Below are 230,686 nucleotides of genomic sequence, written 5' to 3' on the forward strand. Positions count from 1 at the left end.
TCTGTCTGTCATTCAAGATTTATATAATAACTAGCTTGTAGCTTGGCATCGTTCCACACGAAATGACCTCGCTTTGGTTCATGAAACGCTGGATAGACTAAGCCGGTACGTGGATCTCAATGGGGTAATTCTACACACGGATCACGATTTGCTCAACGCTTCAGACAGGCGATTGAGCTTGATCAGTTATGATGGCAGAGTCTAAGGCATAATTGGAATGTAAAAAAAAACACTCCGGTGCTTGCACCAGAGTGTTGCATATTTGATAAGGATGCAGCTTGCTTCCCTTATACCTTTACTTTTCTTACAGCTTCGCTCAACTCAATCGTTTGCTGCCTCAGCAGGGTGGACGTTTGTGCCACCTTCTGGAACATGCTCGACTGCTCCCCTGTCAAACGATAAATGTCATCCGAATGATCTGAAACGCCGGATGAAATTTGCGAGATCGTACTGACCGATGCTGCCGCTTCCTCGGAACCCGCCGATATTTCCTCCGCTGCTGCGGATACCTCCTGGATACGATGTGTTACCACACGAAACGCCTCAACCATATGCGTAAAGGCAAGCTCTGCTTCTGCTGTGCTCGTCACCCCCTGGCCGATCTCTTGCGAGGTAACATCCATCTGTGATCCGATATACTGGGACTCCTTCTGAATACCGAGCAACAAATCCGATATCGTCTGCACAGATGTGCCTGAAGCCTCAGCCAATTTTCGTACTTCATCCGCTACAACGGCAAATCCCTTCCCATGCTCTCCTGCATGAGCGGCCTCAATTGAAGCATTCAGCGCCAGCAGCTTGGTCTGACTCGCAAAATCCCGCACCGTATGAAGTGCACCGCCGATTTGCTGTGAGAAGTTGTTAAGCACTTGGACCATGGCTACAACTTCAGCAGATACAGCCGAAATGCTCTCCATCTGTTTCTTCATTTGCGTCATGCTCTGCTTACCCGATTGTGCCGTAGCAAGCGCAGTTGTTGCAGCGTCGGACACGGCTGTAGATGACTCTGAAATATCGGTAATCCCTTTAGCGATTTCTTCCATCGCATTGGCGCTGTCGCTAGCACCTTGCTTCTGGGTATGTGCTCCCTGTCTGATCTGCTGCACGGATTGGTCAACACTCTTATTCATCTCAAGCATATCTTCTGCATCACGATTGAATTGCTCCGTTGATTCTGCGAGAATATCGGTGGTTACCGAGACACCCGCAACCATGTCGCCGATCATTTTATTTAAGTCCCCAGACATATGAATCATCGCCTTGAATGTGCTGCCAATCTCATCCTCACTTTGCAGCCGATATGCTGTCAGGATTCGGTTAGCTTCCGCCAGCTCACCTTGCGCCATTTGTTCGACGCTTGCCTTCAACGGTTTCAGCGGTCGCAGCCCCCTTACGATGAACCACAATACAACCGCGATGCCTGCAACCGTGATGAACAACAACAGGGCATATAATGGAATGCTGGATTTCATAATATCTGACTCAATAATTCCAATGACCGACACAGCTGTATCGATTCCTATCACACCCGTTAAGGCCCCATTACTGTCCAGAATCGGAGCGTACGAGGAAATATATTCGCCATACTCCTCATTATTAATGATGGGAGAACTGGCTGTTTTCCCTTGCAGAAGCTTTTGGACTGCATCACCTGGGATATCCGTCACTTCATTGATCGGTGATGCTTTATCTGCATCTTTCATGCCGTCCACCATAATGAGAGGCGTGCCTGTATCGTCTATTTTTACAAAATACACATACATCGCACCGATGTTCACACGAAAATCATCCAGCTCATCACGAATCTTCAAGAACACGTCATTTTCCTTGGGATCTTTGGCAAATTCCACATACGGTCCTGTATCCAGCTGTTTCACATAACTCTCGGCAATTTGAATATTGTAACTCGATATGGCCTCCTGCGCGGCTAGCTTCATATTCGCCAGCTGAAGCAGCATGCTTCCCGCAGATATAATCACAATGACCAATGTAACAATGGCAACAATGCGAACAACCAAACGTTTCTTGAAAAAACCGACCATCCAATCCTCTTCCTCTCACACCTGTATGTAAGCCTTTTCGACTACGCCCTACCCAAAAACTACATGCTCGAAGCACTATGTAATGTGAAAATAGTATATGAAGTTGTCGAATTAGGCAAGAAAATATTGGATACGGATAGCAATAAAAAAACATCTCGGCACGAACGCCGAGATGTATTGTTGTTGCACAGCTATTATGTTTCTTCTACAAACACTAAACTTCATGCCCACGCTTCTTCCTGAATCGAATCAGAGACCAGAGAATCAGTAATACGAGTACAGTTAGACAGATGCTTATGCTGAAACGGTTGCCTTCATCAAACACGAACATGACTGCAATAACGCCGAGACACAGCACAGCAGCTCCAGTTACGTAAGGAAATCCCCAAACTTTAAATGTCGGGTGTACCGGATATCTCTTACGCAGCTTCAGCTGTGAGGTGGCAATACAGATCCATACGAGCATCACGACAAACCCCGGAACCGCCAGCAGCACGCGGAAGAGCTGATCTTGTGCGAATAGCCCCAGCATGGAGCCCCCAAGCAGAATCACAGCACATACCAGCAGTGTATTTACCGGACTGCCGTTACGATTCGTTTGTGATAATGCCTTGGGAGCTTCACCACCTACCGCCATGGAATGCATCATACGGGATGCGCCGTAAATGCCCGAATTCGCAGCAGACAGAACGGCGGTCACCAGAATAAAGTTCATAATATGTGCTGCTCCCGGAAGCCCCGTGGAAGCCAGCACCTGTACAAACGGACTGCTTTCAGGCCCCAACTCATTCCACGGAATGAGCCCACAGATGATGAGAATCGGCAGCGTGAAAAATAAAATAATTCTCAGCATGAAGTTCCCTACAATTTTGGGCATCACCTTGTCCGCATTTTCCGTCTCCGTTAAGGTTAAGCCAATCAGCTCAGATCCTCCATACGAGAACATGACGACCAATAATGCCGAGAAGATCGATGACCATCCATTAGGGAAGAAACCGCCTGCTTGCGTGTAATTATGCAGATAAGGCGTATTGTCACTTGGAATGATCCCGAAGATCAGACCCGCCCCAAGGATAATAAAAATAATAATCATGGCGATTTTAATGCCAGCCAACCAAAATTCAAATTCCCCAAATACGCCTACACTCAGCAGATTAATCAGTATAATAAACACCGCACATGCCAAGCTCAGCATCCACAGCGGCACTTCCGAGAACCAGTACTGCAAAAAGCTCCCTGCGGCGATGACCTCAATTACACAAACCGACAACCAGAGGAAACAATACATCCATCCCATGATAAAGGAGACTCTGCTGCCGAACGCTTCCTGCACAAAGTCTTTCATATTTTTGTTCTTGTACACTGTAGCCATTTCCGCCATCGCAGCCATGACAACCAGTAACAATAAGCCTGCAAAAATGTACGTTACAATGACTCCTGGACCTGCAAGTCCAATCGTTTCGGCGCTTCCTTTGAAAATTCCGGTTCCAATGACACCGCCCATAGCCATAAAGCTAATATGCCTTGGTTTAAGTTTCTTCTGCAATGTTCCTTCTGTCTGAGCCAATTCAAGTCCTCCTGATGTAAAAAACGTCTGTAATCTTCTGTTATGTTTTCTGAAACATAACTTCCAGTATACCCTATTGTTCATGGATCAGCCCAGCAGTTCCGTACGGCCAATTCATCCCAAACGAATGCTGACATGACCTATGTTTTATACCCCACAATGATACAAAGCAATCTGTATGCAATTCAATCCGTTCATTTGAATACATTCTACTCTTCTTACGATCTCCAATATGTATGATTTGTTGCAGTCTAGCACTTCGCAAAACAATCATTAAACGCAAAAAAACCAGCGGTCTGTATGCAATAGAATGCTGGTTTCCAATGTTCCTGCTATGTTTTACTGCCTATCGTGTAACTTATAATTCCTTCGTCATAAAAGCGCTGTTCGGGTCCAAACTATAATCTGCAAATGGCTCACAGTATATAAACCCAAAGTCTTCATACAGCTTGCGCGCCGGAATAAAAGAATCCATCGAACCCGTCTCCAGACTGATCTGTTTGTAACCCCGATCCTTGGCAACCTCGATAATATGAGCAAGAATTTGTCTTGCTACGCCTTTTCTCAGGTGAGCCGATGCTGTACGCATCGATTTCAATTCCGCATGCTCCGAATTCAATTCCTTCATGGCACCGCAGCCCAGTAGCTCTTCCGCTTCCCATGCGCACCAGAATGTAATCTCAGGTTTCTTTAACCCATCCAGATCCAGAGCGTGAATGCTTTCCGGCGGCGAATCTGCTGCCATGCCCTGCAAATGTTCTGCAATTAATCCAATGACTTGATCGCCGCTCAAATCGTCTACTTTGATCTCCATATCTACCACTCCTGCCGACAATTTTGTTGTGTGTTGTTTACACTGAATACATGTCCAATGATTATATAGTACTACCATGGCAGGTTTTCTGACAACAGCTTCAAAAACACAAATGAAATGTCTATTGTGATACCCTTAAATTTCCATTATAGTGAGGCTATCTGATTACAAAGGAGCGAGGAATATTGCATAGAAACCATATAGCTAATTGTCGTACTGAGGTGAAGCAAACTTAATTTGTGAAAAGGAGACCATCATGACACTATCGACTGAAAATCTGTTTTATAGCAAACGATTGAAAATGACTCCGCCCCGCGCAGAAGATGTGCAGACCATGCTGCAATGGAATGAAGATCCCGAATATTTGCGAAATGTGGATACGGATATTGCCATTCCATTTTCGGAAAAGCAGCTTGAGGATGAAGGCGAGACGAAGGACAAGGAAGTTTACTTTCGGCTTCGAACGCTAAAGGGTGAACAACTGATCGGATTCGTTGTCATTCACAGCATTGAATGGAACAACCGCTGCGGACAACTTGCCATTGGCATTGGACTCGCAGAGCATCGCAACAAGGGGTACGGAACAGAAGCTTTGAATCTTATTTTGCGGTATGCCTTCCATGAATTGAATCTGGATCGGGTAGGTCTGGATGTCATCGCCTATAATGCAAAGGGCATTCGTGCCTATGAGAAGGTCGGCTTTCAGTTGGAAGGTCGTGCTAGATCAGCCGTGTATCGTGATGGAAAACGCTATGATCGCTTATTGATGGGAATTCTAAGACCTGAATGGGAAGCACACAATCAGATCAATGTGGAGGGTGGACAAGCATGAATATGAATGCGGAAGTCACTGAATTTATCGAACAGATCCCGGTTCCCTGGCAAGCCGAGGTTGCAAGTAAACTGCGGGAGTTGGTACATGAATCCATCCCTGAAGTAGAGGAACGTGTGCAATATAAGAAACCGCATTTCCTGAAAAACGGTAAATATGCAGCGGTCATCTCCCCTTCCAAGCCGGCAGTATCCTTCACGATCTTCAATGCAACCGGACTTGAGCTGCCAGATGGGATATTTGAAGGCCCAGCGGAACGTAAAACAATTAAAATCAAGGAAAAAGATACGCCTGACTATGAGTGGCTGGCTGCACTTCTGACACAAGCATCCGCAGAACTTTAAGCTGGAATTGAGATATAAGGTGTCTCAGTTTCTTTCAACCGACTATAGCAACTATTAAAAAGGCCAACCAGCATATCTGGTTGACCTAATCATACGAGGGGGCTTCCTAGAATGTTAATACATATGGGATAGCCCCTTTTGGGTATGCAGCTGTCAATACAACTAAGTCGCTCTATGCAATAACAGATCATTAGAGATCACAGTCAGGATTGTTGATAAGATACCGCGGTCATCTGACACGGCTCGCAAATGAACATGTAATACATGCCATCCCCGTATTCCTCAACCTCGCTCCAGTCCAATTGTCCAACGGCCCTCATCCTAGAAGAGCAGCATGGACAGTTCGGATAATCCGCGTCCTGAACCCATCCGGGATGGCCCCCAATCTGGGATGTAGAAGGCTCCATCGCCCACTCACTGGCATGGAACGCATGACGTGGTGCAGTCGCAATCCGAAACTGCCGGCCTGCATCCGGTGCAAGCTGAACATAGTCGTCCGGGTCAAGATCATCCGCTCCCATCGGCATCACATTATGCGCACTCCAGCACGGTTCACCTACTGAATCCATCTCCATATAAACGACGCCATAACAACTGCATATAACGCAAGTCTGCACTTGAAGCCGCTCACTATTCCATGCAACATCCTGCAGTGCTGGATGCTGTACATCCAGATCAATTAAGGTCGTTAACGGACCGCCACACCACTCACAGTTATCGGTACTGGTCAACAGCATGGAGATCGAATTGCCAATAGATGTGTCGTCAGCCCCTTCATTCTCTTTTACTTTATAGAGTGAATAACTTGGAATGATAAATAAATCCCTGCGCTGGCCTTCATTCGTTAACTCCCAACCGGCTTCGGTAGTATAGTGCTCTGGTGCGACATGCAGCTGATCTGCCCAGCGAGGCGGAGACTGCCTCCATTGCTGGAACTGACGTACAACCACTTCATCTCCAATATAGGCGATCATGAGCAACAGATTATTCCGATTCTCATCATCGGTGTTCACCCGCTGCAACAGTTGATCACGTACTTCAGCCGAGGCGCTCTTATACAAAATGACAGGATAATAGATTTCGTGCTCCAACAGCTCAGGAATCTGTGCAGACAACGACGTATCATGGTAACAGACCAGATACACCAAAATATCTTTACCTGTATCGTCATCCCCCGTACGAATCAGTTGCATCGCATAATCGATCATGAGGGCTTGCTGCTCCGTAGACAAGGACAGATACACCTGTTCTTTGGAATGCTCGTATGCCACATAACAGATTAGTGGATCATGATCCTGACGTGTATGCATGATTTTCAAAATCTCCACAGGGTCCATGATTCCCTCATACAAGTCCACGTCGCGCCGATTGGCTTCAATGTATCTCTGATGTGCCTCGCGCTCCATCTCTTGCTTGCAAGGCATGCAGTACCCACCTGTTCTGGCAGCCGTTGCTGGCAAAATCGTATTTGGGCCCCCCTCTCGTATGCATGGAATGCGTTCTGTCATCTATGGGTACCCCCTATGCTTTTGATCCTTCTTCACGTTCTACAAGCTCCATCATGTCGATCAGTGGGATGGTAGATTAGTGATGTCCCAGTTGGTCCTTCGTAAATTCATAAAATGCGAGCGCATCTTCGCTGCTGGCAAAACCCGCCTGAGCCATTTTTTCGCTGCCGCCACCTTTGCCCTGGTAGGCTCCGAGATTGCCCTTGAAGAAAGGTCCACAAGCCCACTCCGGCGGCTGCCCGTTCTGCGCCAATACAACTTTGGCCTCCGAGATGCTCGCAAAGAGTACAAGTCCCTCATGTTCTAATGTCAGCTTGATCGCTAGACTCTGCATATCCTTGAGCGATTTGTCTTCAAAGATTTGGGCAATGACAAGCCCTTCCCGTGCAGATAAAAGCTCTTGTGCATAATAAGCGTCATTGGAAGATTTCACAGCGTTCAGCTCTGCTTGCAGCTGCTTTTGTTCTGCTTCCATTTTGTCGATCCGATCCGCCAGCTCTTCCCGGCTCGTCTTCAATTTAGCTGTAATTCCGCTCAGCACGCTTTGCGCGGCGTTGAACTCATTCAGTGCTCGGTATCCGCATTTAAAATAAATCCGGGTGCCGCCCTTCACTTTCTCGGTTTTCAACAGTTTAATAATTCCGATCTCTCCTGTGGCTGACACATGTGTTCCACCACAAGCGTTATATTCCACGCCCTCGATCTCCACGATGCGAATATCTTCGGTTACGGAAGGCTGCTTCACCAGCGGCAGACGTGCCGCCTCTTCCGCAGTGACCCATGAACTGCTGATTCTGGCATTCCGGTATATCTGCTGATTAACTTCCATTTCAATTGCAGCCAGTTGATTCGCTCCCAGTTCGGCTGCCACATCGATCGTGATGTAGTCTGAGCCCAGATGAAAGCTGAGCGTCATCGCATCTGCCAGCTTCAGCGTAATAGCCGACAGCAAATGCTGCCCGCTATGCTGCTGCATATGATCGAATCTGCGCTGCCAGTCGATATGGCAATCCACGTCATTCTGCTCCGTCGCACGCTCCAGTTTGTGCAGCACCTCACCATCTTCACTAATCACATCCAACACATCAATGCCGCCGATTTGCCCCAGATCACAAGGCTGTCCACCCCCATGCGGATAAAGAGCCGTCTCCGCCAGCGTGACATATATACCATCTTCTTTGTCCACTCTGCCTGTAATTTGTGTATGCCACTCCCGTGTGTACGCGGAGTCATAATAGATTTTTTGCGTCATCGAATCATCCCGATCCCTTCTCGTTCAAATGGCTATCCATACTCTCCAGATTACACTATCTGGAACCGCCAAGCCAAATTTTCCGCCTCACATCTCCGTTTTCCATATCAAAAAGACCGCTCTGCAAGCCAAGCTACAGAGCGGTCTCCTAACTTAATATCCACTATCCACGTTTAATGGAACGTTGGATATGGATTGTACCTATGATTACACCAAAACGAGATGCAGTCATATTAATTTGGTATAGACACAAGAGCGAAACAGACAGAAAGGACCTGAAGAAGCGGAGCGTGCTCCTTTATCACCGGATTTCTCCCTTCAGGGAAAAATCATTGAAATCCGGGGGTAAGAGAGATCGAAAGGTTTTCTGTCTGTGTAGTTCCTGAGTGTCTAAATCAAGTATGGTCTGCAATCGGAGTGGCCAAGTTTAATCTCGTTACACTCCATATTATTTCATTGACTCGGATAGCTCTGTGAAAATAACACCCAGCGCATATGCGCCAGCATCTGGGTAGCCCAGACTGCGATCGCCAACAGCACCCGCGCGGCCCATACGTGCCACGATGTCTTCTGTTTTCTTCGCACCTTCTACTGCCGCTTCGGCACCTTTGGCAAACGCCGTTTTGAAGTCATCTCCAGACTTCGAACTTTGCGTCCAGGCATCTGCACAAGGAACAAGTGCATCAATCAAAGTTTTGTCGCCCACTACGGCTCCACGTCCAAAAGAGCGTTCACCTGTAGACTGAATCCCCTGCACTGCTGCCTGCATCATATCAGCGAACTCTGCAACGTTCAAATGCTGCTTGTCACCAACGGCTTTGCCTGCTGCCCGGAATGCCGAACCCCAGATTGGGCCGGATGCACCACCGCAGTATTCCATAATGACAAGAGAGCAGGCATCGAGGAATGAACCGATATTCTTTTTCTCTTCGTTCACGATATGGTTCCATTCGCGTTTGAGCTGTCTGAAACCCTTCGCTACGCTCATACCAAAGTCGCCGTCACCCGCATGGGAATCCAGTTCACAGAACGGCACTTCGTTCTTGATAATGACTTCACTCATCTTATCGATCAGGTAGACGATATTATCCAGGGAGAATTGATTGTTGTTGATCACCGCAGACGTTGCAGGTGTTTCCACTTGATAGGATACAGACGCATCTTCAGTCACGACAGCTTCCAACGCTTCCGAATATGCCACTTGCGCTACTGGAGGACCAGACACTTTGAAAGCAGGTGTATCACTTTCCTTAAACAACAATGTTTTCAGTTCATCGTCCAGTTTCAGGATAGTTACCGATGCGCCTGCCATATCGATACTCGTCATGTAATTGCCAACAAACGTAGTGGATACACCCAGTCCTGAACGCTGTGCCAGCTCACGCTGAACCGAGTTGTTGAGCAGATAAAGCTCCTGTAAAGGAGTCGCACCAAAGCCATTGACAAGCACAGCAATCTCAGCGGATGCATCGTTGTCCAGCTTCATTTCTGCAAGCAGTGCTTCAACCATGCGTCCTGCAAGCTCATCCGCAGATACTAATTTCTCGCGGCGAATGCCTGGTTCACCATGAATTCCCACACCGAATTCCATCTCATCTTCAGCGATTTCAAATGTCGGTGTTCCTTTGGCTGGCACGGTACAGGAAGTGAATCCAAATCCGATGCTGCGAACGTTCTGGGCTGCTTTCTCAGCAACGGATTTCACCTCTGCCAGACTGCGGCCTTCTTCGGCTGCAGCTCCAGCGATTTTGTGTACCAGTACGGTTCCGGCAACGCCGCGGCGCCCTACCGTATACAGACTGTCTTGAACAGCAATGTCGTCCTCAACCCGTACATATTGCACATCAATGCCATCTTCCTCGGCAAGATGCGCCGCGTTCTTGAAGTTCATCATGTCGCCGCTGTAGTTCTTAATGATTAGCAGCGTACCCTTCTTGCTGGCTGTGGCCTTGATCGCTTGATACACCTGTATCTGGGAAGGAGATGCGAATACATCTCCACAGACCGCAGCATCCAGCATGCCTTTACCGACGTAACCCGCATGAGCAGGTTCGTGTCCACTACCGCCGCCGCTGATGAGGCTGACTTTATCCCCATTAATCTCTCTGCGTTTAATGACCTTATATTTTTTCAAAAATTCAAGCTCCGGGTGCGCCAGCGCAATGCCGTTGCACATTTCCATGACAACATTTTCAGCCTGATTGATGATTTTCTTCATTTATTTCGCCTCCCGGCGAGCTGCTTTGTAGTCCCGTCCCATACGGTCAGCCGCCGCAATGGCAGCAGCCACTTCAGGAACAGTAATCGGGAATGGCATGGCATGAATGGATTCTTCCGGAATACATGCGATCTCGGCCACCTTCAACAACTCTTCCTGATTAATGGTATCTACACCGATATCCGCCAAGCTTACAGGCAGTCCTACTGCGAGACAGAAGTCCATGACTTCATGCAGCTCTTCGGTTGGTGCATTTTCAAGGACGAGTTGTGCAATCGTACCGAATGATACTTTTTCACCGTGGAAGAAGTGATGTGTACCCTCCAGAACAGTCAAACCGTTGTGGATCGCATGTGCTGCAGCCAGACCGCCACTCTCAAATCCAAGACCAGACAACAGAATGTTTGTCTCAACGATGTTTTCCAGCGCTTGAGTCACGACGTTGCTGTCACTGGCTACTTTTGCTTTCAATCCATCAGTCAGCAGCATTTCATAACAAAGTTTTGCAAGAGCAAGTGCTGCATTTGTACCTACTGCGGATGGCGTGTATCCTTCACGTGATCCCATCGGCAAACTTGCGTTCACACGAGAGTACGACTTCGCTGTAGCTCTTGCTTCGAAGTACGTAGACAACGCGTCACCCATACCCGATACAAGGAAACGTGTTGGTGCGTTTGCAATAACTGTTGTGTCCACGAGAACAACACTTGGGCTTTGTTTGAAATAAGCGTAGTCATCAAAAGCACCTTCTGGCGTGTACAACACAGCCGAGTGACTTGTTGGTGCATCCGTTGCTGCGATGGTAGGACAGATGATCAGCGCTTCGCCTTCTGCCACACATTTGGCTGCATCAATCGCTTTACCGCCACCAAGACCGATCGTACAAGTGCATCCTTTTTCTTTCGCAATTTCTTGAAGACGAGCGACTTCCTCGCGGGAACATTCTCCTCTAAAACCGCTTTCAACAAATGTAATATCGAATTTCTGTGCCGTTGCATCGAGCTTCGCTTTTACACGCTGTACATCATCCGGATGTGCGATCAGCAATGCAGATTCACCAAAGGATTTCACAAAGTAACCGAGGTTCAACAATTCGTCTTCGCCTTGCACATATTTCGTTGGACTAATAAATGCTTTTCTCATAATGATATAAACCTCCTATGGATGATATAAGTTCGTTTACTGCATCAATTACCTGCATACCTTCAACAAACAAGGCTATCTGATGTAATTCTTGGATGAACTTAAACATGAAATTTTAAATACTCACAATTAACCTAAATATATACCATGCATGTGAGGTTTACAGTGGACTTTGATAACAAATTATTATAATTTGCAATCGTAATTTTTTGCTTTTCAACGGAATCATGGTATCTTATTGTCATACGATGGGTTAATTTTGACATCATCTATACATTACCCGTCATTAACTCATCTTAATATGTACAACTTGCTAACTTTTAACGAACGAAATCATTCATCAGGTTAGCTATGGAGGGTTCCACCCATGATTAAAGAATATCTGCACATCAATAAAATCCTCGACCTGAATAAATGGAAGCGTCTACAAGATTCTCTTGCCACTGTGACCAAGCTGGCTATTCTAACCGTTGATTATAAAGGCATTCCCGTAACCAGCCATAGCAGCTGTCAGGCCTTTTGCCAAAATGTCCGCAAAGATCCCGAACTGCTCCCCTACTGCCAGAAATGTGATTCTCGTGGTGGTCTGGAAGCCGTTCGATTGAACGAGCCTTATGTCTACCTGTGTCATTTCAATATCGTGGATATCGCGATTCCAATCACAATCGATGGGAAATATATTGGTGCCGTAATGGCAGGACAAGTGAAGCTCGCTGACCCGGAGAAAGGGACGGAACTGGAACAGATCGTCACGTCCAAGAACGTACCTATGCATGCTGCGAAGCTAAAGGAATTACAGGACGATTATGACCAGCTGCCTGTCATGACCTATGAAGAAGTTGTGAAGATCTCCAACATGCTTTCTTTACTTTGTAACTACATCGTGGAGGAAGCACTGAACAAAAATTTGCTGGTAGAAATGTTCGAAAAAGCTTCGGGTCATCAGGAGTCTCTGAATCTGTCCACCATTCTGCCTGGATACTCCATCCGTAATATTGAGTCGATCAAAAAAGAAATGACCAATGCGATTGCGGATGCCTATCTTAAAAATAGTGCAAGTGATACAGAGAGCTCCAGCCCGGTGCTCCAACCTGCTTTTGAATACATTTACAGTCACAAGAGTGAGCAGGTCTCACTTAAACAAATGGCCGATCTGTGCCACCTGAGTCCAAGTTATTTCAGCAGGCTGTTTGCCAAGGAAACGGGTGAGAATTTCACAACTTATATTGCACGGCTCAAAATTAAATGGGCAAAGCAATTGCTCGAAGTTACGGATATGCCCGTGTCGCAGATCAGTGATGAACTGGGATTCAATGAATCGGGTTATTTTATCAAAATATTCAAAAAATTCGAGGAGATTACGCCTGCCCTCTATCGCAAATACATGCAGGAACAATGAGCAAGCTTAACTATACGTTTTTGTTACCAGAGAAGATCCAGTGATATCTTTTTCGTATCAAAGATGGGGTTAAAAGATATTTCACCTATTAATCTGCCATTGCTACAATGGAGTCCAGATTACTTAGGGAGGCGTCACGAATGGAATATCGCAAATTAGGAAACAGCGGTCTAACCGTCAGTGAGATTTCACTGGGCAACTGGATTACACATGGAGCACAAGTGGATGATGGAACTGCAAAAGCCTGTGTCCGGGCTGCTTTGGAAGCAGGCATCACGACATTTGATACGGCAGACGTCTATTCCAACACCAAGGCAGAAACGGTGTTAGGACATGCTCTAAAGGAGATCCGAAGAGAAAGCATTGAACTATGCACCAAAGTCTGTCATCCAACCGGCTCAGGTCGCAACGACAGAGGACTTTCCCGCAAACATATCATGGAGGCCTGCAACGCTTCATTGCAAAGATTGCAAACGGATTATATCGACGTCTATTACGCTCACCGTTATGATCCAAATACGCCGCTGGAGGAAACATTCCTTGCGTTTGCTGATCTGGTTCGTCAGGGCAAGGTTCACTATATTGGAGTTAGCGAATGGACTGCTGCTCAGATTAAAGAAGGTTCCGCATTAGCTAAGGAGCTTCGCGTGCCTTTTATTGCAAGCCAGCCACAGTATTCGATGTTATGGCGTGTTATTGAGCAGGAAGTTGTGCCAGCAAGTACACAAGCAGGTCTTGGCCACATTACATGGTCTCCCCTGGCTCAGGGCATACTATCTGGTAAATATCTTCCGCACGAAGCGCTGCCAGCCGGATCACGTGCAGCGGCCGAGGCTGGAGCACCCTTTTTCAACAATCTGGCTGGTCGGTGGTTACGGGACGATGTTCTGATTGCTGTGCAGCAGCTTGTTCCATTGGCGAAAGAGATCGCGCTGACACTCCCTCAACTCGCCATTGCCTGGGTTCTTCAGCATCCGTATGTGTCATCCGTCATTATTGGTGCATCCCTTCCTGAGCAAGTCCTTGAGAATGTAAAAGCCTCTGGTGTTCAACTCGATCGGGACACCCTGTCCCGCATTGATGAAATATTGGGTGAGTGGATTGAGAGAGACCCTGCACGGACGGGTTAGTCGCTCTTTTTTCAACTACCTTCAACTACTTTAAACATACTATATAAGTTGAACTAATCGTTTACACGAAAACGGAGAGGGCAGAAAAAAACTGAAAAAGCGAAGCTACAAGCTTTCTACAAGAAAGCTGCATCGGAAGCATACGCTTATCTCCAGATTTTCCGATTTGAAGGTTGTTCTGTCATCGTAGTGCAAGTGTACATCATTTTTAGCTCAACTTATTTTCCCCATCAACGCATTCATCTACAATATTCATAAAACTGGAAATCACTTCCTGATTCAAGTCCGTCCGCCATGCCGTGTACAACGGTACGGAGGGCGGACTTTCTGCTAGTGGTAGAAACACCACACCTCTCCGCTCGAACACATCTACTGAAGAAGGAACGATGGATATACCCATACCCGCTGCAACGAGATTCACGATGGTGTACATCTGAATGGCTTCCTGTGTAATACGAGGATCTACGCCATGCTCCCTGCAATAATCCAGAACGAGACGATGGAACGGAGAGCCCAGATGCCGTGGGAATAAAATAAAATCTTCGTTCGCCAGCTCGGTGATTGACACCTGAGTCTGTGAAGCTAAAGGGTGATGGTCTGGCAGCACTGCGATTAATGTTTCCGTCTGACAGACTCGGAATGACAAATGTCCGTTATGATCCTGATACCGCAAAAATCCAATATGGATCTGTCCATCTGCTAGTGCCTGCAATTGTTCGGACGAGGTCATCTCACGCAACGTAAGTTCAATCTGCGGATACGCCGCTTGGAATTTTCTCAGCACATCGACCATAATACTCCCCGAAGCCGAATCCACAAAAGCGACTGTTAAATGTCCAATGATCCCCTGGTCAGCCTTCTGCGTAAGCTGGATGGATCGCTCAAGTTGGGCCATGATCAGCCTCGCCTGTTCCAGAAACACGGCACCGGCTGCCGTGAGACGAACCATTTTTTTCGTGCGTTCCAACAGCTTCACGCCGAGCTCTTCTTCCAGATTCTGAATCTGCTGGCTCAGCGGCGGTTGCGTCATATTTAATTTCTCAGCCGCACGGTGGAAATGAAGCTCCTCCGCCACGGTGATAAAGTATCGTAATTTTCGAATATCCATTCGCCTGATGTACTTCCCTTCTGTCTGACCTCTTACTTCATCTGTTCCTGAACCCAAACGGCTGATTCAGCCAGCATCGTCATTAATTCATTAAAGTCCACGGCTATCTCACGAAGAGGTAGTTCTCCCGCATCGTGGATTAACATCAGAACCTTGCCAGAATTTTGATCCAGTATAGCGATGCTTCCTTCGCCAAACCCACCAATTGGAAATGGATGCAGCTCAGTGGGCAACTCGTATTCCTTCTCATATTCACGGTATACTTCCAGGAACTCGGGATATGCCCAATTCAATTCTTTCACCGAATACAAGGCAGGATCGCCGAAGTTGCATGCACCAAATTCAAGTAGGAGCTCACGGTACACTGCGGGCAATCTCACGTTATGCTTTTGCTCAAAATCCTCAATGCTCTGTTGCGTTTCAGGAGTACACCCTTCTCCCATTGTTGTATTGTAAGCTTCAACCAAAAGATCACGAATGGGTTCCAAACCTATCGACTCCACTTGAACTCCTCCTCTATAAATGAAAATCAATGAAATTTGGGTCCACAAATATGTTCACTATTAACGACACGATGATACCAGAAGCTACATTATTACTGTTATTGCTGCATTAAAGTACCTTTCGTCACCTATCTTTCTTTTCCTGCAACAAAAATGCCCTATCCAGCAAGTGGATAAGGCAGAATAAGCATAGCTTTATTTTAGTTCACATGTTTCCGCAGTTCTTCATCCAGCCATTGCAGCGCTGAATGCAGCTTGTCCTTGGGTACATTCTGATATCGATCCCCCGTTGACAATTCAAAGGCACAGCTATGAGCACTGGTCTGCTGCAAGTATGAAGTAATCCCCAACCCGAATTGCTGAGTCATGGATGCCAGAATACGCTCCACCTCGGCTTGAGCCAAGGGAAAATGTACGTGAAACATATTGGAGACGGGTACTTCTGGCAATGTACGTATACCGTGACACGCATTTAACAAGGAAGCAAGTTCCTTCGCCTGCTCATAATAAAGCCCCATTTTGCCAAACCGTTCATTGAAATAATATTGAGAACTAAGAATATATGGATATAGGCCGATCAGATCGCCGCCGTGCCGACGCTTCCATATTTTCGATTCTTGCATAACATCCGTATCTCCTGCCAATATAGCCCCAGCAATTCCTCCAATGCCTTTGTAAAAAGACACGTAGACACTATCGAACAGACTGCAAATCTCGGCGGGAGTCTTCTGATAATAAGGCGTGATTTCGAACAAACGTGCCCCGTCCAGATGAAGCTTGATTCCACGTTCACGGCAATAGGCCGAGATTGCCTCCAACTCTTCATAGGCAGGCAATTGTCCACCAATCTCGCGTTGGGGCAGTTCAAGCAGCAGGCAGGAAATCTCTTCATTCATCCCCTCCACATCTTCCAATCGAATCAATCGGTCCTTATCCGCCAGCAAAATGGATTCAATGTGATGTAGTTCCTTCAGTCCGTCCTCTTCATGAATTTCCAGATGAGATAAAGGATGATAAGCTACCCGCTTGATGCCTCTGCGGTCACACCAGATACGTAGCGCAATTTGCTGCGCCATCGTACCACTGGGGAAAAATACAGCTGATTCCTTACCCAGAACGTCAGCCATCTGCTGCTGGAATTGATCAATGATTTTGCCGTTGCCATAATGATCACTATACTGTTCCCCATCCACCTGCTCCAGCGCTTCCTGAAGTACTTTGACTTTACGACTTCCGTGACCGCCTATAATAAACTCCGCCTGATTAAAAGCTTCCGCTAATGTTAACTCTGTATTCTTCAAGGTTATTTACTCCTTTATTGTTCTGGTTTTTTGGTTTGTTATCATCTGCACCAGTGCACCCAGCGCCCCGGATAGATGCTCACTCTGTGAATGCACGAATCCTACTTCCAACCTGCAATACGGATCAGGCAAAGATAACACTGTAACTTCGCCTCTCCGTTCGGCTTTCGTAACCGAAGAGCGTGGGAGCAATGACACACCTATTCCCGCAGATACGCCATTCATAATGGTGTCCAGTGTTCCATATTCCGTAACGTTGAGGGTGTGCATGCCCTGATCTTTCAAAAAGGCTTCTGCCTGCACGCGATGGGTACAGCCTACTTCAAAAAACAACATCGGTTTGCACAATAGAGCATGCATTTCATGGGTTCCGGGTTCAGCAATCAGTACCAACTCTTCGTCGTACACTTTCATATAGTTCAGCTCAGGGTGGTCGATCGGGCCATATACCAAAGCTCCATGCAGCTCATGTTGAATGACCTTCTGATTGAGTTCATGTGTACCACCTGTAATTAACGAATTCTGAACCTCTGGGTAACATAAACGGTATTCAGCGAGCAGCGGCGTCAGATAACTGGAGGCTGCGGTCTCAATCGCACCAAGACGAAGCATACCTGCAGGCGGATTTCCGATTTGCGTTGACTGCTCCGCTTCATATAACAAATGTAATATTTTATCCGCATATCCCAGCAAATTCTCACCCGCTGGTGTGAGCGACATGCCCCGGTTGGAGCGATGAAACAGCGGTACTTGCAGCTGATCTTCCAACTGTTTAATTCGTGTTGTTACATTGGATTGCACATAATTCAGCGCTACTGCTGCTTTGCTGATACTGCCTTCGCGGGCAACCGTCTGAAATATTTTCAAATCTCCTGCATCCATGCCCTGATCACCTGCTTGTTATCTATTATCTGAATTGATACTGACATTCATTTTTGTTCATTTTACGTGAATCTGCCCCATCTGTACAATGAGGCTCAGTAGTGAAGTTTTTGTATACACAAGGAGGAATTTTGAAAATGAAAGCTATTATACATTCCGGCCAAAGCGGCCTTGAAGGTCTTCAATATACAGAGTCAACATCTCGGGCCCCAGAAGCCGGTGAAGTACAGATTCAACTGAAATCTGCTGGAATTAATCATCGTGATCTGTTCATCATGGCAGGACGTACATTCCAGGACACACCACTCATTCTTGGTTCCGATGGAGCAGGTGTAATCGTGAAGATTGGCGAAGGTGTAGAGGACTTATCTTTAGGCGATGAAGTCATTATCCACCCTACTCTTGGTTGGGAGCACGCTGTTGAAGTACCCATTGTGCCCGATATTGTAGGGGGCCCTACAGATGGAACTCTTGCAAAATATATTACGCTGCCTGCTAGAAATGCCTTACCCAAACCCTCTCATCTATCATGGACGGAAGCAGGGGTGTTGTCCCTTTCGGCTTTAACAGCATACCGTGCCCTATTCACTCGTGGCAGACTTAAGCAAGGTGAGCACATCCTCATTCCCGGTATTGGCGGCGGTGTAGCGACCTATGCCCTGCTCATGGCCATAGCTGCGGGTGCCAAGGTAACCATTACATCCAGAAGTGAAGCCAAGAGACATGAGGCCCTGCGTCTGGGCGCTTTCCAAGCTCTGGACAGTCATGCAGACTGGAGTTTGCAGAATGATCTTGATCCTGTTGACTTCATCTTGGATAGCATCGGACAAGCCATGTTCCCCAAATATTTTGATATAATCAGACCAGGTGGCCGTATCGTGATGTATGGCGCAAGCTCGGGAGATGATCTGGCTGTTCCAATCCGCTCGATCTTTTTCCCGCAAGTTAGCCTGATTGGCACCTCCATGGGCAGCCGTGAAGAGTTTATTCAGATGCTGCAATGGGTGGAGAAACATGATATACATCCTGTAATCGATGGTATATATCCGCTACAGGACACAGCGAAAGCATTCGAACGTATGGAAAAGGGAGAGCAGTTTGGCAATCTTGCTATACTCGTGGAGTGACATCTGGTTTTAGATGGACCTTCATTAATTAGGTAAAATCATTTTACGATAATGGGGTGAAGCCATCTGACCCGTCTCGCTATACGTAGAGTAATTGTTCTTGTCGCGATTATACTTTTGGCCCAAATTCCGATGTTGAAAGCAACCTTTGCCCGCGGGGTAACTACGCTATATGTGAACATAAAGTACCCCGAACGCTCCTATCAATACAGGGATTTCATCTATGAATCTCATTTTGGAAGCTATCTCATTTCTTATGCTGATCAAGACGAACAACTCATTAGCCTGATGCTTGAGCCCAAATTTTTACCGGTGATCGTTACGTATGATCCATTGGATCAACCCATGAAAGACTAGTTTGTTCACTCTATGAATCATTCAGGAGGTATCGATATGTCTAACCATTTGCATTTGGTAGAAAGGGTTCGCAATCTGATGAATGCCGAAGGAACCGAAGATGAACTGGATGAGATGCTAACCGAGTTAGAGCAAGAGATGCCTTACGCGGAGATCAGCAATCTGATTTTCTGGGATGATCGAGACCTGACACCCGAACAGATTGTGGAGGAGGCGCTAGCTGCTCGTCCAATCATTCTTCCGCCCAGCCCTTAGTTCTTATCCTATTAAATAAACATCACAAATCCAGGCCAACCCTCCCCAACTTCCATATTTTCGTTATAATGTAAACAAGACATCAGGCAAACGGGAGGCGAATTATGGAAACGGAAGGTTTACGCAACGTTGAGAAGTTGGCGCTGAAGAAACACAAGATTTACAAACAAAGCTTGATCAGGTACCTTGCACGCTCCATGCTCGCCAGCATGTTTATCGGGTTTGGCGTCATTGTGGCGTTCAAGACGGGTAACTTCTTTTATATGGAGGATTCCCCTTTTACATACCCTATGGCTGCCCTCACGTTCGGTGCGGCAATTATTCTGATCGCCTATGGTGGCGGTGATCTGTTCACTGGAAATACGTTTTACTACACCTATGCTGCCTTACGCAAGAAACTGAAATGGTTCGAAGTGGTGAAGCTATGGATCGCGAGTTACAGTGGAAATCTGATGGGTGCGGCAGTATTTGCCCTGTTAATCTACCTGACGGGTCTTTTCGATTCATCTCAGGTGAATGGTTTTCTACTGAGTGTCGTAGAGCACAAGATGGAGGCTCCGGCCATGCAGCTCTTCTTCCGGGGCATTCTGTGTAACTGGCTCGTATGTCTGGCGTTCTTTGTACCGATGTTCATGAAGGAGAATGGTGCGAAAATGTTCGCCATGATGCTCTTTGTCTTCTGTTTCTTCATCTCGGGATATGAGCACAGCGTCGCCAATATGTGTACATTCGCCATTGCGCTGGTACTGAACCATCCGGGGACGATCTCATTCGGCGGGGTTATTCATAACCTGATTCCGGTCACGCTTGGCAATCTGGTGGGCGGCGTGCTGTTGATGGGCTTCATGTATTATGCGGTGAACAAACCGTTTCTGGACGAAGAGACACACTAATTTTTTGGCAAGAAAAGCCCCCTTACTGGCCCGGTCACCTGACCTTGGCGGACGGTAAGCCAAACGACAAACACCCGCGCAACCTTTCGATCCTGTGATGAAGGTTGTGCGGGTGTTTGTTTATGGGCAGGCTCACTATGTGCCTGCCCTCGGTTATATCTGCCTTGTATCCGAATGGAGGCTACAAGGCTTGCTCCGTGGCTTAGTTATACTCACGCCACGGAATATATTCAATATCGTTGTCGCCACGCGTGACCACGATCATATTCTCGATTTTGCCTGTATCCTTGTTGGTTCGGTAGATCATCGTACGCGTCTCGCCTTCTTCCGGCACGGAGAACAGGAACTTGTCCGCAACAAAGGAGGAACCGAGCCCTGTCGCATGTTCTGTAAAGGCAGATCCGCTCTTGCTGGTCAACAGCAGGCCGATTCCATAAGCTGTAGCCGTTTGTGCTCCTTTGCCAAAGAGATGCTCCCCTTGACTGGTCGTATGGGTTTGTTCCCAATACTCGTATTTTTTCGTATCCTTGTTGTAATCCACGACGTTACCCTGTTTATCCAAGCTGATGCTGGTCGTTTCACCCTTGTCGCTTTTAACCTGATACGTACCTACAATCGAATCCTCGGTAATCTTCACCGTCTTGCCCGTGTTCGGATCAGTCTGGTAGATCTCGTCCTCATATTGAAGCCGAATAACGTTCATGCTGGCCTGAAGCTGCTGCGCCAGTTTTTCGTCACCCATTTCCTCGGCTTTCTTCAACATATCCTCATAGTTTTTGTAATCCTCGGCGTCCTTCTTATCCCAATCCTCCATATTCTCCGGAGGACCTGACGTTTTGCCCGAGCCATCACCTTTATGTTTACCGAGGGACGTAAGAGTCTGTGCCGCAGCCAAAGCCACCATAAGAGCCTTGTTCACAACATCTTCATCCGTGGTGCGGAAACGCTCGGCAATTTTCTTGAGTTCGGATTGGATGGACAAGACCAGCTCAAGAACAGACTTCATTGTAGCTTGGGCCGTTGCATAATCGTTATAAAAGCGCTCCCTCTCCATTCCGTCCCAATTGCTGCGCATGACACGGATCTGGCTATCCAATGTGGACATAAACTCCGACAATTGCTGATGTGCCTGGGCGAATTGCCCACTAACTGTATCCAGTTGTTCCGGTGTTACCTTAATCTGTGTCATCCTGCACGCTCCTCTTCGTCATATTCCTCCTATTTCGTGGTCCACCGATCTTTATCTTGCAGCCTGATCTGCCCTGATCTCCAGATGCAGCAGCGGAAACGGATTACCGGAACCATCCAACTCGGAACGACCCATTTGTACAAATCCCATTTTCTCGTAGAATCGGGCTGCTCCAGCATTCTGCTCATTGACATCCACCTTGAGGTGACGACCTTTGATGTTAAGGGTATGGTTGATCAGAAGACGCCCCAGGCCCTGCCCGTGCTGACTGACATCTACAAACAACATCTCAATAAAGTTATCATCCAAACCGATAAAACCAACGGGTTCATTGTCAGCATCCAGCGCTTCCCATACCTCGACTTGCCTTTGCTGCAACACGTCGCTCACTACTTTTTTATAGAACTGGATGTGATGTTCTTCCAAAAACGTATGTGTTGCCCGAACGGCTCTCTCCCAAATCTCTACCAACTTGTTATGATCCTGTTCACGATATGAAGTGATTAACATGTCCAACGTATTCTCCTTTTCCTAGAAAACAATTATGTAAACATTCGATCCTGCGATTGGACTTGGTTAATACATCAAATTTTATATAACTCTACGTATATTTTACCATGCCCAATACTCAATCTGTACCCACCATTACCAATCTTGAGACAGCTTTTTACTGCTATTTAATGATTCCTAACCAAAAACACAGAAAATAAAAGGCAGCCAAAGTCACCTTGGCTGGTGCTTCAGCTGCCTGATATTCAATAAGTTCACTCGGCTTCTTCAATCTAATGCCGCTTGGCTACAGCATCATCTCAACATGGCTAATCATTGCTGCAATTGTGCAAGGATTTGCGGATCCTTGATCTTCTTGTCTTCAGCCAATAACATCACTTTCGATAAAATCTCAGCCGTTCTTGGATCTTCATCAAGGAATGGCAAGAAGATCCTACCTCGATGCTGACTGTGCACAGGAACGATATGAAGCGCGCCCGTCGCCTGTTTGAACACATTACCGCTGCCAAGATGAACGGCATACTCGCCCAGTTCACCATCAATTCGAGCGTAATTTCCATCGAGACGTACGTTATCGACCTTCAACAGACGCAGTGACTCATTCACAATCACATGACGCATCTCAATCGTGGTCAAGCTGGCTTCCGGATCTACTCCGCCAACATGCGCAACGCTAACCACCAAATCAATGTCACGCATGACTTCCGAGAAGAAGACCGGCGGTACATCCTTCAACGCAACAGGTTTATACGTTTTTCGATCATAGAACTGCACCGTCTCCAGAGTAGGCGCTTCTGTATCTGCGGGCGAGAACCAGTCTGCCATGGCATAGAGATTGGCAATCAGATTATGCTCATAGCTTACCTTTTGCAGTCCTTCCTCATAGCTGACGGTCCATTGACGTCCTTTAAGCAGAGCAACTGCTTTTTTCGGCTGAATCTGATAACCTGCATACCGACGGGATACCGTTCCATTAGCCAGCTCATCCTCATTTGGAAGATAGAGTTCACGGAATACCTGCTTGAATGGCTGACGTTCCTGACGGTTGAACAGATCCCGTTGGAATTCACTCCAGCTTCCACTCTGGAACAGATGCAATGGATGCGCAATCAGTAGGCGATCATGTGCCGCCAAGGTTTGTATCGTGCTTGTCGAATCATCCGAAGCCGGAGTAACCAACCCACCGGACGTTACATCGAATCTTCCAAGCTTGTCATCTGCTTGGAACACAAGCGTGCGAACCAGTGGACGAAGAACCGGATTCTGCAGCAGACTTGAAACTTCCTCACTCGTAAAGGATGTTCCTGCCGTCATGGAACGCTCCAATTCCTGTCTTGCCCGGCGATACTGATCAACCAGATCCGTTTTTAATTCCTTCAATTCGGCGATGTATCCATCTTTCTTGAACCGAGCAGGTACAGATTTGAGTGTTTTCCCTTTGCTTACGATGAGCAGTTCCGGCTGGCCTTCTTCATCAATGACCAATTGGGCTGTAGTAGCCTCATCCAGTTCATGCGGCTCAAAATAGGATTTCATCTCATCCAGCTTGCGAGCTTCCATATCCCACATCAGCCGGGTAACATCGGCATATCCTGCATTACGGGCAAGGTTGCCCAGCGCTATCTGGGATACCAGACCTTCACTGGCACGGCGCTGTGCACCAAACTGTTTGCTCTGCATCAGAAATTTCTGAATGAAGTCGTACCGCTCACGCAGATCCTGTTCCCGTTCTTCTGCAAATGGAATCAGGCTGTAGGTCAACAAATGATCTTTATTGCGTTTATCTTCCACGGACTCACGCATATCTTCAAGTTTCAGCTTCCCAAGTGCCGCATCCGCGAACAACTGTGATCTGCGGTGATTGGCTCCCCCGGAGATATATTTGGCACAATCGTATAACAGGCTGAACCGCTCCTCACCGACCGCCTCGTATGCCTCCTCGAACCAGGCGATATCAAATGCCCCTTCGTTAAAGTCCTGAGGTGAAATTGGAGAATAATGCGCCACAATGGTTTCCTTTTCAGCAGTGAACCGTTCATTAATATGAGCATGGAAGTACCAGGCTGCACTGCGCAGTCCTTCCCATCCGAGATGCTTCGCAACAATCTCCATCCATTGCGGTGCGTACATTGCGGCTTCCAGGAGCTTCTTCTCCTGGATGGGATGCTTCGCCAGCAATTGTCCCAACAGTACTGCGTCCTCTCCATCACGTGGATGGCAAACCTGGATCAGATGGCTGAACGTTTCTTTACGTGTCGTATTGTCACCGTAGCTGTAGATATATCCACGGACAAAGGTATCCTGATCCATGGCAGCAACGAGATGCACCCAATGCTCCATACCTTCAATGCGTTCAAGCTTCATGGCCAGCGTACTTACTTCTGTTGAAAGCTCTCCTCGGGTCAACTCAATCTCCAAAATTCGTTCAACAACGGTTCTTCGCAGTTCTGCCAATACCGGTTTCTCCGCAATCCAGTCGGACCGGCTTGATGTCAATTCCCGAATAAACTGGGCACGTGATTCTCCCACAAGCAGCTGCTTATAGACTTCCTGTGCATCAATGAATCCCAGTTCGTAGGCGCGCAGGTAATCGTTCAGAGTGAGGAAGGAACCTCGGTTACTTTCCTTATTTAATCGGTCGAATTGGCTTAGCGTCTGGAAGTATCGCATGAAACTGTTATCGTCATATACACGATCCCGGACAATATAGAACCATGGGCCAGACAAAAGAGCGAGCATGCCCGATTCCTTTTCCATTTGTTCCTCAGGCATCATTTTCATCAGCGCATAGAGTGTCCGCTCAGCGATTTCAAATGTATCTGACTTATCACTGTCCTCATAAACGGCCTCCATCAGCGTTTTCACCTGATCTGCGTAATGAAGCTCACTGACCATCTTTTTCATGTCCTGGATATACTGAACCGGGTAGACCTCTTCGGCAAATTCCTTCCGCCATCCTTCCAGCAGCCAGTGTTTCTCCAATTCACTATATTCGTATATGGTGGAATAGTAACGGTAATAACTATCCAGCTTCTTATTCAGATCCTCCAAACGAATCACAAACAAAATTTGCAGCAGTTCTATACTATCCAGACCACTCTTCTGAACATATTCTCCCCATATGTTATGGAGAGGGAACTGCTCCAATAATTTTATATCTTGCCGCTGATCATAAGGAATGAAGACCATAGCACGCAATGTCGCACCTACAAGCAAGGTTTCTTTGTAGCCAGCATAATATTCGGCTTCATATTCATGGTCCCTGTGCTCATGTAGCAACGCATCCAACCCTTCAAGAACCTGCTTCGCTTTTTCCAGGGAAAGGGTAAACATGTCTTTCGGCTTGAACCCGCCGAGATCACGTTTCTCATGAAGCAGTGGATTCCCCCATGCAGGATCATACAGGCCGAATCCATTAGCCGCCGTATACCTGCTGCTCTGCTCTGTAAGCTTGTCCAGAAGCTTCTGCTCCTTGGCTGTTGGTGTGTTGATTAACGCTATGATTGGCTGCATCTGCTCCTGCTGCTCCATGCGTTGTGAATCTGCGGAGATCTCGGTCAACAGTTCCAGCGCACCCAATCGTTGCAATTCAGTTTTGGATTGTACAAGTCGTTTCAGGGATACCATCAGCTGATCGGTTGGCTGAAGCAGTAACACCTGAATGGTCTTCTGACGCAACGATCCCGTTTTCAGTTTGAGCAACGTCTCCATTTGCAGCATCTCTTCGAGCGTAAGCGTCAGCAGCTTGGCTTTGAGCAGAGCATTCTCACGGTTGTTCATGCTCTTATCCGACAGACTGTCAAAAATAAACTGTCTTTGTACTTCATTCTCGGGATGATGGACAAACTGGGACAACAATTCTCCTCGCAAATCCGGGCTTAGCTTGTCTTTGAGCGCAATGACCTCGCCAATCCATTCCGGGTCCATATCATACGCAGCAAGGTATAGCATTTTTTTCACTACATCATCCGGATCGATCCGATATTGAACAAATTCAAGAACACCGGATGGTCCACCTGCACCTCCCTGCGGAATGTAGGCCAGCATTTGTTTAAACAGATCAAAGTCACGCCGACGCACGGCTTTATCTTCAAAAACAGACAGCGGCCAGACATGAACACTACGTTGATTCTCCCCATTATCAAAGCTCCAGTTAAACATGTACATGGCATCATAATTCTCAATCACCCAATGCAGCAACTCCAGATCCTGTACTTCAAGATACTGACGTGCCATGTTTAAGCGCAGTCCTCTGTTCTGACTGTTAGCAAGTACGTATTGTGCAACAATCTGCTGATATACTTGCCCGTGATCCATGATCTGGATGACTTTTCGCTCCAACTCATTTTCTTCGATGACTGCCGTTGCCCAGAGACTGATAAATAATTGGTTTGCATTAGCGCTTTCCTGCCATTCCTCTCGCACCGCAGGATCAGTCAATGCTTGATGTGCTTGTGTAATTAGTTGCGCAGCAACACGCTGATTCGCCGCTTCAATTCCGATCCCTGTCCATACGGCGAGCGCTCTCACTACCGAACTGAACCGAATCAGGTTGTTGTCGATGATTATTTTTAATATGTATATATACGCCTCAAGCGTTCCTTCATCCATCCGTTCCACAATGCTCTGGCGCAAACCCTCCTGCAGTCTGGCTGCTACCAGCAATTCTCCAACCATCTGGTAAGCCTCCACCTGATCGCTCATGAAGATACCTTTGATCATTTCAGTGGTCAGCAATGCATTCTGATTGTCGCCATAGATAATATCATGCAGCGCCTGCTTCATATCGCCGGTTTCATGATCCAGTTCATAGGCAATGCAATCCGGTAAAACGGCTCTAATCTCATGAAGATAATCAAACTTGTACTCCCGAATGGATACATATTCTTTCAGAGAGAAGCCATGCATCTCCATACGGAACAAGGCAATCATTTTACGAAGAACCTGTCCAATATGCTGTTCGGGATCGGTCGTACGAAATGGTCTGCGCTCATAATTCTTACTATATGGAAAATTTGCGGCACGTTCTGCAATGTAACGGAACCGAGCCAAAAAGGATTCACTGACCAGTTGCTCCAATACATCCAATAATGGACGGAACAATGGAGTTTTCGTCTCAGCAGACATACGTTGCAATTGCTGCTCTGCATCCAAATAGGCCTTTTCGTCTTCGCGCAAATAGGTAAATCCAGCCATCTCTGCAACATAGCCCGCGAGTTCCTGCTCCACACCCTTCAGCGATTTCACTTTTTCCTGCAACTCTTGTTGATACTGTTGAACTTTATCTTCCTGATTCATTCCATTCTCCTCCTCGTCACTCTCTACCAAAGACGCCCGGCAAGCATTGTAAAGCGAATAAATACCACGTTATCGTCTTCCTTTAAAATTAACGGCTCATCCAGTGCCTGCAACTCTTCCTCATTGAGAAACACTTTAAATAACCCATCTTCATATGCGGTTACAGCTGTATCCATGGCGCCTTCTACATCGGGAACCCCTTCGTTATATATCGTGCCAAAGCCTACTTTTCCTGCTGCTCCCTGCTCTTGAATGTCCTCGGGCATCAGGTAGGCAAGCCATTCTGCTTCATTCTTCTTGTCCTGAAGAGCCTTGAGCTGTTGAGCCACCATGTTCTTAATAAGCTGTCTCAACGTATCGGTTGTTTCCGGAAGTTCGGCAGCCTGTTTGGCAAGTGCCGGCTTGCGTTTACCCAGACTTTTCACCGTAATCCATACATTCACTGCTTACCCTCCTATGTATAGCTTTATGTTAGAAGAAGCCTCTATCAGCCCTTATATCTATACCACCATGGAAAACGGACCAAACTTAAACTTCGGCCTATTTCGTTATCCATTTAATTATACGTACATATGTGCCCCTATTGAACATTTTAACGAATATCCCGACCATATTCATGGGCCATTTCTCATGTTTACATGCAACCAGCGAACTAATGGCCTATATTGCACTTTCGCAGTCGGAACAGTCTTCCCACAGCAAATAAAAAGAGAACAGTGCGCCTTTGGGCAGTCACTGCTCTCTGTAAGCTTACGATGAATATTTCTGCAAAATAATGACCGCATTATGGCCACCGAAGCCAAATGAGTTGGACATGCCAATCTTCAGGTCAGCTTCTCTTGCAACGTTGGGTACATAATCGAGATCACATTCCGGATCGCTCTGCTCTTGATTGATTGTCGGGGGAATGATACCGCTACGCAAGCTTTGAATGAGCGATATGGCTTCCGCCCCACCAGCCGCACCCAGCATATGTCCGGTCATCGATTTGTTTGCTGTTACCGGAATATGATAGGCTTCCGCACCAAACAGCTGCTTAATTGCTCGTGTCTCGGAAAGATCACCCGCTTCCGTACTGGTAGCATGAGCATTAATGACATCAATCTCATGTGGCTGAAGCTGTGCATCCGCCAGAGCGGCTTTCATGGCCAAGTATGCACCACGTCCTTCCGGATGGGTTGCTACCATATGATACGCGTCTGAACTGGCACCATAACCTACGATTTCCGCAAGGATGTTTGCATCTCTCGCAAGGGCGTGGGACAAAGACTCCACAACCAAGACCCCGGCACCCTCAGCCATGACAAACCCATCTCTGCCTGCATCAAATGGTCGACTCGCTCCTTCGTACGCTTCGTTTCGTGTAGATAGCGCCGTCGCATTGCCGAAGCTTGCCAGTGATACTTCGGTGACAGCTGCTTCCGTCCCTCCAGCAAAAATCACATCTGCTCCACCGTGACGGATCAGCCGGAAAGCCTCACCTATCGCGGTGTTGCCGATCGAACAGGCTGTCACTGGCGAGAGAGTGGGTCCCCAACAGCCAAATCTCATGCTCACCATAGCCGCCGCCATATTGGATATCATCATGGGCACCAGTGTTGGACTGACTCTTGCAGGCCCACGTTCAGACAGGAGTTTACCTTGTTCCATCAGGGTCTGGATTCCGCCGATGCCGGAACCGATATACACGCCAACGCGCTCCCTGTCCACATGATCCATCTCGAGACCGGAGTCAGATAAAGCCTGATCTGCTGCCGCAACAGCAAATTGTACGAACCGGTCCATACGCCGTGCTTCCTTCCGTCCAAACCGTTCTTCTCCGTCAAAATCACGGACCGCCCCTGCTATCTTCGTTTTATAGGACGTTGTATCAAACGCTTCAATTGGCGAAACTCCTGATTTGCCTTCCACCAATCCATTCCAAAATGTATGCACATCATTCCCCAAAGGAGAGATAATCCCCATTCCTGTAATAACAACACGCTCCATAATGCATCCTCCTTTAGTGCTCTTTCCATACTTGTTTAGTTAAGTTATGCACTTATATTGCCATTCGTATTATCCTATTACAAGTTGTCAATTATAATAGTATAATGACTACCATGATAAACTCAGGAACGAAGGTGATGGAATGAACCATGATGTCAGGCTGCAGGCACTGTCCGCTTTTCTGAAAAGCCAGCGTTCCAAAATCTCTCCGGAATCCGTCGGATTACCCGCGGGCTCCCGGCGAAGAACGCCTGGATTAAGAAGAGAAGAAGTATCCCAATTGGCAGGTGTGAGCACAACATGGTACACCTGGCTTGAACAGGGCCGAGATATTCAGGTATCTCATTCCGTATTGGATAACATCGCCTCAGCTCTCAGGCTGACAGCGGATGAACGAAAGTATTTGTTTTCCCTTGGTTTGGATTACCATTCGGAACTTCATATCCTGGATGAGAAGCCACTTCAAATTCATCCCGCTTTGCAGAAAATATTGCAGGAACTTCGCAATTGTCCCACAATCATCTCAGACCGACGCTGTCACATTGTGGGCTGGAATGACGCAGCGCGGCATGTGTTTATGGACTTTGAACAGATTCCGGCTGAACAGCGGAACATGATCAGCTTGTTGTTTGAACGAAAGGAATTTCGGAGACTGGCCGTCAATTGGGAGGATTTTGTCAGCGGATTCCTAGCTATTTTCCGAGCTTATTACGGTCAATATGTCGATGATGAATGGTACAACTTGTTTTTGGATGACATGATGGACAGATATCCTGATTTTCAAGCCCTTTGGAAACAAAGCAGCGTTAGCAGCGCCCCGGACGTGTTGATTGAATTTAGACATTCCAGAGCTGGCAAAATGCTTTTTGATCTTACCTCACTCCAGGTTCAGGGAAATGCCGATTTGCGGTGCAGTATCTACACACCTGCAACGGACACTGCTACCGAGCGGAAATTGATCCGCCTCATGGAGCCAAAGGTAGAACCTGACTCTGACAAAAGCTGATGTTGCTATTTCTCATTTACTCCGTAATACAAATTAACAAAAAAAGACCCAGGCAATGAGGCCTGGGTCTTCATGTTTGTCTTGAAACCTATCTGTACAATCATTTCAGTTGCAGATTAACGGATGTTATTTAAACGCCGGGATCGCAATATCTGCATACTTCTCTTCAAAGAAGGCTTTCACTTCAGGACCCGCCATACGTTTCGCCAGCTTCTGAATGGCTTCCGAATCTTTGTTATCTTCCCGGGCAACCAAGGTAATGGCAAAATGGGAATCATCCTTCTCAGTGAACAGCGCATCCTTCTTCGGTGTAAGCCCCATCGGACTCGCATAGGCTGGAGTCATGGCAACCAGATCCGCATCATCCAACATGCGGGCCAGCATCAACAGATCCACTTCTTTGAACTTGAAGTTCTTCGTGTTTTCCGTGATGTCTGCTTGCGTTGCATTAAAACCGACGCCTTCTTTCAGCTTGATCAGGCCGTTCTGTTCCATCATCACCAGTGAACGTCCAATGTTGGACGGATCGTTGGCAATCGCTACTGTGGCACCTTCAGGCAATTCTTCAATGGACTTAACCTTTTTGGAATATGCTCCATAGATGGCGTTGTAGATCGGCTGAACAGCCACAAGATTAGCGTTATTTGCTTCATTATACTGATTCATGTAAGGTACGTGCTGGAAGAAGTTTGCGTCTACTTCTTTGTTCGCCAGTGCAGTATTCGGTTGAACGTTATCGGAAAGTACTACAACTTCCAGATTAACGCCATCTTCTTTCAGCAATGGTTTTACAATATCCAGCACATCCGTCATTGGCGGAATCAAAGTAGCTACTTTCAACGTTACTTCTTGTCCGGCTTGAGTGCCTTCCTTATTTCCTTCCGCCACAGGTGTTTCTTCTTTTTTGCCGCATCCGGCTGCTACGAGCGTCACTGCCAGCAGCATGAGCATTAGTTTTGCTTTCATCTGATATAAACCCCTTCATCATGTAATCTGTATTGTTCATGCTGTAATTCAATCTTTCTGCACTGCTTGTCCTTCTTCAGGATCTGCGATCGAGCCAGCGGGACAGTCTGCTGCCAGTAAATTGGATCATCTGTACCAGGATAATCATAATGATAATCGTAAATACCATGATCTCCGTCTCGAATCGCTGATAACCGTAACGAATCGCAAAATCACCAACACCGCCACCACCGACAATACCCATGACCGTAGAGTAAGAGATAAAGCTAATGGTTGCCGTTGTTAAGCCGAGTACAAGACTTGAGCGAGCCTCCACATACAGGAATTTCACCACAAGCTGTATGGTCGATGCACCCATGGAAGAAGCAGCTTCAACTACCCCTTTCGGGACATCAAGCAATGCCTGTTCTACCAGTCTGGCGTAATAAGCAATGGCGATGACCGAGAGCGGCACGGTTGCCGCGAGCGTCCCGATGGATGTTCCAACGATCAGACGTGTGAACGGAATCATAAATACGACTAGCAGCAGAAACGGGAAGGAACGAATGATGTTGACGAGACTTCCCAAAATCGTGAACAGAGGTCGATTCTGATAACGTTGCCCTCTTCGGAACAGATACAGCAGTGTACCCAGAGGCAACCCGATTAACACGGCTGCCGTGATGGAGATCCCCACCATGACAAACGTCTCTCCGATGGCCTGCCAAATTTCATGCTGATACTTCACAACGGACTCAGGTATCATCATTATGGTCCTCCTGATCGCCATGAAGAGAGGTATTTCGTCCGCTCATGGATACATCTTCGCCCATCAACAAGGATGTTAGAAGATCAGGCTTCGGTGCCGGTATGCTGCGTACTTCCGCTTCCGACAGCGTTTTGATGATCCGTCCCTCTTTCATCACCGATATCCGGTCACAGAGCTTTCGGGCAACCTCCATCTCATGTGTAACGAGTACAATAGTTACACCCAGCGTTTCATTGACATGACGCAGCACATCCAGAATTCCATTCGTGGTCTGCGGATCAAGCGAAGATGTTGGTTCATCACAGAGCAGCACATCCGGGCGGCTGGCAAGTGCTCTTGCGATGGCAACACGTTGCTTTTGCCCTCCGCTTAGCTGTGCAGGATACTGGTTGGCCTTATCTTCAAGTCCGACAAATCTCAATACCTCAAGTCCTCGTGCAACCCGCTCGGTCCGGGAGACGCCCGCAAGTTCCAGAGGCATACAGACATTGCCACTTACGGTCCGATTGCTGACCAGATTGAAGTGCTGAAAAATCATGCCAATGGACCTCCGTACCTGACGCAGACTCGGCTCACTCATCCGGGTCAAATGTTGCCCATTCACAATGACTTCGCCGTCATCCGGCTTCTCCAATCCATTGAGCATGCGCAGAAGTGTGGATTTCCCTGCACCACTAGAACCGATAATGCCGTGGATCTCTCCCTGGCCTACTTCTAGAGAAACCGAGCTTAATGCTTCGAATCCCTGATCTTCACGGGACCCACGCTCGTTATAACACTTGCTTACCCCGTATAATGAAATCATGGGAGATTCCTCCTGCGATTGATCGTACATGGTCCTTCAAGAACACATGAAGAAAGCCCGCACAGCCGATAACCGGAGCGCGAGCAATCCTGTTTATTCATAATAAATCATCATTCGACATGAAACAAGCTTTAACGTGAGATATGTGTGTGCAAATCATTTGCATCATATATACTAAACCGTCCGTTGGATGACCCGATATAGACTTCATTTCCAAGCCGGTTCATGGTTCCATTCTTCGCATCCCGATCACGATGTTCCGGGTTTCCCATCACGACGTCATGTACACGGCCGATCAAGGTACCGTCATTTTTATCCATGATCAGCAGATCCTCACCCATCGGCAGCAAAAGCTGATCTTCAATCACCACGTAACTCCCCTGATTGGTAGGATATCGAAGTGACGAAATCGTGTTTTGTGCGGACCAACGGGTCTTTCCTGTATCATATGCAAGGGCTGCTGGGTACCCATTTTTGATTACATATAATTGATCGTCCTCCACAAATCCTCGTTCGATTTTGCCCGTTTGTGTCCAACGTTCTGTCCCACTCTTGGCATCGTACAGGGTAGTTGTGAAATCTGCGTAATCGCCGTATATATCCCCTTTCTTGTTATCACGAATTAGCAGCTTGCCATCGCTCAGCACCTCAATTTGCTGTCCATTCGCGGCAGGGAATTGTGCGAGCTTCTTGCCGGTGTTCAGATCAAGCAGCGCCCATTGATCTCTCAACAACATCCAGCGTTCTGGCTGAGTTGACGCAAAGGGATCAAGACGGTATATTCCATCAAAGTATGGATTGTTCTCAGGATGATCTACAGTTGGTTTACCAACCTTGATGCTCCATACGGTTCGGCCAGACAGAGGGTCCGCTGCGACCAGTTGGTTTTTCTCCCAATACATCACATAAGGGTCATCTGAACCTTTGTTTAACAGTTGATATCCTGTACTAAGTTTTCTTGTCCATAATGTTTTTCCATTTGCACTGTCCAACACCGTTAACCAGCTATTACTTGAGCCTTCGACAACTGGACTACTCACAACAACTACATTCTTTGCGGCAGTGATGCCGTTCAATCTGAATTTTTGCTTGGGAGCATACTCCCATACGACATCACCACTCTTCAATTGGAGGTGGCGTATGCGATCTACGTATTCTTTCTTGTCAGGGTCATAATCTGTATACATTGTAACGTATTGGCGTCCTGCATCCACTTCTACCTGCTGTCTCCCATACCCCGCATTGATCTCCCATAATTTCTTACCGGAATGTCGGTCAAGTGCATACATTGAACTCTCATAATGAAAACCACTAAATCCACCGTCATCCCCTTTCATCAGGAGCACATCATCTGTCGCTGCTTTCAAAAAGGTATAGTTGATATCGCCTTGATTTGTCCATATTGGTTTCCAAGGTAGCGTTATCGGCAATGACTTGCCTGTGATTTTGGTTGTGAATTCATATTCATCCGAACGACCGAAGCTCCAATCGGATACCACATTGTTTCTATCATCTTGCGGTATATTCCAGCGTGCTCTAGCAAGTTTTCCGTTCTTATTAAATGTCACCAAAAATTGCGCGTCTGCTCGCTCATATCGCCAGGTCTGTCCAATACTCATCGTATAACCGGTGTCATTCAAATTGGCCGAATTCTCATTCCAATCCGGTTCACCGAGCCATTGTTTGACTTGTTTGGAGGTTGTTTTTTTGTTCAGCATGATATCCGTCAAATGGCGTACAGCCAAAGCGGAATGCGATGCATCCTGTTGAAACCAACCATCCGCTACAATGGCTTGCTGCTCTACAGCCTGTGCTTTAACCCAAAGCAATGCAGGACGATAGGTGAATGATTCCTTATTCCAGACGCGCGGGGCAATTGACAAGCCGTACCAATCCTTCGTCGCTGCAACAATCAACGCCTGGTCTGTGAGCGTTGGACTTGGAGACCAACTTGTCGAGCTTCCCGGAGGACGAAGACTGAACGTCTGGGGAGTTACAGTCTTCAGGCTTCGGCTTTCCTTGGATGTATACCAGCCGGGAATCCAGAGTTCACCTCTGTTGTAATCCTGGAATTGGATCCATTCGCCGTGAACGGCTTGTCCTTTGATTTTCTCATTGCTGGAAGTGTAGTACTGTATTCCCATCAAATCAACGGGCACTTTGTTACCTATAACTTGAGTGTACAGGGGCATACCTGCTTCCAAATTCAAGGTATCACCCGGTTTATAATTCGTTTTCGCTTGTGCAGATAAGGATTGAGTTGTCGAACCGAAGCCCTGTCCTGCCTGTGTTTCCGTATTCGTATTCAGCAGCATGAACCCCGTAAACAGCACGGCCGATATTCCGGTTACAGTGATCCATAGGTACCCCGTCTTTTGCCACTTCGACCCTGTCTTCACACTCGTTCACCTCATCTATTTGAAGTTATTTCCATTAAAGACGTTTTGAACAAGGAAAAGTTACTGTTACTCCCAAATATATTTACAAGGTACGAAATAATTACAGGTCTCACCTTACATCCACTAGGGTTGAATGATAAGGGAATGTGGTTCCCAATATATAAGCAGCGGTTAACATGATGATAAAATACCCCACAAACCATACATCCGCTCGGGAATACCCGCTCTGAACGTAATAGGTCCGGCTCCCGCCTTCCTTAAATCCTTTCGCTTCCATCGCCACCGCCATACGCTGCGCACGGCGAATACTCTGGGCAAGTAGTGGAATAGCATATCGTTTCAATATGCCGTACACATTCCAACGGGAGCCGCGCTGCCTCGTTCCCCGAATGCGGATGGCATACCGTAGCGTCTGGAATTCATCCAGCAAAATCGGAATCATACGCATAGCCGCCAGAAAACTATAAGCATACTTGGGTGGGAGCCTCCACTGCTGCATGAGGGAATAAAAGAGACGCACAGGCTTGGTCGTCAGGCCGAACAACAATCCAGCTGCCGCCATACTTAAGGAACGAAATCCCAGGTGCAATCCGCGATAGAAGCTCTCTTCGGTAATATGAATCAATCCCCACTGAAACCAGGTGGTCTCCCCTTTACCAAACATGATCATACCTGTGGAAGTTGATATAAATACCAGAATGAACGGAGATGCATACAGCAATAATCTGGGCCATGCGTGACCTGTCCAGCCCAGCAGTAACAGCATGACAACTGCCACATTAGCCATTACATTCAGGTTGTGAATAAGGATGACGAAGACAAACAGCAATGTCAGGAAAATCATTTTCAACCCCGGATTCACCGCGTGAAGCCAAGTCTCACGATGAGGAAACGAGAGCTGCATCCGTTAACCTCCCCTCATGCACCGTCCAGATCCGGGTGCAATAACGCTTCACGATTTCACGGTCATGTGTAACCATCACAATGGCGGTCCCTTCACGCCGCAACCGCTCCAGCTGTGATAACATGGCAAAGGTATTCCGCGCATCCTGTCCAAAGGTAGGTTCATCCAGTAACAAAATACGCTGTTCCCGTACCAGAGCTGATGCTACACTCAGCCGTCGTTTCTGTCCCATCGACAATTGGTATGGATGCCTACCAGACAGCTCACTCAGTCCGAATTGTTCCAGCATATGATCGGTTCGGATACCTCTTTCTTCTGCAGGTAATTTGCCGCTCAGCAAGGAAAATCCCACTTCATCCCGGACTGTATTGGTCACGAATTGGAATTCAGGATTCTGGAATACAAAGGCAACGCGATCTGCAAGCTGCTCGGTTTTTCCGGCCGATTGTCCTTCCACAACATATTGACCTGTCGTTTTTAGAATATTCATCATGGACAGCAATAATGAACTTTTGCCTGCCCCGTTAGCTCCAACAATCCCCACCCAATCTCCGTGCCATACCTTGGCCTGTTCCACCTGAATGAAAGGTTTTTTTCCACGCCATCCGGTGAATTGCTGCATTTCCAGTGCTGGTTGGGGCAGCGCAAAAGCTCGCCCCTCCTTGTTATCCATACTTTCACTTTCTGTTGCCCCATAACGAATAAACTCTCCTGTGACCAACGTCTGTGCTTTCGTCTGCCCCCGTTCTTCCCAAACCCCTGGATACCAGATTCCGTATTCTCTAAGCATATTCCGCTCATCTGTAAACACCTGATTTGCCGGGCCATCTGCCACAATCTTTCCTTCAGGCGACAATACGATGATTCGGTCTACCCACTCGACAATTTCATTAATTTTATGTTCCACGATAATGAGTGTTTTGTCCTGTGCATTCTGTTTCACCGTATCCCACACCTGAGAGGTTCCTTCATCATCCAGCAGTGCCGTTGGTTCATCCAAAAAGAGTACGTCTGGCTCCATGGCCAGAATCGAAGCCATCGCAAGACGCTGCTTCATCCCCTGTGACATGGATTGAATGAGTGTTCGATTATGTTCAAAGCATAACCCGACCTGTTCCAGGTATTGATGGATAAGAGCAGGCATCTGCTCGCGTGGAATATTCCGGTTCTCCAATACAAAAGCAATCTCTTCATCCGTATATGACATACAGAACTGGGTATCCGGATCCTGAAAAACAATGCCTGGTTGCTCAGGAACCTGAATATCATCACATTTCATCGGAATCTCCACAGATTGCGGAATCAGACCACTCAGAATTTGCAGTAAGGTTGATTTGCCAGAGCCGCTTGGTCCAAGCAACAACACTTTCTCCCCTTGACGCACAGAGAGAGACAAGCCTTGAAATACCAAGGCCTTCTCTCCCGGGAACTTGCATCTTAGATTCGTAACACCTACCGCTTGCACATTCTCCACATCATTCATCTAGTCCAGCGCCTCATAATCCTGCTTCGACACCGGTCTAAGGGATCGTGTTACACCTGTAAGCTCCAGCGCTTTGGCAAGATAATAGGCGAATACTCCGGCAATCAGAATACTTCCAATGAAGCGGAATCCGATAAACAGCGTGTAGTTCCAAGCCGTGAGGGAATCAATGTACCCATACTGATAATCGAGTACAAGCGAAGCCGCTGCTGCACCAATAGCCGCAAGGCAGGTAACGAACAGATTGCTTTTTCGATACAGAAATGCGGCGAAGAAAATCTCTGCACCCAGCCCTTGCAGCAGCCCATACACCAGTGTCGACATGCCCCACTCACTTCCGAGAAAAGCACTCACCGTTGATGCCGCAACTTCAGCCAGAATGGCTACACCCGGCTTGCGAATGATTACAAAGGCAAAGGTTCCCGCCATGAACCACATGCCGTAAATCATCTGCTCCGCATGAATACCGAATGGCTTCATCAGATCATATGTAGGTCCCCATATTTTGTAGATCACCCCGAAGACCACCGCAATTACAACCGTTACCAAAATATCGGTTAACTTCAATCTGTTGCTGCCTACTGTTGACATGTTCTCTACTTCCTTCCTCTGTTTCCCTTGATTTATAAAATAAACAATAAAACAAACAAAAAAAGCCTCCCCGGTTCACAGGCAGGCCATACGCACAGTTTACAATTCTCACGATGCAACGCATTAGGCAGATATAGAGAAAGAAGAAAACAAACGACACCATCCCCGTCACATCAGAAAAATCCCGTTGCAACCAAGAAACGCTGACATTTATTATTTATCCCTTATCGCTTACCATTGCTCATCGCAAATTCATGTTCTCTACGCTGGCATTACCCAGATCAGATATACGGTCAGCAGCACAAGGCCGCTCTCTCAGCCCAACTTCATTGAGCACCCGGTTCACTTATTTCATTGCTTCTACTGTACAACACATGGGTATTTGTGACAATCCCGATAAGAAAAAATCAGTTTAACCTAGAAGAAAGAGTGATTAACTATATGTTTTTCCTTGTACAAATATGCTTCTGCTTCAAGCAATAACGTCTCTGTAATTCGTTACATCACAGAAAGGTGCAAATGAGAGCGAATAACGGGTGCCAGGTTCATTAGACCAAGATAACGCGAACAAGGGATATCCCCGTCATATTCATGACTTATGGGACATCCCCTTTAATTGTTATGCTTCATATCCTTTAGAGGAAAATTATTGAGAACCGGTAAGCTCTGTTTTAATATTGAGTATTCCCGGATTGACTTGTTTTGCCCGATGCAAAGCCTTTAAACAAGGTCGGTACTTTGGAGTAACGGGTATTTATAATTTTGCCTTGCGATGTACTGCTATCCGTACGCATAATGGAATCTTTGACATTGGAAATGTCCGAGTTGTCGAGCGTCATGTTCACTGCGAAGGTTGTTCCGCCATTCTGACGTACCAGCTTGCCAATATCGTCTGCACGGAAATTTTTAATGTTAATCGTTCCGGCTGCATTCATTTGAAATACTTTATCATAGGCCTTGTAAGCTGCACCACCAGTGATGTTAACCGTTCCGGCTGATTTCAGAGTCAGAGCGTCCTCACCGACATCCTCCCAAATCACATTTGAAATTGTGCAGTTACCGTAACAATGAACACCGTCAGCTGCAGGTGAACCGATAATCACATTTTTGAGCGTGGCACCTGCCTCCAACCGAAATACCGGCTTCTGATCTTCCGCTTGAGATCCATCTCCCAGGGTGGAAGGGTTGGCTACATACGTTTGGCCTTTGCCATCAAAAGTTTCTCCCTTGGCTACAATAATCGTTGAGTTTACAACAGTAGGTGCAGCAAAAGCTGGAATTGCACCTAATAATGAAGCGACCAGACCCGCAGACAGCAGCAACGTCAACATTTTTTTCATAATTTAAATCCTCCCTTATTCTGATGAATTGGCGTACAAGCATAAGCTTGTCCTCAAGGAACCTATCAGAGGTGCACCTCTGGCCCGAAACCTACCCTGATCCTACCAAAAAAGGGATGTTACGATAATAATCATTAGCTTAGATATAGAAACGACAGCAGTATGCCTGTGTTCTCGGCATTTTTTGCATCATACTCCATTGTGTAATGTGCCGATCTCAACTTCGGGTATGCTTCTTTTACAACTTGTAATCTATGGCGATATGCTCCTTTATCGTTCTAGAAAAAACGAAAGACCACCTCATCTGTTTCCAGACAACGTGATCTCTATTATTTTGAATCTCATTTTATTTATTAAATTTCGCTTTAAGCGCCGAACCGCTGACGATATCCGCACTTCCGACATAATTCCTCCACTGCTTCCCGTTTGGAGAAACCATAGAACAGATTGTTGGCTCGTTCACCATCCACAATCTCCGAGAACGATTTTTCATGAACGTTGCCCAAGTTAATGACACCTTCACCATCGAGACAGCAAGGTACCACAGTTCCATCGACAAGCACGGCTGCCTGACTACGAAGCGCATGACAGAAGCCTTTACCATCATCTTCGGGTGCATCCAGACTCGGCCACTGGAATTCATGATCCTGATTCAGATACACATTCGGGGCAATTTTGACACCGCTCCCCGGCACCACCTTCTCCTCAATACGGAAATCCAGATTGAACTCCCGTTCAAGAACCTCCAGTGTCTCCCGGTTTCGGTTCATCTGCGCATTCGTGAAATTATCCTGTGTCAGATTCCAGAGTCGGAATGAAATAATGACATTGTGCTTCACTGCTTCCCGGACAAATGACAATACATTACCCAGATAGCCCTCACGGTCTGTGGAACCTTCGTGACCATCAAAGCTGTGCAGGGAGAAGTTCATCTGACGCAATGCCGGTTTGCCAAGCAGTTTGTGCTGGGTCTTGGGCAGCAGCGTACCGTTTGTCGTAATGTTGACCTTGAATCCCTTCTCATGCGCTGAATCCAGTAACAGATCAATTTTGGGATGAAGTAACGGCTCACCTTTGACATGTAAATAAATATGTTTGGTATGGGGTTTGATCTGATCCAATATATTGTTGAAGACTTCAGGGTCAATGAAATTTTTGGCACGTTTGGTCTGTGGACAGAAGCTGCATGCCAGATTACATATACTTGTGATCTCAATATATACTTTCTTGAACGTTTTCAACTCGGGGTCCCCATTCTGCTTAGAGGGAGAACAGTCCCACCCTCATTTGTGATCCGGCCCATATGTGCCACCACTATTATATCGGGTTCGGGAGCCGAGGTAAATCGACCAACCTGTTAATTTCCTTTTCCTCCTCGAATCCATTAATTACGTTCACTTATAGATTCTTTCAATCGAAGTATAGGATGTATTGATTGTCCGGGTTATTGTGGTTGCTGAAACGCAATGCTAGAATCTAAACAATTTAAAACCAAGTTAAAACGTAAGAATAATAAGTTATAAGGGGAGTGTATTCATGATTACTGTTAAGGCACCCGCAGTATATGTACACGAGGCTAACATTCTTGAGCAGAGCGGTTCGCGGATCGCACAGCTTGGGCAACATGTTCTCATCATCGCCGGTGAGTCTGCATTAAAAGCCGTACAGCCTTACCTTTTTCCTTCACTGGAGGAGCATCAGATTAAGTTCCATGTACAGTTGTTCCATAGCGAGGTTACAACAGACCAGATTGATAATTTCACACAGCAAGCTTTCGATCTGGATGTTGATCTGATTATCGGCGTCGGTGGTGGTAAAGTGCTCGATCTGTCCAAAGCGGTGGCCGAGCAAGCCCAATTGCCCATTGTAACGGTCCCAACGATTGCCGCAACCTGCGCTGCCTGGTCCGCCTTAACCGTGCTCTATGATGAACAGGGCCAAGCTGCAGGATATCGTCCCCTACGCCGTTCGCCCAATCTCGTTCTGGCTGATCCTCATATTCTGGCGAGTGCACCAAGGCGGTATTTGGCCGCTGGGATCGGTGACACACTCGTAAAATGGCATGAGTTCGCCGTTAATCTAAGTGGCAACGCCACCAGCCTCACTCTCCGAAACAGTGTCAGCACTGCCAAGCTTGCACTCGATATTCTTGAAGCGCACGCCATCGATGTCTATGAATCCACCGATACAACCGGTAGTACACCTCAATTCCGTGATGTTGCCGATGCCATTATTGTGCTCGCAGGCCTAGTAGGCAGCATTAGCGATGGATCACTTCATGCCGCGATTGCTCATGGGCTACATGATAGCCTCACCAAATTACCCGAAACACACGCTTCACTACATGGAGAAAAGGTAGCCTTTGGACTCTTCACCCAGTGGATTCTTGAAGGCAAAGCAGGGGATGAGCTTCATGAGCTGACCACTCTGTTACATAAGCTGAATCTGCCTATCACTCTTGCCCAACTCGGCATACAACAACAGTCTAAGGAAGCTGCTGCGCGCATTGCAGCAGGACTACAGCTGCGGGAAGGCAGTGCGGCACATCTCTCCTTCGGAGTTAGTACGGCGCAGGTAACCGAAGCCATTCTTCAGGCAGACCGTATCGGCCAAACATTCATAGAATCCAGTCAGTCCAGTGAAAGCAGTACATACACCAAGGAGGTTTCCTCCCTATGATCCTTCCAAACCGCCATTACACTCTTCCCTTAACTGCCTTTCTGAGCGCGCTTCTGTTATTGCTGATTTCCGGTTGCTCTGCCGGAGCTGACAATCAGGCCGCGGGTACAGGCACAACACCGACAGCGGCATCAGCTGCTTCGAATAAAGACGTTACCATTCGTGTTGGTCAGACCGGATGGGGCAATCTCGAATTGGGGCTAAAAGCCGCCGGACTCGATGACACCCCCTATAAAGTCACTTATAACGTATTTCAGGGAGGTAACCTGATCCTTGAAGCGATGGCTGCAAACCAATTGGACTTTGGTGTAACCAGTGAAATCCCACCCATTTTTGCATCTCAAGCTGCCAATGGTGGAAGCTTCAAGATTATTGCGGTACAACAAGGCAGCACCTTAAATCAAGAGGTCGTTGTTCCCAAAGGTTCATCGATCAAATCGGTTGCTGACCTGAAAGGCAAGAAAGTTGCTTTCGTAAAAAATACAACGGCCCATTATTTCCTGCTCAAAATGCTGGAGGAAACCGGATTAACCTGGAGTGACATCAGTCCGGTCGAACTTTCAACAGCCGACGGACTCAGCGCCCTGATCAGCGGGAAAGTGGATGCACTTGCCAGTTACGGCAATGCCATCATCTCCGCACATCAGAATGAAGCAACAACGCTCGCCAGCGCCAAAGATATCCTGTCAGGCAGCTTCCTTGTAGCCGCCTCCGATCAGGCTATTGCAAATGCGGAACAGAAAGAGGCCCTTGCCGATTATCTGGAGCGAATCAACAAATTCAATGATTGGGCTCGTGCCAATAAGGATGCCTGGGCTCAAATTACAGCAGACAACACCCACCAGCCCGTGGATCAAGCCCTTAAAACCTACACGGATGGAGAAGCACAACGCCCATCACGTATTGTTGCCATTTCTGAAGAGGCCATAAAGTCTGAACAGGACGTAGCGGATACGTTTCAGCAAGCGGGAATTTTTGAGCAGGCAGTTGATGTGAGCACATTCTGGAGTGATGCACTTCAAGATCAACTTCCAGCTCCAGGTAGCCAATAACGAAGGAAGCAAGGAGGTAGGCATAACGTGCGGTCCAAAACCTTTAACCGGGCATGGTTTAACCAGTTCATTCCTTTTGTTGTACCACTACTCATTCTGGCTCTGTGGCAATGGCTGACTGCATCTGGAGTTGTTGCAGCCAATATTTTGCCCCGACCCGCTCAGGTACTGGAGGCCTTCATTCGACTGCTTCGTAACGGTGAACTACTGAACAATATTAGTATTAGCGCCAGACGAGCTTTGGGAGGATTCCTCATTGGTGGGGGTCTGGGTTTCCTGCTGGGAGTGCTGAACGGCATCTCCTCCCTTGCGGAAAAGATCGCCGACTCCTCGGTGCAGATGATCCGCAACATTCCGCATCTGTCTTTGATCCCCCTCGTTATTGTGTGGTTCGGGATCGGTGAAGAAGCAAAATTATTCCTCGTTTCCCTGGGTGTATTCTTCCCGGTATATCTGAATACGTTCCACGGCATACGATCGGTCGATCCGGGTCTGATTGAAATGGGCAAAGTATATGGCCTCAGCCGTTGGTCCCTTTATAAGGACATTATCCTGCCTGGTGCACTGCCATCCATTCTGGTGGGCATCCGTTATGCACTTGGCATTATGTGGCTGACACTTATCGTAGCCGAGACGGTTGCGGCGGATGCGGGGATTGGATACATGGCGATGAACGCGCGGGAATTCATGCAGATGGACGTAATTGTCTTAAGCATTCTGCTATATGCCCTGCTGGGCAAGCTGTCCGATACCATCGCCAAATGGCTGGAACGGCGCTGGCTGCGCTGGAACCCGGCTCTATCCCGCAAGTAAAGCCAAAGGAGCGTGAATTAATCCATGAGCACAAGTCAGATCAGTCCTTTTCTTCAAGTAGATGGGGTTCAGAAATCGTATGATCAGCGGACGATTCTATCCGACATCAACGTCAATGTAAGACAAGGGGAATTTGTAGCCATCGTTGGACGAAGCGGCTGTGGCAAAAGTACTTTGCTGCGTCTGATCGCCGGGCTGGAACCCCCCTCTTCCGGGAGCATTATGCTGGGCAACAGAAAGCTTGGCAGTACAGCACCCGAGACACGGTTTCTGTTTCAGGAAGCCCGGCTGCTGCCTTGGAAATCCGTGCTCGATAATGTACGACTGGGTATCCCCGACAAGAACAAGGAAGATGCACGCCAGTCGCTTCGCAATGTAGGACTTGGAGAGCGTGAAGGTGATTGGCCGGGGGTATTATCTGGCGGACAAAAACAACGTGTCGCCTTGGCACGGGCACTCGCAAGTCATCCGCGTTTACTGCTGCTGGATGAACCGCTGGGTGCATTGGATGCATTGACCCGAATTGAGATGCAGCAATTAATCGAACGCTTGTGGGTAGAAGAAGATCTGACTGTCATTCTGGTCACTCATGATGTCAGTGAGGCGGTTGCCCTGGCTGACAGGGTGCTGTTAATCGAGGATGGTCATATAACGATGGATACCCGAATTACGCTGGAGCGGCCACGTGTTCGGGACAGCGGGTTTGCTTATTTTGAAAATCTTATTCTAAATCGCTTGTTGACTCCTTCACAAGAGACACCACAGCAGATTGCCCAGAAACAGATATCATTCTCGATCTAATTCCACTGGAAAGAAGGCATGATTATGCAATCCCTTTCACCCGTTCCCTCTCCTCCTGTTAAAGACCTGTTAAATCAAATTCCGGCTTATACGCCTGCCAAATCCATGGAACAGATCCGGCGGGAATTGGGACTGGAAAGTGTAGATCGACTTGCAGCGAACGAGAATCCGTTTGGCTCTTCTCCCCTGGCAGCGGAAGCAGTCAGAACGCTGGGCTCCGATCTTCTGGCTCAATACCCCGACGGTTCCAGCCAACTGCTGCGTGACAAACTTGCGGAACGTCTGGGTGTGCGTACCTCCCAACTGGTATTTGGCAGTGGTTCATTCGAGCTCCTTACCCTTACCGCCCAAGCCTACCTTAATCCCGGCGAGGAATCACTCATTCCAGTGCCCTCCTTTAACTGGTATAAGGGAGCTACGCTGCTGGCAGGCGGTGTCATCCATGAAGTTCCGTTGGTCAACCATTCACTGGACCTGGAGCAATTCCGGCAACGGATCAATGCTTCTACCCGAATTATCTGGCTGTGCAATCCGAATAATCCAACCGGAACCATTTTCACGGCAGATGCCCTGCTTGGTTTACTCGAACATGTTCCCTCCCATGTCGTGGTTGTCCTGGACGAAGCGTATTATGAATTCGCGGAAAGTGAAGATTATCCTGATACGGTTAAGCTGCTGGAGCAGTATAATAATCTGATTATTTTGCGGACCTTCTCCAAAATATATGGACTTGCTGGCCTGCGAATTGGATATGGCATCGGGAATGAAAGCATTATTGAAGGCATTAACCGGGTCAAGCTGCCCATCAGTCTGACAGCCACATCCCAAGCCGCTGCTTTGGCCAGCCTGGATGATCATGAATTTGTTTCTCACTGCCTGCACTACAATCGTCAAGGAAGGGAAACGTTAATGCAGTCCTTTGATCAGTGGAACTTACCCTACATCCCTTCCGAAACAAATTTCATCATGGTTGATCTGTTGCAGGATAGTGGCCCGATTACCAAAGAATTGTTGAACAGAGGCATCTCTGTCCGCGGCGGTGCCGAATTCAGTATGCCTACCTGGCTTCGGATTACGATTGGTACACCGGAGCAGATTGCCCGTCTGATCGGGGAGCTTGATTCACTGTTACATTCAAACGATTAGAATCCTAGTTACTTTCCTAACTCACATTACGCACACTTCTTTTAAGCCGCCCTCTTTACATTCCACTTGCATGTGATATATGCTGAACACACAACTGCATATCTTAAACATTGCACTAGGGGAGCCTTGCGGCTGAGACGAATCGAACGATTCGGACCCTTTGAACCTGATCTGGATCATACCAGCGGAGGGAAGTGGAGCGGCCTCTCAGTAAGCGGATTTTTTCATGTTGATGATGGAATTTAATGTGAATTGAACTTACAGACCCACTCATTTCTCCGGAAATGGGTGGGTCTTTTTCGCGTTCTGCGAGCAGATCAGAAGGTGTAATTAAAGATCCCGCGGTTTGAAGTTGAATTATGAATACAAGGGGGACGGAACGAGATGGATAACGATATAACCATTCACAACATGAGCTACGCTTTCCCGGGAAAAAGGGATTCCCCCGTGCTCTCCAATGTGTCGATGACTGTAGCCAAAGGCGAATTTGTCTCGCTCATCGGTTCCAGCGGCTCCGGTAAAAGTACCCTTTTCAAGCTGCTGGCAGGCCTGCTTGAGCCAACACACGGAACCATTGAAATTCCTTGGGTTCAAGAAGGAAAGCGACTGGGGCAGGTGGCCTACATGCCGCAAAAGGACCTCCTATTATCCTGGAGAACCGTCATGGGGAATTGCATGCTTCCCTCTGAACTGGCTGCAGGTCGGCAGGATAAGGTAAGGATTCGAGCGGACATTCTGGCTGGTCTCGACAGATTTGGCTTATCCGGCCACGCGCATGCTTACCCGGACGAGCTGTCAGGTGGCATGCGCCAGCGTGTCGCGCTGCTTCGTACTTTGCTGACAGGTGGCCAACTGATGCTGCTGGATGAACCTTTCGGCGCACTCGATGCCCTGACCAAACGGGAGATGCATCGCTGGCTGCTGGAGCTATGGGAAGGCCTTGGCAAAACCGTGTTGTTCATCACACATGACATTGAAGAAGCCCTGCTGCTCAGTGATCGGATTATCCTGTTAACTCCGGTGGGCCAAGGCCAACAGCTGCAGGATCTGACGGTACCTTTGCCACGTCCAAGACATTCGGACATGATCTACGAACCGGCTCTCGTTCAGATGAGACGACTACTGGAGGAACAATTGCATGCGAGACGGTAACTTGAGAGATAGCATGAAGCATAGCGTAAGAGGTTGGCTTGCCCGTTATGGTCTGTTTCTTTTGCTCATGATCTTGCTGCTTGCTCTCTGGGAGTGGATTGTGCGTATGGGATGGGTGCCTTCCTTCATCATTCCAGCCCCGACGGCGATTGCCCGTTCGCTGTATGAGCATCGCCACCTCTTGTTGGCCACACATCTGCCCGCTACCTTGATGGAGGTTATCGTTGGTTTTGGCTTGTCCATTGGTGCCGGGACTGCACTTGCAACGGGTATGCATATGAATCGGTCGATTGAAAAAGCGTTATATCCCTTCATCGTGATCAGTCAGACGATCCCGCTGATTGCCCTGTCCCCCGTCTTCATCCTGTGGTTTGGCTACACGCTGTGGAGTAAAGTTGCGGTGGTGTTCCTAATCGCATTTTTCCCGATTGTGGTGAGCACCTACGATGGCCTGCGCCAGGGTGATCCGGAGCAGCGTGAACTGCTGCTGACGATGGGGGCCAGCAAGTGGGATATTTTTCGCAAACTCCAGATTCCACTTGCCCTTCCCTCCTTCTTTTCGGGACTGAAAATGTCTGTGGTGTATTGTGTAGTCGGTGCAACGATCGGGGAATGGCTCGGTGGAAGCAAGGGTCTCGGTTACTTCAGCCGCAGAATGTCGAGCAATATGAACACGGATGCAATGTTCGCCGCCATTGTGCTGTTATCCCTGCTCGGTATCGCCCTGTTTGTACTCATTGCATGGATAGAGAAAAAATTCAGTACACCACGGCATGCAGGTAGAAGAAAAACTGGATAACTTTCGGATTTCAAAACAGATAACAAGGAAATGAGGAATTTGAAGCTATGAAGAAAAAACATATCTACTCCCTACTCCCCATTCTGCTCATATCTATGTTGCTGATCATCAGCGGATGTGGAAATACGGGTACCAATACACCTGCCACAGATTCAGCTTCCAAAGCGAAAGATACAGGATCATCTGCGATCGAAACGCCATCGGCATCCATAGACAAGCTGTCCATCATGCTCGATTGGTATCCTAATGCAGTGCATTCCTTCATCTATGTTGCTCAGGAGAATGGTTACTTCGCGGATCAAGGTCTGGATGTCGATATCCAGATGCCTGCCGATACGAATGATGCACTCAAACTTGTTGCCGCCGGGAAAATCGATCTTGCACTAAGCTACCAGCCGCAAATTTTGCTCGCGCGTGGGGAGAACATTCCTGTACGTTCGATTGCAGCCGTCGTTCGCCATCCGCTCGTGCATCTGTTGACTGAAGCAGACGGTAAAGTGAAATCGCCAAAAGATCTTGAAGGGAGGACGGTCGGCTATTCCTCAATCCCTTTGTATGAAGCAATGGTGCGTACCATGATCAGCCAGGATGGCGGTAATCCCGACAAGATGAATCTGGTGGATGTGGGATTTGACCTGATCCCTTCCCTGGCTTCCGGGCAGGCAGATGCCATTATGGGTGGTTTTATTAACCATGAACAATTGATTCTGGAAAAGGAAGGCCATGCCATGAAAGCGATCAATCCCGTCGATTACGGCGTACCTGATTATTATGAACTGGTCCTCACTGCAAGTGATGCGGGCATTGAAGCGAAGAAAGATCAGCTTACCCGCTTCATCAAAGCGATGCAGGAAGGACAGAAATATGTAACAGAGCACCCCGAGGACGCGCTGAACATTCTGCTCGCACATGAGAACGAAACGTCTCCACTTGACCCGGAGATCGAAACCAAAAGTCTAAACATTTTACTGCCACTGATGAATGAAGAAGGTCAGCCGTTTGGCAGGCAGGACGCCTCTTCTTGGGAAAATGTACGTGCATGGTTGGTTCAAAGTGAACTGATTCCGGATTCCGTAAAGGCTGAGGATGCTTTATGCAGGGTGAGTAAGTAAAATCGATTACTGGACGAGATCAAGGGAAATTTGAAAGTTGTAAATTCATTATCAGATGTCGCCCACATGAGTAGTTACGGAATTCAATAACTGTACGAATAGAATCTTTATCGAGGATAAGGAATCTTTAATTAAGCTTTCTATATGGACTTTCCAGCTATCCGAGAATAGCTTTTAGTTCCCATGATTTAATGGCCCACCCTGCCCTGACACTTTTATTGATTAATTTGCTTATTTATAAGGAGGAACTCATATGTCTTATCTGGAACGTGTTCGTACACAAAATCCGCTTGTTCATAACATTACGAATATTGTCGTCGCTCCGTTTACGGCCAACGGTTTGCTCGCACTAGGTGCATCTCCCTTTATGGCCTATGCGCATGAAGAAGTCGCTGATGTTGCCAAGATGTCGGGAGCGGTTGTACTGAACATTGGCACTTTGGACGAAAAAGTAGTTGAGGCGATCCGCCTGGCAGGTCAATCAGCTAATTCAAATAACGTGCCTGTTGTGCTCGATCCGGTTGGAGCTGGCGCAACCACCTATCGTACGGAAACCGTTCAGATGCTCGTTCGTGAGCTTCACCTCACGGTGTTGCGGGGCAATGTGGCGGAAGTCGCCAATGTCATCGGTGAGCATTGGAGCATCAAAGGTGTGGATGCAGGTCAAGGCGAGGGCGATCGAATCGGAATAGCAGAACGGGCAGCACAAAAACTCGACTGTGTGGTCGTCATTACCGGACGCGAGGATGTCATTACGGATGGACAAACGACGTTCCTGACGAGTAATGGACATGCCTTGCTTACCCAAGTGACTGGTGCAGGCTGCTTGCTCAGCTCGGTAATTGGTGCTTTTGCAGCCATTGCGAAACCGGGAGAAGACTTGATGAGCAGTGTTGTGGAGGCACTCGCTTTCTATGGCGTTGCAGCAGAGATTGCGGCGGAACGTACCGCTGACCTGGGACCGGGCAGCTTCCAGATCGAATTGCTGAATCAACTGGCCCAAGTGACACCTGACGTTCTCGCTCATCGGGCACAGGTTCGCCAGATTGATGGAGGTGCGCAATGAGTATTGCACAGGCTTTGACGATTGCTGGTTCCGATAATGGTGGCGGTGCCGGAATTCAAGCTGATCTCAAGACCTTTCAGGAGCTCGGCGTATATGGCATGACTATAATTACAGCTATTGCAGCCCAAAATACAAAAGGTGTGCAGGGCGTCTTCCCTATTTCATATGAAGGTATTGCTCAACAGTTGGATTCGACCGGTGATGATTTTCAGCCTACAGCCGTGAAGACGGGCATGCTCTACAGTGCTGAGATTATTCGACTGGTTGCCGAGAAATGGCAGCAATACGGATGGTGCAATCTGGTCATCGATCCGGTTATGGTTGCCAAAGGTGGCGCTCCCCTCCTACAGCAGGAGGCCGTTCAAGCGCTAATTACAGAGCTGCTGCCTCATGCTTTGATCACGACACCGAACATTCCGGAAGCTGAGCTTCTTACAGGAATGTCTATTATGAATTTGAGTCAGCGTGAAGAAGCCGCAAGGCAGATCGTGCAGATGGGCTCCACGTATGCTTTGGTGAAAGGTGGTCATGATGAGGGAAATGGCAGCATTGTCGATGTGCTCTATGATGGGCAGTCTTTTCATTATCTGGAGAACGTTAGGGTAGTGACAAGGCATACCCATGGAACGGGATGTACGTATTCTGCGGCCATTACTGCCGAATTGTCGAAAGGCTCAGCTGTGCCGGCTGCCGTCACCACCGCGCGAGCATTCATTCAGGCAGCCATCGAAGATGAGCTGGGGATTGGGGCCGGACATGGGCCGACGAATCATTTTGCCTATCAGCGCAGACTGCGGGGTGAACAGTAATGCGCACTCTGGATGCAGAAGCGGTACGACATGCGATGCAGGTGTATTTGGTAATGGGCAGCGTGAATACGACGCGTGACCCGGTGGAGGTGCTACGCCAAGCCATCGCTGGCGGCATTACGCTGTTCCAGTTCCGTGAAAAAGGAACTGGCGCTCTGGTTGGCGAAGCACGCATCACGCTTGCGATGCGGCTTCGCGAGGTGTGCAGCCAGCACGGGATACCGTTCATCGTGAACGATGATGTGGAGCTGGCTGTGGCGGTGGAGGCCGACGGTATACATGTCGGCCAGGACGATGCGGACGCGGCGCTGGTACGCGCCCGCATCGGAGAAGGGCGGATGCTTGGCGTATCCGCCCACTCCGTGGAGGAAGCCCGCCGTGCGGTGCAGGCGGGCGCCGACTATCTTGGCGTCGGGCCAATGTACCCGACGCGGTCCAAAGCGGATGCCCACGCTGTGCTGGGCCCCGCAGGGGCTGCCGAACTGCGCGCCGCAGGCATCGCAGTTCCGGTGGTAGGTATCGGCGGCATTACGCCCGATACCACGGCCGCCGTGATGGCGGCAGGAGCCGACGGCGTAGCCGTCATCTCCGCCATCTCGGGCGCGGCCGATGTGCGCGCAGCGGCTGCGCAGTTCGCTGCGGCGGTGCGCGGGATGCAGGCGTAGCCATGCACTCCCTGCACCGCCAGCCCGTGTGCTGCACCATCTATCTGGTGCAGCACATTCAGTCATTCTCAAGATGCAGCTTCCATGCCTGCATCTTATTTTTATTTGTTGACTCTCACGTAACGTGACGCTGTACAATCGGTGGTGTAAGGAGGTTTCCATCATGGCCATGAAAGTAAAAGAAGTGGCCGAACTTGTCGGGATCAGTGTGCGCACACTGCATCATTATGATGAGATCGGACTGTTAACACCGGACGAAGTGACTTCTGCCGGATATCGACTGTATTCAGATGCCAATCTGGAAATGCTGCAGCAGATTATATTTTTTAAAGAGCTCGATTTCTCGCTGAAAGATATCAAGGAGATTATAAACAATCCCTCTTTCAATCGGGAGGAAGCTCTAAATATGCATCGCCGTATTCTGCTGGAGAAACGCAAGCGGTTGGACCAAATGATCGCCACCATTGATAAATCGGTTCAACACGTGAGAGGAGAAATTAAGATGACAGCCAAAGAACAATTTGAAGGGTTTAATTTCAGTCATAATCCGTATGAGCAGGAAGCGCGGGAACGTTGGGGAGACCAAGCAGTGGATCAGGCTAATCAAAAGTTACAAAACCAGTCTCCTGGGGAGCAAAAAGCTCTATCCGATCAAATGAATTCAATCTACACTCGACTTGCAGCAATTCGTCACACGGATCCAAACTCTGCCGAAGCTCAAGCCGGAATCTCGGAATGGTACAGCTATCTGAACAACATGGGCAATTATTCTCCTGAAGTCTTCAGAGGGTTGGGCCAAATGTACGTAGACGACGAACGTTTTACACGTAATATTGATCAATTCGGCGAAGGCTTGGCTGTATTTATGCGGGATGCCATGGCTGTGTTTGCTGATCGAAACAGTTAATCTAGGCCTACATTGATTCCACCTATAGCTTTATCCGTATTATCCGATGCCCCTCGCAATCAGGTATACGTTGTAGACAAGTAGTTCCATTTCGATCTTTCTATTGCTTTGCTAATGAAATCTTGCTCTCTCGTTATAAGTAATATACTCGTATTAAATAGAACTCCGTTCTGTCACATCTTTTCCGTATTCATGCAATGTGCTGGACAGCCGAGGAATTCAACATTACTCAGTTTACACAAAAAGGGACGCACGCCCTAAGACGTCACGTCCCTCTTGTAGTATCTCAGCCGCAATGTGAATAAGCCATTACAGTCATTCACTCTGAGTACTTTTTAAAGGAGGCAGTCCCTGTATTACACAGGTCTTGCTTCCTGCTAGCCATCGGTTAAGCTCTAGGAGCGTGATCAGACGAAGAAGCATCCGATGCCAGACTGGTCTTCGCCATCCGTCCTGGAATCTGCCATGCCGATACGATCGCCAGTACGATGAATAACAGGTCAACCGGCTCGCTGAAATAATCCGTAAAGGTATCCACAAATGCACTTACCATCTCACCATCGAACACCAGATTCATCATGCTCGCATCGCTGAACAACTCGGAAGTAAAATACACCACCGTCAGATACTTCCCAAGCAAAATGCCGATAAGTGCAAAGATGACTGCAATGGCTTTGTGTACTGTTGCGATCCGTTTGTTCGAAAACAATACAACCGCGTAGCCTGTGAGCGCCCCAATAACGATAGCAATGAGCCCAAGCTCCCTTTCCGTCATGGCAGCGATCACTGCCCACACAATGCCCCCTACAACTGCTGCCAATAATCCACCAACGATTGGCATGCCGATCTTGATCCCTTGTTTCTCTTCCACGTTGTCTTTCCCTCCTGAGTCATGCTTATGCTTATAATTTCCAGAATTCACCTTTCCTATGAAACCACAAATACTCCTTTTATTCAACAAATTTCTACTATCTTATAATCATTAAAATAGGTTCTGTGCCCATGCTTTTATCTCAAAATAACGCAAAAAATCCCCTCTATCAGCCTTGAATTGGTAGAGAGGGGATCTCATTTAATCTTATTAATTTAATAACTCTTTCATTAACCTATGAATAACAAACTTATATAAGTTAATGTTTATAATTGCGTGGCGTTGGAAGGAGTAATGACAGCAGCAATCTGCGCCAAAATGGCATCCACCGATGCTGGGTCATTCACATCGTACTCATCGATGTTCAAACGCAGTACCGGACAGGCCGTAAATTGATTAATCCATACTGAATAGCGCTCATGCATATGCTCCCAGTAGGAACGGTCCGTCTGAATCTCCATCTCCCGTCCGCGTTCCGTAATCCGATTCAGAATGGATGGCAGGCTGCCTTCCAGGTAAATCAGTACGTCCGGATGAGGGAAATACGGTGTCATCACCATAGCTTCAAACAAACTGCTGTACGTCTCAAAATCCGTAGCCGACATTGTGCCCTGATCCGCATGCATTTGCGCAAAGATACCTGTATCTTCATAGATGGAACGATCCTGTACAAATCCACCGCCCAGTTCAAAGATTTTCTTCTGTTCCTTGAAACGCTCTGCCAGGAAATAAATCTGCAAATGGAAGCTCCAGCGTTCAAAGTCATGATAGAACTTCTCCAGATATGGATTGTGGTCGACTTGTTCAAGCGAAGTCTTGAAGCTCAAACGCTCTGCCAGTGCGGCTGTTAGAGTGGATTTGCCCACCCCAACGGTACCTGCTACCGTAATTAATGCATTGGCCGGAATGCCATAGTTGTTCATGTGATATACTCCTTTACCTGATTAACAATCTGTTTGAAATGTTCGGGATGTTCTACAAAATCGAGCTGCTCCGCATTCACCTTAATGATAATTGGCGGATTCGGGCTGCTAGCCAGGTAATCCATACCTGTTTTATAATCTGCAATTAACTGCTCCATATAAGCCGGGTCCATATCCTGCTCAAAAGACCGTCCACGTTTGTTGATACGGTTCATCAATGTATCGAGCTCAGCCTCAATATAGAGCACCAGATTGGGTTTCGGCAGATCATCCGTTAAGAGATGATAGATTTGACGGTATTTGTCCCGTTTCGTGCCCTTTAAGGTACGATCGGCAAAAATCATATTTTTATAGATATGATAGTCCGAAATGACGGGTGTATTCTTCTTAATGTAGTGCACGCCTGTGTCTTCCAGTTGCTTAAACCGGTTACACAGAAAAAACATTTCAAGCTGGAAGCTCCACTCATCTATATCCTGATAGAAGGAAGCCAAAAAGGGATTCTCTTCTACAATTTCCTTGACCAGCGGAAGGTTCAATTCCTGAGAAAGCATCGTTGCTAACGTTGTTTTCCCCGCACCAATCGGACCCTCCACGGCAATAAACGGGGCTGATTTCATCGTGATTCAGTTCCTCCTCGTACTCATGCGTGTTTCCGTTTCTATATAGACCCCACCTATTGTATCACAGCTTGGATGATGGGAAGGCCAGTATTTTATGTATAGAATGAGTTTTATCTCTAAGACGAAGATATATAAAACAGCCTACAGAAGTTATATTCATTCCCATGATCATAATAACAGAAAAAGACACGATCGCTTATCTACGATCGTGTCTTTTGATTGCTTGGCGGCGTCCTACTCTCCCAGGACCCTGCGGTCCAAGTACCATCGGCGCTAGAGGGCTTAACGGTCGTGTTCGGGATGGGTACGTGTGGAACCCCTCCGCCATCGCCACCAAACGCATAGCTTAGCTTACATTCAGAGTTTATTCTCTGAAAACTAGATCCGAAACGAAATGTGCGATTTACAACTTGCATATTTGGATAAGCCCTCGACCGATTAGTACTGGTCAGCTCCATGCATTGCTGCACTTCCACCCCCAGCCTATCTACCTCGTCGTCTTCAAGGGGTCTTACATACTGGGAAATCTCATCTTGAGGGGGCTTCACGCTTAGATGCTTTCAGCGCTTATCCCTTCCGTACATAGCTACCCAGCGGTGCTCCTGGCGGAACAACTGGTACACCAGCGGTACGTCCATCCCGGTCCTCTCGTACTAAGGACAGCTCCTCTCAAATTTCCTACGCCCACGACAGATAGGGACCGAACTGTCTCACGACGTTCTGAACCCAGCTCGCGTACCGCTTTAATGGGCGAACAGCCCAACCCTTGGGACCTACTTCAGCCCCAGGATGCGATGAGCCGACATCGAGGTGCCAAACCTCCCCGTCGATGTGGACTCTTGGGGGAGATAAGCCTGTTATCCCCAGGGTAGCTTTTATCCGTTGAGCGATGGCCCTTCCATGCGGTACCACCGGATCACTAAGCCCGACTTTCGTCCCTGCTCGACTTGTAGGTCTCGCAGTCAAGCTCCCTTATGCCTTTGCACTCTTCGAATGATTTCCAACCATTCTGAGGGAACCTTTGGGCGCCTCCGTTACTCTTTAGGAGGCGACCGCCCCAGTCAAACTGCCCACCTGACACTGTCCCCGCACCGGATTACGGTACCAGGTTAGAACCTAGATACGATCAGGGTGGTATCCCAACGGTGCCTCCACAGAAGCTTGCGCTCCTGCTTCAAAGGCTCCCACCTATCCTGTACAGATCGTACCCAAATTCAATATCAAGCTGCAGTAAAGCTCCATGGGGTCTTTCCGTCTTGTCGCGGGTAACCTGCATCTTCACAGGTATTAAAATTTCACCGGATCTCTCGTTGAGACAGCGCCCAAGTCGTTACGCCATTCGTGCGGGTCAGAATTTACCTGACAAGGAATTTCGCTACCTTAGGACCGTTATAGTTACGGCCGCCGTTTACTGGGGCTTCGGTTCACAGCTTCGGATTGCTCCTAACCGCTCCCCTTAACCTTCCAGCACCGGGCAGGCGTCAGCCCGTATACTTCGCCTTACGGCTTCGCACAGACCTGTGTTTTTGCTAAACAGTCGCTTGGGCCTTTTCACTGCGGCCCCCTCGTGCTATTCACACTACCGGGGCACCCCTTCTCCCGAAGTTACGGGGTCATTTTGCCGAGTTCCTTAACGAGAGTTCTTCCGCGCGCCTTAGAATTCTCTTCTCGCCTACCTGTGTCGGTTTGCGGTACGGGCACCATCACCTGGCTAGAGGCTTTTCTTGGCAGTGTGAGATCATGACCTTCGCTACTATAATTTTCGCTCCCCATCACAGCCCAGCCTTAATGATGTGCGGATTTGCCTACACATCAGCCTCACTGCTTAGACGGACATCCATCAGTCCGCGTCACTACCCTGCTGCGTCCCCCCATTGCTCATAACGGCTTACGGTGGTACAGGAATTTCGACCTGTTGTCCTTCGACTACGCCTTTCGGCCTCGCCTTAGGTCCCGACTTACCCTGAGCGGACGAGCCTTCCTCAGGAACCCTTAGGCTTTCGGCGGATCAGATTCTCACTGATCTTTTCGTTACTCATACCGGCATTCTCACTTGTATAATGTCCAGCGCTCCTTACGGTACACCTTCAACCCTTATACAACGCTCCCCTACCCCTGATGCAAAGCATCAAGCCATAGCTTCGGTGGTGTGTTTAGCCCCGTTACATTTTCGGCGCAGAGTCACTCGACCAGTGAGCTATTACGCACTCTTTCAATGGTGGCTGCTTCTAAGCCAACATCCTGGTTGTCTGTGCAACTCCACATCCTTTCCCACTTAACACACACTTGGGGACCTTAGCTGATGGTCTGGGCTGTTTCCCTTTTGACAATGGATCTTAGCACTCACTGTCTGACTCCCGGAAGTAAGTCTATGGCATTCGGAGTTTGACTGAGCTTGGTAACCCTTGCGGGCCCCGCACCCAATCAGTGCTCTACCTCCACGACTCTGTTTTCCGAGGCTAGCCCTAAAGCTATTTCGGGGAGAACCAGCTATCTCCGAGTTCGATTGGAATTTCTCCGCTACCCCCACCTCATCCCCGCATTTTTCAACATGCGTGGGTTCGGGCCTCCAGTGCGTGTTACCGCACCTTCACCCTGGACAGGGGTAGATCACCCGGTTTCGGGTCTACGTCCACGTACTAATGTCGCCCTATTCAGACTCGCTTTCGCTGCGGCTCCGGCTCTTCACCTTAACCTTGCACGGGAACGTAACTCGCCGGTTCATTCTACAAAAGGCACGCCATCACCCCTAAAACGGGCTCTGACTTTTTGTAAGCACACGGTTTCAGGTTCTATTTCACTCCCCTTCCGGGGTGCTTTTCACCTTTCCCTCACGGTACTGCTTCACTATCGGTCGCTAGGAAGTATTTAGCCTTGGCAGATGGTCCTGCCGGATTCATACGGGGTTTCACGTGCCCCGCACTACTCGGGATACATCTCGGAGAGAACAGACTTTCAATTACAGGGCTTTTACCTTCTTTGGCGGGCCTTTCCAGACCTCTTCGTTTAACCGGTTCCTTTGTAACTCCATGTGAGATGTCCCACAACCCCAAAGAGCAAGCTCTCTGGTTTGGGCTTCTCCGCGTTCGCTCGCCGCTACTGACGGAATCACTATTGTTTTCTCTTCCTCAAGGTACTTAGATGTTTCAGTTCCCTTGGTATGCCTCTACATAACCTATGTATTCAGTTATGAGTAACTGGAAATTACCCCAGCTGGGTTTCCCCATTCGGACACCCCCGGATCAAAGCTTGCTTACAGCTCCCCGAGGCAGTTTCGTTGTTCGCCACGTCCTTCATCGGCTCCTAGCGCCTAGGCATCCTCCGTGTGCTCTTAGTAGCTTAACCATATTTGCTCCGGTTTCGACTGTTCGCTTCCCTTGTTTTGCTTACGCAAAGCCAAAAGTCGCTCTCATTCGATACCATCGCAATGCAGTTTTCACTATTTATTGAAACTTGTTTACACAAGTTCAGCTTAAAAAGGAATGTTCTAAATCGCAAAATTTCGTTTCGATATCTAGTTTTCAAAGAACAAGCTCCATGCAAAAGCAAGCTGTTTGAGAGTTTGAGCTCTCAAAACTGAGCAACGAGTGAGTAACTAGCCGACCTGGCTAGATTTTGTATTTGAATGTTTCCACGCGGGAAACGATTCTCCATAGAAAGGAGGTGATCCAGCCGCACCTTCCGATACGGCTACCTTGTTACGACTTCACCCCAATCATCTATCCCACCTTCGGCGGCTGGCTCCTTGCGGTTACCCCACCGACTTCGGGTGTTATAAACTCTCGTGGTGTGACGGGCGGTGTGTACAAGACCCGGGAACGTATTCACCGCGGCATGCTGATCCGCGATTACTAGCAATTCCGACTTCATGCAGGCGAGTTGCAGCCTGCAATCCGAACTGAGACCGGCTTTGTTAGGATTCGTTCCACCTCGCGGCTTCACAGCCCGTTGTACCGGCCATTGTAGTACGTGTGTAGCCCAGGTCATAAGGGGCATGATGATTTGACGTCATCCCCACCTTCCTCCGGTTTGTCACCGGCAGTCACCTTAGAGTGCCCACCCGAAGTGCTGGCAACTAAGATCAAGGGTTGCGCTCGTTGCGGGACTTAACCCAACATCTCACGACACGAGCTGACGACAACCATGCACCACCTGTCTTGAATGTTCCGAAGAAAAGGTACATCTCTGCACCGGTCATTCAGATGTCAAGACCTGGTAAGGTTCTTCGCGTTGCTTCGAATTAAACCACATACTCCACTGCTTGTGCGGGTCCCCGTCAATTCCTTTGAGTTTCAGTCTTGCGACCGTACTCCCCAGGCGGAGTGCTTAATGTGTTAACTTCGGCACCAAGGGTATCGAAACCCCTAACACCTAGCACTCATCGTTTACGGCGTGGACTACCAGGGTATCTAATCCTGTTTGCTCCCCACGCTTTCGCGCCTCAGCGTCAGTTACAGCCCAGAGAGTCGCCTTCGCCACTGGTGTTCCTCCACATATCTACGCATTTCACCGCTACACGTGGAATTCCACTCTCCTCTTCTGCACTCAAGTCACCCAGTTTCCAGTGCGATCCGGGGTTGAGCCCCGGGATTAAACACCAGACTTAAATGACCGCCTGCGCGCGCTTTACGCCCAATAATTCCGGACAACGCTTGCCCCCTACGTATTACCGCGGCTGCTGGCACGTAGTTAGCCGGGGCTTTCTTCTCAGGTACCGTCACCTTGAGAGCAGTTACTCTCCCAAGCGTTCTTCCCTGGCAACAGAGCTTTACGATCCGAAAACCTTCATCACTCACGCGGCATTGCTCCGTCAGGCTTTCGCCCATTGCGGAAGATTCCCTACTGCTGCCTCCCGTAGGAGTCTGGGCCGTGTCTCAGTCCCAGTGTGGCCGATCACCCTCTCAGGTCGGCTACGCATCGTCGCCTTGGTGAGCCATTACCCCACCAACTAGCTAATGCGCCGCAGGCCCATCCCCAAGTGACAGATTGCTCCGTCTTTCCAGTTCTCTTCAGGAGAAGAAAACAACTATTCGGTATTAGCTACCGTTTCCGGTAGTTGTCCCAAACTTGAGGGCAGGTTGCCTACGTGTTACTCACCCGTCCGCCGCTAACCATCCGAGAAGCAAGCTTCTCTTCAAGTCCGCTCGACTTGCATGTATTAGGCATGCCGCCAGCGTTCGTCCTGAGCCAGGATCAAACTCTCCAATAAAGTATTGAAAAGAGCGATAAGCTCATTTTGAAACTGACGAGATTAAAAATCTCATTGTTTTGCTTTGAAATCATACAGTCCGAAGACGTGTACCGATTTCTCAGCGTCGATCTTGCAAGCAAGATCGTTACTCACTCGTTGTTCAGTTTTCAAAGATCAAACTCGATTTGTGTTACTCTTTTTCGTCTCAACCGTGTTTTCGGCGGCGACTTAAATAATGTATCACATTTCGTTTGTTTTCGTCAAGAACTTTTTTTAATTTATTTTTGAAGCTTTTCGTTCTTCACTAATTCCTATGCAGAATTTATCATTTGTTGACGATAAGCTCGTTTGAGGAACGAAATATAATGTATCATATTTCCTGAATAAGAGTCAACCTCTTTTTATAAATTATTAAACAAACAAAAAAGGAAGGTTTCCCCTCCCACTTTATAATCCATATAACGTCAGGCTTCACGAGTAACTACGCCTCAATCCAATAGCGGATTTCCCGCCCATCTCCTCCTAAAAAGGATGGCCATCCTGCCGATTCTTTTACTATAGAACGAAACACCAGCTTACGAAGGATAAGCGGCAAATCCTCCCGTACGAATCTCAACTGCGGATGATGGACAAGTTCATCCATACTCCATGGCTCTCTTCGACTTCCAAGCACACGCAGAAGCAATCCAGAGCAATCGCTCATTTTGGACATCACTGAGAATTCACAAGCAAGCAGCACAAGCTCAACTCTCTGTTCCAGAGTCTCTGAACTTACTGTAAGCTCCTGATAGAGCTTCCACAAAGCACGATCCAAACTCTGCACATGTGTCCAGACCGCATGATCTGGGTAGATCCCCTGTTCAATAAGTACAATTCTTGCCCAGTTCCCCAGAGCCTCAAGAACATTGTAATAGGCATCAACAACATGTCCTTCTTGAATGTAACGTTTCGCTTCCACATACATTCTCAAAAAACTGGCGAATTCATGTAGCAGCTTTTGCTCACGCAGTTCGGTTCCAAAAGTAGATAGTTCCTCTCGCAAATCACTCAAGGCGTTATCCGCTTCCCAGATGATCTCACCTTCAATCAGGCACTGCATGATGTTATTGTTATCCCCCGTGATTACACTGCTCTGCAGCTCATGACGGCTGACATAGATTATTTGATAACGAAGATCACCATATTTGTAGTGTCTAACCTTGGATATCAACTGGTCGGTATTATGAACAACAAGTACGAGCAATTCAAAATCCTGGATTAGGGAGCCGTGGAATCGCTCTCCCGGGTGGGAATAAGCGATAGCCCCAACTGCCCCTGTCTCTTCCGACTGTTCGGACAAAAAAGCAAGGTTCTTTAGTTCCACGATTCCCTCCATACAATTCATGGCAGATAAGCGCCAAGTCAGTTATAATGTAATTCTACATGTAGGCTGAAGTTTCCTTCTTATCCAGGTCCGATACTACTCATACGATAGGAGCATTTTTCATGATTTTTAAATCAGCAAAAATTAATGCTTTTCGCACTTGGGGACTACTGCTTACCATGCTAGGCATGGGCCTAATGGTACTGGGAACTGCCGGAATTGTGTTCTGGGGACACGCAGGCAAAGTATTTGCCGCTGTGGGACTCGTCATCGGCCTGATCGCCATGATGGCTAGTCTGGCCATTTATTTCTGGGCTGGTATGCTTTCCACAAGCGCAGTACAAGTGGACTGTCCGGAATGTGGCAAGTTAACCAAAATGCTCGGCAAGACGGATCGTTGTATGTTCTGTCACACCATCCTTACCCTGGACCCTAATCAGGCCAATACTACCAGTTCACAACTGAAAGCGCATTCCACACCTCCATCCCCTTCCGACACAGATCATGGCATGAGTTCCAACAGCTAGATGTTCTTTTCATCAAAGCCCAGAGACAGAAAAAAGGCCCGGTATCTTCACCGGACCTTTTTTTGAATTTCAGAAAAGACTTTATATAAGTTCAAAGAGAGCTATTTCATGTTTATTTCGAATACCCTGCCTGTTTTAGCGTCTCCCATGCTGATGCATCGGCGAAGCTTCGATTCCATGCAGCTACTCCACCCAATTTCAACGAAGCAACCAAATCAACACGTGCCTGAAGCGAAACGGCATCTTCTATCCAGATTTTCTTAGTGGCCCCATCCTCGGAATATTCCACATAATTCTGTCCGCTTTGTTTATCCAGAACAGGTTTGAGTTTCTTTTCCTTGATCAGGTCTGCGACGGTGCTCATGCCTACCGCTTTGGAAGACACTTTCACTTCTCCTTGATCATTGGTCTCTTCCGTCCAGATTCGAGTATATAGCGGCACAGCCATAATCAATTTGTCCGATGGTACTTCATCCTCTTCCAGGATCTTTCTCATAGAAGACTCGGTCCAAGGAAGCGAGGCAACCGAACCGGCCTTTGGACTCGCAGCCCAGTGCTCGTCATACGCCATAACGACAATATAATCGGCAAAAGAGCCTAACGAGCGACGATCCAGAAAAGCAGACCACATCTCACTGTTCGATTTCGGCGTCACATCAACCGAGAGCATCAAGCCATGTATGCGAGCCATCGCTTTGATTTCACGGACAAATTGAGTGATATTCGGCCCGTCATCTGTATAGACATTTTCAAAGTCAATGTTAATGCCGTCCAAATGATACGTCTGTGCATACTCCAGCATCTGCTCAATAATATGCGTACGTGTCTCATATGAGGCCACAGCTTCTTTCGTAACATCCGGATCAAAGCTGTTATCCATCAAGCCCCACACTTCCATGCCGGAATGGTGAGCCCAGTTGACGTATGCTTTATCCCCTTTACTTTTTACGTTGCCTTGTCCATCTGTAATATGGAACCATGTGGGGCTTACCACATTAACTCCAGGCATCTTGCCAATCGAAGCCACATCAGGCTGACGGTTGTATACGGCTTCCCAAACCAGGTTGACCGGTTTATTCTGCCACTTTTTCTCCGCCGCAGTCAGGGTAAATTTAGGCTTGTCCAGTTCCTTTTTCTCCGTAAGAGTGACATACTTATTAGCCACATAACCGGCATAACCATTATCCAACTGAACAAAGCTCTGGTCATCACCTGTCTGCCATACCCTTACTCGTGCGTCCTGCTCCAAATCGGCGATGATGGGAGAAGATTCTCCTCCGCGTTTGTACAAAGGAACCGTTTTGTCCGCCTTGGAAGACAATGTATCAATCTCTGCATACTGAATCGTGTCACCTCCACGCATCAGTAGCACGGCACCCGTTGTAGCATCTTCCTGTATAGCTATCCCATATACTTCTTTCAACGGTTTGAGCGGAATATAAGCTTCTCCACCAACCACCTCCGGTTTAACCGTCATGGGATAATCTCGATGATTAAGTTCCGCCTTCGTACTGCCTGCCTTCATATGGAGTACTCGCTGCGGTGTTGCAATAATGATATCTCCTGTGTCTGCTTCATAACGTATTCCGGAATCGATCGCCTCTTGCAGCACCGATACGGGCAATTTAAGCTGATCTTCCGTTCCTGAAGCCTCACCATCCATCAATTGTCCGTCCACAAAAATAGGTTGATTCATGCCAATCCAGTCGGGGTCTTCATGAATCTGATTAAGCCAAACATTCGTTATTAGCCAATAAGCACCGCCTGCAACAACACAGGCAGCCAAAAATCCAGGCCAGAACGAGCGGCGCTTCTGACGTGTATATCTGCTTTTTCTACTCAAACGTCTACCTCCGTTAATCATGCTGAATCATGAAATAGCTAAACTGCTGAAGACTATATACATTCTATCGTCCTAAAAACAAAAAACGTGAAGAATCCAAACTGAATTCTGCACGTTAATATTGTAATTCATCTCTCTTAATCCCTGCAACTTTTACAAACACCATATACTTCCAATCGGTGACCATGTACTTCAAATCCTGTACTTGACTCCGCCTGGAGCTCCACGCTTTTTAGCGAAGGATAACTAAAATCTTCAATCTTGCCGCATTTATCACAGATAACATGGTAATGATCCGTCACATTGGCATCGAAGCGACTTGAGTTATCCCCGTATGTCAACTCCCGGACCATGCCCGCTTCCAGAAACATCTTCAAATTGTTATATACAGTCGCCACGCTCATACTGGGAAACTGGGGTTCAAGCGCACGGTAAATTTCATCGGCTGTCGGATGCCCCATGGATTCCATCAGATAGTTCAATATGGCATGACGCTGGGGTGTAATACGGACACCGGTCGTTTTCAGATGCTCCAACGCATGTTGGACACGTGTTGCCATAAAACCCACCGCCTTACCTTTCATTACTCTGCAGAGACAGAATGTATGATCACATGTTCTCTTCATTCAGAGTTGATCCTCGGCTGGAACAACGACATTACATTTTCCTGCCGTGTAACCTTGCCAGTTTATATTTATTGTACGGCGATTGCAAGTTTATTGTCAACGCGCCAGTCAGGGAACTTCGGACGTTCCGCCTTGGGAATTCTGTCCGTCTTCGGTCATTTGTTCCAAGTTATCATCCGTATCTTCCGAATCCAGTGAATTCGTTCCAACAGGAGGCACTGCAGGATTACGATCAATAGTGAGGTCGCTGTTCCCCTCAACTTTAACCGTATACTCTCCTTCACCAAGCTGGCCCTCAATCGTTTTATTCTTCACTTTAAACGGCAGATCCGTTTGCAGATCTCCATAACTGCTGGAACCGCTGAGGCTATAATCCCCCCGCTCCGGAAGCAGAATGTTAATAGCACCTACAGCGCTATAAACGTCCCAGTCACCGCCTACTTTGGCGGATACAATACTTATACTTCCATTGAGGGATTGAGCTTTGACTGCCAAACTTGCGCCGTCTACATTGATATTTCCGTTTCGGGTATCCGCTGTGATCTCTCCAACGGAGTCTGTGATGCTAATACTTCCGACTTGTGTAGTCAGATTCACATTTCCAGAAACCCCACGGGCCTTCATGTCGCCTCGATTACTGTTCAAGTCCACATTTCCGATCGCATTTGCCACAACCACATCACCATTCAGCGTTTTACCGGAAATATCACCTACGGCATTCGTAATTCGTATCCGTCCATTTCCGGTCTCGGCCAAAATGGTACTAATGGCTTCCGGACGATTCAACAATATGGCTCCATTGGACGTCCGAATATCGAGATTGAAACGACGATCATCCGGGATCGTTATGGTGATATTCATCCGCGGCTGTGTTTTCTCGTTCTCTCCATACGTTTTGCCTGTAGTCTTGATATGAATCACTTTTGTCCCGTCTGCCTCAACAAAAGAAGCGTCCGCCACTGCTTTGGCCTGTACTTCAGTTGTCTGATCCACCCAAACTACCGTGCGCACTTCAATTTCTTCCGTATCCCCCCGCTGTATCGAGATATCCCCGTTCACTCCCTCAACAACAAGGTCCGATGTATCCATACCTACAGGCACCCGAATCGTGCCCTTATCTTCCATATATCCTGCTGCCTGACTATAGTCCATGGATGCCGCTCCGAGATTAAGACTCACCCTGTTCCACAAATGCATATAATGATCCTGCTCAGAAACGATAAATACAGAAGCCGTCAGGACAAGGGACGTCAGGATGCCCTTCGCATCGGGTCTGAAGCGCATTTTAATTTTCTCACCTTGGTTGTCTGAACCTGCATTCCCTCTTCGACGTGTCACTAAGAACAACAGTATGTATTCTACACCTAACACAACGAGCAAGAGGGGCCACCAATCGACCATCTCATATACATAGTCCGTTCCCCACCGTTTATCCAAAATCAACAGCACACCGACAGCTACGAGTAAGGCGGCAGCCGTATAGCGGCCGACCCGGACTTTACGGTTCATGGCTATCCCTCCTTGAATAGTTCACACTAGATTTTCTTCTTGCGAAGCATGACCCAGATTTCCCGTCCGAAAAGGATTAGTCCTCCTGCGATCATCAGAACAGCAAAAGTGTATCCGCCATACACAGCGATTAACTCTTTAAACCAACGTGGTTTACGAAAGAACAATACCAGCAGCGATCCCCCTACAATCAGGAGCAATCCAAACGAAATGCCTCTTTCCCACACCATCATGGCTTCCCCTGCAGAACGTTCATTAGGAATGGGCTTGTCCGAGCTATTGTGGGTAACCGCTCTTCTCCTGCGCATCATCACCCAGTCCGCAGATTGCAATACGTCGAATACATTGTAAAAGTAAATCACCGGAATAAACAACGCCAACAGGATAAGCAATGGTACATTGATCTGTATTCCAATGGTTGAGAAGTACAAGAGTGCTGACAGGTCCAGTAGTACAAGCATCATGAAAGTCAGACCTCTCATGTATAATCGGAGATAAATATGGCCCAGACCCGGAATAACCGCACTTAGTAACCCGGCAATAAACTTGTGAGTTCGATTTCGGACAGGTTTTCCGCGCGTTCCGCTGGAAGTATTGTTCAACTGACGTTTCCGTTTCATAAACGACTCCTTTCTTCCGGGCTGATGTTCCCGCTCTTCATGCATTTGGTTAGATAGTACCCTAAAGAGCCGGGAGAGTAACTGGAAGAAATATGGTTATGAGCAAAAACCCTCCGGCACTAAAGGCCTCAGAGGGTTTAATTCAATTATTCGACTGACACTTTCGTTACATGTTCCCACTGTCTTAACTTGGATACGAGATGCACTGCACTCAATTCATGTGGCATGTAGACATGCAGCACAATTTCAATTTTGCGTTCAACCGATATCATTTCAGCATAAGCCAAATCCTGTTCATTCACCGTTATTTTACGGATTTTGATCTTCTCCTGCTCCATAAATGAAGATACCTGTTCCAGAAAACCGGGCTCAGACAAAGTATGAAGTGTAACGACATGCAGTTTGTTTCCTCGTATATACCTAAGCTCCAACTTGTTGAATACCCAGAGATTAAGTAATACCAAGACGGTTGACACGATGGAGGCAAAAAAGAATCCTGCGCCTGTTGCTAGTCCGATGGCTGCCACAACCCAAATGGAAGCCGCCGTTGTCAGTCCGGTAATCGATTTGCCGGTAAAAAGAATCGTGCCCGCTCCGAGAAACCCAACGCCTGTAATAACGGCTGTAGCCAGACGGGCCGGATCAATTCTTACGTTTAATTCATTTGCAAAATCTTTAAAACCATAAATAGACAACATCATGATTAGTGCAGATCCAAGACATACCAAAATATGGGTACGCAGACCGGCAGCATGATTGGAACGCTCCCGCTCCAGGCCTACAAGCCCTCCAAGCAGCATAGCCAGTAATAATCGCAATAAAATGTGCCACTCATCTATTAACCAGGGATTGCCCAAAGCCGGTATTCCTCCTCCAGTTGTTCACATCATTAATCTTTATTCTTATGAAATGTCGTTAATTCCACTCCAGGTGCAATCTGTACAACCTCCACGGGCTTAAAACCGAATTTGGTATACAATTTCACGGCTGGCTGGTTCAACGTTCCTGTGGAAACGATATAACGCGGAAGATCCGGATACTGTTCAAACACATACGTCATCAAAGCAGCAGCAATCCCTTTACGAAAATGATCAGGGTGCACCATCATGCGTGTGATCGTCAACGTATTGATCTCTTCCTCATCCACTGCAATCGCACCAAGCAATTCCCCATCCGTGTCCAGATAGCCATAGAAAGTCTCTCCACAGTTCTGAAGTGTCTCCATCGTATCCATTAAAGGCGGAATTTCCTGAAACCCGATGATCTCGGCTTCGAGCCGATAAGCTACATGCTGCAGTCGCCAGAGCTGCCCTACGGTCTCCAGATCACTCAATGACAAAGATTGAATCTTCATAACCTACCTCATCTCCTTCGTACGTCCACTGAATCCAGGACAATAAAATCAAACTTATGCCCTAACAAAAAGAGGCTGTCACAGGGACGAGCCTCTTTCTGTCCGGCCTCACCGGATGGATCAGCGGTTCAGTACATCTGTAAGCAGTTGATTGGCTAGTCCCGGATTGGCTTTGCCTTTGCTTTCTTTCATGACTTGACCAACGAGGAAGCCAATGGCCTTCTGCTTACCAGCCTTGTAATCTTCCACGGATTGCGGGTTGTTCGCAACAACCTGCTCCACAATGGCGAGAATGGCACCTGAGTCACTAATCTGAACCAGACCTTTCTCTTCAACAATTTGCTGTGGAAGCTTGCCGCTCTCGAGCATTTCTTTAAATACTGTTTTGGCAATTTTACTGTTAATTGTACCTTTCTCAAGCAGTCCAATCATCTCACCCAGACCTTGACCAGTCAGTGGCACCTGAGTCAATTCAAGGTTGCTGGTATTCAAGTAACCAAGCAAATCGCCCATAATCCAGTTGGATACGGCTTTGGCATCCTTGGTGTATTTCAGACTGTCTTCAAATAGATCAGCGACCGCTTTGGAAGAGGTAATAACCTCCGCATCATAATTAGGCAGTCCATAATCAGCGGTATAACGGGCTTTACGCTCGTCCGGAAGCTCCGGTATGGAAGCTCTGATCCGTTCTTTCCAAGCTGCATCGATATGCAGCTTCACCAAATCCGGGTCTGGGAAATAACGATAGTCATGCGCCTGCTCTTTACCACGCATTGACAGTGTTTTCCCTTGAGCCTCATCCCAGCGACGAGTTTCCTGAATCACTTCACCGCCATCGTCCAAAATTTCCGCTTGACGATACTGTTCGTATTCCAGACCACGCTGAACGCCCCGGAAGGAGTTCATGTTTTTCAGTTCGGCTCTCGTTCCAAGCTTCTCCTGTCCATGCGGACGCAAACTAATGTTGGCATCACAACGCAGTGAGCCTTCTTCCATCTTCACGTCGGATACATCACAGTACTGCATGATGGCACGCAATTTCTCCAGATATGCACGCGCTTCTTCCGGGGAAGAAATCTCCGGCTCGGAGACAATCTCCACGAGCGGCGTACCAACACGGTTGAAATCGACCAATGAAGCATAGCCGCCATCCACGTGGGTAAGCTTCCCTGCATCTTCTTCCAGATGAAGACGCGTAATGCCGATTCGCTTCGTTTCACCGTTGACTTCAATATCGATCCAACCGTTCTCACCGATCGGTTGATCGAATTGTGAGATCTGATAAGCTTTTGGAGAATCGGGATAGAAGTAGTTTTTGCGGTCAAACTTGCTGACATCAGCAACGGTGCAGTTAAGGGCCATAGCTGCTTTCATCGCGTAATCTACAGCTTGGCGATTCAATACAGGCAATACGCCTGGATGTCCGAGACAGACCGGACAAGTATGTGTATTTGGCGGAGCTCCAAAGGCAGTGGAGCAGCCGCAAAAGATTTTGGAGTTTGTATGCAACTCGACATGGACTTCAAGTCCAACGACCGTTTCATATTTAGATGCGGACATTTCTATATTCCTCCGTTCCGGGCAGTCTACAGCTGCGGACGCTGCTTGTGGAATTCCGTATTTTGTTCAAACGCATGCGCTACGCGCAGTACGGTCGTTTCATCAAAAGCTTTACCGATAATCTGCATGCCAACAGGCAGTCCATCCGAGAATCCGCAAGGGATACTGACTGCAGGTACACCAGCCAGGCTGACAGGGATAGTCAGAATGTCGTTGAGATACATCGTAAGTGGGTCATCGACTTGGGAACCAAGTTTGAATGCCGTTGTTGGCGCAGTTGGTCCAATGATGACATCATATTTGGCAAATACGTCGTCGAAATCCTGTTTGATCAACGTACGTACTTTCTGAGCTTTCAAATAATACGCATCGTAGTAACCCGAGCTGAGCGCATAGGTTCCAAGCATGATGCGTCGTTTCACTTCTGGACCAAAACCTTGGCTACGGGACTGGTGGTACAGATCCAGCAAGTTCTCCGGATTGTCTGCACGAACACCATAACGCACGCCGTCGAAACGAGCCAGGTTCGAAGAAGCTTCCGAGGAAGCGAGCAGATAATACGTAGCTACCGCATATTCGGTATGCGGAAGAGATACTTCTTCCCATGTTGCTCCGAGTCCTTCGAGGACTTTCAGGGCAGACAAGACGGTTTCTTTGACTTGAGGATCAACGCCTTCACCAATGTATTCCTTCGGAACAGCAATACGAAGTCCTTTGACATCCCCGGTCAGTCCGCTCAAGTAATCCGGGATATCCACTTTCGCGGATGTCGAATCTTTGGCGTCATAACCAGCAATGGCTTGCAGCACATAAGCAGAATCCTCGACATTTTTCGTCAAAGGTCCAATTTGATCCAAGGAAGATGCGAATGCAACCAGACCAAAGCGGGAAACGAGTCCGTAGGTAGGTTTCAAGCCGACAACGCCGCAATAGGAAGCAGGCTGTCTGATGGAGCCACCTGTATCTGATCCCAATGTGAAATAAGCTTCCCCTGCCGCAACAGCCGCAGCAGATCCACCACTTGAGCCGCCTGGAACACGATCGAGTGCCCACGGGTTACGTACAGGGTAGAAGCTTGAATTTTCATTGGAGCCACCCATGGCGAACTCATCCATGTTCAGCTTTCCGATCGTCACGGTATCCGCCGCTTTCAACTTCTCGACAACCGTTGCATCATACACCGGGTCGAAGTTGCGCAAGAACTGGCTGCCGCATGTTGTGCGCAGTCCGTTCGTAACGATGTTGTCCTTAATGCCTACAGGCAGACCGAAAAGCAAACCTTTCTCCTCACCGCTGACGAGACGATCATCCAGTTGACGTGCACGAGCACGTGCTTGTTCTTCATCCAGTGCCAGATAAGCCTTAACCTTTTCATCCCGTTCACCAATGTTCTGATATGCCTGATTCACCAGATCGCTGACCGACAGCTCCTTGGCGTGCAGCTTGTTATGTATCTCCGGCAACGATTGTTCAAATAAACTCACGTAATTCGTCCTCCTTCCGGTTATCCGTTATTCCATTACAGCAGGCACTTTGAATTGCCCGTCTTCTTCTTCTGGTGCATTGCGCATGACCTGTTCAATCGACAGACTTTCCTTCGTCTCATCTTCACGCATCACATTGCTGACGTGCAGCACGTGAGTGGTTGGCTCAATGTTCTCTGTATCCAGTTCATTCAGCTTCTCAGCATATTTTAAAATCGCGTTCAGCTGCCCTGTCAGGGTTTGCTCTTCTTCAGCAGTCAAATTAAGCCGGGCCAGCTTGGCCACATGCTGAACGTCATTATTCGAAATACTCATTTCCGGATGCCTCCTTCATTCGTTCTAATTCCTGAAACCGCCGAAAACGAATCGTCCGTTTAACGGGCTAAAGTCCCAAGATAACTTTTTTCATTATAGGTGAGATAGTTCGACAATTCAATGCAAATGACCTGAGTTACCGAATATGCAAAATAACACCACATCAGGGGAGTCTTCCTTTAATGCGAATTTCAAAACCTATTAACTGAATTTTTACGCATTAACCAGGATAATGAGGAGCTTCAACGTTCATATGTTCCAGTCTAATCAAAAAAGAGCCGGCATCAGCCGACTCTTAAAATTCTAAATCCATGCACGCAGGTTAACCTGCTTTATAAAATCCGCCTGGGACATAACATCGTTCGCGGTTTCCTCTTCCTCTTCCACAGCTTGAAAATCTCCGTTCATCAGATGATGAAACAGTTTCTCATTGTGTGTCGCAAGGGCGTAATCTATCAACGCTTCTCGCTCGACCCGCTCAGCTTCCTGCTTCAGCAGAACCTCTTCTAGATCGACGTCGCCGGATGGAACAAAAAAGTTCCGATTCACCTGCGGCACTCGAAGCACGTAATCGAACGCATTGTCCGGATTCCGGTCATAAGCGATGATGAAACCATATTCCCCCACAGGAAGATTCTGCTCAAACGCATCCGCGACGATGACAACCTTCTCTCCTAATCGCAGCATCGTCTAACCTCCTGGTAGTCTATCTTTTTATTATTTGTATAGTCTACTAGAAAAGAATAGCGCTGTCTACGATTACTAGAATTAAACAAAACATTTGTGCAAAATCTTTTTTCCAACCCGTGAACTCTATGATTTGTCCGACGTTTGCTTAGGGGGTCTGCGATCTGCTCGCACCACAATGAACCAATATATGATCAAAGGTGTTGGGAATCCGGTAATGCCCCACAATCCCCATAACCAGGGGAAACGGCCACGTCTGCGTGCATCCTGAAAGATCCATGTTCCCTGTATTAGCAAAAGAATGGCAATCAGAATAAGCCATATGAGAGGAATCTCATTTAAAGAATAATGCAGATCATTCATGACGAGTCTCCTTCCGGCGTCGCCCTGACCAGATTACTGCCACGGCAATCGCTGCGCACAAGCTAATCGCCTGGATACCCAAATATAGAGCTGGAGCCGAATGGAACAATAAGGCACCAAAAGCGATAATGAACAATCCCACAATCCAGAACAAAATCATTTCGATCCGATTGGCTCGTCGTCTCATTTGTTTTCGTTCCTTGACTTGGGCTTCAATGGAGGCTAATGAAGGAATGTTTACAGGCTCATACGCATCATCGAGCACTCTCATCTGTTGTTGCATCCGCTTCAGAATCTCTTGTTCATCCTGTTCCTCAGATCTGCTCATGCTCAACCCAGCTCCTTTCTCAATTGACGAAGGCCATAGGCAGTTCGAGACTTCGCCGTTCCGGATGGAATACCCAGCATTTCACCAATTTCATCATAGCCATAACCATAATAATGCTTCAGCAGGACGGCAATACGATGTTCTGGGGTTAACCTTGTCATGGCATCCATAACATCTGTCCATTCTTCATTCCGGCTCTCAAATTGCCACCGCAATTTCCGTACAGCCTGATTCCGAATGGCTTCCAGCCAAATCTGTTCTCTTCGCCTGCGCCTGGACTTGTCGATATATATACGGGTGGCAATCGTAATCATCCATGACGAAAAGGCAGACGAGCCATCGTATCTATAAATATTTTCCATACATCGAATCATCGTATCCTGCACCGTCTCCTCAGCAACGTTGGGGTCCATCGTTACTTTGACAAGATACTTATACACAAAGGCGTAGTGACGCTGCAGCAGTTCTGCCAGTGCACTGTCATCCCCCTGTATCGCTCTCTGTACCTCTTCCAGTTCGGCTGCCTCCATCTGCATCATCACCTGCTCTCCGCTCAGTCTTATGTTATTACGACAGGCTCTGCAGAAACGTTCAATTCAATCCAAAAAAAATCTGAAGCCGACAATTTCCCGGGCAATCAGACTTCATTTCGGTAATCTTGCAGTTTGTCGAACCACGGTTGGTTGCGGGCTCCACTGCTTAATAAACGACTTCTCCATATATTTTGCTGTTGATCCTTGATTGGATTCATCTCATTATTCATGTAGTTATGTAGTTGAGGACGCTGGGTAACTGCTTCTATTCTGCCACTTTCCATTGCTAGACGGTTTTCTTCGATGATCAGGTTCTCGGCACGTTGTCCAAACTGAATCACTCGCTTTTTCTCCACTTCTAATTCCTCGCTCTCATTAGACGATCTTCTGTAGATACTTGTCAACGATCTGTATGTAGGGTTAAACGGATGTAACTTTGATGAAAAAGTGGCTGAAAACAAAAAAAGAACGCAAACCGGGTATAGACCACAGTCTGCGTGCTTCGCAAGTTAGGGTGTTTCTTTGTATTGCTTCAGTTAGATGGTGCTTTAACGCTTGTAACAACTAATTGCTATTCTAATGAAAAAGTTGTCACTTGTCCAGACTTTCTTCACATAAATTGTCGGATCATCTTGCAGACACGTAAGGATTGTTCTTCTTCTCATAACCGATTGTCGTTTTGGGACCATGACCTGGATACACTTTGACCTCATCCGCGAAGGTGTATAACTTGTTCTGGATGGAATCAATCAGATCCCGTTCACGACCTCCGGTCAGATCCGTTCTGCCTACACCCATACGGAACAGAACATCACCAGCAAACAGATCGTCACCACACAGCAGACTTACACTGCCTGGGGAGTGTCCCGGTGTATGGTACACTTTGAACGTATGACCAATAAAGTTCAGAGTCTGCCCTTCGTCCATGGCATATTCAGCTGGATCTGTCGAAAGCGGCGGGGTAGCCTGCGGCCAGTTCAAAGAACCATTCAATTTCGGCGTCGTAAGCCAATCACTCTCCAAGTCATGCAAATAAACGGGACAGCCTTTCAATTTGCGAATTTCATCCACGCCGCCCATATGATCAAAATGCGCGTGAGTAAGCAGGATCGCTTCGATCTCCAGGTCCTGAATGGCTTTGAGTAATGAGCCCGGATTCATTCCAGGGTCAATGATTACGGCTTTACCTGGATCATCACCCTGCAACAGATACGCATTGGTCTGGAGCGGTCCCAAAGAAAATGTACGAATGTTAAGCATATCGGCTCAGTAACCCGAAATCAGTTCACGCAACTCACGAATAATAGCTGCATTTGACTCCGTTCCTTCCCCATAACGTTTACCAATCTCTTGACGTGCTACAGCCAAATTATCCTGATAATCTGCTGCTTCACGGTCCGGGTTGAGACGTTTGAATTCAACCATAACTTCCTGCACATGTTGCGGACGAGGTCCCCATTGACCCAGTACATGTCCGCCCGTATCTGCAAAAATAACGACAGGAACAGAGCGTCCGCCTATCGTAAGGAACTCATCCATCACTTCAGGGTGATTTTCCAAAATAAGAACTTCTGTCGGAATGCCGGAAATTTCCAGCGCCTGGAATACGACTGGAACATTGCGTACCACATCGCCACACCAGTCAGCAGCCAAAATTAACACACGCAAGTCATCGCGGTGATTCAGGCTTTCGAAAAATTCACGATCATCCTCACTTGGCCATACAAAGCTGTCATAGTTTGCCTGAAACTCACTTTGGTTCTTCGTCATGCTCTCAATGAAATCTTTCGGTGGCAGACCTTTACCGAATTTGTGAGACAAGTTTGGTTTTCCCATAACTAGACACTTCCCTTCTTTTTACGAGCATTCATCCATTTAATAAGTACATAAACAATCATAAGTGCGAGAGCAACGAGCAGAATCGGCATAATATAAGGTGCCGCTTTCTCGTTGATATGTTGCCATTGATCTCCAAGTATCATCCCTAAATATATAAACAATGCAGACCACGGTATAACAGCGAGGGTTGTCAGCAAAATAAATCGACCCGTATGCATTTTGGATATACCGGCAGGAATCGATATGGCATGTCTTACGACCGGAACAAAACGCGCCGTGAAAATGACCCCTGTCCCATACTTGCGGAACCACTCTTCGGAATGGTCGATGTGCTTTTTCTGGATCAGTATGTATTTTCCGTAGCGTTCAAGTACAGGTCTTCCGCCATAACGGCCAATCCAGTAAATAAATAGCTGGGCTATGACACCGCCCACGGTACCAAAAATCAATGCACCGAAAAAATTAATATGGCCTTGTGAAACGAGAAAACCTCCATATGCCAGTACAATTTCACTCGGAATAACTTCAAGCATTAGTCCAAGCATAATTCCAAAGTATCCAAGACTCTGAATCCAATCGAATAATTGATTGACAATGTTATGAATAACGTCCATCTCGACCCTCTTTCTTCATCCTGATTGGCAGTGCCCTTCCGCACCATGGATGTTCGTCCCTATTTTATCACAGGCCTGTAGCTGTTGCTACTTCACCCGTCTGGGATAGTGTCCCGCAGGCAGGCGTTTGCATATGGTATCGGGAGAGGAGCGTGAGAAGATGTCATTCAAATCAGCACCCGGTACTCCCCCGGTCAAACATAACACCCCAGGCCAGAAACTGCCTTCTGCCCGCGGTATCCGAAGAGCATGCAGCAAAGAGCTGTATCGAACAGCCAAAAAGCTAAAGGTATATATCTCCCCCGAGCTGATGAAGCAGGCGGAAGAATTGTATTATGGGAAGGTCATCGCCAATCTGCTCTGGATCGGAGAAAATCGGGATAATCGCAAAAAATTATGCGAATGGTGGAACGCGGATGTCAGCTTAGAGATTGCGACTCTATGGGGTGTAGAGGTAGAACCGCTGCAAGCTGCCTTTAAGAATGCGTTTGGCGGATATCGCTTGTAGGTTGGGAGCAATGAACAGGTAGACGAACAGCTTATGGTGCAGCATTTTGTTCGATTTTGAATAACCTGAACTAAGGCGTAAGCCAATACTTTCGTTGGATCCATGCGAGATCGTTCATGCCGTTAAAAGTTGAATCATTGTTTTCATGGATCTCGTTCTCTTTTAGCGTTGGATGAGGTCAGATATTCAGGGAATCTTTCTGGTCACCTCTGAAGCAAGTGGATCAAAAGCAAGGAGGCGCAGATTATCCCCGTAACGTAATGCGTCTTCTCCAAGCTCAAAACGCCGATCATTTCTATCCTTCTCTGATGCTACTTTTTCGGCCAGTTGTTTGTAACGTTCATATATCCTTACTCCAGCAGCAGCGGTCTGCCTTCCTCGTTCAGCATACCCTGACGCCAGTTCCCTCCGTGATGCCTGTTCCATCCAATACAGGGCTTGGGACTGGCTGGACGCGTCAAAACGATTCTGGGCCAGGCCTTGTTCAAAATAGTTCCCGGCCGACTCTCCTCTACCCGATTGAGCGGTTAACCGCCCCAGCTCTCCGTATAGTTGGGGTGAAACAGGGGAAAAGGACAAGCTCTGCAACAATATGGAGTCAGCCTTTTCCGCTGGAAGCGTACGGGACAAGGAGATGGCGATATCCGGCCTGTAGGGGTTAAACTTGTACGCCGCAGTAAGCAGCGCTTTACGTTCAGCACCTTCTGTATTTTTTGACATGGCTAAACGATATTGTTGTTCTGCCGCCACTTGTTGTCCAGCAAGCCAGACTGTGCCGCCTAGCCAAAATATGACGAACAGTCCGGTTAATATCCCTTGAGGCCACGGGTTTAACATAAGGAGAAAACGAGACCATTTTTTGTCAGCCACGGATTCCTGAAGAGTTGACGACGAGAGGGCCCAGCCCCCAAGCCAAATGAACATCATCCAATTGAAGGTGAAGCTCCAGTCAAAGTCCATAGCGCCATGGAGGACAAAAACAATAACCGAAGGCAGCAGCTGCGGTGCATGCCTCCACATCGTTCGCAGGGTGGAAAAGAACCATCCGGCGATGAGCAGCAACCCGATCACGCCTGTATCGAGAGCCAGATCGAGGAAGCCGTTGTGGACCTCGCCTCCGACATAAGGCGAGGATTGGATGGCGCGAAACATATTGCGCCATGTCTCTCCCCCGTGGCCCAGCCATGTGGCCTCGGTCCAGAGCTTCAGGGCGTCCCGCCACATCTTAAGGCGGGACAGCCCTGTGCCGACACCAGCCGCCATGCGGTCGGCTGTGGAGGCCACGGCCACAGTGGCGGCGGCGATTCCCGCCAGCACTGTGGCCGTGAGGGCAGCGGCGCGTGCACGAGCGCCGCTGTGCCACAAACGGCACAGCAGCAGCGTGCCGAGCAGCGCAGCTGCCCATGCTCCGGCCAGTGCCAGCAGGCCGGGCACGGGTGCAGGCGCCAGCTGGGCCGCGGCCAGCTGGCGATAGAGCCAGGCCGCGCACGCCAAGGGCGCGGCTGTGGCCAGCAGCAGCGGCAGGCGGGCACCGCGCCGCTGCAAAGCGAAGGCGGCGACCGCGGCGCAGCCGGTCGCCAGCCAAGCGCCGCGCGACTCGCTCAGCAGGAGCGCGGCTTGCGCGGGCATGAGCGGCAGTGCTGCCGCGATGAGCCGCCCGGCCGACAACGGCCGGGCTATGGCTCGCGCGGCGGCAGCCAGCCGCTCCAATGCGTACATGCCAACGATGGCACCGTACGCATTAGGGTACTGCAGCAATCCGCCGAGCCGGGCTCCGGCGGAGCTGATCTCGGGGTCAGCGGTTCGCATGACCCCATAAGGCAGCGGCAGCACACCGCACGCGGCAAGTACTCCGCTTAGCACAAGCAGGCCGCCTGCCAATTGCCAGCCACAGGCAAACCATCGCGCTCCGTTCGCACGTGATGCCAGTATGACGGTTAGCAACGCAAATATCGCCAGAAGGCTCCAACGCAGCATCTCATCCAAGCTTCCTTGTACACTGACAGAGCCCATCCATACATGCAGGCCAAACCAGACTGCCATAGCCAGGGGCCAAAGCATCCAGCGGAAATTAGCCTGCTGCATAATGGCCACATATAGTCGTTTGAGGTAATTCAACCACTGAGTAATCCCTATCTGCCCTCTCGTCTTCGGTGCATTGAAGCACATAATGAACAAAACAAACCAAATAAGTACACTTCCTGATGCCATCAATACCATGGGATATACGTCCGTAGCATAAAACAATCCCTTACATAGACATCCTGTCAACAGTAAAACCACTGCAATTAAACCAAGAACTGCCGTTAATACCGATTCTGAACTCCACTTGGCTTTCTCATCTGATTTTCCTCCCTTCATACGTCCCTCTCCTTTCTCCCGTCTCCGTATTCCTCTTAATCAATTTCAAACAAAAAAAGACAGAAGCCCCATTAGGGTCTTCTGCCTGATTACATGCCTTTGGCACATTATATTTATTTTCACGGGACCCTCTTACCAGTATGTCCCGTCATCGGCGATGGCAGACGAACTGCATCGTCTCAAAGGATCAAGCAACTCAATCATGTATCATCCTTTTTGCCATCTGCCATCAAACATTATGCATCACTCTTCATTATCCCGTAAACATTCACATTCAACAGTGATCACAGTGACTGGCATCTTTGATAGATTCCCCATTTGAATTCTCCTGGCTCGCATCTGCCCCATGGTTCGGCGCAGCTTCTTTCAGCTTGCCGCCACCTGGGAGCAAGTCCGCACAAGCCCGCTCCAAATAAGGATCTGCGTGAATGAAATCACGGAATGCGGTATATTCGTTCCACATGTCAGCAGTCTGCCCAGCCTGGCCTCGTACGGCACGGATTAAAATATTTTTCGGCGTATGCTCCATGTCGATAAATTCAAGCAGCTGCGTTTTGTATCCCATCAGATCGAGCAGCTTGGCCCGAATGGCATCGGTTGCCAAAGCGGAGAAACGTTCCTTCAGAATACCGTGTGACAACAACGGGTTCATCACGTTGGATTCAATCTGATCAAACAGCTCGTGCTGACAGCACGGTACAGATAGAATAACCGAAGCGCCCCAACGAACGGCTTTCTCCAAAGCAGCATCGGTTGCTGTATCACATGCATGCAGCGTTACAACCATATCCACTTCATTCAACTCGTCGTAGTCAGCGATGTCTCCAACGAGGAACTTCAGGTCACCGTAATGCAATTTGTTTGCCAGATCATTGCAGTGTTCAATAACATCGGCTTTTAAGTCGAGGCCAATAATTTTGAGCGATCTGCGCTGCTGTACGGACAAATAGTGATATAAAGCAAAGGTGAGATAAGACTTCCCGCAACCAAAATCAACGATGGTAAGTGGACGGCCCTCCGGCAGATGCGGGATGACGTCCTGAACCATTTCGAGGAAACGGTTGATCTGTCTGAACTTGTCGTACTTGCGAGCCAAAACGCGGCCTTCCTCGCTCATAATCCCCAGCTCGACCAGGAATGAAACGGGAACCCCATCTTCCAGCACATATTGCTTTTTGCGATTATGCGAGAGGTCCACCGCAGTCTTGGAAGCCGACTTGGTCAAGATGGACACTTTATATTTTTTGCTGATCAAAATTTGATAGTCTGCGTCTGTAGTACAGAGCAGTCCTTGACGAAACGTCTCTTCGCATAGCAAAGTCATGCGCTCTGCCGCTTCATCCGGAGTCAAATTCTCGTGCAGCACTTTGTTGGTATAATGAAATGCGAATTGATAATGAAGCTGATTCTTGAGCGTTACCGGCTTGACTTGCACTTTCGTATACGAGACATTGTCCCGTCTGCGCAGCTGGCTCCAGGTCGCTGTAATCAGCGAATTCTGTTCAAAGATGTCTTGTATAAGCTTTCGCAATGAATCCACGGGGGTACATCTCACTTTCGGTTTGGTTTGGTCAACCGTTACCATAACACAATTCCGTTCCCTCTCCAAGTTAACGGCCTATTCATCGGTTTAACGGTTCAGCTCGGCAATCCCCTCTTCCACTTCCTCACGAGGCAAACCACCTAGTTGCAATTGCTCATCTTCCAGTTGTCTTAACCTTTCATAGAAAGCCTGTACCTCACCCCGATAATGAATGGGATGACTATCGTCTACCTGCAGCAGTCTGTACCAGCTATTCTCAGCCTGATCAAAACGCCCCTGCTGTTCACGATACAGGGCAAGCTGCTTTTCCGTTCGTGCGGGAAGTTCATATTGTTTCGTCTGCTCCAATATTCCCTCCACACGATCTGGTGCATCCAGCAGCTTCGGATTAGCCCCATTATTCAGTGCGTACAGGTAAAAATGAAGTGATCTCATCAGACGAATAAGTGCTTCATTCTCCGACTCCATTTTTCCCTGGTCATCTATTCCCTCTACTTTGGCCTTTTCATTATAAATGTACGCCTCTTCTTCGATCAGCCTGGCGGCTTGTTGCAGATTGTCCACTTCAATGACGCCGCGAAAACGGAACATTTCAATGACATCCTCGGCCGGCAGTGAGTTCAGCAGAGATAAATTCAGTCCAAACTGCCTACGCAGCAACTCGTCCAGCTCGGATAGAGCCTCCGTGTGTTTTCGCTGTTGTTTAAGTGTAAATACTTTGCCGATCGCTTCTGTCATTTCCTCCATCATGCGGAGCAGATAATCTTTCCTGAACATGCTATGTGCCCCCTCATCATTCGATCGTGTACCTTCCAGTTTCACTTGCATGATCCATTCTCATCATTTTAATTCATGCCATGACAAAAAGCCAAAACATGGTCTATGGCTCGTCCTATGCTCTGGCCCTGAACAAATAAAACCCCTGCCGTTCTTGAGCGAACGTTGCAGGGGTTTAGCAAAATACCGACGCTCCGCCAAGGAGGCGAAATCATCCGATACTCTATTCATGTTCCATTATTACTTCGATAATCCCGTCAAAAATTGTTTAATGACCTGAATTAAATCTTCCGGAGCTTCATACATGCTCATATGTCCTGCCCCAGGAATCACGGCTTGTGTAATATGTGGTTTGTCACTTGTGAATGTACGTTCCGGCGGAATGACGGCATCCTTCTCTCCGGCAACCAGCAGGACAGGAAGCGGTGTAGCGGACAATACATCACGACGATCCGGTCGTTCCCGCATAGCCAGTGCAGCTCCAGTTGCCCCTTGTGGCGCAGTCTGGTAACCAATTTCCTTCACACGAGTCACTTGCGTCGATAGCGATTCCAAATGTTCTTGTGCAAACAAACCGGGAACCAGCCCATCTACAAAGTGAACAATGCCTTCCGTCTGAATGGTGGATACTGCACGAAGGCGTTTTTCTTTGCCTTCTTCACTATCCGGATAGGCTGTGGAATGAATCAAGCCGAAGGCATTCAATCGTTCTGGGTGGCGCTGTGCGATAGAAAGTGCGATATATCCGCCCATGGAGTGACCGAGCAGGAAAGCCTTGTCCACCTTTAGCTTATCCATTAATTGCAATACGTCATTGCCCATCTGATCAATGGTATAACTACCTACAGGTGCGTCCGTTTTTCCGTGTCCACGCAGATCGGGTACGATGCAACGATAGCTGCGTGCAAGCTCAGGCACCACTTCATCCCAGTAGGATGAACTGCCGCAGTATCCGTGGAGCAAAATGAGTGCTTCTCCCTTACCCTGTTCGGCATAACAAATCGTCGTTCCGTCACACATCACTTTTTCCATATAAATCCCTCTCTCTGCGCGAATTAAATTAATTCAAGTTGTATATTATTAAGCCTGCATATCATTAATGAAACGTTTATCTGTATTTCACTGCTTCGGCGACCGCCTCTGCAATCGATCTGGACATGCCTATAACGAAATGAAGCGAGGTCATCTGTAGAATGGAATAAGGTCTCGGTCCATTAGCATTCACTACAGCAGCCACGCTGTAATGACCAACTGGCGGCAGCTTGCCTCCAACCGATTTTGCCGGAATCAGTGGATGTTCCGCAAGATAGTATGTACCTGTTGCCTGTTTTGGACCCAGACAAGCATCAATGGCGATGATGGCATGATGTGACGGGACAAGCGCCAGCCTCTTCTCCAGTGTATCCGCATCACAAGGAGAAGCCAGAGTTCCTACAACGTGATTCACTCCATACTCCTGCAGTAGACTGCCTGTCAGTGGGCCCAGAGCATCTCCGGTGGAACGGTCCGTCCCGATACAGACAAAGGTGATTTCATCCGGTGAATGAAGCTTATAGATGTGCTTGAAAAATAATACCAAGTCTTCTCCCTGCACATTGTGGCGGGCTTCCCTACTTTGATGACGAACCAATTCCCGCTTATATGTTGCCAATCTATTTACCTCCTTTACACTTGTGCTCCCTACCTGAGTCTCTATTGATATTCCTCATTTTACCCGATGCTTGATTTCGTCGCAAAAGCATTGGCCTGAGCCTGTCCAATCATGATACAATGACAACAGTTTCCGATACGGAAGGGATGGACATAACGATGGATTTAACGCAAGCAAGCGCAGCCAACATGGAATATATGATTGAAGCAATCAAAACGAAGTTGCGGATGGCCAGTGGAGCTGCCATGCAGGCTTCGTCTTTCCCACTTGCGAAGTATGAAGATTTGTTTGACCTGTATGAAATGGTCCTAAGCAAGGAACATCTGAGTATCTCTGAAGTGGAAGCTGTCGCTTCCGAACTGGGTAATCTCCGCAAATCCTAGGGCGGCATCGCCCAGCAAACTTTGAGAGACTCTTTTACGAAGGCAGCTACAACAAGCCGTACAAAAAGGACCTGTTCTCCACATCACAGTGGAGACAGGTCCTCTTTCGTTTGTTTTTTTCGTCAAGGCAAATCCACCAATACAAATTCAGCCGTCTCGCTGCCTGTACCTGTAATTTGCAGATCACAGCTTTTGCGGATTCGTGCAGCATCACCCGGCTTGAGATTGAAATTGCCGTCTGAACATACAATCTCGATATGGCCACTAATCAGGAAGAGATGTGTACGCCTATCTTCATGTTGAGGGTACATTAATTTTTGACCGGATTCCAGATGGGATAGATAACAAGTTACATCCTGTGAAATAGGCAATGCTCCCTCGGCTCCTTCTCCCCCTTGCCCCGATACAATCGGACAAAGACGGTTCAGATGCTCCTGAGCCTCTACACGACGATTAGTATACGAGGGCTTCAACATGCGCTGGGATGGCAGGAACCACATCTGTAGAAAGCGTACCGGTTCATCCTCTGACGGGTTAGTCTCTGAATGCTCTACGCCGGTGCCCGCACTCATGACCTGAACTGTTCCCGGTTCCAACACTTGCTCCGTTCCCATGCTATCCGTATGTTTCAACGTACCTGATATGACATAACTAACAATCTCCAAGTCATGATGTGGATGTCGCTTAAAGCCTTCCTGCGGCATCAGTGTGTTGTCATTATGAGCCAGAAGACAACCAAAATGGGCATTGCTTGGATCATCATAGTCCGCAAAGGAAAAGCTGAATTCACTGTGTATCCAACCTCGATCCGACGTGTGCCTTTCTTCCGATGTCACTACTTTAATCATGTTCATCCACCTCCAAGGGTTTAGAGCTGCAGCACTATCGCAGCAGTTCTTGCGTGTATATTTAGAATTCTATAGATCAATACCAGTTGGTATGTCATCTTTACCCATGGTCAGGGAATTCTAATCACGCCCCTTGCTTATGGTTATACGCTTTCTTCAGATGAGTGAAGCTTGAATTCGATCTCTGCCCGCCCTACGACTTTACCGGCGTCGTTCCGAATGTCAGGTGGATATACTTCTGCCAGTCGTTCGATGGTTTTTCGATTGCTGTAGCCAATCTGCTCCAGAATGGATTGGGCAATATAGGCCCATTCTTCTTCCGAACCATCAAGCACTTTGAACGTAATTCCGAGGCGTTCCTTTTTCAGGGCAAAACCAAATACACCCTTGAAGCCACCTTTGGCTACAATGTTGCTGTCTTCAAGCAGCACGGAATCCACACGCTGCGTTCCTCCTACCATTAACGGATATTCGTTCATGGCTCCAGTAATGGTCTCTACCGCCGAACGTGTAGATGGGTCCTCGATCAGATCCGGGCAAGCCAGCTTCAGATATGCGTTCGACAATGCCGATAACGGCAACGAAAATACCGGAAAGCCGCAGCCATCCGTCCCAAGTTTAATCTCTTTCTGTTCAATCCCTGCCATATAGGCCATGGTCTCAAGAATTTCACGCTGTACCGGATGTTCTGGTTCTGCATAACTTCCCAAATCGGCCTGTTTCATCTGAGTGTATGCGAGAACGCCCAGATGTTTACCGGAGCAGTTGTGGAGAATACGACGCTTCTCTCCTTGAGATCGTAGCCATTGATTTCGGCTTTCTTCATTGAGGGGGTAACTCGGTGCGCAAATCAAGCACTCTTCACCCAACCCTATTTTGCTTTCTATCTGCTCCAACACCTGAATATGCATCGGCTCCGAACGGTGTGAGGACGACATAATGGCAATCTCCTGAGCTGTCAGACCGTAATGCCCAGCAATACCAGCACGAATCCCCGGAATGGCCTGAAAGGGCTTGGCAGATGAACGGGTAAACGCTCTAAAATGCGGATCTCCGGCTGAATATACAACATTGCCGTTCTCATCCGTAATGCTTATGTGTCCGTAATGGGCGCATTCCATAACGCCCGCACGGTATTCTTTAATTAACAGGGCACTCTCCATGCGAGTTCTCTCCTTTATACTCCCGAATTCATCTCTGCTTTGCGTCACGACGCCGCATGGGATATCTTAAATAGTATAGTACAAAAGTGACGTTTTTACAGTTTTTTCGACAGACATTTCGGGTAATCCTTTATCAATCTTTATCTACCTACTACCATTACTGAAGGAGATACTTATTTATGCTGCGCAAAACGCAATTACCCACTTCCGGGTTAGCTCGCAAAACTTCAGTACGTCCACTGCTCAACTGGGCTGGTGTCGGAATTATAGCCAGCGTTTCGGTCGTCTTCTTGCTGGCGACTCTGGGAGCGTTGCTGGGTAACGATGTTATCCTTTCATTGGATGACAGGATCCAGCAGTTATTTTATCTGAACTCAGATTCACGTCTTCATCTGTTGCCTTTCATTTCATTCATTACTGCGCTCGGTTCTTTCAGACTTTCTGCCATCGCAGCTATCGGTTTTTCAATTCTTTTCTTGTGGCAGCGTCGTCCTCGTTTCCTCATATATGGTTATGCGTTACTCAGCAGTTTTGCCATGATGTGGATTCTCAACACCTTATTGAAGGAAATATTCAGGCGTAGTAGACCTGAGCTGGAACATCTGCTGGTTGTTCATGGATATAGTTTTCCAAGTGGTCATGCGATGATCTCGATGGGTTTTTATGGCATGCTCTTTGTCATCTGGGCGATTGAACGACATCAACGTGTGTCTGGAGTTGCACTGCCTGTCATTTGCGGAATCACATTTATATTCCTGGTCGGCCTCAGCCGTATCATGCTGGGTGTACATTTTCCAACCGACGTTTTCACCGGATTTGCTGCAGGACTGGCTTGGATCTTCTGTATGATTAAAGGGATTCAACGTTCCGTCTGAATTGTACTATCCTATAATTTCCAGTATAGATCTCCCTACATTGATTGTTTCACCTGGAAGCACGGCGTTTATATACGAAGTAAGCAAACGCGAACAGACACCATCCTACATCAAGCACAAAGGAGGCGGTTGTTATGTGGGGTATTATTATCAGCATTGTTATGGCAGTCATTATCGGTGTAATCGGTGATGCACTTGCCGGTCATAACATGCCTGGAGGAATTATCGGTGCAATGGTTGCCGGATTTGCCGGAGCCTGGCTGGGAGCACTCTTGCTTGGTAACTGGGGACCGGTCATCGGTAACTTTGCCGTAATTCCTGCCATCATTGGAACAGCAGTCTTTGTCTTTTTGCTGGGGCTTGTGTCCAGACTGTTCAGACAGGCTGCCTGATCGGTCCAACAAGGTGTTCGTTGTTTCGTATCCGTTTCTTAATTTGAAGAAGGAGTGATTTGACATGAATAAAGCAGAAGAACAATATCCTGTACAAAGCGGTTCCACTTTCGCCAAAGGAATTTTCATCGGAGGTTTGCTGGGAGCAGCTGCAGCACTACTCTTTGCCCCTAAACCAGGACGCGAATTGCGTGATGACCTTTCCGAGAAAGTGGGGATCGTTACAGATCGCACAAAAGAAGTTGCAGCGGTTGTCGGTGATAAAGCTTCCGAACTGGCTAAAACGGTCTCTTCCAAAACTTCTGATATTGCAAAAACGGTAAACCAAGGCCGTAATGACGTTATGGACTCCGTAAGAAAAGCTTCCGCTGATGTAGCGAATGAAGCATCCAAAGCGTCGGACGAAGTGGCTACCGCTTCTGTAGAAGCGAAGGAAGATGCACGTAAAGAATTGAACTCGACCAGCCTGTAAGGCTTTGGATCGAGTGACCAATAGCCAGCTGTATTCCAGCTGGCTATTTTTTATCCACGGCGAGATTAAAGGAGGAAGAACATGAGTAAAGTCACAATGAACGGCAATACGCCTATAACCGGAGGAAAACCCGCACAACAGTATGATACAACAGAACACCCTTTTGAATTGCGACATGAGGTCAAACGTTTGAATACTCGGCTGGATCAGATTGCAGACAGTTTGGAAAAATCTCAAATCAAGGATATTATCGAAAACTACAGCAGTCCCAAAAAACGTATCATTACCAACTTCACCGCTGGTATGGCACGTGGTTTGGGTTTGACGGTAGGTACCTTCGTCGTTCTTGGTCTGCTCGCTTTTATTCTCAGTCAGTTCGTAAACATGCCTATAGTGGGACAATATATTGCTGACTTACTGGGATACATTGAAGATTATAAAAAATAAAAGGCACAGGGTGAGGCTGACAAAGTCATCGCCTTCGTTTGCCATTGACACCCTTCTCTGTTTCTTTGGCCGACGGCTGGGAGGACTTAACTCTAAGCAGATCCCCTGTCCAGCCTTTCATCATCATCCATACATACATGCCGATCATGCTAATGATGATAAGCGCAAGCACTAGTACAACCCCCCATGTTTTGTCGATCCAAGGCAGGTTCTCGAAGTTCATTCCCCAGATGGCTCCTGCAGCCGTTGCGGGCGTGAATACCGAGGTTACAAGGGTCAGTGTCTTCATAATCTCATTGCCCCGCACCCCTGAAATAGCATTATCAATGGAGATCAATGTATCAATCTCTGTCTCATAATGTTTGAACAAACGCTCCATCCTTTCGATCCGGTGCTGGAGCTGCTGGAAAAAGCGATTCTCTTTCAATTCATCCAGATAGGCTTCCCTGGCAGCAGCCATCAATTCGGAATACGGAATGAACAGGTTACTCCAATACAGCAGCTCAAATCTAGCCGCAAGAATCTGATCCATCAACGTGCGTGCATTGCGGGATTCCATCGTCCGCTCCAAATCCCTCAGGTTCATCTCAAAATGATCCATACCCACATGGTAATAATGCAATATCGCGCGAAAGAGCACAAACATGCCGTCCCTTGCTTCACTGCACTGTTGTAACATGGCTGCACGTTCACCTGTATTCATAATACCTCTGGTATTATCATCTACATTCAAGGTAACCAGTCTTTCTTGATCCACATAGAAAAACATCTGATTATCTTTACGTTGATCGTTTCTTTCATTCTTGACCGCATATAATAATGACCCGAATATCACGGGCTCCGTGCCGTTCATGAAGCGGACGGACAGGTAGTTGGACTCTACCTCCGGTATTTTGCGAAGCCAGTACTGCATTTCTGGAAATGCGTTCGTTAGTTCCTCCAAGGCATTAGCCATACTCTCCTGATCAGGTGCCACCCAATCCCACCATTCCCAATGGTCTGAGTAGGTAAGTTTGTCCCGACGCGCTTCCAGCTTGACTTTGTCCACAATCACAAACATCCACTCCTGCATTCATACTGTTCATTAGAAAATCATTGATCCCAAAAAAAGGACACGTATGCATTCCATTGGAATCACGTGTCCTTCTCTATGCCGTGCTCAATATCATCACCGATCTACATCTCATAATAATGAAGCATTCGACATAATCTGTTTTAATTTCTCAGTGGCTCGCTTCTGGATACGGGATACACTCATTTGGGATACTCCCAATTTCTGAGCAATTGCCCGCTGCGACTGACCATCCTGAAATGCCAAAATAAGCACTTTTTGTTCCTGTTCTTTCAATTGTCCCAATGCCTGCTGCAAGTCCATCCGCTTCTCAACCGAATCGAAGTCATTCACATCAGAACTGATCAGTTCGCCCAAAGTGGCTGCACTCTCATCCTGTGATAGCGGAGAATCCAGTGACACATAGTGGTAACATTCCCGACCAGCCAAGACTTCGATGGTTTCCTCAGGGGTTAAATCCAGGTACTCAGCAATCTCGTTCACACCTGGTGAACGCTCCAGCTTCACTGTCAATTCATCAATAGCATGCTGGACAAGTGCTCCCTTTTCCTTAATTCTGCGGGGCACCTGAATGTACCAGGACTTGTCCCTTAAATAATTCTTCATATGACCGATCATGCTCTTCATGGCATAAGGTTCAAACGGAATACCCAGATTGATATCGTATTGCTTAAGCAAACGAATTAGGGCCATTTGCCCGGTCTGATACAAATCCTCATACAGATCGGGTCGATTCCGCGCAATTTTACCTGCTGCCATCTTCACCATCGGTTCATATTTGCGGATAAGAACTGTTGCAATTTCGTTATCCTGGGTTTGCTGGTATTCCCAGATCAAACCTATTGCTTCAGACATGGACTCTGGGGGAGTCACTTTTTCATTCATACTTTCTCCTCACTTCTTGCAAGACGTTTTACGAGTACTACTTTCGTACCTTTGCCCGTCTCACTTTCCACACTGACATCGTCCATCAGGGCTTGCATCAGGTAAAATCCAAGTCCACCGATTTGGGCATCTGTGAGTTCTTTGTCATGAAGGCCTGCACGGGATACTGCCGGGTTAATGTTCTCGAAGCTGGCTCCTTCATCTTTGACGGTAATAGCCAGCGTGTCATTATCCACTTCGAACACAACCTCAACCATGCCGCCTTCGTGTGAGTAAGCATACAGTACAGAGTTATTACAAGCCTCGGATACAGCAACCTTCATATCCTCAATGTCCTCATAAGAAAATCCCATTTTGGACGCAACACCATAAAGATTGAGTCTTACAATATCAACGTAATCAGCTGTCGCCGGTAAATTAAGGGTGACTCTTTGAACTTCTGCATTCATTCCTTTTTCGATCCTTTCCTATTGGGAATTCTTCTGTGAGACAAAGAATTTGGCAATACCCGTCATATCAAAAAGTTTCTGAATTTGCGCAGGAACTTCCTGTACTTCAAAGCGAGCTTCCATTCCATGCCGTGCTTTCAGAACAGATAACAGGATACCAATCCCTGTACTATCGATGTACTTCAAGTCTTGCATGTTAATAATCAAATCTTGTTCCTTGTTGTCCACAAGCGGCTCCATCACTAAACGGAATTCAGGAGCAACCGACAAATCCAGTTCGCCAGTCAGATACACCGTGCACACGCCATCAAGTGTTTCTGTTCTTGCATTGAATTTTTCATTTTTATTTGTATTCATTAGACATCTCTCTCCTGATCAATGGTTTCTTTACCTAATAACCCATCTACAGCACATATGAAACAGTAATCGAATTAGAAAATATTTCAATTGGCCTGATTTATGGCCGATGTGTTGGATTTGAACCCTTGTCTTTCTTCCTGAAATCGGGACAACTTCTGTTTCACATTGCCCATTTTCACAGGTTTGCTAATGTAATCGTCCATACCGACAGTGGAACATCGCTGCTGAATACCATCCATGACATTGGCGGTCATCGCTACTATAACCGGCTGCTGGTCTTGAGGAAGGCTCTCACGAATTCTGCGAGTACACTCCAATCCATCCATCACGGGCATTTGCAAATCCATAAATATATAATCATAATTGCGGTTCGCCAAAACCATCTCCAGCGCCTTCTTGCCATCTTCGGCGATATCTGCGACGAGTCCAAGCTTGCCCAGCATAATGGACATTAGTTTCTGATTAATAGGGTGATCATCGACAATTAATACGCTTGGATGCATTTCATAATTCTTTTTAATGTCCGTAAGCTGATCTTCCCCCATACCTGTGGTCAGCTCAGTCTCGACATACCGCTGCGCTTGAATGGTAAATACAAACGTAGCACCACGCAGCTCCGACGTATCCAGATATATCTTTCCGCCCATCATTTCAACGAGCGTTTTGCATATAGCCAGCCCCAGACCCGTTCCACCATACTTACGCGTCATGGATGTATCCAGTTGGGAAAACGGCTGGAACAGACGATCAACTTTGTCTGGCGCTATGCCTATTCCTGTATCTTTTACAGCAAACTCCAGCGTCATTCGCCCGTCTTTTTCCTCATTAACGGATACGATCAGATACACGCCGCCATGGTCCGTGAACTTGATGGCATTGGCAATCAGATTCAACAAAACCTGGCGCAGCCTTGCCATATCTCCATAGATCAGTTCGGGTACCGAATCTTCCAGGAAATATTCCAGCTCAATATTCTTTTTGCCAGCTTCAACCGCGAAGAGTCTCAGTACTTCACGAATACAGGAAACAAGTTCGAACGGATGCTCTTCCAGCTCCATTTTGCCGGATTCCATCTTGGTGAAATCGAGGATATCGTTAATCACCGTAACGAGTGCATCGGCACTGCGACGTACAATGTCCGCATATTCCTTCTGATCTTCCTTCAGATCCGTTTCCATCAACAGATCAACCATACCGATAACGCCGTTCATCGGGGTACGAATCTCATGACTCATCATGGCAAGGAACTCGGTCTTCGCATTTGCAGCAATTTCCGCTTCCTCTTTGGCCTGAACGAGTTGCTGGTTCATTTTCTCCAGTTCCTGCGTCTTCTGATGCAGCAGCATCGTCTGTGTTTTCAAACGTTTATTCGTGATAAACATTTCTACAAAGCCCTCGATTTTGGATTTCAAAATTTGAGGGATAAACGGCTTGACCATATAATCAATGGCTCCTGCAGAATAACCTGCAAATAAGTGCTCTGCCTCTCTGCTATTTGCAGAGATGAAAATAATCGGCACGTCCTTGGACTTGTCACGCGCCTTGATTAACTTTGCTGTCTCAATTCCGTCCATCCCAGGCATCTGCACATCCAGCACAATGACCGCAAATTCGTCTTTCAGCAAACAGCGAAGTGCCTCTTCCCCGGAGGTTGCCTTGACGAGCTTGTACTGTTCCGATTCCAGAACCGCTTCGAGAGCGAGCAGGTTCTCGGGGCGGTCATCTACCAATAATATGTGGATTGGTTCATTGAGCCCCATGACTAAGCTTAACCCCCTATTTAATCTTCCGGTATATTTTTTCCGTCCGGTCTAACGGCTCGTAGGCATCGCTGAATTCCGTAAAATGTATCGATTCTTTGGACCCCAGAACAAGGATGCCGAAGTGACTCAAACTTTCATGAAAAAGTCCGTGCACATGGTTTCGCAGTTCATCATTAAAATAAATCATGACATTGCGGCAAAAGATCACATTAAACTCGTTAAATGACCGGTCTGTTGCCAAATTATGTTCGGCAAAAATAATATTTTTCCGTAAATAAGGATGAAATATAACGGAATTATATTTCGCAGTGTAATACTCCGAGAATGCGCGGGTGCCCCCGGCTTCCAGATAATTTGTAGTATATAATTTCATTTTCTCAATGCCATATACGCCTTCCTTGGCCTGCTGCAATGAGCGATCATTCATATCTGTTGCGTATATTCTTGCCTTGTCGTACAGTCCTTCCTCATGCAGCATAATCGCCATGGAATAGACTTCTTCTCCTGTAGAACATCCAGCATGCCATATCCGGATATATGGATAAGTCCTCAGTACAGGAATAATCTGTTCCCGGAAGAACCGAAACAAGGTTGGATCACGAAACATTTCTGTTACAGGGATGGACAGATTCTGTACAAAACGATCAAATGCAGAACGGTCATGAAGCACTTTTTCCTGTAAACCTGAAATGGTCTTTAGTCCTTCGGCATGTACATAATGCCAGATTCTACGTCTTAACGACGGTAACGCGTAGTTCCTGAAATCATATCCATATAAACGGTGCATACCTTCCAATAGCAATTCGATCTCGATCAGTTCACGCTCTTCATCTTGCGGCATGCGGATCGATTCTGCCTCCGCCTCGGTAGGTTCCCACGGTGTCATATCTTCTCTCCACTTCTTCATTTGTTACTTGCGTAATAGATGTATTGTCCTTCATTACCCAAACTATCGGGTTACGAATACAGCCATACCCGCATTAGGGATAACAATTGATCCGTTTGGATCGGTTTTTTTACATAATCGGACGCTCCAGCCTCGATACACTTGCCACGATCCTCTTTCATGGCTTTTGCGGTTAAGGCGATAATTGGCAATTTTTCAAACTTCGGTATCTGTCTGATCCGTGTCATGGCCTCATAACCGTCCATCTCCGGCATCATCATATCCATTAATACTAGATCAATCTCCGGGTTCTTATCCAGAATCTCCAGAGCTTCACGGCCGTTCTCCGCAAATGTCACATCCATGCGATAGCCTTCAAGCACGCTTGAAAGGGCAAATACATTACGGATGTCATCATCTACTAGCAATATTTTCTTGCCTTCAAACAAGGTTTCCTTATTATGCAGCTTCTGCAGAATTCGACGCTTGTCTTCCGGCAGGTTAGCTTCTACCCGGTGCAAGAACAAGGTCGTCTCATCGAGCAGACGTTCAGGTGACTTCACGTCTTTGATGATAATGGATTCCGCGTATTTGCGAAGCTTCATCTCTTCTTTGCTGTCGAGCTCTTTGCCTGTATATATAATAATCGGCAGATCATTCAGATACTGATCGTCCCGAATCTGGTCAAGCAGCTCGAATCCGGTCATATCTGTCAGCATCAAGTCCAGAACCATGCAGTCATAGCGTTGACTGTGCAATTCATTCAAGGCCTCACTGCCAGTGGACACTGCTGTGATTGCAACATCATCGTGGCCAATCAGTTCAATGATGGCTTTCCGCTGTATTTCATCATCTTCCACAATCAATAGGCGTTTCAATTGATTCTCTGTATAGGATTCGATATGCGAGAAAGCTTTATCCAGCGAATCTTTACTGGAAGGTTTTTTCAGATAAGCAATGGCTCCCATCATCAAACCTTGTTTCATATCATCAATAACTGAGATGACATGTACCGGGATATGACGTGTCGCCGAGCTGCTTTTCAACTCACCCAGAATCGCCCAGCCATCCATCACAGGCAACTGGATATCGAGGATAATCGCATCCGGCAAATATTGACGGGCCATTTCGAGTCCTATGTCTCCCTGAAGCGCCACAATAGCCTTAAATCCTCTGCCTCTCGCCATATCCATCAAAATGTGCGCAAAATTCACATCGTCCTCAATGATGAGGAGAATCTTGTCACCTTCCAAGAGGTTTTCCTGATCATCCTCCAATTGTACAGGTACAGGGGAGTCGGATTGAGGCAGCTCCATAATTGAAATGCTTTCCGTATCAGGTGTCAGCACGGTCTGTCTGCCTGAATGCATCGTCTGTGAGTCTCTTCCGAAGTTTTCAATCTGAGAAGCAGTAGCGGCTTCTCTTGCCGCGTCGTCCACCTGAACCTCCTCTTCGTGATTATCCGGCAGGAACAAGGTAAAGCTACTGCCCACACCTTCGGAAGACTCTACCTGAATAGCACCGCCAAGCAGGCGGGCAAGTTCGCGACTTATGGACAATCCCAGGCCCGTGCCGCCATATTTACGGCTGGTTGTACCGTCCACCTGCTGGAATGCTTCAAAGATCAGATCCGTCTTGTCCGATGGAATTCCGATGCCGGTATCCTTCACGGTGAAGCCTACGTATTCCTGGTTCGTATTCAGGTACCCAGGAAGCTCTTCTGTTTTCATCTTCCGCCCAATCAGGCTTACAGATCCACGGTTCGTAAACTTGAACGCGTTCGACAACAGATTCCGTAAAATCTGTTTGACGCGGTGGCTGTCGGTATATACCCATTCCGGCAAATTGCTGTCGAACTCAATGTTCAGGTTGAGTTCTTTTTTGTTCGCCATTGGGCCAAAATTTTGTTGAACAAAGCTGGTCAGTTCTTCCATGCGCACCGTCTCATAATTGATATCCATTTTGCCCGCATCCACCTTGGACAGATCCAAAATTTCATCAATCATTTTCAGCAAATCCGCACCGGACATATAGATCGTCTGGGCATATTCCTGCTGTTTAACACTCAGGTTTCCATCCTTATTCTCGGATAACAATTGGGACAGGATCAGAAGACTGTTAAGTGGTGTGCGCAATTCATGCGACATATTTGCCAAAAATTCCGACTTGTATTTACTCGTCATCGACAATTGCATGGCTTGCTGTTCCAACTGAGTTTTGGTTTTCTCAATCTCGTCGTTCTTCTCTTCCACTTCACGTACCTGTTCTTCCAGTGCACGAGTCTTGGCAATCAGCTCAGTATTGAAGTGCTCCAATTCTTCCTGTTGACGCTGTAACAGCTCTTCAGAACGTTTGAGAGCTCCCGTCTGTTCTTCCAGATTCTCATTCGAACGGCGCAGCTCCTCTTGCTGTGTCTGTAGCTCTTCGGATTGCACCTGCAATTCCTCAGTGAGCGCCTGGGATTCACGCAGCAATTCCTCCACCCGCAAACGACGACGAACGTTGTTAAGAATAACGCCCAAATTCATAATCAGTTGTGAGAACAACTGTGTATGCAGATTCGTGAACCCTTCAAACGAAGCCAATTCGACAACGCCAATCAGTTCATCCTCAAATACGACAGGATAGATCATCACACCAGAAGCACGCGATGATCCCGTTGCTGATCCGATGTTCACATAATCCTCTGGAGTTTTTTCCAGAATGATTGGTGTCATATCCAATGCGGCTTGGCCAATTAACCCCTCGCCGATACGGTAAACCTCTTTGCCAACATCTTCATTTTCTTCAAATGCGTAGGCACCATAACGTCTCAGTTCGTCTGGATGTTTCTCTTCATCGATCAGGTATACGACACCTAGTTGAGCTCCAAGCACAGGTGTAAATTCGCTGATAAACATCTGCGAGATCTGACGAATCGACCCTATACCCCGCAACAATTCTGGAACTCTAGCAATGTTCGAACTCATCCAATTCTGATCTTGCTGTGCTTGTAAATAAGCTTTCTCAACTTCTAGTTTTTCTTCCAAATCATTGGATACATCCTTGAACACACTGGCAATCTGACCAATCTCGTCGGTAGACTTCACCTGTATACGGCGAATGGTTCGATAACGCCCTTTGCCAAAACTAGTAATCATCATGGACACGGTATTCAGACCGCGTGTAATACTTGGCAGCACCCACATAATGACACCCAACGCGAGTAGTAATCCGGCAATCATGATGGCTACTGTAATCTGTACCGCGCGCATATAGGCTGCGTTAGCATCCTTAATCTCGGTATCTATCTCCTGGTCCTGATAACGGGATAGGGCATTCAGGCTGTCTACAGCTTCCTTTTGCACTGCCAAACCGATTGAGTTCCGGTAGTTATTGGCATCCTCTGCCCGATTCTGAGACATCAAACTGACCTGTCTTTCAGCATAAGCATTATAAGCTTCCCAGGCCGTATTCACACGATCCACCAGTTGATGCTCTGGTGCGCTGTCCGCCCGATCCCGCACTTCCTCAAGGTAGCCTTCGCCTTTTTTCTGCATCTCCTTCAAATCGCCGTCTGCAGCACTTATCGAATTGTTGGGATTCAGCAACAAGTTAGCCAGCACTTTGGCTATATCATTGACCTCTCCACGTGCAGCAGAAGTATATCTGACTTTGAGGTATCGCTCCTGATACATCTGATCGATCTGTTTATTGCTGCTGTTCAGCCGTTCGTAACTCACAAACGTAAGCACAATCATAATGGCCATCAGAGCTGTAAAGCCAATCAGCAGTTTATTTCTGATCTTCATTCAGCTTCGACCCCTTTATTTAAGGTAATCCATACCAAACATTTATCATCATCCCGCTCCTGCGGAATCTCATCATCGAAGAACAACGCCTGCATGGCCGCTTCATCCCACTGATGGGAACCCGCCAGTTTTTCCTTCAAAAATGCCTGCTGCATTTCCTGATCACCCTGTACGGCTTCAGTCAAACCATCCGTATAAAGGGCAATATGCCCATCGCCTTCATAGTGAATGGTCTGTGGTTCAATATCCATCTTGTCGAACAGGCCTACAGGACAGCAGACGCTGTCAAGCGTTGTCACACTTCCGTCCTGGCGGAAAAAGAGTGCTGGCGGGTGACCTGCGTTAACATAATCAATTCGCTTCATTCGTGTATCTACGACCAGATATATCGCTGTAAAATAGTACTGCACCAGCTGTTTTTCCAGATGCAACTGATTAAAGCGACGATTCAGCTCCTGAATAACCTTCTCCGGGTCTACATACGTTGTAACGGTGTCTTTCAGCACGGAAGCAATAAACATGGTAAATAGGGATGAAGATATTCCATGTCCCATCATATCCAGTAATAGGACTCCATATCTGCCTTCACCAAGCGGGTACCACGAATACAGATCACCCGCAAGTTCAAACGAAGGTTTGTAAATTGCATTAACGTGGAACAATGGATCTTCAATTGCTGGGCTTAACACAGCATTCTGTACCATTGCCGCAAGTTTCAGTTCATCTTGAATCCGTTGATCCCGCTCTTTATGCCAATCCTTCTCTTGTTTCAGACGAAGCGCAAGACGGATTCTAGCCATCAGTTCGACTTTATTAATAGGTTTAGTCACATAATCGGATGCACCTGCATCCAGCGCCTCGGCCAATTTCTTGGAATCTCCGATCGCGGTTACCATAATAATGGGTATATCCTTGAGATTTTCAAATTTCTGCACAATACTGCATGCTTCGATTCCATCCATCTCTGGCATCATCATATCTAGCAAAATCAGGTCAATATCCGACGGCTTGGGACGAAGTTCATTGTTTTCCTCACCAATCCCAAGGACTTCAAACATCTCCATGGCAGAACTTGCCGTTACAATGTCACGATAGTTTTCTTTTTTCAGAATTTCTCGAATGATAATGACATTCGTCGGATTGTCGTCAACAATAAGTATTCTCATTTCTATCTCCTTATCTGTGGCGTCCGGGTTTGTCGATTCTTATCAGATCAGCTAACAACCTTAATTATACAAATTTCGCATACAACACAGCGGTAGACATAATAATTCCTAGTATAACTATAATCGTATTATCAAAAAACTTCTATCAGTAAATGGCACCATCGCAGGAGAATTCACCCGCTTGTTACCCTGTTTTTGCTGCGTTCTGATCCCGCTTCCAAACTTGCAAAAACATAGATAAGGAATGGGGATATCCCCATTCCTTATCTATGTTTTTGGTTAAGCATTCTGCGTCATCAACTTGAAAGCTCTTTTGAATGATGCAAAATACTTGATTCTGAAGCTTGTCCATTCTCAGAAGGCTCCAGCTTACGTGTTTGTATCGGCTAAGCTATTCTTTCTTTTTGGCAATCACAAGTACTTTGCCTTTATCGAGTTCACTCTCGTAAAAATCTGCCTCAGCTTCGGTGAAGCCCATCGAAACAATTTTGGCCCGGAGTTCATCACCGCGGGAGCGGAACAGATTCGCCAAGGAATCAAATACGCCTTCTTCCTTGATGCCAATCTCTTTGGCATCTGCCGTATCGGCAATCCGATCTGTACGATCCTTTTCATGGGCTAGAACGAAGATATGATCAGCAAGGTATCCGGTAATCTGCAATTCTTTCACCGCTTCTACCGCTTGGACTCCGTTTTCTACCACTTTTGCATAAGCTTGCGCATTGGTTGAATTCATCGTTTCCACTCTCCTCTGATTATTCTTCTTTATCGAGCTACTTAGTATATAACCATACGATATCGGGTTGAAACGTTTCTGGATTAACCAATCTTAGGAAACTGATTCATCAAAGAGGTCTATTCCTTCAATATGATTGGAGCCTGGCTTCATATATACTTTCAGCGCCTGACTTCCTCGAAGAAATACTTCTCCATCCTCTGCTACATAATACGGCTTGCCCAAAACATCTCGAATGGCCTCAATATTCATATCAATCCATTCCTGATTAAGCTTCAGACGTTTCTCGGAAGCATCAATATGCACATAATTGACCACTCCTGTATCTTCGCAGAGCCCAACCGTTACATCTTTGAATTGATACTCAGGACAACCCAGGTATGGATCAAGTTCCTTACGAACCGGTTTGCCTTTATTGGCTAAAATATCATTCATGCTGTCATCCAGAGAAATGTCATTCAGAGTCCGAAAGTGCTGGACAGGTCCGGATCGATCAGCAGCCAGAATGATCTCTGGTGTCTCCTCTTCCACTACCGTCCATTGCATATCATGAGCAGCGGGTGCCGCTGCCGGTTGAACGGAAAAGGGAGAAATTACGCTAAACATAACAAGCAGTAGTTTCATCATGATTCTCACCCTTTCATCAGGTTCATCACCGCTCTGAAGACTTCTATTCATTACAAAACGGTCATGCTATTTCCGCATACGTTGCCATACATTAGCGGCTACATCCACATATTTCAGCCAGCCTTTTCCTCCTTTGGCATCATCATGATATGTAGCTTCATAGGATTGCAGTGTCCGATCTGTCGGTGTAGCAGGCGGCGTCTGTACTACATTCGCTACTTCTGAACGTTTGTTTTGTTCAGTGCTGCTGCGTTTCGTCTGAAACTTGGCCATCAAAGTGGATGACACCTGCTTTGCTGCTTCCGTCACTTCGTTCAGCACTTCACCCAGATTCTGTACAGATTCCATAACGGGATCAATTTGTTTCATTTTGTGCTGCACATCAACTGTAATATCATTGGCATGCCTTACCGTCTGTTTAACTTCATAACTAAGCTCATCAATGGTCTTCTGAACTTCCTGCAGTGTCTGTGACACATTGTCGAGTGAACCCTGAGCGGACTTCAAGGTACGAATTAAAAAGAATACAAGTACTGCAAATGCAATTGCAATTAAAGCCACACTAATTTGATAGATCATAAAAGAACCTCACTTTCCAGTATAAATCGGTTTTGTTATTGCTTAGTTACCCGACCCATTCCGAGGCGAAACAAATAGGATATGAACTGTAAAAACAACTCCTCCTGGTAAAATATCGCAATGTTTCAACCCGAAAGGCCTCGGTTAAAGAACAACTACACACGGCAGTGAGACGAACACTTCTCGCTACCAAGTTCTATAAACGAAAGGATGATAACCATGTTGAAATGGTCGGTACTATTTCTAATTATTGCTCTTGTTGCTGGTATTTTCGGATTCTTCGGTATTGTTGAAGCAGCTGCTTCAATTGCCAAAGTACTCTTCTTCATCTTTGTTGTACTGTTCGTCATCTCCCTGATTACGGGACGTAGCCGAATGCGATGAATGGGACTTCCCAATTATGAACAACACTCGATACATACAAAAGCCTATCGCGCTTGCAAAAGCCGGTAGGCTTTTGTGCGTTCCATAATCTCTTTTTTGCAACAATTCTTCCCCAAGCACATTGCGACTTCTCTCTATTATGTATTACGCTCCCTTCTGGTCTATTCATCGCTTCTCCCCGATTACATCATAAAAACAGGACCATTATGACATAGCCAACCCGGTTTTCTCCCACCGAAGTATGATATTTACAGGCTCTCCTTATACCCACATATGCTCCAGTTGACACTGGAGAATCCAAGAAAATATTGTTATAATTTGTGATTCACAAGTGAGCTTGCTTGGTTACTTTTAACACAGGACAACAAACTACATACCTAACCGAGGAGGAAAAACAAATGAAAAAAATCGTAAGTTTTGCCGCTGCTCTGACTTTGATGGGTTCCATGGCTGCTGCCGCAGGTGCTGAGGAAGCGGTTACCGGAACGGTAGCTCCAGAAACGGGAACTCCTACAACCACAACAACGCCGGCTGTTGAAGTGAACAAACCTGCTGTAGACACTGTAGAAGGCACAGCTGAGACCGTAACTGGCACAACAGTAGACACAACGGGTACAGAAGGTACTTCAACGACTACTGAAACAACAACGTCAACAAAGGGTGATAAAATCTTTGATGAGCCTGTTGTAAAAGCAGGAGATGAGGTTCTGGTCCCTACGATGCTGCTTAACCTGTTGGAGCGCACATGGTTCTACGATGCACCAAATGGCAAACCAATCGGTGCACTGGGTTCCCAAATCATCGATACGACAGGTGAAGTTGTAGATGGATTCGATGGTGGTCAATGGGTACAAGTATATACGTGGAAAGGTAAAGCTTGGATCCACGTTGCTATTCAATAGTATCGTATAATCGTTCTAACGATAAGTAAAGAGGACAGCACGCAGGCAGCGGCTGTCCTTTTTCATTTCAAAATACGCTTATTTCCGGTTTGTCCCTACCCATTTCAAGGACTTTCCGTCGTTCCTTCTTCCATCTTCGGCTCCACATGCACATGTACATGCATAATGTTATGTGAACGTTTCAAACGCTCTTCGACCCGGTCACAGATCTGATGACCTTCGATCAGGCTCAGTCCTCCATCCACCTCAATAACCACATCCACCAGTACATGACTGCCGTGCACACGCGCCTTCACGTCCTTGATCATTTCCACACCAGGAACCCGCGCCACAGAGGATCTTAGGTCTGTCAGTTCTTTCTGATCAAATCCGTCTGTCAGACGATGTGTTGAATCACGGAAAATCTCCCAAGCTGTCTTACAAATCAACAGACCTACAGCAATTGCAGCTACTTTGTCCAACCAAGGAAGGCCAAATTGTGCACCGATGATCCCGATCGCAGCCCCTATGCTGACCCAGGCATCCGAACGATTATCTTTGGCCGCAGCCATCAGGGCCTGACTGTTAATTTGTTTGGCAAGACGATGATTGTAACGATATACGCCCAGCATTACCAGCGCACAGACAACGGCAACTGCTGCTGACCACAGGTTTGGTGCTACAAAGTTTCCTTCATACCAGGAACGAACTGCTTCAACCAATACCTGCAGGCCAACCATGGCCATAATAAATGAAGCAATTAGGGCAGCGACTGTTTCCGCTCTAAAGTGACCATAGGCATGATCGGAATCAGGTGGCTTTTGGGATATGCGAAGTCCGATCAATACAGCAACCGACGCAACAATATCTGTAAGGTTATTAAAACCATCCGCCAGCAAAGCGCTGGAAGCAAACAAATATCCGCAGATCAATTTAAAAGCAGACAAGACCAGATAGGCCACAATACTGACCCAAGCCCCGCGCTCTCCTTTGCGTATTTCTTCGTAGGCGTTCAAACCGGGCGACACTCCTTTAACGTTTCGTATTACGGTTGTTCCATGTTACCAAATGCGTACCGTGTGGGTCTATAGAAACAGTGTTGCCAAGCTGCATTGCTGTAGGGAAGCCGAAACAAAGTTGCCAGACCGCAGGGCTGTAGGTGAAGAGAAAAAATGTTGGCCCAGTCAAAAAAGTGAAGGTTTTCAGCATTTTATCAGGTTGCCCTTGTGGGGCTTTTGTAAAACGTATAAAATGAGTACATCCCGTCCAATTTGGACGGCTTACTGTAAGACCGGGAGGGAAATAACGATGAGCGATAATAACGAACCGAAAAAGGTCAGTTTGCAGGATGCCATACGCCAGAAACTGGCACAGAAGAAAGAACAGGCAAACACGGGTAACCAATCCAGTGCCTATTTTGAAGGCGGCCCTAAAGCAATGAAGAGCCAAAACAACAAAAAGCCTAACAATCAGCGCCGCCGTACTGGCGGATCCTAGACCGCAAGAAGCTCTTGTATGAGATGTTTCTATGGTCGGTTACAGGATCACCCTGTATGACCAAAAAAGAACCGCAAGCCTCCTCTGGAGAGCTTGCGGTTCTTTTTATCTTTTATAAAAACGTACAGTTAACTACGTTAACCATACTCAATGTAGACAGAATAGCTTATCTTAAGCTTCTACCGGATACATTTTGTTACGCAATTCTTTAATTTCGTCACTTTCCAGGTACTCATCATAGCTCATTTGGCGATCAATGATGCCGTTTGGCGTGATTTCAATAATCCGGTTAGCGATGGTTTGAATGAACTGATGGTCATGGGATGTAAACAGCATGGTACCATCAAAATCAATCATACCGTTGTTCAGTGCGGTAATGGACTCCAGATCCAAGTGGTTCGTTGGCTCATCCAAAATCAGAGCGTTAGCACCTGTTTGCATCATTTTCGCCAACATACAACGAACTTTCTCTCCCCCGGAGAGTACACTTGCTTTTTTCAGGGATTCCTCGCCTGAGAACAACATACGACCCAAGAATCCACGCAGGTACGTTTCATCCTGATCTTTGGAATATTGACGAAGCCAATCCACGAGACTCATATCTACTCCGTCAAAATATTTGGAGTTGTCTTTCGGGAAATAAGCTTGGGTTGTAGTAATACCCCAAGTGTATTCGCCACTATCCGCTTCTGTTTCACCCATAAGGATATCAAACAACAATGATTTGGCATTACCATTCGGGCCAACAAAGGCAATTTTATCCCCTTTATTCACCACAAAGCTGAGATCATTCAGCATGTTCACACCATCAATTGTTTTGTTGATACGGTCAACGGTCAACAATTGTTTACCCGCTTCACGCTCAGGCTTGAAGTTGATGAATGGATATTTCCGGTTCGATGGACGAAGATCATCCAACGTGATTTTGTCAAGTTGTTTCTTACGCGAAGTCGCTTGCTTCGATTTGGAAGCATTCGCAGAGAAACGTTGAATAAAGGCTTGCAAGTCTTTAATCTTCTCTTCTTTTTTCTTATTAGCATCACGTTGCAAAGCAAGTGCCAATTGGCTGGATTCATACCAGAAATCGTAGTTACCTACGTACAGCTGGATTTTACCGAAATCGATATCTGCAATGTGTGTACATACTTTGTTCAGGAAGTGACGGTCATGGGATACTACAATAACGGTACCTTCATAGTCCATGAGGAAGTTTTCCAGCCATTGAATGGATTCGAGATCCAAGTGGTTGGTAGGCTCATCGAGCAACAGGTTGTTTGGACGACCAAACAAGGCTTGTGCAAGCAGGACACGAACTTTTTCGTTACCGCTCAGTTCAACCATTTTCTTCTCATGCATATCACGATCGATACCCAGACCGATCAAGAGTGCCGCTGCATCCGGCTCAGCATCCCAACCGTTCAGCTCAGCAAACTCGCCTTCAAGCTCTCCGGCACGCAGGCCGTCTTCTTCAGTGAAGTCCGCTTTGGCATACAGCGTATCTTTCTCTTTCATAATGGCATAGAGGCGACTGTGGCCCATAATTACCGTTTCGAGCACTTGATATTCATCATATTCGAAGTGGTTTTGCTTCAATACGGCCATGCGTTCGCCCGGGGTGATGTGCACCTCTCCCGAGTTCGATTCGATTTCACCGGACAAAATTTTCAAAAATGTTGATTTGCCGGCTCCATTGGCGCCGATCAGGCCGTAACAGTTGCCTGGTGTGAATTTGATATTCACATCTTCAAAGAGTGCACGTTTTCCGTAGCGAAGCGTGATGCCGCTTGTACTGATCATTAAGCATTACCATCCTTTATTTATTAATCTGCATACTGCATGAATAGCAACTTGCATTAATCTTGGATTCAATATCCCGATGCCTATTCTGGCACCATATTATAACACAAAAAAGCGGCAAATTCGAAAATTGGCCGCTTTTTACTCGTTAAAGATTTGGTAATCGTTTATTCATGCGGATATACCCTTACATTAGCATATTTGGATCACTTTTGTTAGTCCTGTTTGCTTTCTTCGTGTCGAATACGCAATGTTTCCCCATGTCCGAGTACCCGAATGCGCTCTGCGTTGATTCCAAGTCGTTCTCGTTCAACTTCCATTCGATCCAGCGCTTCCTTAGGCGTGTCATCCGCTAACTTAAATGTTCCATAATGCATGGGAACCATAAGCTGGGAACCCGTTTCTACAAATCCCTGCAAAGCTTCTTCCGGCGTCACATGCTGGGATGTCATGAACCATTCCGGGTCGTACGCACCGATTGGCATCAGGGTAACACCGATGTCGAAGCGTTCTCCAATCGTTTTGAATCCCTGAAAGTATCCTGTATCCCCTACAAAATAAATGATTGGCGGACCGCCAGAAGATTGATCAGCCGATGCCTCTATTGACTCATCCGTTCCTGCTGCTCGGGAAATTTCATGACCATGTCCTTCGCTCGTCGCGGCACTCTCCTCCGACGGAATGACTGCCGGGTGATTTTGTTCCAATACATAACCGCCCCAATGGGACGTGTTGGTATCAAATAGGGTTCGGCGTGTCCAGTGCTGCGCGGGTACAAAGGTTATTTTGACCCCGCCAAGCGTAATATGTTCCCACCACTTCATCTCATGACACCGATGGAACCCTTTGCGCACCATTTTGCGCTTGAGACCATCGGGAACGATGAGCAGTGTCTTGGCTGTGACCAACTTCCGCAGCGATGCGAGATGCAAATGATCATAGTGTGAATGCGAGATCAAAATGACATCCAGAGGCGGAATATCCTGAATCGGAATGCCAGGGGCACCGAGTCTGCGCTGAAACCCCATTTTTTCCGCCCAGACCGGGTCTGTCACGATGTTTAGTCCATGATATTGAATGAAAAACGTGGAATGACCAATCCAGGTAATCGTGGTTTCAGCCCGGTTGGCGTGCAGATAATCCAGTTCAGGTGGGTGCTTGGGCACGGTGTAGGAATAATCCTTAACTTTGCTGCGCCGTTGCTCCCTCCATTGCTTGAATTCCTTCAGCGTTTTGTCCGTACTTACATTATCAATGTTGTTATAACGGATTTTCGGCATGAAAGGGCCCTCCTCCCTTCCTCGTATCTTAACAAAAGATTACCCCGAATTGGAAAGTACGTACCAACGAATCAATCCTTTGGATTTTTGCACTTCGCCAAGTAAACGAACAAAAACGCAATTGCAGCCACGATAATCAGTGGCGGGGCGTACATAATCGTAAAGGTCTCAAAAAAACTTAATCCCGTTATACCGGGAATACCCCTCACTCCCTCGTCAGAGCTGAGAAGTAACCGTGGAAGCATGATGAACAGCTTGTTGGGAAGCATGAACGGACTCATCCTTTCTTTTTGCCAGCATTACCTCGCACATAATTGGCATCAAACAGAAACAGCTTCATAATGAGCACGAGTGAAGGAATGAGCACCAGCAGTCCCAGGCTGAACGCCGTAATGAGCGCAATACCCATCGTCTTGTTCGTAAAGCTGTCGAAAATATTAATGTACGGATACAGAATGTATGGAAGATGCGAGCGCCCATAGCCGTACCAGGCAAAGGCGAACTGCAGCATGACGGCGATAAAACACCAGCCCAAATATTTACGTTTCCATACCAGCGAGACGGCGATCACAAAACAGATAAAAGATGCGATAAACATCCATGAGATATTTAACATCTGCTCAAAGTGTGCGGGATTCTGTTTGTTAATCTGTAAAAATGCCAGAAAGCTGGCAAAAATCGTAGGCAGACTCCATAAGAGTGCATACTCCCGAAGAACTTCAAACGCTGTCTCATCCTCCGCCCGCTTGGCATAGTAGGAAAGAAACATCGCTGAGATATAGAGCACACTTACCAGTGCAAGCAATACAACAGACCAGGTATACGGATTCGTCAAAAACTCACGCCAGCGAAAAAATACCTGATCACCCACCTGCTCAATAATTCCACCTTCGGATATCGCCAAAATGGTGGAAAACACCGCCGGAATTAGTAATCCCGTCGCTCCATACAATGCCATGTAAATCCGGCTGTTCTGACCATTGTTCCCATAGGTATTATAGGCGTAGTACACGCCCCGGATCGCAAGCAGCACAATCGCTAATGAACCTGGAACAAGCAGCGCTGTCCCATAATAAAAAGCGCTATCCGGATAAAATCCGACCAGACCAACAACAAAAAAGATCAGAAACACATTCGTCACTTCCCACACGGGTGAGAGATAGCGCTGAATAATGTTATGGATTTTGTTCTCGTGTCCGGTTAATATGCTGTAAAAGCTGAAAAATCCGGCCCCAAAATCAATCGAAGCCACGATCAGATATCCAAACAGAAACGTCCACAAGATCGCGATGCCTGCAATTTCAAAGCTCAATGCACGATCCCTCCTTCCAGACCAAGAGACTCCAGTTCCTTCTCTGCTTCCTTGTTACGAAACAGCTTACTGAGTACCCTAATCGCTGAAAAGCAGAGGATCAGGTACAGCAGAATAAACAGAACGAGCATCCAGCCTACGGAGGACGATGTTGTTGCTGCTTCCGATACCTTCATGTAACCGCGCAATATCCACGGCTGTCTGCCGACCTCGGCGAACATCCAGCCCAGCTCAATGGCAATCATGGCCAGGGGTCCAAGCAGGACGATGCCGAGCAAGAGCCATTTGGGATAAGGCTTGCGCCCCGGCAGCCAGCGTCGGAACACATAAAGCACCGGAATCAGCAGAATGATCACGCCGGTCGTTACTTTCAGGTCAAACATATAGTGAATGGACAACGGTGGCCTCAGATCGGCCGGAAATTCTTCAAGTCCTTTCACTTCCGTGTCCGGTCTGTTTCCCGCCAGTATGCTGAGTGCATAGGGGATCTCAATGGCGTATTTCACTTCATTGTTCTCGTCAAGGATACCCCCATAGACCAGTGGCGCTTTCGTCATCGTTTTAAAATGCCACTCTGCGGCGGCCAGCTTCTCCGGCTGGTATTTCGCCAGAAATTTACCGGAAGAATCTCCGATCATGACGGTGCTGACCGCAAATACGAGCGCACATACCGTTGTGAGTTTAAGCGCCTTTTTGTAATACACATGATCCCGACCACGAAGCAAGCTGAATGCGGCGATGCCTGCCAATATACCCGCACTCAATGTGTATGACGAGGCGAGCACGTGAGATACCTTGGTCGGGGTAGCCGGATTCAGCATCGCAGCAATTGGATGGATGTCCTTCATGATGCCATTAATCAGGGTAAACCCCTGAGGCTGGTTCATGAAAGAATTCACCGTTGTAATGAATATCGCGGAGGCAGAGGATCCTAGAGCCACCGGAATCAACAGCAGCATATGGGTATATTTCTTTTTGAAACGGTCCCATGTGTAGAGGTAGATTCCAAGAAAGATGGCCTCTATAAAAAAGGCGAACGTCTCCATAAACAGCGGCAAGGCAATCGCCTGCCCCGCTACTCGCATAAACATCGGCCACAGCAGGCTGAGCTGTAAACCAATTGAGGTGCCTGTAACTACACCAACTGCAACGGTAATGACGAAACCTCGCGCCCATCTGCGCGCCAGCAAGGTGTAATGGATATCATTGGTGCGCAGTCCGCGCCATTCAGCCAAGGCGATCATGAGTGGAACGCCTACACCGATGGAAGCAAAAATGATGTGCACAAACAGGGTAAGACCGGTCAGCATCCGGCTGAGCAGAACAGGATCCAGGGATGACATGGGTTACACTCCTCTTTCACATAATCGTTATGTACGACTTCATACCGCCTGTGTGACGATATGCCTCAATAACTCATGATCCGGATAATACTTTTGACAACGGCATACAGCACGATCACGGCTGCGACCAGGCAGACGATAATAAGGGTTTTCTCTTGTTTACGGAACATAGACCTGCCGTCCTCCTTTTGCATGGCATGCAAATTATGGCTCTATAGACAGTTTGCAAAAGAAGTTGTTTTTTTATCCGGGAAATTTTGAAAAACAAAAAAAGCCTTTATCTATTTCAGGATAAAAGCATCCTATTAGATAAAGGCTTCTCTTGCCTTACAAAAGTTCGTCTTGCTTAGGCAATCGAACCTTGAACGTACTTCCTTTGTGCGGCGCGGATATAAAGGTAAGCGTTCCCTGGTGGTCCTCTACAATTTTGCGCGAAATGTAAAGCCCCAGTCCAGTCCCGCCAATCTGACGATGATCCGAATTGTCCACACGATAAAACTTCGTAAATAGCAGGTCCTGCACGTTCTCTGGAATACCGATTCCATAATCACGTACATCGATGCATAACCATTCTTTTTCTTCCCACAGCGTAATATCAATTCGGTCTGCTCCAGGTGAGTACTTGACTGCATTACCTACCAAATTATGCAGCAACTGAACCATCCGATTCTGGTCCGCGTAAGCAAAAAAGTCTCCATTAAACGCATGTACATAAATGCGCTGAATGGATTGCATATTCCATTGCTCAGCAACACCCTCAACCAACTCAAGCAACGGTACATACGTCTTATGATAGGTCATGCCTTCATTGTCCAGACGTTGAATATCAAGTACATCATCCAGCAGACTACTCAGCCGTGCGCCTTCCGAAGAAATAGTTTCCATGAAGTCCTGACGCTGTGAAGCGGGAAGATCATACATCATCATTAGTTCCACATAGCCCATAATGGTTGCTACAGGGGTACGAAGCTCATGGGACACCACGCTGATCAGTTCGTTTTTCATCCGATTCAGACGTTCTTCCTCCGTACGATCACGGAATACCAGGAGAAATCCATGGTTTTTACCGGGAACATCCATTTGCTTCATGTACAGGGAAAATACACTCTTTTCCACATCATTAAATATAAATTCAGTCTCCACAAAGGCCCGTTCTCCGTTCAGAAAAGCACGAGTCTGCTCAACCAAATTGAAATCGGCGGTTAACACCAGGGTATCAATGGCATTGGCTAAATCTTCGATCGATCTGCCCGAAAAATCTCCGAGGCCAAACATTTCTTCCATTCTTCTATTCACTATTGTGATGGTGCCGGAACGATCTGACATGACCAGACCTTCCCGAACGGATTCAATGAAATGCTCGCTGATGTCACGCTGTTCCTGAATGGCGACTTTTTCATGAAACAGCTCCGCATTCAGCTTCTCCAGAGCCAGCGCATGACGCACACGATCTTCTTCAGCCCTTGTGCGCTCGGTAATATCCTTGATAAATAAGTTATACAGTGTTTCGTTATTTCCCAATTGGATTTCTACAATCTTGTATTCAATCGGAAAAACCGAACCGTCCCGGCGGATACCTGAAATCTCTTCTACGATGACATGCCGTTTACCTCGAATATACTCACATTGGTTCAACATTTCCTTGATTTCGGCACAGCTTGCTCCCTGAAAAAGGGACGGGGCATCCTTCTCAAATACTACTTCTTCCCGTTTGAGTCCAAACATTCTTTCCGCTTCGGGATTAAACTCGATAATCAGCCCGTTTGAATCCACAGCAATAATGGCATCAATAGATGAATCAATAATGGCGCGTTTGATCTCCTCACTATTCTTCAGTTCTTTAGTTCTCTCTCTGACCCTGTCCTCTAGAGTTAGCTTGTCCTGACGAATCTGTTCGAATTGTTCCAGTAGCACATCAGCCATTTTGCGCAAATTTCCAATTAGTATTTGTACTTCTGTTACATGGCTGGTGGGCCATTCCAATTTTCCATTACGAAATAACAGCCTCGGAAGAGATCCTGTCATGCGTGTGAGGCGTTTCATTGGACTTACGACTTTCTTGCTAAGTGGAGCAGCCACAATCATGGAAACCACGAAAATGATAAACAGAGATTGAAGCGTAGTCAGATAGATCGCCTCAATACGTTTGTAATAATTGGCTGAGTTGGTCTCAACAAAAACTCGATAAGGAGTACTTGTGGTCATATCTGCTTCATACATAAACGACGCCTGTTTCCAGTAAGTAAGCACATCGCTATAATAAGCATCCCCGGAATGAAATAGTATGCTGTTCTCGCCTGGCTTGAGAAAACGATATTTGTTGATATCCAGGTATTCTCCCACCGAAAGCGTATCCAGCCCAGAAGCAATGACCTTATCATTTGGATCGAGAATAATGACGTTCACATCCAGCAGATGATGATAACGCTCCATGCTCTGGTTCATGTTCTCTTCCGTTAGATATTGTTCATTCAAATCCTTGATCACAGCATTCGCAGCGTGTTTTAGATTAGATACGATGGAGTTATTGATCTGACCTAGCTGTCTCCGACTGTCGGCCGATAACAGAACAAGAGAGACAACGACTACAAAGGATACGACGTATTTAAATGCAATTCGTGTGAGCGGAATAGTTCCTGTTCGTTTCGACTTCAGCTCGCCATTGGTAATCCAGAAGTCTACCACAATACCTGCAATTAGTGCATTCACCATGCTAGTCACAGCAACATGCATATATCCATACTTTAATTCTTCAAGATTCATGCTCATCATGAAATATCCATAAAAGGTCACTGGCAATAACATCACGACCCAGAATGCAGCATTGGCCTTCATGACACTTCCATTCTTCCATCGGATCTGCCATCCCAGCATCCAGATTAATTCAATAGTATGAGCGCCAATCATAAAAAAACTATTTGGGACTAGACCCCCGAATAACACACCCAAGGTACAGATTGCTATCAAAGAAGTGAATCCGTATATGGCTCCATGTAAGCGCAAGGCAATAAAAGTTGCGGCTGTGCCGAACAACAGCTGTACCCCATAAAACAGAGTCAGCGGAAATATCGTTCCCAGCGTACCAAGGATAATTAGGATGGCCGTACCCAACCACGGAATACGGAGTTTGATTACCATCCACTCCAACACCTTATTTACCTTTATGTAGTCCATAGGCAGCTGGCCTTATGACTGATTTCTATGTTTGCATTCAACAACAACGTTGGTACCTCCTATGGATTAAAGCTCGTAAGATCTACTTTATTTCCCTCAAACCGTTCTGATACATTATACTGTAATAACTACTCGATGTAGCTTTGGGAAATTTTGAATGATCGGCAATTGAGCTGCATTCATGGTAAAATACTGAAGTTTAGCTGAAACCCTATAGAACTTACTACATATGCATCCTATATTCTGGAATACAAACATTAAAAAATTTGCAGCATTTCCACACATATTACGGCTTTTTCTAAGAAGTTTCTTAACAAATTCATTTCATCAGGAGTGTGACCTCAATGTCTATCAAAGTTCTTCTTATAGAAGATGAGAAAAATCTGGCCGACATGATTGCTTTCTTTCTTGAGGAGGAGGGTTACATAACTGAACGGGTCCATCATGCACGCGAAGCACTTCAACTTTTCCCACGATTCCAGCCCGATATTGTAGTGACTGACTTGATGCTGCCTGAAACAGACGGTAATGATCTGGTTGATGCGTTTCGCCAACACTCGACTGTACCCATATTAATGATCTCAGCCAGCACCATGCTGAATGATCGGCTCCGAGCATTGCACAATGGTGCGGATGATTTTCTTTGTAAACCCTTTAGTCTAAAAGAGCTTGACGCACGAATTAAGGCATTATTGCGCAGATCGGCCATCTCCTACCCGGACAAGCCGATAAAAGAGGACAAACCTGCTGAAATTGTCGGACATGTCAGTGTGAATGAGTACAGAAGAACTTTGTTTGTGGATGGCCTTGAAATTGAGGTCACTCATATTGAGTTTGAAATTATGAAGGAATTGTACCGAAATCCCGGCAAAGTGTTCACCCGCAATGAACTCATGGATCGTATTAAAGGCTCAGAACGGGCATATCTGGACCGTACAATCGATGTGCACATCTCCAGCCTGCGTAAAAAAATTGAACCCGACCCCAAAAATCCAAGGTATATCAAGACGGTTTGGGGAACGGGATATAAATACGTCATTTAGTACACGCCGAAATGAAATAATGGCTCATGTCCTCTCTCTGTCATCGTCTAATCGACTGGGTTGAGGGCTGAGCTGTTTTTGTTTTGTATGCAAAAGAATGCAGCAACCGCTGGATTTCCATGATCAGCCTATCTGGTTCTTCCTCTTGCCAGAGGATCATCTTTATCAGGCCCGTACCCGTAATAAGCTGCAAATGGCGCTTGCGAATCAACGATTGAAAATCCGTAATCACCAGCAAAGGAATCTGAGGCATAAATGCCCGAATGGCATTCGCTGCTGATACGGCTTGTCCAGCGTCCTGATAATCCACAATACAATAGTGAGCTGTGCCCCATTCCTCCCCCTCCTCGTTATTCACGTTCTTTTCTCTCCTCATTGCGGGCTCCCTCTGCTCGTCTGTTATCCATTCATTCAACAATTCAATCATATTGTCATAATCAATACCACGACTTCCGTCCGAAAGTACGGTAATGGGTTCCATAGGTATAACCTCCAGTTCATTCTCTCTTCTTATTGTGCCAATCTTCATTTAAAAATGTTCGTGTGTGAACATAAAAGAAGTGTTAACTATCTTCGTACGTCTTAACAAACTGTGTAAGGTTCATTACCCATTTCGCAGTTTGCGGCAATTCATGTAAAATAGGGATATGCCCGTGTCCATTGCGGGAACTTTAAGAATGAATCCGGTACAGGAGGTTATGAACCGATGAATATTGTTTCCATTGAACCAACACCCAGTCCCAATACGATGATGCTGCATCTGGACGAACGTCTGGAGGACGGGATCCGCAGAACATATACACTGGATAACGAACGGTCTGCTCCGGCGTTTATTCGCCAGATGCTTCATATTCCCGGAGTAAAAAGTGTATTCCACACGACCGACTTCGTAGCTCTTGACCGCAAGGGAAATGCGGATTGGTCTGTCATACTTGGCGAAGTCCAAAGCCGTCTTGGCCAACAGGGAATTGATCTGGACTGGATTGAATCTGAAGATGCCTCTGGTGAGCACTTCGGTGAAGCACAGGTATTCGTTCAATTTTTCAGAGGTGTGCCGATGCAAATTCGGGTCAAAGCCGGCGCCAAGGAAGAGCGCATTTCGCTCTCGGATCGATTCGTCAAAGCCGTTACTGAAGTCGCCAGTGCAACGCTGATCAAGGAACGGAAACTGAGTGACTATGGCGTTCGCTACGGTGAATTGCCTGAAATCGCAAGAGAAGTTGAACAGGAGCTGGAAGCAGCATATCCGCCTGAGCGTCTGGAACGCGTGATTCAACAAGCCATTGAGCACGGCTCCAATGCCGAAGAATTCGTGGAACGTCGCCGCCAGCTGGATGGTGCCGAGCTTGAAGAGGCTCTGCATAATGAGGACTGGAATGTTCGCTATGCTGCATTTGATGGCATGGAACCTACAGCAGAACGGCTGCCACTCGTTGCTCATGCACTCCATGACAATAAAATGCAGATACGCCGGCTGGCTGTTGTATATCTTGGTGATATCCGTACACCGGAAGCGATGGAATTGCTGTACGAAGCTCTGCAGGATAGTTCGCCTGCTGTACGTCGAACTGCCGGAGATACCCTCTCCGATATCGGTGATTCTGCAGCAACGGCAGCCATGACAGCTACGTTATCCGACAAAAGCAAGCTTGTACGCTGGCGTGCGGCCCGCTTCCTGTACGAAGTGGGAACCGAAGAAGCAGAGCAAGCTCTGCGGAAGGCAGCCGAAGATCCTGAGTTTGAAGTCAGCCTGCAAGCCAAAATGGCACTGGAACGGATTGAATCCGGGGAACAGGCAGCTGGAACCGTATGGCAGCAGATGGCTGGGCGTAACAAGACGTCGGAATAGTCCTTTCGATTCATATCCAACAATTGTTATTGCACTGGAATACCATGGGGGTTATACTGATTGTCTGTTTACTAAACAGGACATTGAGTGTTACGTTCTGTGATTTATAATTTCATAGACAATAGATACACCTCATCCATGATGATGAGGTAGAGGTCGCGGGTGCGATCAGTACGCTGAAGGAGGCGCTAAGGAGCCGCTTATGAATTCAGCCGAAAGGTGCACCCGCCGAAGCTCGCAGGACGGTTCCTTACGTTGTCCAGCGCGGCTGGGGCTGTTGCCGAAAGGTGCAGAACTGTCACAGATGTATGATGCCTTCCTCGGAGGGTATGATTTCTTCTGTGTTGAGCTATCTTAAACATCTGGGACGAGGTGCGGACGATTGATAATAAAGACCGCGGGCTAATGCCTGCGGTCTTTTGGTTATTTCCATTGTTCTGAACCCATTAGTACGCTGAAAGAAGGAGTGTTTCCATGCAAGACCGCAACAACCAAACTAACACAGGACCTACCCTGAAAAAAGGACTACGCGCAAGGCATATGACCATGATTGCACTCGGTGGATCCATTGGTACAGGACTGTTCCTCGCAAGCGGAACCGCTATTTCCAATGCAGGCCCCGGCGGTGCACTGATTGCTTACGTTGCCGTCGGCATCATGGTCTTCTTTCTTATGACCAGTCTCGGAGAGCTGGCTACCTTCATGCCTGACTCCGGTTCATTCAATACGTATGCGGCCCGCTTCGTCGATCCTGCCCTTGGGTTCGCCATGGGTTGGAACTTCTGGTACAACTGGGCCGTCACCATTGCGGCAGAGCTCGCTGCCGCAACCGTACTTATCAAATACTGGTTCCCTGAGAGTTCATCCATGTTGTGGAGTCTGTTGTTTCTCGTATTAATCTTTGCCCTAAATGTACTGTCTGTTAAAGGGTACGGAGAGTCGGAATACTGGTTCGCAATTATTAAAGTCGCTACAGTAATCATCTTCCTTACCGTTGGTGTGCTCATGATCTTCGGCATTATCGGCGGAGAAGCGGTTGGATTCAGTAACTTTACTATAGGAGACGCCCCATTCCATGGCGGATTCTTCGCGGTTCTCGGTGTATTTATGGCTGCAGGGTTCTCTTTCCAGGGAACGGAGCTCATTGGCGTCGCAGCCGGTGAGAGCGAAAATCCGCGTGAAAATGTCCCTCGTGCTATTCGGCAAGTGTTCTGGCGTATTCTGATCTTCTACATTCTGGCGATTACAGTCATCAGTCTGATCATTCCTTACACACATCCGAATCTGCTTAAAGGTGATCTGAACAACATCGGAGTTAGTCCGTTTACTCTTGTCTTTGAAAAAGCCGGTCTGGCCATTGCTGCTTCCGTCATGAATGCCGTTATTCTGACCTCTGTACTGTCTGCCGGGAATTCAGGCATGTATGCTTCAAGTCGTGTTCTGTATGCTCTTGCCCGGGATGGCAAAGCGCCTCGCTTCTTGGGTCGGCTGAACAAAAAGGGCATTCCAATGAACGCCCTGCTCTTGACCACAGCGGTGGGTATGCTCGCTTTTCTAGCTTCCCTTTTCGGTGATGGCATTGTATACACCTGGCTGCTTAATGCATCCGGTATGTGTGGCTTTATCACCTGGCTCGGCATTGCCATCAGCCATTATCGCTTCCGCCGTGCGTATGTGGCCCAAGGTCGGGATTTGAACGATCTGCCCTACCGTGCACGCTGGTTCCCATTTGGTCCGATCTTTGCTTTTGTGTTATGTATCATCGTCATTATTGGACAGAACTATCAGGCGTTCACGGGTGATCAGATCGATTGGAGCGGAGCCCTCGTCGCTTACTTGAGCGTTCCGCTGTTCCTGATCTTATGGCTGGGTTATAAATTTATTAAGAAAACAAAAGTCGTACCATTACAGGAATGTGATTTTACAACATCATCAGAATAATTATCCCCAAATTATGATATCGATCAACATTGGGTTACTCCATGTAAATAAACAGGCAGCCTTCTTTCTACCAAAGAAAAGGCTGCCTGTTTGATTTGTCCAGGTTTTGTATATGTCCCTATGTTTACAATAGAACAGTTAATCTATTTTTGACAAAAGGGGTCCAGGTACGATGAAATTCTTTTTTTCCATGCTTGTTGTTCTGGGGATCTTACTTCTTTTCTTGCCTGTTCTGCAGGAAAAGTATTTTGACTGGCAGCAAGCCAAAGTTATGGATGAGCTGAAACAGCTACAACTCGACCTAACTAAAATCAATGATTCTTTTGAACAAGCCAGACAGCATCCTGCCTCAATCGATGATGATACTGAAGACAAAGAACAGGAAAGTTATCCCCATGCACTGGGGGTTATTACAATTGATGAGATTGATGTGCAGCTGCCCATTCTGGAGGATGCAACCGAAAGCAATATGAAGGTTGCAGCAACGCATCTGGTGGAGACGGCCCGCATCGGGACTGAAGGAAATGCAGCGATAGCCGCTCATCGCGCTCATAAAAAAGGACGCCTGTTCAACCGAATGGGAGAATTGGAGATTGGTGATTGGATTAAAGTCACTCTGGCAGATCAGACCCATATCCAATACAAAGTGGATCAGATATCCGTTGTGGAGCCTACCGACTTGTCCGTACTTGAGGACCCGCATCTGGGACAGGTGCTCACCTTGATTACCTGTGATCCATTAGTCAATCCAACACATCGGCTGATTATAAGAGCCGTCCAAGTGACTTCTGAGGTTGCTCAGCGTGACCTGCCTTAACCATGCTGTACAAACCAAAAACACCCCTGGCATGCGCGCGGTGATTCTAAAATCTCCGAAACGCTTATGCTGGGGGTGTTTTGTTGTAGATGTAAAGAAATATCCGAGGTTACATGTTACCGTCTATGGATTCGTCTGTTGTCTTCGACGGAGATACAAGGTTCCTATACTGCCGAGAATAATCATAAGAGTCCCTATAAGAGTGTATTCCAATGTGCTCTCTTCTCCTGTTTTAGGCAGCATGCCTAGGAAAGAGCCATCCTTCCCTTCCTCTGCTCCTGCAACATTCGTATCTGCAGGGGAGGATGTATGATCTGCTCCTGGGCTAATAGCATCGCCAGCATTGGCAACAGCTGAAGGCTCCTCTTCTTCAACTACAGTCGAATCTCCTGGTTTGGAAGGGGATTTCCCCCTATCCGGATCTGTTCCCTGGTCGGTTTCATCCTCTGGTTCTGAAGTTCCAGGCGTTACCACCGTGCCTGGAACTGTTGTGCCCGGAGTTGATGGATCTGGCGTGGATGTCCCAGGATTCGGTGTTCCTGTACTTGGCGTTCCCGGATTATAGGGCTCACTTGGCCCGCCCGGTACGGGAATGGCGATATTCATCTTTTCCAACACTACGGTTTCCGTCTGTTTATCCGTAATCTCGAATTCAACCGGCGTTTTGTCCAACTTATAACCTGCAGGTGCTTTTATTTCAACCAGCTGATACTTATTGGGCTCCAAGTCTTTCAGAACGATTTCACCCTGTTGATTGGTTGTCAATTTTGCTTCATCCACCTCTGTTACCACGTCGAATTCCCAGTTTCCTTCCGCATCCAGCAGGGCCGTTTGAGCTCGCAATTTAAATACAGCTCCTTGAAGATGCTGAGTTTTGTTTGCATTGAATTTAATCAGTTTAACGGAACGATCGTTTGCTTTGTTCTCAATCGTTAATAGAGTTTCCGGTTTGGTAATCGGCACAGCCGTTTCAGGTTGTTCAATGACGAAACCTTCTGCCTCGGTCTCTAGCAATGTATAGAGGCCATACGGCAAGCTGTCAAACTCAATCACACCGTTAAGATCTGTCACTTTTTTGGCAATCACACTCGCGTTACTGTCACGAAGTTCAAATTCGATTCCGCTCAATACGGACTGATCCTTGGCGTTCACTTTGGTAACAACCAGCTTGCCACCCGAGCCCTGCACATTTGTCTGAATGAGGGTTACAATCTGTGTTTGTTTCGCTACAATCGTGAACGGTATGGGCGTTTCATCCAGTTGATAGAATTCAGGCGCTGTTACTTCGACCAACTCGTAATTCCCTGGCGTCAGATCACCTTTGGCAATCGTTCCATCCTCGCCCGTTGTTAACGTGTCGATCAACTCTCTGGTTTGAGCATTTTTTAAGTACAACTCGAACGTTGCGCCTTTTAGCTTCTTGTTGCTGTCAGCAGCATCTACCTTGGTTAATTGGAAACCTTGACGGATTTTCTCGTTGACGACTTCAAAAGATTCATCTGCATCCTTAAACTGGACCGTTTTCCCTGTGGCAGCACTATATTCTGCATTAACAAGGTAACCCGCTGGTGCTGATACTTCCTTCAGCCTGTAGGCTACGCCATCAGTTTGATGTAATCGATAATTTCGGGAAGTAACTGCCTCACCTTTCGCATCTGTTGGTTTCAACGTTTCCAGAAGCGTCGTTCCGGACGCATTATAGATCGCGAATATCGCTCCCTCAAGCGGAAGACCTGTATCATCTACTTTATAGATCTTGATTTTACCAATACCTGTAGATGCCCCTCCGCCTGCTCCAGCCATGGAAACTCGAATGCCTGTCTGGTGATCTGACCCCGATACTGACGAAGACTGGCCTGCGAATTCAACTTTATTTCCTATTCTCTCCCCGCTATCGGCATTTATAAAGGATTGATACTCCAATATAAAAGCGGTCTTCAACTCATTCTTAAACGTGAATGTAAATGTATTGCCTTCCACAATCAGTTCATACTCATCAGCATCAACCAAACCAGCCTTGCTGGACACATTCCCTGAATTGTCCGCAGGCAGATCGGTCGCATATAGCTTTAACGTATCTGCAAGCAAAATCTGATTATCTGATAACGTATCCGTTAATACGGAACCTGCGGCTATATAAGATTGGCTTGGGTTGATATTTACAGTCCAGGAAGCCTTATCACTTGAACCTATTTGCTGTCCTGTTTTGTGTACGTAGACTCCACCGTGTTCAGGTATGACCGACACTGACTTCTCAAAACGTATCGTTCCCCCCTCCCCATCCGTCAAGACAGCATGATTGGAATACGTACCTTCTACTGCAAAATCCCCATCCAAACTTGTTTTATACACGACACGATAGGCTGCCTTTCCAATATTCCCGAGGTTTAATGCAAAACCTTTACCGTCCGAGTTCAATTGGAATTGTCCAGCTATCAATGCAACTTCATCCCCAATGGCAATGACGTTATTCGCTCCCGCTAGTGTGAGCTTATTTACTTTTAAAGAGCCTTCTACAAAAGATTGATTTCCCAAGTATTCATCCTTGAGAATAGCGTTCTGGATATCATACAAATTGTAATTCACATCAATTGTCCAGGTAATCGTTTTGTCCTTTGCGCTATATTCGCCCTTTTTATTACCGTTCTGTATCGTGTAATCGAGCGGTCTGACTTCAGCAGATTTGGTGATCGAAGCTTGGGGTACATCAGCCTCTTTCCAATTCAACGTAGCATCATTCCGATATACACTATCCGTCGGAGTACCTGCCGTTGGATCAAAGCTGGTCTTATAAGTGATCACATGCTCTTTATTGATCATACCGCCAGTCTTCAATCGGATAGAGAACCCATTTTCAAAGTTCATATCATCTGAATTAGCAACTGGCTCAAGTTCGAATTGATCCTTTTGATCCCCACTAATTTGCAGGCTGCCTGGAATGAGTTCCATATGTCTTCCCGCGTAATGATCTGTAATGACGATGTCCGTCATCTCCTTCAAATCACGGTTTAGAACAATCTTCCACTCGATCTCCTTGGTATTAAAATTTTCACTTTGAACACTTTTCGCGAAAATGATTTCCTTAATGTCCTTTTTGCCTTCTTGTTCTGTACCGTCATACATGTTGACCGTATTCGTTACCGTAGCATCTTTATAGACGCGATCCATCGTTTTGGTTTGATATTCAATTTCATAAGCCTTGGCGATATCATTTTTAAATTGTAATTTAAAGCCATCATCAAAGCCTGTGCCCACACCTGTGAGTGTGTATTCATTGGAATTCACTAAAGTAGTACCCGCTGGCTTGCCATTACCGTCGATGCCTACTTGACGTACTTTTACCGAACCATCAACCAACTCATGTTTTGTTGTGTCAAAACGATCTTCAATCCATGCGTTCGCCTGCGCAACCTCTTGTTGATTGTAATTGTATTGCACTTTCCATGTGATCGTCTGGGTCACTGGATTGTAAGCACTCTCTTGTCCGGATTTTTTCAAAGGCTCATTAAAACTCACCCTCACGCTACTAATGTCAGTTTCATTATGCTCGCTCTGATTACCCGTAAGAACCACCTTATTTTCATACAAAACGTTCGTAAAAGGGGCAGTTGTTGGTGCTTTAATACTCGTTGTATACTTCACGCGGTATGCCTTATCGATATTCCCCAAAGAGATCGGAAACTGAGTTTCTGTTCTAACAGTACTTCCTTCTTTGACAGATCCGTCTAATTGAATATCCAATTCACGAATCTCAATATTTCCCTTGAGCGGACCTGCAGAGAGCGTATCATCCAGAATGGCATCGTTAATGCTGTTCTCTCCCTGGTTGAAATCGACAGTCCATTCAATCTCATCCGAGTTGAAATTATTCTTATTCGCAATCCCCGATTTCGTGAGTTTATCTATGGCAGTATTCTTAAAATGCACATTAATAATGCCTTGTCCTACGGAACTAAAGTCTATTGGCTGTTTCAAGCCTCCATCCAACTTGCTCTCATCGAACTTGATCCAAACGTAGAAATTACCCTCCAGCTTCTCACCTACGATACGGTCATTAAACGTAAACGTGATCTCTCCATCCGGATTGACGACATATTCCCCAACTCCGCCATCCAAATCCCCTTTTAGTTGTGATCCAATTTTGAATTTGTCCGGTAAACGAAAAGTAAAAGTGGAACCATCACTATAGGCATGGGTGTCGTTTGGAATTCCCCATGTGAAGACCACAGCCACCTCATCCTTAACGCTAGGTCGTATATCCTCAATACGCTCCCCTTTTATATGAATATTTCCATTTCCATCGTACTCCGGTATTTGATTATAAATTTGAACACTTGTAATTAAATTTTCCTGTATGACTTCCGCAGATTCGTTAGACCCGAGAGAGTCCATTGACGAACCATTATCACCGTTCTCCCAGACAGGCTCAATAGAACCTTCTTTTGATGCTGTATCCGTAGTTACAATTGCTGTCATATCATCCTGAGCATGCATGGTTGGTGTAAATATCCATCCTTGCATCATTTGCGTGATCAGCAACAAAGCCATGATCACAATGCTCACTTTTTTCTTCATTTTTTGCATATCCTCCTCTTGCGTAATGTTGGCATACGCCAACAAGAAGAATAGCAAAGGGACATATACAAAAAATAGACAACGCCCTAATCGACGTTCTTCTAACACAAAAAGGAACGCTTCTCAACGAAGCGCCCCTGTCTTAAAACATTTTTTAATTCATCATTCCAGCTGCTGTCACATGGTCCAGGTAATTTTCACACGCAGATCCACGGTATCCTCCATGTTGGACACGTAATACGATATCGACTTCATGCCAAGCTGATACAAATCCTGCAAATCCTCTACTAGTCCCGTTTCAGTACCCTTGTATCTGAAAGTCAGCGAGCTTCCGCCCTCCTTGAGCACACTCTGAACTTTAGTTTTCAGCGCGGAATGACCACTAATCGCATCACTTTCGTCGTAGAGCGAGTATTCCAGTGTATGATACAGCTTCTGGTACGCGTTTGCCTTGCTACCTCCCGCCTTCACCAAAGTTTGCAAAGCTTCACGATAGGGAGCAGATGCAGCAGGATACTTGCCTTTAGCTGTCCATACATGGTCACGTGCCATCTCATCATCACTGAGCAAATAATAATTGTGACTTACCTTGCCCTTACGGTCAGGAGTAGGATCATCCCACGTCGTGTCCATATGGTACCACTTGCCATCCAGCTTGACGAGATTCCAGGCGTGTAATTGCTCACCAGCCGTTCCTTCCACAATCCGGTTCTCTATACCCACCTGCTCCAGCATGCGATATGCCAACAGTGAATATCCCTGACATACGGTACTGCCGGTAACAAGTCCATCGTATGCAGTATATTTCTGCAAGGATGTATCGTAGGAAAGGTTAAGTACAATCCAGTCATGAATGACTTTAACTTTCTCATGATTCGTCATGCCGGGCACGATAATCTCTTTCAGCACATTGGTCACCTTGCGGTTCACATAATCGGTCTGCTCCTTCGTTTCCCGATAGGCCAGCTTCACATGCACCTCTGCGGATACATTGGAGCCTTTATAGTTAAATGCGTAACTTTTAACGGTATATTGAATATAGGGATCACTGGTCATTGCTTCGTCAATGGAGCTCTGCAACTGTTTTTTGAGGCCTTTCACATTGCCTTTGTATGTAAAAACAAGTTCCTCTGTACGCTGGGACATCGCATTCAGCAACGTCTCGCGCAGATCCGTATTCGTGGATATGTCCGATGTACCCGACGCCGCATACAGCTGATCCAGATCGACTGCATGTGGCAGTGCCACAGCCACGAGACAGCCAGCCAATAGCAGGGTTATCACTCGTTTTCCGTGCTTGCCCATGAAAGGATACCACCTCTCTTTGCAAAGTTCTCATGCCTCATTGTATCACAAAAGGGATTGACGGCAGGCTTCTAGTTTTGTCGAAAAGCATCAAAAGAGACCCTCCGCAGAAGGTCCCCCTGTCTTCAGTAAAACAAACCTAACCTACCCGTTATCCTCATCTTATGACTCTTCCGGGCATTTATGCAACAAACTCAAATCAATATAAACGATTTCCGCTCATAAAGGTATCTGTCTTGCCCTGAAGCTTGGCCAGACGTTCCAATACCTGAGCCGCTTCGGCAACCGTCACTTTGCGTGCAGGCATGAATCGTCCTTCAATCGAAGGCAACAATCCCAGCTTGATGCTGAGGGACACCGCTCCCTTGTTGTTGACTGCACTGGCATCTGCCAGGTTGGGAAGATCCGATGGCAATGTGTAGAATCCGGCCAGTTTCTCATAGCGCAAAATGCGCACGAGCAATACTGCCAACTCTTCACGAGTCATCTCCTCTTCTGGATTTAGCTTCGTTTCAGAATCAGCACCCGCTAACCAGCGCTGATCGATCAATGTCCGCACAGCTTGGTAATAAGGGCTCTCCGGGGTAATGTCAGCATATAGCTTCTCACTCCCGTTCCCACTGTAATACATATCCATATTCGGGTTAACCGCTCTTGCCAGATAGGTAAACCAATCACCCTTCGTGATGACCCGGTCTGGGAATACACGTCCCTGCTCATCTGAAAGAATTACGGCATGTTGAGTCATATTCCGAAGCGCAGCCTCCGCCACATGACCCGAAATATCACTAGGTTCAACATTCGCTGTGGCACTTCCACTACCGTATAAAAACTTCCATTCTCCAGTGTTAGCATCAAGTACTTCATAACTGGCGGAAATCGAATTTCCATTTCGTGTAGGCTGGTAAACCAGGTTTACACCCGAGGGAACGACCTGACCTGTACTCATGGCATAACCACCGTAGCGGGAGTAAGCCAGTGTTAACTTGAATGCTTCCAGATAGGTTGCCTTTGCCTTTTCATAACTGATGGCTGGTTTGGTGTTTCCAGGCAATTGTTCAGGCGTTGCAGCAATTCTTGTATAAAATTCGTTGATGGCTCCATCCTTCAGGACTTGTACTTGTACTGTATCATCCATAACCGCAATTCCGTTCATGTAGCGCTGGAACATAAATGTACGTGCACCTTCAAATTCAAGCACACTGGACAACCGGAATTGTTCTGATGCACTTGGAACCAATGCAATAACCTTATTGATTGCAAGCTTCTCGGCTTGTGTCCGGGTTACAGACTTAGTCTCATTCTCATTAGCTGGTTTCTCCTGCGCAGCACCCGGCTCCACCCGTTGATACAAGCTGTAACTATAAATCTGTCCAGTAAGCGCATCTACCTGTGCTGAAATATCTCGCATGAACATGTAGGATACATTCGCATTTCGATTGCTCCAGCTCAGACTCCATACTTGATTGTTAGGACTCGCATACTCACCTTTGCTTAACTGACTATGCTCCAACTTGTAACCTTTCGGAATATCAAAGTTCTTTTTAATGATATTCTCAGCCTGTTGTGCATTTAATTTCTGGCCGTTCGCTGCGACAAAAGGAGCTACACTTCCTTTTAAAGGTTTATTCTGCTGTAAAGAATCTTCATCACCAATAGCTTTTCCAGTCATCGCGTTAATCGGCTCCAGTGTATTAGCATCCAGCGGAACCATGCTGGAATTCTTCGGCATATAACCAAGATAATACTTTTGTCCTTTGAGCGAAGATAGACGATCATTCGAGATATAAGCGAGCTGTACATCAAATTGCTCCTCAAATCGTTGACTGGCCTTCTCTTCCGATGCTGCCGACTTCGATGAAGGATATTCAGCTCCAGTTGTACTTCTTGAATAGCCTGTCACCAGGCCACTTTCATCCACACTTATGTAGATCGTCTCTGCCTCAGACAACAAACCTTCATGCTTGAGTTGGTAACCATATCGATATTCCGTTCTGCCAAACAAAGATTGCTGTGCAGTGAATTGATACACATCTCCAAGAGAAGCATACTCATTTTCTTTCAATCCGGGAATAGCTTTGAATAGTAATGCCTCTGCATACTTCTCAGCCTCGTCTTTGGTCAATTTGACATCAGAAGCAGTAGACTGCTTATCCAGTAATTCAGAAGGCAAATGTACGCTTAGCACTTCCCCCGTGCCCGCATGTACCGTTGCGCTGAATCCCATCGTATGGTTTCCTTCGACAATTTGAAAGCCAATCTCCCACGCCTTGTAATCCGGTGGTGGGTAAGAGTTCGGTGAATCGAATCGTACAGATGAAATCGTTGCCTTTTTTAACAATGGAAATAATTTCAGTATATTCTCGCTGGCTTGCTTGGAGGAGATTTTGGCTCCTTCAGGCACCTCGTTGTCTGTTAATCCAAGTGGTTGTTCCGTTTCCCCCGCTGCGGATTCTGTTACCTGTTCCGCTGTCGCTGCCGACGCGCTGCCTGCAAACCCTGGTGTCTGTGATGCCAGAAGCAAAGTTGCCATAGCTGCTGTAGCCGCTTTGGCTGTAAACATTTTGAATCGCACATTAAAATTCCAATCAAAACTCAAATCTGGACCTCTCCCTTCAATTTCATACAAGGATGCATGCAAAATAACCTCGCATGAATATTGCCAGTCTATTCTATGATACCATAAGCTTCCTTTTTAATCGTCATTTTCCCAACAATTTTACAAATGTGAATTTCTGCATATTTTATAGAAACAGCAAAAAAACGCCAACCGGGTTGACGTTTCGACGATCAGCTTGAGCATTAAGTGGGCTGAATTTCCTCCATATTGACGTTCGGTATAAGAGATTCATTGGACTGAGCCTGCACCTGTACATGAGTTTTCAAAAATGGAATCACCGTATTCCAGAACGCGGGATCTTCTTCTGAACAGCTATGGCCACCGCTATTGACCCATAGATGCTCCACGGGCGGATCCGCTTTGGACATAAAATATTCAAGTTCGCTTGGTGGAATAAAGTTATCACCTTTGGAATGCACCATAAGCATCGGCAGCTGCATGCCTTTGCGCCGTTCGTTCAGCAGCATAACGGGATCGCGCTGGCGATACGTTTTCAGAGATTCACCAAGCCGCCAGAACCAGATTCGCGGAATCAGCTGGGCCAGCGGAAACAGAGGCAGACGTCGCCGTCTCAGCTCGGAACTTACGATAACCTCGAATTGGGATGGCATGGAGTCCGTGATCACCGCTGATACAGGAATGCCCTCCGTCACAGCGAGGATCGTCCCTAGTCCCCCTAAGGAGTGCCCAAGCACACCGATTGCAGCAGGATCAATTTCCGGCCGTGAGGACGTATATTGCAAGGCTGACAGCAAATCGTCGCGGAACAGGTAAGCTGAAGCCGCTTTAACTGGATCACTGGCTCCATGGCTTCGAACATCGTACATAAAGAGCGCATAACCTGCTTCCCAAATGGGACGAGCATAACGGAGGACACGTGATCGGTTGGAGCCCCACCCATGTGCAATAATAACCAAAGGCCAAGGCTTCTGGATATGAGCTCCAGCCGGAATGAACCAGCCATGCACTCGCCCGCCTCCACTCTCAAAGGTTATATCCTCAAATGGCATGGGCGGTGTGAGCGTAATCGGAATCTTTTTGGGGGTCTGACTATTCACCGCTGCCTTCCATAAACCACCCGCAGTTACCGCGGCAACAGCAATCATCCCGCCAATCATCGTTTTAGCTTTCACTGGTGTCACTCCTCTCCGTTTTCTGGCCTAACTCCATCATACGACAGCAAGGTTAACAGGACGTTAATCCACATCACTTCTTAAATTATCTAATGGTACAGAAGCTCTCCTTATATATACCCCGATGTGTCTGGTCCACTTCCGTTGGTTTCCTGGTTCAACCCTCGAGTTTCGCTATTTCCACAAATGCACGTGTGCAAGCGGCAATCTGCTCATCATTCCCTGCTGCAAGTGCTTCTCGTGGCAAAAGTGCACTTCCAAGTCCCACTGCCGCCGCACCCGCTGCATAATAATCTGCAATGTTATCCAGGGTGGCTCCTCCTGTTGCAAGCAGTGGAATATGATTCAGTGGAGCCTTAATTTCACGTAAATACGGAATACCCAGACTCGCCATTGGGAACAGCTTCACCACTCTTGCTCCTGCTTCATAGGCAGCCACAATCTCCGTTGGCGTCATCGCACCGGGCCAGATCTCCACTCCATGTTCTACAGCATATTCAATAACAGACAGATCGACATTCGGAGACACGAGAAATTGAGCACCCGCTGCGACGGCTTCTTTGGCCATCTGCACATTGAGTACCGTGCCTGCCCCGATATAAGCCTTACCCTCATGCCGTTCGCGCCAGTCTGCAATAATATCATGTGCTCCAGGTGTGTTAAGTGTCACTTCCAGCAGTCGAATTCCACCATCGGTCATTCCCTGCCCTGCTGCCTGAGCAGATTCCCGGCTAATACCACGAACAATAGCCACCAGTCTCAATTCCAATAATACTTCCGTCAGATTCATGCCAACTTCCCCTTGTTTCATAGATTCGGCAGCCGAGGACAAGTATTCGTTATCACCGCTTTTCCGTTAGTCACTATTGTAAAGCATATCGTCCCCTGGATGAAATCTTTTGATCCAATTTCTTGTGAGAGTGTGTGCACCAATATCTCCGGTATAAGTTAAATAGGAACACAAAAAACCTCTCCATGGAAAAAGGGATTATTCATCCTCTTTGTTCCATTAGAGAGGTTCGTTCTAAGCATTTTCCAGCACATTATCCTTCTCCAGATCCTTAAAATACTTATCATTATACAACATGCTGGGATGTGCCGGATGGTACATCAAAGCAATGTCATTGTGCTCTTTGGCTTTTGCCCGATTGCCCATCCGGTCATAACACACACACAATTGTAAATGCGGCATCCATGTCCATGCATCTTCGTTCAATACTACCATTGGATCGGTCGGGCGTACGGCGCGGGTCGCCTGTTCATACCAGTATATGGCTTTGCGGTAATCGGCACGGTCGGCAAAATATCCACCCAATCGGCAGCAGATCTCTGCCCTCGGCAAATCAAAGGCAAAGGATCTCAGCAATGCCGAGACTTCCTTTTCCGAACGTTCAAGTGATACCTCGCAATCAGCTATTTTCTGGCATGCTGCGATCTGATCCTCCACCCATCCCAGCCCGGTGTCCAGAAATTTTCCATAGTACTGCACCGCATCTTCAAGATGCCCGTGGTCTTTCAATTCATTGCCAAAATAATATAAATCACGCGGAGAGAATTCCTCCCCTGCCTGTTCGCGTTTGCGATAAATCTTTAGATTGCGATCCGTGTATTCCTTATCTTTCTTATGCGTGACTGCCACATCACTATGCAGCAGATGGCCGGCCACTTCCAGATATTCATGCACGGCACCAATCCAGCGATAATTCCGATCCCGGCGCACCAGCCGGTTCCTCCTCAGACTATATGCCACCTTCCCCTCCGCCGTAAAGGACAGATGATAATCCATCGTCACACTATCCACAGCAGGGTCCAGGGAGCGCTTCAGTTCAATGAGCTTCACCCGATCATCCGGTTCAAACACATCATCTGCATCCAGCCATAATATATATTCACTTGTTGCTTGTTCAAAGGCAAAGTTCCTTGCTGCCGCAAAATCATCCACCCATTCAAAATCAATGATGCGTTCCGTATAACGAGCTGCGATCTGACGCGTCTGGTCCGTCGAACCCGTATCTACAATTACAATCTCGTCAGCGATCCCATTAACAGAGTCCAGACATCTGGCGAGGGAAGCCTCTTCATTTTTCACAATCATACACAGCGAAATACTGATCGATTCCTCTCCGCGTATGGCTCTGCGATTAAAAGCAGCTACTCCGGGCAATTCCGATAGTCGGTAGATGTGATAGGCCGGAAAATGTGTATCCACGTATAATCGAAAACCTAGTGCCTGAGCTCGGATGCAAAAATGGCGATCTTCTCCCCAGAAAGATACATTCGGAATCTGGTCATAGGAAACCCCGGACTCCAATACGTTCCTGCGAATAAGGGTACACGCCCCAAGTCCACCCACTTCATAACAACCCGGGGTACGCAATTGCCTCAGGAATGCATCCGTTTGTGTACCTTCGTCCTCTGCTTCCTCCCCTGTATTGCGTTTGCCTCCCTTGCGAAACAGGGCATACTCATCCTGCAACCAGACTTGTGGCATTTCCCTTGTACCCGGCTGCCATCGTGTCCAGAAGATATTGGAGACAATCTGCTTTCTGTTTGATACGAGCTGTTCCAATGTACGTGGATGCAGGACGAGATCGGAATCAATCAAGAACACGGCATCGTACTTCTGGTCACGGGCATATGCCAAAATACGATTTTTCAGTCCGGCTACCCGCCAGATCTGTTCGTCACGCCAATAGTGCCCACCCTCGTCCTTGTTGTAAATTCCTTTTCCCTGATTGGCATCTGTTTCATCTACATTCGCATCCAAAAGGTTGCCTTCATGCCGAAGTACAAACTCCTGGAGCATATTGGATGCCGCTTCTTCTTCGTTGTCGTCCACAAACAGATAGTCTGTCGTTACCGTCGTTCGCTCAAGCGATTCCAAGGACTGGAGAAATTCACGGAGTACCGCAGCCGTCTGCCGAACAGGGCTTGCGATAAGAATCTTTTCCTTTGGCTCTTCTTTACCTTTTTCTTTTTCCTTCTTCAACTCTATTGTCCTCCTTCCCTTATTCCGACCATTCCAGAAGTATTGGATCTGCATCCAAAATGGATTCGTACTGTTCCTTCCAGCCATATCTCGCATCCGGGTCCAGTGCTTGATAACGCTCGTATTTACGAATCCGATCCTCTTCCCGTGCCCAACCATAATGCTTCACCCGAGGGGAGTGACATCCATAGGCAAAATGCTGAATGGTTAGTGGAAAACGGCCGCAGTGCTGCGGGGTTTCCTTCCATTCATAGTTCCATTCTGGTCGGTATCGGACCAGAAATGGCCGATAATACGCATGAGCCTGCCAGTATTGATCTTCTCGGTAATGTGTATCGCTCCACATATCAAACAACCTGAAATAAATGGCGTCCTCCGCTCCACCCAACAGTTGATTCCGAACAGTCCCAAAATCCGTTGTCAGAATTTCATCCGCGTCCAGATTCAAAATCCATTCCGGTCCGGTAGCCACTGTTGTCTCCCACTGCTGCTTGCGTAAACTCACCTCATCTGCAAATAGGGAGGCCGGATTCACAATCAACGTAAGCGGGATTCCCTCCAGCATTTCCTGGCATAAAGCGACGGTATGGTCTGTACTTCCGTCGTCAATGATCACCGCACGATCAATCCACGGCCGGTGAGTCTCCAACGCCTGTCTGAGATACCTGTGCTCCTCATTGCGGACAATCATGGACAAGGTGACATGCGGCCTCGTGGTTGCTTCACGATCTTCCAACTCCCCACCTCCAGGCTGAGTCTGTCACGCGTAATAACTGATGTGATATGAATGATTAATTGGCTGAACCTCTATTAAGCTCAATATCTAATCTATGCACGTCTGGAACAGGGTTATGTCTGGCAGGGAAACCTTTCATGACGTTTAGGAATCTTGAAATATGACATGTCCTTCTTTCATGAACAACGACAAAAAAGGCACCCGCTTTCGCAGGTACCTCCTTAATGGAATATTTCATTGGTTTAATAGTTAATGACCTATTGAGATCTCAATATAGATGAGGTCTGAATAATCAACGATATGCTGCCAGACGATCATTCAAGCTGCGTGTTTGCCCGTACACATCCTGATACAGTGCAAACAGTCCGTCATACACCTTAACCGTTTCCGGGTTAGGCACATAGGATTTGGCAGGACGAATGAATGCTGCTGCACATTCCTGCAAAGATGGGAACCAGCCACAGCCATAAGCTGCCAGCATTGCCGCGCCCATTGCTGGGCCCTGCTCACTTTCCAATTTCACAATGGTTGCATTGAAGACATCGGCCTGCATTTGCAGCCAGGCTTCATTTTTGGCGCCGCCACCAATGGAAATAACTTCATTCACTGTTTTGCCAGCGTTACGCAGAATATCGATGGACTCACGCAGTGAGAACGTAATGCCCTCCATCACAGCACGTCCAAAATGCTCCAGCTTATGTCCGGCATCCATGCCGATAAAGCTGCCACGAATGTTTGCATCCGGGTGCGGTGTACGCTCGCCGACGATATAAGGTGTGAACAGCAACCCGTTGCTTCCCGCTGGAATCGCATCAATGCCCTGCAAGAGCACATCAAATGATTTGTCTGCTGCAAAAGTATCCTTGAACCAGGACAGGCTGTATCCTGCCGCAAGTGTTACTCCCATAATATAGAAGGCATCTTTCTCGCCATGGTTAAAAAAGTGCACTTTGCCTTCGAAATCGAGATCTTTACGCTCTTCATAAGAAAGCACTACCCCGGACGTTCCGATGCTGCACATCGTCTGTCCTTCACTCAGAATGCCTGCGCCAATGGCTCCGCATGCATTGTCCGCACCGCCTGCATATACTTTGGTTGCGGCTGCAAGTCCGGTTTGATCCGCAATCTCAGGCAGCAATGTGCCCACTTCCTCAAATGACTCCACAAGGCGTGGACACAAGGATACTGGCAGTTCAAAAGCTTTCGCGATTTCTTTGCTCCACTGCTTGCCTGCAACGTCTAGCAGCAATGTGCCTGCTGCATCCGAATAGTCCATGGCATAATCACCTGTCATGCGATACCGCACATAGTCCTTCGGCAACAGGAACGTAGCTGCCTGTTGCAGCAATTCCGGCTCGTTTTCCTGTACCCACAGGATTTTGGGCAGGGTAAAACCTTCGAGCGCACGGTTACGGGCAATACTTAACAATTTGCTATCCAGCACCTTCTCAATGCGGCGGCACTGCGCTGTTGTCCGTGTATCGTTCCATAGAATGGCATTGCGCAGCGGTTTACCTTCGGCATTCACCAGCACCAAGCCATGCATCTGTCCGGAGAAGCTAAGTCCTTCGATCTCCGAAGGATGTACGCCGGACACTTCCAGCAATTTGCGCAGCGAAACAATTGTCTGCTCTACCCAATCTTCCGGGTTCTGCTCACTGTATCCAGCTTTGGGCTGGTACAGCGGATAAGCCTCGGAAGCTTCAAACGCCACTTTCCCTTCACGGTTAACCAGCACCGTTTTAACTGCGCTGGTTCCCAGATCGACACCAATTACGTAACTCATGGGTTAACTCCTCTCGTTTATCTCAGGTTATATCCACGAAGAATCCAAGTTTACATGAGAGTCACTCCGTGATCAGAAAACCCTTGGATCGCCGTTACCCCCGGATTTCCTTCATCCCTTTTACATGGGAGAAATCCGGGGATAAATGCGACCGCTTCGCTTCCTCCGGGTCCTTTCTGCTCACTCCGTTCTGCATGCTTAATCATGGACACACATGGATATGAAACGAGTAAAACGTACTCGTTTCTGTAGCTAAAATCGTGCCTACGACCTATATCTGTCATTAGTAGTGGACACGCAAACCATAATGCACAAGAAACTCATTCGGTTCAAGGATCAAAAAACCGTCCCCGCCTTCCCAGGGGAAAGTCGGGGACGGTCCGAATGTCATGCTTGTTCAGGCGTTCCGTGGTACAAGCTTAGGCTATGCTGGCGTGCACACTTTGTTATACTCCTGCACAAGCGTCACTACAGGCAAAACGTATGGTTGGTTCACAATCTTCCATACCAAAAGCCTAACTGATATTAGTCAGCCAGGATGTATTGGTTGAGTTTTGCTCTCAGCAATTCCTGACGTCCGGATTGGTTTTTGCGTGGGCTTTCGTTGTTCAGCGCGTACTCTGCAAGGGAAGCCAGTGTCGCTTTACCTGCAACCACATCTGCACCGATACCTTCGCTGAAGCTGCTGTAACGTTTTTCAATGAAGTCATCGAATACACGATCTTCAATCAATTTCGCTGCTACTTTCAGACCTTTAGCATACGTATCCATACCAGCGATGTGTGCCAGGAACAGATCGTCTGCTTCGAAGGAACCACGACGGACTTTGGCGTCAAAGTTCACACCACCACGGCCGATACCACCGTTTTTCAATACTTCGTACATCGTCAATGTAGCATCGTACATATCAACCGGGAACTCATCCGTATCCCAACCGATCAGCATGTCGCCTTGGTTGGCATCGAGGGAACCGAGCATGCCGTTTGTACGGGCAACGCGGATCTCGTGATCGAATGTGTGACCAGCCAGTGTAGCATGGTTAGCTTCCAGGTTCAGTTTGAAGTGTTTGTCCAAACCGTATTTTTGCAGGAAGGCAATAGAAGTTGCTGCATCATAGTCGTATTGGTGTTTGGTTGGCTCTTTCGGTTTAGGCTCGATCAGGAATTGTGCATCGAAGCCAATTTCCTTCGCGTAGTCTACTGCCATGTGGAACATACGGGCAATGTTGTCTTGTTCCAGTTGCATGTCTGTGTTGAGCAATGTGTCATAACCTTCACGACCGCCCCAGAACACATAGTTTTCTGCGCCCAGACGTTTACCCACTTCCAGACCTTTTTTGATTTGCGCTGCAGCATGAGCGTACACATCTGCGTTGCAAGTGGAAGCTGCACCAAACATGAAGCGTGGGTTGGAGAACATGTTTGCTGTATTCCAGAGCAATTTTTTACCGCTAGATTTCATGTGACCTTCAATCAGGTCAACGATCGTATCGATGTTACTGTAGAACTCACGCAGGCTGTTGCCTTCTGGTGCGATGTCCACATCGTGGAAACAGAAGAACGGGAGATTCATTTTTTCCAAAAATTCAAATGCTGCTTCCACACGTACTTTCGCGAGGTCCAGACCGGAGTATTTATCCCAAGAACGAACAGCAGTCTCCGCACCAAACGGGTCACTACCGCCCGCTGTTAATGTATGCCAGTAAGCCATGCCGAAACGGAAGTGCTCTTCCATCGATTTGCCGGCTACAACTTCTTCCGGATTATAATGTTTAAAAGCAAATGGATTCGTGGAATCTTTACCTTCGAATGAAATTTTATTAACGGATTCAAAATAGGCCATGTAAAATGCCTCCTCAATAGTTTTGAAAGTAATCGTTTACAACGTTATCCTAACACATCGGTTATACTTTGTCTATTGGTTAAACAAAGTAAAAATAAAAATGTTTTTTGCACGTTTGTTTACGCTATAATAGTCGAATAGCTTGTTTACGGATAGCGGGTCTGAACCCTTTTATAGAAGAATAGGAGTGCCTTATGGATATGAAAATTACCGGAGACCAGATGCTGGTCAAAAAAATAAACAAGTCGATCGTCCTCGATACGATTCGGCGTCATGCCCCCCTCTCCCGTGCACGGGTATCCGAGATTACAGGGCTGAATAAAGCAACGGTATCCAATCTGGTTGCCGATCTGATCAATGATGAACTCTTGCAGGAAATTGGCCCTGGGGAATCCAGCGGTGGACGTAAACCTCTGATGTTGCTATTTCGCGGTACATCGGGATATGCCGTAGGTTTGGAACTCAGCGTGACCCACTTAAAGGGTGTGCTTACCGATCTTGAAGGTCATATCATCACAGAGTACGCCGTGAAGCTGGAACAACATGATGTGTCCTCTGTATTTGAACAGTTGAAACTTGCGGCAGAACATCTTATTCAGGCAGCCCCTCCCTCCCCTCACGGGGTAATTGGCATAGGAATCGGGGTGCCGGGTATGGTGGACGAGGAAGGAACGGTGCTGTTTGCACCCAACTTGGGGTGGGAGAAGGTTCCCCTGCGTGCCATGCTGGAAGAAGTATTTGAACTTCCTGTCACAATCGACAATGAAGCGAATGCAGGTGCGCATGGAGAGTTGAATTTTGGTGCGGGTATCGGTGTACGTCATCTGATCTATATTAGTGCAGGCATCGGGATTGGTTCAGGCATTATGGTGGATGGCGAGCTGTACAAAGGAGCCTGGGGATATGCCGGAGAAACAGGCCATATGTCCATTGAAGCTGAGGGCAGACCTTGCTCCTGTGGCAATCGTGGCTGCTGGGAGTTATATGCTTCGGAGAAAGCTTATGAGCACCCGGATCATCAATTGCTTTTGCCGGCACATACTACACGGGAATTGATTGATTATGCACAGCAAGGCCATGAAGATGTATTGAAATTATACCAGGAAATCGGCCGCAAACTGGGGGTTGGCATCACGAATATCGTCAACAGTTTTAATCCTGAGCGCATCATTATCGGCGGCCCTCTTTCTGAAGCAGGACCATGGATTGAAACGGCGCTAAAACAAGTGGTGGAGGAACGTACGTTGCCCTATCACCGCCGCAGTTTGCAGATTGAATGGGCTGCTCTGGGCAGTCGGTCCACACGTGTGGGTGCCGCTTACTCAGCAATTTCCCAATTTCTAGGTAAAATAAGAGTGTCCGTCTAATAACCGATGAAAATTGACATCATTTTGCCCCATTTCCTCCCTTTTTGTTAAAGAAATCCAGAGGTATAATAGGGTTATGTGATTTTTGTCATGGCGGCATAATGTCGCCGTGTTAATTCCGATGACGAAACGGAGTGAAAATTCGTGACCTACGTGGATACTTCAGATATCTCGGCGCAAATGTTTGTCACCGTACTCCTGTTCCTGATCGTGCTTGCGCCGCTGTTCAGCCTTGGCATACTTCGATTGTTTCAGAGCAAAAAGAAGGCTGGTTTCATGTACATGCTGTCAGGCGTACTGGTGTATGTAGTATTTCAGACCTTTATGAGTATATTTTTTTAGATAAAATATGATTGATTTTAACGTCAAATCCCTTTTTACATCCACAAAAGAGTTCATGAAACATGTGCTCTGTTGTAGCTGTGAAAGGGGAATTTTCATATTACAGATAAAAGAAGCCTCAGTCCTGATCTGGACTAAGGCTTCTCCAATATATATTCAAACGGCTCGCGCGAACCGGAATAGCTGCATGTGACTTGAACTTATCCTATACAGGGTAAATTAAGCGTCCAGCGCTTTGGCGAATTGAGTCTTGTTCATACCCAGAATACGGTGTTCACCAATAACAGTCAGAGGTACGGCACGTACGCCCATATCCCATACTTGTTGTGCGAACTCGTCGCTTGTCTCAATGTTGCGCTCTTCATAAGAGATGCCTTTGTCAGCCAAGAAGCTTTTTACCGATTTGCAGTTTGGGCAGTTGGTTGATGTGTATACAATTACGTTTTCCATGTTTATTCACCTCATATTGTTATTTTATAGACTAATCTATTGATCAAAACAGCTCTTCCCTTACAGAACTACTGCGCTGTGCTCCAAGCTCTCAATATATTTCTCTGTATCCATCGCAGCCATACATCCACTACCTGCAGCTGTGATCGCTTGTTTGTAACGGGTATCCTGTACATCACCACAAGCGAATACGCCTGGGATATTGGTTTCGGATGTTCCCGGTGTAGTCAGAATATAACCGTGTTCGTCGGTTGTGATCTGTCCGCCCAGGAATCCAGTGTTTGGTGTGTGACCAATTGCAACGAATACACCGCTAGCAGGAATGATTTCTTCTTCACCTGTTTCGTTGTTCAGTACTTTCAATCCAGTTACGCCGTTGTCGCCAGCCAGCACTTCAAGAGGGGTACGGTTCAATGCCATCTCCACTTTCTCGTTGCTGCGTGCACGATCCTGCATAATTTTGGAACCACGCAGTTCTTCACGACGGTGTACCAAAGTGACTTTGGAACCGAAACGGGACAGGAAGCTCGCTTCCTCCAGCGCGGAGTCGCCACCGCCAATAACGATGATTTCTTTGTTGCGGAAGAAGAATCCGTCACATGTCGCACAAGTGCTGACACCACGGCCCACATTCGTTTCTTCTCCAGGAATACCGAGGTATTTAGCTGATGCGCCTGTAGACAGGATCAAGGTTTCGGATACGAGTTCACCCATGCCTTCAACCTGAATTTTGAATGGACGCTCGCTCATATCGATGTTGTTTACCCAGCCTGTACGGAATTCTGCACCGAAACGTTCTGCTTGCTTGCGCATATTGTCCATCAGTTCAGGACCCATAATGCCGTCAGGGAAACCTGGGAAGTTCTCTACTTCTGTTGTTGTTGTCAATTGACCACCAGGTTGCGGTCCTTCAATAACGAGTGGGCTCAAGTTGGCACGTGCCAAATAGATTGCTGCTGTCAGCCCTGCAGGGCCTGTTCCAATAATAATTGATTTATACATGTATAGTTCCTCCCCCGGGTTCTGCAAAAAGGTCAGGCTCTCCGGCATCAAAAGCAAATGCTTTTGCATACACTAGAACGAAAGCCTACATCATGTCCACATGACCTGCCCGTTATGACAATTAACCTATGCAGAAACGGAATTCTAATTTATAATCATTCTAATCTGTTGTTCATTATGATCTCTTTTATGTACGGTGTCAATGCTCGGCAGCGATTATGAAGAAGTCTTCATCAGGAGGGAAAATGGAAGCATGAACGATGCACTCATTGGCAGCTTTATCTCAGCCATGTCTACCGGCCTTGGGGCCATACCTATTCTATTTATGCGCAAAGTAACCCACCGTCTGCGTGATATTTTGCTTGCCTACGCAGCAGGCATCATGACCTCTGCCTCGGTGTACAATCTCATTCCGGAAGCGCTCGGGCAATCTAATCTGTTTGTACTTGCCCTCGGTATTATGCTGGGCAGCATGGTCCTGCTTGTGCTGGAGATGAAGATTCCACATGTGGATCTGGAAAATCCCGAGAAGATGCCTTTCAAAATTGAAGCCAAAGCTTTCATGATCATTGCAGCCATCACCATGCATAACCTGCCCGAAGGGTTATCGGTAGGTGTCAGCTACGCGAGCAGTGACGCAGGACTTGGCAATCTGATTGCCTTTTCCATTGGATTGCAGAATGCGCCGGAAGGATTCCTGGTCGCCCTCTTCCTCGTCAATCAGAACATCGGTCGCTTCAAGGCGCTCGGTATCGCCACGCTGACGGGTGCAGTTGAAATTGTTACAGCTATGATTGGTTACACACTCAGTAGTCTGGTGTCCGGTCTGGTCCCTTACGGTCTCGCCTTTGCAGCGGGTGCGATGATGTTCATCGTGTACAAGGAACTGATTCCCGAAAGTCACGGCGACGGCAATGCACGGGCCGCAACGGTTTCCTTTTTGCTTGGACTGATCACGATGATTGGTCTGACTGAACTCTTTTAATGGAAAGAACTTAGGAAAGTCCTCGCATGAACACAAGAATGGACGGCAAAAAGAACCTGAACGCACAGCGGCTCGCTGAACTTCCAGGTTCTTTTTTTGTTCACAAATGAAGATTGAATGAAATAGTTGGAACGATCTGTAAAGGTCGTTGGACGATTACAATCCAGATTTGATAAATCGAATCAATTCGGCATTGAATTTTTCCAATTCATCATAGAACGCCCCGTGACCGCTCTCCTCAAAAACAATCAATTGAGAACCGGCAATGCCTTTATGCATCTCCTCGGCGAATTCAAACGGACAGATCTCATCCTTCTTCCCGTGTAAAATCGCTGTAGGTACCTGAATGGAACTCAGGTCACCTCGCAAATCCTCATCCCGCAGGGCAATCGCACTGTTAATGGTACTGTAAGACGAAGCTTCCATACCAAGTGCATGGAACCAATCCATAAACGGCTGGCTATGCTGCTTCGCGAAAAACATGCCGCCAAATGTCTCCAGCAGCTTTGGACGATCTGCAAAGATCGGCTCAATAATCTGCTCGGTGAGCTGCGCCGGAGTTAATCCATACGGATAACCCTCACGCTGCGTGAACACTGGTGCCGCAGCGGACAATAGCGCCAGCTTGGAGACACCATGTCCCGCATGACGGGCCATATAATGCACGGCAATCGCTCCACCCATGGAGAAACCTGCAAGTACCACGTCACTCAACTCTAGATCATCAATCACAGCACGAACATCGTCCGCCATCCGGTCGTAGTCATAGCCTGTGGACGGTGCGTCCGACTTGCCATACCCTCTGAAATCTATGGCAATGGCACGAATGCCGTGATTCGGCAGTACATTTAATTGATATTCAAACATTTTATAATTAACTGGCCAGCCGTGCAAAAAGACAACCGGTGTTCCTTGGCCAATATCTTCAACAAATACACTCACATTCGGTTCCACTTGTACGTAACGTCCCATATTTCACAGCTCCCTTTATTGTCATGTCGTTGCAGCGGCAGATTGCCGCACTGCATGGTAATGTATCAATAACAACGTTCCCTTAGTCATATTCCATGTAGAACGTTCCTCTGGAATCGTCTCTTCGATTCATTACCCGCTGACCCAAGGTTCAAACGCCGTTTTTTTCAATTGGATATCGTTATCGCAGGAGTCTTAGTCCATTCAGAATAACCAGGATCGTGCTGCCTTCATGGCCTACCACACCCAATGGTAATGCAACATCTTGTAAGAAGTTACCCGCGATTAGAGCCAGAATTACCGTGATGGCAAAAAACATATTCTGCTTCACCGTCCGCTGCGCCCGACGTGCCTGCCTGATCACCCAGGCGATTTCTTCAATATTGTCATTCATCAGTACAACATCCGCTACTTCCAGTGCCGTGCCGCTACCTGATACACCCATGCCCATACCCACCGTTGCCGCTGCAAGTGCAGGCGCATCATTCACGCCATCCCCAACCATCAACACTTGCCCGTACTGTTCGCGAAGCAGATGCACCTGCTTCACTTTATCTTCGGGTAACAAACCTGCGTATACCAGGCTTACACCTGTCTCACGGGCGATCACTGCTGCCGATTCGGGACGATCACCTGTCAGCATAGCCACTTTCACACCCATCGCTTCCAGCATTTTCACCGCTGCAACCGCTTGTGGGCGCACGGTGTCCCTCATCGCGATCAATCCCGCCATTTGCCCGTTCGCTGTTATGGCAGACACGGTTTTGCCTTCTCCCTCAAGTTGGGCACGTATGCCATACCACACAGCAAGATCGTCCATATTAGAAGCAATAAATTGCTTCTCTGTATCATTTGCGTTATTTACCTCAGTGATATGATGCGTATCCAACTCATCCGTTTTCCCAATTTTCCAGAGAACGCCGTCTACTTTCCCTTCAATCCCCCAGCCCGTCAGAGCTTGAACCTGTTCAGCAATCGGGAGGTTGATGTCCTCCTTGCTTGCCTGCTCCACAATAGCCCGAGCCAGTGGGTGCATCGAAAGGTTCTCAATGGCAGCTACCGCTCCCAACAACTGTGTACGGTCATATCCGTCTGCCGTTATAATATCGGTCACCTGTGGTGTACCCATCGTCAATGTTCCTGTTTTATCAAAAGCAACCACCCGGGTCTGGGCCATGTTCTCCACATGAGCGCCACCCTTGAAGAGAATACCTCGACGTGCACTGCTGGACATCGCTGATAACATGACTGGCATAATGGAAGAAACCAGGGCACAAGGTGAAGCTACAACCAGAAAGACCATTGCTTTGTAAAACGCCTCATTCCACGTCCAACCAAGCAATAGAGGTGTTCCCGCAATAACCAGCACCGTTACGGCGACAACAATACGGGCGTATATTCCCTCGAATCGCTCAATAAAGCGTTGGGAATCCGGCACTTCCGTCTGCGCTTCTTCCACTAGTTTAATGATTTTGCCAAACAACGATCCTTCAGCGGATTTGGTTACCTCCACATATAGAGCACCTTCACCGTTTACAGTACCTGCAAATACTTCGTCACCAGCAATTTTGTCTACGGGTAAGGATTCCCCTGTAATCGAGGCCTGATTGATAAAAGAGCTGCCTCGGTACACAACACCATCCGCCGGAACCAGTTCGCCCGGCTTCACCAGCAACAGATCCCCCGGCTGCAAATCATCGATAGATACACGATTCATTTTACCGTCCTCAATACGCAGCGCCGTTTCCGGTTTGAGCGCCAGCAGTGATGAAATATCCTTGTGACTGCGCTCCGTTGCATAGCTTTCCAGTGCACCACTTAAGGCGAAAATAAAGATCAGCATGGCGCCTTCATTCCAGTAGCCAATGGCTGCCGCTCCCAACGATGCTGCAATCATGAGCAGATTTACATCGAGATCACGATCCTTGACCAGTGTCTCTATGCCTTCTTTGGCTTTGGTCCATCCACCTATGGCATAAGCAACAATATATAGTAGTACGGATAACGGGTTAGACCATGATGCCGTCGCCCAGGCAATAAGCATTAAAAGTCCACTGCCCAGAGCAGCTTGCATTTCCTTGTTGCGCAGCATAGCCCGAAAGTCTGGTTTGCGCCCTCGGCCTGGGCCAGGTGTATTGGCTGAACGCTGTTCAGCTTTTGCTTGGGTTTGAATGGGTTGGTGTATCGCTTGCATATGAATCACAATCCTTTCTGAATGTCGGGTTGTGGAGTGCATTTTGCTGCATCCATGTCCCGTGTATTGAAGTCGTATTGAGAATGAGAGCCATTGTTAATACCCTAAAAATGACACATGCTGCTGCGGGAATCCCGCAGCAGCATGGTTATTGAATGGTTGTCGAATGATTTTCAAATCATTTTGAATGAGAATGATAATCATTTTTTTGTACTTATGCAATTATTTTTACCCAATACAACTTTTGATTCATTATATGCCTGTGCTTTGCATTTGTAAATGGGTTTTTCACCTTAGCCGGTGTAAAATTAAAAAAGCCACTCGTCCATAAGGACAAGCGGCTCGTATGAATTAAATTTATTCACGTTATGAATTAAACACTAACGCTTGATTGCTGGCTAGCCTTAATGGCTTGCTCCAGATCGTAGAGGATATCCTGAATATTCTCTGTACCCACAGATAGACGAATCAGCTCAGGATTAACTCCGGCTGCAGTCTGCTCATCTTCTGTCAGCTGTTGATGCGTCGTACTTGCCGGATGAATGATCAGTGACTTGGAGTCACCTACGTTGGCAAGGTGAGAGAACAGCTTCACATTTTCAATCAGTTTGCGTCCTGCATCCACTCCGCCTTTGATACCAAAGGTCAGAATGGCTCCCTGGCCTTTCGGCAAATACTTCTGTGCCAGTTCATAGGAAGGGTGACTCGGCAAACCTGCGTAGCTTACCCATTCCACATCCTCATGTTTCTCCAGATATTGCGCCACAGCCAGTGCGTTGCTGCTATGACGTTCTACACGCAGATGCAGTGTCTCCAGCCCTTGAATGAGCAACCATGAATTGAAAGGTGAGATCGTAGCACCAAAGTCACGCAGCAATTGTACACGAGCTTTGATAATATAAGCAATCGGTCCAACCGCTTCTGTATATACGACACCATGATAGCTGGAATCCGGTTCTGTCAGTCCCGGGAACTTGCCACTCGCTTTCCAGTCGAATTTGCCGCTGTCCACAATAACTCCACCAATGGAAGTACCGTGACCGCCAATAAATTTGGTAGCCGAATGAACGACAATATCAGCTCCATGCTCGATTGGACGAAGCAGATATGGACTTGGGAATGTATTGTCTACAATCAAAGGAATGCCATGTTCATGGGCGATAGCTGCCACAGCTTCAATATCCAGTACGTTGCCTTGCGGATTACCGATCGTTTCAGCGTACAATGCTTTGGTTTTGTCCGTAATCGCCGCCCGGAAATTTTCAGGATCACTGGAATCTACAAACTTTACATCTAGGCCAAGTTTCGGTAGTGTGGTTGAGAACAGATTGTACGTTCCTCCATACAGACTCGCTGCGGAAACAATCTCATCTCCCGCACCTGCGATGTTTAAGAGGGAGAACGTAATCGCTGCCTGACCGGAAGCCGTAGCCAGTGCACCAGCGCCTCCCTCAAGTGCAGCAATACGTTGTTCGAACACATCCGTGGTCGGATTCATCAGACGTGTATAGATATTGCCAAACTCTTTCAATCCAAACAGATTGGCTGCATGCTCCGTATCACGGAATCCGTAGGATGTTGTTTGGTACAACGGTACTGCACGTGCATGGGTGGTCGGATCAATCTCCTGGCCGGCATGAATTGCCAATGTTTCAAATGAAAGCTCACGTTCGTTTGACATAAATCTGTTTCCTCCCTTAACTTATACGTTTGGCAAATCCCTAGATGTCATGACATGGTGGCGTATGTTTTCCATATTCTCTCACAAGATGTCGCTTTTGAAAAGAAATATTTCCGATTTTTCCGATGAGAAATATTAAATATGTATCAGTAAGACTGCTACACCAAAAAAACCTTTGCTCCCGCAAAGGTTTTTCAGATTTTTTTCAACCATCACCTGCTGAACTTCTGCGTGATTTTATACCGTTTATACCCGAACGCCACTCCATATTTCACGTAAATGCTTGGCCGCCGGGACAGCTTCTTCCGCGGTTACCCCTTCTAGTGAAATATCGATGTGTGGTTTATAGGTCTTCAATAGTTCAAAAAATAACGGATAATCCAGAATGCCCTCACCCGGCACCGGATTGAACTTTTCACCCTGCGCATTGAAAGCCACATCTTTGGCATGAATGACAATGATACGCTGATACAGCGTTTCCATCACTTCACGCAGGAATGCAGACTGGTCAGCCACATAAGGTTGTTTGATCAGATTACAAGGATCGAACAGCATGCCCAGATTGGATGAAGGAATTTCTTCAAACAGACGGATCATATGTTCACGTGTATGAAGCGTATGGGTAGATACTGGCTCAATCGCCGCATGAACGCCCCACTTTTCCGCCTCTTCCGCCAGTTCCTCTACCGTCTCCCGCAGCACCGTCCATGCCTTTTCTTCATATGCATCCGGATGAGTGTCGCGATACGTATCCAGGCCCCCTGTCTCCGTTGCCACCATGCTGCAACCGAAATCCCGGGCATAACGCAGATGCTCCTTGAATCGTTCAATGTCTGCACGACGAGCCACAGGATCAGGATCAATCGGGTTAATGTAGCAACCTAGTACCGCAATCTTGACTCCGCGCTGTGCAAATTGATCTCCGATCTCATTCGCCAGTCCAGGGCTCAGCTTGCCGTTGGCCGAGTCCACATCCGACAAGGCCTTGGCTAATGCCAGCTGGACCGAATTAAATCCGTTATCTGCGATGGTCTGTGCAAGCTGTGCTGTAGGTTGTTTGCCAAACGTATGCGCAAGAATACCAAGTTTCATGTCACTGTCTCCTTTGCAATCTGATCGCTGACAGGGTTAACGAGCCATCCAGCCGCCATCCACATTCAGTACGTGACCATTCAAATAATCCGAAGCCGCCGATGCCAGGAAAACAACCGGACCTTTCAGATCCTCAGGTGTTCCCCAGCGTCCAGCCGGAATCCGTGCCGTGATGTCACGGTACCGATTTTCATCGGCGCGAATCTGAGTTGTATTGTCTGTTTCCATATAGCCTGGTGCAATCCCGTTGATTTGAATACCTTTGCCTGCCCATTCATTCGCGAGTGCTTTCGTTAAACCGGCTACCCCATGTTTACTGGCCGTGTATCCCGGTACATTAATTCCACCCTGATAAGATAGCATGGATGCAATGTTAATGATCTTGCCACTTCCCCGTTCAATCATATGTCTGCCAGCCAACTGGCTCAGGAAAAATACCGTATTCAGGTTTAGACCTATGACATCATGCCAGTCTTGCTGACCGTGATCGGCTGCAGGTGTACGACGAATAATTCCCGCATTGTTGACCAGAATATCAATTCTCCCTTGAAAGGCTAATGCCTTTTCAAACACCCCGGTCAATTCATCCTCACGGCTCAAATCAGCTTCAATTACAGACGCTTTGCGTCCGAGAGCCTCAATGGCACGCGCTGTTTCCGATGGATTGGAGTAGGACACCAGCACAACATCTGCCCCGGCTTCAGCAAGGCCAATCGCCATCCCTTGCCCCAGACCTCCTGATGTGCCAGTGACAAGTGCAACTTGTCCGCTTAAATCAAATGGGTTCATGAATGATTCCTCCGCATGGTTATTGGGTTGCAAACCGTGTTCTTCAGCCTCGGCAGTCATGTAACCACTGTGGAACTGAAGATCAGCTCTGATAATCCACTTCGATGCCATTTTGCCTGTACAGGGCTGCTGTTTCCTCATCCAGCCGACTGTCGCTGATGATGCAGTCCAGCTCCGAACAGTGAGCAAAGGTCCGAAGGGCAAATTGTCCGAATTTATAATGATCCACGACGCCATAGACCTGCTGAGAAGCAGAGATCATTGCTTTTTTTAGCGGCACCAGATCTCCTGTATATATGGAAAGTCCAAATTCCGGATGAAGTGCCGTCGTTGAGATAAACGCTTTATGAATGTTGAGACCGGAAATGAAGGCCGCCGTATCGTCTCCCACCAGCATATTGCGGACTCTTGCCCCACCGGGCACAACCAGTCGCACCTGCTCCTTTTTGGTCAGCTCAGCAATAATGAACAGATCATTGGTAACCACCGTAATGGGCTGATTGTCCAATCTCTTCGCCATCTCCAACGTAGTGCTCCCGCCATCCAGCGCAACAATATCTCCTGGTCGGATATACGCAAGGGCTCGCTCGGCAATCTCCGTTTTCTCCGAATGATGCTTTTCCGTAGCCCCACGACTCGTGAGGATGCCGTACTGGTCGTTCTGAGCCAGCATCGCACCCCCATGGACACGTACGAGCAATCCCATGCCTTCCAGCTTATCGAGATCCTCCCGTACGGTCTTGCCCGTCACCTGCAGCAGTTCACTCAGATCACTAACGGTGACTTCCTGCCGCTCCAGCAGAGCCTCCATAATTTTTTCATGTCTTTTCAATGGATTCATCACAGATCAACTTCCTGTTTCTTTGGAATTTACGCGCCTATTTCAGGTCTTTCATCGCCACGCCGTCCATATCCTCGAACGTCTGGTTTTCCCCAGCCATTGCCCAGCAGAAGGTATAGCTGCTCGTACCGACACCACTGTGGACAGACCAGCTAGGAGAGATGATGGCCTGACGGTCACGTACAACCAGATGCCGTGTTTCATTTGGCTCGCCCATCATATGGAATACGACGCCATCTTCCGGCAGGTTGAAATACAAGTATACTTCGGAACGGCGGTTGTGGGTATGTGCAGGCATCGTATTCCACATGTTGCCCTTGTCGAGTTCCGTAATGCCCATCACCAGCTGACAGCTCTGAATCCCGCCTTCTCCCTGATGGATATAGCGATAGATCGTCCGTTCATTCGAGCTTTCGATGCTGCCGAGGTGGTTCGGCTGAGCTTGTTCTTGCGTTGCTTTTACTGTTGGATATGTGTGGTGAGCCGGTGTGGATACAAAATAAAACTGAGCCGGCTGATCCTTGCCGCTGCTCTTGAACACGACTTCTTTTACACCTCTGCCGATGTACAGGCATTCTTTCGCACCAATCTCGTAGCCTTGACCGTCAGCTGTCACGGTTCCATGGCCTCCAACATTAATGATACCGATTTCACGACGCTCTAGGAAAAAGTTCGTTCCGATATCCTTCAGATTTACTTCAAGTGCGATATCCTTGCTTTGAGGTACAGCCGTTCCTACAATATAACGATCTACATGAGAGTAAACGGTTACCAACTCATCTGTGGCAAACAATTGCTCCATCAGAAATTCCTCGCGCAGACGGGAGGTATCATAGTTTTTCACTTCATTTGGGTGTGCAGCATAACGGTTTTGCATCATTAATCCATTCCTTTCGTTAGTCAGATAATGTTCATATAAGTTCATTTTAGTTCATTATGTATCTTTTGTGTACCTTTTTTTTATAAAAAAAGAACCCGACGGGAAAATCCCCGCCAGGCTCTGCTGATCTTGCGATGTATTATAAGGAGTAAATGAGCGCCTCATAAGGACGCAAACGAACGGTGCCGTTTCTAACCTCATCGGAGGTTGACCGATCCAGATTGCCAATGATCAAGCGGGCATTCGTCGCTCGATCAGCGAATGAAGCAGGCAGACGATAGGACTGCTCCCGGTCCGAGTGATTGAGAATGACAAGCCATGTCTCTCCATCCAGACTGCGGCTATATGCATATACATGCTCTTCCCCTGCCGATTGGTCACTATAATCTCCATAGACCATAACCGCGTGTGTTTTACGCAGGGCAATCAGCTGCTGGTAATATGAAAATATGGAGTCCTGCGCGGCCAAATCCCGCTCCACATTAATCTCTTCATAGTTGGGATTCACCTGCATCCACGGCTGCCCTTCGGTAAACCCGGCGTGCTTGCTGCCATCCCACTGCATTGGTGTCCGGGAATTATCCCGGCTCAGCGGCTGAAGACTGTGGAGCACTTCATCTGGCGCACGACCTTTACCGATTTCTTCATTATACTTGTTCTTCATTGCAATATCGTGATATTCATCAATGGAAGAGAACCGGACACCCGTCATGCCGATCTCCTCTCCCTGGAATACATACGGTGTTCCCGGAAGAGTATGAATCATGGTCGCCAGTTGTTTGGCGGATTCCACACGGTATTGTCCATCATTGCCGTACCTCGAAACCTGTCGGGTGTGATCGTGATTGTTCAGGAACTGGGAGTTCCAACCTTCATGGCGGAATGCTTCATACCAGCTCTCCTGAATTTCCTTGTACCGTGCCAGATCCCAAGTAGGCATGTCATCCGCCACCTGGAAATGGAATAACGTATGCAGCTCTTTCCGGTTATCCCCCACATACAGAAGGCCATCTACTGGTGTGACAAACGGAATTTCTCCTACAGTCATGATGTCATAATGCTGGAGAACCTCCCGATTCATTTCCTGCAAATATTCATGAATGCCCGGATTATTGCCCAGATAATCAATGTTCTCCGGGTGCTCCGCATCCGGGAAACCTTCCAGCTTAGCGAGCAGATTAATAACATCCATGCGGAAGCCGTCAATACCCTGATCTAGCCAGAAACGCATCATCCGGTAAATTTCCTGACGCAGCTCGGGATTTTCCCAATTCAGATCAGGCTGCTCCTTGGCAAAGGAGTGGAAATAATACTCTCCCGTCCGCTCGTCGTAGGTCCAGGTCGACGGTTCAAAATAGGAGCGCCAGTTGTTCGGCGGGCTATCCTGTTTACCCGGCTTCCATATATACCAGTCGCGTTTCGGATCATCGACAGATGAACGTGATTCTTCGAACCATGCATGCTGCTCTGATGTATGATTGACCACCAGATCCATAATGAGCTTCATGCCCAGTTCATGTACCTTGTCCAGCAATTGCTTGAACTGCTCCATCGTTCCGGCTTTCGCCATGATGCGATAATAATCCGCTATGTCATATCCGTTATCTTTATCCGGCGATTCATAGATGGGATTAAGCCAGATGACATCAATACCCAGACTTTTGATATAGTCCAGCTTGAGCATCAAGCCCTCCAAATCCCCGATGCCGTCTCCATTCGCATCCAGGAAGCTCCGCCAGTAGACCTGATATACCACGGATTCTTTCCACCATGCCCGGTTCATGCTGCATCTCCCCTTTTCTGCTTAATGGCTGTGCTCCTGCAACGTACGCTCCAGGAAGGACAGCGTGAGCTGTGTAGTATCTTTCAGCACCACGTCCGCTCCGGAACCTTTAAGTACAGCTTCTTCACCAATACCCACGGCGATCATGCCTGCGGATTTGATGGCCTCAATACCCGCCTGCGCATCCTCGATGCCGATGCAGGCCTTAATGTGAGCACCCACTTCTTCTGCTCCACGCAGGAACAGATCAGGTGCTGGCTTACCGTTTGGTACGGAATCCGGATGTACCACATAGCGGAACAGCGAGTCCAACTCCAGCGCCTTCAGAATTTGAGGAGCATTTTTGCTGGCCGAGGCGATCACCGCAGGAATGCCGGAGGCTTGCAGCTCAAGCAGCAATTCCCGAATTCCAGGGTAGGTATGCTCCGGTGTCAACGAGTCCAGCAACGAGACATAATGTTCGTTTTTACGCTGTGCGAATTCTTCCTTTTCCTCAGCCGAAAATGTCTCTTCCTTGCCACCCAGACGTAAAATGCGCGCCAGCGACTCCCCGCGGCTAATGCCCTTTAACTGCTCGTTGAACTCCCGATCAAACGGAATATCCAGCGATTCCCCCAGCTTCTTCCACGCTACATAATGGTACTCCGCCGTGTCGGTAATGACACCATCCAAATCAAAAATAACGGCTTGAAGTGCTCCGTTCCCTTTCATTTACCCGTTCCTCCCCATGTCATTGCTCTAGTTGAGTTCAACTAAAAGATATTTACACTGGCCACTACGATGACAGAACAACCTTCCGATCGCTGTTATCCCCAGATTTTTTTGATATCCTTTTCAGAAGGGAAAATCCGGGAATAAAGGCGAACACTGCGTTTCTTCAGGTTATTTCTGCCCTCTCCGTTATCGTATAAATTTTTAGTTGAACATTATAGTTGCCATTCAATCCGTTTCTCGTTGCTTTCCCGTCTCTCGCCCTTCCAGTCCAGAACGACCGTCCAGCCCGATGCGTTGGAAATGCTCGCATAACGTTTGCCCTCACGGGATTCAAAATGGATATCGAACTCCGCATCGCCTACCATCAGATGCTCCAGACTGCATGTTTTGTTATCCCATGCCTGCGGCATATTAGGTGATAAGGTTACACGGCGATGCTGTGCTTCCGGTTGAACGCCGAAGAAATGTCGTACGACTGGTACAGCCAGTGCATAGATGGTCCACGCCTGCACTACACAGCCGTAGTCCGGAGACATCTCCGAGAAAGAACCTGGCACTACACGTGAGAAGCTTTTCCCCATCCGACGCAGTAAATCCAGTGCGTGATCCGGATGCCCGTACGCCGCTTCTGCAACCGCATGTGCTCCGGTAGAGATTGTCATCGTGCCCTGTTGGTAAATGGCAGCAAGATAAGTACCGTATTCACCAATGAAGTCGCGATTTCGCATCGCTTCCAGAGCACGCTGTGCTTTGTCCTGATCGGCAATTCCTGCTTCCATCGGGGTGACAATGACCCAGTTTTTGTTCAGCAACCAACCGCGATCTTTCTGATCCTCACCTGCATCGGCAAGCAATCCTTCCACGTACTCCCGGTAGTCTGTGATCCCTTGCTTTTCAGCGAGAGAAACCATGTAATCCACCTTGGGCACAATATCAGAAACAGGTGCAACGGCATCCGCATAGAGGCTGTCTTTTTCAGACCAATACACATCATTCACTGCGCGTACCGCTCTTTCAGCCAGTTTTTGATATGTCTGATGCCGCTTCGTTTCACCCAAATAGAGACTCATGTGCTCCAGCGCCTGAAGAGCCTTGGCTGTATATACGGCACTATCAATCAGTTCCATATTCAATCCGGCAATCTCGATGATGCCGTAACCAGAAGGGAACAGGTCTCCGTCCGGGTCCATCTCACCCAGCAGCCAGTCGATTCCCTGAACACAATAGTCATAATGCTCGCGCAGAAGTGCATCATCTCCGGTCCACAGGAACATTTCCCATACAAAGGCGATATAGTGTGCCGTCTCCTGCGTGTTGCCGCGATTAGACACGGCTCCTATCGTGGTCACTTCATGCACAAAACGTCCATTACCGTTTGCTTCCTTGGATTTCTCCAGCAACAAATTCAGCGTATCCCGCACCAGTTGATGGTCTCCCGTAGCAAGCACACCCTGAAGCGCATACGTACTGTCACAGCCGAACCACCACGGATACGTGGGTCCACCTGCCGTCAATCCACGACCAATGCCGTCTACTTGTTGCACCAGCCACTGATTATTGTGCTTCACCCAGGCAAATTGCTCGTTCAGCTCATCCTCGCCTTCAATGGTCAGCACTGCGCGCTGATCCAACTTGTCGTAGAGTTGCTGCTTCTGCTCTTTCAAGCTGACGTAGTCACGTTCGATGACTGCATAAGTCTGCTCACAGGCTTCACGGGACGACTCCGAACCGGCAACAAATAACCGGAAGCGGAACACATCCTTCTCCTCCAGCGTGCATTCGGTTACAAAAGAAATGCCTGTGCCCTTGCCTGCCGTCAGTTCTGGTCCGTAAATCTCAGGACCAACCGTCATTACCGTTCCAGGCAGATCACTTCCAATCATGGCATACCAGTCTTGGGCATCATCTTTGACGATGACTTTGCGCGAAGAAATAGCTTCTGCCGTTTCACCCGCTCCTGGGATAATTCCGATCTCATCGGAATACCACACTGGACGGAGATCGGTACGTGACAGCAGCTCCAGCTTGAGCCGGGTTGTTCCTTTGCCGTAAGCGCTGATCTCATATTCTGCGACCATGCCTTTTTCATAATCGGGGGCAAACTGGTTGCGTTCAATGGATACCGGAATGTGGCTCAATCCGTGATCATAATCGAACCGGCTTCCGCCCCAGGATTCACTTGTGAATCCGTCTGCCCTTGCCCATACCGCAATGTTGCGATCCAGATCGGTTACCTTCAGCCAGAAGCCGTCCAGCAGCTTGATCGGATGCAGCCATACACCGCCCATTTCGTTAGCCATATGATGCCCAAAGTCGGGAAAGTATCCGTCCTGGGTACCGCAAATCTTTACATATTCACCTGCGTTATAATACAAATTAAAAGGATGTCTGCTTGTTAATGTGGCCATGATAGTCCTCCTCTGCGGTTTGGCTCACCGCTCATCTCTTCTATTCATACGGACGATTAGCCCTTGATTGCAGAAGAGATGGAAATGCCTTCAATAAAGTATTTTTGTGCAACAAAGAATACAAGGAGTGGCGGAAGCATAATCAGCATCGTTGCAGCCATTAGCATGTTCCATTCCACGTTATACAACCCTTTGAACATGGACAATCCGAGAGCCAGCGTATACTTCTCACTGGAGTTCAGATAAATGAGTGGTCCCTGGAAGTCATTCCATACGCCCATAAAGGTAAAGATCGATACGGCAATCAGTGGCGGCATGGAAAGCGGCAGCATGATTTTAGTGAAAATCTGCATTTTATTGGCTCCGTCTACAAAAGCAGACTCATCGAGATCACGCGGAATACCGCGCATGAACTGGCGAATCAGGAAGATGTTAAACGCTCCGCCCCCGAAGAATGCAGGGATAATGAGTGGTAAAAATGTATCAACCCAGCCGATTTCCTTGAACATGATGAACATCGGGATCATCGTTACCTGCGAAGGTAGCATCATCGTCGCCAATAGCACCAGGAACAGCGTGCGTTTGCCGCGGAAGTTAAACCGGGCGAAACCATACGCACATAGGGCAGACGAGAATACGGTACCGACTAATACCGGAATCAGAATAATCAGCGTATTTTTCAAAAATGTAAAAAACGGGATGGCCAAGACGGCATTTTTATAGTTAGACCACATCCATACAGCCGGGAAAAAATCATCTTTGAACACCTCGGCAGGTGTTTTAAGAGACGTTGCAAACGTCCATAACAGTGGGATCAGCACGACGGCTGCACCAGCGATAAGCATGAGCATAGAGAATAGTTTCGAGTAGACCGGTTTCCGTGTCGTTGCTTGATTCATCATTTGTCCTCCTCTCAATCCTTTTCGTTATCGCCCTGGTAATAGACCCACATCGAAGAGCTGCGGATGACCAGCAACGTAAACGCCAGAATGATGATGAACAATACCCAGGACAATGCCGAAGCATAACCCATTTCAAAATCGGTAAAAGCTTTATTGTACAGATACAAGTTATAGAACAAGGTCGAGTTAAGCGGTCCCCCGTTGGTCATAACAAATGCTTGTGTGAAATACTGGAATCCACCGATGATACCCATAATTACGTTGAAGAACACCGTTGGGGAAATCATAGGTAATGTAATGTTGAAAAACCGTTGAAACGGTCCCGCGCCATCCAGATTGGCAGCTTCATACAGCTCTTCAGGAACGCCCTGCAAGCCGGACAAATAAATGATGATCGTATTGCCGACGCCCCACAAACCCATGACAATCAGTGCGCCCAGCGCATAGCTCGGATCTTGAAGCCAAGCTGGCCCCTGTACGCCGAAAAAGGCAAGCGCCCGGTTCAGAATGCCGTATTCCGGATTGAAAATCATAATCCACATCATTGATGCCGCTACAGCTGGAATGACGGATGGCATGAAATAGATCAATCGGAAAAATTTCATGCCTCTGTTCCGCATATTCAGCAGCAAGGCGATAAGCAGTGATGCCACTTGATATAGTGGTACGGATACCAGAGCGAAGATAAAGGTAACTTTCAACGATTGATAGAAAAGCTCATCATGAAACATCGTTTTGAAGTTATCCAGACCGACCCATTCGATCGATTGTACGCCGGTGATAATATCCCATTTACTAAATGCCAGCAGCAGGGAGAATAACATTGGACCAATGGTAAAGAGCAACAAGCCTATAAGCCAGGGCAATATGAACCAATACCCGGCACGCTCGGATTTAGAATTACGCATAGCAGCCTCCTTGATGAAGAGGGTGAATCAGCATGGCCGCCGACTCACCCGCATGGTTTTTACTTGATTTTGCTGTCAACGTTCTTCGCAGCTTCATCCAGAGCGCCTTTGACATCCTGTTTGCCAAGCAGCACTTTTTCCAGCGCCTTGGTGAATTCTTCAACAAACACAGGTCCGTTTGTAGAACGCATGGTGACCGGTTTTTTAGCATAATCCATCATTTCGATGACCGGTTTGTCTGCTACTTCTTTGGCTTTGACTTCGTCCAGTTCTTTCACAGTCGCTGGCAGTACTTTACCGTTCGCAGAACGAAGCTTCTGTGCATCTGTACCCGAGAGCCATTTTACCAGTTCATAAGCCGCTTCTTTATTTTTACCGGCTGCGTTGATCGCCCAACCTGCACTTGCGATAATGCTTGAACGAGTACCGTCCGTATTTTGTGGAATCAGTGCAGAACCATATTGAACATCGGATTTGTCGAGATCACCTTTGATCCAACGACCTGTAATCATCATGGCGAGCTTGTCTGTCATGAACATCGATGAATCTCCGCCAAGTGTCTCGGAATCCAGTGGCGTCGGGGATACACGGCTATCTCCTTGAGACCAGGATACATATTTATCCATTGCCGCTATCGTTTTTTCACTGTTCATGTAGCCTTCCGCAGCTGTTCCATCCTCATTCGCGATGTCTGTACCGTTATCCCACAGGTACGTATAAATCGGATATTCCCATTTGCCTGCGTTGAATCCGAATTGAGTATATTTTTTTCCATCTTTTTTAGTCAGTTTCTGTGCAGTTGCAATCATGTCATCCCAAGTCCATTCATCTGTTGGATAAGGGATTCCCGCTTCATCAAACATACGTTTGTTGTACCACAGAGCAAGTGGGTTGAAATCTTTAGGCAAGTAGTATTGTTTGCCTTCGATTTTCATATTTTCAATGAGATCCTTTTGAAAAATATCCAGATTAAACGCAGTGTCTTTGCTCAAATAATCGTCGAGTGGCTCAATTACACCTTTATCAACGTATTTGTAGTAGTCGCCTTCACCAACCAGGAATACGTCTGGTGCCTGACCTGCTGCCAGAGATGTAGTGAGTTTTGTTCCATAACCTTCACTTGGAATAGGCTCAAACTTCACTTCGATATCCGGGTGTGCAGCATTGAACTCTTCCGCAAGCTTCACTTCATCCGCACCGGAGTTGACATCTCCCCATACGGAGAAGGTGAGTTTTACTTTTTCTCCTTTTCCGCCTTCCGCGCTGTTGCTTCCACCTGAAGAACACGCGGATAACACTAATACCAAAATCAGCATCATGACCAAACTTGCGGACCCTTTTTTCATTTGAATGACCTCCACATGGATTTATATTAAACCAAGGTTTGAAACCGTTTGCTGAAAGTAACTTGCTGACCGGACAGAAGGAGAGAAATTTCTTCCTCTGCATCACTCTCGATTAGAATACCCTCGGACGTGATTGTGATATGCAACAGCTGGTTTTGCCAGTAAAGCGGGAATTTCAGACTGCTCCAGGACTCTGGCAGCTTCGGATCGAGATGAAGCTGGCCATCCAACATGCGAACTCCGGCAAATCCCATCACGACACATTCCCATATTCCGCCCAGAGAAGCTGAGTGGATGCCTGCATCCGAAGAGTGCATATGCGGTCCCAGATCAATCTCGGACGCCCGGCGGAACAGATCATAAGCGAGCGGACGATTACCGAAGTCACTGGCAAGGATACTGTGCGTTGACAGCGACAATGAGGAATCATGCAATGTTTTTTCCTCATAGTAGTCATAGTTCGCACGTTTGATAGCGGGTTCAAATTTATTCTCAAGCAGGAAGAACAGCATCATGATGTCAGCCTGCTTCGAAATTTGCATTTCACCAACCTGATCCAGGTTGTAATCATTGAAGATGCTGGCGACTTTCGTCTGATTTTTATAAGGGGTAAGATCAATGACTTTCTTCTGCAAGTAGGTATCATCTTGTGGAATAAGTCCTTGTTCATTTGGCCCTGGCAGATACATTTGATCCAGCTTGTTCCATGTTTTCCTAGCTGATGTCAGGTCAAGCTTCGCAGACAATGCCTTGAGTAATTCAGGTTTTTCCTGCTCAAGCTTTTCATAATATTGAATGGCCAGTTCCATATTGAAGTGAGCCATATGATTGGTGAATGCATTGTTGTCCACATGTTCCTTATATTCATCCGGTCCAACAACCTCATTGATGTGATAGCGGCCCTTGGCCTCATCCCACTCCAGACGGCTGGCCCAGAACGTTGCTGTATCAAAAATGATCTCGTAGCCATATTGCTCCATGAACGCCTCATCGCCTGTAGACTGGACGTAATGCCAAACGGCATAAGCGATGTCAGAGGTAATATGCTGTTCAATGAAGCCGGACCAGATCTTCGTCTGTTCTCCGGTTACGATATCTACATCTCCCCATACCGGTGTAACTTCGCCATCTTCGATCCAGGCTGCTTCCCATGGATACATGGCTCCTTCGAATCCGTTCTCCTTGGCCTTGCTTCTAGCTCCATCCAACCCCTGATATCGATATTCCAGCAAGGATCTTGCGATCTTGGGATTGCTGTAGATGAAGAAAGGCAGGATGAAGATTTCCGTATCCCAAAAGGAATGTCCCTTGTACCCTTCACCACTTAATCCTTTCGCCCCGATTCCCATGCGATTATCATGAGCAGGTGTCATAATGACGAGATGATAGATGGCGAAACGGATAGCAAGCTGGTCATATCCGCTTGTGCTGTCCACTTCAATGTTGTACGTGGACCAGGTATCCGCCCAGGCGTTAGCGCTTTCACGAAACAGCTGATCATACCCTTTTTGCGACTCTTGCTTCAGTTCTGTCAGTGAAGATTCACGCATTTGATCCAGTGAATAACCACCGTTGCTGTACACCAGATCGCGGCTGGTATGCACATTCGAGATTTTTTCCAGTGTTACCGATTGTCCGGCTTCCACGGTCACTGTGCCTTCGATGCCAACCTTGCGGCGTCCCATCGTTTGACGCAATTCCGGCTCAACTTTTTCACCATTCAGCTGCCAGTGATGCACCGTATTGGTTACAAAATCAACAGCCGATTGTGTCGTCGTTGACGTCATTTGAATATAAGTCTTTTCAAATATCCGTTTTTCACCTTCCGTGAAATGCTGCGCACCCGAGTTCGTCCATTGTCCGTTAATACCAGATGCAATGTGAACACGTGCCTGACCATCCAGTGGCTTGATGCTTACGGATGAACCAACCAGATGACGGTTGCTCAAGGAAATAAAGCGACGGAATTGAAGTTCAAAGCTTTCTCCTGTTGGGCTCTGCCATACCACGTTACGATTCAGCTCACCGTTTTTGAGATTCAGTTGACGACTATAGCTGATCGTTCTTCCTTTTTCCAAGCTGAAGGTTTCCCCATTCAGGGTGATTGAAAGTTCCGTTACATCCGCTGCATTAGGGAGTTCTGTTACCTCATGCTCGTCAAACTTATTGAAGGTTCCGGCTACGAACCAGTTCCGCACCTGTCCAACATAATTCTCGTCCGTTGCGGAGCGAAGTCCCATGTAGCCGTTTCCAAGTGAGAGCACAGCTTCGCCTTTCCCTTGATGAGCCGGATCAAACCCGGTTTCAGTTACCAGCCAGTTACTCCATTCTCCTTGTCCTGCATCGTATTTCAGCAATTTGTATTCCCCCTATGTCTATCTTATGTTGTATCCGAAACGTTTTGGATTTGAGTGAAAATAATACCGAAACGTTTCGGATTTAATAAAACATTCCGGTGCTCTTTTCATCTCGTTCATTTTGCAATCCCTCGCGAACCGTATTCTCAGCTAAACTTAGCGACCTGGTTTGGCTGTCGAGGATCTCAAAACCAATTCATTTTGCAAAATATTAAATTTGGGGCTGTCTTCCGATCTCAGCATGCCCATCAGCAGGTTTGCAGCTTCATGTCCCAACTGATACATGTTCTGGCCGATGGTGGTGAGTGGTGGTTGAAAATAAGCGGCTGTTGGAATGTCGTCAAATCCCACTACAGACAATTCATCCGGTATAGAGATGCCTATTTCATTCGCAGCCTTCATTACACCCAGAGCCATCATGTCGCTTGCGCAAAAGACTGCGGTAATTTCCGGATATGTCTTCAACAATTCAGAAGCTTGTTGCTGTGCTTCCTCTTCCGTGAAATTCCCGTTTACGATCCATTCAGGCTTCAAGCTCAACCCTGCATTTCGCATTGCATCGGAATATCCTTCATAGCGCTCCTTGGATACAAAAGCCTCGGGGTACCCGTTCACCATGGCAATCTGCCGATGACCCAAACCAATAAGGTGCTCTACAGCAGTTTGTGCACTTTGTTTGTGATTCGTTGATACAAAACCAACATACTCACTGTGAATGGGTATATCAATCAATACACAAGGAATGTCACTATCCAATACTTCCTGCAAATACGGATCATCCGTCTTCACACCCTGAAGAATGACACCATCCACCTTTCGTTCCCTGCACAGCTGTGTGTACGTTTTCATCTTTTGCTTCGCTGTATTTGTGCTGAACAAAATCAGATCATAATCCGAATTGGCAGCGCTATCATTAATACCGCAAAGCACTTCGAAAACAAAGTTGTTATCGATGTTTTTGTACGTCATACCTGATACGAGCAACCCCAGCGTTTTGGTTTCCTTCATGACCAGGCCTCTCGCTAGACCATTTGGACTATAGTTCAAGGTTTCCGCGGCTTCTTTAATCAGTTTGCGCGTACTATCGCTGACGTCCGAGTACCCATTCAGAGCTCTGGATACGGTCGTAATCGAAAATCCCGTCATTTGTGATATGTCTTTAATTGTAGCCAATTGCTTTCCTCCAAAACGTTTCGGATTACTTATATTTCTGAGTATACGGATTCAAGAAAAAAAATCAAGAACTTTTTTCGACATTATTTTCGCCTTTTTTTATCTCATGCGTCCTTTCCCTTATTCTACCCGCATTCAGGATAAAAAAAGAATAAAAAAAAGATCTCCCGACTTTTAAATCAAGTCGGGAGATCCCATAAACTATTTCATAAACTTAATGTGCAACGGTATTGTTCAACATGATCCAGATGGAACCAATAACGATGGTCAACATGATCAACAGACCAAAGATCAAAGCCATTACATTCCAGCGTGGCTTCTCCGATTCACGGATATGCATGAAGAAGAAGAGTTGAACTACAAACTGAAGTCCTGCTGTTACCAGAACGACACTCAGCGTCGCTGTTCTGCCCATCATGTCATTCAGAACCACTACCAAAGGGATAATGGTCAGGACTACGGACAGAATGAAGCCGATGACATAGGACTTGAGTGAACCATGCTGTTCGTGGCCATGGGACTCATGTGAGTTATGCTCTGCCATCTACATCACCCCCATCAGATAGACGATCGACAGGAGGAAAATCCAGACGACGTCCAAGAAGTGCCAGTACAAGCTGATTACGTTGATTTTACCGCGTGTTACATCGGTAATTCCACGTTTTTTCAGTTGCAGCATCAATCCGATCATCCAGATCAGACCGAGCGATACGTGAAGTCCGTGAGTACCCACAAGGGTAAAGAATGCACCAGAAGCCGCACTCGTTGTATAACTGAACCCTTCGTGAATCAACTCAATAAACTCCGTTACTTCCAGGGCAATAAAGCTTGCACCCAGAACTGCTGTAACTGCCAGCCAGCTGATCAATTGCTTCACCTTGCCCTGATTCATGGCAAGAACCGCAAGTCCACTTGTGAATGAACTTGTGAGCAAGATAAATGTCTCGGCAATAACACCAGGCATTTTGATCAATTCAGACAACACAGGTCCGCCCGCCGTATTGTCACGCAACACAATAAAGGTTGCGAACAATACGGAGAACAGGATAACGTCGGAAATCAGGAAGAACCAGAATCCGAGTATTTTCAATTCTTGCGGGTCATGGTGACCATGGTCATGATCATGTGCATGGTCATGACCGTGCTTCGCGGCTGCTTGAGCCATTTATACCGACCCCCTTAACGACGCTTCGGTACGCTTAATTTCGTCAACCGGAATATAATAATCCGTATCGTATGAGAATGAACGAGCGATCATGCAGATTCCTACGCCAGCGAGTCCGAGAATCGCCATCCAGAGCCATCCGAATACAAAGCCGAAACCGGCGATGAACCAGAATATAGACATGATGAACGGAATTGCGGAATTTTTAGGCATATGAATCGGCTCAAGCGGCTGTTCAGGTGGATAGATGCCTTTGGCACGACGTTCTTTCTCTTCCCACCACTCATCAATATCATCTCCGCGCGGTGTAATGGCGAAGTTATATTCAGGAGCAGGTGAAGGAATCGACCACTCGAGCGTACGACCACCCCAAGGGTCGCCAGATGCTTTGAGTGTTTTGTATTTCCGAATGCCGTCTGCGATTTGTGCGACCTGGAACAAGAATCCGACACCCATCAGGAATGCCCCGATTGTGGATACAAAGTTCAGTTCCCACCAGCCGGTATCCCAGCCATAGGTGCTCAGACGACGTGTCATACCCATCAAACCGACAGCGTACTGCGGCATGAAGCAGACATAGAAACCAATATTCCAAGTCCAGAAAGCCCATTTACCCAGTTTTTCTGGCAGTTGGAATCCAAACATTTTAGGCCACCAGTAGTACAGACCTGCAAAGTATCCGAATACTACACCACCAATCAATACTTGGTGGAAGTGGGCAATCAGGAAGTAACTGTTGTGGAACTGGAAGTCAGCAGGTGCAACGGATAACATAACCCCCGTCATACCCCCGACGATAAAGCATGGAATAAATGCAAGTGTCCACAGCATCGGGGTATCCATGCGTATCCTTCCCCGGAACATCGTAAACAGCCAGTTAAAGATCTTAACCCCTGTTGGTATGGCTATCAACATCGTGGTTATGGCGAAGAATGCATTAACGTCTGCTCCCGAACCCATCGTGAAGAAGTGATGCGCCCATGTAAAGAAGGACAGGAAGCTAATGATCAGCATCGCAAATACCATTGATTTGTAACCAAACAATTTTTTCTTCGAGAACGTACTTACAATCTCGGAGAACACACCGAATGCCGGCAAGACAACGATATATACCTCAGGGTGACCCCACATCCAGATCAAGTTGATATACATCATCGGATTACCGCCCAGATCAAGTGTGAAGAAATGCGCCCCCGCAAACCTGTCGAGGAAGAGCAATGCAAGTGTCACTGTCAAGATTGGGAATGCAAACAGAATGATAATACAAGTGGAGAATACCGACCATGTAAACATCGGCATTTTCATCCATTTCATGCCTGGCGCACGCATTTTAATGATGGTAACCAGGAAGTTGATACCGGTAGCCAGGGAACCGATACCCGAAATCTGAATACCCCATATATAGAAGTTTTGTCCCACCCCCGGGCTATGCGATAGCTCCGATAAAGGCGGATAACTGAGCCAACCTGCGTCCGGTGAACCACCGATAACGAAGGACAGGTTGAACAGCATTGCTCCCAGGAAGAATAACCAGAAGCTTAGTGCATTAAGGAATGGGAACGCAACGTCCCTTGCCCCTATTTGAAGCGGTACAATAACATTAAATAAACCGAACATAAACGGCATCGCCATGAACAAGATCATGATCGTACCATGAGTCGTAAAGACCTGATTATAATGCTCAGGATGTAAGAAATCCATGTTAGGCATAGCTAGCTGAAGACGCATCATCAGTGCATCCACACCACCACGGAAAAGCATGATAATGGAAGCAATAATATACATAATACCGATCTTTTTGTGATCGACGGTAGTTAACCAGTTACGCCAGAGCCAGCCCCATTTTTTGAAATAAGTCAACACCGCTACGATGGTAATCATCGTAATTCCGATCGCCACGTCCGCACCATAAATCAGCGGATCACCGGTAACGAAAAACTCCGATGCAAACTCCTTAAGTCTCTCTAACATTGGGGGCCTCCTTTCGAATCTTTAGTTAGCACTCTTGTCCACGTCTTGCGTAGTAATCTCTTTGGCACCTGAAGCTTCACCGTGCTTGCTGTGAGCGCTTTGACCGTCAATAACATACTTGGTCACGATGTCTTGGAACAGTCCTTCAGGGAAGGAAGAATAATAAGCTACATTGCTTGTTCCCGGTTCCGCCAGTGTTTTATACGTTTCTTGCGTCAGCGGTTGGGATTGTTGTTTCACTTCAGTCACCCATTTGTCGAAGTCTTCCTCCGATGTAGCATTGACGTCAAAACGCATTTGGGCGAAGTGTTCCCCGGTAAAGTTGGCACCTGAACCCCAATATTGACCTTCATGATCAGCTTGCAAGTACAAGGTCATCGCCATACCCGACATTGTATAAATCTGTCCACCAAGCTGCGGAATCCAGAACGAGTTCATCGGTGAATCCGCGGTGAGCTCAAATTTTACGGGCCGGTCTGCCGGGATATTCAACGTGTTGACCGTTGCAATACCTTGCTCCGGATACATAAACAACCATTTCCAGTCCAGTGAAGATACTTGAATGGTCACCGGTGCTTTCTCGGAAGCCAATGGCTTCGAAGGTTCCAGATCATAGGTGTAGCGGATTGTTACAACCGCCAGCAACCCAATAATAATAATCGGAACGGTCCACCAGATAGCCTCCGCTTTAGTGCTATGAGACCAGTTAGGCTCATAAGCAGATTTATTGTCCGGTTTGTCGCGGTAACGCCATACAATTACAGCAGACAAAATCAATACAGGCACAATAACGACTGCACACAGAATTGTCGAAATGACAATCAAATCTCTCTGCGAAGCGCCAACAGGCCCTTTCGGATCCAGAACAACGTACTGCCCGCCTGCCAGCATTGGCCAGACAATCAATGCAATTGTAACCAACGTCAGGACAACCGGAATGATTATCCGAATTAGCGACCTAGGTTTCTTGTTCATCTTGATCCCCTCTCCTTAAATTCGCTCATACTGAAAAAACAGTATACTACTCTCTTCCTTCTAAAGATATCAGAAATGAGCAACTTTTTTGTTCATGTTAACAAATTTGTCGATTTTACACCTTAAATGTGTGAATTTTTTCTCACAAATCACTTGCATACTTGATATTTCCTCATTGTAATCTTTACACTTCAAGTCACAAAATAAAACCCTTTGCAGTCCCGTTGAACAGTATCAACGAATCCGCAAAGGGCTTTATTGACTGGGATTCCGGGTGCTCATCCAGTCTTATTATGAACGAATTAACGCAAGATTATTTAATCGGCGCCTTCGTCTTCCCGGCGTGTATGAACAAGTCCAATCGATTTGGCAATAACGTAAATAAATACACTACCCACCAAGAAACCGATACCCAGCATTAATCCGAGGTTACGATCATTAAAATCATTCAGGTTGATCAGGCACATGATTACTCCCGTAATAAGAGCAATCCAAGCCAGAACTGTCATCGTTAGCACTGCACGCCGCATATTTTTATCTTTGCGTTCCAATTGGCTTACCATTGCTGTCTTCGATGCCATAGTAAACACTTCCTTTTCCCTTTTTGTAAGTGCTTTCCTTATACCAATATACCACATCAGTATGATTTTTAGTCAACAAATGTTCAAATTTATTTCGCAATTTGGACACTTTATTTGTATTTTAACTGTTGACAAGAACCAGATCACTTCTTCTTACTTCTTATAACCCAAAAACGCTCTCCTCATAACATGAAACAGCTTAGACCTTATGAAACCTTCATGAACATGTGAGTCCTGGCTGAAAATAAAACAATAAAAAAGACGTTGATTCGGATTACCGAACCACCGTCTTTATTCTGATTAAACATGTATGTCCCTGCATTTAACAATTGAAATAACGTAATTACTTAGTTATGTCAGGTTCTGAGCACTTCTTCCTGGAATATTGAAATTAAAGCTTAAATTCGTGTTTCCAACCAATTATTTTTGATCACATTTTGATACCAGTAATAGCTTTCTTTAGGTGTTCTGACCAATGAACGGTAATCCACATGCACAAGACCAAAGCGCATACGGTATCCTTCCGCCCACTCAAAGTTATCCATCAAAGACCAAGCCATGTAGCCTTTCAGGTTGATTCCGTCGTTGATAATCCGATGAATTTGGGCCAAATGCTGCTCATAGTATGCAATCCGGCGATCATCATTGATTTTGCCATTTTCCAAATCATCATTGATGCATGCACCATTTTCTGTGATGTAGACATCCACATTTCCGTATTTTTGCAAGTAATGCATGAACTCATACAGTCCGCGTGATTCCACAGGCCAGCCAATATCTGTCTTAGTAAGTCCCATATCGACCTCTTCGGATTGCAATGCACCCGCCTCTGGATTGAAACGATTGATTCCCATGGTGTAATAGTTAATGCCCAACAGATCAATGGGTTGCGAGATGATTTCCATATCGCCTTCCTGAATTGGTACGGTAGCTCCAGCTTCAGCGAACCAGTCCACCATAAATTGTGGATACGATCCTTTGTAGATCGGATCGAGGAACCAATCCGTATTCAGAGCAATTGCCCGATCACAGGCTGCCTGATCTTCTGGAGATTTGCTGTAAGGCTCAGCCCAGCATACATTGGGTGCAATACCAATCTGTCCTGTTGTACCCAAGCGACGGAACGACTGAACGGCTTTACCGTGAGCAACCAGCAGTCCGTGAGCAACATTAATGGATGTTTGCAGGTCCTTATTTCCTGGTGCATGAATGCCAAGCAAGTTGGACAGAAACGCAATACACCATGGTTCATTGAAAGTCAGCCAGAAATTAATTTTACCGGAAAACTCCTTGAAGATGACTTCAGCATATTTTACAAATGCATCCACCGTCCTGCGATTGCCCCAACCTCCGATATCCTCCAGCGTCTGAGGCAGGTCCCAATGATACAGCGTACAGAAAGGTTCGATTCCCGCTTCAAGCAACTTATCTACGAATCGATGATAGAAGTCCAATCCTTCCCGATTGATCTCGCCATCTCCATCAGGAATAATACGCGGCCAGGCGATCGAGAATCGGTAGGTGTTGATCCCAAGCTTTTTCATCAGCTCGATGTCTTCCTCATAGCGGTGGTAACTGTCACATGCGACATCACCATTATCTCCATTGAATACTTTGCCGGGTGTACGGGCAAACGTATCCCAGATGGATACCCCGCGTCCGCCTTCCTGCGCTGCACCTTCAATTTGATAGGAAGCTGTTGCTGTTCCCCAGCGGAAATCTTGTGGAAATTTAAAAATCGTCATCGTTTACTCCTCCATCTCATGATGACACGCGGATCGTCTGTCCTGCGGTCATGGTTAAAATCACTACATAATCACCCTGAGGTGTTAACTGCGCCTTAGCCTGATCGTTTCCTTCCACACGCAGTGGGTATGCACTCCGAATGGTTATCGAACCAGCGTGATCAGCCTTAATTTCGGCGCTTGAGAGTCTGCCATCTGCCCACTCGATTGCCACCGTGTATGCACCTCGTGCCCGAAGCCCTTTCACACTGCCACTGGCCCAGTACTCAGGCAGCGCTGGCAGCAGATGTAATTCGCCCAAATGGCTTTGCAACAGCATCTCCGCAATACCGGCAGTGCCACCAAAGTTGCCATCGATCTGGAACGGCGGATGATCATCGAACAGATTAGGATGCGTGGATCGAGCCAACAATGTACGGACAAACTGATGTGCCAGCTTGCTATCCAGCAGCCTCGCATACAGATTGATCAACCAAGCACAGCTCCAACCTGTATGCCCGCCACCTTGTGAGATGCGACGTTCAAGTGACACTCGTGCTGCTTCCACCAGTTCCGGCGTATCCAGTCGGTTGATCTGCTCCCCTGGGTACAGACCATACAGATGGGAGACGTGACGATGCCCTGGTTCGGATTCGGCAAAATCCTTAAACCATTCCTGCAGCTGCCCCTCGCTTCCGATCTTGAATGGATAGAGCTTGCTGCGTGCTTCGCTCCAATCCTTCGCCAGCTGCTGATCCACATCCAGCTGCTTCGTTGCCTCAATGCATCGATCGAACAACTCACGAATCAATGTCATATCCATCGTCGAAGCCATGGAGATGCTGCGAGCCTCTCCTTCCTCAGTGAGGAACTTGTTCTCCGGAGAGGTCGATGGAGCCGTAACCAGATCTCCGTCTGGTCCCTCCACCAACCAGTCCAGACAGAAGAGTGCCGCTTCCTTCATGATTGGATACGCACGTTCCGCGAGGAATTGCTGATCACGGGTAAACAGATAATGCTCCCATAGATGTGAAGTCAGCCACACGCCGCCCATTGGCCAGAACGCCCAACTTGCGTCTCCGCCTGTAGGCGTGGATGTCCTCCAAATATCCACATTATGATGGGCTGTCCAGCCGCGCGCTCCGTACAAAATGCGTGCCGTCCTTCTCCCGGTATCACTTAGATCCTCCAACAAGCCAAACAGCGGCTCATGGCATTCACTCAGGTTGCATACTTCTGCCGGCCAGTAATTCATCTCGGTATTGATATTAATCGTGTAATCACTGTGCCAGGGCGGCTCCACCTGATGATTCCAGATTCCCTGCAGATTGGCTGGTTGGCTTCCTTCACGTGAACTACCCATTAACAAATATCTACCATATTGAAAATAGAGTGCCTCCAGGCCAGGATCATTGGCTCCAGCCTGGTACGCTTGCAGTCGCTCATCTGTAGGCAATTCTTCATTGGCTGAAGCGCCGAGATCAATAGATACTCTTGAAAATAAAGTTTCATGATCCATCACATGTCGCTCCCGAAGAGCCTTCATGCCATAAGCCATCGCTTTTGTTATTACTTCCCTGCACTCCTGATCCAGAAGCACACCATCTTTAACAGGCATCACATCATAGCCTTCAAAGGCGGTCGCCGCTGTCAGATAAAAAATAACCTGGTCAGCTCCCTGAATATGAAGTCTTCCGTCCATAACCGTTACTTCGGCATTCTTGCCCGTCGCAGTCGCGGCCAATCGCATAGCATAAGCCGTTCCACGATCTTCTTCGTAGATGACAGACTCCGGATGATCCCTGAAATAATTCGATTCAACATGACTTGGACAGCGACTGAACAAAGTAAGTGCATCGCCCGAAGCCTGAACATTATAAGGATGTGGACTGTCCAACGAAACACTGGCGTTTACAGATCCCATACGATCAGCAGTGATGGTACAGATCATGAGATCATCTGTTGCACTGGCATATACTTCACGTACATAACGAATGCCTTTATATGAATACTTCGTCGTTGCAATGCCGGTATGGAGATTAAGCTCCCGCTCAAATTCATCGTACAGGATCCCATTCAGTTCATCGTGCTGCAACTTAAAGTGGCCCATCGGCTGATAAGCTTCCACATCACGTCCCAGCATTTCGCGGTTCAGCAATTGTTCAGCTTCGCTATATTGCCCGGACATAATCAGTTCACGGGTCTGTTTCAGATACCGCTGACTGCTGTACTGAATGGTGTCGCGTGGAAATCCGGACCACAATGTATCTTCATTTAGCTGGATTTGTTCATCCGATGCTCCGCCGTATACCATACCGCCAAGGCGACCATTACCGATAGGCAACGCCTCTTCCCAGCGAGTAGCAGGCTGACGATACCACAGACGATTTTCTTTTGTTCTCTCATTAAATGGGGTCATAGATAACTCCTGTTCCTAATCAGCTATTTTTCATTCATTACTAAAACGTTTTCGGTATAGCTAAATAACCAATATAAATACTGTTTTACTTGATCACAATCCGCTTACCTACAAGGCTAAATTGTCGTTTATCTGAAAGTGCTTACAGTAAGAAAATTATATTTGATTTCGAAATTTGCGTCAATGTTAAACATCACATGGACAGCAAAAAAAGACCCTTGCTCAGGGCCTTTTTTGTATATCTGCCTATTCAATTAAAACATAAGTTATTTAACGTCTTTACCTGTCCACAGGGAAACACGATCCTTAACCCAAACAGTGTACTGTTTCTCCATTTCAACTGCGCCGGCTTTGTCCAACTCGGCGAGGAAATCATCGTATACTTTATCAAAGTTCTCAGCTGTAGTCAGAACAGCTTCAGGAATACGTTTGCGCACGATATCCTGTGTTTTTCGGAACGTTACCTCATAATCTGTACCTGATGGTACAGGCATGTTGTATGCTGCGCCCCAGTCTTTCAGTTGCAAATCATCTTCAGAAGGATAGAATTCTTTCCATGTTGTAATGCCATATGCTTTCAACGTTTCTTTCTCTGCGGCAGTATAACCAGCCTGGATCTGCTCTGGGAAGTTCGTTGTGTAAAAGTTATCCGTGGAATCTTTCACGCCATCACCGTATCTCGCACTAAACACGCTATACATACCGATTCCTGTTTCTTTGGTGAAGTTGGAGTTGTCATTGGTTTTACGATCCTGAATATCTTGAGGAATCACCCGTTGACCATCCTCTACATTGTAGTGTTGGCCTTCAATGCCCCAGTTTCTCAAAACTTGACCTTCGTCCGAAGCGAGCCAGTCCATGAATTTGATAATACGAACCGGATCTTTGGCAGAAGTTGTAATCCCGATGCCATATCCGTCAAATCCGGTTGGCTGGAATGTATGGTCCACAATGTCCTTGTTCAGGGATACAGAGAAGTGAGCATATGTGCTGTCATCTTTGCCCGCTGATTTGAGTGCATTTTCTGCTTCTTGATAATTCCACTCCTGGTCAATCAGACCGAGTACGCGACCACTTGCGATTTTGGATTTATATTGGTCATCTTTTTGGACAAATGTATCTTTGTCCAGCAGTCCTTCATTGTACATTTTGTTCAACCAGCGGAAGTATTCTTTCTCCTCTGGACGTTTGTAGTGCAACATCGCTTCATATGTTTCAGGGTTGATATAATATTCTCCATCATCGGGTGCTCCAGTTGCTTGGAAGGCCGGGTTCGTTACTGTAATCATAATCTTCCAATCATCTGCATTCAGCGTCAATGGAATGGTCGGCTGACCGTCAATCGTTGGGTGTTTTTTCACATATTCTTTCAATACATTCTCGTAATCCTCAAGTGTTTTCACTTCAGGGTATCCGAGCTCTTTAAGTACTTTTTGCTGAATTTCAAATCCGCCTGTTGCGTCAAACGCAACATTATCAACACCCATATTCGTTGGGATTGTATAAATGGCCTGATCTTCCGAACTGTATTTCAGCCGGTTCATCTGGTCCCCATATATTTTTTTCAGGTTTGGAGCATGCTCCTCAATCAGATCCGTCAGGTCAAGCATTGCCCCTGCATCTACTAGTTTAGACAAGTTACCTTTTGGAAAAACAATATCAGGGTACTCACCGCTAGCCGCCATAAGTGCAATTTTCTGGTCTCCACCATTGTTTACATCATACTCAGCTTCAATCGTAACGCCTGTTTGCTTGGTAATCTCTTTACCGACTGCATCCTGCATCTTGTTCCAGGTTGGACTCGCATCCGCACCAAAGAATGTGAAAGTAACCGGATCGGTTCCACTGGACTCCGAGGCTTCTTTACTTCCCGAATTTCCGCAGCCAGCTGTAACCAGCATTGCACTTGCGAGCATCAACATTGCAAACGTCTTGGGTGTATTGCCTTTCATTTTGCCTCTCATTGTCTAGTCCCCCTATTATTTATGAAGGTTTTATCTGTATAACAGGCTTTAAGCCTGAGGATACCGTTATAAGACGCATTTCTGTATGCGCTTACTAAAAATTAAATTTGCACTCTTTTTATCAAAATCTAAACCAATGAGAACTCTCTTATCAACTTACATAAAACGTTTTCGAAAAATAATTTAAAACGCTTACTGAAAGTGCTTACATTAACGATTATATGCTATCCTCCCCCTTTCGTCAACAACAAAAAAGGCCCCTTTTAGGGGACCCATTTTGCTTTGAAAATGATCGTTTATCATGCCTTATTTTCAGTGTTATTTCACGTCTTTACCTGTCCAGAGAGATACACGTTCCTTGATCCAAACGGTATATTGTTTCTCCATGTCTACCGCCCCTGCTTTATCAAGTTCAGCCAGGAGATCATCATACACTTGGTCGAATTTCTCAGGTTTGGCAAGGATGGCTTCAGGAATACGTTTACGGATAATGTCCTGCGTTTTCTGAAACGTTACGTTATAATCCGTATCCGAAGGTACAGGCATGTTATATGCTGCGCCCCAATCTTTCAGCTTCAAGTCGTCTTCAGAAGGATAGAAATCTTTCCACGTTGTAATGCCATAGGCTTTCAATGTTTCCTTCTCTGCCGCAGTATAACCTGCTTGGATCTGCTCAGGGAAGTTCGTTGTGTAGTAGTTACCTGTGGAATCTTTGACACCATCGCCATATCTTGCGCTGAAGATGTTATACATACCGACTCCTGTTTCTTTGGTAAACGCCGAGTTGTCATTGGTCTTGCGGTCCTGTACATCCTCAGGAATGATACGTTGGCCATTTTCCACTTTGTATTGTTCGCCTTCAATCCCCCAGTTTCTCAGCACCTGGCCTTCATCCGAAGCGAGCCAATCCATGAATTTGATAATACGTACAGGGTCTTTTGCAGTTTTGGAAATTCCGATGCCATATCCATCGAATCCGGTTGGTTGGAACGTATGATCCACAATATCCTTATTGAGAGATACAGAGAAGTGAGCGTAGGTATTCTCGCCATTTTTAACTGATTTCAAAGCATTCTCAGCTTCACCATAGTTCCATTCCTGGTCAATCAGCCCCAGTACCCGACCGCTTGCGATTTTGGATTTGTATTGATCGTCCTTCTGCACAAATGTATCTTTGTCGAGAATGCCTTCATTGTACATTTTGTTCAACCAGCGGAAGTATTCTTTCTCCTCTGGACGTTTATAGTGCAGCACCGCTTCATACGTTTCAGGGTTAATGTAATATTCACCGTCATCGGGTCCACCTGTTGCCTGGAAGGCTGGATTCGTTACCGTAATCATAATCTTCCAGTCATCTGCATTCAGCGTCAGCGGAATGGTTGGCTGTCCGTCAAGTGTTGGATGTTTTGCATAATATTCTTTCAGAACTTTCTCGTAATCCTCAAGCGTTTTCACTTCTGGGTAGCCGAGTTCTTTCAATACCTTTTGCTGAATCTCGAATCCGCCTGTAGCATCAAACGCAACATTATCTACACCCATGTTCGTTGGGATCGTGTAAATGGACTGATCTTCCAAACTGTATTTCAGACGGTTCATCTGGTCCCCATAGATTTTCTTCAGGTTAGGTGCATATTTGTCAATCAGATCTGTCAGGTCAAGCATCGCGTCTGCGTCCACAAGTTTAGACAAGTTACCTTTAGGATAGATAATATCAGGGTATTCACCGCTGGCAGCCATCAAAGGTATCTTCTGGTCGCCACCATTATTCACATCATACTCAGCTTCAATTGTAACACCTGTTTGTTTCGTAATTTCTTGGCCGACTGCGTCCTTCATGTTGTTCCAGTTTGGACTTGCGTCAGCACCAAAGAACGTGAAGGTGATTGGACTGGTCGTATCCCCTGTGTCCGTTGGTGTCTCTGAAGCCGTAGTTCCTCCTCCGCTACCGCTGCATCCTGCTGTAATGGCAAGAGCGCTGGCTAACAGAAGCATTGCGAATGTTTTTGGTGTTTTGCCCTTCATGTGTAATCCCCCTTATGGATAAAATGAAGCTATCTATTGTAGAACAGGCTGACCTGCACATACCGTAATTGGGTGATTCTCATTGTAAAACGTTTGATTTTATAACATAAAAAGCGTTTTCTAAAATGAAGTGAAAAACACTCACTCTATCCAGTAATTTGAGGAACCAATCCTTGCTTCTTTTGACTGAAGAGATTCGTGTAGATGCCTTGATAAATCAGTAATGAAAGTGCTTTCATATTTGAATAATAATCCCTCTAAAAGTCCTTGTCAATAGTGAATTCACAAAATTGAAAACGTTTTTTGGAAAACGTTTTAGGTATAAAAAAGAACCCAGTTTCCTGGGCCCTTTTTTCGAAAAAACTATTCTGCTGAAACGCATTACTTGCTCTCTTCACCGCTCCACAATTGAACACGGCTTTGTACCAGCTCAGTGTATTGTTTTTCCATGTCCTCTGCTCCGGCTTTATTCAGCTCGGCAATCATCCCATCATAAATGGCATCGAATTGTTCAGGGGAACTGAGGATCGCTTCAGGGATCCGTTTACGGATAATATCCTGTGTTTTTTGGAAAATAACGTTGTAATCCGAGTCACCTGGAGTTGGCATATTGTACGCTGCTCCCCATGGTTTAACCGGGAACTCATCTTCACTTGGGAATAGATCTTTCCACGTTGTTGCGCCGTATGCTTTGAGTGTCTCTTTCTCTGCATCGGAATACGCCGCTACAATCTGTTCAGGGAAATTCGTTGTGTAATAGTTATCCGTTGAATCCTTGACACCATCTCCATAGTGACCAGACATATTGGTATAGAGGCCAATACCTGTTTCTTTCTGGAATACGGCAGCATTATTCGTTTTTTGGTCCTGAATATCGGCCGGAATCACACGTTTGCCATCTTTCACTTCGTACTGCTCACCTTCAATACCCCAGTTCATCAACACTTGGCCTTCCTCAGAAGCTAGGTAATCAAAGAATTTAATTGTACGAACCGGGTCCGGATTCGATGTTGTAATCCCTACACCCCATCCAGATACAAAACCAGGGTCCTGGAAGGAATGATCCTTGATATCTTTAGACAGAGTTACCGGGAAGTGTGAATAGGTCGCTTCATCTTTGCCCGCTGCTTTCAATGCGTTTTCCGCATCGGAATAACCCCAATCCTGGTCTATGACGCCCAGAACACGTCCACTTGCAATTTTGGATTTGTATTGATCTGTTTTCTGTACGAAGCTGTCCTGATCAAGCAGTCCTTCTGCGTACATATGGTTCAACCAACGGAAATACTCTTTCTCTTCCGGACGTTTGTAATGCAGACTTGCCTCATATGTCTCAGGATCAATATAGTACTCGCCGTCATCCGGAGCACCTGTTGCCTGGAAGGCCGGATTCGTTACCGTAATCATGATTCTCCAGTCATCTGCGTCCAGGGATAACGGAATCGTTAGTTGACCGTCAATCGTTGGATGTTTCTCCTTATATGCCTTCAATACATTTTCATAATCCTGCAGTGTACGCACTTCAGGGTATCCCAGCTCTTTCAATACACGCTGCTGAATCCCAAATCCGCCGCCTGCATCAAAATACTTCTGGTCTACCGCATAATACGTAGGCAGTACATAAATTCCTTGATCTTCGTTGCTATATTTCAGCCGGTCCATGTAATTACCATACAGCTTCTTCAGATTGGGAGCATATTGCTCGATCAGATCAGTCAGATCGACCATTGCCCCAGCATCCACGAGCTTGCTTAGCTCTCCTTTGGGTGAAACGATATCCGGATAGTCTCCGCTTGCTGCCATTAAGGATACTTTATCCTGACCACCACTGACGGCAAACTCACCGTTAAGGGTTACTCCTGTTTTCTCTGTAAGGACCTTCCCCACTTCATCCTTCATACCGTTCCAGTTCGGACTGGGATCGACGCTAAAAAAGTCAAAAGTAATCGGAGACGTATCACCGCTAGTGTCCTTAAACGACGTTTCGCCGCTGTTTCCTCCACTGCAACCTGCGAGCAAAGACATCGCAAGCACTGGAGCCAGTGCAATCTTCATTTTGTTTCTTGCCATAATGGTAATCCTCCCGTTTCATATGTCTGTCTATCCGGGACTTTTTTGTCCCTGTCTATAGCTTCATGAATGCCACTCCGCAGCCCTATACGGTGAAGCGCAGGCCAAATGGCTGCGCTTCGGGCATTCTGATGCTTCTTTTATTATACGGCCACTCTATCTATGTGGCGGCCTGTACAAACTTGCTTAAGCTTTTACTGCACCCAATGTCATACCACCTACAAAATACTTTTGCAGGAATGGATACACAATCAGGATTGGAACCGTAACAACGATCGTGATCGCCATTTTGATGGATTCCGGTGAAATTTGTGTCATCTGCTGTGCCATGTCATTGGCGTTACGACCGGCTCCCGAGCCTTGCTGTGTACTTTGCAGTACTTTCATCAGCTCGTACTGGAGCGTGGTCAGATGCGCCTTCGAACCATTATACAGGTACGTATCGAACCAAGCATTCCACTGACCTACAGCCAGGAACAACGCGATGGTTGCAAGTACCGGTTTACAGAGCGGCAATATGATTTTGTAATAGATCTTAAAGTCATTCGCACCATCCAGCTTGGCTGATTCCTGCAATGCATACGGCAGGCCATCAATGAAGGAACGGATAATGAACACGTTAAACGCACTTATCATACCTGGTAATACATATACCCAGAATGTACCGATCAGGTTCAGGTCACGCATCAGGATGTACACCGGAATCAGACCACCGGAGAAATACATCGTGAGTGCAAGTGCAGTAGAAACAAACTTTCTCAACTTAAAGTCAGGACGACTCAGTGTAAATGCGATCATTGAGGAACTGATCAAACCGAGTACGGTACCTACAATTGTACGTAGAATGGATACCTGCAAACCTTGCAGCAATCCATCGTATTGGAAGATCGTTTTGTAGTTTTGCAATGTGAAATCACGAGGCCACAAGTAAATTCCACCACGTACGGTATCTGTCGAGTTATTGAGTGAGATAGCCAGTACGTTCAGGAATGGATACAGTGTTACAATCAGCACCAGGGTCATCGCGAGGATGTTGAAAATATCGAACAGCTTATCGCCCCGAGTAGCATTGAATGCTTTGTTCGCCATAATGTCGTCCCCTCCCTACATGATGCTTTCTTTGGTGAATTTTTTGAACAATCCGTTCGCTGTAAACAGAAGGATGATACTGACAACGGAGTTGAATATGCCTATGGCTGTACCATACGAGAATCGTCCCATATTCAAACCATAATTGAGCGCGTATAGATCAAGCACTTCCGAGTAGTCTAACACTAGACTGTTTTGCAGCAAAAATTGCTTTTCAAAACCGATACTGATCAGATGCCCGATGGACATGATGAACAGTACAGAGATCGTAGTCCGAATGCCTGGCAACGTGATATGCCACATTTGTCTCCAGCGGTTCGCTCCGTCTACACGGGAAGCTTCGTAAAGTTCTTGGTCAATACCGGTAATGGCCGCCAGATAGATGATCGCATTCCAGCCGGTTTCCTTCCACATATCTGAAGCGGTTACAATGTACCAGAACAGGTTCCCCTTAGCCATGAATTGGATCGGCTGATCGATAATGTTTAGGTTTACCAAAAGGTCATTGATAATCCCGCCATCGGTGGAGAGCATCTTGGTAATAATCCCTGCCACTACGACCCAGGATACAAAGTGAGGCAGATATGATACCGTTTGCACGGCGCGCTTGAAGAACATGCCTTTCATCTCATTCAAGAGAATCGCAAAGAAAATCGGCACGATAAAACCGATAACCAGTCCCATCAAGCTCATTGCAAGCGTATTTCGAAGTACCAGATAGAAGCGATCATCACTGAATAGCTCTGCAAAGTGTTTAAAACCAACCCACTCTTGATCACCGAACGATCTGGCCGGTTTATAGTTTTGGAAAGCCATCGTCCATCCCCATAGTGGCAGATAGTTAAATACAAAAACCCAAGCTACGAATGGCAATGACATGAGATAGAGATACTTTTGCTGTTTCATACTGTCCCAAACTCTGTTCCGCCGTTTTTGTGTTGGCGGATTGGGGTCACTGCTTTTTTTCGCGGAAGCGGATTTTTCTGTTAGCGTTTCCATCTCCGTTCCCCCTCCTCTGATTTATAAAATAATCATACCTGATAGAGCGTTTTCAAAATACCATCTGGATTTTAGAGAAAATCATATGAAAATTAGATATCCCCTTATAAAATCCGATATTATATCTATAAAATTAGTGATAATGACGCTATCTATTAATAATTATTGAAATTAAAAGGGAATTTAATTTGAAATTGGTAATGATCGAAAACGTTTTATAGAAATCGTTTACTTCATGTAAAACTAAAAAGAAAAAGGACCTCCAGGGTCCTTCAAATAGACTATTAGTTCGAAAACGTTTTTTACCTAATCAGGAGAAATACCAAACTCCAGAAGTACCATCCTCTGAAACATGGGCTACTCCCGTTCTGGCTCTCCTGAAGAATCTTTGGGCTGTGATCTAGCAAGCTCTCTAGCATGTTTGTATGCGGAAGGCGATTCCCCTACATACTTCTTGAATTTGCCGTGGAAGTAATCCACGTTCGCATACCCCACCCTCGCGGCAACCTGGTGCACCTTTAAGCCTTCATCGAGAAGTTCCTTCGCCTTCTCCATTCGGACCTTATCGAGAAATGCATTGAAATATTCTCCGGTATGATTTTTGAACAGCTTGCCCAGATAACTGCTATTGTAATTAAATACCTCTGCGAGTACCTCCAGCTTGAGATTTTCGCCGGGATTACGACGGATAAATTCAATCATTTGTTTCAGTACCGTATCCTTGCTTCCTCCACCCATGCGCTGAATAAGCCGGTTCAGGTGTTGAGCAGCCATTACTTTGAGATCCAGTAACGTTAATTGATGGTAGACTTCTGTAATTAGAACGGAATGCTCCTGCATAATAGATTGCATATGCTGATTGGTTGCCGCAAGTTTGTTAATAGCCAATGAAAACACTTGGGAGAACGCCGTCTTAATCGCCTGTTCTGTCTGATGATGGGGAATCAGACGTTCCTCGATCTCGGTCAGCACACGCATCACGGACTCGCTACTCCGAATGTCGAGCGCATAATACAGCTTGTCCGCCAATTCTGCTTCATCCGGTTCACCACTAACTTCATCCAGCGCAATAACCGGCCCAGAAGCACTTTTGCTCTTCTCGCCTTCGTTCCATAACATAATACGTTGTTCCGCGAACAGGAAACGACCGCCCAATACGCCGTTGGCCTGATTATAGGAATGTGCGATGTCTGCTGTGGAGTTTACAGGTTGACCTGCTGCCGCGTACATGTGAATATTCCATTCTCCCAGCAGCCCTTCCAACTCATCATATAAACTCTGGGCAGATTGGACAGTCAAAATAGGCTCTTTACATAACAGTCCCAGTCCGGAATGGAACGAAAACACAATGCCCCGATCTTTCTGGTCAAAAGCTTCCGCCAGTCTGCGTTTCACTACACTACCACGCTGTAAATCAGGTTCGGCATGCATCTCCAGCAGCACAACCTGATACTGCGACCAATTCAATCCTAGAGCATTTGCTTCCATCGTTTCTGTACCTTCCAGGCTATCAAAAAGCAATGCTTCAATCTGGTGCTCCCGGTAGGCTGTATCCTCACCAGCATGGCGGGCCAGTGTCAGACGCTCCCTTGTTAGCATCACAGAGATCCGCTCCAGCTCACTAATAATCTCCTCTTCATCCACCGGCTTGAGCAGATACCCATCCACGCCAAAACTGATGGCTTTCTTGGCATAATCAAAATCCGCGTACCCACTCAGGATCAGAAAGTGCGACCCCGGATGGTGCTGCCGCACTTCTTCAATCACATCCAGTCCGGTCATGCCGGGCATGCGAATATCGATGATTGTCAGGTCCGGTTCCAGCTCTTCGAAGAGGGTGATGGCCTCACGCCCGCTGGCAGCTGTACCAATCACCTGAAAGCCGTATTTTTCCCAATCAATGATCGTTGTCAGTCCTTCACGTATGCTCGGTTCATCATCTACCAATAACACTTTATACATGCTGGTCTCCTCCTACTGGCAAGGTGAAAGAAACCTCTGTTCCTTCCCCGTACACACTCTTAATCTGTAATCCGTATGGCTCGCCGTAGGTCAACGTTAAACGTTGATGTACGTTACGCATACCAATCCGGCTCTTCTCCTGTTCTTCCGGTCCACAGATGAACTGCATCACTTCAGCCAGACGCTCCGGCGTAATGCCTGCCCCATCATCATCGACACGCACCTGAACGACATCCTCCACCAAACGAATATTTATATTCACACGGACCGTGCCCTCTTTATTTTCCAAACCATGCACAATCGCATTCTCAACCAGAGGCTGAATGATCAAAGGAGGAATGTACATCTTCTCCACCTCCGGATCGATATGGATCTGGAAAGCAAGCCGATCGCCGTAACGGAATTTCTGAATTTCCAGATAAGAACGTACCATCTCCAGTTCGGCTCTGAACGTCGTTTTGCCGCTGCCAATCTCAAGACTCTTGCGCATCAGTTTGCCTAGCAGCCTGACAATATTGGCAATCTCCGCCTCGCCTTTGATATGGGCTTTCATACGGATCGACTCCAGTGCATTAAACAAAAAATGAGGATTGATCTGGCTGGCCATCATTTTCAGTTTAATCTCTTTCTGTGCGATTTCCAATTGATTGTTCTGTTCCGTTGCCTCCACCACCTGAGTCATCAGTTCATTAATGCTCTTCACCATGTAATTGAACTGCCTCGACAGTTGCCCAATCTCATCATTCCCGTCAATGCGGGAGGTGACGTTCAGATCACCCAGTGCGAGCTTATTCAAATGTTTGCTAAGGCGTAACAATCGGTTTGACGTGAGAAACGAAATGATATAAACAAGCAACAATGCAATGACCAGCACAAGCGTAATGAAGAGCATACCGATCATGCTAATGGTATTCGCGTCTTTGACAATATTTTTGGTGGCAAAAACGGAAATGATCTTCAGGCTGTTCATGCTCGATCCAGGGCGCAGCTCATCAATGACAATATTGGATGGCTCCCCCCGAAAATCTGCTTCAATTGTGCCTTTGGTCTGATTTTGTAGATCTACACCAAAATCAAGCTCGTCCAGCGTCTTGCCCACTAGTTCGGTATTTTTGGCCGCAACCACATAACCCTGTTCGTCCGTAATCAACGTCTCGAACGGTTCCTGACGTAATAATCCATTCAGCTCATCCTGATTGATTACAATCATCAGCACACCCTCGGTCCGATATTCGGCAAAAGGCACTTTGCGCACCAGACTTAGCTTGTGCACCGGATTATCTCCCTTGTCAGGAATATAAAACCAGCCGATGCTCGTCGTTTTCAGTGCCTTCTGGTACCAGTAGCTCTCCTCGGTCTGCTTGTCCACAGGAATGAACTCCAGATTGTTGATCAGCGTCGGATTGGTGGAGTAAAACCGGATGCCCGCAACCTCACGGTACAGACGCTTATATTCCTGAAAATCTTTATAAGCGAGGTAAGCCGAGGTCAGCTCCACAACGCTTTGGTATCGTTTGTTCACAATTTCCTTCAGTTCATTGTTGAACATCAGAATGTTGGAAATATCCGTAGGCACACGCAGTAGTGTGATGGTCTGACTCTTGACCTTGTCTACGTTGTTGATCGTCTGTCCAATGGCATTGTCCAGCGCCTGCTTGCGAAAGTATCCGGTTACAGCAAGTCCAATAATTAGTACCGGAATCATGACGACAAGTACATAGGATATGAGCAATTTATGCTTTAATTTAAGATTGTTGGATGTTCTTATGAGCCTTTTAAACATATCTGCACCTTCCGTCGCTTATAAGCGCTTACATATAAAGGTCAGTACATATTACGCCTGCCCTTCCAATTCATCATACCACATAACAGCAAAAGCCCTGCAAGAGGGCTTCAAAAAAAGGCTGTATGCTGAGTGAAAAACAAACATGAAGTTTGTATAACTATTTCTAATGTAGGAAGTAAAACAGATGGCTTAGCGGCTGCGTGCTGAGCGGAAACCGTGTCCTTTGGCACGCAGCGCAACAACCAGAGCTACAAGTGATAGGAACAGGATGGCCCAGGTAAAGGACGAGGCTCCCCATTGATTCAGAAGCACACCTCCCGCCAATCCACCAATAGCAATAGCGAGATTCCAAACGGTCGTATTAATTGGCATAACGATATCCACACCCTGCTCCCCGGCAGCTTGGGCAAGGGCGGTCTGCAACAGTGTAGCCGCACCGCCAAAAGTTAGACCCCAGAGCGCAACTGAACTAAATACAACGGCAATGTGCTCGCTCCAAAGACCCAATACCAGAGAGATCAGGGCAAAGCCCGCAAGACTGATGAGAACCAGCATACGCAACCAACGATCAATAAGAATACCTGTAATCCAGATGCCCACCAATGCCATCAGGCCAAATACAAGTAACATAAGTCCAACCTTTGATTCCAGACCGACATCGGCGAGGAAAGGGGCAATATAGGTGTACAAAATATTATGAGCAAGCATCCAGGCCAGAACGACAGCCAGAATGGGAATTACGCCAGGAGTCAGCAGCACCTTTATTGAAGAAATGCGCTGATCAGCAGACTGCCCCGGGTAATCAGGAACTTTCCAGAGCACCCAGAAAATCAGTACAAACGCCAGCAGCGACATCAGCCAGAATACCGAGCGCCAGCCCATAAAGGAACCGAGCAATGTACCTGCAGGAACACCGAATGATAAGGCAATCGGTGTACCGATCATCGCAACAGCCATGCCCCTGCCTTTGAGATGATCAGGCACCATCCGTAGTGCATAACTGCCAATCAGGCCCCAGGAGACACCGGCTGCAACACCGGCAAAAAACCGAGCGACAAGGGTCAATACATAGTTTGAAGAGAGGGCTGTAATGGTGTTGAAAATCAGAAAACCGATAATCGCCAGAAGTAAAAGCGGACGGCGTTGCCAGCCCCTTGTCAACACCGCCACAGGTATAGCGGCAATAAGAGAACCTACTGCATAAAATGTGACAAGCTGGCCTGCCCCTGCCTCAGAGACTTGCAATCCTTCCTTGATTTGCGGCAGCAACCCCGCGGGAAGAGTTTCAGTCATAATAGCTATAAAACCAGCCATAGCCAAGGCCAGCAGCCCCCACCACGGGAAACGTTGAGAAGATTTATCGGACATCTGTGCAGCTCCTTTTTAGATAATATAGAACATAGAATCGAATTATGGATCGATCATTCCTTATATTATCTACCCTCTCCTACCTTGTCAACGACTTTTGGATCGATTAGTATATAATTAAGAAAAACGAGGGGGAATCTCTAATGGCAAGAACCGGACGTCCGCGCATTTTTGATCGGGATGAAGCCCTGTTGCAGGCAATGATGCTCTTTTGGGAACAAGGATTCGAAGCCACCTCATTGCTTCAACTTCGAGCGGTCATGGGGGATATTTCAGCAGCCAGCTTCTATGCAGCCTTTGAATCCAAAGAAGCTCTTTATAAAGAAGCGGTAGAACGATATATGGGTTCATTTGGACGCGTTACGGAAAGCTTCTCAGATCTTACGCTATCTCCAAGAGAAGCGATTGAAACAACTTTAAGAAGTACCGCCAAAATGCAAACAGACAGCGCACATCCATCTGGCTGTTTAATTGTGCTGTCAGCCAGCACATGTTCTTCCAAAAACAATCATATCCGTGACATAACCGCCGAGAAAAGAAAGCTGACTCGCAACCGCCTGCAGGCTTGCATCCAGCGCGCTATGGAAATCGGCCAACTGCCTGCCTCCACGAATGTGGCAATGCTGACCACCGTATTTGATACCTTTATGCAAGGCATTTCTACACAAGCCCGGGACGGTATCCCTTTTGCAACGCTTGATCAGGCTATCACCGAAATTATGGGCATCTGGGACCTTGCTCAACATCCAGCGTGACCTTACTTCCTAATGGTCAAAATGTTAGAACAATCAAAAAGGCACTCCCATGATTGGAAGTGCCTCTTCATTGTATACTTTAACCATGTCCGTCCCGTTATGGACGGGGTGTGTCTACCCCATTCAGAATCAGCTTGGGATGAATATCAGCGCTAAGCGAAGCGGAAACTGCACAATACTTCTCTTCAGCCATTTGGATGGCTTTCCAGATCCGGTAATCCGGGATATCGCCGTCTACCTTGAAGATCAGGTCAATGGAAGTAAATCCTTTCGGCATACCTTCACTACGTGTACCCTGTGCTTCAATCTCAATGCCAGTAATTTTGTCCAGGAAAGCGTCCAGAATCATCGTGATATCGATCCCCATACAACCTCCGAGACCTGCCAGTAACAATTCCATGGGTGTAGCACCCTTGCTGTCACCACCATAGGCAGCTGTGGCATCCATGCCAACCGCGTAGCCAGAGGGTCCTTCGGAAGTAAACGCGCGTTTGCCTTTCCATACCGTTGTTACATTCATGATGTTTATCCTTCTTTCTTAGAATTCAGTAATTTGCTGCAAAAATCTGCGTGTCCGCTCTTGAGTTGGGTGTTCAAAAAAGGCCTGTGGACTCGCTTCTTCCACAATCGATCCATCCGCCATAAAGACGATTTTGTTAGCCACATTCCGGGCGAACTTCAACTCATGCGTAACGACCAGCATCGTCATGCCTTCCTGTGCCAACTCCTTCATAACGGAGAGCACTTCTCCCACCAGTTCGGGATCAAGGGCTGAGGTAGGCTCGTCAAACAGCATCACCTCAGGCTCCATGGCAAGTGCACGTGCAATGGCTACGCGCTGCTGCTGTCCACCGGACAAACGGGATGGATATGCATCCTGCTTGTCCGACAGACCGACCCGATCCAGCAGAATCCGGCCGCGTTCGGCCGCTTCGTCCCGCTTGATTTTTTTCACAGTCACGAGCCCTTCCATCACATTGCCAAGCACCGTCTTGTGCGGATACAGATTGAACTGCTGGAATACCATGCCTGTCTGCCGACGGATTTCCAATACCCGAGCCCGCTGGATTCGCTGCGAGTCGGAGCTGTCTACCACTACACCATTCACTTCAATCTTGCCGCCAGAGAGCTCTTCCAGACCGTTCAGACAGCGCAGCAGCGTACTTTTTCCTGATCCACTGGGTCCCAGCAGAACAACAATATCTTTCGCATCGACATGCAGATCTATATTTGTGAGAACTTCATTTTTCCCAAAACGTTTGGTCAATCCTGTTGTTGTAATCACCGGTTCTCCCCTCCTATCAGTAAGCCCGGGCCAGCCGGCGCTCCACTTGTTCCAGAATGGCCGAGAAGCCGATACTCATAATCCAGTAGATCACGCCAATCGCCAGATAAAACGGCATATTCACCGCATATTGTGATACAAGCAATTGTGCTGACCGCAACAACTCGGTAACACCGATCGCCGCCACAAGTGATGTTTCCTTCAGCATACCAATAAAGGTGTTACCCATCGGCGGGATGGCAATGCGCACAGCCTGTGGGAAGATAATCCGTCTCATCGCTTGAGCCGGGGTCATTCCCGTTGCGTATGCAGCTTCGGTCTGTCCTTTCGGTACCGCCTGAATGGCTCCGCGGAACGTCTCCGACAGAAACGCACCTGCATTCAGACTCAGTCCCAGACATGCTGCGGTGAGCGATCCCAAGGTCACTCCATAATCAACCAATCCGTAATAAATGACGAATAATTGCACCAGCAGCGGGGTTCCCCGCATGATGGATACGTAGAAACGGGCGATCATTCTTAGCCACATCGGTCCTTTCAGACGCGCGATAGCGACGAGCAACCCGATGATAAAAGCAAAAAACATTGAAATTACAGTTACATACAGCGTGTAATATGCCCCCTTCAGAAAGAAGGGGATATTCTCAAATACCAGTTCCACGGATCAAACTTCCCTTCGCCTTGCAGGTTCATTATTGCGCAGGCTCTTCACCGAACCATTTTTTGAAGATGGTATTGTACGTACCATCATCTTTCATGCCTTTGAGAGCATCATTCAGTGCTGCTACGAGTTCCGGATTGTCTTTGCGCACAGCAATACCTGCCTGGTCACTCTTAATCGGTTCACCTACGGCTTTGATTTTCAATCCGTTGGCATCCACAATGGGTTTCAGCGCATACATGTTGTTGATTGTGGCATCAATCCGTCCAGCATTCAGGTCTTTAAGTGAAGAGATAACATCGTCATAGGTTTTAATCGTGAAGTCGCCCACTTTCGGCAGCACTTCATTACGCAGATACGTTTCATCATTCGTACCCAGACCTACGCCAATCGTTTTTCCTTTGAAATCTTCCAGCTTGGTAATGTCATTATTATCACTTTTCACAATAATTTTGACTTGGTTCGTAATATACGGATCACTGAAATCCAATACTTTCTTCCGATCATCGGTAATAGTCATCTGGCTGATGATGGCATCCAGCTTTTTGGCTTGCAGACTTGGTGTCAGGCCGGAGAACTCCTGGGATACAAATTCAACCTCAACCCCAAGACGCTTCGCAACCTCACGTGCGATATCTGCATCGTAGCCGTCCATTTCTTTCTTATCGTTCAGGAAGTTGTATGGAGCGTACGTACCCATCATGCCCACTTTGATGACGCCAGCAGACTTGATCTGCTCCAGTTCATTGTTCGCCTGTGCTCCATTGCTGCTTCCATTGTCCGTAGTTTTACTGCCACAAGCGCTGAGTACCAGCACGGTCATTAGCAGCAGGGCTGTTAAAGTCCAGCCTTTGCGAGATTTCATTCCATATGTTTTATTCATGTCATTAACTTCCTCTCATCCATGTAGTCATGTCTTGTTGAAACTTCTGTTTCCTGTCTTCCTAAACTGCAGTTGTACCCATTATTCCCTGCTGCTGGCTTAATCATGTGAATATTTAATCCAGTTGTTGAAAATAAAGCTCCAGGTCCAGCACACTTTTATGTGCCGAGCAGTCCATAAAATTCAAAGCTTGCCGCCTCAGCTGCGAGCTTTGTTGCTGTCATTGATGAAAACTTGCTGTGCAACTCCTCCGAGCCAAACAGCCAGCGTGAAATCATGCCTTCAATCATGCTAACCAGCAGCGCAGCGCGAAGCGGTACATCCATGGATTCCGGCAGCATGCCCAGCTCAATGGCCCGTTGCATGTTGTGGCGAAATGCTTGTTCCACTGCATTACGTGTCTCCTCGACCAGACGGCGTACTGAATCCTCCGACACGATGCCTTTAAGCAACAACTCCATAAAATAACGATTGTCCTCTGCAAAAGAGAATAAGTCGGTAAACAGCCGTTCCGAAGCTCTCACCATATCCTCAACCGATCCGGCATCCTTGCGGTAGCCTTGTCCGATCGCTTCAAGCAGCTTCTCCCTGCCGGTCAGTACAATTTCCGACGCAATGGCTTCCTTACTTTTAAAGTGCCAATAAAAAGTGCCTTGCGCGACGCCCGCTTCCCGGACGATATCGGAAATTTTCGTCTGATGGTAGCCCTGGGTCGCAAAACGCTCCATCGCTATGCGTATAATTTGGTCCCGGCGTTCTTCTCCGGGTTCCAAATGATTGTTTTTAGACATTTGCCTATCCTCCCGATTGATCAGTCAGTCAGTTAATGTATATCCTATTGGATAACTAGGTTTTTGTCAATATGGTTTTAAACAATTCATTGCGAGCATAAGTTGAAGTTGGGCGCATTTGTGATCATAATAGATGATAGCCTTGTTCTAATGAGCAGGCATTGTCACGCAGGACAGCCTATAAGCTGTCATCTGCATTTCAAGGAGGAAGAGAATTGGACTTTATATCATCGATTATTATGGGCATCATCGAAGGTTTGACTGAGTTTTTGCCCGTGTCCTCAACCGGACACATGATTCTGACTGCCCACTTGCTGGGATTATCGGAGGACAACGAGTCAGTCAAAACGTTTGAGGTGGTTGTGCAACTCGGAGCTGTGCTAGCTGTCGTTGTGCTGTACTGGAACAAATTCATTGATATGTTCCGCTTCACCGGAGGCAAAAGGAGCTACACCTCCCGCCTGAACCTCATACATATCTTTTTGGCGATGGTTCCTGCCGTAGTCATTGGACTTGTTTTCCGGGACTGGATCAAGGCGCATCTGTTTGGAGCACAAACGGTGCTGTACAGTCTTGTTATTGGTGGTATTCTGATGATTGTCGCTGAACGTTGGAGCCACCGCAGCGAGCGCATTACAACCCATGATGTAGACGATATTACGTATAAACAGGCATTTGTAGTGGGTCTTTTTCAGATTCTCGCATTATGGCCAGGCTTCTCCCGTTCCGGTTCGACGATCTCCGGTGGACTGTTCGCAGGGGTAAGCCGAGTTGCCGCAGCAGAATTTACATTCTTGGTCTCTGTGCCGATCATGATTGGAGCCACAGGATATGATCTATACAAAAGTATCGATCATCTGAATACCAGCGATTTCCCGATCTTCGCAATTGGATTCATTGCCGCATTTATCGTAGCCATGCTTGCCATTAAGACGTTCCTATCCATTTTGAAAAAACTGAGTCTGACCGTCTTTGCAGTCTATCGCTTCGTGCTGGCAGCTGTATTCTTTATCATTTTAATGATGTAACCATATCTTCAAGTCATGTAACAAAAAAGCCAATGGCGACCTGTTCCTTTCGGAACCAGGTTGCCATTTTTAATTTCACACAACCTTTTCAACAAGCGGATTTTCATTTCGGCCTTTACACCCCTCCCCCACAGCAAAAACACCCCCTATCAGCGATAGGAGGCGTTTCATATAACTACTGCAATCTAAACGAACTGATTATGGTTATACCTTGGACTCCAAAGTTTGCAGGTACTCCGAGATTTGAGCAGGCGTTTTTGCCCATTTGCTGTGCAGATGTGCAATTTTCTTGCCGTTCTGGAATACGAGCAGGCTTGGAATGCCGCGTACACCGTTCTCTTCAGCAAACGGCAGGAACTCTTCTGCATCGAGGGCATAGAAGGTTTTATCCGCATGCTGGTCGATAACGTCCCCGATAAAGCGATCCAGGTTTTTGCAATCCGGACACCAGGTTGTATCAAATTTAATGACGGTCATTCCGTCAGAATTAATTGTATCGCGATATTGTTGTTCACTTTGAATTCTTTCCATATGTCTTCTCTCCCTTATTTGATTCTTTATGGTTGACCTTCATTGTACCTCGTATAGTTACAATTGAAAATAGGCTGCCAACGTTTAACGGTGCTGCTTGTACAGATTGGCGGGACTGAGCTCCCGTAATTCGTTAATCTCCGCAGCCGTAAGTAGCGCAGATTCCGAAGCAGCGATATTATGCAACAACTGCTCTCTCGAACTGGCACCTGGCACGACAGCCGCAACAGCGGGATGCGCCAAAGCATAACGAATGGCCGTTTGAGCCATGCTGCGATTGTCTGTAACCAACCGGCTCAGGCCTTCGCGTATGGTGTGCAACTCCTGAGTTGTATAATCCAGATAACCCTTATCTGCCTTGGCAGCACCAGAATCGGCGAGAACCCCACTTGCCACAGGTCCACGAGCGATAACGCTAATCCCCTTTTGCTCCAATAAAGGCAATACTTTCTCTTCGGCCCGGCGATCCGCAACGCTGTATTGGTTCATCACGCTGACAATGGAAGCTCTCTGCACATATTCACGAATCACGTTAGGCCGGATGGAGGATATGCCGTAATACCGGATAAGACCTTCCTGCTTCAGTTCCTCAAAGGCTTCGATCGTCTCTTCAATTGGATCATCCAGAGTGCCACCATGCAGTTGATACAGATCGATATAATCTGCCTGCAGCCGTTTCAGGCTGTCTCGTACAGCCTGTTTGATATAGGCTTTGGACGGGTCCCATGACCAGCCTTCTTTTCCCGGTATGCGACGATTACCAACCTTGGTTGCCACAATGACCTGATCCCGGCGTCCCTGGATGGCCTGGCCCACGATTTCTTCGTTTAATCCTGCATCATACAGGTCAGCGGTATCCAGAAGATTAACGCCACGATCCAATGCTTCATGAATCAAGGCTACGGCAGGTTTCACTTCGGTTCCAAGCGACATACAGCCTAGCCCAATTTCACCAACCAAGAGTTCGGATGAACCCAGACGATTTTTCTTCATATGTTGTACATCCCCTTTCATACGTTCTGCAAGTTTCCATTGTATCATTCTTGCTGGCAAAAATCGCATATGACATATGAGCGCACACAAAAACCCGGGACCATACCAGCTCCGGGCTTCTCATGCTAATTGACTCTATGCCAAAATCTATTTTAAATCACACGTGAACCTTTTTTGCTTCCATAAGACGGTTTTGAAGATGAACTTGAACTTTTCATCAGTCCTGACACCGTACTGAACAGCTTATCCCTTGCTTGTTTGTTCCTCATCAAATAAGTCACGCCTGCTCCAATGGCTGTTACAATAATTCCACTTTTTTTAGACATGTGTTGTTCCTCCTTCAGGATTAATGTACATCGTGTCTTGCTTGAGATTACCCTGTAGGAGAAAAACGAAACGTCAGATGCGATCGCTAAAATTAGAGAATGGCTATTACAGATAAAAAATGGCCCCTGAGAATTCAGGAGCCCTCTTCTAACGTGATGTATAAATCGAACTCATCGTTACTACTGTATAACTCTGCTTGGTCATAACAATCGTCCGGTCAATCGGACGGTGGTGCGACATGAGTCATTTCCTCATGTTTGTACGTGGAGCCATCCGCAGTCAAGTAGAAATGCCCGATCGGATGAAGATCTTCATCCAGTTCATAGACCAGGGGAATACCTGTTGGGATATTAAGCGCCATTACGTCTGCTTCGGACATTTGATCCAGATGCATAACGAGTGAACGGAGCGTATTGCCGTGCGCGGAGATGAGTACCCTTTTGCCCGCTGACACAACCGGTTTGATCTCTGCATTCCAATACTCCAGCACCCGCTTCGATGTATCCATCAAATTCTCGGTACGCGGGATGGTGCAGCCCAGCCTTTGATACTTGTCCTGATCCTGAACATAACGCTCATCTGTATCGTCTAGTGGTGGAGGAGATACGCTAACGGAGCGTCTCCACTCCTTCACCTGCTCCTCGCCATACTTCAGCGCAGTCTGCTGTTTGTTCAGTCCTTGTAGTGCACCATAGTGACGTTCGTTCAGCTTCCACGTCTTCGTGATCGGAATCCACATCCGGTCCATCTCATCAAGTGCAATATCCAGTGTTCGAATGGAGCGTTTGAGTACCGAAGCATAAGCATAATCAAAATCAAAACCCTGTTCCTTCAGGATCTTTCCCGCTTTACGCGCTTCTCCGTATCCATCGGTCGTCAGATCCACATCCGTCCAACCGGTAAAACGGTTCTCCACGTTCCACATACTCTGTCCATGGCGAATCAATACGACTCTGTACATAAGCGTGAATCCTCCTTCCATGAAACCATTACCCGCAAGGCGAGCCGGATATGCCCATGATATGTGAAATTATTAATAGTAGGGTGCCATCATCAGATATACAACTACACCCGTGGAACTCACGTAGAGCCAGATTGGCATCGTCCAGCGAGCAATTTTACGGTGTTTCTTCAATTGATTCGTCCAGCCCCATACCAGAGTGAACAGAGCAAGCGGCACAATAATGGCTGCCAAAATGCTGTGTGTGATCAGAATGAAGAAATAGATGGAACGAATAATGCCTTCTCCACCGTATTTAGACGTTTCTGGAGACAGATAGTGAAACGACAAATACGTAACGAGAAATAAAAGGGTTGTTGAAAATGCAGCAAGAATGAAACGTTTGTGCAATTTCACATTCCGCTTGATAATGGCAATCAAGGCCGCAAGCAAAAAGATGAAGGTGAAGCTGTTGAACACGGCGTTGAACCGTGGCAACACGGTAATATCAAAGGCTACATCGCCTTTGTATCCGATGGACGGAGCAAAGAACAACAATAAAATAATGACATTGGCGATAATGGAAATGGTAATAATAAGACCTGCAAAGTTTTTATTACTGGTCGGGGCAATCTGATTGGATTGAATGTTCGGGTCCCCTTTGTCCTGTTTGCCCAATGAAAAATCCTCCTCATATCCTAACTTCTATGTTCTATCTCATTATATCTTGCCATTTCTCGACTGTTAAGTGACAACACTCTGAACAAAAAGGCTCGTCAGGTACCCTTAAAATGCCCACATAAGGCCATTTTCATTAAAAGCCCACCTTCACTGGTTTACCCCATCCTGTATTTGTGGTATAATTAATGCAATTAATCAAATACGCGTTGAACTGGAGGAGCCTGTCACCAAGGGCCCTCCTTGTCTTTTTTTAAGGCATAAAGCGGCACTTTTACAAGCGCTGTTTTATGCCTTTTTCTGTTCCTGAGGCCTGGAATGATCCCCCCTTGGACTGGTAATCCTATAAACGCTACTGCTGGAGAGGAGTACACCTATGGAATTTATTTTGGTTCTTGCACTTATTTTGATTTTCACAAAGTTGGCTGGGGATTTATCGGTAAGACTCGGTCAGCCATCCGTATTGGGTAAATTGATCGTCGGTGTTATTCTTGGACCTGCCCTGCTCGGCTGGGTTCAACCGGATGATTTCATCCACTATATGGCCGAAATTGGGGTATTACTACTCATGTTCATTGCTGGGCTCGAAACGGACCTGGAGCAATTGAAGAAAAATTGGAAGGCAGCCTTTGCGGTTGCCGTGGGTGGTATCATTCTGCCATTCATCGGAGGTTATGGCGCTGCCGCTGCGTTCGGCATGTCGCAGACACACGCTTTGTTCTTTGGACTATTGTTCTGTGCCACTTCGGTCAGCATTTCGGTTCAAACGTTAAAAGACATGAATCAGCTCAGCTCTCGTGAGGGTACAACGATTCTTGGAGCCGCTGTCGTCGATGATGTACTGGTTGTTGTCATCCTCGCTGTCATGATGAGTTTGCTCGGAACAGGGGCAACCGATACTTCAATCCCTCTGCTCATTGGCAAAAAGCTGTTATTCTTTGTTGTCATTATCGCTGCCAGCTGGTTCCTTGTTCCACGGATCATGAAGTGGATGGCACCGCTGAAGGTCACGGAGACCGTTATTACAGCCGGATTAATCATCTGTTTTGGCTTTTCGTACTTTGCGGAATGGATGGGTGTTGCAGGCATTATCGGGGCTTTTGCGGCAGGTATCGCCATCTCTCAAACGAACTTCAAACATGAGGTCGAAACGAAACTTGAACCGATCGCGTACGGGATTTTTGTTCCGGTATTCTTTGTAAGCATCGGTTTGAACGTGACTTTTGACGGCGTGGGCTCACAGATCTGGTTCATTATCGTCATCAGTCTCATCGCCATTGTAACCAAGCTGCTGGGCGGAGGAGCAGGTGCGCGTCTGACCGGATTTGATCGCTCATCCTCCCTCGCCATCGGTGCAGGCATGATTTCCCGAGGGGAAGTTGCTCTCATTATTGCTTCCACTGGACTTGCTTCCGGATTACTCGACCCTGAGTACTTCACCAGTGTGGTCATCATGGTTATCGTTACAACCCTGGTTACGCCACCTTTACTCAAAATCACCTTTGCACGCAAAAAAGGGGAGCCACAGGTTGAAAAAGGCATTGAGGAATCCCATTTGAATGGGTGAATCATAATTTATGTATCGGCTCGCCGTAGCAATATCACGGTGGGCTTTTCATTTTTCAAGGGAATTCATTAAACACAAACAAAAAAAGACCACTCCATGTACAAGAGGTCTTTATCCTCACCTGTTCGTAACAGGCTGTCCCATTTTAAGTTAACACACCTACGTAAAAACCAATCGATATAAAGACAACACACCATATAAATGCCCCAATGCTGGAGAAAAGGACGTATCGTCCTATAGCCATACGGCTGATTCCGGAGAAGCAGCACATCAGATGACGAATGCCTGGAATGAAGTAGCCCAGTATGATGGACCAGTACCCGTATTTCAAAAACCAGGACTCCACCCTGCCCAGCCGTTTGGCGTTGACTCCGACCCATTTACCATACTTCTCAACCAGTGGCCGGCCGGCCTTCTTGCCGATTGTGTAACTCAGAAGTCCTCCAGTAAACGCCCCACCAAAACTGACAACAATGGACACCGAATAATTCAGCACCGAGATGGAGGCGAGATAACCGACAAAGGTCATCATCACCTCATCCGGAATAGGCATGCCAATCACGCCAAGAGCCAGCAGTCCGTAAATTGCGAAATAACCATATTGACCAATAAATTCTCTTGCAAATTCCATACTGACTCGCTCCTTATTTCGGTTCCACAATATCCTTCTCATGGGGGGCTAGCACTTGTTTTAGAGACGGGAATCGGATTTGGCTAACCATTAGACCGGATAATACGATAATGACAAGATAGGCTACACCATGAGTAAAATAAGGACTCCAGAGCGCGAAAAAGGACATAAGACCGCCTGCAAACGTAATCGGCATGCCCACAAAACCATGGCTTGCTGTCTTCTGGCAATTGTAACGGGCAAGACGCAATGCACCACAAACCGGGAATAATGCTGTCAGCGCCATACCCAGTGTACTTACCTCATTCATGGAGTTCAAATATAGGATCAACACAGGTGCGGTCCCGAACGAAACAACATCAGCCAATGAATCCAGCGCTTTGCCGAATTCCCCCTCGCAATGCAGCTTGCGGGCTGCAAACCCGTCAAACAGATCAAAGAACATGGCTACCCAGATCATCGTCACGGCCAGCGCAAACTCACCATGAATAGCCATAATGACAGCTAGCATGCCTGAAGTTAAGTTGCCCAACGTTAGAATGGACGGTAAAGATTTCATAGACTTGACTCCCCTTCGTACTAAGCATTAGGAAAAATAATATAAAAACGGACTCCGTCCGGCGTGTTCTCCACGCCATAACTGCATCCATGCAAATCGAGAATCTGCTTCGCGATGGCCAGGCCGAGCCCGGTCCCCCCCATTTTGCGATTACGCGAGCGTTCCACGCGGTAGAATCTTTCCCAGATGTACTGCCGCTCCGCTTCCGAAATCTGCTCACCCTGATTCTCGATGGAGATTCGAACCTGCCCTTCCGGCCTGCTGATCTCAATCATAATATCGGTCTTAGGAACGGCATGACGTATAGCATTCATCATCATATTGTAGAAGACTTGCTCTAACTTGCTGCGGTCTCCCTCAACGGTCTGCTCTGTGGTGGAGACCAGTACAACCTCCAGTTCCTTTTCCTTCAGTTGTGGACCCAGACGTCCGGCAATATCTTCAATCATATCTCCAAGAGCTACCGCACCGGTGTTCAGCTTAATCGCTTGGGATTCCAACCGTACCAGATCCAGCATCTCTTCGACTATCGTTTCCATTTTGACCGCTTCATCGGCAATGATCTCGATGTAACGCTCACGTTTGCTCTCACTGACTCCATCTTTCAACCCTTCGGAGTACCCTTTGATGATGCTGATAGGCGTTTTGAGCTCATGGGATGCATCGGCAAAAAACTCCCGTTGACGCTGTTCAATCCGCTGCTTCATCTCCATATCGGTGCGCATCTGACTGTTCGCCTGCCTTAGTTCTTCCAAAGTCTGACCCAATGTTGTCGACAGCGCGTTAAGACTATTGGACAGACTGCCAATCTCGTCATTGCGGCGGATGGGCGATTTCACTGTGAAATCAAGGGTCGACATCTTTTTGGCAACATGGTTCAGGGCAAGCAATGGCTTGGTGACAATTCGGGACAGAAGCAGTGAAAGGAAAACAATCAGCACAAATGCAGCAATACCAAAATACGCATAAAATAGTTGTGTAGCTTCACTCGCCTCCCTCATCTCCTGCAGGGACGTCAGGGAAAAAATGAGCTGTTGCTGGGGTCCCGAGCTGTGCACCGGAGCAATCGTAAGCACATTTCGTACACCACTCCAGCTATCGGTCCATTCCTCATTAATCATTTTTCCGTTGGCGAGACTGAGCTGATCTTCCGTAGACAGCGGGAAGCGGCTATCCAGCGCCTGCACGAGCAGACCCTGTCTCTGGCTCCATGTCCCCAGGTTGGGAAGAACAACGTCCTTCAATGTTCCTGACCATTCTTCTACCGGCTCCGTTAACTCCTGAAAATCTTCCGTTCCGCTGACCACGGAGCTCTGATCCTTTATCTTCAGCGGATAAACCATAGGATCATTCATTCCACTTGCTGAGCCTGTAACGGTCAATTGCTGACCATATTTCAAGTGTGAAGCAAGCCATCCTGCGTTCTCACTGTTGATAAACAACGACAAAGATATATTCACCTGCTTGCCATCCTCTTGCAGAAGCACGATGTGGAATGGGTCATTGACCAGTTTACCTGTATTCGTCAGGATGACCAGATGCGACTGATTCTGCCGCATGAACTTTCCGGTTTCCTTGGCCAGCTGCACATCGTTCCAATGTCCCGTGGAATATTGTTGTTCGAATTTTGTTAATTTTTTCTTAATGCTGCTGATTTTCTGATGTTGGTAAAAGTCCGGGAACCAGACCAGTTGGGCAATCACGGTTGTTCCATATAGAAGAAGCAGAAATCCAGCCATGACCAGAAACAGTTTCATCGTTACACCGTTACGTCTCATGCCTCGGCCTCGAATCGATAACCGGTACCGATAACCGTTCGGATACACTTGGCTTCATCCCCAAGTTTGCTGCGAAGCTTTTTGATATGGGTATCCACCACACGCGAATCGCCCTCAAAGTCATATCCCCATACCCGATTAAGTATGGCATCACGGGACAGTACAATTCCCTGATTGCGAGTTAAATACAGCAAAAGGTCATATTCTTTGGGAGCAAGCTCCACTTCAATTCCATCCTTCTCAAGCCGCCGCGCCCATGGATCAATTGTGGCACATCCAAACCGGATCACACTCTGCTCCTTGCTAACGGCACCCTCTACTCGCTTCATTAATGTCTCTGCACGTGCAACCAGTACACGAGGACTGAATGGCTTCGTAACATAATCATCCACGCCGAGCTGGAAGCCATGAATCTTGTCATCATCTTCGGATCGGGCAGTCAGCATTATAATAGGTACGGTCGACTGGGAACGAATATGCCCACAGAGGGTCCATCCATCCATTTCCGGCATCAGCACATCTAGAATGACCAGATCCACTTCATGCAGTGCCAGCAATTCCAGCGCCTCTACCCCATGTTCTGCTTCAATAACGTTCCATTGTTCTTTTATGAAATAATCGGCCACAATCTCACGAATGCGGCTTTCGTCTTCCACCAGAAGCACTGTTCTGACCATGGCCGACTCTCCTTTTAGCATTCTGTTGTTAACATAACGATTCCGTGTGTCGTCCGTGTGTCCAGCCATGTTCTGGAATGAACTCCATCTTATATACGATTAATATATACCAAAAGTTACTAAATCCCATACGTTTTTGCACAAAAAAGAAGCCGTCAACGAGCAACCTTCTGCTCATTGACAGCTACTTCCGGCTGAAACCACGTTTTTCTCCGCGATTACACACTACACGTGCGCACCGCTCAGTTTTACTTCTCCAGTCGGTGTGCTACATGCAGCGTTGGGCCAACAAAGCGGTTCAGCGGGAATCCACCAGCAATCGCTTTGGTCACGAAGGCTTTGCCTTCACGAACAGCCTCTTTCACGGTAAGACCGCGCGCCAAACCTGCGGTAATTGCCGCAGATGTGGTGCAGCCTGCACCATGTGTATATCCGGAGCCAACAACATCGGCTTCAAACCATTCGTAGTTCGTTCCGTCATAGAGAAGATCCATCGCTTTACCCGGGTTAATAACGCCTCTGTCCTTGATCAGGACGTGTTTCGCCCCATGATCGTGAATGACAGCTGCTGCAGACTCCATCTGCTCCTTGGAGCGGATTAGCCCACTTTTCGCGAGCTGTGAAGCCTCAAACAGGTTCGGGGTAACCAGATCAGCACCCGGCAACAGGAATTCGATCATTGCTTCTGTATTCTCAGGTTGCAGCACTTCGTCCGTACCTTTGCAGACCATTACCGGATCGATAACGATCTGTGGCAGTCCGCTCCGGCGGATGTGCTTCGCAACCAATTCAATGATGTCTACAGAACCCAGCATACCCGTCTTCATTGCATCAAAACCGATGCCATCCAGAACGGTGCGCAGTTGAGCCTCGACTACATTTAATTCCACAGGAAAGACCTGGTGATCCCACGTATCAGGCTCCATAGCCACAACAGTAGTAAGCACAGTCATGCCATACACACCAAGCTCCTGAAAAGTTTTCAAATCTGCTTGAATCCCGGCACCGCCGCTCGTATCCGAACCAGCGATTGTTAATGTTTTTGGAATCGTCATGGTAGTTGCATTCTCCTTCGTCCTTCAGTTGACATTATCCTATCCCTTGTACGAGCAGATGTCAATGGCATGTGAAGCCATACGGAGTATGGTTTCCAAAGGAATCAGTTCACATCTTTTGTCTCCAGACGAATCATGGACAGCGAAGCAATCCACAGTCCGATCGCCCCCAGTGTTAATGGAATGAAGACGATAGAGTTAATTGACACAGAAGGTCCATTAAATCCGGAACACACCACAAGTACAAGCAGAATGGATGATACCAGTGTGGTCGTGACCGAATGTTTGCGCATCCCGAAGAATAGAGGGATCAGAGCCATCCCCGCAGCGGACAAGGAACTAATGGTGTACTTCAGCAACAGTACCAGTGCATCACTTATCGTCAACGTATCGGGAATGAAGGAGTAGAATTGGTTTGTAATAACCAGCAAGGCTCCCATCAGCAGATCGGTAAACAAAATCATCACAAAGGTAAAAACAAAGATAATAATCAGCTTGGCAGCAATGATTTTCTGGCGCTTGATCGGATAGGTAAACATGACGTTCATCGTTTTATTTCGATACTCACTAATAATCAGTTTCGCGATCAGCGCACCGCCAAAGATGATAAATACAGCTCTAGCAAACGTATCTATTAACATGAAGGAGACGTGGTAATCGGCAAAAGCGTAATCTTCTGCCCCCTGATCGGTGAATCCAATCAAGATGAGAAACAGGATAAGGGCGAGATTGGCGATACCTACCGTTCTGAAATTTCGGGCAAACCGATGTTTGCGCAGTTCCAGCTGGATCAGTTTAAGCAACGTCCCCATCCCCCTTCATTAAGCTCATGAAGTGTTCTTCCAATGAATGTGCCCGTTTGAAAATGGATTCAATCTCAACGCCATGCCCGATCAGCTTGCCTGTCAATTCCGATGGAGCAATGCCCGGATCATAGATGCGTACAGTATGGTCATCGATCAATTTATAATTTTTCAACCCCAATTGATGTTCCATCACATAGGTCGCTTTACGTGGGTCCAACGTTTGCAGCTCAATGTACTCGCTGTGGCTCCCACGAATGCTGTCCATGGATACTTCTTCAACCAGACGCCCATTTCGAATGACCCCAACGGTGTCTGCAACCTGCTCGATTTCCCCAAGAATATGGCTGGAGATCAGCAAGGTAATACGATACTGGGAGCTGAGACGTTTGAACAAATCGCGCATCTCCTTGATGCCTACGGGATCGAGCCCGTTAATCGGTTCATCCAGAATGAGCAGTTCCGGTGTTGTGATCAGCGCACGAGCGATGCCTAGACGCTGTTTCATCCCCAGAGAAAAGTCACGAACAGGCTTCTTGCCAGTATCCTTGAGACCTACATTTTCCATCATGTCGTTAATGACCTTTTTGTTATGAAACCCCATGTATTCACAATGGAGATCCAGATTTTCCTTGGCGGACAGATTATCGTAGAAAAAAGGATATTCAATGATGCTGCCCATTCGTTTCAGCAATTCATAAGAAGTAGGCGTGAGCTTTTCTCCAAACAATTCAATCTCGCCTACAGTCGGCTTCACGAGGTTGGTGAGCATCTTCATCATCGTTGTTTTCCCCGCTCCATTCGGACCAAGAAACCCATAAATCTCCCCTTGCTTGATACTCATATTGACGTTCGATACAACCTCTGCCCCTGCATACGTCTTGGTCACACCTATGGTCCGCGCGATATATGTCATGTTCTTTAATTCTCCTTTACGTTCGTCCCTGACGGGTTCTTATATCTGTATTGTAAAGAGAAAAGTCTTCTTTTTTATTAATCAAATCTTACAAAAACCTTAAGCTTATCGTGAAAGCTATAAATTGCACCTAACAAGGTTTTAATGAAACCAAAAATACTGTTCGTACAAAAGGTACGCTGTGGAGCTCAATACTTCCGCCCATTCGCTCCACAAGTCGCTTCGTAATGGTCAGCCCCAGACCACTGCCCTGATAGAGACGATTACGTGAATCCTCCAGCGTATACATGCGTTCAAATACACGACTGTGCTCTTGTTCAGGAATGCCCTTACCCCGATCCCAGATGCTAAGTGTCACTTGTTCGCCAATTGAATAGTCGAGTGAAAGGCCAAGTACCTTGCCATCTGCTCCATATTTCATGGCATTGGTGATCAGATTATCCAGCACACGGTCCAGTGCTTCCTCATTGCCTTTCACGAAGACATCGCTTTCCGGAATGGACAGCTCCACTTGCAGACCTAGATTCGTTAACATGTCATAAAAAGAGATCATCTTCAAGCGACACAATTCGCTTATATTGACCCTGGTCAGAGTAAGCTCGTTATCCCCCGACTCCAGCTTCGCCAGGTCAAAAAAGGAATGAATCAGACGCAGCACCTCCTGCGCTTTATCCTGGATTTTGGCAGTCATGATTACGCGTTCCTGATCGGTTAGGGAAGTGCTATGCAGCAGCGTTTCACTATAACCAAGCACAACCGTAAGCGGCGTCTTCAGATCATGTGAGATATTGGAGAGCATGTTGCGCATCTCCTTCTCCTGATTGGCATAACCCGCCTCAGCCCGATGTGCATGATCCAGTAACTGATTCATGTCCTTAAGGAGCTGGCTTATCTGGGGGTCACTGTTAAAGACGAGCAGGCGTTCAAATGTGTTCTTATGTATAATAGAGGTCAATTTCTCATGTATGTAAGTTAGATGGGTACTACGTTTATGCAGCCTTACGCTTAATAGAATGACGATAAGAGCCAATATCCCGGTAGAAAAGGCCAAGATCAACGTCACGCCGGGTCCACCTCCAGCTTATAGCCGATACCCCACAATGTTTTAATATACCGGGGGTTGGAGGGGTCAACTTCCAGCTTCTCGCGCAGACGACGCATATGAACATTAATGATATTTTCGTCGCCATAATAATGATCATTCCAGACAGAAGCGTAGATTTGAGCCTTGGTAAATACTTTGCCAGGGTGGGTGATAAACATTTTGAGAATACCAAATTCCTTGGAAGTAAGCTTTACAGGTATGCCATCACGCTCAACCTCATACGTTTCCGTATCAACCACAAGTCCGCCAATGTGAATGCGCATTGCCTTTGGAGTAGTTTCCGTTGCAGGCTGTGCGGTATAGTTGGCACGACGAATAGCCGCCTTGATCCGAGCGGTCAGCTCGATCAGCGAGAATGGTTTGCTCAAGTAATCATCAGCGCCGAATCCCAGGCCGAGGGCTTTGTCCACCTCTCCGTCCTTAGCAGACAGGATGAGCACTGGCACCAGACTGGTGGCACGGATGGTCTGGAGCACTTCCATCCCATTTTTGTGTGGCAGCATCAGATCGAGAATGACCAAGTCATATTCTGACGGTGATTGGCTGAATTGACGTTCCGCCTCCAGTCCGTCATATGCATAAGAGACGTCATAGCCCTCTTTTTCCAAATAAGGACCGACCATTTCACTAATTGAGCGATCATCTTCAACAAGCAGCAAGCGATAACTTGACACGAGATTCCCTCCAACTTGAACGTTTTCCTTTATTACCTCACAGTTTGCATCAATTGGCAATGAAATACGAAAAACCCGGCAGGTTCGCCACTTCATGTAACAAAGTGAACCTCCTGCCAGGTCTCATTTACAACCTTATACCGTCTCGCTTCGTATCCAGCACAGTCCAATCGTGCCCGCACCTGCATGAATTCCGACCACAGGGATAAAAGGCATAATTTCCGTCTTCAAGCGGGGAAGCAAATCTGCAATCTGCTGTTTGATTGTAACGGCTTCTTCCTGATTGTTCGCATGCATGATACATACATGCTTCACTTTCCCCATGTCCACCTTGAGCACATCCAGCATGCGCTGTTTGGCCCGTTTGAACGTACGAATTTTCTCATTCACAACCACTTTGCCCTCTTCGAATCGAAGCAGCAGATGAATTTTCAACAATTGGCTAAGAATAAGCTGGGTCCCCGACACACGCCCACTGCGGTGTAGATGCTGAAGACTGGCTGGAATAAGGTAAAAGGACATGTTATTAATCATCTGTTCGATGTGAAGTTTGATTTCGGATGCTGTCTGGCCTTGCTTCTGCCATTCCAATCCTTGCAAAATCATCTCCCGCAGCGGATAAGCCCCTGCTCTGGAATCAATGGCGGTAACCGTCACACCTGCGATTTCGGCAGCCTGCATCGATGTGTGCAGCGTACCGCTAAGCGCAGTGGAGCAATGAATGGTAATGATCTCATCGTACTTACCTTTCAACGACTCATACAGTTCAATAAATTCACCAATCGGCGGCTGTGAGCTGCTTGCGCGTGAAGCCCCATCAAGTTTCTCATAGAATAATTCCGACGAGATGTCTTCTGTCTCCCGATAACATTCCTCTCCAAAAACGATCCGAAGAGGTACGATGTACACATGATTCTGCTCTGCAAATAGCGGATCGAGTGTGCTCGTACTGTCCGTGACCCATGCAATTTTACTCATTCCAACCTTCTCTCTTGCCGGATTGTTGAAGCTGTATCCTCAATCGTCAGGCACATGCCCGGCGGATTATTTAAAATTTGAATAGTTCATATTGTAAACGTTTGCGTCTTTGCCCCCCAATTATAAAGGAACGGACAAACCACTGTCTTGTGGCGCATTGTTGAACAGCCTCATTTCTTCCGGTATATGCCAAAAAAATGTCTTGCCTGTGAAGGAATATATTGGTATGCTGTTGTCCTTCTCTCTTTTTCGCCTTGACTGAAGTGAACGGAACCGCCGTTCAACCAACTTATCGGAGGTGTCACATGCTTTATTTCACTCTGGCTTCCAAAGCCTACTCCCGGAACCTGCAATACCGCGGGGCCCACATGGTACATAACCTGGCAAGCGCCATGTTCGGTTACATGTATGCCTGTCTCTGGATTGGCATCGGGGCCGATCATTCTCTCGGAGAATACGGGACACAGGGGATGATCAGTTACATTGCGTTTACGCAATCCTCTCTCTGGATCTCGGGTTTTCTCACCAATGGACTTGGTATTCCACTCACGGTCAGGACAGGGCAGATCGCGCTTGATCTCATGAGGCCGGTTCATCTGTTCACCCACCTGATGGCACGTGAATGGGGGCAGATTGCCTACCAGTTCGTGTACAAAAGCATTCCGATTTACTTGCTCTTCTCCATCGTATTTTCTCTGCAATGGCCCTCAGAAGCTTCAACCCTGCTATTTGCCGCAATTGGTCTTGCCGGCGCATCCTATTTATCCATCTGTATGAATTACATTATTGGCGCCACCGCGATGTGGACTACGGAGTCCTCCTGGCTGCATTGGGGCAATCACGCCATGATGAATCTGCTTGCTGGTTTCTTCATTCCGCTGGAATGGCTGCCAGACTGGCTTGAACGAATTGCCTGGTTATCTCCCTATCCTTTCCTTCTCTATGTCCCGACCCGAATCTATCTGGGTTATGAAAATGGCTCCTTGTTATGGGGAACCTTGATTTGGTGCGTCCTCATGACATTCGTCTGTCTGGCGATCACTCAGGTATTGCGCCGTAAAGTGGAGGTGCAGGGCGGATGAAAACAACTTCCTGGCTCACTTTATATAAAATGCTCATTCGAACAAGCATCCGCAGTCGGATGCAATACAAGTTCAATTTTGTCATAGCCTCCGTTCTGGCCGCATTGATTCAAATCTCCGAGTTTCTGATGGTTGCTCTGGTGCTGCACAAATTCGGAGCCATTAAAGGCTGGTCCCTTCATGAAATTGGTTACCTCTTCGCGATCATGACCCTATCCAAGACACTGTATCGAACGTTTGGCAACGAAGTGCATCATCTGGAAAAGTATCTGGTCGGCGGCGAACTCGATCAACTGTTAACCCGTCCTATGCCCGTATTGCTGGCCTTACTGCCACAAAACTTCCGCATCATGGCTGGTGAAGTGTTACAAGGCGGTTTTATTCTCTGTTGGTCTCTGGCAGGCATGATGCATAGCGGACAGATCGGTTGGACTGTCATCCCCTTCTCTCTGCTCGTCATCCTAACCGGTGCCATCATTCTTTTTTCGATTGGTCTTGCCACGGCAACGCTTGGATTCTGGACCACACGCATTGAGGAATTGCAGACCATTACCGAGGATGCGGCGCGTACGGCTGCCCAATATCCGCTGACGTTGTATCCCAAATGGATGTCTGGCATTCTGCTGACCGTAATCCCGGTGGGTTTCGTCAACTATGTTCCGTCACTCTATCTGCTTCGCGGCGAACTAGGTGCGTGGGTTCTTGGTGCCATTATCGTTGTAGCCGTCCTGAGTCTGGCCGCAAGTCTGCGTTTCTGGAAATTCGGTTTAACCAAATATCAAAGTACAGGTAGCTAAGGAGGAGAGTATCGTCATGACTATGATTACAGCGAGGCATCTGCAAAAGGAATTCAAAACCCCTGTGGTACGCGAGGGCCGGTTCTCCGGGCTTCGAACCTTGTTTTCTCGTGAGTATCTGTCCAAGGAAGCGGTTCGAGACATTAGCTTTGATATTGGCAAAGGAGAATTTGTTGGATATATCGGCCCCAATGGGGCTGGAAAATCCACCACGATCAAAATGCTGACGGGTATCCTTCATCCGACCTCGGGTGAGGTGTTGCTCGGTGGTATGAATCCACACCAGGAAAGACGTCGCACGGTTGGACGCCTCGGTGTTGTGTTCGGACAGCGCAGCCAGCTCTGGTGGGATCTGCCCGTGAAGGATTCGTATGATATTTTGGCCGAAATGTACGGAGTCCGTGCCGAGGACAAAACGAAACGATTGGCCCAGTTCGCCGAGCTGCTGGATTTGGAATCGTTCTGGGCTACGCCTGTCCGCAAGCTCTCGCTTGGACAGCGAATGCGTGCCGACCTGGCAGCTTCCATGCTGCATGACCCGGAATTGCTTTTTCTCGATGAGCCGACGATTGGACTGGATGTGAACGCAAAGCGGAACATACGTCAATTTCTTCGTACGTTAAATGAAGAGTTTGGCAAAACGATTTTGCTGACCACTCATGACATGGACGACATTGAGCAGCTATGCAGTCGGGTGATGGTGATCAATCACGGTCAACTTACGTATGATGGCTCCATCCCCTCTCTGCGCGAAACCATCGGTCTGCCAACGATTATTCGAGTTACGTATCGCGGTTCGTATCAAATCCCGGATGTTATATCATCCGCCATTCAAATTACAGGGACAGAGGGCCAGATCGTCATTATTGAAGTAAACCGAAAAGAATGGAGCACAATGGACATTCTGAAACAGCTCGAACAATGGGGCGAGATTGAGGATGTCGAGATGAAAGAACCGGATTTCGAGGATATTATTCATCGAGTGTACTGACTGGCCTATTTTATTCAGAACTGGATCAGGGCCTGTTCAAATGCCGTTACATGCGGGAAGGACATAACGTACTGTAATAGCGGAGGTGAAGTGTCATGCTTGTTACCAAACACACACTTGCTGCATCCAGTGCACACGCCACTCCCTATTACCTCGTTCGAGGCACGAAGCCCGGACCCGTTATCATGATTACATCGGGAGTTCACGGAAATGAAACCGCGAGCATGGCCGCTGCGCAGAAGCTGGCTAATGACTGCATGGCAGGGCGTCGACACGTGGCTCGTGGACTCCTCATTATTATTCCACGAGTGAATCAGAAGGCTTATCGAAACAACAGCCGAGGAAAACCTGATTTAAATCGCACCTTCCCGCGGCATATTTCTGGCAAAGCCAAACATCCGCTTGCTTCCGCTGTCTTTCGGCTTGCTCGTCAATATGGACCTACCTGGTGGCTGGACCTGCATGAAGCCAATGGATTATCCCAACGCAGCTCACGGGTACTAGGACAAACTCTGATTACCAATCCGGGCAGCAAGGCTGTTCCGTTATGCAAACGAATTATAGGGCGAATGAATCGGTCGATTCCCATTCGTGACAGGCACTTCAATCTGAAGCAACACGAGTTGCCCGGTTCAGCACGAACAGCCGCAGCTCGCCTGCTTCAAGCCCGTTCGGTTACCGTGGAGACCTGCTGGAGTCTGAACCGATCAGACCGGATCAAATACCAGACAGAAATTGTGCACCATTTCCTGCGCGAAGCAGGCCTGTTTTGAATTGCTTGAATCGTTATGAAGAGCCGGAAACATAAAAGACACCTTCAAAGATATCTCTCACGCCAAACGCGTCAGGGATGATCTATGAAGGTGTTTATTGGTTACAGGGTTATCTTATGAATTGCCATCCTCCTTGTTGATCCGGAAAGATTCAATGTAATTGTGAATATCATGCTCTGGCGTCAGGAGCAACCCGGCAAGAAGTGTCTGCATCTGCTGCAGGTTATCGATATGCGACTGAATCTCTTCTATTCGGTCACGTACAAGTGTTTTAAGTGCTTCACTCTCCATGTCCTCTTGACTAAGCAGCTGTAACGTATCCTGTATTTCTTTTAAAGAATAACCCAGCGATTGAGCATCCTTAATGAATTTGACCTTAACCAGATAATCCTCGGTATACACACGATATCCGTTGGACGAACGACGGGGAGCAGGCAGAATTCCACTGTCCTCGTAATACCGGAGCGTTGCCATGCTCACACCCGTACGTTTGGCTAACTCTCCTCTTGTCATGGTTTTCATGCTACTCCTCCATCCATCTCCGCGTTATTCCGCCTGATTGCTCCGCAGCTTGGTATACTTGTTATCATAAGTGGCCTCGGGAAAACGGTCTGACGACCCTTCCAGCAAAGGCTGCTGCTCTTCTCCCTTCAAGTAACGGTCAAAGAAGGCCAATGTATATGATCTTGTAATGTCCACATTATGCTCTGGTGTTATGCCTTTGGCAAACAGTTTAGGTGAAATTAACGGAATATCCGTGAAACTCTGATGGAAGAAATGATCCACGGTCAAGTAATACGTATCATTGAGACTGCTTGTCATCACCCGATCCAAATCCGTTTCAAACTCGGGATAAAACACTTTATCCTTGGCAGTGGCGTTCGGGTCAAAACTTTTGGCTGTTCCACCTGACATGATATACATAAACGGCTGTTTCAAGGCTGTAGTGGATACGCTCCCCCAGAATCCGCCTTCCAAACTGAGTCCTGCTTTGAAACGGCTATCCTGCGCTAGTGCTTCCGCTGTTGTCGCACCACCATAAGAGTGACCAAAGATACCGACATGATCCAGATCAAGCTTGCCTTCGAGCAGTTGATTCGGATCATGTTTATTCCACTGGGTGAGCGTATCCAGTACAAAGCTTGCGTCAGCTGCACGAATGCCAACACCTTCTATATTATGTTGATACACTTCCTCTGACGTTAGATCTTCAGGATCCGGCTCATAAGAAGCAACATGTCCATCCGGGAATGTCACTTGAGCTGAGGTATACGGATGGTCGATCCCAACAACAATGTAGCCGTGGCTTACCAGTTCCTCAATCGCGGTCATACTTTGAAAGCGTGCAGAGCGTATTCCAGGTGAAAACAGCAATACTGGATACTTGCTCTGTGCGGCAGACACCTCAGCGCCTTTGACCACATGCGTGGGAATCGTATCAAGATAACTGAACACCACCGGTGGAATGCCAAATACGAGACTGATCGCCTCTCCCAACTCGGCAGGATAATGCTCTAGCGGTAATCCTTTGGCTGTTTCCTGATCTACAGGATACCAGACATTAATCATAAGTTCTCGCTTATCACCCGCTTCAGCCGTCTTGGTCTCTTCCCGAGATTCATCCGTTAACTGCTGCGAATAGGTGCCTATGGCGAATGGACCTGTCGGTTCAGGCATCGTGAATGCAGGGAAAAGCGACGTTAGCACCATTGAACCTGCACTGAGAGCCAGCACCAGAATAGATGCCAAGATGGTTTTGAACCACGAACGACGTTTCGGTTTTTGTATGTTCTGCATATTGCGTCCGGACTTCCACAGTTGAATCGCCAATACAATCAGTAAAACAAGGGCTACGATATAGGTGGGCAACAGCTGCACACGAAAACGATCGATTCCCCCATGCAATAGAATAACCAGTGCCAATGCCGACAACGTACCCACTTTCACTGCCCGACGTTTGGGAGCCATCAATATGACTACTGCGCTAATAACCGTCACAATGACCAAAATCCATTCCAAAATTCTCATCGATCTTACCTCCAACATGTTGTAATACATCAAGGATAAACCTTGAAGTATACTTCAAGGTCAAGGTATAAAAACGAGAAATTTACAATCACGAATTACACATGCAAAAACCCGATAAACGACGCGGCCGGAAGTGGCTTGTACGTCAACATTATCGGGCTGTATTTATCGATTTATTCTTCCACAGTTACCTTCGTTCGGGGCATGGTGTGCATTGCACCAGCAGTAACATGGACCTGTACGATATAGACTCCGGATTGCTCAAACGCGTAGCTTGCTTCGTACAATCCTTCACCTGCTGATTTCGCGGTGATGGCTCCCTTGGCTTCAAGCTCTTCTGCACTCATCATGCCTTGTTCCAGAGATGGTGCCTCCGGTTCATCCTCTTCATTCCAGATCTGAAACTGCACACGGTCCGCATCATTCACAGGCTGCCCCCCTTGTGTAAGCTGGATCTGCAAGGCAACATTTTCCTTAATGGACACCTTGTCCGGTACCATGAGCTTCACCTTGATCATCTCCGGCATCTCACCTGACTGGGACTGCTTCTGTTCCGAACACCCCACGATCAGGAGGGTCAGAATGATGAAGGGCATGAACCAACGGACTTGTCCGCTCATCAATCATCTGTCCTTTCTTATGAAGAAGATTTTGGTGTTTTGCCAATTCCCCACAGCATAACAATAATGATGATAAATGCGATCAGTGCAAGTAACGGAATTGTGATAAAACCAAACCAGTTCAAGTAATCGGTATAACACGGAATTTGTCCGCATGCCACTGAACTGCCCGTAGCCGAGTAAATACGCTGAATCGTTACATGGTATAACGAGATTCCGCCTCCAATGAAACTAAGGGGAAGAACATACTTGGTAATTCCCGCGTCATCCTTGAAGTAGGCAATGCCAAGTAAAATCGTTAACGGATACATGAAGATCCGTTGGAACCAGCACAGATCACAGGGGATGTATCCCTTAATCTCACTAAAATAAAGGCTGCCTCCAGTCGCAATGACTGATACGGCCCAGGCAATAAACAGACGGGTATCAATATGTTTTGCCCGTCGCTCAGGCTTTGAAGCTGTGTCCATCCGCTTGAACCCCCTTTTCTTGTTTGATCATACCGAATAATAATACAACATACATGACTCCAACGGGCTAGTGAATACGATTATGTACAGTCCACCACCGTACCGTGATCAATAACACGTTGCGGCGAGGTTACTGACTGCTTTAATTATACCAAATATTTGAATATTTTGATGTGGCCTTTTTTCGTCCATGTGATGCAAATTGGATTGCTGATTCCCAAAGTAAGATGAAGATGAAGGCACTGAAATGAAAACGAAAAAAGCTGCCGTATGGGGCAGCTTTTTTCGTTCTTCTTTTTATAAATAGTGATTACATGGATTTAGTCAGTGTGATGGAGCCATCTTTTTGCGCCCATTTTACATCCCAGCCAAGAAGCTCAGCGATGAAACGCAGTGGCACTTGTGTACGTCCATCTTTGTTAACAAAGACTGTTGCGCCCACATTTTTCTTCATGCCGTTCACTTCCATAACATTGTTGTTCACCCAGAACTTCAGTGTATCATTGCCAGCCATTACAGTTACTTGTTGTGCTTTTTTATCCCATTTCACGGTTGCACCAATTCCTTCGCTCAAGAAGCGCAATGGAATGTAGGTTGTGTTTTTCCAGAGCATTGGCGTGGTGTCCATGTTGGTTGTTTTGTCATTGATTTTCAGCTTTTTGCTGTTCAACTGCATCCATACAGTTGTTGTGTCTGTTTCAGGCATTGTCGGTGTAGTGGGTTGCTCTTGGAATTTATCATTGAATTGCGTCACAATTGCATTACCCAGGGCTTGACCTACACCAAACATAACTTTGAATCCTTCGCGGTTAGTTGTGTACGAACCTTCGTAGTTAGCCGCAGCGTATTGATCCAATACTTGTTGTACTTGCTTCTCATGTGTAGTCAATGCTTGTTGTCCGGCAGCTTTTGGCAGGTTGCCTGCTGTTGCGGAATCCAGGAATGTCGCGAACTCCGTGGTGAATCCGTCAATACGTTTCTCGACAGCTGCACGAGCCGCTGCATCATTATTTTTAACAGCTGTTACATAGTCGCTTTGTGCATTCACGTGGTTGGTTACCCAAATTTTCTCGAACGCATTGGCACCGTCATTACCGTAAATGGAAGCGATCGCTGCTTTGAAATCCGCTGTGTTTCCAGCTTCAGCTGTAACCAGTGCATTGGATGCTGCTGTGCGGCCATCATATTGTTCTTGCATCTGCAGAGCCGACAGAGCGAAGTGCTCGGAAGCCAAGTGGTTCAGTGCAGATCTCAGATCAGCTGCTGGTGTGTCCGCTTTGCTGTTCTCGAATTTCTCAGGCATTTGTGTTGTGATTGCTGTGGAAAGTGCTTTACTCACGTCGAACATTTCTTTGAAACCTTCACGGTAAGCTTTGTATGCATCTGTATAGTCACCTGCTACATATTCATCAAATACTTTTTGCACGAGATCTTCATGTACTTTCAAAGCATTTTTAGCTGCCGCTTTTGGCAATTTGCCTTCCGTTGCGGTGCTGAGGAATGTAGAGAATTCTTCTACAAAACCGTTAATATTATTCTGTGCCTGTTTGATTCCAGCCTGGTTACCCATCTTAGTTGCTTTCACAAGATCATCTGTATATTTGTTATGAGCGCGGAAGATACGTTCGAATTCTTTGGCTCCTGCATCACCGTAAAGGGATGCGATTGCCGGCTGCATATCCAATGCATTTTGGTCGAGTGCTTTATAAGCTGCGTCTGCATCTTTAGCTCCGTCATATGCCTTCGCCATTGCGGTTACTGCGAGTGCAAAGTGTTCGGATAACAGGTGATCCAGGCTCGCTCTCAGGTCAGCAGCAGGTGTATTAACACTTGCCTTCATTGTAGTCATTGGTGTCTGTGGTGCTGCAGCAGCCCCGGCGATTCCTGGCATTAATAACGTCAAGCTCAGCATGGGTGCGATAAATTTCTTCATTTTCATTTTCATTACGTGTTCACTCCTCGGTTAGTTTTGTTTATCCTTTGTTTCCTCGTCGTCGTCTTCATAGGGTGTAACGCAGGGTTCTTCAATCTGGATCACCTCTCTGGGCAAAAAAAAATGCAGCCTCCGTCCAGGAAAGCCGCAAATACGCGCCACAACAAGGTTTATCTCAAATTTAAAAATTTATAATTATAGTGATCCGCTCCATTCAGCACTGCATACATACTGTAAGTGAAGGACTTTATTTTCCTTAATTTATCAATAAAAAGCTTACATCCAAGGTAAACTTGAAGTACAATGAACAGAACAATTGATTTCAATGAAGGAGGTTCATCGCATGACATTGCTGCCCTATATTTTAATTATTGGCATTGCCCTGTTCGGTGGAATTGCTACCATGATCATCGGGAATTCGAAAGCGAATCAGACCAGCAACCCCGAATATGATCGCAGGACCAAGCAAAATCTGAGCAAACTTACTTATGTATACGTTGGTGCCATCGTTCTCGGCATAGGCGGTTTCGTCCTGTATTTAGTGAACTGAATAGCGCTTACTCTCAGCAAAGTACATGTCTGAACTTTTCGGGTAATTCAAAATTTCGTTGTACATATGGGATGGTTTGGCGAACCATTCCCCTCTCTCTTATGATGGCCAATAGTCCACGTACCACCCACAAATGAATTTGTTCATAAAGACTTTTCCTGCTGAAAGAATTAACTTCCTGCGTGTATCCCTGCTCAAAGTCATCTACAATCTCTCCCACTTCTCTCTCCTTGCTTCTCCAACATCTATAATGTGAATGCTCTCCTCTGTAAATAACAAATTCCAAATGCCAAGATCCTTACACATGTTTACAAGTTGGAGATAATTCAGAATTATTCTGGATATGTTCAGCGGGTAATATAAAGCCATAAGGACAGCAAGCCATTATAAAAAACAAAATATATAAGTTGAATCTGACTTTTACACCATAACGGAGAGGGCAGAACCAATCTGAAGAAGCGTAGCTAAAAGCTTTCTGTAAGAAAGCTTCTTCGGAAGCATAGCGTTCGCCTTTATCCCCGGATTTCCCCCTTATAAAAGGATTCAAGAAAATCTGGGGATAAGAGCGATCGGAAGTTGGTACTGCACTCGGAGTGGTAAGGTGTAAATCCCCCAATTCAACTTATATAAACTAAAGGAGAGTTATACACATGAAGAAAAACTTCAAGAAATCCGCAGCAACGATGATGGTACTGGGCATGACATTAACAGGAGCAACAGGCGTATTCGCAGGTACTCAACTGGAGAAAATCTCGGCATATCTCAACCATGGGATCAGCTTCAATGTAGATGGCGCGGCATACTCACCAACGGATGGCAATGGCAAGAAACTGGCTCCAATCACTTACAACAATTCAACTTATCTGCCTGTACGTGCCATTGCTGATGCGCTGCATGTACCTGTATCGTATGACGGTAAAAAAGGACAGGTGATCATCGGCGAAGCTACAAGCAATCCTTCTACATTGAGCAATGTGAGCTATAGCGCAGCGCAAAAAAAAGCCATTCAAAAGGCGTTTGCACAGTTCGACGGCTTCGAGACAGCATACGCTCCTCAACAGATGATTGCAGGTGATACGTTCAAAAGTGTAGGTGCTGGCGGCGATGGAGTAAGCTTTACTTTTAATCATATGAAAGTAGATGTGTCTCCAAGAGACTATTCGGACGGTTACAATAGCAAAGACGTAAAACTGTCCAATGGTGTCACAGCCAAATGGTACACACCCGATCAAACGGGTATGCTCACGTTCAAACTGGATGATCGTTATGTCACAATAAGCTCGCCTGACCATAAGCTGTCTCAGGCTCAGCTGCAGCAAGTAGCTGTATCTGTACAAAAGGTTCAAGGCAATGATCAGGGCGTTACGGGCTTCGCTGATGTGAAATATACCCAAGAACAGTCAGCTACCATCCGCAAAGCCTTTGCGAAATTCCAAGGATTTGAGACTGCTTACGCACCACAACACATGATTGCCGGGGATTCATTCAAAAGCGTGGCTGCTGGCGATGGTGTAAACTTTGTCTTCAATCACATGAATGTCACTGTGTCGCCTAAAGACTATTCCTTTAGCTACGACGGCAAAAATGTTAAACTGCCTAACGGCGTTACCGCCAAGTGGTACACACCAGATCAAACCGACATGCTGACATTCAAACTGGATGATCGCTATGTAACCCTCAGCTCGGCAAATAACGCATTGACTCACACACAACTGGAGCAAATGGCTGTATCTGTGCAAAAAGTGAAATAATTTCGAAGCTAAAGTCAAAGAATCACACTGAAAATCATACAACATAACAAACACACATCATTCTGTTCCTCCTGTGATGAGGGACAGATTCGATGTGTGTTTTGTTCTATACATAAGTGAATGCCTAATCCTTTAAACGAATCACTCTCCGATAGTTCATATAATCAATCATATCCTCCCAGTCCAATTCCCCTGCATTACCATCACGATAGTATACGGCCGCAGCGGGTAGGAAACCCACCAACGGACCCATGCCACCACAGATCATCGCGCCACCGTCGCCACCTTTGGGCATCATGTTCCCAGACGCATCAAGCGTAAGCTCATAGTTATAGGGGTCTCCAGCAAACTGGACACCAAAAAAGTTAGGCAGCTCCAAGTCATACGGACGGTCATTCTCAACTACTAGAAAAGGGTCCGGCTCTGCCGATTCATCCACAATTCCCTCCACCTCTTCGAGGCTTCCAAAATGCTTCAATTTCATCGTGTAGTCGAAGCTGTCTCCCCATGGAAATAACGTGCGGCAGCCCCCTCCGTACAGATATTCCCACTCATCTTCAGTAAGCAAACCAAAACCCGCTTTTGCTTCTTCCTCGATTAAATACTCCAACGTAAAATCTTCATTGAACCAAAATATCTGTACTACCTCACCTTGTCGGACCAGACGGAACTCTTGATGCAGTTCATACTGGTCCAGATCGGACAGCTTAAACTTCTCCAACTCTTCTGCAAAATAGGCATTCTCTTGCTCTATCGCTTCAGCTTCCGTCACTTCACTCCAGCCAAGTGAGTGGTTCCTGCATTCCACCAGCATGGGAGCAATGTGCACTTCCCTGACCGGAGACATCTGGCTACTTAAAAAAGAATCCACGTCTTCCACACCATACTCACTGACCGTCTCTAATAAATCGGCTGACGTTTCTTCGTTCATTCCATCCTGCCAGCGATCCCAGCCGAGTGTCACCCGATCACCAGGCACAAACACAAATCTCTGCTCATCATACGAAAATACACCTGTCTCGATTCGCTGACCGAATCGTTCAAATGTCTGCAATCCTTCATACTTCATACCTGTGGGAAAATGATTAACCAAGCCACGCAATAGTTCCTCTTTTTCCTGAACGGACAGCCCTTCCCATGCATCCCGATTTAATGGCTCCATACTCTCATCCACCTTTACTTGTATCGTTATACATCACATCAGCCTTGAAAAGCCCCTCACGGGCATATCCTTACTTCCCTGCGGCCTTTAAAAGCTCTAACAGTAACTCTTTCCGTTTACCATCAGCCTTGCGTGCCAGCGTTGCAAGTTTCTCTACCTTGCCCCAGATCGGATACAGCGCACGCTCCACTTCATAAGTTTCCATTCCTTGCAGCGATTGGACCAGAAGTTCAAGCTTCTCCTCATCCTCCAGCTCTGGCTGGATCTTCAGCTTCAGGGAATCCGTAGAACGACGCAAACAGGTAACTAATGCAGGTATGGAACTGGCCGTTACACCATGTGTCTCAGCAAAGGCAACGGTGAATTTATCCTGTACCAACTGGTGCTCATCATCCACTTCACTCATGTAATATTCAACCAACGGGAAATACCGCTCATCTGCCAATCCAAGTCCGAAGGTTGCATAACTGCCTGGCATACAGTTCTTTTCACCCTCTGTATCCGCATAAAATTCGAACTCTTCGATCGCTGCACGTGCATACTCTTCAAGTAGCGGACGCAGCTCCGGGTACTCCAGCGCATTTGCGAAAAATCGATGGGTATCCGACTTCGCAAGCCCTTTAATCGGCAGATACTGCTTCACGCTGGATTTGAGCTTGATCTTGTAACTTTTGGGGAAGCCCTGCTTCAGCAAACGGGTGATAAAAGCAATGGCCTGTTCGTAGGCAGCTGCATCTTCCTTGCGAATGATGATAGTAATGATCGAGAACACATCGTTGGCTGTGCATTCCACCTGCTCATTTTTCACATGAATATCTTCCTTGACATAGGTTCCGCTACCTTCCGTCATCATACGAACCGCACGGCTACTACCCAATTGTTTGGCCAGTTCCAAGAAAGTAAGGCCTTTCGGTTTACTGTAACTAGGCTCATAACGAAGAATCATCACGGCTGCATATAGCAGCAGATCGATAGGCTGTGCCACCTGCTGCCCATGCTCACTCTTTGGCTGGTCCTCCTCCAAAGAAGCACCTGGCTTAAGTGTATATACATTGGCGCTGTATGCAGAAGGCTGTACATCAAAGTAGCGTGGCAAAAAATGATTCTCCGCCCAAGACGTTATCGCACGAATAATATCACCACGATGCTCCGCCAGAGCTTCCTGACGCCCTTTATTTAACTCCTGTATGCGATCATATTGCGCTAAAGTCCACGCTACGTCCGGTTCAGGGAACAATTTCGGGTCAAGCAGGTGACGCGTCAAAAAAAAGGATTCCAACGGCTTTGTTGGATATGAACCTTTCAGCAGCTTCTGGTCTACGTATGTATGAATGCGCTCAAGCAACTGCTGCCTCTTCCCTTCGTTGATATATTCGAGCATGGTCACTTGCAGCTTTCCTTCTGTCGTTGGAAATTTCCCGCGAAAGGTAAACCGATAGTCGATCAACGGTGTATCCGCCAGCTTGTCCAATGTCTCTTGAACCACTTCTACAAGCTTGGGCTGGATCTCATTTCGTACCTGTTCCTCGGTAAAGGGACCGGGATTCTTCGATTTCAATCCCTCATCCAATCCAAAATCCACACTGTCTACTGTAGTCCGTCCTGGTCTGTAATCCAGCAAAATATCATTGAAAATTCCCATTTGCAGCGTTGTTCGCTTCACAGCCTTTTCCAGGTCATCCCGCTTCAACTGTTCACTAAACCATTCTTCAATGACCTCAATCATCTCTTCCATTGCCTGATCATAAAGTGTACTCATGCTTCGACCGCCTTCCCATTTATCAGATCATTCCTCAAACCATCTATGCTAAAAAAACGTATTGAAGTTCGTATATTACCTATTATCTTACGCTCTCACGGATCTGCGAAACAATAAGTCTTACGCACGGTTGTACGCAGAGAAATTAATAGATAAATTTCTTCCTTACATGTCTAAGCATTCCGTACACAAAACAAAAACACCGGATTCAGGCGACTTTTCGCTCAAATCCGGTGTATTCACGAAATACTTCTTCCTTCTTGTATTACTTTAGTATGATTCATCTCGTAAATCATTCACGGTATTAATTAACTGTTTTGAACCATTCATTGACTTCCGTTGTGATTTGATCGCCGCCCATGGATTTCCATTTAGTCACGAATGCGTCAAATTCATCGATGCCAACCTGACCATAAATGATTTTGCTGAACGTATCTTTCTCCAACTTGTCTAGCGCATCTTTCTTCATTTTCATCGTATCCGTAGGTGCACCCGTAAATTTGTTCTTGATTGCATCATCCTTATGAGCTACCACGACTTGAGCAGCAGCAAATACTTCAGGTTTGTTGGCAATTTTCGTATTTTTCTCGAAAGGTGTTTCTGCTTCCTTGCCTGTAGCAAGTTCTGCCAACGTATCCATCATCAGGTTAGGAATACGGGCACCATCATAAGTGAGTGTGTACTTCAGCGGGGATACGCCGTCTTTCAGATCAGCTTCACCAAGCACTTTGCCATCTACAATATCAAAGTCATATCCTTGAGCAAAGCCATGTTCGAACTCCCCACCCACTTCTGGATTAGCGAAGTTATCAAACAAATAATTCTGATATGTGAAGAAAATTTCTGGGTTTTCCATATCCTTGTTAATCAACACGACCCCGTTGCTAGCACCTGAACCGTGGTGATGGCTCTCGCCAGTCGGTCCGGTTGGCAGGGCAATTGCTTTGTAGGTAGCGCCGTCCACATTTTTCTTCACATCATCGATCGGCCAGTTCGGCATCCAGTGTGGTCCCACAATGATTCCGGCTTTGCCTGCTGTAAACAGTTCAGCTGCCTTGATTTCATCATATACGCCGGCTTCCTTCGGCAGATAGCCTTTGGACAACCAGTCTTTCATCGTTGCAAGTCCTTCTTTCACACCCGGTTGAACCGAGCCGTATTCCAGTGTTCCTTCTGCATTCAGATTCCACTGTCCCGGCATCGTGTTATACATTCCGAAGATCCAGCCGGATTCAGTCATCCAGGTATTGAGGGCATTTTTCATGCCGACCGTCAGACCGTACGTATCTTTCTTACCGTTACCATCCGGATCCTGATTCGTGAATGCATCCATCACCGTAACGAGCTCATCGATCGTTTTTGGTTCTTCCAGTCCAAGCTTCTTCAGCCAGTCTTCACGGATAAACATTACCGGGTCTCCGTTGTAAGCATAGTCAAAGATCGGGACGCCATACCGTTTACCTTCATACATGTACGGGTACCACTCTTCCGGTGCGGATTCAGCAGCCCCTTTCCATGTGTCGGATGCATACTTATCGAACAGTTCACCTGCATCGGCGAATTTACCCGACTCAATCAACTCACGCACCAGATTGTAGTCACCACGGATGGAGACGATATCCGGCAGCTCTTCATTAGCCGACAGGGAGAGACGAAGCTTCGTGTAAAAAGCATCATTGGTCACGGATACAGCCCAAGGTGTGGTCAGGTCGATGCCCAAACGTTCTTTGGCCCATTTGGTGTGCACGTTGTTCTGTGCAGTTTCTCCGTTCTTAAACTTTGTATCATCATTCCAGGCTCGCAAATAGCTCATCTGAACCGCAGGTTCATACTTACCATCTTGCAGCGCAAGTGGTGCAGCCGCTTCCTTGGATGGTTCTTCCTTTGCCCCCGAACTGCATGCCGTTACGGCAACCATCGTCAGTGCAAGCAATGCAGTCATCATTTTTCTATACATGAAACCCCTCCTCAATCACTTTGAATACCCTTACATGAAAAGGATAGTGCAGCCGGGGAAGCAAACATATATCACAATTTCAATGTTCATATTGATTTGTTAACCGTTCCGAAAATCCTGCGGGGTCAGGCCATAATGTTTGCGGAATACTTGAATGAAATAAGGCGTATTGTTATATCCCACTTCCTGACCGACTTCATATATTTTCATAGCCGTGTGTTTCAGCAAGTGAACAGCACGTTCCATTCGGGAACGGATAATGTAGTCACTGATGCCTTCACCCGTCGATTGTTTATACATTTTGGACAAGTATACCGGGTGCAGATGCACCTCCCCGGCAATAACCTGCAAGGACAGATCTTCACCCAGATGGTGGTCAATCCATTGCTGGACCTGTCTGATCATGTTCGATCCACTTTCCTGGCCCGTATCGGTTGTGCTTTGAGCCCATTGTTCCATCACGCTCCGGGTCCATGCTTCCAGACTCCGAAGTGACACGCCGTAGCCGTCCTTCAGCAGTTGCTGATACTGCTCACCAAGGACATCGGACAACTGTCTGCCCTCCCGATGAGCCATGTAGGAGAACGCGGCTGCGAGATAGTGAAAAGCAACATAGACATGCTCCGGGAACACACTATCCGATAACTCGGCAAAAATCGCATCAATCTTGCGATTGGCGTCCTCCATCCGTCCTGCTTCCAGCAGTGCGGTCAGTCCGGGTGGCTCATACAGTGCCGCAAGTGATTTCAATGTTGATCCATGGGAGCCGGCAGCCGCATTGAGATGCAGACCTTTGCCTGCTTCCGCCTGCTTGCGCAAGGCACTTACAGCTTGATGGTAAAGCTGCGGAACCTGCTCTGGAAAACGGCCTATCCGGCTGACTGATAGTGAAATCGTCGCGTTTAAATACTGCTTCACACTGTGAAGCAGCCGTTCTCCGAGCCGCCCCATCAGCAGTTCCGGTTCAGACTGTGCCTGTTTCGGACTTGCCATGAAAACGAGATCATCATACGCATCGTCCGTATGGCAGAGATGATAGCTGCTGCCAAAGATTTCTTCCACGACGTTAGAGATGGCGTATTTCATTAGACGGAATGCCTTGTTTGTTGGCTGTGGGTCATCATAGCGGATAAGCAGCAGCTGCATTTTGTCCTGGGGACGGAATCCAATCTCGAATTGCTCCAGCTTCTCCACAAGTTCGCTCTCTACAAATTTATGTCCAAGCAGCACATCCTTCATTAATCCCGCCCGCTTCTCCGGTAAATGTTCTCTCACCGAATACATGGCGCGCTGGTGCATCAACTGTTTCTCTCCCTCCAGCCGAATCTGGACGGAGGCCTGCTGCACGGCTTCAATCAACTCCTCATCCCGCACTGGTTTCAGCAGATAACTCACTGTTCCATGACGGAGTGCCTGCTTCGCATAATCAAAGGATGCATGTCCAGATAAAATGATACATTTGGTCCGCTCCCACTTTAGACGAATATGACTCACCAAATCCAGACCAGACAAGCCCGGCATACGAATATCGGTGATGATAATATGGACCTGATGTGCGGCCATTTGCTGCAATGCCTCTTTCACCGAGTACGCCTTATATACGTGCCCAATCCCATGTTCTCTCCACGGTATGGAGGCTGCAATCGATTCCACCGCTGAATATTCATCATCCACGACCATTAGATTCATCATTAGGATATTCCTCCTCAAACCATCGTATTTCCACACTGAGACCCCCATAAGGGATCACTCCAAAATGAAGCCCTGAAGAATGACCATATCGCGTAACGAGCCGTTGGTGTACATTCCAGGTACCCGTGCCAATTTCTTCACCCATCGGTTCATTGATTTCGCGCTCAAGACTAACAATCTCTTCCGGCGTCAAAGTAACACCATCGTTATCGACAAACAGACTGTATCGTGTGTATTCCCTTCCATCGATTTGCTCATGTGCTGCCATGCCAGTAACCACGATGTGACCGCTGCCCTCCATCGGTTCAATCCCGTGAATGACTGCATTCTCCACAATAGGCTGGATTAGCAGCCTCGGAATGTGCTGCTGCATCAGTTCTTGCGGTACGGCGATCTCATACGACAAACGGTTGGTGCGCATCTGTTGGATGGACAAATAATTGTCCAACAAACGGATTTCTTCTTCCACGGTCGTCATATCGTTCTCATCACGTGTGATGTAGCGATAGTAATCTCCCAGGCTGAGCGACATGGCAATAACCGCTTCGCGGTTGCCGAGCTGCGTCATATTTTTAATATAAAACAGACAATTATACAGGAAATGAGGATTGATCTGTGATTGCAGATGCTTCAACGTCGCTTCCCGCGAACGGATGCGTTCCTCATATACTTTTTCGATCAGCTCCTGAATTTGCTCAGCCATGTGATTGAAGCTCTGCGTCAGATAAGCGAATTCATCACGGGAGTGATCGACCGGAATTCGTGTGGACAGCTGTCCTTTGCGAATCTGCTGCAGCCCTCTCATTAGACGTTGTATCGGCACCTGTACCTTTCGGTATAACAACAGGGCAGCGCCAATACTGAGCACGAGCAGCAGCAAAATTGAGGTTATAAACATATTTCGGCTCTTGTCCATCGGCGTGAGCAAATCATCCAGCACAACCGGGTTAACATAGATTCCGTTTAGTTGTTTGGAGAGCACATAACTGACCAAGTACTGCTTACCCGCCACCTCTAGCTGATGGTTGCCTTCACTATCCAGTTCGGTTAATGGCATGTCCCTCATCACGGCTTCCACGAGCTCGGGGTCCGCACTCCGATTTAACAGAGGCTCGTTGCCCGGGACGAGAAGAAAGGGATCTCCTCCCTGTGCCTCCTTGAAATCATCCAGCATGGCAACAATGTTCATCGGGTCAAAATCAATCTCCATCACCGTTCGTACATCCGTGGTCACAGGTTTTTCATTCCACTCGTAGTTATCCGTAAAGAAATAAGTGAAGCTGCCTTCGTTCAACTGCCATCGTCCTGGCTGTGGAAACTTCAGCATCTTCTCATTGAAGACCGTCCGGTTGGACATGGTGGATAGGACCAGCTCTGCCTGAGGCAGCACAATGGTAATATCGTTCTTCCAGCGGCTGGTGGACTGGTATAGTGACAATTTGTCGAGAATATCGAGATAGATGCTGTTTTTCTCATATTGGCTGGTCGATTCTGTCATGTAACGATAGTGTAGAATGCTTGGATCACGCAGCAAAGTCAGCCCGTAAAGCGAGAGCTGTTCAATATTTTTATCCACCTGAGAGCTAAAATAGTTGAACTGGTTCAAGCTGGACTGCTGCTTCTCCTCGACGATCATGTCCACGTTCGCCTGATTCGCGTAGGTATAGAGCAGCAAGATGGGTACCAGCAAGCAGACCAGCAGCATGACTGTTTTTGAGAATACTGTAAATTTCATTGCTTCACCCTGTCCCGGATTAAAGTAAAGATACACATCGAAGTCCTATTTTATATTGAAACCCCTTACATATCTATACTGAATTTCAAATGAGTCACTATTCGGTATACGTTTTTAACAAGTTAATAAATCAACATCCGCCTTGAAATGTTATTCTATAGCCCGCTCGTTTCCATTGTTATAATTCAGTTGCTCCACTATTTGCAGAGGCTTACTGGCCTCATTATGCAGAGGCTGGACGATATAAAGGAGGGACCTGATGGCTATGGAACAACCACTAACGACCAATACGCCGGTGCGGCAGGAAACACACAATCCACGCAAACGTACCCGCTGGAATTTCAAACGCAATTGGCCGCTGCATCTAATGCTGCTGCCTTCGGTACTGCTCACATTGCTGTTCGCCTATGTGCCTATGGGCGGCATTATTATTGCGTTTCAGGATTTCAAACCATGGCTGGGATTCACCGGCTCCAAATGGGTAGGATGGGATAACTTCCGATTCATGTTCGAATATCCGGATAGTGTTCAGGTCATCTGGAACACCGTACTGATTGCCGCCATGAAGATTGTGGCCGGACTCGTGGCCCCGGTTGTGTTTGCCATTTTGCTGAATGAAGTACGTAATTCCACGTTCAAACGGTTCTCACAGACGCTCGTATACCTACCCCATTTCTTGTCTTGGGTTGTACTGGGCGGCATCCTGCTGGACATGCTTTCCCCCGAAGGCGGACTGATTAACCAGGTGCTGGCGGCTGTTGGCGTTGAACCGATCTTCTTTCTGGGAGATGGCGACTGGTTCCGTGTAACCGTGGTCATCAGTGATGTATGGAAGGAATTCGGATTTGGTACCATTGTCTTTCTTGCAGCCCTTGCGGGCATTAACCCTGCTCTGTACGAAGCTTCCGAAGTTGACGGGGCAACACGGCTTAAGCAGACCCTACACATTACGCTGCCTGCACTCGTGCCGATGATCATTGTGGTGGGAACGCTATCACTGGGGAATATTCTTAATGCTGGATTTGACCAGATTTTCAACCTGTACAATCCACTTGTATATGATAAAGGCGATATTATTGACACGTTTGTTTATCGGATGGGTATTTTGAATGGCAAAATGAGCTTTGCGACTGCGGTTGGTTTGTTTAAATCCTTTGTCGCCATGTTCCTCGTTATTACTGCATACCGGATGGCTTACAAAATCGCTAATTACCGCATTTTCTAAGGAGGAATTAAGGTGTATCACAAAACGACCGGATACCGTATATTTAACGGCTTCAACCTGTTCTTCATCGCGGCCGTCTCGCTGCTGTGTGTGCTGCCGCTTGTCCACATTCTGGCGGTTTCCTTCAGCGGTAAAGCGGCAGCTTCCGCCAATCTGGTAACGCTCTGGCCGATTGATTTTACAGTCGACGCCTATACCAAAACGTTTGGTAACAGTAACTTTCTCAGCGCGCTCTGGATCTCGGTGCAACGTACCGTGTTCGGTACGCTACTCAGTATGGTGCTGGTCACCTTGACAGCCTATCCTTTATCCAAGGAAAGTCTGAACTTCAAGGGACGTTCACTGTATGCGTGGTTTTTCATCTTCACGATGCTGTTCAGTGGCGGACTGATCCCTTCCTATATCCTGATTCAAAAGCTGGGACTGATCAACACCATGTGGGCTCTGATTTTGCCGGGCGCTGTGGCGGTCTGGAACCTAATTCTCATGATGAACTTCTTCCGTAACGTGCCCAAAGAGCTCGAAGAAGCGGCGTTCATCGATGGTGCCAACCATATCACCACATTGTTCCGCATCTATCTGCCTGTGTCCATGCCGGCCATTGCAACGATCTCCCTATTCACCATGGTGGGGCAGTGGAATTCCTGGTTCGACGGGTTGATCTATATGAATGACGCAGCCAAATATCCGCTCGCTACGTTAATGCAAACCATTATCGTGCAACAGGATTTCTCCAATATGAATGTCGATGCGACGCAGCTTCAGAACATGTCGCAGCGTACCGTTAACGCAGCCCAGATCTTTATTGGGGCACTGCCAATCCTGCTCGTGTATCCATTCTTGCAGCGTTTCTTTGTAAAAGGAATTGTGCTTGGGGCCGTAAAAGAATAGGGTTCGTATACTAAAACTGAATGCATTCGCATCATTTCATCCCGAGGTTTATAACGCGCCGTTATTTACTTCGGGATGTCTTTCCGTGAATGGCATTGTTATATTGATTAATGAGTTCATCCAGAACCATCGATTGACGAATGACCTCCGGATGCCACAGTTCTTTATGAGAGTTTGCAATCTGGTAGAGCCTCTGTCGTGCCTTTTCGATACATTCCTGAATGGTTTCCGGATTATGCACCATACTCCCGCCCCCTGTTGTCCTTCAATATCCTCCACCCAAAAAAGACCATCTATTATAATATTCGGAACAAAGGGAGCTGCACATTACCCCAAAATCGAATTTATGGTTATTTTTTCTTGTACAGGTTGAAATAAGGATGAGCAATGGACTCAGATGTGGCAAAATACGAAAAAATACCGGATAGGCTTATCAGCCTTATCCGGTATTTTGTTATAGCTACATTTATTGTTCGCAGAAACCTGCACACCATTTCCTTATGAAATATTATGTGGCTAGTCCTCATAGTCTGCAAAAAAAACATCATTTAATATGGTTTTTGCTTTCTTCAAATTACGGGAATCCAACTTGTTGAGCATAGACATGATTTCGTTCATTTCATCGGTCAATGATGCAGAACTATTGGCCCTATGAGCTTCTGAATCCTCGCTAGTATGCGCCTTTCTTGGGGCGGGTTCAATAGACTCCTCCTCTGTTTCCGAATGAATCCATGATGTATGCAGCGTCTTTTGGAGAGTGTTGACGAGAAACTGTAACTCATCCACGTTATACCGTTGCAAGAAATGATGAACCCCAAGATCAATCTGATGATGCAGGCCCTGATGCAAACGATAAATCTCTTTTCCAAGCGATGTGGTACGGAACAGAACTTCTTTTTTGTTATCCGGAAGTGACTCGGTTACGATGATGTTTTGAGACACGAGTCTTCTCGTAATCTTGGAGACTGTCCCTTTGGAGAATCCGAATTGCTTTGAAATGGTTATGCCGTTTACTGGCTCGAGTGTACCAATAGCATCCAGCACATGCAGCATCGTCACCGTCATTTCTTTGATTAGCTCTTCAACAGCCGGATTAGGACTATTTTGGAGCAACCACTGTTTTTCTTCGTCATCTTCTGATTGGAATCTGATCTGTATATCTTTCACTGCTTCCAATACTTCTTGAATTAAGTGATCTCTATTTTGATTTTCCGATGGGTTGATCATTCAATTCTCCTCCAACGATTGTTAGCTTCATACCAGTATATCAGGGTATGTCCGACAATTAAAGTTTCCTGGAAACAATATTGACAGCAGTAAAGGATTAAACTATGATTGTTTCATCGGAAATTAAAAAGTTTCTCAGAAACAATAAACAAAGCATGATATCTCATCCATTGCGATATGGGTGATCAGGAGGAGATTCAACTGACCCAACATTACGATATTGACGTACTCATCGCTGGAGCTGGACCGACTGGCTCTGCTCTTGCAGTCGACCTGCTTCGACGCGGCCTTCGTGTCCGACTCGTTGACAAAGCCCCTCACGCCTTTCAAGGTTCCCGTGCCAAGGGAGTTCAACCAAGAACCCAGGAGGTTTTGGAGGACTTCGGCGTGCTGGAAGAGGCTCAGTCAGAGGGAAGTTCTTACCCGCTTGCCGGTTTTCATATTGGACCGCTAACTGTGCCTTGGCGCATGCAGCAGCAAAATAAACCAACACCGAGCGATCCGTATCCAAACATTCTCCTGTTGGCGCAACACCGAACGGATGCCATCTTACACCGCCTACTGAAACGTCTCGGCTTAACCATTGAATTTAACAACGGGTTGGAGCAATTCGAACAGGATGCCGATGGAGTAACGGCGACTCTCTCTTCCGGGGAGAAGGTTCGCAGCAGATATCTCGTCGGAGCAGATGGAGGTTCGAGCAGCGTTCGCAAAGGGGCAGGTATCCGATTTATCGGAGAGACTACCGACTCTGACCGTACGCTCATCATTGACGGCTCGATCGACAAACTGTCTCGCAATAGGTGGCATATGTGGCCACGCACACGTGGCACGTTTGTCGGAGCCTGCCCGCTGCCACACTCCAATCAGTTCCAAGTCATGATCAGGCTGGCACCAGATGAAAAGCCTAACCTTGACGAAGCCGCACTGGCCACTCAATTCCACAAACTCACAGGTTTGCGTCTCTACAACATTACCTGGAGTTCGGTGTTTCGCCCCAACGTTCGACTGGCTGAACACTATCGGTCGGGACGTGTCTTCATTGCAGGCGATGCTGCTCATGTCCATACCCCGGCCGGTGCACAGGGTCTCAACACGGGTATACAGGACGCCTATAACCTCGGCTGGAAAATAGGGCAGGTCACTGCTGGGGCACCCGATAGTCTGCTTCACAGCTACGAGGCCGAGCGTCAACCCATTGCCGCTCGAGTCCTCAGCAAATCCAGCGAGCTGTACGCCAATCTAGACAAAAATCGCCTGGCTAGCCTGAAGCGCGGAGATGAGGAGCGACAGCTTAGACTTTCGTACAATGGTGGACCGCTCGCGTCTAGCGAAGAATCGGCCACAAAGACCCTTCATGTCGGTGACCGGGCGCCAGATGCTCCCTGCAACGGACCTGGTGGGGAACGGCGTCTGTTCGACATCTATCAAGGGCCTCACTTCACTTTGCTTGCCTTTGGTCCTAACGCTGCCAAGATACTTCCCAAGTTGAACTGGCCGACCAGCGGTGCCGAATTACACTGCTACGTCGTTGATACCGCACACGATTCAGAACAAAACGTCCTCCATGACTCCAGCGGCAAATTGACTCGTATCTACGGCATCACCAGCGACACGCTGGTCATGATACGGCCAGATGGTTATATCGCGAACATCATTACGACCGACTGGCAGGCAACCTTCGACAATGTAGCCAGAATGTTGGCCCCGCCATGTTCCATCGGATCCAACTCGAATTGAAGCTCATGCGAGACTATGAATGCTAGTGCAGTTAATGTATGAGGGTCGTCTTTCAACCCGCCCATATATGTGGCTATCTAAACTCAAATAAGACCGAAAACGACCGCACTCAGCGGTCATTTCCGGTCTATTTGTCAATAATCTTTCCATTTTGAAGTATGTACACTGTTCCATTCATCTTAATCCAATATCCTCAAAACGATTGCCAATCGTCTCTGGGAAGGCCTGCTTAATGGCATCAATAGCACGCTGTTCCGTTTCCCCTGCTTGCTCAATCAGATGGATCACCCTTAGCACATGCCCTGGTTCCTTCGCATCCCACGCTGTTGAATCCTCAACCTTCTCCATCATCTGAGCATATAGGTCTGCGAGTAACGCGTACGCCTGCACAACATGATTCATCTGATTGGATAAATGCTCAAGCTCTGCAACATAGGAGGCCATATCCTTTCTTGAATCAGCATAATAGCGCAAAACAATGGCAGCTTGATCGGTTTCATATACACCAGATTGTAGGGCATCAGCAATGGCTGCATAAGCAGCGGGTCCACATGCGTAATCCTGAGGTGGTAGCATGTAATCATGAGTCTCCCATTTGTATACGGCCTGAATCAATGATTCCTTACATACTTCCCATATGTCTACAGTTGAATGGGATTCAAGCACCTGATAGTACCAGTATGGTGTACTGTTCCGACCAAAAGAATTATAGGGCAGATGAACACCCTCAGTTCCTTCACTTTCACAGATAAACAGCATCTGCTCCCCATCATCATATCCAGTGCAAATGACAAACTGGTCATGCCACAGAATGGCCCCTACACCCCGATCAATGGAAGCTTTAATATCCAACAGGGCCTGCTTCTGATAGAGCGGAAAGGTCGGCTCGAACGAAAATCCCCCGTGTTGTCCGGTCGTGACGCCTATGAAATCAGCAGCTACAAAGTTCTCGGCCATCCAGTTGTACGCTGAGATTGATTCTGTCGTTAGACGCCGATCCACTACTAATCGAAACACACTTGCGGTCATTCCCGCAATCATGTGACGCGGTAAATCCGTCCACTGTTTATGCACCAGAATTCTGTACATCGCATCTATATAAGAGCCCGCTCCGTTCCATGATATGTGTTCACGTGAAGAATTCCTGCTCTGTGTAGAATCAATCCAATCCGGCAGTATTTTGCTTCCCATCCTCTACTCCTCTCTATCTCGCCGAGTGCGCTCCCCAGCGTGGCACAGTGGAACGTTTGCGGTCAGGATACCTTAGGGATATCACACGAAAATAATCAACAGCCTGCTCTTCCAGTGCTTTTGCTTTCAATAAAACCTGTGCCAGCTTCTCTGTGGCGTCTGTCTGCATGATCCATCTGTTATGTTCCTGAATCATGCATCCCTTCATCTGTATAATCAATGCTCCAAGCTGTTCATAACATGCATAGGCTTGGTCCAGTTCGGTCCATATGCCCCGCACATCCTGCAAATACATCTGAATTTCAGTTCGGGACTGGCAATAGGATTCCAAAATATACGTAGCACCCGAATGATCGTAATCTCCACTCCGTAGGGCTTGCACCCACACATCATACGCCAGTCTGCCCGAAGCGATATTTCGATCAGGCAGCAGTCGATAAGGAATATCCCAATCCTCAATCGCCAATCTCAATGATTCCAACAGCATCTCTTGTTCCGGCATATGTACCTGGTCACCAAAGACCTGACAATACCAGAACCCGGTGAAGTTCAATCCGAAATTGTCATACAGCAAAATCTGTGGTTCCTTACTCCAGCCATCTTGCACATAAAAGATGCGATCACCGTCATCATACCCATGAATGACACCAAATTCCGGAATCCAGTAAATCACCCCGATGCCTCCATCCAAACTGCGTTTTACCCAACTCACCGCATCCCGCTGGTAATACCCGAATGTGGGATGACGTGTCCGTCCCCCATCCCAGATCGTGAATATCCCCAAGTTATCGATTCCAGGGCGATGGGATTCTCCCCATTGACCATAGGCTGTAACCGACATGGGCAGTAGTCTGCGATGCACCGATAGTTTGAATGCCATACCCGTATATCCAGCTAGCACATACTTGGAACCCTGAAACAGACCCGCATGGGTCAATATGGCGTGTAGGCTATCCACATACGATTTGGACTCCCGCTTCATCATCAGGTTTTCTAACACAACTTCAGTCAAAAAAAATCTCCTCTCCGTGGTTGCTCTAATTCACATTTGCCTTGTGCTGTACGGCGAGCCTATCGATTATGCTTTCAGCACTTTGCTGCAGCTTTCGTCTAAGCCACGATGGAGACAACAATTCCTCCCACTCACTAATGAACAAATGCTGTAGGAAAGCATCCGTATCGTAAAATTCAATCCAATGAATCTGATCTTGCTTCTCCTTAATCCGATATCCTTGCCACAGTTCTGTTTACTGCACTTCTTTCAGCCTTATCTCAGCGACAAACGGTTTACGGACAGGCAGCGCCTCTTCCCATGCACCCAGCAACCTATCTGTCTGACACTGAAACGTCTCGTTCGTCATCTGCACATGAATCATGCCCTCCAGCCGGATGGCCGTTTGCTGTAAAGGGTCCATTTCATAACCAACCACATAATCGGCGTTGAACTGAGACAGCATTTTCAATGGACACCAGGTAAATTGCCGTTCTCCGGCATGATCTCTGTAATGGATATGTACTTTGCGGGATTCGGCAATCGCATGGGACAAAATTTCAAAAAACTGAAGCTGCTGCGGATCTGCTTTAAACACAGGAAACTGACTGCTTCCCGTCTGCTGTTCCTCGAGCGTAAAACGCTCCAGCAAATGCGCCACACGCTTCACCGCATCTGATTGATCATAATTGTAATGCCGATAACGATGCGCCAGATACTTAAGCACCCGCTGTTCTTCTTCCGTCATATATAAATGGGGCAGCCGGTAGGTCTGATCCTCGTAACAATACCCCCGATATTTTGCTATATACACCAGGGGGGCACGTAGAGAAATCGCCATATATTCAATATCACGCTGGGCCTGGCGCCGGGATATTTCAAATTCACGTGCAAGCCAGCTGCTGTTCGGAAAACGTCCACTCCGAATCTGCTCGTCAAACCAGTGAATACGATGCATATTGCTCATTTCTCCGCCCCCTGGCTCATTCCGTATTTCGTAATAGTATTATACCAAAAGACATGGCCCGTTCCGAAGAACAGGCCTGTTATATTATACGGTTACCTTGTCCACTCTGGACTGCACAGCTTTGGAGCATTTTTTGCATACTTTCAGACTCGTACCATCTGTTTTCGTTTGCGAATACAACAATTTAATCCGGGTACTGCTGCACACCGGGCATGTTCCTCTTCCTCGGGATGGTAGATTCCACAGGACGCGTCCTCTTTTTGTTTTTGCCAACGTTTGTGAACCTCTTTTCGATATGGTTTGTGTGTTCACCGTTATTATAGTGGGCATGGTACGACATAGAATGTCGCAGCAGTATGGAACATGCCAAACATAAAAAATGTCCCCTCTTCAACTTGAAGAAAGGACATTTTTTAGGAATCATGTATTTCAGACTGAGCTGCCGCTTGTAATAAAGGCTGCAACAGACCAGGGAAACGCACTTCCAGATCCTCGGATCTTAGCGTCAGGAAATGCTGTGTACCTTGTACTCTCACCCGAATGACTCCGGCTTCCCGCAGGGTCCGAATATGGTGTGACATCGTGGATTTCACAACAGGTGCACGAAAATGACTGCATGGCTGCTCACCATTTCTGGCTGCTTCTGTTACGATCCCAAGACGGATGGGATCACTTAAAGCGTACAATACGGAAGAAAGTTCAATATCCTGCACTTGAGGATGATGCAAAATTTTCATCGTTGTAGTCTCCTTTTTTTTCAGACTATCCATTGTATTTTAGCATAGTTCCATGATATATTTCTAATGTTCGATACCAATCGAACTTACGAACATATTTCGTTTATGTATCCCCTGCTGTCATGCATGGGATTCACTTTATACCACATTTTTCAAATGTTACACACCGTTTCTAAAATGTTGCGAAATACACATCAATCTAGGAGGTTTTTATGAACAACACCGCAACTGCATCATCTGGGGAACGGACAGCAGGAATACAGGAAGGGTTAATCGTAAGTCTACTTGGCTTCACGGTTGTGCTTGTCGTTATGAATACGATGATGTTCAATCTGGCCCTACCCAAAATTGCAGCTGAATTTATGCTCTCATCTGTCTCTTCTTCCTGGATTGTCACCGGTTATTCCATCGTTTTTGCTATTTCCTCGATCACGTTCTCACGTCTATCGGATTTTATTCCGATTCGCACGCTGTTTACGACCGGTCTTACACTACTTGGTGCGGCATCCGTTCTTGGTTTCTTCAGTAACCATTTTATCCTTCTGCTCATTGCGCGCCTGATTCAGGCTGCGGGTGCAGCTTCTGTACCAGGGCTAGCTATCGTTCTTATTACTCGTTACATTCCAAGTGACCGCCGGGGTAAATCCATGGCTGTTGTTATGTCTGCCAGCTCACTGGGTCTTGGACTCGGACCTGTGATCGGCGGCAGTATTACACAGTTTCTCGGATGGCATGATCTGTTTATCGTTACCGGACTAACCTTGTTTCTGATTCCTGTATTTTTCAGACTTCTTCCAAGTGAAATGCCTCAAAAGGGTTCATTTGACTTGCTCGGCGCGCTGTTACTGGCGATTGGAACAACCGGTGTCCTGCTATTCCTGACTTCACGTGAATGGGTAACCCTCGTTCTTGGTGCAGCTGCACTGGTCCTGTTCTGGCTACGAATTCGCCGTGCGGCTGATCCCTTTGTGCAACCGGCTCTGTTCAAAAACAAAAAGTATATGATGCTCAGCTCACTGGGGATTGTATCGTATATTAACAACTTCTCGACGCTGTTCCTGCTACCGCAAATTTTGGCACATCTGTATGGCCTGACTCCTGCCCAGTCCGGGCTTGTCATCTTCCCGGGTGCAATCGTGTCCATGCTGTTATCCAATCGAATTGGCCGCATGATTGACCGACACGGAAATACACAACTGCTCAAGTTCGCACCATGGTTGCTGCTCGCTGCGGCCGGATTGTTTGCTCTTTTTGCAGACGACAGCATCTATGCCATTATGGCCGTATACATTCTGCTTAGCGTAGGCTTCTCTGCACTGACAACAAGTGTATCTAATGAATTGTCGGGCAATCTGACGATGGATCAAGTAGGTGCAGGCATGGGACTGTTCCAGCTCAGCCAGTTTTTCAGTGGTGCATTTAGTGTTGCCGTAACTGGCGTGGCATTGACAGCCATGCAGCAATTGCCGTTAGCCTCGGCATACACCAACATTTTCTGGGGCATGACCGCAGTAGCTCTGGCATCCATTGTTTTCTCACAGGTGTATCTGAGAATGCAGTCACGGAAGAAAACCGTTGCTTCACACTAAGCAGGTTTTATAGGATCTTACTTATAATAGATTCTTCATATAAGAAAGCCAGGGATTGGACCGATAGGGTCTGATCTCTGGCTTTTTGTTTGTTATTAGACTATAAGATATCAATACGTATTACTTGATCTCTGTTATTCTTATATTATAACCAGATCGTATAGATATTTTGAAAATGATAAAACCAAGGGGATGTCTCTCGCACATGAAGCTTCAACAGTTTAATTCACTATTTCGTATCCCTACATACCGGCTGTTTCTCGTTTGTATGTTGTTGCAAGGTATGGCTATTTCAATCAGCGCGCCCTTTCTAGCGGTCTACTTTACAACCCGCCTTGAAGTATCCATCGCAACATTCGGATTATTCACTGCAGTAACACTTATGGCGGGTGTGCTGTTCAGTTCCTGGATCGCCAGACGATCGGATCAACCCGGGGCTCGCAAAAAAATTCTGGTGTCTGCCATGATTTGCAATGCTCTTGCTTTTGCCGGTTATCTGTGGATTCACGACTTCACTTTATTATTCATCTATATGACGGTGCTGACTGCGCTCGGATCTCCCGCGATGCCACAATTGTTCGCAGCTGCAAGAGAAGCGGTCAATACCGCAACGGACGTCGATCATGCTGTGGCCAATTCAACCCTGCGCTCCGCGTTTTCACTGGGATTTATTACAGGACCTTTACTCGGAACTTTACTGATTGCGTATATTGGATACACCGGCATTTTCAGTTCAACATGTTTTATTTTTTTAATCAATGCGTTATTATTTTTCTTTTTGTTAAAAAAAGCTCCCGAGCCTCCTTCCATCGGTACA

General features: G+C 47.1%; 203 protein-coding genes, 3 rRNA genes, 1 pseudogene and 2 riboswitches (1 of these 209 running past the window's edge). Of the genes and pseudogenes, 52 read left to right on the top strand and 155 right to left on the bottom strand.

Annotated features, from left to right (window positions below):
* Positions 1–287: 287 nt before the first annotated feature.
* The 3 genes from gpAD87_RS21650 to gpAD87_RS21660 form a co-directional block, all read right to left on the bottom strand.
* Positions 288–2,042 carry a methyl-accepting chemotaxis protein gene (locus gpAD87_RS21650; RefSeq protein ID WP_064640529.1) on the bottom strand — a complete coding sequence of 585 codons (1,755 nt, stop codon included), beginning with the start codon at positions 2,040–2,042 and terminating at the stop codon, positions 288–290.
* A gap of 214 nt (positions 2,043–2,256) precedes the next feature.
* On the bottom strand, positions 2,257–3,609 hold the full coding sequence (locus tag gpAD87_RS21655; protein ID WP_157258504.1) for an amino acid permease: 1,353 nt from the start codon (positions 3,607–3,609) through the stop codon (positions 2,257–2,259).
* 358 nt (positions 3,610–3,967) lie between these two features.
* Positions 3,968–4,423 (bottom strand): GNAT family N-acetyltransferase, encoded by a 456-nt coding sequence (locus gpAD87_RS21660; RefSeq protein ID WP_064640530.1) that lies wholly within the window; start codon positions 4,421–4,423, stop codon positions 3,968–3,970.
* Positions 4,424–4,679: 256 nt separating this feature from the next.
* On the opposite strand from gpAD87_RS21660, the gene gpAD87_RS21665 reads away from it, so the two are divergent.
* Together gpAD87_RS21665 and gpAD87_RS21670 are read left to right on the top strand one after the other, a co-directional pair.
* Positions 4,680–5,255, top strand: coding sequence for a GNAT family N-acetyltransferase (locus tag gpAD87_RS21665; protein ID WP_082935215.1), 576 nt, complete (start codon positions 4,680–4,682; stop codon positions 5,253–5,255).
* A 2-nt stretch (positions 5,256–5,257) separates the two neighbouring features.
* Positions 5,258–5,599 carry a DUF1801 domain-containing protein gene (locus gpAD87_RS21670; protein WP_064641114.1) on the top strand — a complete coding sequence of 114 codons (342 nt, stop codon included), beginning with the start codon at positions 5,258–5,260 and terminating at the stop codon, positions 5,597–5,599.
* A 203-nt stretch (positions 5,600–5,802) separates the two neighbouring features.
* Here the strand turns inward: gpAD87_RS21670 and gpAD87_RS21675 are convergent, their stop codons facing one another.
* From gpAD87_RS21675 to gpAD87_RS21690, 4 genes are all read right to left on the bottom strand, one after another.
* Positions 5,803–7,107, bottom strand: a complete 1,305-nt coding sequence (locus gpAD87_RS21675) for a hypothetical protein (protein WP_064640531.1) — start codon at positions 7,105–7,107, stop codon at positions 5,803–5,805.
* 76 nt (positions 7,108–7,183) lie between these two features.
* A complete protein-coding gene (locus tag gpAD87_RS21680) occupies positions 7,184–8,359 on the bottom strand; it encodes an alanyl-tRNA editing protein (RefSeq protein ID WP_064640532.1) in 1,176 nt (391 codons plus the stop codon).
* A gap of 448 nt (positions 8,360–8,807) precedes the next feature.
* Positions 8,808–10,577 carry a dihydroxyacetone kinase subunit DhaK gene (gene dhaK / locus gpAD87_RS21685; RefSeq protein ID WP_064640533.1) on the bottom strand — a complete coding sequence of 590 codons (1,770 nt, stop codon included), beginning with the start codon at positions 10,575–10,577 and terminating at the stop codon, positions 8,808–8,810.
* The gene (locus gpAD87_RS21690; protein ID WP_064640534.1) at positions 10,578–11,720 is read right to left on the bottom strand and encodes a glycerol dehydrogenase; all 1,143 of its coding nucleotides are present in this window, start codon (positions 11,718–11,720) and stop codon (positions 10,578–10,580) included.
* A 367-nt stretch (positions 11,721–12,087) separates the two neighbouring features.
* Here gpAD87_RS21690 and gpAD87_RS21695 point away from each other — a divergent pair, with 367 nt between their 5' ends.
* Together gpAD87_RS21695 and gpAD87_RS21700 are read left to right on the top strand one after the other, a co-directional pair.
* The gene (locus gpAD87_RS21695) at positions 12,088–13,119 is read left to right on the top strand and encodes a PocR ligand-binding domain-containing protein (RefSeq protein ID WP_064640535.1); all 1,032 of its coding nucleotides are present in this window, start codon (positions 12,088–12,090) and stop codon (positions 13,117–13,119) included.
* Between the two features lie 140 nt (positions 13,120–13,259).
* A complete protein-coding gene (locus gpAD87_RS21700) occupies positions 13,260–14,249 on the top strand; it encodes an aldo/keto reductase family protein (RefSeq protein ID WP_064640536.1) in 990 nt (329 codons plus the stop codon).
* Positions 14,250–14,457: 208 nt separating this feature from the next.
* Here the strand turns inward: gpAD87_RS21700 and gpAD87_RS21705 are convergent, their stop codons facing one another.
* The 4 genes from gpAD87_RS21705 to gpAD87_RS21720 all read right to left on the bottom strand — a co-directional run bounded on the left by gpAD87_RS21705 (position 14,458) and on the right by gpAD87_RS21720 (position 18,043).
* A complete protein-coding gene (locus gpAD87_RS21705) occupies positions 14,458–15,357 on the bottom strand; it encodes a LysR substrate-binding domain-containing protein (protein ID WP_064640537.1) in 900 nt (299 codons plus the stop codon).
* A gap of 32 nt (positions 15,358–15,389) precedes the next feature.
* Entirely contained in the window at positions 15,390–15,860 is a 471-nt protein-coding gene (locus gpAD87_RS21710) for an SMI1/KNR4 family protein (protein WP_064640538.1), read from the bottom strand.
* Between the two features lie 200 nt (positions 15,861–16,060).
* Positions 16,061–17,161, bottom strand: coding sequence for a threonine aldolase family protein (locus gpAD87_RS21715; protein ID WP_064640539.1), 1,101 nt, complete (start codon positions 17,159–17,161; stop codon positions 16,061–16,063).
* A 6-nt stretch (positions 17,162–17,167) separates the two neighbouring features.
* Positions 17,168–18,043, bottom strand: a complete 876-nt coding sequence (locus tag gpAD87_RS21720) for a LysR family transcriptional regulator (protein WP_064640540.1) — start codon at positions 18,041–18,043, stop codon at positions 17,168–17,170.
* 137 nt (positions 18,044–18,180) lie between these two features.
* On the opposite strand from gpAD87_RS21720, the gene gpAD87_RS21725 reads away from it, so the two are divergent.
* From gpAD87_RS21725 to gpAD87_RS21740, 4 genes are all read left to right on the top strand, one after another.
* Positions 18,181–19,170, top strand: a complete 990-nt coding sequence (locus tag gpAD87_RS21725) for a quinone oxidoreductase family protein (protein WP_064640541.1) — start codon at positions 18,181–18,183, stop codon at positions 19,168–19,170.
* Between the two features lie 132 nt (positions 19,171–19,302).
* Positions 19,303–19,527, top strand: coding sequence for a hypothetical protein (locus tag gpAD87_RS32280; protein ID WP_197521463.1), 225 nt, complete (start codon positions 19,303–19,305; stop codon positions 19,525–19,527).
* Between the two features lie 36 nt (positions 19,528–19,563).
* Entirely contained in the window at positions 19,564–19,782 is a 219-nt protein-coding gene (locus gpAD87_RS21735) for a hypothetical protein (RefSeq protein ID WP_157258505.1), read from the top strand.
* A 104-nt stretch (positions 19,783–19,886) separates the two neighbouring features.
* Positions 19,887–20,675 carry a formate/nitrite transporter family protein gene (locus gpAD87_RS21740; RefSeq protein ID WP_053784134.1) on the top strand — a complete coding sequence of 263 codons (789 nt, stop codon included), beginning with the start codon at positions 19,887–19,889 and terminating at the stop codon, positions 20,673–20,675.
* Positions 20,676–20,877: 202 nt separating this feature from the next.
* Here gpAD87_RS21740 and gpAD87_RS21745 read toward each other — a convergent pair whose 3' ends face one another.
* The 5 genes from gpAD87_RS21745 to fabF all read right to left on the bottom strand — a co-directional run bounded on the left by gpAD87_RS21745 (position 20,878) and on the right by fabF (position 29,661).
* Positions 20,878–21,864, bottom strand: a complete 987-nt coding sequence (locus gpAD87_RS21745) for a WXG100 family type VII secretion target (protein ID WP_064640544.1) — start codon at positions 21,862–21,864, stop codon at positions 20,878–20,880.
* 51 nt (positions 21,865–21,915) lie between these two features.
* The gene (locus tag gpAD87_RS21750) at positions 21,916–22,374 is read right to left on the bottom strand and encodes an acetyltransferase (RefSeq protein ID WP_064640545.1); all 459 of its coding nucleotides are present in this window, start codon (positions 22,372–22,374) and stop codon (positions 21,916–21,918) included.
* 312 nt (positions 22,375–22,686) lie between these two features.
* Positions 22,687–27,672 (bottom strand): DUF4132 domain-containing protein, encoded by a 4,986-nt coding sequence (locus gpAD87_RS21755; protein ID WP_064640546.1) that lies wholly within the window; start codon positions 27,670–27,672, stop codon positions 22,687–22,689.
* A 23-nt stretch (positions 27,673–27,695) separates the two neighbouring features.
* The gene (locus tag gpAD87_RS21760) at positions 27,696–28,115 is read right to left on the bottom strand and encodes a hypothetical protein (RefSeq protein ID WP_063566044.1); all 420 of its coding nucleotides are present in this window, start codon (positions 28,113–28,115) and stop codon (positions 27,696–27,698) included.
* Between the two features lie 307 nt (positions 28,116–28,422).
* Positions 28,423–29,661, bottom strand: a complete 1,239-nt coding sequence (gene fabF / locus gpAD87_RS21765; protein WP_064640547.1) for a beta-ketoacyl-ACP synthase II — start codon at positions 29,659–29,661, stop codon at positions 28,423–28,425.
* A 142-nt stretch (positions 29,662–29,803) separates the two neighbouring features.
* Here fabF and gpAD87_RS21770 point away from each other — a divergent pair, with 142 nt between their 5' ends.
* On the top strand, positions 29,804–30,667 hold the full coding sequence (locus tag gpAD87_RS21770) for a helix-turn-helix transcriptional regulator (protein ID WP_064640548.1): 864 nt from the start codon (positions 29,804–29,806) through the stop codon (positions 30,665–30,667).
* A 126-nt stretch (positions 30,668–30,793) separates the two neighbouring features.
* Here gpAD87_RS21770 and gpAD87_RS21775 read toward each other — a convergent pair whose 3' ends face one another.
* From gpAD87_RS21775 to gpAD87_RS21815, 9 genes are all read right to left on the bottom strand, one after another.
* Positions 30,794–31,633, bottom strand: a complete 840-nt coding sequence (locus gpAD87_RS21775) for a MetQ/NlpA family ABC transporter substrate-binding protein (RefSeq protein ID WP_064640549.1) — start codon at positions 31,631–31,633, stop codon at positions 30,794–30,796.
* A gap of 76 nt (positions 31,634–31,709) precedes the next feature.
* Complete coding sequence (locus gpAD87_RS21780; protein ID WP_082935216.1) at positions 31,710–32,381, bottom strand: methionine ABC transporter permease; 672 nt, start codon at positions 32,379–32,381, stop codon at positions 31,710–31,712.
* Entirely contained in the window at positions 32,368–33,186 is an 819-nt protein-coding gene (locus gpAD87_RS21785; RefSeq protein WP_064640550.1) for a methionine ABC transporter ATP-binding protein, read from the bottom strand. Before gpAD87_RS21785 ends, gpAD87_RS21780 begins: the two co-directional genes overlap by 14 nt.
* Before the next feature lie 131 nt (positions 33,187–33,317).
* Positions 33,318–35,585, bottom strand: a complete 2,268-nt coding sequence (locus gpAD87_RS21790) for an outer membrane protein assembly factor BamB family protein (protein WP_064640551.1) — start codon at positions 35,583–35,585, stop codon at positions 33,318–33,320.
* Between the two features lie 109 nt (positions 35,586–35,694).
* Positions 35,695–36,489, bottom strand: a complete 795-nt coding sequence (locus gpAD87_RS21795) for an energy-coupling factor transporter transmembrane component T family protein (RefSeq protein WP_064640552.1) — start codon at positions 36,487–36,489, stop codon at positions 35,695–35,697.
* Complete coding sequence (locus gpAD87_RS21800) at positions 36,464–37,972, bottom strand: ABC transporter ATP-binding protein (protein WP_064640553.1); 1,509 nt, start codon at positions 37,970–37,972, stop codon at positions 36,464–36,466. Before gpAD87_RS21800 ends, gpAD87_RS21795 begins: the two co-directional genes overlap by 26 nt.
* Positions 37,973–38,563, bottom strand: coding sequence for an ECF transporter S component (locus tag gpAD87_RS21805; RefSeq protein WP_064640554.1), 591 nt, complete (start codon positions 38,561–38,563; stop codon positions 37,973–37,975). It lies immediately after the preceding gene.
* A gap of 671 nt (positions 38,564–39,234) precedes the next feature.
* The gene (locus gpAD87_RS21810) at positions 39,235–39,903 is read right to left on the bottom strand and encodes a pectate lyase (protein ID WP_064640555.1); all 669 of its coding nucleotides are present in this window, start codon (positions 39,901–39,903) and stop codon (positions 39,235–39,237) included.
* A 365-nt stretch (positions 39,904–40,268) separates the two neighbouring features.
* On the bottom strand, positions 40,269–41,144 hold the full coding sequence (locus gpAD87_RS21815; protein WP_064640556.1) for a radical SAM/SPASM domain-containing protein: 876 nt from the start codon (positions 41,142–41,144) through the stop codon (positions 40,269–40,271).
* 295 nt (positions 41,145–41,439) lie between these two features.
* Here gpAD87_RS21815 and gpAD87_RS21820 point away from each other — a divergent pair, with 295 nt between their 5' ends.
* The 12 genes from gpAD87_RS21820 (at position 41,440) to gpAD87_RS21875 (ending at position 52,904) form a co-directional block, all read left to right on the top strand.
* Complete coding sequence (locus tag gpAD87_RS21820; protein ID WP_064640557.1) at positions 41,440–42,582, top strand: iron-containing alcohol dehydrogenase family protein; 1,143 nt, start codon at positions 41,440–41,442, stop codon at positions 42,580–42,582.
* Positions 42,579–43,634: an ABC transporter substrate-binding protein gene (locus tag gpAD87_RS21825; RefSeq protein WP_064640558.1), complete on the top strand. Its 1,056-nt coding sequence runs from the start codon at positions 42,579–42,581 to the stop codon at positions 43,632–43,634. Before gpAD87_RS21820 ends, gpAD87_RS21825 begins: the two co-directional genes overlap by 4 nt.
* A gap of 27 nt (positions 43,635–43,661) precedes the next feature.
* Entirely contained in the window at positions 43,662–44,447 is a 786-nt protein-coding gene (locus tag gpAD87_RS21830) for an ABC transporter permease subunit (RefSeq protein ID WP_063568384.1), read from the top strand.
* Positions 44,448–44,471: 24 nt separating this feature from the next.
* Positions 44,472–45,248: an ATP-binding cassette domain-containing protein gene (locus gpAD87_RS21835; protein WP_064640559.1), complete on the top strand. Its 777-nt coding sequence runs from the start codon at positions 44,472–44,474 to the stop codon at positions 45,246–45,248.
* Between the two features lie 24 nt (positions 45,249–45,272).
* Entirely contained in the window at positions 45,273–46,394 is a 1,122-nt protein-coding gene (gene hisC / locus gpAD87_RS21840; RefSeq protein WP_064640560.1) for a histidinol-phosphate transaminase, read from the top strand.
* Between the two features lie 107 nt (positions 46,395–46,501).
* Positions 46,502–46,604, top strand: a riboswitch (TPP riboswitch).
* A gap of 174 nt (positions 46,605–46,778) precedes the next feature.
* The gene (locus gpAD87_RS21845; RefSeq protein ID WP_064640561.1) at positions 46,779–47,546 is read left to right on the top strand and encodes an ABC transporter ATP-binding protein; all 768 of its coding nucleotides are present in this window, start codon (positions 46,779–46,781) and stop codon (positions 47,544–47,546) included.
* Positions 47,533–48,345: an ABC transporter permease gene (locus tag gpAD87_RS21850; protein WP_442950728.1), complete on the top strand. Its 813-nt coding sequence runs from the start codon at positions 47,533–47,535 to the stop codon at positions 48,343–48,345. The genes gpAD87_RS21845 and gpAD87_RS21850 overlap by 14 nt, the downstream gene beginning before the upstream one ends.
* A 47-nt stretch (positions 48,346–48,392) precedes the next feature.
* On the top strand, positions 48,393–49,457 hold the full coding sequence (locus gpAD87_RS21855) for an ABC transporter substrate-binding protein (RefSeq protein WP_082935217.1): 1,065 nt from the start codon (positions 48,393–48,395) through the stop codon (positions 49,455–49,457).
* A gap of 253 nt (positions 49,458–49,710) precedes the next feature.
* Complete coding sequence (gene thiM, locus gpAD87_RS21860) at positions 49,711–50,523, top strand: hydroxyethylthiazole kinase (protein ID WP_064640562.1); 813 nt, start codon at positions 49,711–49,713, stop codon at positions 50,521–50,523.
* Positions 50,520–51,332, top strand: a complete 813-nt coding sequence (gene thiD, locus gpAD87_RS21865; protein ID WP_064640563.1) for a bifunctional hydroxymethylpyrimidine kinase/phosphomethylpyrimidine kinase — start codon at positions 50,520–50,522, stop codon at positions 51,330–51,332. Before thiM ends, thiD (gpAD87_RS21865) begins: the two co-directional genes overlap by 4 nt.
* A complete protein-coding gene (gene thiE, locus gpAD87_RS21870; protein ID WP_064640564.1) occupies positions 51,332–51,997 on the top strand; it encodes a thiamine phosphate synthase in 666 nt (221 codons plus the stop codon). Before thiD (gpAD87_RS21865) ends, thiE begins: the two co-directional genes overlap by 1 nt.
* A 163-nt stretch (positions 51,998–52,160) precedes the next feature.
* The gene (locus gpAD87_RS21875; RefSeq protein WP_064640565.1) at positions 52,161–52,904 is read left to right on the top strand and encodes a MerR family transcriptional regulator; all 744 of its coding nucleotides are present in this window, start codon (positions 52,161–52,163) and stop codon (positions 52,902–52,904) included.
* A 388-nt stretch (positions 52,905–53,292) separates the two neighbouring features.
* Here gpAD87_RS21875 and gpAD87_RS21880 read toward each other — a convergent pair whose 3' ends face one another.
* From gpAD87_RS21880 to gpAD87_RS21910, 7 genes are all read right to left on the bottom strand, one after another.
* Positions 53,293–53,775: a hypothetical protein gene (locus gpAD87_RS21880; RefSeq protein WP_082935218.1), complete on the bottom strand. Its 483-nt coding sequence runs from the start codon at positions 53,773–53,775 to the stop codon at positions 53,293–53,295.
* A 266-nt stretch (positions 53,776–54,041) separates the two neighbouring features.
* Positions 54,042–54,698: a deoxynucleoside kinase gene (locus gpAD87_RS21885; RefSeq protein ID WP_064640566.1), complete on the bottom strand. Its 657-nt coding sequence runs from the start codon at positions 54,696–54,698 to the stop codon at positions 54,042–54,044.
* Positions 54,695–55,318, bottom strand: coding sequence for a deoxynucleoside kinase (locus tag gpAD87_RS21890; RefSeq protein ID WP_063568458.1), 624 nt, complete (start codon positions 55,316–55,318; stop codon positions 54,695–54,697). The genes gpAD87_RS21885 and gpAD87_RS21890 overlap by 4 nt, the downstream gene beginning before the upstream one ends.
* A 224-nt stretch (positions 55,319–55,542) precedes the next feature.
* Positions 55,543–55,659 (bottom strand): 5S ribosomal RNA (rrf, locus tag gpAD87_RS21895).
* Between the two features lie 80 nt (positions 55,660–55,739).
* Positions 55,740–58,666 (bottom strand): 23S ribosomal RNA (locus gpAD87_RS21900).
* A 311-nt stretch (positions 58,667–58,977) separates the two neighbouring features.
* Positions 58,978–60,530, bottom strand: a 16S ribosomal RNA gene (locus gpAD87_RS21905).
* The 16S, 23S and 5S rRNA genes sit together here, the layout of an rRNA operon.
* A 463-nt stretch (positions 60,531–60,993) precedes the next feature.
* Positions 60,994–61,875 (bottom strand): nucleotidyltransferase-like protein, encoded by an 882-nt coding sequence (locus gpAD87_RS21910; RefSeq protein ID WP_231952701.1) that lies wholly within the window; start codon positions 61,873–61,875, stop codon positions 60,994–60,996.
* A gap of 122 nt (positions 61,876–61,997) precedes the next feature.
* On the opposite strand from gpAD87_RS21910, the gene gpAD87_RS21915 reads away from it, so the two are divergent.
* Positions 61,998–62,402: a YgzB family protein gene (locus gpAD87_RS21915; RefSeq protein WP_053778954.1), complete on the top strand. Its 405-nt coding sequence runs from the start codon at positions 61,998–62,000 to the stop codon at positions 62,400–62,402.
* Positions 62,403–62,514: 112 nt separating this feature from the next.
* Here the strand turns inward: gpAD87_RS21915 and gpAD87_RS21920 are convergent, their stop codons facing one another.
* From gpAD87_RS21920 to gpAD87_RS22000, 17 genes are all read right to left on the bottom strand, one after another.
* Entirely contained in the window at positions 62,515–64,245 is a 1,731-nt protein-coding gene (locus tag gpAD87_RS21920; protein WP_082935219.1) for a glycosyl hydrolase family 18 protein, read from the bottom strand.
* 137 nt (positions 64,246–64,382) lie between these two features.
* Positions 64,383–64,805: a peroxide-responsive transcriptional repressor PerR gene (perR, locus tag gpAD87_RS21925; protein WP_024631328.1), complete on the bottom strand. Its 423-nt coding sequence runs from the start codon at positions 64,803–64,805 to the stop codon at positions 64,383–64,385.
* Between the two features lie 174 nt (positions 64,806–64,979).
* On the bottom strand, positions 64,980–66,380 hold the full coding sequence (locus tag gpAD87_RS21930) for a DUF4097 family beta strand repeat-containing protein (protein WP_064640569.1): 1,401 nt from the start codon (positions 66,378–66,380) through the stop codon (positions 64,980–64,982).
* Positions 66,381–66,406: 26 nt separating this feature from the next.
* Positions 66,407–67,000, bottom strand: a complete 594-nt coding sequence (locus tag gpAD87_RS21935) for a hypothetical protein (RefSeq protein WP_064640570.1) — start codon at positions 66,998–67,000, stop codon at positions 66,407–66,409.
* A gap of 146 nt (positions 67,001–67,146) precedes the next feature.
* Positions 67,147–67,857 carry an MgtC/SapB family protein gene (locus tag gpAD87_RS21940; protein ID WP_063566622.1) on the bottom strand — a complete coding sequence of 237 codons (711 nt, stop codon included), beginning with the start codon at positions 67,855–67,857 and terminating at the stop codon, positions 67,147–67,149.
* A gap of 32 nt (positions 67,858–67,889) precedes the next feature.
* A complete protein-coding gene (locus gpAD87_RS21945) occupies positions 67,890–68,354 on the bottom strand; it encodes a GNAT family N-acetyltransferase (protein WP_064640571.1) in 465 nt (154 codons plus the stop codon).
* A gap of 120 nt (positions 68,355–68,474) precedes the next feature.
* Positions 68,475–69,914 carry an Asp-tRNA(Asn)/Glu-tRNA(Gln) amidotransferase subunit GatB gene (gene gatB, locus gpAD87_RS21950; RefSeq protein ID WP_064640572.1) on the bottom strand — a complete coding sequence of 480 codons (1,440 nt, stop codon included), beginning with the start codon at positions 69,912–69,914 and terminating at the stop codon, positions 68,475–68,477.
* 26 nt (positions 69,915–69,940) lie between these two features.
* Positions 69,941–71,398, bottom strand: a complete 1,458-nt coding sequence (gatA, locus tag gpAD87_RS21955; protein WP_064640573.1) for an Asp-tRNA(Asn)/Glu-tRNA(Gln) amidotransferase subunit GatA — start codon at positions 71,396–71,398, stop codon at positions 69,941–69,943.
* Between the two features lie 27 nt (positions 71,399–71,425).
* Positions 71,426–71,713 (bottom strand): Asp-tRNA(Asn)/Glu-tRNA(Gln) amidotransferase subunit GatC, encoded by a 288-nt coding sequence (gatC, locus tag gpAD87_RS21960; RefSeq protein ID WP_064640574.1) that lies wholly within the window; start codon positions 71,711–71,713, stop codon positions 71,426–71,428.
* A 303-nt stretch (positions 71,714–72,016) separates the two neighbouring features.
* Positions 72,017–72,400 carry a hypothetical protein gene (locus tag gpAD87_RS21965; protein ID WP_024631336.1) on the bottom strand — a complete coding sequence of 128 codons (384 nt, stop codon included), beginning with the start codon at positions 72,398–72,400 and terminating at the stop codon, positions 72,017–72,019.
* Between the two features lie 126 nt (positions 72,401–72,526).
* Positions 72,527–72,763, bottom strand: coding sequence for a hypothetical protein (locus gpAD87_RS21970; RefSeq protein WP_064640575.1), 237 nt, complete (start codon positions 72,761–72,763; stop codon positions 72,527–72,529).
* Positions 72,756–73,091: a YxlC family protein gene (locus gpAD87_RS21975; protein WP_064640576.1), complete on the bottom strand. Its 336-nt coding sequence runs from the start codon at positions 73,089–73,091 to the stop codon at positions 72,756–72,758. Before gpAD87_RS21975 ends, gpAD87_RS21970 begins: the two co-directional genes overlap by 8 nt.
* A 2-nt stretch (positions 73,092–73,093) precedes the next feature.
* The gene (gene sigY, locus gpAD87_RS21980; protein WP_231952702.1) at positions 73,094–73,630 is read right to left on the bottom strand and encodes an RNA polymerase sigma factor SigY; all 537 of its coding nucleotides are present in this window, start codon (positions 73,628–73,630) and stop codon (positions 73,094–73,096) included.
* 98 nt (positions 73,631–73,728) lie between these two features.
* The gene (locus gpAD87_RS21985) at positions 73,729–73,980 is read right to left on the bottom strand and encodes a hypothetical protein (protein WP_143021589.1); all 252 of its coding nucleotides are present in this window, start codon (positions 73,978–73,980) and stop codon (positions 73,729–73,731) included.
* A gap of 271 nt (positions 73,981–74,251) precedes the next feature.
* Positions 74,252–74,884: an MBL fold metallo-hydrolase gene (locus gpAD87_RS21990; RefSeq protein WP_064640577.1), complete on the bottom strand. Its 633-nt coding sequence runs from the start codon at positions 74,882–74,884 to the stop codon at positions 74,252–74,254.
* Between the two features lie 6 nt (positions 74,885–74,890).
* Positions 74,891–75,460: a thioredoxin family protein gene (locus gpAD87_RS21995; protein WP_064640578.1), complete on the bottom strand. Its 570-nt coding sequence runs from the start codon at positions 75,458–75,460 to the stop codon at positions 74,891–74,893.
* Positions 75,461–75,462: 2 nt separating this feature from the next.
* Positions 75,463–76,077 (bottom strand): DedA family protein, encoded by a 615-nt coding sequence (locus gpAD87_RS22000; RefSeq protein ID WP_063566612.1) that lies wholly within the window; start codon positions 76,075–76,077, stop codon positions 75,463–75,465.
* A 160-nt stretch (positions 76,078–76,237) separates the two neighbouring features.
* Between gpAD87_RS22000 and gpAD87_RS22005 the strand changes: the two genes are divergently transcribed.
* On the top strand, positions 76,238–76,585 hold the full coding sequence (locus gpAD87_RS22005; protein WP_064640579.1) for a hypothetical protein: 348 nt from the start codon (positions 76,238–76,240) through the stop codon (positions 76,583–76,585).
* 186 nt (positions 76,586–76,771) lie between these two features.
* Here the strand turns inward: gpAD87_RS22005 and gpAD87_RS22010 are convergent, their stop codons facing one another.
* From gpAD87_RS22010 to yyaC, 5 genes are all read right to left on the bottom strand, one after another.
* Positions 76,772–78,946, bottom strand: coding sequence for an O-antigen ligase family protein (locus gpAD87_RS22010; RefSeq protein ID WP_064640580.1), 2,175 nt, complete (start codon positions 78,944–78,946; stop codon positions 76,772–76,774).
* A gap of 274 nt (positions 78,947–79,220) precedes the next feature.
* Positions 79,221–80,486, bottom strand: a complete 1,266-nt coding sequence (locus tag gpAD87_RS22015; protein WP_064641124.1) for a class I SAM-dependent methyltransferase — start codon at positions 80,484–80,486, stop codon at positions 79,221–79,223.
* Positions 80,487–80,576: 90 nt separating this feature from the next.
* Positions 80,577–81,266, bottom strand: a complete 690-nt coding sequence (locus gpAD87_RS22020; protein WP_064641126.1) for a DUF6483 family protein — start codon at positions 81,264–81,266, stop codon at positions 80,577–80,579.
* A gap of 240 nt (positions 81,267–81,506) precedes the next feature.
* Complete coding sequence (locus gpAD87_RS22025) at positions 81,507–82,298, bottom strand: alpha/beta fold hydrolase (RefSeq protein ID WP_064640581.1); 792 nt, start codon at positions 82,296–82,298, stop codon at positions 81,507–81,509.
* Between the two features lie 76 nt (positions 82,299–82,374).
* Positions 82,375–82,917: a spore protease YyaC gene (yyaC, locus tag gpAD87_RS22030; protein ID WP_082935220.1), complete on the bottom strand. Its 543-nt coding sequence runs from the start codon at positions 82,915–82,917 to the stop codon at positions 82,375–82,377.
* Positions 82,918–83,075: 158 nt separating this feature from the next.
* Here yyaC and gpAD87_RS22035 point away from each other — a divergent pair, with 158 nt between their 5' ends.
* Positions 83,076–83,300 carry a DUF1128 domain-containing protein gene (locus gpAD87_RS22035; RefSeq protein WP_063566608.1) on the top strand — a complete coding sequence of 75 codons (225 nt, stop codon included), beginning with the start codon at positions 83,076–83,078 and terminating at the stop codon, positions 83,298–83,300.
* A 122-nt stretch (positions 83,301–83,422) separates the two neighbouring features.
* Here gpAD87_RS22035 and gpAD87_RS22040 read toward each other — a convergent pair whose 3' ends face one another.
* Positions 83,423–84,148, bottom strand: a complete 726-nt coding sequence (locus gpAD87_RS22040) for a pirin family protein (protein WP_064640582.1) — start codon at positions 84,146–84,148, stop codon at positions 83,423–83,425.
* Positions 84,149–84,291: 143 nt separating this feature from the next.
* Positions 84,292–85,311 (bottom strand): asparaginase, encoded by a 1,020-nt coding sequence (locus tag gpAD87_RS22045; RefSeq protein ID WP_064640583.1) that lies wholly within the window; start codon positions 85,309–85,311, stop codon positions 84,292–84,294.
* Between the two features lie 179 nt (positions 85,312–85,490).
* Between gpAD87_RS22045 and gpAD87_RS22050 the strand changes: the two genes are divergently transcribed.
* The 4 genes from gpAD87_RS22050 to gpAD87_RS22065 all read left to right on the top strand — a co-directional run bounded on the left by gpAD87_RS22050 (position 85,491) and on the right by gpAD87_RS22065 (position 87,497).
* Positions 85,491–86,186: a phosphatase PAP2 family protein gene (locus tag gpAD87_RS22050; RefSeq protein ID WP_064640584.1), complete on the top strand. Its 696-nt coding sequence runs from the start codon at positions 85,491–85,493 to the stop codon at positions 86,184–86,186.
* A gap of 134 nt (positions 86,187–86,320) precedes the next feature.
* Entirely contained in the window at positions 86,321–86,578 is a 258-nt protein-coding gene (locus gpAD87_RS22055; RefSeq protein ID WP_063566604.1) for a GlsB/YeaQ/YmgE family stress response membrane protein, read from the top strand.
* Between the two features lie 64 nt (positions 86,579–86,642).
* Complete coding sequence (locus tag gpAD87_RS22060; RefSeq protein WP_063566603.1) at positions 86,643–87,050, top strand: YtxH domain-containing protein; 408 nt, start codon at positions 86,643–86,645, stop codon at positions 87,048–87,050.
* A gap of 81 nt (positions 87,051–87,131) precedes the next feature.
* Positions 87,132–87,497 (top strand): DUF5665 domain-containing protein, encoded by a 366-nt coding sequence (locus tag gpAD87_RS22065; RefSeq protein ID WP_082935221.1) that lies wholly within the window; start codon positions 87,132–87,134, stop codon positions 87,495–87,497.
* 25 nt (positions 87,498–87,522) lie between these two features.
* Here the strand turns inward: gpAD87_RS22065 and gpAD87_RS22070 are convergent, their stop codons facing one another.
* From gpAD87_RS22070 to gpAD87_RS22120, 12 genes are all read right to left on the bottom strand, one after another.
* Positions 87,523–88,551: a magnesium transporter CorA family protein gene (locus tag gpAD87_RS22070; protein ID WP_231952703.1), complete on the bottom strand. Its 1,029-nt coding sequence runs from the start codon at positions 88,549–88,551 to the stop codon at positions 87,523–87,525.
* 129 nt (positions 88,552–88,680) lie between these two features.
* Positions 88,681–89,454, bottom strand: coding sequence for a sigma-70 family RNA polymerase sigma factor (locus gpAD87_RS22075; RefSeq protein WP_024631358.1), 774 nt, complete (start codon positions 89,452–89,454; stop codon positions 88,681–88,683).
* Complete coding sequence (rsbW, locus tag gpAD87_RS22080; protein WP_063566601.1) at positions 89,451–89,903, bottom strand: anti-sigma B factor RsbW; 453 nt, start codon at positions 89,901–89,903, stop codon at positions 89,451–89,453. The genes gpAD87_RS22075 and rsbW overlap by 4 nt, the downstream gene beginning before the upstream one ends.
* A gap of 18 nt (positions 89,904–89,921) precedes the next feature.
* Complete coding sequence (locus gpAD87_RS22085) at positions 89,922–90,260, bottom strand: STAS domain-containing protein (RefSeq protein ID WP_063566600.1); 339 nt, start codon at positions 90,258–90,260, stop codon at positions 89,922–89,924.
* Between the two features lie 86 nt (positions 90,261–90,346).
* Positions 90,347–92,023 carry a response regulator gene (locus tag gpAD87_RS22090; protein ID WP_064640586.1) on the bottom strand — a complete coding sequence of 559 codons (1,677 nt, stop codon included), beginning with the start codon at positions 92,021–92,023 and terminating at the stop codon, positions 90,347–90,349.
* A 16-nt stretch (positions 92,024–92,039) separates the two neighbouring features.
* The gene (locus tag gpAD87_RS22095) at positions 92,040–92,912 is read right to left on the bottom strand and encodes a CheR family methyltransferase (protein WP_063566598.1); all 873 of its coding nucleotides are present in this window, start codon (positions 92,910–92,912) and stop codon (positions 92,040–92,042) included.
* 71 nt (positions 92,913–92,983) lie between these two features.
* Positions 92,984–96,703 carry a response regulator gene (locus gpAD87_RS22100; protein WP_064640587.1) on the bottom strand — a complete coding sequence of 1,240 codons (3,720 nt, stop codon included), beginning with the start codon at positions 96,701–96,703 and terminating at the stop codon, positions 92,984–92,986.
* On the bottom strand, positions 96,700–97,869 hold the full coding sequence (locus gpAD87_RS22105; protein WP_064640588.1) for a PP2C family protein-serine/threonine phosphatase: 1,170 nt from the start codon (positions 97,867–97,869) through the stop codon (positions 96,700–96,702). Before gpAD87_RS22105 ends, gpAD87_RS22100 begins: the two co-directional genes overlap by 4 nt.
* A 184-nt stretch (positions 97,870–98,053) precedes the next feature.
* Positions 98,054–98,221, bottom strand: coding sequence for a hypothetical protein (locus gpAD87_RS32285; protein WP_197521464.1), 168 nt, complete (start codon positions 98,219–98,221; stop codon positions 98,054–98,056).
* A gap of 39 nt (positions 98,222–98,260) precedes the next feature.
* Positions 98,261–98,605 (bottom strand): general stress protein, encoded by a 345-nt coding sequence (locus gpAD87_RS22110; RefSeq protein WP_064640589.1) that lies wholly within the window; start codon positions 98,603–98,605, stop codon positions 98,261–98,263.
* Between the two features lie 93 nt (positions 98,606–98,698).
* The gene (locus tag gpAD87_RS22115; RefSeq protein ID WP_064640590.1) at positions 98,699–99,232 is read right to left on the bottom strand and encodes a hypothetical protein; all 534 of its coding nucleotides are present in this window, start codon (positions 99,230–99,232) and stop codon (positions 98,699–98,701) included.
* Positions 99,233–99,298: 66 nt separating this feature from the next.
* Positions 99,299–99,811: a DUF948 domain-containing protein gene (locus tag gpAD87_RS22120; RefSeq protein WP_063566593.1), complete on the bottom strand. Its 513-nt coding sequence runs from the start codon at positions 99,809–99,811 to the stop codon at positions 99,299–99,301.
* Positions 99,812–100,030: 219 nt separating this feature from the next.
* Here gpAD87_RS22120 and gpAD87_RS31570 point away from each other — a divergent pair, with 219 nt between their 5' ends.
* Together gpAD87_RS31570 and gpAD87_RS22125 are read left to right on the top strand one after the other, a co-directional pair.
* Positions 100,031–100,195, top strand: coding sequence for a DUF1328 domain-containing protein (locus gpAD87_RS31570; RefSeq protein ID WP_017692264.1), 165 nt, complete (start codon positions 100,031–100,033; stop codon positions 100,193–100,195).
* Between the two features lie 398 nt (positions 100,196–100,593).
* The gene (locus tag gpAD87_RS22125) at positions 100,594–101,097 is read left to right on the top strand and encodes a hypothetical protein (protein WP_157258506.1); all 504 of its coding nucleotides are present in this window, start codon (positions 100,594–100,596) and stop codon (positions 101,095–101,097) included.
* A gap of 104 nt (positions 101,098–101,201) precedes the next feature.
* Here gpAD87_RS22125 and gpAD87_RS22130 read toward each other — a convergent pair whose 3' ends face one another.
* Positions 101,202–102,092, bottom strand: coding sequence for a cation diffusion facilitator family transporter (locus gpAD87_RS22130; protein WP_063566592.1), 891 nt, complete (start codon positions 102,090–102,092; stop codon positions 101,202–101,204).
* Positions 102,093–102,384: 292 nt separating this feature from the next.
* On the opposite strand from gpAD87_RS22130, the gene gpAD87_RS22135 reads away from it, so the two are divergent.
* Positions 102,385–102,573, top strand: coding sequence for a hypothetical protein (locus tag gpAD87_RS22135; protein ID WP_063566591.1), 189 nt, complete (start codon positions 102,385–102,387; stop codon positions 102,571–102,573).
* Positions 102,574–102,744: 171 nt separating this feature from the next.
* Here gpAD87_RS22135 and gpAD87_RS22140 read toward each other — a convergent pair whose 3' ends face one another.
* From gpAD87_RS22140 to gpAD87_RS22165, 6 genes are all read right to left on the bottom strand, one after another.
* Positions 102,745–104,370, bottom strand: a complete 1,626-nt coding sequence (locus gpAD87_RS22140; RefSeq protein WP_064640591.1) for an ABC-F family ATP-binding cassette domain-containing protein — start codon at positions 104,368–104,370, stop codon at positions 102,745–102,747.
* Positions 104,371–104,585: 215 nt separating this feature from the next.
* On the bottom strand, positions 104,586–105,650 hold the full coding sequence (locus tag gpAD87_RS22145; protein ID WP_064640592.1) for an MBL fold metallo-hydrolase: 1,065 nt from the start codon (positions 105,648–105,650) through the stop codon (positions 104,586–104,588).
* A 71-nt stretch (positions 105,651–105,721) separates the two neighbouring features.
* Complete coding sequence (gene cydS, locus gpAD87_RS22150) at positions 105,722–105,919, bottom strand: cytochrome bd oxidase small subunit CydS (protein ID WP_063566588.1); 198 nt, start codon at positions 105,917–105,919, stop codon at positions 105,722–105,724.
* A gap of 8 nt (positions 105,920–105,927) precedes the next feature.
* Positions 105,928–106,962 carry a cytochrome d ubiquinol oxidase subunit II gene (locus gpAD87_RS22155; RefSeq protein WP_063566587.1) on the bottom strand — a complete coding sequence of 345 codons (1,035 nt, stop codon included), beginning with the start codon at positions 106,960–106,962 and terminating at the stop codon, positions 105,928–105,930.
* The gene (locus gpAD87_RS22160) at positions 106,959–108,305 is read right to left on the bottom strand and encodes a cytochrome ubiquinol oxidase subunit I (RefSeq protein WP_063566586.1); all 1,347 of its coding nucleotides are present in this window, start codon (positions 108,303–108,305) and stop codon (positions 106,959–106,961) included. Before gpAD87_RS22160 ends, gpAD87_RS22155 begins: the two co-directional genes overlap by 4 nt.
* Positions 108,306–108,632: 327 nt before the next feature.
* On the bottom strand, positions 108,633–111,443 hold the full coding sequence (locus gpAD87_RS22165) for an ATP-binding protein (protein WP_064640593.1): 2,811 nt from the start codon (positions 111,441–111,443) through the stop codon (positions 108,633–108,635).
* Positions 111,444–111,823: 380 nt separating this feature from the next.
* Here gpAD87_RS22165 and gpAD87_RS22170 point away from each other — a divergent pair, with 380 nt between their 5' ends.
* The gene (locus gpAD87_RS22170) at positions 111,824–112,522 is read left to right on the top strand and encodes a response regulator transcription factor (protein ID WP_064640594.1); all 699 of its coding nucleotides are present in this window, start codon (positions 111,824–111,826) and stop codon (positions 112,520–112,522) included.
* 40 nt (positions 112,523–112,562) lie between these two features.
* Here gpAD87_RS22170 and gpAD87_RS22175 read toward each other — a convergent pair whose 3' ends face one another.
* A complete protein-coding gene (locus gpAD87_RS22175; protein ID WP_064640595.1) occupies positions 112,563–113,003 on the bottom strand; it encodes a hypothetical protein in 441 nt (146 codons plus the stop codon).
* Between the two features lie 225 nt (positions 113,004–113,228).
* Between gpAD87_RS22175 and gpAD87_RS22180 the strand changes: the two genes are divergently transcribed.
* From gpAD87_RS22180 to gpAD87_RS22190, 3 genes are all read left to right on the top strand, one after another.
* Positions 113,229–114,371: a virulence factor gene (locus gpAD87_RS22180; RefSeq protein ID WP_064640596.1), complete on the top strand. Its 1,143-nt coding sequence runs from the start codon at positions 113,229–113,231 to the stop codon at positions 114,369–114,371.
* Positions 114,372–114,513: 142 nt separating this feature from the next.
* Positions 114,514–114,731: riboswitch (Lysine riboswitch) on the top strand.
* Positions 114,732–114,845: 114 nt separating this feature from the next.
* Positions 114,846–116,312, top strand: a complete 1,467-nt coding sequence (locus tag gpAD87_RS22185; RefSeq protein ID WP_064640597.1) for an amino acid permease — start codon at positions 114,846–114,848, stop codon at positions 116,310–116,312.
* 172 nt (positions 116,313–116,484) lie between these two features.
* Complete coding sequence (locus gpAD87_RS22190; protein WP_064640598.1) at positions 116,485–117,129, top strand: class D sortase; 645 nt, start codon at positions 116,485–116,487, stop codon at positions 117,127–117,129.
* A 123-nt stretch (positions 117,130–117,252) separates the two neighbouring features.
* Here the strand turns inward: gpAD87_RS22190 and gpAD87_RS22195 are convergent, their stop codons facing one another.
* The 10 genes and pseudogenes from gpAD87_RS22195 to xylA form a co-directional block, all read right to left on the bottom strand.
* Entirely contained in the window at positions 117,253–121,704 is a 4,452-nt protein-coding gene (locus tag gpAD87_RS22195) for a SpaA isopeptide-forming pilin-related protein (RefSeq protein WP_064640599.1), read from the bottom strand.
* A 177-nt stretch (positions 121,705–121,881) separates the two neighbouring features.
* Positions 121,882–123,009: a transglutaminase domain-containing protein gene (locus gpAD87_RS22200; protein ID WP_064640600.1), complete on the bottom strand. Its 1,128-nt coding sequence runs from the start codon at positions 123,007–123,009 to the stop codon at positions 121,882–121,884.
* 199 nt (positions 123,010–123,208) lie between these two features.
* On the bottom strand, positions 123,209–125,608 hold the full coding sequence (locus gpAD87_RS22205; RefSeq protein ID WP_064640601.1) for a YcdB/YcdC domain-containing protein: 2,400 nt from the start codon (positions 125,606–125,608) through the stop codon (positions 123,209–123,211).
* Between the two features lie 203 nt (positions 125,609–125,811).
* On the bottom strand, positions 125,812–126,762 hold the full coding sequence (locus tag gpAD87_RS22210; RefSeq protein WP_231952704.1) for an alpha/beta hydrolase: 951 nt from the start codon (positions 126,760–126,762) through the stop codon (positions 125,812–125,814).
* A 157-nt stretch (positions 126,763–126,919) separates the two neighbouring features.
* Entirely contained in the window at positions 126,920–127,552 is a 633-nt protein-coding gene (locus gpAD87_RS22215; RefSeq protein WP_064640602.1) for a bifunctional 4-hydroxy-2-oxoglutarate aldolase/2-dehydro-3-deoxy-phosphogluconate aldolase, read from the bottom strand.
* A 234-nt stretch (positions 127,553–127,786) separates the two neighbouring features.
* Positions 127,787–128,857 carry a glycosyltransferase gene (locus tag gpAD87_RS32905; RefSeq protein ID WP_197521498.1) on the bottom strand — a complete coding sequence of 357 codons (1,071 nt, stop codon included), beginning with the start codon at positions 128,855–128,857 and terminating at the stop codon, positions 127,787–127,789.
* 423 nt (positions 128,858–129,280) lie between these two features.
* Positions 129,281–129,847: pseudogene (locus gpAD87_RS32910) on the bottom strand (hypothetical protein); the annotation flags it as partial.
* Positions 129,771–130,487 (bottom strand): glycosyltransferase family 2 protein, encoded by a 717-nt coding sequence (locus tag gpAD87_RS22225; RefSeq protein WP_231952705.1) that lies wholly within the window; start codon positions 130,485–130,487, stop codon positions 129,771–129,773. The gene gpAD87_RS22225 and the pseudogene gpAD87_RS32910, both read right to left, overlap by 77 nt.
* 292 nt (positions 130,488–130,779) lie before the next feature.
* Positions 130,780–132,273 (bottom strand): xylulokinase, encoded by a 1,494-nt coding sequence (gene xylB / locus gpAD87_RS22230; protein WP_064640604.1) that lies wholly within the window; start codon positions 132,271–132,273, stop codon positions 130,780–130,782.
* Between the two features lie 525 nt (positions 132,274–132,798).
* Entirely contained in the window at positions 132,799–134,115 is a 1,317-nt protein-coding gene (gene xylA / locus gpAD87_RS22235) for a xylose isomerase (RefSeq protein ID WP_063566575.1), read from the bottom strand.
* 200 nt (positions 134,116–134,315) lie between these two features.
* On the opposite strand from xylA, the gene gpAD87_RS22240 reads away from it, so the two are divergent.
* A complete protein-coding gene (locus tag gpAD87_RS22240) occupies positions 134,316–135,482 on the top strand; it encodes an ROK family transcriptional regulator (protein WP_064641135.1) in 1,167 nt (388 codons plus the stop codon).
* Positions 135,483–135,626: 144 nt separating this feature from the next.
* The gene (locus tag gpAD87_RS22245; protein WP_053779005.1) at positions 135,627–135,824 is read left to right on the top strand and encodes a hypothetical protein; all 198 of its coding nucleotides are present in this window, start codon (positions 135,627–135,629) and stop codon (positions 135,822–135,824) included.
* A gap of 219 nt (positions 135,825–136,043) precedes the next feature.
* Here gpAD87_RS22245 and gpAD87_RS22250 read toward each other — a convergent pair whose 3' ends face one another.
* Together gpAD87_RS22250 and trxB are read right to left on the bottom strand one after the other, a co-directional pair.
* Positions 136,044–136,274: a glutaredoxin family protein gene (locus gpAD87_RS22250; RefSeq protein ID WP_024631391.1), complete on the bottom strand. Its 231-nt coding sequence runs from the start codon at positions 136,272–136,274 to the stop codon at positions 136,044–136,046.
* A 60-nt stretch (positions 136,275–136,334) separates the two neighbouring features.
* Positions 136,335–137,276: a thioredoxin-disulfide reductase gene (trxB, locus tag gpAD87_RS22255; RefSeq protein WP_064640605.1), complete on the bottom strand. Its 942-nt coding sequence runs from the start codon at positions 137,274–137,276 to the stop codon at positions 136,335–136,337.
* Between the two features lie 253 nt (positions 137,277–137,529).
* Between trxB and gpAD87_RS22260 the strand changes: the two genes are divergently transcribed.
* Positions 137,530–138,261, top strand: a complete 732-nt coding sequence (locus gpAD87_RS22260; RefSeq protein ID WP_053779008.1) for a ZIP family metal transporter — start codon at positions 137,530–137,532, stop codon at positions 138,259–138,261.
* Positions 138,262–138,417: 156 nt separating this feature from the next.
* Here the strand turns inward: gpAD87_RS22260 and gpAD87_RS22265 are convergent, their stop codons facing one another.
* From gpAD87_RS22265 to gpAD87_RS22410, 30 genes are all read right to left on the bottom strand, one after another.
* Positions 138,418–139,233, bottom strand: coding sequence for an alpha/beta fold hydrolase (locus tag gpAD87_RS22265; RefSeq protein WP_064640606.1), 816 nt, complete (start codon positions 139,231–139,233; stop codon positions 138,418–138,420).
* Between the two features lie 181 nt (positions 139,234–139,414).
* A complete protein-coding gene (locus gpAD87_RS22270) occupies positions 139,415–141,427 on the bottom strand; it encodes a heavy metal translocating P-type ATPase (RefSeq protein WP_064641136.1) in 2,013 nt (670 codons plus the stop codon).
* 373 nt (positions 141,428–141,800) lie between these two features.
* Complete coding sequence (locus gpAD87_RS22275; RefSeq protein ID WP_063566572.1) at positions 141,801–143,108, bottom strand: homocysteine synthase; 1,308 nt, start codon at positions 143,106–143,108, stop codon at positions 141,801–141,803.
* A 246-nt stretch (positions 143,109–143,354) separates the two neighbouring features.
* Positions 143,355–144,200: a sugar phosphate isomerase/epimerase family protein gene (locus gpAD87_RS22280; protein WP_064640607.1), complete on the bottom strand. Its 846-nt coding sequence runs from the start codon at positions 144,198–144,200 to the stop codon at positions 143,355–143,357.
* A gap of 36 nt (positions 144,201–144,236) precedes the next feature.
* Positions 144,237–144,989: a 2-dehydro-3-deoxy-D-gluconate 5-dehydrogenase KduD gene (gene kduD / locus gpAD87_RS22285; RefSeq protein WP_064641138.1), complete on the bottom strand. Its 753-nt coding sequence runs from the start codon at positions 144,987–144,989 to the stop codon at positions 144,237–144,239.
* A gap of 82 nt (positions 144,990–145,071) precedes the next feature.
* Entirely contained in the window at positions 145,072–145,830 is a 759-nt protein-coding gene (locus tag gpAD87_RS22290) for a DeoR/GlpR family DNA-binding transcription regulator (RefSeq protein ID WP_063566570.1), read from the bottom strand.
* Between the two features lie 37 nt (positions 145,831–145,867).
* Positions 145,868–146,707, bottom strand: coding sequence for a 5-dehydro-4-deoxy-D-glucuronate isomerase (gene kduI, locus gpAD87_RS22295; RefSeq protein WP_063566631.1), 840 nt, complete (start codon positions 146,705–146,707; stop codon positions 145,868–145,870).
* Between the two features lie 142 nt (positions 146,708–146,849).
* Positions 146,850–148,493: an alpha-glucosidase gene (locus tag gpAD87_RS22300; RefSeq protein ID WP_064640608.1), complete on the bottom strand. Its 1,644-nt coding sequence runs from the start codon at positions 148,491–148,493 to the stop codon at positions 146,850–146,852.
* Positions 148,494–148,514: 21 nt separating this feature from the next.
* Positions 148,515–149,204 (bottom strand): beta-phosphoglucomutase, encoded by a 690-nt coding sequence (gene pgmB / locus gpAD87_RS22305; RefSeq protein ID WP_064640609.1) that lies wholly within the window; start codon positions 149,202–149,204, stop codon positions 148,515–148,517.
* A gap of 215 nt (positions 149,205–149,419) precedes the next feature.
* Positions 149,420–151,615, bottom strand: coding sequence for an alpha-L-rhamnosidase-related protein (locus gpAD87_RS22310; protein ID WP_064640610.1), 2,196 nt, complete (start codon positions 151,613–151,615; stop codon positions 149,420–149,422).
* A 56-nt stretch (positions 151,616–151,671) separates the two neighbouring features.
* The gene (locus tag gpAD87_RS22315) at positions 151,672–152,514 is read right to left on the bottom strand and encodes a carbohydrate ABC transporter permease (protein WP_063566566.1); all 843 of its coding nucleotides are present in this window, start codon (positions 152,512–152,514) and stop codon (positions 151,672–151,674) included.
* 14 nt (positions 152,515–152,528) lie between these two features.
* Positions 152,529–153,425, bottom strand: coding sequence for a carbohydrate ABC transporter permease (locus gpAD87_RS22320; protein WP_053780124.1), 897 nt, complete (start codon positions 153,423–153,425; stop codon positions 152,529–152,531).
* A gap of 59 nt (positions 153,426–153,484) precedes the next feature.
* Positions 153,485–154,771, bottom strand: coding sequence for an ABC transporter substrate-binding protein (locus tag gpAD87_RS22325; protein ID WP_064640611.1), 1,287 nt, complete (start codon positions 154,769–154,771; stop codon positions 153,485–153,487).
* Between the two features lie 26 nt (positions 154,772–154,797).
* The gene (locus tag gpAD87_RS22330) at positions 154,798–157,128 is read right to left on the bottom strand and encodes a glycoside hydrolase family 65 protein (protein ID WP_064640612.1); all 2,331 of its coding nucleotides are present in this window, start codon (positions 157,126–157,128) and stop codon (positions 154,798–154,800) included.
* Between the two features lie 156 nt (positions 157,129–157,284).
* A complete protein-coding gene (locus gpAD87_RS22335) occupies positions 157,285–158,301 on the bottom strand; it encodes a LacI family DNA-binding transcriptional regulator (protein ID WP_063566562.1) in 1,017 nt (338 codons plus the stop codon).
* A gap of 214 nt (positions 158,302–158,515) precedes the next feature.
* The gene (cyoD, locus tag gpAD87_RS22340) at positions 158,516–158,845 is read right to left on the bottom strand and encodes a cytochrome o ubiquinol oxidase subunit IV (RefSeq protein ID WP_064640613.1); all 330 of its coding nucleotides are present in this window, start codon (positions 158,843–158,845) and stop codon (positions 158,516–158,518) included.
* Entirely contained in the window at positions 158,846–159,466 is a 621-nt protein-coding gene (cyoC, locus tag gpAD87_RS22345) for a cytochrome o ubiquinol oxidase subunit III (RefSeq protein WP_064640614.1), read from the bottom strand.
* Positions 159,467–161,437, bottom strand: coding sequence for a cbb3-type cytochrome c oxidase subunit I (locus tag gpAD87_RS22350; RefSeq protein ID WP_064640615.1), 1,971 nt, complete (start codon positions 161,435–161,437; stop codon positions 159,467–159,469).
* Between the two features lie 21 nt (positions 161,438–161,458).
* Positions 161,459–162,412, bottom strand: coding sequence for a ubiquinol oxidase subunit II (cyoA, locus tag gpAD87_RS22355; protein WP_063566558.1), 954 nt, complete (start codon positions 162,410–162,412; stop codon positions 161,459–161,461).
* Positions 162,413–162,729: 317 nt separating this feature from the next.
* Complete coding sequence (locus gpAD87_RS22360; RefSeq protein WP_064640616.1) at positions 162,730–162,993, bottom strand: hypothetical protein; 264 nt, start codon at positions 162,991–162,993, stop codon at positions 162,730–162,732.
* 398 nt (positions 162,994–163,391) lie between these two features.
* On the bottom strand, positions 163,392–164,738 hold the full coding sequence (locus gpAD87_RS22365; RefSeq protein ID WP_064640617.1) for a GH1 family beta-glucosidase: 1,347 nt from the start codon (positions 164,736–164,738) through the stop codon (positions 163,392–163,394).
* Positions 164,739–164,754: 16 nt separating this feature from the next.
* On the bottom strand, positions 164,755–167,136 hold the full coding sequence (locus gpAD87_RS22370; protein WP_064640618.1) for a glycoside hydrolase family 95 protein: 2,382 nt from the start codon (positions 167,134–167,136) through the stop codon (positions 164,755–164,757).
* A gap of 266 nt (positions 167,137–167,402) precedes the next feature.
* Positions 167,403–169,100: an ABC transporter substrate-binding protein gene (locus gpAD87_RS22375; protein ID WP_442950729.1), complete on the bottom strand. Its 1,698-nt coding sequence runs from the start codon at positions 169,098–169,100 to the stop codon at positions 167,403–167,405.
* A 318-nt stretch (positions 169,101–169,418) separates the two neighbouring features.
* Complete coding sequence (locus gpAD87_RS22380) at positions 169,419–171,122, bottom strand: ABC transporter substrate-binding protein (RefSeq protein WP_063566555.1); 1,704 nt, start codon at positions 171,120–171,122, stop codon at positions 169,419–169,421.
* Between the two features lie 381 nt (positions 171,123–171,503).
* A complete protein-coding gene (locus tag gpAD87_RS22385; RefSeq protein ID WP_064640619.1) occupies positions 171,504–173,192 on the bottom strand; it encodes an ABC transporter substrate-binding protein in 1,689 nt (562 codons plus the stop codon).
* Positions 173,193–173,378: 186 nt separating this feature from the next.
* Entirely contained in the window at positions 173,379–174,281 is a 903-nt protein-coding gene (locus gpAD87_RS22390; RefSeq protein WP_063566553.1) for a carbohydrate ABC transporter permease, read from the bottom strand.
* Between the two features lie 15 nt (positions 174,282–174,296).
* Positions 174,297–175,280, bottom strand: coding sequence for an ABC transporter permease (locus gpAD87_RS22395; protein WP_064640620.1), 984 nt, complete (start codon positions 175,278–175,280; stop codon positions 174,297–174,299).
* Between the two features lie 357 nt (positions 175,281–175,637).
* Entirely contained in the window at positions 175,638–177,242 is a 1,605-nt protein-coding gene (locus tag gpAD87_RS22400; protein WP_064640621.1) for a response regulator transcription factor, read from the bottom strand.
* The gene (locus tag gpAD87_RS22405; protein ID WP_063566550.1) at positions 177,235–179,025 is read right to left on the bottom strand and encodes a sensor histidine kinase; all 1,791 of its coding nucleotides are present in this window, start codon (positions 179,023–179,025) and stop codon (positions 177,235–177,237) included. The genes gpAD87_RS22400 and gpAD87_RS22405 overlap by 8 nt, the downstream gene beginning before the upstream one ends.
* A 192-nt stretch (positions 179,026–179,217) precedes the next feature.
* Entirely contained in the window at positions 179,218–180,396 is a 1,179-nt protein-coding gene (locus gpAD87_RS22410; RefSeq protein WP_064640622.1) for an MFS transporter, read from the bottom strand.
* Between the two features lie 143 nt (positions 180,397–180,539).
* Here gpAD87_RS22410 and gpAD87_RS22415 point away from each other — a divergent pair, with 143 nt between their 5' ends.
* The gene (locus gpAD87_RS22415; protein ID WP_064640623.1) at positions 180,540–181,151 is read left to right on the top strand and encodes a TetR/AcrR family transcriptional regulator; all 612 of its coding nucleotides are present in this window, start codon (positions 180,540–180,542) and stop codon (positions 181,149–181,151) included.
* Between the two features lie 97 nt (positions 181,152–181,248).
* On the opposite strand, the gene gpAD87_RS22420 is transcribed toward gpAD87_RS22415, so the two are convergent.
* From gpAD87_RS22420 to gpAD87_RS22440, 5 genes are all read right to left on the bottom strand, one after another.
* Positions 181,249–181,671, bottom strand: a complete 423-nt coding sequence (locus gpAD87_RS22420; protein ID WP_024631426.1) for an OsmC family protein — start codon at positions 181,669–181,671, stop codon at positions 181,249–181,251.
* A gap of 18 nt (positions 181,672–181,689) precedes the next feature.
* Positions 181,690–182,436: an amino acid ABC transporter ATP-binding protein gene (locus gpAD87_RS22425; protein WP_063566547.1), complete on the bottom strand. Its 747-nt coding sequence runs from the start codon at positions 182,434–182,436 to the stop codon at positions 181,690–181,692.
* A 16-nt stretch (positions 182,437–182,452) separates the two neighbouring features.
* Positions 182,453–183,097 carry an amino acid ABC transporter permease gene (locus tag gpAD87_RS22430; RefSeq protein WP_064640624.1) on the bottom strand — a complete coding sequence of 215 codons (645 nt, stop codon included), beginning with the start codon at positions 183,095–183,097 and terminating at the stop codon, positions 182,453–182,455.
* A gap of 31 nt (positions 183,098–183,128) precedes the next feature.
* Positions 183,129–183,962 carry a substrate-binding periplasmic protein gene (locus gpAD87_RS22435; RefSeq protein ID WP_064641141.1) on the bottom strand — a complete coding sequence of 278 codons (834 nt, stop codon included), beginning with the start codon at positions 183,960–183,962 and terminating at the stop codon, positions 183,129–183,131.
* 176 nt (positions 183,963–184,138) lie between these two features.
* Complete coding sequence (locus gpAD87_RS22440; protein WP_082935225.1) at positions 184,139–184,771, bottom strand: TetR/AcrR family transcriptional regulator; 633 nt, start codon at positions 184,769–184,771, stop codon at positions 184,139–184,141.
* A 239-nt stretch (positions 184,772–185,010) separates the two neighbouring features.
* Between gpAD87_RS22440 and gpAD87_RS22445 the strand changes: the two genes are divergently transcribed.
* Entirely contained in the window at positions 185,011–185,799 is a 789-nt protein-coding gene (locus tag gpAD87_RS22445; RefSeq protein WP_064641143.1) for an undecaprenyl-diphosphate phosphatase, read from the top strand.
* Positions 185,800–186,003: 204 nt separating this feature from the next.
* Here gpAD87_RS22445 and gpAD87_RS22450 read toward each other — a convergent pair whose 3' ends face one another.
* From gpAD87_RS22450 to gpAD87_RS22465, 5 genes are all read right to left on the bottom strand, one after another.
* A complete protein-coding gene (locus tag gpAD87_RS22450; RefSeq protein WP_063566544.1) occupies positions 186,004–186,330 on the bottom strand; it encodes a thioredoxin family protein in 327 nt (108 codons plus the stop codon).
* 84 nt (positions 186,331–186,414) lie between these two features.
* Positions 186,415–187,323 (bottom strand): aldo/keto reductase, encoded by a 909-nt coding sequence (locus tag gpAD87_RS22455; RefSeq protein WP_064640626.1) that lies wholly within the window; start codon positions 187,321–187,323, stop codon positions 186,415–186,417.
* A 152-nt stretch (positions 187,324–187,475) separates the two neighbouring features.
* The gene (locus gpAD87_RS31935) at positions 187,476–187,649 is read right to left on the bottom strand and encodes a hypothetical protein (protein WP_157258508.1); all 174 of its coding nucleotides are present in this window, start codon (positions 187,647–187,649) and stop codon (positions 187,476–187,478) included.
* A gap of 218 nt (positions 187,650–187,867) precedes the next feature.
* Positions 187,868–188,611, bottom strand: coding sequence for a 2,3-diphosphoglycerate-dependent phosphoglycerate mutase (gene gpmA / locus gpAD87_RS22460; protein WP_064640627.1), 744 nt, complete (start codon positions 188,609–188,611; stop codon positions 187,868–187,870).
* Positions 188,612–188,683: 72 nt separating this feature from the next.
* Entirely contained in the window at positions 188,684–189,268 is a 585-nt protein-coding gene (locus tag gpAD87_RS22465; protein WP_170867957.1) for a DUF420 domain-containing protein, read from the bottom strand.
* Between the two features lie 376 nt (positions 189,269–189,644).
* Here gpAD87_RS22465 and gpAD87_RS22470 point away from each other — a divergent pair, with 376 nt between their 5' ends.
* Entirely contained in the window at positions 189,645–190,835 is a 1,191-nt protein-coding gene (locus tag gpAD87_RS22470; RefSeq protein ID WP_064640628.1) for a cation:proton antiporter, read from the top strand.
* A gap of 145 nt (positions 190,836–190,980) precedes the next feature.
* On the opposite strand, the gene gpAD87_RS22475 is transcribed toward gpAD87_RS22470, so the two are convergent.
* From gpAD87_RS22475 to gpAD87_RS22520, 10 genes are all read right to left on the bottom strand, one after another.
* On the bottom strand, positions 190,981–191,466 hold the full coding sequence (locus tag gpAD87_RS22475) for a DedA family protein (RefSeq protein WP_063566540.1): 486 nt from the start codon (positions 191,464–191,466) through the stop codon (positions 190,981–190,983).
* Between the two features lie 13 nt (positions 191,467–191,479).
* Positions 191,480–192,025, bottom strand: a complete 546-nt coding sequence (gene pssA, locus gpAD87_RS22480) for a CDP-diacylglycerol--serine O-phosphatidyltransferase (protein WP_064640629.1) — start codon at positions 192,023–192,025, stop codon at positions 191,480–191,482.
* 20 nt (positions 192,026–192,045) lie between these two features.
* Positions 192,046–193,803 (bottom strand): sensor histidine kinase, encoded by a 1,758-nt coding sequence (locus tag gpAD87_RS22485; RefSeq protein WP_064640630.1) that lies wholly within the window; start codon positions 193,801–193,803, stop codon positions 192,046–192,048.
* Positions 193,800–194,480, bottom strand: coding sequence for a response regulator transcription factor (locus tag gpAD87_RS22490; protein ID WP_064640631.1), 681 nt, complete (start codon positions 194,478–194,480; stop codon positions 193,800–193,802). Before gpAD87_RS22490 ends, gpAD87_RS22485 begins: the two co-directional genes overlap by 4 nt.
* Before the next feature lie 248 nt (positions 194,481–194,728).
* Complete coding sequence (thiD, locus tag gpAD87_RS22495) at positions 194,729–195,535, bottom strand: bifunctional hydroxymethylpyrimidine kinase/phosphomethylpyrimidine kinase (protein WP_064640632.1); 807 nt, start codon at positions 195,533–195,535, stop codon at positions 194,729–194,731.
* 104 nt (positions 195,536–195,639) lie between these two features.
* Positions 195,640–196,338 carry an ABC transporter permease gene (locus gpAD87_RS22500; protein ID WP_064640633.1) on the bottom strand — a complete coding sequence of 233 codons (699 nt, stop codon included), beginning with the start codon at positions 196,336–196,338 and terminating at the stop codon, positions 195,640–195,642.
* Complete coding sequence (locus tag gpAD87_RS22505) at positions 196,331–197,254, bottom strand: ABC transporter ATP-binding protein (RefSeq protein WP_064640634.1); 924 nt, start codon at positions 197,252–197,254, stop codon at positions 196,331–196,333. Before gpAD87_RS22505 ends, gpAD87_RS22500 begins: the two co-directional genes overlap by 8 nt.
* Positions 197,255–197,384: 130 nt before the next feature.
* Positions 197,385–198,317 carry a sensor histidine kinase gene (locus tag gpAD87_RS22510; protein ID WP_082935228.1) on the bottom strand — a complete coding sequence of 311 codons (933 nt, stop codon included), beginning with the start codon at positions 198,315–198,317 and terminating at the stop codon, positions 197,385–197,387.
* The gene (locus gpAD87_RS22515) at positions 198,314–198,982 is read right to left on the bottom strand and encodes a response regulator transcription factor (RefSeq protein ID WP_064641147.1); all 669 of its coding nucleotides are present in this window, start codon (positions 198,980–198,982) and stop codon (positions 198,314–198,316) included. The genes gpAD87_RS22510 and gpAD87_RS22515 overlap by 4 nt, the downstream gene beginning before the upstream one ends.
* 186 nt (positions 198,983–199,168) lie before the next feature.
* A complete protein-coding gene (locus tag gpAD87_RS22520; protein ID WP_064640635.1) occupies positions 199,169–200,011 on the bottom strand; it encodes a DegV family protein in 843 nt (280 codons plus the stop codon).
* Between the two features lie 305 nt (positions 200,012–200,316).
* Here gpAD87_RS22520 and gpAD87_RS22525 point away from each other — a divergent pair, with 305 nt between their 5' ends.
* The 4 genes from gpAD87_RS22525 to gpAD87_RS22540 all read left to right on the top strand — a co-directional run bounded on the left by gpAD87_RS22525 (position 200,317) and on the right by gpAD87_RS22540 (position 203,654).
* The gene (locus gpAD87_RS22525) at positions 200,317–201,093 is read left to right on the top strand and encodes an ABC transporter permease (protein WP_024631448.1); all 777 of its coding nucleotides are present in this window, start codon (positions 200,317–200,319) and stop codon (positions 201,091–201,093) included.
* A complete protein-coding gene (locus gpAD87_RS22530; protein WP_064640636.1) occupies positions 201,090–201,890 on the top strand; it encodes an ABC transporter permease in 801 nt (266 codons plus the stop codon). Before gpAD87_RS22525 ends, gpAD87_RS22530 begins: the two co-directional genes overlap by 4 nt.
* A gap of 22 nt (positions 201,891–201,912) precedes the next feature.
* Positions 201,913–202,881: an ABC transporter ATP-binding protein gene (locus gpAD87_RS22535; protein ID WP_064641149.1), complete on the top strand. Its 969-nt coding sequence runs from the start codon at positions 201,913–201,915 to the stop codon at positions 202,879–202,881.
* A gap of 95 nt (positions 202,882–202,976) precedes the next feature.
* On the top strand, positions 202,977–203,654 hold the full coding sequence (locus gpAD87_RS22540; RefSeq protein ID WP_064640637.1) for a succinylglutamate desuccinylase/aspartoacylase family protein: 678 nt from the start codon (positions 202,977–202,979) through the stop codon (positions 203,652–203,654).
* 114 nt (positions 203,655–203,768) lie between these two features.
* Here the strand turns inward: gpAD87_RS22540 and gpAD87_RS22545 are convergent, their stop codons facing one another.
* The 5 genes from gpAD87_RS22545 to gpAD87_RS22565 all read right to left on the bottom strand — a co-directional run bounded on the left by gpAD87_RS22545 (position 203,769) and on the right by gpAD87_RS22565 (position 208,711).
* Positions 203,769–204,176, bottom strand: a complete 408-nt coding sequence (locus tag gpAD87_RS22545; protein WP_063567097.1) for a MerR family transcriptional regulator — start codon at positions 204,174–204,176, stop codon at positions 203,769–203,771.
* A gap of 24 nt (positions 204,177–204,200) precedes the next feature.
* The gene (locus gpAD87_RS22550; protein WP_064640638.1) at positions 204,201–205,682 is read right to left on the bottom strand and encodes an alpha/beta hydrolase family protein; all 1,482 of its coding nucleotides are present in this window, start codon (positions 205,680–205,682) and stop codon (positions 204,201–204,203) included.
* A gap of 173 nt (positions 205,683–205,855) precedes the next feature.
* The gene (locus gpAD87_RS22555; RefSeq protein WP_064640639.1) at positions 205,856–206,302 is read right to left on the bottom strand and encodes a FixH family protein; all 447 of its coding nucleotides are present in this window, start codon (positions 206,300–206,302) and stop codon (positions 205,856–205,858) included.
* Positions 206,303–206,319: 17 nt separating this feature from the next.
* Positions 206,320–206,772, bottom strand: a complete 453-nt coding sequence (locus gpAD87_RS22560; RefSeq protein ID WP_064640640.1) for a disulfide oxidoreductase — start codon at positions 206,770–206,772, stop codon at positions 206,320–206,322.
* A 310-nt stretch (positions 206,773–207,082) separates the two neighbouring features.
* Positions 207,083–208,711, bottom strand: a complete 1,629-nt coding sequence (locus gpAD87_RS22565) for a copper amine oxidase N-terminal domain-containing protein (RefSeq protein ID WP_064641151.1) — start codon at positions 208,709–208,711, stop codon at positions 207,083–207,085.
* A gap of 337 nt (positions 208,712–209,048) precedes the next feature.
* Between gpAD87_RS22565 and gpAD87_RS22570 the strand changes: the two genes are divergently transcribed.
* On the top strand, positions 209,049–209,255 hold the full coding sequence (locus tag gpAD87_RS22570) for a hypothetical protein (RefSeq protein ID WP_063567093.1): 207 nt from the start codon (positions 209,049–209,051) through the stop codon (positions 209,253–209,255).
* A gap of 650 nt (positions 209,256–209,905) precedes the next feature.
* On the top strand, positions 209,906–211,006 hold the full coding sequence (locus gpAD87_RS22580; protein WP_064640642.1) for a stalk domain-containing protein: 1,101 nt from the start codon (positions 209,906–209,908) through the stop codon (positions 211,004–211,006).
* A gap of 124 nt (positions 211,007–211,130) precedes the next feature.
* Here gpAD87_RS22580 and gpAD87_RS22585 read toward each other — a convergent pair whose 3' ends face one another.
* The 5 genes from gpAD87_RS22585 to gpAD87_RS22605 all read right to left on the bottom strand — a co-directional run bounded on the left by gpAD87_RS22585 (position 211,131) and on the right by gpAD87_RS22605 (position 219,311).
* Entirely contained in the window at positions 211,131–212,168 is a 1,038-nt protein-coding gene (locus tag gpAD87_RS22585) for a hypothetical protein (protein ID WP_064640643.1), read from the bottom strand.
* A gap of 70 nt (positions 212,169–212,238) precedes the next feature.
* Complete coding sequence (locus tag gpAD87_RS22590; protein ID WP_064640644.1) at positions 212,239–213,927, bottom strand: DUF6138 family protein; 1,689 nt, start codon at positions 213,925–213,927, stop codon at positions 212,239–212,241.
* Positions 213,928–214,231: 304 nt separating this feature from the next.
* Positions 214,232–215,884 (bottom strand): extracellular solute-binding protein, encoded by a 1,653-nt coding sequence (locus gpAD87_RS22595; RefSeq protein WP_064640645.1) that lies wholly within the window; start codon positions 215,882–215,884, stop codon positions 214,232–214,234.
* A 99-nt stretch (positions 215,885–215,983) separates the two neighbouring features.
* Positions 215,984–217,576 carry a response regulator transcription factor gene (locus gpAD87_RS22600; RefSeq protein WP_064640646.1) on the bottom strand — a complete coding sequence of 531 codons (1,593 nt, stop codon included), beginning with the start codon at positions 217,574–217,576 and terminating at the stop codon, positions 215,984–215,986.
* Positions 217,551–219,311 carry a sensor histidine kinase gene (locus gpAD87_RS22605; RefSeq protein ID WP_064640647.1) on the bottom strand — a complete coding sequence of 587 codons (1,761 nt, stop codon included), beginning with the start codon at positions 219,309–219,311 and terminating at the stop codon, positions 217,551–217,553. Before gpAD87_RS22605 ends, gpAD87_RS22600 begins: the two co-directional genes overlap by 26 nt.
* Before the next feature lie 265 nt (positions 219,312–219,576).
* Here gpAD87_RS22605 and gpAD87_RS22610 point away from each other — a divergent pair, with 265 nt between their 5' ends.
* Complete coding sequence (locus gpAD87_RS22610) at positions 219,577–220,536, top strand: ABC transporter permease (protein ID WP_442950743.1); 960 nt, start codon at positions 219,577–219,579, stop codon at positions 220,534–220,536.
* 12 nt (positions 220,537–220,548) lie between these two features.
* On the top strand, positions 220,549–221,427 hold the full coding sequence (locus gpAD87_RS22615; protein ID WP_063567085.1) for a carbohydrate ABC transporter permease: 879 nt from the start codon (positions 220,549–220,551) through the stop codon (positions 221,425–221,427).
* A gap of 61 nt (positions 221,428–221,488) precedes the next feature.
* On the opposite strand, the gene gpAD87_RS22620 is transcribed toward gpAD87_RS22615, so the two are convergent.
* Together gpAD87_RS22620 and gpAD87_RS22625 are read right to left on the bottom strand one after the other, a co-directional pair.
* Positions 221,489–221,671 carry an aspartyl-phosphate phosphatase Spo0E family protein gene (locus gpAD87_RS22620; RefSeq protein WP_064640648.1) on the bottom strand — a complete coding sequence of 61 codons (183 nt, stop codon included), beginning with the start codon at positions 221,669–221,671 and terminating at the stop codon, positions 221,489–221,491.
* 272 nt (positions 221,672–221,943) lie between these two features.
* Positions 221,944–222,654 carry a MarR family transcriptional regulator gene (locus gpAD87_RS22625; RefSeq protein WP_064640649.1) on the bottom strand — a complete coding sequence of 237 codons (711 nt, stop codon included), beginning with the start codon at positions 222,652–222,654 and terminating at the stop codon, positions 221,944–221,946.
* Between the two features lie 177 nt (positions 222,655–222,831).
* Between gpAD87_RS22625 and gpAD87_RS22630 the strand changes: the two genes are divergently transcribed.
* Positions 222,832–224,394: an FAD-dependent monooxygenase gene (locus gpAD87_RS22630; protein ID WP_064640650.1), complete on the top strand. Its 1,563-nt coding sequence runs from the start codon at positions 222,832–222,834 to the stop codon at positions 224,392–224,394.
* Between the two features lie 174 nt (positions 224,395–224,568).
* Here the strand turns inward: gpAD87_RS22630 and gpAD87_RS22635 are convergent, their stop codons facing one another.
* From gpAD87_RS22635 to gpAD87_RS22650, 5 genes are all read right to left on the bottom strand, one after another.
* Positions 224,569–225,585: a hypothetical protein gene (locus gpAD87_RS22635; RefSeq protein ID WP_064640651.1), complete on the bottom strand. Its 1,017-nt coding sequence runs from the start codon at positions 225,583–225,585 to the stop codon at positions 224,569–224,571.
* A gap of 13 nt (positions 225,586–225,598) precedes the next feature.
* Entirely contained in the window at positions 225,599–226,597 is a 999-nt protein-coding gene (locus gpAD87_RS22640) for a C39 family peptidase (protein ID WP_231952706.1), read from the bottom strand.
* Between the two features lie 235 nt (positions 226,598–226,832).
* Positions 226,833–227,543, bottom strand: coding sequence for a helix-turn-helix transcriptional regulator (locus gpAD87_RS22645; protein WP_231952707.1), 711 nt, complete (start codon positions 227,541–227,543; stop codon positions 226,833–226,835).
* 84 nt (positions 227,544–227,627) lie between these two features.
* Positions 227,628–227,816, bottom strand: a complete 189-nt coding sequence (locus tag gpAD87_RS31575) for a hypothetical protein (RefSeq protein WP_072735590.1) — start codon at positions 227,814–227,816, stop codon at positions 227,628–227,630.
* A 140-nt stretch (positions 227,817–227,956) separates the two neighbouring features.
* Positions 227,957–228,280: an ArsR/SmtB family transcription factor gene (locus tag gpAD87_RS22650; RefSeq protein WP_064640652.1), complete on the bottom strand. Its 324-nt coding sequence runs from the start codon at positions 228,278–228,280 to the stop codon at positions 227,957–227,959.
* A 212-nt stretch (positions 228,281–228,492) separates the two neighbouring features.
* Between gpAD87_RS22650 and gpAD87_RS22655 the strand changes: the two genes are divergently transcribed.
* Entirely contained in the window at positions 228,493–229,869 is a 1,377-nt protein-coding gene (locus tag gpAD87_RS22655; protein ID WP_064640653.1) for an MFS transporter, read from the top strand.
* 205 nt (positions 229,870–230,074) lie between these two features.
* Positions 230,075–230,686, top strand: the 5' portion of a protein-coding gene (locus tag gpAD87_RS22660) for a sugar efflux transporter (RefSeq protein ID WP_064640654.1). Its footprint extends 603 nt past the window's final position; 612 of the gene's 1,215 nt are visible here — the first part of the coding sequence; the start codon lies at positions 230,075–230,077; the stop codon falls past the right edge of the window.

It is taken from the genome of Paenibacillus sp. AD87, assembly GCF_001659845.1.
Classification (GTDB): Bacteria; Bacillota; Bacilli; order Paenibacillales; family Paenibacillaceae; genus Paenibacillus; species Paenibacillus marchantiae.

Bases quoted from the DNA above. Each gene is read 5' to 3' on its own strand.
- gpAD87_RS21650 (WP_064640529.1), bottom strand. From the start codon at position 2,042: ATGGTCGGTTTTTTCAAGAAACGTTTGGTTGTTCGCATTGTTGCCATT.
- gpAD87_RS21660 (WP_064640530.1), bottom strand. From the start codon at position 4,423: ATGGAGATCAAAGTAGACGATTTGAGCGGCGATCAAGTCATTGGATTA.
- gpAD87_RS21665 (WP_082935215.1), top strand. From the start codon at position 4,680: ATGACACTATCGACTGAAAATCTGTTTTATAGCAAACGATTGAAAATG.
- gpAD87_RS21670 (WP_064641114.1), top strand. From the start codon at position 5,258: ATGAATGCGGAAGTCACTGAATTTATCGAACAGATCCCGGTTCCCTGG.
- gpAD87_RS21675 (WP_064640531.1), bottom strand. From the start codon at position 7,107: ATGACAGAACGCATTCCATGCATACGAGAGGGGGGCCCAAATACGATT.
- gpAD87_RS21680 (WP_064640532.1), bottom strand. From the start codon at position 8,359: ATGACGCAAAAAATCTATTATGACTCCGCGTACACACGGGAGTGGCAT.
- dhaK (WP_064640533.1), bottom strand. From the start codon at position 10,577: ATGAAGAAAATCATCAATCAGGCTGAAAATGTTGTCATGGAAATGTGC.
- gpAD87_RS21690 (WP_064640534.1), bottom strand. From the start codon at position 11,720: ATGAGAAAAGCATTTATTAGTCCAACGAAATATGTGCAAGGCGAAGAC.
- gpAD87_RS21695 (WP_064640535.1), top strand. From the start codon at position 12,088: ATGATTAAAGAATATCTGCACATCAATAAAATCCTCGACCTGAATAAA.
- gpAD87_RS21700 (WP_064640536.1), top strand. From the start codon at position 13,260: ATGGAATATCGCAAATTAGGAAACAGCGGTCTAACCGTCAGTGAGATT.
- gpAD87_RS21705 (WP_064640537.1), bottom strand. From the start codon at position 15,357: ATGGATATTCGAAAATTACGATACTTTATCACCGTGGCGGAGGAGCTT.
- gpAD87_RS21720 (WP_064640540.1), bottom strand. From the start codon at position 18,043: ATGGATGCAGGAGATTTGAAAATATTTCAGACGGTTGCCCGCGAAGGC.
- gpAD87_RS21725 (WP_064640541.1), top strand. From the start codon at position 18,181: ATGAAAGCTATTATACATTCCGGCCAAAGCGGCCTTGAAGGTCTTCAA.
- gpAD87_RS32280 (WP_197521463.1), top strand. From the start codon at position 19,303: ATGTTGAAAGCAACCTTTGCCCGCGGGGTAACTACGCTATATGTGAAC.
- gpAD87_RS21735 (WP_157258505.1), top strand. From the start codon at position 19,564: ATGTCTAACCATTTGCATTTGGTAGAAAGGGTTCGCAATCTGATGAAT.
- gpAD87_RS21740 (WP_053784134.1), top strand. From the start codon at position 19,887: ATGGAAACGGAAGGTTTACGCAACGTTGAGAAGTTGGCGCTGAAGAAA.
- gpAD87_RS21745 (WP_064640544.1), bottom strand. From the start codon at position 21,864: ATGACACAGATTAAGGTAACACCGGAACAACTGGATACAGTTAGTGGG.
- gpAD87_RS21750 (WP_064640545.1), bottom strand. From the start codon at position 22,374: ATGTTAATCACTTCATATCGTGAACAGGATCATAACAAGTTGGTAGAG.
- gpAD87_RS21755 (WP_064640546.1), bottom strand. From the start codon at position 27,672: ATGAATCAGGAAGATAAAGTTCAACAGTATCAACAAGAGTTGCAGGAA.
- fabF (WP_064640547.1), bottom strand. From the start codon at position 29,661: ATGGAGCGTGTTGTTATTACAGGAATGGGGATTATCTCTCCTTTGGGG.
- gpAD87_RS21770 (WP_064640548.1), top strand. From the start codon at position 29,804: ATGAACCATGATGTCAGGCTGCAGGCACTGTCCGCTTTTCTGAAAAGC.
- gpAD87_RS21775 (WP_064640549.1), bottom strand. From the start codon at position 31,633: ATGAAAGCAAAACTAATGCTCATGCTGCTGGCAGTGACGCTCGTAGCA.
- gpAD87_RS21780 (WP_082935216.1), bottom strand. From the start codon at position 32,381: ATGATGATACCTGAGTCCGTTGTGAAGTATCAGCATGAAATTTGGCAG.
- gpAD87_RS21785 (WP_064640550.1), bottom strand. From the start codon at position 33,186: ATGATTTCATTATACGGGGTAAGCAAGTGTTATAACGAGCGTGGGTCC.
- gpAD87_RS21795 (WP_064640552.1), bottom strand. From the start codon at position 36,489: ATGCAGCTCTCGTTTCCTCATCGTGAGACTTGGCTTCACGCGGTGAAT.
- gpAD87_RS21800 (WP_064640553.1), bottom strand. From the start codon at position 37,972: ATGAATGATGTGGAGAATGTGCAAGCGGTAGGTGTTACGAATCTAAGA.
- gpAD87_RS21805 (WP_064640554.1), bottom strand. From the start codon at position 38,563: ATGTCAACAGTAGGCAGCAACAGATTGAAGTTAACCGATATTTTGGTA.
- gpAD87_RS21810 (WP_064640555.1), bottom strand. From the start codon at position 39,903: ATGAAAAAAATGTTGACGTTGCTGCTGTCTGCGGGTCTGGTCGCTTCA.
- gpAD87_RS21820 (WP_064640557.1), top strand. From the start codon at position 41,440: ATGATTACTGTTAAGGCACCCGCAGTATATGTACACGAGGCTAACATT.
- gpAD87_RS21825 (WP_064640558.1), top strand. From the start codon at position 42,579: ATGATCCTTCCAAACCGCCATTACACTCTTCCCTTAACTGCCTTTCTG.
- gpAD87_RS21835 (WP_064640559.1), top strand. From the start codon at position 44,472: ATGAGCACAAGTCAGATCAGTCCTTTTCTTCAAGTAGATGGGGTTCAG.
- hisC (WP_064640560.1), top strand. From the start codon at position 45,273: ATGCAATCCCTTTCACCCGTTCCCTCTCCTCCTGTTAAAGACCTGTTA.
- gpAD87_RS21845 (WP_064640561.1), top strand. From the start codon at position 46,779: ATGGATAACGATATAACCATTCACAACATGAGCTACGCTTTCCCGGGA.
- gpAD87_RS21850 (WP_442950728.1), top strand. From the start codon at position 47,533: ATGCGAGACGGTAACTTGAGAGATAGCATGAAGCATAGCGTAAGAGGT.
- gpAD87_RS21855 (WP_082935217.1), top strand. From the start codon at position 48,393: ATGAAGAAAAAACATATCTACTCCCTACTCCCCATTCTGCTCATATCT.
- thiM (WP_064640562.1), top strand. From the start codon at position 49,711: ATGTCTTATCTGGAACGTGTTCGTACACAAAATCCGCTTGTTCATAAC.
- thiD (WP_064640563.1), top strand. From the start codon at position 50,520: ATGAGTATTGCACAGGCTTTGACGATTGCTGGTTCCGATAATGGTGGC.
- thiE (WP_064640564.1), top strand. From the start codon at position 51,332: ATGCGCACTCTGGATGCAGAAGCGGTACGACATGCGATGCAGGTGTAT.
- gpAD87_RS21875 (WP_064640565.1), top strand. From the start codon at position 52,161: ATGGCCATGAAAGTAAAAGAAGTGGCCGAACTTGTCGGGATCAGTGTG.
- gpAD87_RS21885 (WP_064640566.1), bottom strand. From the start codon at position 54,698: ATGAACAACTATGGCATTCCGGCCAATGCATTAATTACGGTAGCAGGT.
- gpAD87_RS21890 (WP_063568458.1), bottom strand. From the start codon at position 55,318: ATGAAATCAGCCCCGTTTATTGCCGTGGAGGGTCCGATTGGTGCGGGG.
- gpAD87_RS21915 (WP_053778954.1), top strand. From the start codon at position 61,998: ATGATTTTTAAATCAGCAAAAATTAATGCTTTTCGCACTTGGGGACTA.
- perR (WP_024631328.1), bottom strand. From the start codon at position 64,805: ATGGCAACACGTGTCCAACATGCGTTGGAGCATCTGAAAACGACCGGT.
- gpAD87_RS21930 (WP_064640569.1), bottom strand. From the start codon at position 66,380: ATGAACCGTAAAGTCCGGGTCGGCCGCTATACGGCTGCCGCCTTACTC.
- gpAD87_RS21935 (WP_064640570.1), bottom strand. From the start codon at position 67,000: ATGAAACGGAAACGTCAGTTGAACAATACTTCCAGCGGAACGCGCGGA.
- gpAD87_RS21945 (WP_064640571.1), bottom strand. From the start codon at position 68,354: ATGAAGATTCAATCTTTGTCATTGAGTGATCTGGAGACCGTAGGGCAG.
- gatB (WP_064640572.1), bottom strand. From the start codon at position 69,914: ATGTCCGCATCTAAATATGAAACGGTCGTTGGACTTGAAGTCCATGTC.
- gatC (WP_064640574.1), bottom strand. From the start codon at position 71,713: ATGAGTATTTCGAATAATGACGTTCAGCATGTGGCCAAGCTGGCCCGG.
- gpAD87_RS21965 (WP_024631336.1), bottom strand. From the start codon at position 72,400: ATGCTGCGATTAGGAGAGAAGGTTGTCATCGTCGCGGATGCGTTTGAG.
- gpAD87_RS21970 (WP_064640575.1), bottom strand. From the start codon at position 72,763: ATGAATGATCTGCATTATTCTTTAAATGAGATTCCTCTCATATGGCTT.
- gpAD87_RS21975 (WP_064640576.1), bottom strand. From the start codon at position 73,091: ATGAGCAGATCTGAGGAACAGGATGAACAAGAGATTCTGAAGCGGATG.
- sigY (WP_231952702.1), bottom strand. From the start codon at position 73,630: ATGATGCAGATGGAGGCAGCCGAACTGGAAGAGGTACAGAGAGCGATA.
- gpAD87_RS21990 (WP_064640577.1), bottom strand. From the start codon at position 74,884: ATGCTTAACATTCGTACATTTTCTTTGGGACCGCTCCAGACCAATGCG.
- gpAD87_RS21995 (WP_064640578.1), bottom strand. From the start codon at position 75,460: ATGGGAAAACCAAACTTGTCTCACAAATTCGGTAAAGGTCTGCCACCG.
- gpAD87_RS22000 (WP_063566612.1), bottom strand. From the start codon at position 76,077: ATGGACGTTATTCATAACATTGTCAATCAATTATTCGATTGGATTCAG.
- gpAD87_RS22005 (WP_064640579.1), top strand. From the start codon at position 76,238: ATGTCATTCAAATCAGCACCCGGTACTCCCCCGGTCAAACATAACACC.
- gpAD87_RS22010 (WP_064640580.1), bottom strand. From the start codon at position 78,946: ATGAAGGGAGGAAAATCAGATGAGAAAGCCAAGTGGAGTTCAGAATCG.
- gpAD87_RS22020 (WP_064641126.1), bottom strand. From the start codon at position 81,266: ATGTTCAGGAAAGATTATCTGCTCCGCATGATGGAGGAAATGACAGAA.
- gpAD87_RS22025 (WP_064640581.1), bottom strand. From the start codon at position 82,298: ATGGAAAAAGTGATGTGTGACGGAACGACGATTTGTTATGCCGAACAG.
- gpAD87_RS22035 (WP_063566608.1), top strand. From the start codon at position 83,076: ATGGATTTAACGCAAGCAAGCGCAGCCAACATGGAATATATGATTGAA.
- gpAD87_RS22040 (WP_064640582.1), bottom strand. From the start codon at position 84,148: ATGATTAAAGTAGTGACATCGGAAGAAAGGCACACGTCGGATCGAGGT.
- gpAD87_RS22045 (WP_064640583.1), bottom strand. From the start codon at position 85,311: ATGGAGAGTGCCCTGTTAATTAAAGAATACCGTGCGGGCGTTATGGAA.
- gpAD87_RS22050 (WP_064640584.1), top strand. From the start codon at position 85,491: ATGCTGCGCAAAACGCAATTACCCACTTCCGGGTTAGCTCGCAAAACT.
- gpAD87_RS22055 (WP_063566604.1), top strand. From the start codon at position 86,321: ATGTGGGGTATTATTATCAGCATTGTTATGGCAGTCATTATCGGTGTA.
- gpAD87_RS22060 (WP_063566603.1), top strand. From the start codon at position 86,643: ATGAATAAAGCAGAAGAACAATATCCTGTACAAAGCGGTTCCACTTTC.
- gpAD87_RS22065 (WP_082935221.1), top strand. From the start codon at position 87,132: ATGAGTAAAGTCACAATGAACGGCAATACGCCTATAACCGGAGGAAAA.
- gpAD87_RS22075 (WP_024631358.1), bottom strand. From the start codon at position 89,454: ATGAATGAAAAAGTGACTCCCCCAGAGTCCATGTCTGAAGCAATAGGT.
- rsbW (WP_063566601.1), bottom strand. From the start codon at position 89,903: ATGAATGCAGAAGTTCAAAGAGTCACCCTTAATTTACCGGCGACAGCT.
- gpAD87_RS22085 (WP_063566600.1), bottom strand. From the start codon at position 90,260: ATGAATACAAATAAAAATGAAAAATTCAATGCAAGAACAGAAACACTT.
- gpAD87_RS22090 (WP_064640586.1), bottom strand. From the start codon at position 92,023: ATGGGGCTCAATGAACCAATCCACATATTATTGGTAGATGACCGCCCC.
- gpAD87_RS22095 (WP_063566598.1), bottom strand. From the start codon at position 92,912: ATGACACCGTGGGAACCTACCGAGGCGGAGGCAGAATCGATCCGCATG.
- gpAD87_RS22100 (WP_064640587.1), bottom strand. From the start codon at position 96,703: ATGAAGATCAGAAATAAACTGCTGATTGGCTTTACAGCTCTGATGGCC.
- gpAD87_RS22105 (WP_064640588.1), bottom strand. From the start codon at position 97,869: ATGAGAATACTTATTGTTGACGACAATCCGACGAATGTCATTATCATT.
- gpAD87_RS32285 (WP_197521464.1), bottom strand. From the start codon at position 98,221: ATGGACAAGCTTCAGAATCAAGTATTTTGCATCATTCAAAAGAGCTTT.
- gpAD87_RS22110 (WP_064640589.1), bottom strand. From the start codon at position 98,605: ATGAATTCAACCAATGCGCAAGCTTATGCAAAAGTGGTAGAAAACGGA.
- gpAD87_RS22115 (WP_064640590.1), bottom strand. From the start codon at position 99,232: ATGATGAAACTACTGCTTGTTATGTTTAGCGTAATTTCTCCCTTTTCC.
- gpAD87_RS22120 (WP_063566593.1), bottom strand. From the start codon at position 99,811: ATGATCTATCAAATTAGTGTGGCTTTAATTGCAATTGCATTTGCAGTA.
- gpAD87_RS31570 (WP_017692264.1), top strand. From the start codon at position 100,031: ATGTTGAAATGGTCGGTACTATTTCTAATTATTGCTCTTGTTGCTGGT.
- gpAD87_RS22125 (WP_157258506.1), top strand. From the start codon at position 100,594: ATGAAAAAAATCGTAAGTTTTGCCGCTGCTCTGACTTTGATGGGTTCC.
- gpAD87_RS22135 (WP_063566591.1), top strand. From the start codon at position 102,385: ATGAGCGATAATAACGAACCGAAAAAGGTCAGTTTGCAGGATGCCATA.
- gpAD87_RS22140 (WP_064640591.1), bottom strand. From the start codon at position 104,370: ATGATCAGTACAAGCGGCATCACGCTTCGCTACGGAAAACGTGCACTC.
- gpAD87_RS22145 (WP_064640592.1), bottom strand. From the start codon at position 105,650: ATGCCGAAAATCCGTTATAACAACATTGATAATGTAAGTACGGACAAA.
- cydS (WP_063566588.1), bottom strand. From the start codon at position 105,919: ATGCTTCCCAACAAGCTGTTCATCATGCTTCCACGGTTACTTCTCAGC.
- gpAD87_RS22160 (WP_063566586.1), bottom strand. From the start codon at position 108,305: ATGTCATCCCTGGATCCTGTTCTGCTCAGCCGGATGCTGACCGGTCTT.
- gpAD87_RS22165 (WP_064640593.1), bottom strand. From the start codon at position 111,443: ATGGTAATCAAACTCCGTATTCCGTGGTTGGGTACGGCCATCCTAATT.
- gpAD87_RS22170 (WP_064640594.1), top strand. From the start codon at position 111,824: ATGTCTATCAAAGTTCTTCTTATAGAAGATGAGAAAAATCTGGCCGAC.
- gpAD87_RS22175 (WP_064640595.1), bottom strand. From the start codon at position 113,003: ATGGAACCCATTACCGTACTTTCGGACGGAAGTCGTGGTATTGATTAT.
- gpAD87_RS22180 (WP_064640596.1), top strand. From the start codon at position 113,229: ATGAATATTGTTTCCATTGAACCAACACCCAGTCCCAATACGATGATG.
- gpAD87_RS22185 (WP_064640597.1), top strand. From the start codon at position 114,846: ATGCAAGACCGCAACAACCAAACTAACACAGGACCTACCCTGAAAAAA.
- gpAD87_RS22190 (WP_064640598.1), top strand. From the start codon at position 116,485: ATGAAATTCTTTTTTTCCATGCTTGTTGTTCTGGGGATCTTACTTCTT.
- gpAD87_RS22195 (WP_064640599.1), bottom strand. From the start codon at position 121,704: ATGAAGAAAAAAGTGAGCATTGTGATCATGGCTTTGTTGCTGATCACG.
- gpAD87_RS22200 (WP_064640600.1), bottom strand. From the start codon at position 123,009: ATGGGCAAGCACGGAAAACGAGTGATAACCCTGCTATTGGCTGGCTGT.
- gpAD87_RS22215 (WP_064640602.1), bottom strand. From the start codon at position 127,552: ATGAATCTGACGGAAGTATTATTGGAATTGAGACTGGTGGCTATTGTT.
- gpAD87_RS32905 (WP_197521498.1), bottom strand. From the start codon at position 128,857: ATGATTGTGAAAAATGAAGAGGCTTCCCTCGCCAGATGTCTGGACTCT.
- xylB (WP_064640604.1), bottom strand. From the start codon at position 132,273: ATGAGTTACGTAATTGGTGTCGATCTGGGAACCAGCGCAGTTAAAACG.
- xylA (WP_063566575.1), bottom strand. From the start codon at position 134,115: ATGGCCTATTTTGAATCCGTTAATAAAATTTCATTCGAAGGTAAAGAT.
- gpAD87_RS22240 (WP_064641135.1), top strand. From the start codon at position 134,316: ATGAAAATTACCGGAGACCAGATGCTGGTCAAAAAAATAAACAAGTCG.
- gpAD87_RS22250 (WP_024631391.1), bottom strand. From the start codon at position 136,274: ATGGAAAACGTAATTGTATACACATCAACCAACTGCCCAAACTGCAAA.
- trxB (WP_064640605.1), bottom strand. From the start codon at position 137,276: ATGTATAAATCAATTATTATTGGAACAGGCCCTGCAGGGCTGACAGCA.
- gpAD87_RS22260 (WP_053779008.1), top strand. From the start codon at position 137,530: ATGAACGATGCACTCATTGGCAGCTTTATCTCAGCCATGTCTACCGGC.
- gpAD87_RS22265 (WP_064640606.1), bottom strand. From the start codon at position 139,233: ATGGGACGTTACGTACAAGTGGAACCGAATGTGAGTGTATTTGTTGAA.
- gpAD87_RS22270 (WP_064641136.1), bottom strand. From the start codon at position 141,427: ATGCAAGCGATACACCAACCCATTCAAACCCAAGCAAAAGCTGAACAG.
- gpAD87_RS22275 (WP_063566572.1), bottom strand. From the start codon at position 143,108: ATGTCAAACGAACGTGAGCTTTCATTTGAAACATTGGCAATTCATGCC.
- gpAD87_RS22280 (WP_064640607.1), bottom strand. From the start codon at position 144,200: ATGAAACTTGGTATTCTTGCGCATACGTTTGGCAAACAACCTACAGCA.
- kduD (WP_064641138.1), bottom strand. From the start codon at position 144,989: ATGAACCCATTTGATTTAAGCGGACAAGTTGCACTTGTCACTGGCACA.
- gpAD87_RS22290 (WP_063566570.1), bottom strand. From the start codon at position 145,830: ATGAATCCATTGAAAAGACATGAAAAAATTATGGAGGCTCTGCTGGAG.
- kduI (WP_063566631.1), bottom strand. From the start codon at position 146,707: ATGCAAAACCGTTATGCTGCACACCCAAATGAAGTGAAAAACTATGAT.
- gpAD87_RS22300 (WP_064640608.1), bottom strand. From the start codon at position 148,493: ATGAACCGGGCATGGTGGAAAGAATCCGTGGTATATCAGGTCTACTGG.
- pgmB (WP_064640609.1), bottom strand. From the start codon at position 149,204: ATGAAAGGGAACGGAGCACTTCAAGCCGTTATTTTTGATTTGGATGGT.
- gpAD87_RS22310 (WP_064640610.1), bottom strand. From the start codon at position 151,615: ATGGCCACATTAACAAGCAGACATCCTTTTAATTTGTATTATAACGCA.
- gpAD87_RS22315 (WP_063566566.1), bottom strand. From the start codon at position 152,514: ATGAATCAAGCAACGACACGGAAACCGGTCTACTCGAAACTATTCTCT.
- gpAD87_RS22320 (WP_053780124.1), bottom strand. From the start codon at position 153,425: ATGCGTAATTCTAAATCCGAGCGTGCCGGGTATTGGTTCATATTGCCC.
- gpAD87_RS22325 (WP_064640611.1), bottom strand. From the start codon at position 154,771: ATGAAAAAAGGGTCCGCAAGTTTGGTCATGATGCTGATTTTGGTATTA.
- cyoD (WP_064640613.1), bottom strand. From the start codon at position 158,845: ATGGCAGAGCATAACTCACATGAGTCCCATGGCCACGAACAGCATGGT.
- cyoC (WP_064640614.1), bottom strand. From the start codon at position 159,466: ATGGCTCAAGCAGCCGCGAAGCACGGTCATGACCATGCACATGATCAT.
- gpAD87_RS22350 (WP_064640615.1), bottom strand. From the start codon at position 161,437: ATGTTAGAGAGACTTAAGGAGTTTGCATCGGAGTTTTTCGTTACCGGT.
- cyoA (WP_063566558.1), bottom strand. From the start codon at position 162,412: ATGAACAAGAAACCTAGGTCGCTAATTCGGATAATCATTCCGGTTGTC.
- gpAD87_RS22360 (WP_064640616.1), bottom strand. From the start codon at position 162,993: ATGGCATCGAAGACAGCAATGGTAAGCCAATTGGAACGCAAAGATAAA.
- gpAD87_RS22365 (WP_064640617.1), bottom strand. From the start codon at position 164,738: ATGACGATTTTTAAATTTCCACAAGATTTCCGCTGGGGAACAGCAACA.
- gpAD87_RS22370 (WP_064640618.1), bottom strand. From the start codon at position 167,136: ATGACCCCATTTAATGAGAGAACAAAAGAAAATCGTCTGTGGTATCGT.
- gpAD87_RS22375 (WP_442950729.1), bottom strand. From the start codon at position 169,100: ATGAGAGGCAAAATGAAAGGCAATACACCCAAGACGTTTGCAATGTTG.
- gpAD87_RS22380 (WP_063566555.1), bottom strand. From the start codon at position 171,122: ATGAAGGGCAAAACACCAAAAACATTCGCAATGCTTCTGTTAGCCAGC.
- gpAD87_RS22385 (WP_064640619.1), bottom strand. From the start codon at position 173,192: ATGGCAAGAAACAAAATGAAGATTGCACTGGCTCCAGTGCTTGCGATG.
- gpAD87_RS22390 (WP_063566553.1), bottom strand. From the start codon at position 174,281: ATGGCGAACAAAGCATTCAATGCTACTCGGGGCGATAAGCTGTTCGAT.
- gpAD87_RS22395 (WP_064640620.1), bottom strand. From the start codon at position 175,280: ATGGAAACGCTAACAGAAAAATCCGCTTCCGCGAAAAAAAGCAGTGAC.
- gpAD87_RS22400 (WP_064640621.1), bottom strand. From the start codon at position 177,242: ATGTATAAAGTGTTATTGGTAGATGATGAACCGAGCATACGTGAAGGA.
- gpAD87_RS22405 (WP_063566550.1), bottom strand. From the start codon at position 179,025: ATGTTTAAAAGGCTCATAAGAACATCCAACAATCTTAAATTAAAGCAT.
- gpAD87_RS22410 (WP_064640622.1), bottom strand. From the start codon at position 180,396: ATGTCCGATAAATCTTCTCAACGTTTCCCGTGGTGGGGGCTGCTGGCC.
- gpAD87_RS22415 (WP_064640623.1), top strand. From the start codon at position 180,540: ATGGCAAGAACCGGACGTCCGCGCATTTTTGATCGGGATGAAGCCCTG.
- gpAD87_RS22420 (WP_024631426.1), bottom strand. From the start codon at position 181,671: ATGAATGTAACAACGGTATGGAAAGGCAAACGCGCGTTTACTTCCGAA.
- gpAD87_RS22435 (WP_064641141.1), bottom strand. From the start codon at position 183,962: ATGAAATCTCGCAAAGGCTGGACTTTAACAGCCCTGCTGCTAATGACC.
- gpAD87_RS22440 (WP_082935225.1), bottom strand. From the start codon at position 184,771: ATGTCTAAAAACAATCATTTGGAACCCGGAGAAGAACGCCGGGACCAA.
- gpAD87_RS22445 (WP_064641143.1), top strand. From the start codon at position 185,011: ATGGGCATCATCGAAGGTTTGACTGAGTTTTTGCCCGTGTCCTCAACC.
- gpAD87_RS22450 (WP_063566544.1), bottom strand. From the start codon at position 186,330: ATGGAAAGAATTCAAAGTGAACAACAATATCGCGATACAATTAATTCT.
- gpAD87_RS22455 (WP_064640626.1), bottom strand. From the start codon at position 187,323: ATGAAGAAAAATCGTCTGGGTTCATCCGAACTCTTGGTTGGTGAAATT.
- gpAD87_RS31935 (WP_157258508.1), bottom strand. From the start codon at position 187,649: ATGTCTAAAAAAAGTGGAATTATTGTAACAGCCATTGGAGCAGGCGTG.
- gpmA (WP_064640627.1), bottom strand. From the start codon at position 188,611: ATGTACAGAGTCGTATTGATTCGCCATGGACAGAGTATGTGGAACGTG.
- gpAD87_RS22470 (WP_064640628.1), top strand. From the start codon at position 189,645: ATGGAATTTATTTTGGTTCTTGCACTTATTTTGATTTTCACAAAGTTG.
- gpAD87_RS22475 (WP_063566540.1), bottom strand. From the start codon at position 191,466: ATGGAATTTGCAAGAGAATTTATTGGTCAATATGGTTATTTCGCAATT.
- pssA (WP_064640629.1), bottom strand. From the start codon at position 192,025: ATGAAATCTTTACCGTCCATTCTAACGTTGGGCAACTTAACTTCAGGC.
- gpAD87_RS22485 (WP_064640630.1), bottom strand. From the start codon at position 193,803: ATGAGACGTAACGGTGTAACGATGAAACTGTTTCTGGTCATGGCTGGA.
- gpAD87_RS22490 (WP_064640631.1), bottom strand. From the start codon at position 194,480: ATGGTCAGAACAGTGCTTCTGGTGGAAGACGAAAGCCGCATTCGTGAG.
- thiD (WP_064640632.1), bottom strand. From the start codon at position 195,535: ATGACGATTCCAAAAACATTAACAATCGCTGGTTCGGATACGAGCGGC.
- gpAD87_RS22505 (WP_064640634.1), bottom strand. From the start codon at position 197,254: ATGACATATATCGCGCGGACCATAGGTGTGACCAAGACGTATGCAGGG.
- gpAD87_RS22515 (WP_064641147.1), bottom strand. From the start codon at position 198,982: ATGGTCGGTCCTTATTTGGAAAAAGAGGGCTATGACGTCTCTTATGCA.
- gpAD87_RS22520 (WP_064640635.1), bottom strand. From the start codon at position 200,011: ATGAGTAAAATTGCATGGGTCACGGACAGTACGAGCACACTCGATCCG.
- gpAD87_RS22525 (WP_024631448.1), top strand. From the start codon at position 200,317: ATGCTTTATTTCACTCTGGCTTCCAAAGCCTACTCCCGGAACCTGCAA.
- gpAD87_RS22530 (WP_064640636.1), top strand. From the start codon at position 201,090: ATGAAAACAACTTCCTGGCTCACTTTATATAAAATGCTCATTCGAACA.
- gpAD87_RS22535 (WP_064641149.1), top strand. From the start codon at position 201,913: ATGATTACAGCGAGGCATCTGCAAAAGGAATTCAAAACCCCTGTGGTA.
- gpAD87_RS22540 (WP_064640637.1), top strand. From the start codon at position 202,977: ATGCTTGTTACCAAACACACACTTGCTGCATCCAGTGCACACGCCACT.
- gpAD87_RS22545 (WP_063567097.1), bottom strand. From the start codon at position 204,176: ATGAAAACCATGACAAGAGGAGAGTTAGCCAAACGTACGGGTGTGAGC.
- gpAD87_RS22550 (WP_064640638.1), bottom strand. From the start codon at position 205,682: ATGAGAATTTTGGAATGGATTTTGGTCATTGTGACGGTTATTAGCGCA.
- gpAD87_RS22555 (WP_064640639.1), bottom strand. From the start codon at position 206,302: ATGAGCGGACAAGTCCGTTGGTTCATGCCCTTCATCATTCTGACCCTC.
- gpAD87_RS22560 (WP_064640640.1), bottom strand. From the start codon at position 206,772: ATGGACACAGCTTCAAAGCCTGAGCGACGGGCAAAACATATTGATACC.
- gpAD87_RS22565 (WP_064641151.1), bottom strand. From the start codon at position 208,711: ATGAAAATGAAGAAATTTATCGCACCCATGCTGAGCTTGACGTTATTA.
- gpAD87_RS22570 (WP_063567093.1), top strand. From the start codon at position 209,049: ATGACATTGCTGCCCTATATTTTAATTATTGGCATTGCCCTGTTCGGT.
- gpAD87_RS22580 (WP_064640642.1), top strand. From the start codon at position 209,906: ATGAAGAAAAACTTCAAGAAATCCGCAGCAACGATGATGGTACTGGGC.
- gpAD87_RS22585 (WP_064640643.1), bottom strand. From the start codon at position 212,168: ATGGAGCCATTAAATCGGGATGCATGGGAAGGGCTGTCCGTTCAGGAA.
- gpAD87_RS22590 (WP_064640644.1), bottom strand. From the start codon at position 213,927: ATGAGTACACTTTATGATCAGGCAATGGAAGAGATGATTGAGGTCATT.
- gpAD87_RS22595 (WP_064640645.1), bottom strand. From the start codon at position 215,884: ATGTATAGAAAAATGATGACTGCATTGCTTGCACTGACGATGGTTGCC.
- gpAD87_RS22600 (WP_064640646.1), bottom strand. From the start codon at position 217,576: ATGATGAATCTAATGGTCGTGGATGATGAATATTCAGCGGTGGAATCG.
- gpAD87_RS22605 (WP_064640647.1), bottom strand. From the start codon at position 219,311: ATGAAATTTACAGTATTCTCAAAAACAGTCATGCTGCTGGTCTGCTTG.
- gpAD87_RS22610 (WP_442950743.1), top strand. From the start codon at position 219,577: ATGGAACAACCACTAACGACCAATACGCCGGTGCGGCAGGAAACACAC.
- gpAD87_RS22620 (WP_064640648.1), bottom strand. From the start codon at position 221,671: ATGGTGCATAATCCGGAAACCATTCAGGAATGTATCGAAAAGGCACGA.
- gpAD87_RS22625 (WP_064640649.1), bottom strand. From the start codon at position 222,654: ATGATCAACCCATCGGAAAATCAAAATAGAGATCACTTAATTCAAGAA.
- gpAD87_RS22630 (WP_064640650.1), top strand. From the start codon at position 222,832: ATGGGTGATCAGGAGGAGATTCAACTGACCCAACATTACGATATTGAC.
- gpAD87_RS22635 (WP_064640651.1), bottom strand. From the start codon at position 225,585: ATGGGAAGCAAAATACTGCCGGATTGGATTGATTCTACACAGAGCAGG.
- gpAD87_RS22645 (WP_231952707.1), bottom strand. From the start codon at position 227,543: ATGAGCAATATGCATCGTATTCACTGGTTTGACGAGCAGATTCGGAGT.
- gpAD87_RS22650 (WP_064640652.1), bottom strand. From the start codon at position 228,280: ATGAAAATTTTGCATCATCCTCAAGTGCAGGATATTGAACTTTCTTCC.
- gpAD87_RS22655 (WP_064640653.1), top strand. From the start codon at position 228,493: ATGAACAACACCGCAACTGCATCATCTGGGGAACGGACAGCAGGAATA.